Annotated in this window: 199 protein-coding genes, 2 tRNA genes and 8 pseudogenes (2 of these 209 running past the window's edge); 68 read left to right on the top strand and 141 right to left on the bottom strand. The window is 45.3% G+C overall.

Features of this window, described 5'->3' with window-relative positions:
* The 4 genes from glpK to DBX26_RS11180 all read left to right on the top strand — a co-directional run.
* Positions 1-167 carry the end of a glycerol kinase GlpK gene (glpK, locus tag DBX26_RS11165; protein WP_014232826.1) on the top strand. The gene continues 1351 nt to the left of window position 1, outside the view, so 167 of the gene's 1518 nt are visible here — the last part of the coding sequence; the start codon falls outside the window, past its left edge; the stop codon is at positions 165-167.
* Positions 168-346: 179 nt separating this feature from the next.
* Positions 347-1141 (top strand): DeoR/GlpR family transcriptional regulator, encoded by a 795-nt coding sequence (locus tag DBX26_RS11170; protein ID WP_014232827.1) that lies wholly within the window; start codon positions 347-349, stop codon positions 1139-1141.
* A 175-nt stretch (positions 1142-1316) separates the two neighbouring features.
* Positions 1317-2876, top strand: coding sequence for a glycerol-3-phosphate dehydrogenase (gene glpD, locus DBX26_RS11175; RefSeq protein ID WP_065300130.1), 1560 nt, complete (start codon positions 1317-1319; stop codon positions 2874-2876).
* A 142-nt stretch (positions 2877-3018) separates the two neighbouring features.
* Positions 3019-3966 (top strand): CorA family divalent cation transporter, encoded by a 948-nt coding sequence (locus DBX26_RS11180; RefSeq protein ID WP_118119171.1) that lies wholly within the window; start codon positions 3019-3021, stop codon positions 3964-3966.
* A 56-nt stretch (positions 3967-4022) separates the two neighbouring features.
* Here the strand turns inward: DBX26_RS11180 and DBX26_RS11185 are convergent, their stop codons facing one another.
* Positions 4023-5207 carry an NnrS family protein gene (locus tag DBX26_RS11185; protein WP_118119803.1) on the bottom strand — a complete coding sequence of 395 codons (1185 nt, stop codon included), beginning with the start codon at positions 5205-5207 and terminating at the stop codon, positions 4023-4025.
* A 213-nt stretch (positions 5208-5420) separates the two neighbouring features.
* Here DBX26_RS11185 and DBX26_RS11190 point away from each other — a divergent pair, with 213 nt between their 5' ends.
* Entirely contained in the window at positions 5421-5972 is a 552-nt protein-coding gene (locus DBX26_RS11190; protein ID WP_065300131.1) for a gamma-glutamylcyclotransferase family protein, read from the top strand.
* A 32-nt stretch (positions 5973-6004) separates the two neighbouring features.
* Here the strand turns inward: DBX26_RS11190 and DBX26_RS11195 are convergent, their stop codons facing one another.
* The gene (locus tag DBX26_RS11195; RefSeq protein ID WP_118119173.1) at positions 6005-6601 is read right to left on the bottom strand and encodes an outer membrane beta-barrel protein; all 597 of its coding nucleotides are present in this window, start codon (positions 6599-6601) and stop codon (positions 6005-6007) included.
* Positions 6602-7061: 460 nt separating this feature from the next.
* Between DBX26_RS11195 and DBX26_RS11200 the strand changes: the two genes are divergently transcribed.
* Entirely contained in the window at positions 7062-8060 is a 999-nt protein-coding gene (locus DBX26_RS11200; RefSeq protein WP_118119175.1) for a substrate-binding domain-containing protein, read from the top strand.
* Positions 8061-8233: 173 nt separating this feature from the next.
* Here DBX26_RS11200 and galM read toward each other — a convergent pair.
* Positions 8234-8349 (bottom strand): annotated as a pseudogene (gene galM / locus DBX26_RS25795) (galactose-1-epimerase); the annotation flags it as partial.
* Positions 8350-8701: 352 nt separating this feature from the next.
* On the opposite strand from galM, the gene ebgR reads away from it, so the two are divergent.
* Positions 8702-9694 (top strand): transcriptional regulator EbgR, encoded by a 993-nt coding sequence (gene ebgR / locus DBX26_RS11205; RefSeq protein WP_118119805.1) that lies wholly within the window; start codon positions 8702-8704, stop codon positions 9692-9694.
* Positions 9695-9700: 6 nt separating this feature from the next.
* Here ebgR and DBX26_RS11210 read toward each other — a convergent pair whose 3' ends face one another.
* Positions 9701-10618, bottom strand: coding sequence for a LysR family transcriptional regulator (locus DBX26_RS11210; protein ID WP_118119177.1), 918 nt, complete (start codon positions 10616-10618; stop codon positions 9701-9703).
* Between the two features lie 115 nt (positions 10619-10733).
* Between DBX26_RS11210 and chrA the strand changes: the two genes are divergently transcribed.
* From chrA to DBX26_RS11225, 3 genes are all read left to right on the top strand, one after another.
* On the top strand, positions 10734-11873 hold the full coding sequence (chrA, locus tag DBX26_RS11215; protein WP_118119179.1) for a chromate efflux transporter: 1140 nt from the start codon (positions 10734-10736) through the stop codon (positions 11871-11873).
* A 171-nt stretch (positions 11874-12044) separates the two neighbouring features.
* A complete protein-coding gene (locus DBX26_RS11220; protein WP_118119181.1) occupies positions 12045-13280 on the top strand; it encodes an O-antigen ligase in 1236 nt (411 codons plus the stop codon).
* 8 nt (positions 13281-13288) lie between these two features.
* Positions 13289-14563 (top strand): O-antigen ligase, encoded by a 1275-nt coding sequence (locus tag DBX26_RS11225; RefSeq protein WP_162889694.1) that lies wholly within the window; start codon positions 13289-13291, stop codon positions 14561-14563.
* On the opposite strand, the gene DBX26_RS11230 is transcribed toward DBX26_RS11225, so the two are convergent.
* The 16 genes from DBX26_RS11230 to DBX26_RS11305 form a co-directional block, all read right to left on the bottom strand.
* Positions 14482-15576: a phosphatase PAP2 family protein gene (locus DBX26_RS11230; RefSeq protein WP_118119185.1), complete on the bottom strand. Its 1095-nt coding sequence runs from the start codon at positions 15574-15576 to the stop codon at positions 14482-14484. The two genes, DBX26_RS11225 and DBX26_RS11230, sit on opposite strands and share 82 nt — an antisense overlap.
* A gap of 15 nt (positions 15577-15591) precedes the next feature.
* Positions 15592-16608 (bottom strand): lipopolysaccharide assembly protein LapB, encoded by a 1017-nt coding sequence (locus DBX26_RS11235; RefSeq protein WP_118119187.1) that lies wholly within the window; start codon positions 16606-16608, stop codon positions 15592-15594.
* A 21-nt stretch (positions 16609-16629) separates the two neighbouring features.
* Positions 16630-17589 (bottom strand): type II secretion system F family protein, encoded by a 960-nt coding sequence (locus DBX26_RS11240; RefSeq protein ID WP_014232841.1) that lies wholly within the window; start codon positions 17587-17589, stop codon positions 16630-16632.
* A gap of 2 nt (positions 17590-17591) precedes the next feature.
* Positions 17592-18560: a type II secretion system F family protein gene (locus DBX26_RS11245; protein ID WP_014232842.1), complete on the bottom strand. Its 969-nt coding sequence runs from the start codon at positions 18558-18560 to the stop codon at positions 17592-17594.
* An 8-nt stretch (positions 18561-18568) separates the two neighbouring features.
* A complete protein-coding gene (locus DBX26_RS11250) occupies positions 18569-20008 on the bottom strand; it encodes a CpaF family protein (RefSeq protein WP_014232843.1) in 1440 nt (479 codons plus the stop codon).
* Positions 20009-20020: 12 nt separating this feature from the next.
* Entirely contained in the window at positions 20021-21244 is a 1224-nt protein-coding gene (locus tag DBX26_RS11255) for an AAA family ATPase (protein WP_041170264.1), read from the bottom strand.
* Positions 21245-21254: 10 nt separating this feature from the next.
* Entirely contained in the window at positions 21255-21770 is a 516-nt protein-coding gene (locus DBX26_RS11260) for a TadE/TadG family type IV pilus assembly protein (RefSeq protein WP_014232845.1), read from the bottom strand.
* Entirely contained in the window at positions 21767-22237 is a 471-nt protein-coding gene (locus tag DBX26_RS11265; protein ID WP_014232846.1) for a TadE/TadG family type IV pilus assembly protein, read from the bottom strand. The genes DBX26_RS11260 and DBX26_RS11265 overlap by 4 nt, the downstream gene beginning before the upstream one ends.
* A 1-nt stretch (position 22238) precedes the next feature.
* Positions 22239-23513 (bottom strand): pilus assembly protein TadG-related protein, encoded by a 1275-nt coding sequence (locus tag DBX26_RS11270; protein ID WP_014232847.1) that lies wholly within the window; start codon positions 23511-23513, stop codon positions 22239-22241.
* Positions 23514-23549: 36 nt separating this feature from the next.
* A complete protein-coding gene (locus tag DBX26_RS11275) occupies positions 23550-23771 on the bottom strand; it encodes a hypothetical protein (RefSeq protein WP_014232848.1) in 222 nt (73 codons plus the stop codon).
* Between the two features lie 11 nt (positions 23772-23782).
* Complete coding sequence (locus DBX26_RS11280) at positions 23783-25249, bottom strand: type II and III secretion system protein family protein (protein WP_014232849.1); 1467 nt, start codon at positions 25247-25249, stop codon at positions 23783-23785.
* A gap of 12 nt (positions 25250-25261) precedes the next feature.
* On the bottom strand, positions 25262-25999 hold the full coding sequence (gene cpaB, locus DBX26_RS11285) for a Flp pilus assembly protein CpaB (protein ID WP_118119189.1): 738 nt from the start codon (positions 25997-25999) through the stop codon (positions 25262-25264).
* 15 nt (positions 26000-26014) lie between these two features.
* Positions 26015-27322 carry an ATPase AAA gene (locus DBX26_RS11290; RefSeq protein WP_014232851.1) on the bottom strand — a complete coding sequence of 436 codons (1308 nt, stop codon included), beginning with the start codon at positions 27320-27322 and terminating at the stop codon, positions 26015-26017.
* A 75-nt stretch (positions 27323-27397) separates the two neighbouring features.
* On the bottom strand, positions 27398-27880 hold the full coding sequence (locus DBX26_RS11295) for a prepilin peptidase (RefSeq protein ID WP_014232852.1): 483 nt from the start codon (positions 27878-27880) through the stop codon (positions 27398-27400).
* Positions 27881-27900: 20 nt separating this feature from the next.
* Positions 27901-28080 (bottom strand): Flp family type IVb pilin, encoded by a 180-nt coding sequence (locus DBX26_RS11300; RefSeq protein WP_014232853.1) that lies wholly within the window; start codon positions 28078-28080, stop codon positions 27901-27903.
* A gap of 160 nt (positions 28081-28240) precedes the next feature.
* Positions 28241-28420 carry a Flp family type IVb pilin gene (locus tag DBX26_RS11305; RefSeq protein ID WP_014232854.1) on the bottom strand — a complete coding sequence of 60 codons (180 nt, stop codon included), beginning with the start codon at positions 28418-28420 and terminating at the stop codon, positions 28241-28243.
* Between the two features lie 402 nt (positions 28421-28822).
* On the opposite strand from DBX26_RS11305, the gene DBX26_RS11310 reads away from it, so the two are divergent.
* Both DBX26_RS11310 and DBX26_RS11315 read left to right on the top strand, forming a co-directional pair.
* Entirely contained in the window at positions 28823-29551 is a 729-nt protein-coding gene (locus DBX26_RS11310; protein ID WP_118119190.1) for an AraC family transcriptional regulator, read from the top strand.
* 148 nt (positions 29552-29699) lie between these two features.
* Positions 29700-31394, top strand: coding sequence for an AMP-binding protein (locus DBX26_RS11315; RefSeq protein ID WP_162889726.1), 1695 nt, complete (start codon positions 29700-29702; stop codon positions 31392-31394).
* Positions 31395-31449: 55 nt separating this feature from the next.
* Here the strand turns inward: DBX26_RS11315 and DBX26_RS11320 are convergent, their stop codons facing one another.
* Entirely contained in the window at positions 31450-31659 is a 210-nt protein-coding gene (locus DBX26_RS11320; RefSeq protein WP_014232857.1) for a DUF1127 domain-containing protein, read from the bottom strand.
* 97 nt (positions 31660-31756) lie between these two features.
* On the opposite strand from DBX26_RS11320, the gene DBX26_RS11325 reads away from it, so the two are divergent.
* The gene (locus DBX26_RS11325; RefSeq protein ID WP_118119194.1) at positions 31757-32683 is read left to right on the top strand and encodes a LysR substrate-binding domain-containing protein; all 927 of its coding nucleotides are present in this window, start codon (positions 31757-31759) and stop codon (positions 32681-32683) included.
* Between the two features lie 90 nt (positions 32684-32773).
* Here the strand turns inward: DBX26_RS11325 and fusA are convergent, their stop codons facing one another.
* The gene (gene fusA / locus DBX26_RS11330; protein WP_014232859.1) at positions 32774-34864 is read right to left on the bottom strand and encodes an elongation factor G; all 2091 of its coding nucleotides are present in this window, start codon (positions 34862-34864) and stop codon (positions 32774-32776) included.
* A gap of 205 nt (positions 34865-35069) precedes the next feature.
* The gene (gene radA, locus DBX26_RS11335; protein ID WP_014232860.1) at positions 35070-36449 is read right to left on the bottom strand and encodes a DNA repair protein RadA; all 1380 of its coding nucleotides are present in this window, start codon (positions 36447-36449) and stop codon (positions 35070-35072) included.
* Between the two features lie 121 nt (positions 36450-36570).
* Between radA and DBX26_RS11340 the strand changes: the two genes are divergently transcribed.
* On the top strand, positions 36571-38919 hold the full coding sequence (locus DBX26_RS11340; protein ID WP_118119196.1) for a PilZ domain-containing protein: 2349 nt from the start codon (positions 36571-36573) through the stop codon (positions 38917-38919).
* 64 nt (positions 38920-38983) lie between these two features.
* On the opposite strand, the gene serB is transcribed toward DBX26_RS11340, so the two are convergent.
* Positions 38984-39964 carry a phosphoserine phosphatase gene (serB, locus tag DBX26_RS11345; RefSeq protein ID WP_118119198.1) on the bottom strand — a complete coding sequence of 327 codons (981 nt, stop codon included), beginning with the start codon at positions 39962-39964 and terminating at the stop codon, positions 38984-38986.
* A gap of 91 nt (positions 39965-40055) precedes the next feature.
* Between serB and DBX26_RS11350 the strand changes: the two genes are divergently transcribed.
* The gene (locus tag DBX26_RS11350) at positions 40056-40661 is read left to right on the top strand and encodes a YtjB family periplasmic protein (RefSeq protein WP_014232863.1); all 606 of its coding nucleotides are present in this window, start codon (positions 40056-40058) and stop codon (positions 40659-40661) included.
* Between the two features lie 83 nt (positions 40662-40744).
* On the opposite strand, the gene deoD is transcribed toward DBX26_RS11350, so the two are convergent.
* The 9 genes from deoD to DBX26_RS11395 all read right to left on the bottom strand — a co-directional run bounded on the left by deoD (position 40745) and on the right by DBX26_RS11395 (position 50893).
* Complete coding sequence (deoD, locus tag DBX26_RS11355) at positions 40745-41464, bottom strand: purine-nucleoside phosphorylase (RefSeq protein WP_014232864.1); 720 nt, start codon at positions 41462-41464, stop codon at positions 40745-40747.
* Positions 41465-41602: 138 nt separating this feature from the next.
* Positions 41603-42823, bottom strand: a complete 1221-nt coding sequence (locus tag DBX26_RS11360; RefSeq protein ID WP_065297323.1) for a phosphopentomutase — start codon at positions 42821-42823, stop codon at positions 41603-41605.
* A gap of 83 nt (positions 42824-42906) precedes the next feature.
* A complete protein-coding gene (gene deoA / locus DBX26_RS11365; protein ID WP_014232866.1) occupies positions 42907-44235 on the bottom strand; it encodes a thymidine phosphorylase in 1329 nt (442 codons plus the stop codon).
* A gap of 252 nt (positions 44236-44487) precedes the next feature.
* On the bottom strand, positions 44488-45264 hold the full coding sequence (deoC, locus tag DBX26_RS11370; protein WP_014232867.1) for a deoxyribose-phosphate aldolase: 777 nt from the start codon (positions 45262-45264) through the stop codon (positions 44488-44490).
* A 550-nt stretch (positions 45265-45814) separates the two neighbouring features.
* On the bottom strand, positions 45815-47098 hold the full coding sequence (locus tag DBX26_RS11375) for a NupC/NupG family nucleoside CNT transporter (RefSeq protein ID WP_014232868.1): 1284 nt from the start codon (positions 47096-47098) through the stop codon (positions 45815-45817).
* Positions 47099-47302: 204 nt separating this feature from the next.
* On the bottom strand, positions 47303-48076 hold the full coding sequence (locus tag DBX26_RS11380) for a TatD family hydrolase (RefSeq protein WP_118119199.1): 774 nt from the start codon (positions 48074-48076) through the stop codon (positions 47303-47305).
* Positions 48063-48245, bottom strand: a complete 183-nt coding sequence (locus tag DBX26_RS11385; protein WP_014232870.1) for a DUF5363 family protein — start codon at positions 48243-48245, stop codon at positions 48063-48065. The genes DBX26_RS11380 and DBX26_RS11385 overlap by 14 nt, the downstream gene beginning before the upstream one ends.
* A gap of 154 nt (positions 48246-48399) precedes the next feature.
* Positions 48400-49989, bottom strand: a complete 1590-nt coding sequence (gene prfC, locus DBX26_RS11390; RefSeq protein WP_118119201.1) for a peptide chain release factor 3 — start codon at positions 49987-49989, stop codon at positions 48400-48402.
* Between the two features lie 256 nt (positions 49990-50245).
* Positions 50246-50893 (bottom strand): LexA family transcriptional regulator, encoded by a 648-nt coding sequence (locus DBX26_RS11395; protein WP_000854920.1) that lies wholly within the window; start codon positions 50891-50893, stop codon positions 50246-50248.
* A gap of 117 nt (positions 50894-51010) precedes the next feature.
* Between DBX26_RS11395 and DBX26_RS11400 the strand changes: the two genes are divergently transcribed.
* Genes DBX26_RS11400 through eexR form a run of 7 tightly spaced genes read left to right on the top strand, consistent with a single transcriptional unit; the run spans position 51011 to position 54683 of the window.
* Positions 51011-51262, top strand: a complete 252-nt coding sequence (locus tag DBX26_RS11400; protein WP_000451746.1) for a helix-turn-helix domain-containing protein — start codon at positions 51011-51013, stop codon at positions 51260-51262.
* Positions 51263-51317: 55 nt separating this feature from the next.
* Positions 51318-52187, top strand: coding sequence for a hypothetical protein (locus DBX26_RS11405; protein WP_118119203.1), 870 nt, complete (start codon positions 51318-51320; stop codon positions 52185-52187).
* Positions 52174-52836 (top strand): DUF6475 domain-containing protein, encoded by a 663-nt coding sequence (locus DBX26_RS11410; protein WP_007105460.1) that lies wholly within the window; start codon positions 52174-52176, stop codon positions 52834-52836. Before DBX26_RS11405 ends, DBX26_RS11410 begins: the two co-directional genes overlap by 14 nt.
* Positions 52823-53371: a lytic transglycosylase domain-containing protein gene (locus tag DBX26_RS11415; RefSeq protein ID WP_025610846.1), complete on the top strand. Its 549-nt coding sequence runs from the start codon at positions 52823-52825 to the stop codon at positions 53369-53371. Before DBX26_RS11410 ends, DBX26_RS11415 begins: the two co-directional genes overlap by 14 nt.
* Positions 53368-53667 carry a flagellar transcriptional regulator FlhD gene (locus tag DBX26_RS11420; protein ID WP_000210563.1) on the top strand — a complete coding sequence of 100 codons (300 nt, stop codon included), beginning with the start codon at positions 53368-53370 and terminating at the stop codon, positions 53665-53667. The genes DBX26_RS11415 and DBX26_RS11420 overlap by 4 nt, the downstream gene beginning before the upstream one ends.
* Positions 53664-54197 carry a FlhC family transcriptional regulator gene (locus DBX26_RS11425; RefSeq protein WP_000566755.1) on the top strand — a complete coding sequence of 178 codons (534 nt, stop codon included), beginning with the start codon at positions 53664-53666 and terminating at the stop codon, positions 54195-54197. Before DBX26_RS11420 ends, DBX26_RS11425 begins: the two co-directional genes overlap by 4 nt.
* A 54-nt stretch (positions 54198-54251) precedes the next feature.
* Positions 54252-54683, top strand: a complete 432-nt coding sequence (eexR, locus tag DBX26_RS11430) for an entry exclusion protein EexR (RefSeq protein WP_028867978.1) — start codon at positions 54252-54254, stop codon at positions 54681-54683.
* Positions 54684-54788: 105 nt separating this feature from the next.
* On the opposite strand, the gene merA is transcribed toward eexR, so the two are convergent.
* From merA to DBX26_RS11480, 10 genes and pseudogenes are all read right to left on the bottom strand, one after another.
* On the bottom strand, positions 54789-56462 hold the full coding sequence (merA, locus tag DBX26_RS11435; protein ID WP_028867977.1) for a mercury(II) reductase: 1674 nt from the start codon (positions 56460-56462) through the stop codon (positions 54789-54791).
* A gap of 37 nt (positions 56463-56499) precedes the next feature.
* On the bottom strand, positions 56500-56907 hold the full coding sequence (gene merC / locus DBX26_RS11440) for an organomercurial transporter MerC (RefSeq protein WP_196575170.1): 408 nt from the start codon (positions 56905-56907) through the stop codon (positions 56500-56502).
* Between the two features lie 15 nt (positions 56908-56922).
* Positions 56923-57198, bottom strand: coding sequence for a mercury resistance system periplasmic binding protein MerP (gene merP / locus DBX26_RS11445; protein ID WP_028867975.1), 276 nt, complete (start codon positions 57196-57198; stop codon positions 56923-56925).
* A gap of 59 nt (positions 57199-57257) precedes the next feature.
* The gene (locus DBX26_RS11450; RefSeq protein ID WP_028867974.1) at positions 57258-57605 is read right to left on the bottom strand and encodes a mercuric transporter MerT family protein; all 348 of its coding nucleotides are present in this window, start codon (positions 57603-57605) and stop codon (positions 57258-57260) included.
* Between the two features lie 84 nt (positions 57606-57689).
* Entirely contained in the window at positions 57690-58079 is a 390-nt protein-coding gene (gene merR, locus DBX26_RS11455) for an Hg(II)-responsive transcriptional regulator (RefSeq protein ID WP_028867973.1), read from the bottom strand.
* A 97-nt stretch (positions 58080-58176) separates the two neighbouring features.
* Positions 58177-61746, bottom strand: a complete 3570-nt coding sequence (locus tag DBX26_RS11460; protein WP_118119205.1) for a conjugal transfer protein TraG N-terminal domain-containing protein — start codon at positions 61744-61746, stop codon at positions 58177-58179.
* Positions 61747-61749: 3 nt separating this feature from the next.
* Positions 61750-63138: a conjugal transfer protein TraH gene (locus DBX26_RS11465; protein WP_118119207.1), complete on the bottom strand. Its 1389-nt coding sequence runs from the start codon at positions 63136-63138 to the stop codon at positions 61750-61752.
* Positions 63139-63140: 2 nt separating this feature from the next.
* Complete coding sequence (locus tag DBX26_RS11470; protein WP_118119210.1) at positions 63141-64085, bottom strand: thioredoxin family protein; 945 nt, start codon at positions 64083-64085, stop codon at positions 63141-63143.
* Positions 64086-64426: 341 nt separating this feature from the next.
* Positions 64427-67680, bottom strand: a pseudogene (locus tag DBX26_RS11475) (type I restriction endonuclease subunit R).
* Between the two features lie 17 nt (positions 67681-67697).
* Entirely contained in the window at positions 67698-68276 is a 579-nt protein-coding gene (locus DBX26_RS11480) for a hypothetical protein (protein ID WP_232060169.1), read from the bottom strand.
* 51 nt (positions 68277-68327) lie between these two features.
* Between DBX26_RS11480 and DBX26_RS11485 the strand changes: the two genes are divergently transcribed.
* Entirely contained in the window at positions 68328-69182 is an 855-nt protein-coding gene (locus DBX26_RS11485; RefSeq protein WP_118119212.1) for a co-chaperone YbbN, read from the top strand.
* A gap of 60 nt (positions 69183-69242) precedes the next feature.
* On the opposite strand, the gene DBX26_RS11490 is transcribed toward DBX26_RS11485, so the two are convergent.
* The 8 genes and pseudogenes from DBX26_RS11490 to DBX26_RS11525 all read right to left on the bottom strand — a co-directional run bounded on the left by DBX26_RS11490 (position 69243) and on the right by DBX26_RS11525 (position 81230).
* Positions 69243-71501 (bottom strand): cellulose biosynthesis protein BcsC, encoded by a 2259-nt coding sequence (locus DBX26_RS11490; RefSeq protein WP_216826650.1) that lies wholly within the window; start codon positions 71499-71501, stop codon positions 69243-69245.
* Positions 71467-73140, bottom strand: coding sequence for a tetratricopeptide repeat protein (locus DBX26_RS25800; protein ID WP_216826651.1), 1674 nt, complete (start codon positions 73138-73140; stop codon positions 71467-71469). Before DBX26_RS25800 ends, DBX26_RS11490 begins: the two co-directional genes overlap by 35 nt.
* Complete coding sequence (gene bcsZ, locus DBX26_RS11500; RefSeq protein WP_118119216.1) at positions 73131-74237, bottom strand: cellulose synthase complex periplasmic endoglucanase BcsZ; 1107 nt, start codon at positions 74235-74237, stop codon at positions 73131-73133. The genes DBX26_RS25800 and bcsZ overlap by 10 nt, the downstream gene beginning before the upstream one ends.
* Complete coding sequence (gene bcsB, locus DBX26_RS11505; protein WP_118119218.1) at positions 74237-76522, bottom strand: cellulose biosynthesis cyclic di-GMP-binding regulatory protein BcsB; 2286 nt, start codon at positions 76520-76522, stop codon at positions 74237-74239. Before bcsB ends, bcsZ begins: the two co-directional genes overlap by 1 nt.
* Positions 76512-79145 carry a UDP-forming cellulose synthase catalytic subunit gene (gene bcsA, locus DBX26_RS11510; protein ID WP_118119221.1) on the bottom strand — a complete coding sequence of 878 codons (2634 nt, stop codon included), beginning with the start codon at positions 79143-79145 and terminating at the stop codon, positions 76512-76514. Before bcsA ends, bcsB begins: the two co-directional genes overlap by 11 nt.
* 3 nt (positions 79146-79148) lie before the next feature.
* Positions 79149-79928, bottom strand: coding sequence for a cellulose biosynthesis protein BcsQ (gene bcsQ / locus DBX26_RS11515; RefSeq protein ID WP_097371336.1), 780 nt, complete (start codon positions 79926-79928; stop codon positions 79149-79151).
* Positions 79925-80122 (bottom strand): hypothetical protein, encoded by a 198-nt coding sequence (locus tag DBX26_RS11520; RefSeq protein WP_025499879.1) that lies wholly within the window; start codon positions 80120-80122, stop codon positions 79925-79927. Before DBX26_RS11520 ends, bcsQ begins: the two co-directional genes overlap by 4 nt.
* 79 nt (positions 80123-80201) lie before the next feature.
* A pseudogene (locus DBX26_RS11525) lies at positions 80202-81230 on the bottom strand (IS630 family transposase).
* A 289-nt stretch (positions 81231-81519) separates the two neighbouring features.
* Here DBX26_RS11525 and DBX26_RS11535 point away from each other — a divergent pair.
* Positions 81520-82596 (top strand): annotated as a pseudogene (locus tag DBX26_RS11535) (IS4 family transposase); the annotation flags it as partial.
* Positions 82597-83215: 619 nt separating this feature from the next.
* On the opposite strand, the gene DBX26_RS11545 reads toward DBX26_RS11535, so the two are convergent.
* Positions 83216-84339, bottom strand: a protein-coding gene (locus DBX26_RS11545) for an IS3 family transposase (protein WP_115389043.1) whose coding sequence is annotated in 2 segments (ribosomal slippage) — positions 83216-84087 and positions 84087-84339 — 1125 coding nt in all. Because the reading frame shifts where the segments join, the coding sequence is not laid out codon by codon here.
* 181 nt (positions 84340-84520) lie between these two features.
* Here DBX26_RS11545 and ltrA point away from each other — a divergent pair.
* The 9 genes and pseudogenes from ltrA to DBX26_RS11585 all read left to right on the top strand — a co-directional run.
* The gene (gene ltrA, locus DBX26_RS11550) at positions 84521-86044 is read left to right on the top strand and encodes a group II intron reverse transcriptase/maturase (RefSeq protein ID WP_118119225.1); all 1524 of its coding nucleotides are present in this window, start codon (positions 84521-84523) and stop codon (positions 86042-86044) included.
* Between the two features lie 68 nt (positions 86045-86112).
* Positions 86113-86586 (top strand): annotated as a pseudogene (locus DBX26_RS11555) (IS3 family transposase); the annotation flags it as partial.
* A gap of 314 nt (positions 86587-86900) precedes the next feature.
* The gene (gene bcsE, locus DBX26_RS11560; protein ID WP_118119227.1) at positions 86901-88484 is read left to right on the top strand and encodes a cellulose biosynthesis protein BcsE; all 1584 of its coding nucleotides are present in this window, start codon (positions 86901-86903) and stop codon (positions 88482-88484) included.
* On the top strand, positions 88481-88657 hold the full coding sequence (locus DBX26_RS25470) for a hypothetical protein (protein ID WP_020840228.1): 177 nt from the start codon (positions 88481-88483) through the stop codon (positions 88655-88657). Before bcsE ends, DBX26_RS25470 begins: the two co-directional genes overlap by 4 nt.
* Positions 88657-90282, top strand: a complete 1626-nt coding sequence (gene bcsG, locus DBX26_RS11565) for a cellulose biosynthesis protein BcsG (protein ID WP_118119229.1) — start codon at positions 88657-88659, stop codon at positions 90280-90282. The genes DBX26_RS25470 and bcsG overlap by 1 nt, the downstream gene beginning before the upstream one ends.
* Positions 90283-90555: 273 nt before the next feature.
* Entirely contained in the window at positions 90556-90930 is a 375-nt protein-coding gene (locus tag DBX26_RS11570; RefSeq protein WP_020433901.1) for a hypothetical protein, read from the top strand.
* A complete protein-coding gene (gene tnpB / locus DBX26_RS11575) occupies positions 90927-91253 on the top strand; it encodes an IS66 family insertion sequence element accessory protein TnpB (protein WP_102969848.1) in 327 nt (108 codons plus the stop codon). Before DBX26_RS11570 ends, tnpB begins: the two co-directional genes overlap by 4 nt.
* Positions 91254-91368: 115 nt before the next feature.
* Positions 91369-92967, top strand: a complete 1599-nt coding sequence (locus DBX26_RS11580; protein ID WP_118119231.1) for an IS66 family transposase — start codon at positions 91369-91371, stop codon at positions 92965-92967.
* A 72-nt stretch (positions 92968-93039) separates the two neighbouring features.
* Positions 93040-93372: pseudogene (locus DBX26_RS11585) on the top strand (SPFH/Band 7/PHB domain protein); the annotation flags it as partial.
* A 29-nt stretch (positions 93373-93401) separates the two neighbouring features.
* Here the strand turns inward: DBX26_RS11585 and DBX26_RS11590 are convergent.
* Both DBX26_RS11590 and DBX26_RS25660 read right to left on the bottom strand, forming a co-directional pair.
* A complete protein-coding gene (locus tag DBX26_RS11590) occupies positions 93402-94508 on the bottom strand; it encodes an IS66 family transposase (RefSeq protein WP_254063479.1) in 1107 nt (368 codons plus the stop codon).
* Positions 94509-94624: 116 nt separating this feature from the next.
* Positions 94625-94807, bottom strand: a pseudogene (locus DBX26_RS25660) (DUF6444 domain-containing protein); the annotation flags it as partial.
* Here DBX26_RS25660 and DBX26_RS11595 point away from each other — a divergent pair.
* Positions 94743-96098: an FAD/NAD(P)-binding oxidoreductase gene (locus tag DBX26_RS11595; RefSeq protein ID WP_118119233.1), complete on the top strand. Its 1356-nt coding sequence runs from the start codon at positions 94743-94745 to the stop codon at positions 96096-96098. The pseudogene DBX26_RS25660 and the gene DBX26_RS11595 overlap by 65 nt on opposite strands.
* A gap of 550 nt (positions 96099-96648) precedes the next feature.
* On the opposite strand, the gene glgC is transcribed toward DBX26_RS11595, so the two are convergent.
* The 15 genes from glgC to DBX26_RS11665 all read right to left on the bottom strand — a co-directional run bounded on the left by glgC (position 96649) and on the right by DBX26_RS11665 (position 109284).
* Positions 96649-97905 carry a glucose-1-phosphate adenylyltransferase gene (gene glgC / locus DBX26_RS11600; protein ID WP_005391618.1) on the bottom strand — a complete coding sequence of 419 codons (1257 nt, stop codon included), beginning with the start codon at positions 97903-97905 and terminating at the stop codon, positions 96649-96651.
* 317 nt (positions 97906-98222) lie between these two features.
* Complete coding sequence (locus DBX26_RS11605; protein ID WP_005398010.1) at positions 98223-98930, bottom strand: hypothetical protein; 708 nt, start codon at positions 98928-98930, stop codon at positions 98223-98225.
* Between the two features lie 88 nt (positions 98931-99018).
* Positions 99019-100092: a primase-helicase zinc-binding domain-containing protein gene (locus DBX26_RS11610; RefSeq protein ID WP_104975175.1), complete on the bottom strand. Its 1074-nt coding sequence runs from the start codon at positions 100090-100092 to the stop codon at positions 99019-99021.
* A 91-nt stretch (positions 100093-100183) separates the two neighbouring features.
* Complete coding sequence (locus DBX26_RS11615) at positions 100184-100525, bottom strand: plasmid-related protein (RefSeq protein ID WP_104975174.1); 342 nt, start codon at positions 100523-100525, stop codon at positions 100184-100186.
* Positions 100525-101022, bottom strand: coding sequence for a DNA repair protein RadC (gene radC, locus DBX26_RS11620; RefSeq protein WP_000797298.1), 498 nt, complete (start codon positions 101020-101022; stop codon positions 100525-100527). The genes DBX26_RS11615 and radC overlap by 1 nt, the downstream gene beginning before the upstream one ends.
* 84 nt (positions 101023-101106) lie before the next feature.
* Positions 101107-102762, bottom strand: a complete 1656-nt coding sequence (locus DBX26_RS11625) for a VWA domain-containing protein (RefSeq protein ID WP_118119235.1) — start codon at positions 102760-102762, stop codon at positions 101107-101109.
* Positions 102763-102831: 69 nt separating this feature from the next.
* Positions 102832-103272 carry a hypothetical protein gene (locus DBX26_RS11630; protein WP_007104987.1) on the bottom strand — a complete coding sequence of 147 codons (441 nt, stop codon included), beginning with the start codon at positions 103270-103272 and terminating at the stop codon, positions 102832-102834.
* 61 nt (positions 103273-103333) lie between these two features.
* Positions 103334-104287 carry a DUF3150 domain-containing protein gene (locus DBX26_RS11635; protein WP_118119237.1) on the bottom strand — a complete coding sequence of 318 codons (954 nt, stop codon included), beginning with the start codon at positions 104285-104287 and terminating at the stop codon, positions 103334-103336.
* 98 nt (positions 104288-104385) lie between these two features.
* On the bottom strand, positions 104386-105153 hold the full coding sequence (locus DBX26_RS11640) for a hypothetical protein (protein ID WP_118119239.1): 768 nt from the start codon (positions 105151-105153) through the stop codon (positions 104386-104388).
* Positions 105153-106112, bottom strand: a complete 960-nt coding sequence (locus tag DBX26_RS11645; protein ID WP_103201369.1) for an AAA family ATPase — start codon at positions 106110-106112, stop codon at positions 105153-105155. Before DBX26_RS11645 ends, DBX26_RS11640 begins: the two co-directional genes overlap by 1 nt.
* Before the next feature lie 209 nt (positions 106113-106321).
* A complete protein-coding gene (locus DBX26_RS11650) occupies positions 106322-107338 on the bottom strand; it encodes a YqaJ viral recombinase family protein (RefSeq protein WP_004249381.1) in 1017 nt (338 codons plus the stop codon).
* A 60-nt stretch (positions 107339-107398) separates the two neighbouring features.
* Positions 107399-107542, bottom strand: coding sequence for a hypothetical protein (locus DBX26_RS25475; RefSeq protein WP_015066581.1), 144 nt, complete (start codon positions 107540-107542; stop codon positions 107399-107401).
* Between the two features lie 82 nt (positions 107543-107624).
* Positions 107625-108443, bottom strand: a complete 819-nt coding sequence (bet, locus tag DBX26_RS11655) for a phage recombination protein Bet (protein WP_103201370.1) — start codon at positions 108441-108443, stop codon at positions 107625-107627.
* Positions 108444-108522: 79 nt separating this feature from the next.
* Complete coding sequence (locus DBX26_RS11660) at positions 108523-108942, bottom strand: single-stranded DNA-binding protein (RefSeq protein WP_012368368.1); 420 nt, start codon at positions 108940-108942, stop codon at positions 108523-108525.
* A 15-nt stretch (positions 108943-108957) separates the two neighbouring features.
* Positions 108958-109284, bottom strand: a complete 327-nt coding sequence (locus tag DBX26_RS11665; protein ID WP_103201371.1) for a plasmid-related protein — start codon at positions 109282-109284, stop codon at positions 108958-108960.
* Positions 109285-109651: 367 nt separating this feature from the next.
* Here DBX26_RS11665 and DBX26_RS11670 point away from each other — a divergent pair, with 367 nt between their 5' ends.
* Complete coding sequence (locus DBX26_RS11670; RefSeq protein ID WP_103201372.1) at positions 109652-110254, top strand: hypothetical protein; 603 nt, start codon at positions 109652-109654, stop codon at positions 110252-110254.
* A 183-nt stretch (positions 110255-110437) separates the two neighbouring features.
* Here the strand turns inward: DBX26_RS11670 and DBX26_RS25480 are convergent, their stop codons facing one another.
* The 16 genes and pseudogenes from DBX26_RS25480 to DBX26_RS11745 all read right to left on the bottom strand — a co-directional run bounded on the left by DBX26_RS25480 (position 110438) and on the right by DBX26_RS11745 (position 126305).
* On the bottom strand, positions 110438-110611 hold the full coding sequence (locus tag DBX26_RS25480; protein WP_162889696.1) for a hypothetical protein: 174 nt from the start codon (positions 110609-110611) through the stop codon (positions 110438-110440).
* A gap of 10 nt (positions 110612-110621) precedes the next feature.
* Positions 110622-110798, bottom strand: a pseudogene (locus tag DBX26_RS11675) (M48 family metallopeptidase); the annotation flags it as partial.
* Positions 110788-111174 carry a cytochrome c gene (locus tag DBX26_RS11680; RefSeq protein ID WP_050782698.1) on the bottom strand — a complete coding sequence of 129 codons (387 nt, stop codon included), beginning with the start codon at positions 111172-111174 and terminating at the stop codon, positions 110788-110790. The pseudogene DBX26_RS11675 and the gene DBX26_RS11680, both read right to left, overlap by 11 nt.
* A 108-nt stretch (positions 111175-111282) precedes the next feature.
* Positions 111283-111993, bottom strand: coding sequence for an ABC transporter ATP-binding protein (locus DBX26_RS11685; protein WP_004393997.1), 711 nt, complete (start codon positions 111991-111993; stop codon positions 111283-111285).
* Between the two features lies 1 nt (position 111994).
* Entirely contained in the window at positions 111995-113200 is a 1206-nt protein-coding gene (locus DBX26_RS11690; RefSeq protein ID WP_004393995.1) for an ABC transporter permease, read from the bottom strand.
* The gene (locus DBX26_RS11695; RefSeq protein WP_004393991.1) at positions 113197-114348 is read right to left on the bottom strand and encodes an efflux RND transporter periplasmic adaptor subunit; all 1152 of its coding nucleotides are present in this window, start codon (positions 114346-114348) and stop codon (positions 113197-113199) included. Before DBX26_RS11695 ends, DBX26_RS11690 begins: the two co-directional genes overlap by 4 nt.
* Entirely contained in the window at positions 114345-114953 is a 609-nt protein-coding gene (locus DBX26_RS11700; RefSeq protein ID WP_118119241.1) for a TetR/AcrR family transcriptional regulator, read from the bottom strand. Before DBX26_RS11700 ends, DBX26_RS11695 begins: the two co-directional genes overlap by 4 nt.
* Positions 114954-115058: 105 nt before the next feature.
* On the bottom strand, positions 115059-115484 hold the full coding sequence (locus DBX26_RS11705) for a DUF6088 family protein (RefSeq protein ID WP_118119243.1): 426 nt from the start codon (positions 115482-115484) through the stop codon (positions 115059-115061).
* Between the two features lie 188 nt (positions 115485-115672).
* Positions 115673-116266 carry a tyrosine-type recombinase/integrase gene (locus DBX26_RS11710; RefSeq protein ID WP_064663439.1) on the bottom strand — a complete coding sequence of 198 codons (594 nt, stop codon included), beginning with the start codon at positions 116264-116266 and terminating at the stop codon, positions 115673-115675.
* Positions 116267-116532: 266 nt separating this feature from the next.
* The gene (gene traN / locus DBX26_RS11715; protein WP_118119245.1) at positions 116533-120225 is read right to left on the bottom strand and encodes a conjugal transfer protein TraN; all 3693 of its coding nucleotides are present in this window, start codon (positions 120223-120225) and stop codon (positions 116533-116535) included.
* A 2-nt stretch (positions 120226-120227) separates the two neighbouring features.
* The gene (locus DBX26_RS11720; protein WP_053980155.1) at positions 120228-121256 is read right to left on the bottom strand and encodes a TraU family protein; all 1029 of its coding nucleotides are present in this window, start codon (positions 121254-121256) and stop codon (positions 120228-120230) included.
* On the bottom strand, positions 121240-122364 hold the full coding sequence (locus tag DBX26_RS11725) for a TrbC family F-type conjugative pilus assembly protein (protein ID WP_118119248.1): 1125 nt from the start codon (positions 122362-122364) through the stop codon (positions 121240-121242). The genes DBX26_RS11720 and DBX26_RS11725 overlap by 17 nt, the downstream gene beginning before the upstream one ends.
* A gap of 10 nt (positions 122365-122374) precedes the next feature.
* Positions 122375-122887: a S26 family signal peptidase gene (locus DBX26_RS11730; RefSeq protein WP_174234192.1), complete on the bottom strand. Its 513-nt coding sequence runs from the start codon at positions 122885-122887 to the stop codon at positions 122375-122377.
* Positions 122871-123218 (bottom strand): hypothetical protein, encoded by a 348-nt coding sequence (locus tag DBX26_RS11735; RefSeq protein ID WP_015066569.1) that lies wholly within the window; start codon positions 123216-123218, stop codon positions 122871-122873. The genes DBX26_RS11730 and DBX26_RS11735 overlap by 17 nt, the downstream gene beginning before the upstream one ends.
* A complete protein-coding gene (gene traC, locus DBX26_RS11740; protein ID WP_118119250.1) occupies positions 123211-125610 on the bottom strand; it encodes a type IV secretion system protein TraC in 2400 nt (799 codons plus the stop codon). Before traC ends, DBX26_RS11735 begins: the two co-directional genes overlap by 8 nt.
* The gene (locus DBX26_RS11745; protein WP_118119252.1) at positions 125610-126305 is read right to left on the bottom strand and encodes a DsbC family protein; all 696 of its coding nucleotides are present in this window, start codon (positions 126303-126305) and stop codon (positions 125610-125612) included. The genes traC and DBX26_RS11745 overlap by 1 nt, the downstream gene beginning before the upstream one ends.
* 368 nt (positions 126306-126673) lie before the next feature.
* Between DBX26_RS11745 and DBX26_RS11750 the strand changes: the two genes are divergently transcribed.
* Positions 126674-126940, top strand: coding sequence for a DUF1778 domain-containing protein (locus tag DBX26_RS11750; protein WP_118119254.1), 267 nt, complete (start codon positions 126674-126676; stop codon positions 126938-126940).
* A complete protein-coding gene (locus DBX26_RS11755) occupies positions 126931-127437 on the top strand; it encodes a GNAT family N-acetyltransferase (RefSeq protein WP_118119256.1) in 507 nt (168 codons plus the stop codon). The genes DBX26_RS11750 and DBX26_RS11755 overlap by 10 nt, the downstream gene beginning before the upstream one ends.
* A gap of 40 nt (positions 127438-127477) precedes the next feature.
* Here DBX26_RS11755 and traA read toward each other — a convergent pair whose 3' ends face one another.
* The 6 genes from traA to traL all read right to left on the bottom strand — a co-directional run bounded on the left by traA (position 127478) and on the right by traL (position 131584).
* Complete coding sequence (gene traA / locus DBX26_RS11760) at positions 127478-127864, bottom strand: TraA family conjugative transfer protein (RefSeq protein WP_023584042.1); 387 nt, start codon at positions 127862-127864, stop codon at positions 127478-127480.
* Entirely contained in the window at positions 127861-128433 is a 573-nt protein-coding gene (gene traV, locus DBX26_RS11765) for a type IV conjugative transfer system lipoprotein TraV (RefSeq protein ID WP_145573985.1), read from the bottom strand. Before traV ends, traA begins: the two co-directional genes overlap by 4 nt.
* A 74-nt stretch (positions 128434-128507) precedes the next feature.
* Positions 128508-129797 (bottom strand): TraB/VirB10 family protein, encoded by a 1290-nt coding sequence (locus DBX26_RS11770; protein ID WP_118119260.1) that lies wholly within the window; start codon positions 129795-129797, stop codon positions 128508-128510.
* A 2-nt stretch (positions 129798-129799) separates the two neighbouring features.
* Positions 129800-130696: a type-F conjugative transfer system secretin TraK gene (locus tag DBX26_RS11775; RefSeq protein WP_118119809.1), complete on the bottom strand. Its 897-nt coding sequence runs from the start codon at positions 130694-130696 to the stop codon at positions 129800-129802.
* A complete protein-coding gene (locus DBX26_RS11780) occupies positions 130680-131306 on the bottom strand; it encodes a TraE/TraK family type IV conjugative transfer system protein (protein ID WP_118119262.1) in 627 nt (208 codons plus the stop codon). The genes DBX26_RS11775 and DBX26_RS11780 overlap by 17 nt, the downstream gene beginning before the upstream one ends.
* A complete protein-coding gene (traL, locus tag DBX26_RS11785) occupies positions 131303-131584 on the bottom strand; it encodes a type IV conjugative transfer system protein TraL (protein WP_000433891.1) in 282 nt (93 codons plus the stop codon). The genes DBX26_RS11780 and traL overlap by 4 nt, the downstream gene beginning before the upstream one ends.
* Before the next feature lie 233 nt (positions 131585-131817).
* On the opposite strand from traL, the gene DBX26_RS11795 reads away from it, so the two are divergent.
* Together DBX26_RS11795 and DBX26_RS25485 are read left to right on the top strand one after the other, a co-directional pair.
* Entirely contained in the window at positions 131818-132114 is a 297-nt protein-coding gene (locus DBX26_RS11795; RefSeq protein WP_118119264.1) for a HigA family addiction module antitoxin, read from the top strand.
* 5 nt (positions 132115-132119) lie between these two features.
* Positions 132120-132275 (top strand): hypothetical protein, encoded by a 156-nt coding sequence (locus DBX26_RS25485; RefSeq protein ID WP_162889697.1) that lies wholly within the window; start codon positions 132120-132122, stop codon positions 132273-132275.
* 10 nt (positions 132276-132285) lie between these two features.
* Here DBX26_RS25485 and DBX26_RS11800 read toward each other — a convergent pair whose 3' ends face one another.
* From DBX26_RS11800 to DBX26_RS11865, 14 genes are all read right to left on the bottom strand, one after another.
* A complete protein-coding gene (locus DBX26_RS11800; protein ID WP_000033753.1) occupies positions 132286-132921 on the bottom strand; it encodes a DUF4400 domain-containing protein in 636 nt (211 codons plus the stop codon).
* Positions 132908-133468 carry a conjugative transfer protein gene (locus tag DBX26_RS11805; protein WP_118119266.1) on the bottom strand — a complete coding sequence of 187 codons (561 nt, stop codon included), beginning with the start codon at positions 133466-133468 and terminating at the stop codon, positions 132908-132910. The genes DBX26_RS11800 and DBX26_RS11805 overlap by 14 nt, the downstream gene beginning before the upstream one ends.
* A 9-nt stretch (positions 133469-133477) precedes the next feature.
* Entirely contained in the window at positions 133478-135313 is a 1836-nt protein-coding gene (traD, locus tag DBX26_RS11810; protein WP_118119268.1) for a conjugative transfer system coupling protein TraD, read from the bottom strand.
* A gap of 47 nt (positions 135314-135360) precedes the next feature.
* Positions 135361-137511 (bottom strand): MobH family relaxase, encoded by a 2151-nt coding sequence (gene mobH / locus DBX26_RS11815; protein ID WP_118119271.1) that lies wholly within the window; start codon positions 137509-137511, stop codon positions 135361-135363.
* Between the two features lie 138 nt (positions 137512-137649).
* A complete protein-coding gene (locus DBX26_RS11820) occupies positions 137650-138561 on the bottom strand; it encodes a Kiwa anti-phage protein KwaB-like domain-containing protein (protein ID WP_008305532.1) in 912 nt (303 codons plus the stop codon).
* Positions 138561-139124 carry a hypothetical protein gene (locus DBX26_RS11825; RefSeq protein ID WP_032479280.1) on the bottom strand — a complete coding sequence of 188 codons (564 nt, stop codon included), beginning with the start codon at positions 139122-139124 and terminating at the stop codon, positions 138561-138563. Before DBX26_RS11825 ends, DBX26_RS11820 begins: the two co-directional genes overlap by 1 nt.
* 104 nt (positions 139125-139228) lie before the next feature.
* Positions 139229-142342 (bottom strand): HsdR family type I site-specific deoxyribonuclease, encoded by a 3114-nt coding sequence (locus DBX26_RS11830; RefSeq protein ID WP_118119273.1) that lies wholly within the window; start codon positions 142340-142342, stop codon positions 139229-139231.
* The gene (locus tag DBX26_RS11835; protein ID WP_118119275.1) at positions 142339-143628 is read right to left on the bottom strand and encodes an AAA family ATPase; all 1290 of its coding nucleotides are present in this window, start codon (positions 143626-143628) and stop codon (positions 142339-142341) included. Before DBX26_RS11835 ends, DBX26_RS11830 begins: the two co-directional genes overlap by 4 nt.
* A 1-nt stretch (position 143629) precedes the next feature.
* Positions 143630-144835, bottom strand: a complete 1206-nt coding sequence (locus DBX26_RS11840; RefSeq protein WP_118119277.1) for a restriction endonuclease subunit S — start codon at positions 144833-144835, stop codon at positions 143630-143632.
* Positions 144832-146391 (bottom strand): type I restriction-modification system subunit M, encoded by a 1560-nt coding sequence (locus DBX26_RS11845; protein WP_118119279.1) that lies wholly within the window; start codon positions 146389-146391, stop codon positions 144832-144834. Before DBX26_RS11845 ends, DBX26_RS11840 begins: the two co-directional genes overlap by 4 nt.
* 69 nt (positions 146392-146460) lie before the next feature.
* Positions 146461-147414: a WYL domain-containing protein gene (locus DBX26_RS11850; RefSeq protein ID WP_118119281.1), complete on the bottom strand. Its 954-nt coding sequence runs from the start codon at positions 147412-147414 to the stop codon at positions 146461-146463.
* 318 nt (positions 147415-147732) lie between these two features.
* Positions 147733-148032 (bottom strand): hypothetical protein, encoded by a 300-nt coding sequence (locus DBX26_RS11855; RefSeq protein WP_118119283.1) that lies wholly within the window; start codon positions 148030-148032, stop codon positions 147733-147735.
* Positions 148033-148231: 199 nt separating this feature from the next.
* Positions 148232-149140, bottom strand: coding sequence for a 3'-5' exonuclease (locus DBX26_RS11860; protein WP_118119285.1), 909 nt, complete (start codon positions 149138-149140; stop codon positions 148232-148234).
* Positions 149141-149523: 383 nt separating this feature from the next.
* Positions 149524-149781, bottom strand: a complete 258-nt coding sequence (locus DBX26_RS11865; RefSeq protein ID WP_118119287.1) for a hypothetical protein — start codon at positions 149779-149781, stop codon at positions 149524-149526.
* Here DBX26_RS11865 and umuD point away from each other — a divergent pair.
* Both umuD and umuC read left to right on the top strand, forming a co-directional pair.
* Complete coding sequence (umuD, locus tag DBX26_RS11870) at positions 149780-150229, top strand: translesion error-prone DNA polymerase V autoproteolytic subunit (protein WP_023584024.1); 450 nt, start codon at positions 149780-149782, stop codon at positions 150227-150229. The genes DBX26_RS11865 and umuD overlap by 2 nt on opposite strands.
* A complete protein-coding gene (gene umuC, locus DBX26_RS11875) occupies positions 150198-151505 on the top strand; it encodes a translesion error-prone DNA polymerase V subunit UmuC (RefSeq protein ID WP_269472820.1) in 1308 nt (435 codons plus the stop codon). Before umuD ends, umuC begins: the two co-directional genes overlap by 32 nt.
* Positions 151506-151515: 10 nt before the next feature.
* Here the strand turns inward: umuC and mobI are convergent, their stop codons facing one another.
* Positions 151516-151959: a conjugative transfer protein MobI(A/C) gene (gene mobI, locus DBX26_RS11880; RefSeq protein WP_118119291.1), complete on the bottom strand. Its 444-nt coding sequence runs from the start codon at positions 151957-151959 to the stop codon at positions 151516-151518.
* A 464-nt stretch (positions 151960-152423) separates the two neighbouring features.
* Here mobI and DBX26_RS11885 point away from each other — a divergent pair, with 464 nt between their 5' ends.
* Genes DBX26_RS11885 through DBX26_RS11895 form a run of 3 tightly spaced genes read left to right on the top strand, consistent with a single transcriptional unit; the run spans position 152424 to position 154913 of the window.
* A complete protein-coding gene (locus DBX26_RS11885) occupies positions 152424-153398 on the top strand; it encodes a ParM/StbA family protein (RefSeq protein ID WP_022609788.1) in 975 nt (324 codons plus the stop codon).
* A 2-nt stretch (positions 153399-153400) separates the two neighbouring features.
* Complete coding sequence (locus tag DBX26_RS11890; RefSeq protein WP_022614393.1) at positions 153401-153670, top strand: hypothetical protein; 270 nt, start codon at positions 153401-153403, stop codon at positions 153668-153670.
* A 1-nt stretch (position 153671) separates the two neighbouring features.
* Complete coding sequence (locus DBX26_RS11895) at positions 153672-154913, top strand: integrase family protein (protein WP_025441390.1); 1242 nt, start codon at positions 153672-153674, stop codon at positions 154911-154913.
* A gap of 16 nt (positions 154914-154929) precedes the next feature.
* On the opposite strand, the gene DBX26_RS11900 is transcribed toward DBX26_RS11895, so the two are convergent.
* The 5 genes from DBX26_RS11900 to DBX26_RS11925 all read right to left on the bottom strand — a co-directional run bounded on the left by DBX26_RS11900 (position 154930) and on the right by DBX26_RS11925 (position 158116).
* The gene (locus DBX26_RS11900; protein ID WP_000127614.1) at positions 154930-155124 is read right to left on the bottom strand and encodes an AlpA family transcriptional regulator; all 195 of its coding nucleotides are present in this window, start codon (positions 155122-155124) and stop codon (positions 154930-154932) included.
* Positions 155125-155964: 840 nt separating this feature from the next.
* A complete protein-coding gene (gene rimI, locus DBX26_RS11910) occupies positions 155965-156420 on the bottom strand; it encodes a ribosomal protein S18-alanine N-acetyltransferase (protein ID WP_065302831.1) in 456 nt (151 codons plus the stop codon).
* Between the two features lie 72 nt (positions 156421-156492).
* Positions 156493-156891: a DNA polymerase III subunit psi gene (locus tag DBX26_RS11915; RefSeq protein WP_118119295.1), complete on the bottom strand. Its 399-nt coding sequence runs from the start codon at positions 156889-156891 to the stop codon at positions 156493-156495.
* Between the two features lie 210 nt (positions 156892-157101).
* Entirely contained in the window at positions 157102-157605 is a 504-nt protein-coding gene (locus DBX26_RS11920; RefSeq protein ID WP_014232874.1) for a GNAT family N-acetyltransferase, read from the bottom strand.
* Positions 157589-158116: an SCP2 domain-containing protein gene (locus DBX26_RS11925; RefSeq protein WP_014232875.1), complete on the bottom strand. Its 528-nt coding sequence runs from the start codon at positions 158114-158116 to the stop codon at positions 157589-157591. The genes DBX26_RS11920 and DBX26_RS11925 overlap by 17 nt, the downstream gene beginning before the upstream one ends.
* 352 nt (positions 158117-158468) lie before the next feature.
* Between DBX26_RS11925 and DBX26_RS11935 the strand changes: the two genes are divergently transcribed.
* From DBX26_RS11935 to DBX26_RS11945, 3 genes are all read left to right on the top strand, one after another.
* Positions 158469-160508 (top strand): bifunctional diguanylate cyclase/phosphodiesterase, encoded by a 2040-nt coding sequence (locus DBX26_RS11935; protein WP_020333899.1) that lies wholly within the window; start codon positions 158469-158471, stop codon positions 160506-160508.
* A 118-nt stretch (positions 160509-160626) separates the two neighbouring features.
* Complete coding sequence (locus tag DBX26_RS11940; RefSeq protein WP_014232877.1) at positions 160627-161640, top strand: peptidase U32 family protein; 1014 nt, start codon at positions 160627-160629, stop codon at positions 161638-161640.
* A gap of 20 nt (positions 161641-161660) precedes the next feature.
* A complete protein-coding gene (locus DBX26_RS11945; protein WP_162889698.1) occupies positions 161661-162539 on the top strand; it encodes a U32 family peptidase in 879 nt (292 codons plus the stop codon).
* Between the two features lie 54 nt (positions 162540-162593).
* Here DBX26_RS11945 and DBX26_RS11950 read toward each other — a convergent pair whose 3' ends face one another.
* From DBX26_RS11950 to rlmE, 16 genes are all read right to left on the bottom strand, one after another.
* Positions 162594-163940, bottom strand: coding sequence for an MATE family efflux transporter (locus tag DBX26_RS11950; RefSeq protein WP_118119299.1), 1347 nt, complete (start codon positions 163938-163940; stop codon positions 162594-162596).
* 215 nt (positions 163941-164155) lie between these two features.
* Complete coding sequence (gene nlpI, locus DBX26_RS11955) at positions 164156-165073, bottom strand: lipoprotein NlpI (RefSeq protein WP_118119301.1); 918 nt, start codon at positions 165071-165073, stop codon at positions 164156-164158.
* A gap of 198 nt (positions 165074-165271) precedes the next feature.
* The gene (gene pnp / locus DBX26_RS11960; protein ID WP_014232881.1) at positions 165272-167407 is read right to left on the bottom strand and encodes a polyribonucleotide nucleotidyltransferase; all 2136 of its coding nucleotides are present in this window, start codon (positions 167405-167407) and stop codon (positions 165272-165274) included.
* Between the two features lie 333 nt (positions 167408-167740).
* Positions 167741-168010: a 30S ribosomal protein S15 gene (gene rpsO, locus DBX26_RS11965; protein ID WP_014232882.1), complete on the bottom strand. Its 270-nt coding sequence runs from the start codon at positions 168008-168010 to the stop codon at positions 167741-167743.
* Positions 168011-168158: 148 nt separating this feature from the next.
* Positions 168159-169103, bottom strand: a complete 945-nt coding sequence (gene truB / locus DBX26_RS11970; RefSeq protein WP_118119303.1) for a tRNA pseudouridine(55) synthase TruB — start codon at positions 169101-169103, stop codon at positions 168159-168161.
* A complete protein-coding gene (rbfA, locus tag DBX26_RS11975; RefSeq protein WP_014232884.1) occupies positions 169103-169498 on the bottom strand; it encodes a 30S ribosome-binding factor RbfA in 396 nt (131 codons plus the stop codon). The genes truB and rbfA overlap by 1 nt, the downstream gene beginning before the upstream one ends.
* 114 nt (positions 169499-169612) lie before the next feature.
* On the bottom strand, positions 169613-172327 hold the full coding sequence (infB, locus tag DBX26_RS11980; RefSeq protein WP_118119305.1) for a translation initiation factor IF-2: 2715 nt from the start codon (positions 172325-172327) through the stop codon (positions 169613-169615).
* A gap of 20 nt (positions 172328-172347) precedes the next feature.
* The gene (gene nusA, locus DBX26_RS11985; protein WP_020333905.1) at positions 172348-173835 is read right to left on the bottom strand and encodes a transcription termination factor NusA; all 1488 of its coding nucleotides are present in this window, start codon (positions 173833-173835) and stop codon (positions 172348-172350) included.
* A 36-nt stretch (positions 173836-173871) separates the two neighbouring features.
* On the bottom strand, positions 173872-174327 hold the full coding sequence (gene rimP, locus DBX26_RS11990; protein WP_014232887.1) for a ribosome maturation factor RimP: 456 nt from the start codon (positions 174325-174327) through the stop codon (positions 173872-173874).
* Between the two features lie 226 nt (positions 174328-174553).
* Positions 174554-174630, bottom strand: a tRNA-Met gene (locus DBX26_RS11995).
* A gap of 56 nt (positions 174631-174686) precedes the next feature.
* A tRNA-Leu gene (locus DBX26_RS12000) sits at positions 174687-174770 on the bottom strand.
* A 16-nt stretch (positions 174771-174786) separates the two neighbouring features.
* On the bottom strand, positions 174787-175125 hold the full coding sequence (gene secG / locus DBX26_RS12005; protein ID WP_014232888.1) for a preprotein translocase subunit SecG: 339 nt from the start codon (positions 175123-175125) through the stop codon (positions 174787-174789).
* Between the two features lie 226 nt (positions 175126-175351).
* On the bottom strand, positions 175352-176692 hold the full coding sequence (glmM, locus tag DBX26_RS12010; RefSeq protein WP_118119307.1) for a phosphoglucosamine mutase: 1341 nt from the start codon (positions 176690-176692) through the stop codon (positions 175352-175354).
* 20 nt (positions 176693-176712) lie between these two features.
* Positions 176713-177546, bottom strand: a complete 834-nt coding sequence (gene folP, locus DBX26_RS12015) for a dihydropteroate synthase (RefSeq protein ID WP_065302837.1) — start codon at positions 177544-177546, stop codon at positions 176713-176715.
* A 52-nt stretch (positions 177547-177598) separates the two neighbouring features.
* Positions 177599-179578 (bottom strand): ATP-dependent zinc metalloprotease FtsH, encoded by a 1980-nt coding sequence (gene ftsH / locus DBX26_RS12020; protein ID WP_162889699.1) that lies wholly within the window; start codon positions 179576-179578, stop codon positions 177599-177601.
* 108 nt (positions 179579-179686) lie between these two features.
* A complete protein-coding gene (rlmE, locus tag DBX26_RS12025) occupies positions 179687-180316 on the bottom strand; it encodes a 23S rRNA (uridine(2552)-2'-O)-methyltransferase RlmE (protein ID WP_014232893.1) in 630 nt (209 codons plus the stop codon).
* A gap of 138 nt (positions 180317-180454) precedes the next feature.
* Here rlmE and yhbY point away from each other — a divergent pair, with 138 nt between their 5' ends.
* Positions 180455-180751 (top strand): ribosome assembly RNA-binding protein YhbY, encoded by a 297-nt coding sequence (gene yhbY, locus DBX26_RS12030; protein ID WP_005380066.1) that lies wholly within the window; start codon positions 180455-180457, stop codon positions 180749-180751.
* Between the two features lie 76 nt (positions 180752-180827).
* On the opposite strand, the gene greA is transcribed toward yhbY, so the two are convergent.
* Positions 180828-181301: a transcription elongation factor GreA gene (gene greA / locus DBX26_RS12035; RefSeq protein WP_014232894.1), complete on the bottom strand. Its 474-nt coding sequence runs from the start codon at positions 181299-181301 to the stop codon at positions 180828-180830.
* 535 nt (positions 181302-181836) lie between these two features.
* Between greA and DBX26_RS12040 the strand changes: the two genes are divergently transcribed.
* Both DBX26_RS12040 and dacB read left to right on the top strand, forming a co-directional pair.
* Positions 181837-182856, top strand: a complete 1020-nt coding sequence (locus DBX26_RS12040; RefSeq protein ID WP_014232895.1) for a porin — start codon at positions 181837-181839, stop codon at positions 182854-182856.
* Between the two features lie 194 nt (positions 182857-183050).
* Positions 183051-184472 (top strand): serine-type D-Ala-D-Ala carboxypeptidase, encoded by a 1422-nt coding sequence (gene dacB / locus DBX26_RS12045; protein ID WP_014232896.1) that lies wholly within the window; start codon positions 183051-183053, stop codon positions 184470-184472.
* Here the strand turns inward: dacB and DBX26_RS12050 are convergent.
* Together DBX26_RS12050 and tyrS are read right to left on the bottom strand one after the other, a co-directional pair.
* On the bottom strand, positions 184451-185296 hold the full coding sequence (locus tag DBX26_RS12050) for a magnesium transporter (protein ID WP_014232897.1): 846 nt from the start codon (positions 185294-185296) through the stop codon (positions 184451-184453). The two genes, dacB and DBX26_RS12050, sit on opposite strands and share 22 nt — an antisense overlap.
* Positions 185297-185718: 422 nt before the next feature.
* Positions 185719-186906 (bottom strand): tyrosine--tRNA ligase, encoded by a 1188-nt coding sequence (tyrS, locus tag DBX26_RS12055; protein WP_014232899.1) that lies wholly within the window; start codon positions 186904-186906, stop codon positions 185719-185721.
* Positions 186907-187035: 129 nt separating this feature from the next.
* Between tyrS and DBX26_RS12060 the strand changes: the two genes are divergently transcribed.
* Entirely contained in the window at positions 187036-188325 is a 1290-nt protein-coding gene (locus DBX26_RS12060; RefSeq protein WP_014232900.1) for a peptidoglycan DD-metalloendopeptidase family protein, read from the top strand.
* Between the two features lie 26 nt (positions 188326-188351).
* Here DBX26_RS12060 and DBX26_RS12065 read toward each other — a convergent pair whose 3' ends face one another.
* The 3 genes from DBX26_RS12065 to erpA form a co-directional block, all read right to left on the bottom strand.
* On the bottom strand, positions 188352-191468 hold the full coding sequence (locus DBX26_RS12065; RefSeq protein ID WP_118119309.1) for an efflux RND transporter permease subunit: 3117 nt from the start codon (positions 191466-191468) through the stop codon (positions 188352-188354).
* A gap of 11 nt (positions 191469-191479) precedes the next feature.
* A complete protein-coding gene (locus DBX26_RS12070; RefSeq protein ID WP_118119311.1) occupies positions 191480-192562 on the bottom strand; it encodes an efflux RND transporter periplasmic adaptor subunit in 1083 nt (360 codons plus the stop codon).
* 206 nt (positions 192563-192768) lie between these two features.
* Complete coding sequence (gene erpA, locus DBX26_RS12075) at positions 192769-193110, bottom strand: iron-sulfur cluster insertion protein ErpA (RefSeq protein WP_014232903.1); 342 nt, start codon at positions 193108-193110, stop codon at positions 192769-192771.
* Positions 193111-193352: 242 nt separating this feature from the next.
* Here erpA and hemL point away from each other — a divergent pair, with 242 nt between their 5' ends.
* From hemL to DBX26_RS12150, 14 genes are all read left to right on the top strand, one after another.
* A complete protein-coding gene (gene hemL, locus DBX26_RS12080; protein ID WP_014232904.1) occupies positions 193353-194648 on the top strand; it encodes a glutamate-1-semialdehyde 2,1-aminomutase in 1296 nt (431 codons plus the stop codon).
* Positions 194649-194987: 339 nt separating this feature from the next.
* A complete protein-coding gene (locus DBX26_RS12085) occupies positions 194988-196073 on the top strand; it encodes an AI-2E family transporter (RefSeq protein ID WP_065297340.1) in 1086 nt (361 codons plus the stop codon).
* 76 nt (positions 196074-196149) lie between these two features.
* Positions 196150-197175 carry a 16S rRNA (guanine(1207)-N(2))-methyltransferase RsmC gene (gene rsmC, locus DBX26_RS12090; RefSeq protein ID WP_118119313.1) on the top strand — a complete coding sequence of 342 codons (1026 nt, stop codon included), beginning with the start codon at positions 196150-196152 and terminating at the stop codon, positions 197173-197175.
* Between the two features lie 226 nt (positions 197176-197401).
* Positions 197402-200788 carry a response regulator gene (locus DBX26_RS12100; protein WP_118119315.1) on the top strand — a complete coding sequence of 1129 codons (3387 nt, stop codon included), beginning with the start codon at positions 197402-197404 and terminating at the stop codon, positions 200786-200788.
* 875 nt (positions 200789-201663) lie between these two features.
* Positions 201664-203346 carry an ABC transporter substrate-binding protein gene (locus DBX26_RS12105; RefSeq protein WP_014232909.1) on the top strand — a complete coding sequence of 561 codons (1683 nt, stop codon included), beginning with the start codon at positions 201664-201666 and terminating at the stop codon, positions 203344-203346.
* 171 nt (positions 203347-203517) lie between these two features.
* Positions 203518-204504: an ABC transporter permease gene (locus tag DBX26_RS12110; RefSeq protein ID WP_065300163.1), complete on the top strand. Its 987-nt coding sequence runs from the start codon at positions 203518-203520 to the stop codon at positions 204502-204504.
* Positions 204505-204506: 2 nt separating this feature from the next.
* Complete coding sequence (locus DBX26_RS12115; protein WP_014232911.1) at positions 204507-205532, top strand: ABC transporter permease; 1026 nt, start codon at positions 204507-204509, stop codon at positions 205530-205532.
* 2 nt (positions 205533-205534) lie between these two features.
* Entirely contained in the window at positions 205535-206518 is a 984-nt protein-coding gene (locus DBX26_RS12120; protein ID WP_014232912.1) for an ABC transporter ATP-binding protein, read from the top strand.
* Positions 206519-206566: 48 nt separating this feature from the next.
* A complete protein-coding gene (locus DBX26_RS12125; protein WP_065297344.1) occupies positions 206567-207562 on the top strand; it encodes an ABC transporter ATP-binding protein in 996 nt (331 codons plus the stop codon).
* Between the two features lie 62 nt (positions 207563-207624).
* Positions 207625-209346 (top strand): glycoside hydrolase family 9 protein, encoded by a 1722-nt coding sequence (locus DBX26_RS12130; RefSeq protein WP_118119317.1) that lies wholly within the window; start codon positions 207625-207627, stop codon positions 209344-209346.
* Positions 209347-209350: 4 nt separating this feature from the next.
* A complete protein-coding gene (locus DBX26_RS12135; protein WP_118119319.1) occupies positions 209351-210247 on the top strand; it encodes an N-acetylglucosamine kinase in 897 nt (298 codons plus the stop codon).
* 2 nt (positions 210248-210249) lie between these two features.
* Complete coding sequence (locus DBX26_RS12140; protein WP_118119321.1) at positions 210250-212169, top strand: beta-N-acetylhexosaminidase; 1920 nt, start codon at positions 210250-210252, stop codon at positions 212167-212169.
* An 83-nt stretch (positions 212170-212252) separates the two neighbouring features.
* A complete protein-coding gene (locus DBX26_RS12145; protein ID WP_118119323.1) occupies positions 212253-214661 on the top strand; it encodes a N,N'-diacetylchitobiose phosphorylase in 2409 nt (802 codons plus the stop codon).
* Between the two features lie 122 nt (positions 214662-214783).
* Positions 214784-216196: a phosphoglucomutase/phosphomannomutase family protein gene (locus DBX26_RS12150; RefSeq protein WP_118119325.1), complete on the top strand. Its 1413-nt coding sequence runs from the start codon at positions 214784-214786 to the stop codon at positions 216194-216196.
* Positions 216197-216301: 105 nt separating this feature from the next.
* Here the strand turns inward: DBX26_RS12150 and DBX26_RS12155 are convergent, their stop codons facing one another.
* The 6 genes from DBX26_RS12155 to DBX26_RS12180 form a co-directional block, all read right to left on the bottom strand.
* The gene (locus DBX26_RS12155) at positions 216302-217333 is read right to left on the bottom strand and encodes an ABC transporter ATP-binding protein (RefSeq protein ID WP_020333924.1); all 1032 of its coding nucleotides are present in this window, start codon (positions 217331-217333) and stop codon (positions 216302-216304) included.
* On the bottom strand, positions 217333-218958 hold the full coding sequence (locus DBX26_RS12160) for an iron ABC transporter permease (RefSeq protein ID WP_118119327.1): 1626 nt from the start codon (positions 218956-218958) through the stop codon (positions 217333-217335). Before DBX26_RS12160 ends, DBX26_RS12155 begins: the two co-directional genes overlap by 1 nt.
* 191 nt (positions 218959-219149) lie before the next feature.
* Complete coding sequence (locus DBX26_RS12165; RefSeq protein ID WP_014232921.1) at positions 219150-220163, bottom strand: Fe(3+) ABC transporter substrate-binding protein; 1014 nt, start codon at positions 220161-220163, stop codon at positions 219150-219152.
* A gap of 154 nt (positions 220164-220317) precedes the next feature.
* Positions 220318-221547, bottom strand: a complete 1230-nt coding sequence (locus tag DBX26_RS12170) for an ammonium transporter (protein WP_014232922.1) — start codon at positions 221545-221547, stop codon at positions 220318-220320.
* A 28-nt stretch (positions 221548-221575) separates the two neighbouring features.
* Positions 221576-221914: a P-II family nitrogen regulator gene (locus DBX26_RS12175; RefSeq protein ID WP_005386570.1), complete on the bottom strand. Its 339-nt coding sequence runs from the start codon at positions 221912-221914 to the stop codon at positions 221576-221578.
* A 189-nt stretch (positions 221915-222103) separates the two neighbouring features.
* Positions 222104-222472, bottom strand: a complete 369-nt coding sequence (locus tag DBX26_RS12180) for a YacL family protein (protein ID WP_014232923.1) — start codon at positions 222470-222472, stop codon at positions 222104-222106.
* A gap of 119 nt (positions 222473-222591) precedes the next feature.
* Here DBX26_RS12180 and DBX26_RS12185 point away from each other — a divergent pair, with 119 nt between their 5' ends.
* The 3 genes from DBX26_RS12185 (at position 222592) to DBX26_RS12195 (ending at position 226284) form a co-directional block, all read left to right on the top strand.
* Positions 222592-223767, top strand: coding sequence for a sugar diacid recognition domain-containing protein (locus DBX26_RS12185; RefSeq protein ID WP_118119328.1), 1176 nt, complete (start codon positions 222592-222594; stop codon positions 223765-223767).
* 102 nt (positions 223768-223869) lie between these two features.
* Complete coding sequence (locus DBX26_RS12190; RefSeq protein ID WP_020333928.1) at positions 223870-225135, top strand: GntP family permease; 1266 nt, start codon at positions 223870-223872, stop codon at positions 225133-225135.
* Positions 225136-225150: 15 nt separating this feature from the next.
* Positions 225151-226284, top strand: coding sequence for a glycerate kinase (locus DBX26_RS12195; protein WP_118119330.1), 1134 nt, complete (start codon positions 225151-225153; stop codon positions 226282-226284).
* A gap of 76 nt (positions 226285-226360) precedes the next feature.
* On the opposite strand, the gene acnB is transcribed toward DBX26_RS12195, so the two are convergent.
* Both acnB and DBX26_RS12205 read right to left on the bottom strand, forming a co-directional pair.
* Positions 226361-228958 carry a bifunctional aconitate hydratase 2/2-methylisocitrate dehydratase gene (gene acnB, locus DBX26_RS12200; protein ID WP_065300173.1) on the bottom strand — a complete coding sequence of 866 codons (2598 nt, stop codon included), beginning with the start codon at positions 228956-228958 and terminating at the stop codon, positions 226361-226363.
* Positions 228959-229225: 267 nt separating this feature from the next.
* A protein-coding gene (locus DBX26_RS12205; RefSeq protein WP_118119332.1) for a patatin-like phospholipase family protein crosses the window boundary here: on the bottom strand, positions 229226-230686 show its 3' portion. The gene runs 858 nt beyond the window's last position; 1461 of the gene's 2319 nt are visible here — the last part of the coding sequence; its start codon lies beyond the right edge, outside the window — the gene reads right to left on this strand; its stop codon occupies positions 229226-229228.

A 230686-nucleotide genomic window follows, 5' to 3' on the forward strand; every position in this document is an offset into this window, starting at 1 on the left:
CGGTAGGATATTGGGATAGCCTCGATGAACTGCAAGGTAAAGCGGTAATTGATCGTACATTTGAACCTCATGATGATGAAGAGAAACGTAATCGTCGCTACAAAGGCTGGAAGCGTGCAGTGAAATGTGCTCAAACCTGGTCAGAACTTCACGACGAAGACGATTAATCCTCTAGCAACACGAACAAAGAGCGCCATTCGAGCGCTCTTTTTGCGTCTTATCCCCGATTCCTTGATCGCTTTACTTCTCACAACGCGCAAATTCGAGCACAATATCTCCAAATTACTCAATATATTTCGAATGTTAAGCATTGGGAGCTAGCTACCCGTGCACAATGGAGTCGTAAGTGAAGCAAATACCTAGACACCAGCAGATTGTCGAGTTGGTGAAAAAACAAGGCTATGTCAGCACGGATGAGTTGGTCGAACGATTCAATGTCAGCCCACAAACCATCCGACGCGATCTCAATGAACTCGCCGACGATAACAGAATTCGTCGCTATCACGGTGGCGCCACCATCCCTCTCAGCTCGGAAAATACCTCTTACAACACGCGTAAAGCACTTAACTTCAACGAAAAAGATGTGATTGCAGAAGAGGTGGTCAAACACATACCTGATGGCGCGACGCTCTTTATCGATATCGGAACGACGCCGGAAGCCGTTGCACGTGCACTCAATAAAAACCACAAACAACTTCGAGTGGTCACTAACAACATCAACGTTGCGACCATTCTTTACCCTAATCCAGAAATCAAAGTGATACTGGCTGGCGGCGAAGTTCGTAACCGCGATGGTGGTATTGTCGGTGAAGCCACTCTGGACTTCGTAAAACAATTCCGCCTCGATTTCGGTATTCTCGGAATCAGTGGTATTGATTTCGATGGTTCACTGCTGGACTTCGATTACCATGAAGTACGAGTAAAGCAGGTTATCATCGATAACAGTCGCAGCGTATTTCTGGCCGTAGACCACACTAAGTTTGGCCGCAATGCGATGGTGAAACTGGGCAATATCGCTCAGTTAAACATGATATTTACCAATAAGCAGCCACCTGAAGAAATTCTGTCTATTTTAAAAGAAGCCTCCATCCCTCTTGAAGTTGTCGACGCAAACGGGGCGACAGACGAAGAAAATAAATAATTCGCTCAAACTTGAACCTTTAAATGACCTCTGCCTTACTTAGACAGAGGTTTTTTTGTGCCCAAATCACACAAAACGCTCAAAAACGAAAATAACAGATGACCGCAAACGAAACCTAAGTTAGGATTAAACCATGTTCTAAAATGCTCGTTCGCTCACCAAAGAGGTCAAATTTATGAGTATACAAAAAAATGCTTCCACAACTGACTCATCCACTCCTTTAGACTTGATCATTATCGGTGGCGGCATTAACGGGGCTGGTATCGCTGCTGATGCTGCAGGCCGTGGATTAAGTGTTGGTTTGTATGAAGCTAACGACTTTGCATCTGCAACCTCTTCAGCAAGCTCCAAACTTATTCATGGTGGATTACGCTACCTTGAACACTACGAGTTTCGTTTAGTTTCGGAAGCGCTCGCAGAACGTGAAGTAATCCTTCGCAAAGCACCTCATGTTGCGTTACCTATGCGTTTCCGTTTACCTCATCGTCCATTTTTACGTCCAGCGTGGATGATCCGCTGTGGTTTGTTCCTTTACGATAACTTAGGTAAACGCACTACGCTCCCAGGCAGCAAGACCGTTAATCTGGCAAAGTCTGGCTTATTAAAACCAGAGATAAAAACAGGTTTCGAATACTCCGACTGCTGGGTAGATGATGCTCGCTTAGTTCTACTTAACGTTCTCGCAGCACGTGAAAACCATGCAGAAGTTCGTAACTACTGCCGAGTAGAAAAAGCGCATCGCGAAAACGGCATCTGGCATGTCACGATCCACGACACAATGACAGATCAACGTTTTGAACGTAAAGCGAAAGCACTGGTTAACGCTGCGGGACCATGGGTAAAACAGTTCTTTGATGAAGGACTAGAGCAAGCTTCTCCACGTAATATTCGTTTGATCAAAGGTTCGCACATTGTTGTTCCTCGTATCCACAACGAGCCTCAGGCTTATATTCTGCAAAACAAAGATAACCGCATCGTGTTTATGATCCCGTATTTGGATAAGTTCTCGATCGTCGGTACCACAGATGTCGAATACAAAGGCGACCCACGAGAAGTTGCTATCTCTGATGACGAAGTCGATTATCTGATCGACATTGTCAATCAGCACTTTGTCCACCAGCTATCGCGCGAAGATGTGGTGTGGACATACAGCGGTGTGCGCCCACTGTGCGATGATGAGTCAGACTCGCCACAGGCGATCACGCGAGACTACACACTGGAACTTGATGCGGAATTCGATCAGGCTCCATTACTTTCGGTTTTCGGCGGTAAACTAACGACTTACCGAAAACTGGGTGAAGCTGCGATGAAAAAGCTGGCGCCATTCCTGCCACAAATGGGCGGTAACTGGACAGCAAACCAAGCTCTGCCGGGCGGTAACTTCAGCTGTAGTCGCGAACAACTGGCGAAACAGATCCACGCCAAGTACGCCTGGGCACCAAAAGCGCTAATTCTGCGTTACGTCACTCAGTTTGGAACACAAACGTGGGAGCTAATGAAGGGAGCGACAAGTGAAGCCGATTTAGGCCAAGCCTTCTCTACACAAGCCGGTGGCGTATATCAGCGTGAAATTGACTACTTGATGAACCATGAAATGGCCCTGACTGACGAAGACATTTTATGGCGTCGTACCAAGCTCGGGCTCTACATGAGCGACGAAGAAAAGCTATCTCTTGCAGAATACTTAAAAGAAAAGTTACAACAGAAAGTCGTGAACCTCTCACAAGTGGGCTAATGACTCCAATCCCGTGACCAAGCCTGCTTCGTGCAGGCTTTGTTGTTTTAGCGCTTTCGGAAATTTTTCGTAGACTTTTCGCTAAAAATGCAATCATACTCATTCAATAGACTGCAAGTAATCTCATGATAAGGAAAAGAATATGGGGTTTATGATTGGGCATTGGGATTTTTCAACGCCAATAGCAACTCAAGAAGCAACGACATCACAAGAAATCAAAGCGAAACATTGGTACCACTGCGAAAGACTTCATCCAGATATTCGTGGCTGGCTGGAGCACAATCAAGTGCCTAAAGCGACCGTTGATCATTTACTCGCCGATGAAAGTCGCCCCTCTTTTCACCCTCTGGACGACGAAAACTTCATGTTGATTCTGCGTGGCATCAATATGAATGAGAATGCGTCTCCAGAAGATATGCTTAGTATTCGGATTTTATATTTCCAAGGTGCGTTGATTTCAACACGGAAAATCCCTTCGCGTGCGATTATGGAAATCCGCCAGGCCTTGGCTGAACAGAAGGGACCAAAGAGTTTGGCAAGCCTGCTTAATCAAATCATCGAAGGCTTAAACGGGAAGATTGACCTTTATCTGGATACGATTGAAGAAACTCTTAATCATTTCGACGTGAACGATGAGTCCACCTATAAGCATATCTCCGCTCAAAAGGCGCTTATTTCCATCAAACGCTTTATACGTCCGCAGCAATATGCGATCCGTGATTTGCTGGAATCAAGCTCCGATCTCGTAGTTTCCAGACCCCACCAGTACCGATTTGCGCACAACAATATTACACGCATAAACGAAACCATCGACTTTTATCTGGGCGAAGTGGCATTGTTCCAGGAAGAGATTAAGCACAATCGCGATGAAAAAACCAATAAGAACAGTTATCTATTTACACTGGTTGCCACTATTTTCTTACCGACCAGTTTCTTAACTGGGCTACTGGGAATTAATATCGGCGGCATGCCTGGCGTGGACTCTGCAACCGCCTTCACTTGGTTCTGCGTAGCATTAATTATTATATTTGCTCTGGAGTGGCTGCTGTTAAAACGCTTTGGGTTAACTAACAAAAGCGACGACGAGTAGTTTCGCGAAGATACAAAAAAGAGGAGATGTGCTCTCCTCTTTTTTACGCTGTAGCTTTATCCTGGATGACCGTCGGCACGTGGGGTAACCAGCATAAAACCAAATCGCCATACAAACATGCCAAATGCTAATATCCACAATCCGCCGCTGATATCTATCCACAACATCATTCTGGCAGGGTCGAAAATCACAGCAAAACTGCGAACCACAGCTGCGGCAATAACGGCAGCGAAGGCGATACTCATATTCGGTCCTTTGTAAATCATACGCCCCGTATGCCCCATGGTGACACGCGAAATCATCGCTAATATCAAACCGCCTAAAGCACCTATCGCGAATAAGTGAATCAGGTTATGCGTCGCAAATGCATCCCCCCAAGCTCCACGCAAAAGTAAACTCACGGGTAAACACAAATACGCCGCGTGCAACGACCAAACCAGTGGCTCACTTAAGGTTAGCCATGGCTTCCAACGTAAGAAGCGAGCAAGTTGAGCTAAACCGGCAAACACCATTAGAGGTTGGCCAAGTTGAGAAAAAGTTACAGGGAAGAAGCTTAAGATAAACAACATCACCAAAGGAAGGTTTGCCAGCCAATCAAGCCATACCAACGGTTGCGCTTTTTCGAAGTTAAAACGGCGGGCAGTAAAGAACGGAATGACCCGTGCACCCATTACCGACAATAACAAGGTAAACCACCACAGCATAGCGTGCCAAACCGCTGAAGAGGAAAATGGTGGCATGCCCTTCACCGTCGCGTAGCTGGCAAAGTTAGCAAAGATCGCCAATAAGAACAGCGGGACAAAAAACAGATTTCGCCACCCTTTAGAGCGGTATACTCGGATCCCTACTTCATAAGCGACAAACAATAAAAATAACGCTTCGATAGTACTCGTTAACCACAAAGGGATTGGCGTCCAGAGTAAAATTCTGGGCGCAAGCCACAAGGCAAAAATAGCCAACAGTGTGTAATGTTTGGTGCCATTTATTCCCGTCCAGTTTTGTACCGCAGTTAACACAAAGCCAGCGACGATCGCCATTGAAAAACCAAATAACATTTCATGCACATGCCACCAAAGAGCAGGAACGCGCAGTGCACTAGGCTGTCCGGTCTGGAACATCCACACCCACAAAGCAATCGCGACGATGGCATAGATAGCGCCAAATAGGAAAAACGGTCGAAACCCTAAACGCAGCCATGCAGGGATTTTTTCTTCCACTTTTTTATCGGTGATATTCAGCATTTTTTGGCCCTCAAGCTTGTTTCTATGCAGGTTGAATGATCGGATCATTCTTGCCAGCCCAGATATTTTCAGCGACAAAATGGATACTACCACAAACATACATTAAAAATACATGTTAATGGGAAGACTATACTTTGGGGGTAAAGTTTGTGCTTCTAAGAAGGGTTAGGTATAAAGAAAGGCGGTTCGCAATTAAGTAAGGGACGTAAACAGATGTACATATTCGGCTATGGCAGCTTGATTAATTCTGCCTCACGAAAGTTGACTGGACAAACAGGCGCAGCAATTCCAGTCATCGCACACGGATTAGTTCGTTATTGGGGCAAAATCGATGACAGCTACACCTTGTCCCCACTGGTCGTTAACGAAGGACAAGGACAGGTCAACGGCGTGCTACTTGAAGTCAATGATGAAGCTTTAGCAGAATTCGATCGTCGCGAACGTGGCTATCACCGTATTCAGCTTAGTCCCGATCAAATTGAAACAGACCAACCATTTAATCCCGATCACGCTATTTGGGTTTATGTGAAAGATGAGCCACTACCACCCTGCTCTAACAGCCCGATAATGCAAAGCTACGTTGATACCGTTTTGGCTGGTTGTCTGGAGGTTTCGCACTCTTTTGCCGAACACTTTGTTAGACATACCGTGGGTTGGCAACACGCGAAAGAGAATGATCGTCATCAACCGAAATACGGAAACCTAGCGGGTGTTCATGACCATCATTATGAGCTGATTGATGCGTTGATCGAAAAAGGAGCCTAAAGGCTCCTTTTTCGTATTCAGTTAGTTTTAGATTAAAACTTGTAATCTACGCCAACATAAACGCTGTCGAAATCGAAATCGAGTTCGCCACCGCCTTCAACATCAATCGTTACTGAAGAAGCACGGTAACCGCCAGAAACAATAACACCTGAATCAAATTCATAGCCTACTTCAGCGCCGTAGTTAAAACCCACATCACTGCCGTCAGTTTTGCCATTTGCATCCAAAATGTTTGAAGCTACTTGGAAGTCAACACCAATTACACCAAGGCCAGCTAGCGCACCGATGTAAAAACCAGACTCAGAGAATTGGTACTTAGGTTTAGCATTCAAATTAAAAGCGTAACCATCAATAGAAACCTTTACCCAGTCACCCATGGAAGATTCTTTCTTCTCGAAGCTACCGTAGCTAACGTACTCAGCTTCCAAAGCCAGTTTGAAGTTGTCTGAGTATTGCACTTCGCTACCTAAAACGATGCCCAAACCCGTCACCGAATCATCAGAAGAGATCCCTTCAACTTCAAGATCAGAATTAAGAACATCAACACCAACATACCAGCTATCATTTGCTTGAACTGACGCTGACGCAACCACTGCACCTAGAACCAATAGTGGTATTACTTTTTTCATTATAATTTCCTATACCTTTCATGTATTTAAACGATTTCAAAAAGCGCAGGGATTATAATTACAGTGAAGCTTATTCATATTGATAGATAAATAAAATGCGACGCAATACATAAATATGGTTGATATAAATATTACCTATTTAAACGTACTTCCTAAACAAGCGTCGTGCCTTCAACAGTCAGTAACACGCGTTCAGATTCATCATGCATTTCTAAAATAACAATATGTATTCCGACGTCTCACTACTCACCTAGACAAAGTCTGAGTAAGAGCTGTTTTCCATGATAAAACACTCTTTAAAACTTTAATAAAAGGTATAACGTTTACACTAACAGTAAACTTAATAAAAACAGGTGGTAAAGATCTCATTTCCAACTGCAAACTCTCTATTGAATTGAACTGATTACACTATGGGTGTTTAATACTTTCAGTCAAATGTTCTCGCCCATAAAGGTCAAATATGGCAACCATCAAAGATGTTGCAAAAGAAGCTGGTGTATCCGTTGCTACCGTCTCTCGCGTAATCAATAAATCGCCAAAAGCGAGCCAAAACTCCATTGATGCTGTAACACAAGCTATGAGTAAATTAGGCTACCGCCCTAATGCCGCGGCTCGAGCATTGGTAAGCCAGAGTACCAATACTATTGGTGTGCTGGTAAGTGATGTATCCGATCCTTTTTTTGGTACGTTAGTAAAGTCCGTTGATAACGTTGCACGTGAAAATGGTAAGCACATCCTAATTGGCAATGGTTACCATAATGCAGACGATGAACGCCGCGCTCTGGATTTATTAGCGAACAGCCGATGCGACGCTCTTGTCATTCACGCCAAAGGGCTTTCTGACGAGGAACTCATCGCCTATGCCAAAGAAGTCAAAGGATTGGTATTGATCAACCGTCATATTCCCGAGCTGGCCGAACGCTGCATTTCTCTCGATAACCGCAAAGGTGCCTTCTTAGCCACTGAATTTTTGATTCGTCACGGACATCGTAAGATCGCCTGTATCGCCTCTTCTCATGACATCGAAGATACCGATGAGCGCTTACAAGGTTATCAAAGTGCACTAAAAGAACATGGTATTGAGCTGTCAAAAAGCTATGTCGAATATGGTGAGCCAAACAGTGATGGGGGCGAAGTAGCAATGACCAACCTGCTGACAAAGTCTCTCGAAATCACAGGGGTTGTGGCCTATAACGACTACATGGCTGCTGGCGCTTTAGCGACATTGGAGCAAAACGGTATTGATGTGCCGCAACAAGTCTCTATGGTGGGATTTGATGACGGACTCATAGCTCGCTTTGTCCATCCAGGCTTAACTACCATCCGCTACCCTATTGAAATGATGGCAGAACGCGCTACTCGTTTAGCATTAGCGCTTTCTCGTAACGAAAAAGTTGAAGATGAGACGATTATTTTCAGCCCTACGTTAGTTCGCAGAGATTCTGTGGCAAAAGTATAATTTATCAACAACAGTTGACCGCACCTGATTAAGATCACAACTGCTTTAGTAAGAAAAAAGTGGGCTAACTACCATCCTAGATAAGTCGCTGTTCACCTCGTCTAGGACAATAATGATCAACGACTTAGTTAAGCTGGTAATCGCCCACCCAAAACGCTATCTATAAATTCAAACTAATAAACAGTTTGCCGCTGATAGCAACCCCCAGAGCTCAACACCCCACTGTTGAGCCCCCATTATCTGGTTTAATTAGTCTTCCCGAATACTGTGTTTCCAAAGCCAGTTCATCGAGTACCGTTTTTTTAAGCGGTGCGCTCTGCATGAGCATCAGCCCAACACGGGTATAGTTGAAAAAGAACTGGCTAAATTCTAGCAACCAATATCGATCGAAATCCGTGATCAACCCCTAATCATGTAAACGTTTTCACAAGATTATTTAATTGATTAAGTTGATCAATTAAACACCGTTTATGAAAAACAAAGGGCTCTATATTAAGGAGAAAAATCATTAAGGTGGATGTTCAAATGAAATGCAAAAAGAAAACAGTGCGGAAAATTTGTTTCTGCATAACCCACTGTTTAAAATAGCGGTATTACTGCTTTCTCATCGAGATCGCGCGTTGTGTCTACGGGAATGGTACATGGCAAAATTAAAAGACGTTGCAAGCGAGGCTGGTGTATCACTTGCGACGGTATCGCGTGTTTTAAATAATGATCCGACATTAAATGTAAAACAAGAAACCAAACGTCGTATCTTAGAGATTGCAGACAAACTCGAATATCGCACCAAAAGTTCAAAAGGCTCGACCGGAAAGAGCACCCAGCGTCATCATTTCTTAGCGCTTTATAATTACCGACAAGAAGTTGAAAGTAGTGATCCTTACTACTTGTCGATTCGTCATGGTATTGAAAGCCAATGCGACAAGCTCGGTATTACCCTCACCAACTGCTACAACAATGAGTTGGAAGCCGATACGCAGAAAGTCACAGGTATCCTTCTTGTTGGAGACATAGAGCAAAGGATTATCAATAAGTTACCTAAGCGTTTAGAAAGCTTTATTTGCTGCATCGATGTCTCTGAACAAGATTATCCCTATGATTGCGTAAGTGCCGATCTCGAGCGGATAAGTAAACAAGTCGTCGACTTTTATGCCAATCAGAACTATCAGCGAATTGGGTTTATAGGTGGTCAAAGCCAAACATATTCGACTGATAGCCGAAAGACTGCATTTGTCGAATACGCCAGCCTAAGAGGCTTAGTTTCAGAATCGGATATCTATTGCGGCGATGGTTCAAGCCAGTCCGGATATGACTTAGGCACAGAGATGCTGGCGAAAGGAGATATTCCTACTGCCATATTTGTTACCTCAGACACGATTGCAATCGGGGTTTTACGCGCTATCCATGAGTGCGGACTGCACCTTCCAAACGACATTGCTATGATCAGTATGAACGACATTCCAACCGCTAGTTTTACCTTCCCTCCACTATCAACGGTACGTATTCACTCTGAGATGATGGGAATTCAAGGAGTTAACTTATTGGTGGAAAGATATCGTGATGATCGTAAGTTACCTCTTAAAGTTTATGTTTCCAGCGAGCTCATTTTACGTAACACGACCAAAACAGGGTAAACGTTATCACTGAGAAGTAATAGTTTCTGCTACCAACTTTCTCAACCAGATACCTTTCTCATCATTTTCGCGACTGGTGTGCCATATCATTGAAATCTCAAAATCCGCCACTGAAATAGGTGGTTGAATCGTTACTAAATCATCTGAAAAACCTTCAGCCAGCGCCATTTTTTCCGGCACAATCGCTACGAGATCTCGCTGTTTAAGTAAGTGACGAATAGTAAGAAAGTTACGTGATGCGACCGTGACCTGGCGGCTCAAACCATGCTCTGCAAGCTTTTGGTCTACTTGTGTCTTTAAGCTACCATCAGGACTGACTAATGCTTGCTTGATATTGGCAAACTCAACGACAGATAACGCTGACTTACCGTTCAACACCTTCTTATCACATAAACATACATGCTTCTCGGTATAGAGGTACTGGCTACAATAATCCTCTTCAGGAGCAGGAATGCTACCAATCACAAGATCTAACTTATCCCGCTCGGTTCGTTGCATGTAATTACTTCGATCAACATTAATAAAGCTGATTTTCGCGTCAGGTGCCTGCCTGTGAATTTCATCATAGATAGCTGGCGCAAAAATGAATTCAGCGTAATCCGTTAAACCAATGCGACACACTCCTGAGTAACTCTGTGGCTGGAATTCAGATTTAGTCAGTAGGTCTTTTGTTATCGAGTCCAGAAGATTATGTACGATTGGAGCAATATTGTGAGCATGTTCTGTTGGCTCCATTTTGTGTCCTTTACGCTCGAAAAGAGGATCATCAAAAAGTAACCGTAAACGAGATAGACTATGGCTCATTGCGGATTGGCTCACATAGCTATTCTCTGCCGCTAAACTGACACTTCGATAGCGATATAAGTAAGTAAATGTCACCAACAGATTCAAATCAATATTGCGCCATTGAACGTCGTCTTTCACTAGATTCCCTGTCCTATTTCATTCATAAATTAAATTCAGATTATCAATTTGAGTCATTTTAAACTACTCGCTAAATTAACAACATAAAAATTCTATTAAGATAAATAAGCTCAGCATGTTCACCATTTTTAAAACTTTCTTTTGGCTCGGTTGGATCAGCTTTGGCGGCCCTGCCGCTCACATTGGCTACTTCCGCCAAACTTTCGTTGAAAAGCTCCAATGGCTGGATGACAGCGAATATGCACAAATCGTTGCATTAAGTCAGTTCTTACCCGGCCCAGGCTCCAGTCAGGTGGGATTTGCATTGGGATATAAACGTGGCGGATTAGGGGGAGCATGCGCGGCTTTTATAGGCTTTACGTTACCTTCAGTGTTGATCATGCTGGTATTAGCCATGGTAAGCAGCCAAGTCACCGATACGGCTCTGTTTCAAAACATCGTACACGGATTAAAGTTGCTGGCCGTTGTGGTGGTAGCCGATGCGACATGGGGAATGTACAAGAACTTTTGCCAAACTAAGCTAACGGCCGGGTTATGTGTCGCAACAGCGATCGCACTTTTGCTTGTGCCAGGCATAACAACTCAGATGCTGGTTTTGATTATCGCTGGCATGGTCGGCGTATGCTACTTGAAGAAAAAATCTGCCATTCCAGCACAACCGTTTAAGCCCAACTTAACACCGCTTGTGATCTTTGCAGTGCTACTGTTCGGGCTCCCCCTCATTGCCCATACAACCCCAATGGTAAGCCTGTTTAATGACTTCTTTCAGGCAGGAAGTTTAGTATTCGGCGGTGGCCATGTAGTACTTCCTTTGTTGGAAAATATCCTCGGCGACCAACTTAGCCAAGACGCATTTTTAACGGGTTACGCAGCCGCACAAGCCGTACCCGGCCCTATGTTTACATTCGCTACCTACATAGGTTATGGGTTATCCGACACACCGATCCTAGGCGCGTTAGTCGCAACACTAGGTATCTTCCTGCCAGGCTTCTTACTATTGCTTGGCGTACTAAAAAACTGGCAACAACTAGCAGCGAAACCCTCGATTTCCGGAGCTTTAAGTGGCGTGAATGCTGCCGTTGTAGGGCTACTACTCGCAGCACTTTACCAACCTGTGTTTATCAGTGCCGTAGTTGTACCAATAGATGTTGCTTTGGTGATTGCGGGTTTCTATCTGCTTAAGAAGTTGAATGTTTCGATACTGTGGATGATAGTGTTTTTTGTTGGGGCTTCCCTCATTCCGCAACTATCATAAAAAACAGGCTGAAACCATTCTTTTTCTTTCATTAGAACAAACTAAGTTGATTCTAAGTCACATTTACTATGTAAAAATTCAATTTAAAAACATTTATTGGAAAAACAACAATATATCTATTAAATTTAGCATTAGGATTAAATATAAAAGAAGATAAAGTGGTGGCTAGGAATGGAAGCAAAAATGGAACAGCAGTCAATTTTGTCTCAAATTGATAATAGACTTAAATTGGCTGTATTTCTAACACCTTTTATGCATTTTTATTTACCATTAGTAGGGGAGTTCATTGTACTTTTCTTTCAGTTATCAATAATATGGCTAGTAAATAACTTAAAAAATAATGATACCTATCTATCATTAAAACCAATCCATATAGTTATATATTTATATATAACTTCTATAACTATATCAAGCCTGTTAATGATCCATAGGCTGGGTTGGAGCGCTGAAACTGTAGTATCAATATTTCGATACTTAGTGATGGTTACACACGTTGTTTTTATTATGAGTCTAGCTAAATACTTTTCTCTTAGTGACAAACTTCCATTTGATTTTCTTCCTCACTCAATACTGATAGCTTCCTCACTGTTATTCATTGATATTAACTTTAACTTAACTAATATTGATTATAATGAGGGACTAAGAATCATTACTTCCAGTAATATAAGACACCTAGGTCACATAGTGATTATCAGCACCTTGTACTTATCAATTAAGATATTAATGGGTGAGCGGATAAACAATATACTCTTTACACTATCTACAATAACTAGTATCTCACTGATTATTTGGTTGGGAGGAAGAGGTGCAATTTTGTCGTATCTGATTGGGATTTCATTAGTTATCATATTTATTTATAAACACAATGAGTTAAAGATTAAAAACTCGGTAACCTTAATTTGTCTTATTATAACTTCATTAATCTTATCGTTACCTTTCAACGTGTATTCTTGGAATGGTTTAAACAGGCTATTAGATGCTAAAGAATACTATGTTAAAGACCTCAATGCATTATCAACTAATAGGATTGAGCTATGGGAAACAAGCTGGAATTTCATAAAAGAAAAGCCTTTTTTTGGCTATGGTGCTGAAAGTTTCATACTGAACTCTGATACAGTATATAGACACCCACATAATTTTATAGTTCAGTGGTTATTTGATTATGGTATAATAGGTTTAATACTATTCTTATCATTTATCATTTATATTAATAAAACCAGTTATATTAATATAAAAAATGATCTAAGCACTAATAATTTATTCTCTATCGCTATTCTAGTAAGCATTATATCTAATGCTTTTATTTCAGGAACACTATACTACTCGCCACCATTTTTTATTTTATGTGTTGTAGCTTCATATTCTTATTCAAAATATAGCTCTCATAAAATTATAAATCATACTTAAGGATGGATATGAATAAGCTAGACTATGACAATATAAAAATTAGGGTTTTATTTATACTTTCCATAGCAGCCTTTATTAACTTTAATTCGCCTTTTTATGGGTCTTTATTTGTTCTTTTCTTTGAAATATCTGTAATTAATTTAATTCACATTACATACAAAAAACAGATAAAAAATCATGTAAAGTCAATTTATTATAAAGAATTGATTATTTTATTATTATTTTTAACCATAATTACAATTTCTACTTTGATATCATTGTATGTTTATTTGGGAGAAGTTAGGAGCTTCTATAGTTTAATAAGATATTTAGAAATAGTTACTCATATAATATTTTGTTTTTATCTATCTATCTACTTTACTTACAACAGACAAAATAAGCACTTTTTTCTTCCAGTATGTCTATCTATATGTATAGCTGCTTTAGTACTTTTCTTGGATTATAACTTTAATCCAAATAGTATTATGAATTATGAGAAAAACCGTATAATTATAGCTAGCAACATAAGATATTTAGGTTATATTGCCATGCTTGGTTGCTTATACTGTATAATATCTATGACATTAGAGATTTGCTTTAAGAAAAAAATGTATTTAAATGCTTTATTTGTAATTAACTTCTCATTACTTTTTTGGTTAGGAGGACGAGGAGCAATACTCGCCTTGCTGATTAGTACATTATTGTCTATATCATTAATATCAATTAACTTCATTTTAAAAGCTAAAAGTGTATTGTATACGTTGGGCTTAATGACTGTATCATGTATAATTTCTATCCCCTTTAATGTATACCAATGGAATGGTCTGAATAGATTTTTCCGATTATCACAATCCCCAGATTTGACGTTAGATAAATTGTCTACAGGGCGTCTTGACTTGTGGATAGAGTCGATAAACTTGATATCAGAAAATCTAATTATTGGACATGGTCCAGAAGCGCATATATTCAAGACTAAAATAGGTTTATTACAACCTCACAATTTTGTTCTTCAATTTTTATTAGAGTTTGGGATATTAGGGACCATAGGATTTATAGCAATTCTCTATAATATAATTAGAATGGCTATACGCAATGTTAAAATGGATAACAATATTAATAATGTTTATTGTTACGGAGTTGTTGTAGGAATAACAATTCATGGTTTATATGACGGAACATTATACCATGCACCACCAGTAATTTTATTTATTATAGCAACAGCTTATGTATTAGCAGGAAATTTCAAGCTAAGAAATAATTTCACCGAAAACCAAATAAATAACGTAGCTATAAAAGAAAAGTAACCATCAACCGCGTAGTGCCAACCAAGATGAACAGATGCTATTTGTATTATTAATGCATAAATCCAAAATAGCATTCCCACTGTTCGATTAACTTGATAAGCACCTAAAGCCATAAGAACAGAAGAAGATACGTGCATACTTGGCATCGCTGATATACCAGCTCCTATATTGGTATCACCATTTACGTAGATGTCCCATAGGTAGTTTTGTACATTGATAACATTCCCTTGATAAAATGGAATATTTTCAAGAAACTGCATTTGACTTTCGAGTATTTCTAATAATGGAAGATAAGTATTATTACTAGGTTTAAGGTGATTCAAAAAGCAAGGCCCTGCTGATGATAGTAATAATGCCATTATACTTCCTAAGAAAAACCATGATAAAAGAAAGCTAAGCAGATACTGCTGCCTATAATTTTCAATTTTACAGGCACACAAAAAGTACAAAAAACTCCCCCAAATTAATACGAACCAAATTTGGTAGGAGAACATAAAAAAGTATGTAAATATAGAATGGGAAAAGAACGTATGTGTCCACTCCCAAGGAAACTTTTCTCCATGAATCCAAAAGTCTAAATTTGAGAATAGCTGATCATACTTAAATGGGTTTATATCTGGGATTATCTGTTTCAGGTATGTATAGTTCGAAAAGCAAATATTAAGTATCAGAATTCTAACTATAAAAACAATAGGTTTATTGATAGGGGTAAAAAAATTCTTTATAGCAAGTATATATTTTTTTGTTGGTTTATTTTCTCTACTAAGTATAAACTTAAAATATAGATAAATTGACCATGCGAGAAAGGTAGCATAAAGACACCCAATTACCATCGACAAGTAATCTCTAAACTGATACTCGTAAGTGATCTCATTTTCAAAATAATGAATGATAAAAAATGTAATTATGCTTGAAAGAAGAACAAGCATGAATAGCGACTTATCAGTTCGCAATACATGCTTGATTTCTAAATATAGAGGTAGAGCCTCTGCTCCCTTACCTTCTAATTCCATTAACTAATGCTTCTATCACTGAATAATGGCTTTGGATGTATCTCTATCTGCTCTAACCATAGATAGCGCTCTCTCGAGATTTTCATTTGCTTTTGCATAGTAGGATGGACTCTGGTCAATGGCCTCTTGAAGGTAAGGTATCGCTTCTCCAGGCTCTCCCCTGAGAATTAGGAAATATCCAACACTGTTCAATGCTTCAGATGTGGACATATGTTGCCCAAAAATACCTAAAGCTTTACGAGGCTGTCCTTGAGCTATAGCTATTAGTCCTAAATTATTAATAGCTTTTTCGTTATTATTGTTTAAATTCAAAGCTGCGTTAGTAAAGTTAGATGCTTTTCTGTAGTCACCAACCATATAATACGAGTAACCAAGACTTATAAGTGCACTTTCATTGTAAGGTTTAATATCTATCGCTTTACGTAGAAATGCTTGGGCTACCTCATGGTTATTGTTGATATCATAGAGCACACCCAACCCAGTGTAGGCATTTACAGGCGATTTCTCATCATATCTTAGAGATAAAATGCTCTCACTAGATATATCGTCTACTGTTATATCCCCCCCCCCGCCAAGGCGCAATTGATCAGCATTTAGGGCCCTCAGATAATAACTTTTTCCTACTCCTTTTCTACCTTTCCTTGTGTAAAGCTTCCCTAATTCTTCTAGTGAACCTATATGATTTTGATTTTCAGCCAGAGAAGCTCTATAAGACTTGTCTGCGAGCTCAAAATCACCTCGTGACTCGTGAATACGCCCAATGGTATACAATGTTTTATCCTTATGAATACCATCTTCAAATGTAAGAGAGCGTATATATTCATACAACGCAAGATCGGTATTGTTACTCATTAGTGCACTATCTCCTCGAGATATTGCTTCTTCTTCATTCTTTGGAGGTTGCTCGTTAGTCAAAGCTTCTACAGGCTTACCTGAATATAAGCTTTTATCAAATGCTGTTTGTTTAGTATCATTACTTGCACATCCAGAGATAAAGATGGTGACACATACAAATATAAAAACCTTCCACATAAAAAATCCCTTTAATAAAAATTAACCTAAAGCGTTTCCACCTGAAAATGCTTCAGACAGAGTAATCAATGATGGTCCAATTGCAACAATAAAAAAGCAAGGCCAAATAAATATAACCATAGGAAACATCATTTTTACTGGAATTTTAGCAGCTATTTCCTCTGCGGCTTGCTGTCTTTTATCTCTATAGTCTTCTGTATACTCTCGTAAAGAATCCACTAAGCTCCCACCGACTCGTGAAGCGTGACTTAGCATACTGACTAACCCTAGAAACTCTTCTAATCCTGTTCTAACTATCATTTCTCTCAGACTATCAGGCATGGATTTACCCGCTTGAATTTTCATACAGACCGTATCAAGCTCTTCAGCTAACTCGGGATGAGAAATAACCATTTCGTTTGCTACACGACGCAAAGAAGCATTAAAACCGAGCCCTGACTCAGTACAAACAACTAACAAGTCAAGCATATCTGCTACTCCGGAACGAATCCTGTTCTGACGTTTTTTCACCATTCTTTTTAAAAGAATATCGGGTAAAATTAATCCTATAAATACACAAGCAGCCATGTATATGTACAGCTTATTAGATTGAGGTAGCAATATATACAACCCCATAGCAATTACTAATCCTATAATAGTGGTTAGAGATTTAATCGAATAAAAAAGAGAGAGTGAATTTTTCTGATGGTAACCCGCATGCATTAATAACATACGAGTAGAGTTTCGTTCTTTTTCATTACTAGATGAAGTTAGTGGAGCTAAAGACTCCAGTCTATTCAAAAGTTTTTCATTAGCGGAAGAATGACTTTCTTTTTGACCTACGGACAAATCAGCTAACTTTCTTTTAACAGGTGAATTTACTCCTATAAATATATATCCAACTGTCATCACAAACAATACTGTCGTTACGAGAACAAATAACATAAACAATGTTTCTTTATTTATATTGGCATTAGCTAATATATTATTTATGAACTCCATAACTACACCTCAAAATTGACTATTTTTCTAATCCATATAGAACCCAAGAACAAAGAAATCATTCCTCCTATAATCATTTTTATTCCTGTTGGATGATTATGTAGAGTGGATATATAATCTGGTTTTAATATTGCAATAATGATGTACATAGCAAAAGGTGCAAGTACAAGAACCCATGCTGACATCCTAGACTCAGCAGAAATGGTTTTAATTTTTCTTGCTAATTTGAATCTATCCCTCAGTACACGAGATAATTTTTCAATATTTTCTATTAAGTTACCCCCTGTTTCTTTTTGTAATAGAACTGCACTAGAAAATGCCATCATCGAAACAGTGGGTACGCGCTCACTCATTTGCATTATGGCCAATCTCATGTCATAACCATAATTCAATAAACTAAAGGTGTTCTTAAATTCAGGTCCAATAGGTGCTGGCATCTCTGTTCCGACTTCTCCAAACGCCTGGTTGATCGGCTGCCCTGCTTGAAGTACTCGCTTTATAATATCCAATGCTTCAGGCAATTGCTCTTCAAACTTCATGAGTCGATCAGCAATACGCTTTTGAACAATAAAATATTCAACAACCCAAATTGATATCATACAACCAACCCCTATATACCAAGGTTGTCCAATTAAAACGAGGATCAATAAAACTATAGCCCCTGAAATAAAGGATAAAAATAAGAATTTTCCAAATGTTGTTTCAATACCTGCAAGCTCCAATTTCTTTTTAAACACTTCAAATAAAGAAAACTGAACTAAAAATCGCTCTATGCCTGATAAATTTTTGAGCGAGTTTTCTTTTAATAACGAAACACTCTCTTGATCAATGTGTTTATGGCTATCTTTAATGCGTTGAATTAAATGTCTATGTTTTACTTTTTTCCCAGCTGACGGCATTATCAACGCTTGGCTGATGAAAAATACTGATAGGAATAACAAGAGTAAAAACAGTGGTAATTGACCGTCCATAATCCCTCCTAACGAACCTTCTCATTAAATATCTCAAATGGAACGTCCAGACCTCGTTTAATCAATTGATCATGACAATCAGGTACAATCCCAGTAGCAATGTAATCACCAACCACATTGCCATTTTCATCCACACCTTGTCTTTGAAACTTAAAAATTTCAGACATAGTGATCACTTCACCTTCCATCCCATTAATCTCTTGAATACTGACCATACGACGCTTACCGTCTTCTTGCCTGTCCATCTGCACGACCAGGTTGATGGCTGACGCAATTTGAGAGCGAAGGTTTTTCGTTGATACGTTCCAGCCCGCCATTGAGAACATATTTTCCACACGACTTAAAGCATCTCTTGGGGTATTAGCGTGTATGGTCGCGAGAGAGCCATCATGGCCCGTATTCATTGCAGATAGCATATCGACCGCTTCACTGCCTCGCACCTCACCAACAACTATTCGGTCTGGTCTCATACGTAGAGAGTTTTTTACTAACTCGCGCTGAGAAATTTCACCTTTACCCTCAATATTAGCAGGGCGAGTTTCGAGTCTAACCACATGAGGCTGCTGAAGTTGTAACTCTGCTGAATCTTCTATGGTTACAATGCGCTGATCAGAAGGAATAAAGCCAGATAAGATATTAAGAGTGGTAGTTTTACCTGAACCCGTACCACCGGAGATAAGAATGTTGAGTTCGCCAACCACAGCTGCATTTAAAAATTTGGCCATCTCTTCTGAAAGAGAGTTTAAGTGTAGTAAGTTATCCATATTTAGTCGCTCGACAGCAAAGCGACGAATAGATACAGATGCACCATCAATGGCTAAAGGCGGGATGATTGCATTAAAACGAGAACCGTCTTTAAGTCGGGCATCTACCATAGGAGAAGACTCGTCAATTCGTCGGCCTACTTGACTGACTATTCTATCAATAATACTGCGTAAATGGCGGTCATCTAAAAATGTGTGGGGTGTTTTTTCAAGTTTACCAAAACGTTCAACAAAAATACTTTTAGGGCCATTAACCAGAATATCCGAAACTGTGGAGTCATCCAGTAAAGGCTCAAGCGGACCTAGACCAAAGATCTCATCTTCAATTTGACGAATCATCCTATTTCGAGCTTCTGAGCTTAAAGGATGAGTCTGATCTTCGGCTATTAAATGTACCACCGCTTCTCGTAGTTCTTCTTTGGCTCTATCTTCTTGAAGGTGAGAAAGTAATCCTAAATCCAAGGTGTCAAGTAACTTACTGTGATAGTAATGTTTTATCGTTTGGTCATGCTCTAACTGCTTTCTTTCAGCTTCCATCTTACGGACTTTTTCTTCAATCGCTGAAGAGTGAACCATACTACTATTTTTAGTCTTGGAAACATGCTCTACTTGAGCTTCTGATTTCGTATTCAGCAGTTCAGCTTCTGAAAAATTACTGCCGACATTTTTCCTTTTAAAAAACATAGCAACTCCCTGCTAAGAAAATAATTTACCCAACCAACCTTGAACCTGTGTTTCTGCTGGTTCTTCTAACTGATGTGAAATATCAATTAGAGAGGACTTAATTGCACTATTTTTCTTTGATTGCACAATGGGCTTACCAAGGTTTGAACACTCCATTGCAATAGAATAATTATTTGGTACTAAAAGAATGTCTTGATTTGGAAATGCTTGTTCGATGTCTTTAATCGTTATTGATGTTTTCTTTTCATAACGATTAATTATCAACCTAACCTGACCACTTGTTAAGCCATAATCCAGTTGAAGAGACTTTAAATAATTCGCAGCATGTTTAATTGACGTAACATTTTGCTGCATAACCAGATAAACATAAGAAGCAGGAGCAACTACATGTTGGAAAACATGTTCAACTCCATGGGACATATCAACAATAATATGCTTATAGTATTGACGTAATAAAGGAACCAAAGCACTGACTTTTGTCGCGCGATCATAATTATCTTTAATGCTATCAGCACTAAAACATAAATAGTTAACACCAGAAGAGTGCTTGTATACCAAGCCGTCTAATGATAAGTCATCAAGATCATTCATCGTATCAATGACGTCATTAATACTATATTTAGGCTTACTATTAAGATAATCCGCCGCATCACTAAATTGCATACCCAGATCAATAAGTAGTACTTTCCCTTTTGAATATTCAGATAACGCAATGGCAGTATTCATTGCCACAGTTGTTGCACCTGATCCACCTTTGGTATTAATAAACAAAGATAATTCACCAATCTCACTGCTTGAAGCTTTTTCGTTTGCGATATCCTCCAACAGCGGCAGCAGTTCATAGAAACCGACTTCACGATGTAAGTAGTCCGAAGCCCCTAATTTTAGTGCTAACTTAAGTGAAGTGGTATCATGCTCATCACCAAATACTACCAATGCAGTCTGGTTTCGCTGTAAGTTACCTTCATTGGAGTAAATATGGGAGATCTTCTGCGCCCAACTGCTTCCCGCTTCAATATAAATGACATCAGGTATTCTTATATCGCCTAAGGCGGTTACCGCTATTTTACTTAAATCTATCCATTCAATATTGACGTTGACGCACTTAGATAGCTCAGCTTCCAACGTACTTTTAAACTCAGCGGTTGCATAAATCACCCAAATATTAATATTCGTTTTTAGGGAGTGGATGCTGCTTGTTTTAATTTCTTTATTCATTTCTACTGGTTTCAACATGACTATTCCCTTAACAATCTTCATGAACATCAAGTCCTGACTCCGGCCTTAAAACCCCTAAGCTCTCGGCAGGTAAAATGGTCTTAAAGTCAGGGGTTGCACCGACGGCATCAATTAATAAAGACAAAACCAAAAATTTAAAGGTGTAATCAGCTTCGGCTTTCACATAGCGAATCGTCACAAAAATTGAATTAAGGACATCTGGGTCAGTAGAGGAAGAAAAAAAAGCGTCCACGTTAACTTCGTTACCATTCGCGTTGAGATAACTAATCTTCAAGTTGTCCTTGCTGAAACCAGGAGGGTACAAACCTTCAACAGAAGAAAGTTCCTTAATATCGTCCCTATCAGCTATATAACAAACCGTTGCTAAACGAGCCGCCCTGCGCGTGACTTCATTTGCCATTTGAATAGAGTAAAAATAAAGTGCGAACTCGATAATAGAGAAAATAACTAATAATACCGCTAATGCAATTAGTGTAAATTCAACCTGAGTAACCCCTTTCTGACGAAGCAACCATCTACTCATGGAGAAGTCCTCATTTTACTTGATGCACCAATTTCAAAAGCAAGCGAACTGTCAGTAAAAGGAAGACTGCTAAAAATTGGCACGTATGTATAGCTGGCAGAAATCATTACTTCTTTCGAAGAAGCAGTTGGTGGAGTAACAATCACATCTGCCGTGTTAAGATAACTAACAACTTTCGTATCAGCATCAGTTGTAATTGGCTTGCCATATACCACCATATTTTTAATTTGAGCCTCATCTGCGATACTTCCAAAATCTAGCGTCCCGTACGTATCGACTACTGCGTATCTAACCCCATTTTGCAATGCTTTATTAATTTCAGTGTACTGAATAAATGCCCGACTGACATCGATTAGTAATACCGCGAGCATAAGCAACACTGGCAGACAAATAATAAATTCCAGTGCCGCTAGGCCTGTTTGGCTGTATTTACCAGCTCCAACTAAAGATTTGTGTACATTACTCATATCAAGATACTCCGCTTAGAGGATCTTTATACAACTGGATACGATAAAAACCTGAATCGGAAGGCTCCACACTGGTAGAGCCGTTGTTTATTGGACAATCATATAAGAATTGCCCATACACATTGTCGTCTGAGCCTGTACCACTATCTCCGGCAACTTCTTTCATCAAGAAAAAGCAACCAAACCCTAGGACATCAAAGTCGGTTTTACCCGACCCAGAATCCGTACAGTCAACGATTGGGACTCTTAAAATCCTTCTTTCTGCCGTACCATTACTCGGGTAATCTGAAGCAACTCCGCAGCCACCTGTTTTACAGTCGTTATAGTCCTTGTAATAGAAGTCACTACCTGTAATATCACCAGTTACAGCATCTTTACTGATATCGGCTTGTTTAACATAAATATCAGGGAGTACAGTCCCATCATTTTTTATCGAGCCTTTGTAAACATTTAATCGAGGATTAAGGCCTTGTGCTACTGCACCAACACTACCACCTGGCTTGGTTTGTACTGTTGTTCCGATAGTTGCACAAGCATTATAATTTCCGGTAAGAGCGTCTTTTACTAAAGCTGCACCTCCTCCCGTAGTATCTTGTCCAAAGTCTAATAATTGGAAGTTCCCCGGCCCCATATCAGTACTACTTTGGTCTCCTACTTTAAGTGCATTAATTGTAGAAGGATCCTTTGATATTTCTGGGTCATAGCCACTAGGATTATAGCCCCATACTTGTTCATCAGTTGCAGTAGCGTCACCGCACACTGCCATAGGCGTTATGTTGCATGAGTACTGAATTGCAGAACTAGGTCCGGCAACAGCACTGGCTGACACATTTTTCCCCACTCCAAATACATAGCTTAGATATTGAGTTAAAGAAACGTCACTCACTGCTACACGAACATAAATATCGTCATCTCCACTACTAAAGGAAAAACTGTCAGCATCAACAAAGGATTGCTTGTCGTTGGAGAAGGTTACAGATATATCTTCTGCAGTATAGACAAGCTCTTGATTACCGGAGGCTGCTGCAAAACTATTTAAGGCACTGATTGCGGCAGCTTCAGAGAGGTCAACGTCACTTGTATTATCTGCAACAACAGCCGCCGCCAGAGCTGCCGAATCCACCGCATTTTGCAAGCGTGCTTTATTAAGAACTTGGTGATTTAAGTCCATAGCAAATGCGCCCATGCCTATTAATATCAGCATTATTAGGCTAATTAACACTAGAGTGATCCCACGCTGAGATCGTCTTGTAGCTATTGGTTTTGTATACCTCATAGCAACCTCCTAGCCAATTAGCGACTCATAGATCGCTTACTTTTTGGCTGAACTATTACTGTTGTACACTTTTAAGCTTCTTTGTGTACGCTCACCACTACCGTCTGGTAGATAGTCTATGTTTTCGTACCACGCATCTGAATTGAGTGTCTGTTCTGCTTGTAATTGGCTCAAAGCTACACCTAAATTAGGATCATTGGCACACCCTGCTAAGGAAAGGGATACAAAACAAGCAGTTAATTTAAATAATTTTTTCATTTTGTTCTCCCTTATAAACTGTGGCCAAACTGTCCATCAGTACCACCTTCCCCAGTGCTAAATTGATAATCAGTATGGTTTTGCTCCACTGTATTATCATTACTGTCAAGTTGATACTTATCGAAGTCTAAATGCGCTCCTTTACCAAGTAGGTAAAACTCAACATCATTTGGACTGACGAACCCATCAGTTGGCAATGTAATCCTACGTCTATCAACTGGTTTTGCTAACCGAGGGGTAACTAATATAACCAACTCCGTCTCTCCTGAAGTGAATTGTTCACTTTTGAAAAGACGTCCTAGTATTGGTAAATCAGCGACGCCTGGTAAACCTTCATCTACATTTCGAGCATTTTCACTGAGTAATCCAGCTATGCCCATTGTTTGACCATCAGCCAGTTCTAAAGTACTTCCCGCACTACGTGTAGTTAAAGGCGGTATATAATAAGCAGCGTTTGTATCACCAACGCTATAGGTCACTACACCAGAAGTCGCCAACTCACTCACACTGACATTTAGTTTTAAATTTATTTTTTTATCACTAAGAATATAGGGTATAAAGTCCAGTGTTACGCCATATTCTTTGTAATCGATCGTGATGCCATCGTCGTTAGGAACGGGAATAGGGAACTCACCACCGGCAACAAACTCGGCTTTAGTGCCACTCAATGCTGTCAAGCTAGGTTCAGCCAGTACCTTCGCTACGCCATTTTGTTTGGCTATATCAAGAGCAAACGTAAATAGTGTATTGCTGTCGAGAAAAGAGCCTAAAAAACCAAACTCGTTGACACCTGCGTTACCACTCAAAATCGGCCCAATATCATCAATCGCGCTTCCTATTGTCGTAGCTCCCCACGTTATATCCCCGCTTTTTTGAAAAAAGTGAAAGTTGGAATCAAAGGTGCGAACTAACGTTCTTTGAACTTCCGCAACAGTAACCTCAAGCGTCACCTGTTGTGCGCCCCCAATAGACAGCAAGTTAATGACTGAGCTTTTATTTTCTTTATCTTCACTTTGATCTGCTGATTTACCTGAGGCAAATGTTTCAGCCACCTTTAGAGCCACATCCATGTTTTGCTGATTGCTAACCAAACCCCTCAATACAATTTTGTCCTGAGTGCTATGTACTTCAATATTCTCATCAGGCAAAAACTGATAAAGCTTAGACTTTAACGTATTGAGATCGTGCGTTACTTCCACATTAAACGATTCAATAATTCGCCCACTACGATCCCAAACCGATACATTGGTAGTACCCAACTTTTTGCCAATTAAGTAAAGCTCGTTCGATTTGAGTACCAATATATCCAGTATGCTAGGATCACCTAAGGTTACTTTTTTAGCATTTCCCGAAATCATTAATTGAGTTGACTGGTGGTGAGGTACGCTTACCACTCGCCCGGACTGCGCAGCCGCATGAACTGTTACACTTACTAGTAACATGAATAAGTGGCTTAAAATTAATATTGTTCTTTTCATAATTCAATTCACCTAATTACTCACGCGAACATTGGAAGTTTGAGAACCTTTAATAACAGTTACACTTGGTCGTGGCGTATAAGTTCTCTTCGGCGGTGCTTTATCTACAGTGAGTGGGTTTCTTAGCGCCAATTGGATTCGGCCTTTACTATTTTCAGTTAACAGCTTTTCCGCTTCTTTTGGTGACACTTCTAGGGTAACCGCGCGAACAATTACTGGTTTGTTATCCTTGGTTCTAGCAGTCTGATCCACGGCCAACACTTTAATATTCTTCAAAACGGTGCTAGTTCCGCCGCCCTTTGTGTTCAGAATATCAACTTTGTTTCCTGGTAATAGAAAACCAGCAACACCTATAACATCGTTTACACGAATAGTTAAAGCTCGTTTATCCTCAGGTATCATAGCAGCTAATGTCACCCCTTCACCCAATACTGCAATTCTATTTGGGTTGACTAACTCCCCCTCATATATGGAGTTTGCAGCCACTTTGCCCACTGCTTGAGATACATCTGTTAGTGTTGTTTCCTCTATCCAATCAACTTCCATCAATTTAGTTGTAAGGTGTTTCTCTTCAATAATAACGCCAGGTTCTATTTCCATAGCAGCAACGAGCACCGGGTGTCGCTCAACTTCTTCAAGCTTCACGGTAGGTTGCGTCTGACTATCTAACCACTGCTTTGCAATCATCACGGCCCCCAAACCGAACGCGATTGATAACAATAGCAGCATGACAATTTGTGTCCTGCTCATGACATCCCCTCACTTTTATTCATCAACAGTGAAATAGAGCCCCCAAGCACGCGTCAGAATCTTTGTTGACACAAGCTCCCCTATTTCCTCAAACTTCAAAATATCTCTACTAATCCCTAAAATATCTTTTGGTAGACATGGGAAATACCCAGTACCCGTATCATCATGAAGCTGCTTTAATCGGTCAAAAAAACCGTCTTCTAAAACCAGTTGATAAGCTTCTGACAAATCCATCCACAACTGACAGTACTCTTCTAACTCTAGAGGATTAAATTCAATCTTGTAGCCAAGTCGTCTTAAAAATGCCGGATCCGCGATAGAACTCGGCGGAAGGTTGGATGAAAATGCAAGAGTAAGCAGGAACGGGACCGATATTTGTTGCCCATTAGGTAAACCAAGGTGATCTACAAAATACTCCATCGGCACAATCCAGCGATTAAGTACAGTTGCAACTGGCATAGATTGACGACCTAAGTCATCGATAACTAAGATTCCGTTGTTGGCCATCATTTGTAGTGGTGCTATCCAAACTCGATTGTGCTCAGTATGATTGACTTCGAGCATATCCATGGTCAACTCGCCACCAACTTGAATGTTGGGTCTTTCGCATAGTACCCAGCGTTTATCATAATGATCACTCAGCTTAACAAACGACTTGGTATCCGAGTTGTCGAGTTTTTTATGGTGGTGCGGTGAAAACACCTTAATAATATTTCCATCAGCAAAAACAGCATGAGGAATGAACACCGAAGTATTTAATGCGTTTAATACTCTAGCCGCAACGTAACTCTTACCGGTACCGGCATGTCCGTAAAGTAATAGAGCTCGCCCTGAATTAATCGCAGGCCCCAAAACTGGAATAAGGCGTTCAGCACCATAAACATCATCAAGAGCCCTCTCTACATCAGCTCTTGCTATAGGTTGATTACGTAGATGCTGTCTACGTACAATATCCCAATATTGTTCTAGTGACACAGGTACAGGCCCGATATAAGCCTCTTTACGAAAGGCAAGTTCTGCTTCCGCCAAACCAAGATCTGTTAATCCATAACGAATATTGGAGTAAGAGCTTGTCGCGTTTAATGGCTGATACACTTCAACCCAGCTACGCCCCCGAAGATGGGCTAGTGACGACTCGATAATGGAAGAAACCACACACATTCTATTAGACAGCTCTATCAAATCAGATTTAGGAAATGCCATTAAATGCTTAAGTAATAAATGCTCAACGACTGCAGCCGGAATATCTAGGTGTTCTTCAGAAGAAGGTATAGGTGGTGGATCAATTTGTGGCACTAAAGTGCCCTTAGAGACCATAGTCATAGACGGTACCCTCCTAATATTGGCACTTGACAGATGTAAGTTGATGTCCTTGTTTATGTCATCTAAGATGATTTACTAAAAAATATAAAAATAATAAGCCATTCCAATTACAATCGCTGGAGCAAAAGGAATAACCAGAGGATACTGGGTGCTCCACCCTCGAGTTACCCGTTGAACTGCATAAACTTTAACGTGCTCTTTAAAAGATTGCCCTGAAGATGCCATATGTAGCATGAGATAAAACGCCCCAATAATACCACCAGCCACAACTACATACGCGGTCACCTGCCACATTACTTCTGCGCCCAACCACAAGCCTACCACCGTTAGGAGCTTCACATCTCCACCAGCCATCGCTTTAACAACATACAAGCCAAATCCCACACCCAAAGTTATTAGCATACCTTTAATATGCAAAGTCCATAACAAACCAGGAGTCTGAAACAGATCTATAACAACTATCAATAATAGAATTATTACAAGATTATTTGGTATACGATTCCTCTGGACATCAGACACACCAATGATGAATAACAAAACCCAGATAAGTAAATTCATATAATAGTCTTTAAGCAAGGTTAACTCGCTTCGTCTGCTATTTTACCGGAGACTAAACCAAACGAGGTTTTTACACCTGTCCAGAAGCCCAAACTCAAGAACGCTGTAACAATCAAAGCTGCACCCAAAATGTACTCCAGAAGCGTAAGGCCTTCTTCGTCTTCCCAAAAATCTTTGAGAAAATCTACTAGATTGCTCATTTAAAAATCCTGCCCCCTAAAAAACAAAACTGCTGTGACTGACTATACCGTTACCGTTGCAATTTCACTCATCGCCACAATCATCGGGTCAACTGTTCATCTGGTAACTTGGTGCCCCCGAATAAGAGACACCAAAACCAGAATCAATAAACGGAATGTTTTAGCTAACTTTACCAGAGATCTTGCCCTCTATCGTGCCGAACGTTGTTGCTAAAGCTGACCAGAACCCCAAGCTTAGCATTGCCGCCACAATCAGTGCCGCACCAAGAATATATTCAAGAAGTGTCAAGCCTTCTTCATCATTCCAAAAGTCTTTAAGTACTTGTGTAAATTTATCCATTTTAAATGCCCCCTAAAGATCCGTTTTAGAGATCTTTAATATTGATTTTAGTGTTTAACCCCTCATGAAACGTCCCTACTTAAGTAGGGGTTTCGAAATCAATTTAGGTTAGAAAAGTGTTAGAACGTTAGGATATTTTTGCCATTCATTGGTACTTTTTTGCTATCAATGTATTTATCAGTATGCTGTATTAACTATGAGATTGGTGGCTATGAAATATGGGATAGACATCACACTTAATCGTTAAAATCCCCACCATAATCAGTTAATTGATAAAACTAAAATATGATTTGAACCAGAAATTAATAAACGAAAGGGTTAATCTAAACACTCAAGGATTGAGATTCAGATGGGTTGATCCACGTTAAATTCTTGTATAAGTATGAATTAAATGGACTTTATATGGAAAGGCTTGTTAAAGCGTGTTGGATTGGAGGGGCCTTACCATCCCTGCCAGAGCAATTTCGATGGGTATTTGCACAGTACTTCGAATTACTCGACCACAGCAATGACATATCAGTAATCAGCGATAAAGAATTCAATTACTTTTTTTATTACGTAACAGATCGTCCATTTGACTTGTTACAAAGCGTTGTAACGCTGTGTGAAAATCTAGATAAAAAACTCATTGTTGTATACACGAAAGGTATCGAAGCTAACAAACTACCACCTCAACATATAACCGCGGAATACTACGCATTGGACGATAACTATCTGTCACATTGGTTATCTCAGATAAAGCTAAAATACTTTTTTAATCATAGCTTTGAAAGCTCTCTTGCGTTACCAAATAAATCATGCTCGAAGAATGGTAAAGCCAACTTTTCTGAGGTCGTTGATTATATCTCCAATAATATACATCGAGAGTTGCGAGAAGAAGATGCAGCTGCTCTCTGCCACTACTCTACCACCTACTTTTCGAAAGTGTTTCGCCGTAAGGTTGGGATGTGCTTTCGTGATTATGTTACCGCGAAGCGTATTGCATTAGCGAAGAAGATGCTCACCGAAGACAATTCAATGAAAATTGCGTACATCGCTTACCAATGTGGCTACCACGATGTTTCTTATTTCTCTCGGATTTTTAAGAAAAAGACTGGCTTCTCACCAGCAAGCTACCGACAACAGTTTTAGAACTCATTTTTTAGGTAGGTTTTGCAAAAGATATAGCACTGCCTTGGCCGCATATTTCATCAAAATACATTCCCGTACAGTAACTCACATGCTAAAGTTAACATTATGTTAACAAATATAAAAACGAGAAGACATGGAGTCACTTATGATGCAACAGCCGAATGTAGCCAACTCCTCTGCTGGTTGCGCTCTCCCTCCGCCAAATGAAATGATTCTAAAATGGGCAGAAGAGCGTCCAAATGAGGTTTACTTAAAGCAAATCATTAATCGAGAATTCGTTGAATTCACTTACGCTGAAGTCGCAGACCAAGCTCTCAAGCTGGTGAGCGCATTACGCAACCTTGGTGTTAATCCAGGTGATAAGGTAGCGTTAATCTCAAAAAATTGCGCAGAGTGGTTTATCTGCGATCTAGCTATGATGCTGGGTGATTACGTTAGTGTGCCCATCTTCCCAACGGCTGGAGCAGACACCATCGAGTACTGCCTCACGCACAGTGAAAGTAAGGTGCTTATCGGCGGTAAGTTGGACGACTCAAAGGCAACTCAGCAAGTAATTAATGAAATGGGCGATCTGATCAGTATCGCACTGCCATATAACACTGCACCGATGTGCCAGCATCAATATGCAGAGCTTATAGCAAATGAAGTGCCAAGTGTAGAACGTCCACAACATTACGACGATAAGCTCATGTCACTGGTTTATACATCCGGTACTTCAGGCTTACCAAAAGGGGCAATGTTGACCTACGGCGCATTCAGCTGGTCTGTGCAACAGCTGATCAATCATATTGGCATACAACCAAACGACCGATTGTTCTCCTATCTACCACTCGCACACATTACTGAACGAGTGTATATATTTGGTTCTTCGATTATGGGTGGCGTACCCACAGCATTTCCAGAGTCACTCGACACCTTTATTGAAGATGTAAAAATGCATAGACCAACCTTGTTCATATCAGTGCCAAGGTTATGGACATTATTCCAGCAGCGAATTCAGGATAAGTTACCGCAAAAGTCTTTGAACATTCTTCTCAAGATACCCTTTGTGAATTCGCTGATTAAGAAGAAACTTGCCGTTGGGTTAGGTTTAGACCAAGCCAGAGTATTGGGGTGTGGCTCTGCTCCCGTATCACCAGCTTTGTTAGAGTGGTACCACAGCGTTGGGCTTAATATTACCGAAGCTTGGGGGATGACGGAGTCCTTTGCTTACAGCACGATTAATTATCCTTTTAGAGCCGATAAAATTGGTACTGTCGGCAATGCGGGGCCTGGTATAGAACTGAAAATTGCTGATGACAGTGAAATCATGGTTCGAGGTAAAGGATTATTCTCTGGCTACTATAAAAATGATATCGCGACTCAAGAATCTTTCGATTCAGAAGGCTGGCTGCACACTGGTGACATCGGAGCGATAGATGCTGATGGTTATCTTACGATTCAAGGCCGCAAAAAAGACACGTTTAAAACCGCGAAAGGGAAGTTCGTTTCTCCCGTACCGATAGAAAAGAAATTGTTCGAATACAGTCGCATAGAAATGATGTGTCTGATTGGTCTTGGCTTACCAGGCCCAATATTGTTGGTCGTGCCTCATGATTTCCCTCACTTCGACAAAGAGCGTTATGAACGTTCCACTCGTAAAGTCATTGAGCGAATGAATAAAGAGCTGGCATCTCACGAGCAAATAAAAGGCGTGTTGATGATAAAAGAGCCATGGAATATCGAAAATGGCGTTCTTACCCCAACTCTGAAAATAAAGCGCCATGTACTTGAACAAAAGTACCACGAACTTGGCCATAACTGGCCGAAAGGCCAATTAGTACTCTGGGAAGAAGACTTATAATTAAGCCAGCACTCCTCAATAGCCGTTGAGGAGTGCCACTCAACCTTGCTTCAAACTACGGCCTCCAAAATGGTTTATGGCTTTCTTTTAACACCTCATGCTTTTCCAAACCAATATCATTCCAAAGATGTTCAGGTAACTCTCTTAGATGACGACGAGTCCTATGATTTCTTTTCCATAAGTAGAGTTTAGAAAAAATTAACTGAATCCAATTTTGTTGTGTCGTTAGCAAAGCTCGTTCACAGCTGTTCGTGATGTTTTCCATCTCTTTCACCCTTTTATTCTATTGACCAGTTAATAATCAACGACTACCTTAATAATCTCAAACGATAGAACCTGCCATTGAGTTAAGGAAAACTAATGTGAAAGATCGGATGCCACCTCTACAAGGCTTATACTATTTCTTCATCGCAGCGAAAGAGGGCAGCTTTAAGACCGCTGCCAAAAACTTGTTTGTTACACCTGCAGCAGTTAGCCAACAAATCCGGCAGTTGGAAGAGTTTTTGGGTACTGACCTGTTTGTTCGCCAACACAGGAAGATACTGCTAACACCTCAGGGAGAGTTGCTATTTGCTCAAGCAGAACTAGGATTTAATCACATACAACAAGGTGTTCGTCTAATTAACCAAGATCCCAACCCAAACCAACTTTCTATCTCAACACTTCCCTCGTTTGCACACCATTGGCTAGTTCCTAAAATAACGGCCTTTAGACAACGTCATCCTGAACTATCACTTTTGCTGGAGCCAACGAATGAACTGGTTTCTTTTCAAGACAGTCAAATAGATTTATGCGTTCGTTACGGTTCAGGAAACTACCCTAATTTAGAATCGCAATGGTTAATGGATGAAGCTTTCTATCCTGCCTGTCATCCGGTTTATCAAAAAGAGCACAGCATTTATAACATCGAAGATTTGAGCAAAGCGGAGCTTATCGAAGATCTTTGGCCTGATCTCGACTGGAATATGTGGTTAGAAAGACTAGGACAACATGCTGCCAAACCAGCGCTAAAATACAGCGGTTCCCATCTCGTACTAGAGGCCGCCTTATCATTACAAGGGGTGGCGCTCGTGAAACACAGTTTGGCCTATCAATATTTTCGAACGGGTAAGTTGGTACGGATTGGCGACATCGCCATCAAACCTAAATTCGCTTACTACTTATGTGGCCCAAAGGGATACCTGCAACGGCCTAAAGCACAGCAGTTTGCAAAGTGGTTAAAAGAAGAGATAGACAGTTTTGAAAAATCGGTTAATCGAGACTTTAAAACTATCGCACTAACAGACTGAAGTATTCTAAGAGCAAAAAAATTCTGTTTCGAGATTAATAAAAAGCCCCGCACTGGGCGGGGCTTTAAAGTCATAGAGTTAACTTAAGAATTACTTCTTAGCGTTACGCTCTTTAACGTCAGAGATTACTTGCTCTGCAACGTTGTTTGGACATGGTGCGTAGTGTGAGAACTCCATAGAGAACTGACCACGACCAGAAGTCATTGTACGTAGAGTACCGATGTAACCGAACATTTCTGATAGAGGTACATCACCCTTGATACGTACGCCAGTAGTACCAGCTTGTTGGTCTTTGATCATACCACGACGACGGTTAAGGTCACCGATTACGTCACCAACGTGATCTTCTGGAGTGAACACGTCAACTTTCATGATTGGTTCAAGAAGTTGCGCGCCAGCTTTAGGCATAGACTGACGGAATGCGCCTTTAGCAGCGATTTCGTAAGCGATAGCTGAAGAGTCAACTGCGTGGAAACCACCGTCGAATAGTTCAACTTCTACGTCTAGAGTTGGGAAGCCAGCTAGAACACCAGTTTGCATCATGCCAGCGAAGCCTTTCTCAACTGCAGGCCAGAATTCTTTAGGTACGTTACCACCAACAACTGTTGATTTGAACGCGAAGCCTGAGTTTGGCTCACCTGGTTTGATACGGTAGTCGATTTTCGCGAACTGACCAGAACCACCAGACTGCTTCTTGTGCGTGTAGCTGTCTTCGATTGCTTGAGTGATAGTTTCACGGTAAGCAACCTGAGGAGCACCTACTTCTAGCTCAACGCCGTAAGTACGTTTTAGGATATCAACTTTGATATCTAGGTGAAGTTCACCCATACCACGTAGGATAGTTTCGCCTGATTCTTCATCTGTCTCAACTTGGAAAGATGGATCTTCTGCAACCATTTTACCGATCGCGATACCCATTTTCTCAGAGCCGCCTTTATCTTTAGGCTTAACAGCGATAGAGATTACTGGATCTGGGAAGATCATTGGCTCTAGAGTACATTCGTGCTTAGGATCACATAGAGTGTGACCTGTTTGAACGTTCTTCATACCAACAACAGCGATGATGTCACCAGCTTGTGCTGAATCGATCTCGTTACGCTCGTCTGCGTGCATCTCAACCATACGGCCGATACGCTCTGTTTTACCAGTTGCAGAGTTAAGGATTGTGTCACCTTTCTTCATCTTACCAGAGTAGATACGGATGAATGTTAGGGCACCGAAACGGTCGTCCATGATCTTGAACGCAAGCGCTTTTAGTGGCTCATCTGCAGATACAGTTGCAACTTCACCAGTTGGTTCGCCAGTCTCTGAATCAGTTAGAGGCTGAGGATCTACTTCTGTTGGCGCTGGTAGGTAATCTACTACCGCGTCAAGAATAAGTTGGATACCTTTGTTCTTGTACGCTGAACCACAGTAAGTTGGGAAGAATGCTAGGTCACGTGTACCTTTACGGATACAACGTTGGATGTCTTCTAGAGATGGCTCTTCGCCTTCTTCTAGGTAAGCCATCATTAGATCTTCGTCTTGCTCTAGAGCAGTTTCGATTAGCATTTCACGGTATTCAGCAGCTTTGTCTACCATGTCTGCAGGAATATCTTGAACTTCGTAGTTCTCTGGCTGGCCAGACTCATCCCATACGTAAGCTTTTTGGCTTAGTACGTCTACAACACCTACGAAATCTTCTTCGATACCGATAGGTAGAGTCATTACTAGAGGAGTTGCACCTAGAACGTTTTGTACTTGGTCTACAACTTTGTAGAAGTCTGCGCCCATACGGTCTAGTTTGTTAACGAAGATCAGACGTGATACGTGTGATTCGTCAGCGTAACGCCAGTTAGTTTCTGACTGAGGCTCAACACCACCAGAACCACAGAATACACCGATACCACCGTCAAGTACTTTTAGAGAACGGTAAACTTCGATTGTGAAGTCAACGTGTCCAGGAGTATCGATGATGTTTAGACGGTGATCGTTCCAGAAACAAGTTGTTGCTGCAGACTGGATAGTGATACCACGCTCAGCTTCCTGCTCCATGAAGTCAGTAGTAGTTGAACCGTCGTGAGTGTCACCAATCTTATGGATCTTACCAGTTAGCTTTAGGATACGCTCTGTAGAGGTAGTTTTACCCGCGTCTACGTGAGCAAAAATACCAATGTTTCTGTATTTTGATAAATCAGTCATTGTCTTACTCTGTTAATAAGGTATAAAGTGCGCGCAGAGTATATCATATTCTGTCAATACTGATACCCTTGCGTGCAGATGGAAGAAAAAAATTTTTAACGTAAATTTTCCATCCTCAAAGGATAGCCAAATATAACGATTTGTGTGCTTTATTCGCTCTCTTTGAAAATGGATTTTACATATTTGAAACGCCTAGTTTAGCGCTTTATAACTCATCAAAAGCTTCGATTGCCTCTGATAATTTCTTAACCCCATGAATTTGCATGCCCGGGATGCCACCTTTTGGCATATTAGCAGCTGGTACAATTGCTTTCTTAAAGCCGTGTTTAAACGCTTCATTTAATCGCTCTTGCCCACTCGGTACAGGACGAATTTCCCCCGCTAAGCCAACCTCACCAAAGATAACCACATCTTTGGGTAGAGCCCGATCACGAAAGCTCGATAACAACGCCATGACTAACGCAAGATCTGCACTGGTCTCAGTGACTTTCACACCACCGACGACATTCACAAACACGTCTTGGTCTGCCATTTGTAACCCGCCGTGTTTATGCAGCACAGCCAGTAATAAAGATAGACGGTTTTGTTCGAGGCCTACAGCCACTCGACGTGGGTTAGCGAGTTGCGAATAATCCACCAGGGCTTGTATCTCGACTAATAGAGGACGAGTCCCTTCCCATACGACCATAACTGAAGACCCTGAAGTCTCTTCTTCACCGCGAGAAAGGAAAATCGCCGATGGGTTGCTCACTTCTTTAAGACCCTGCCCTGTCATTGCAAATACGCCAAGTTCGTTCACTGCACCAAAACGGTTTTTGTGACTGCGCAACGTTCGGAATCGGCTATCAGTGCCGCCATCTAGTAACACTGAACAGTCAATAATGTGCTCAAGAACTTTCGGGCCAGCGAGCGTACCATCTTTGGTTACGTGGCCAACGATAAATACCGCAACATTGTTTTGCTTCGCGTATCGTGTAAGCGCTGTCGCGGACTCACGGACCTGCGCGACACTACCCGGCGAAGACTGAACATCAGAAACGTGCATCACCTGAATCGAGTCAATAACCATAATGCGAGGTTGCTCTTTCTCAGCAATTTGACAGATCTTATCCACGTTGGTTTCAGATAACATCTTCAGGTGATCTTTTGGCAACCCAAGACGAGAAGCACGCATCGCAACCTGTTGCAGCGACTCTTCGCCCGTTACGTATAAAGTCGGCATTTGTCCCGACAAAGAGCACATGGTTTGCAAAAGCAACGTTGACTTACCTGCTCCGGGGTTACCACCAATCAATATCGCAGCGCCGGGAACGACACCGCCGCCAAGCACACGATCAAGCTCTTTAAAGCCACTGGTAAAGCGTGGCACTTCTTGCAGGTTAATTTCTGATAACGTTTGTACCTGAGATTCTGTCGCAGAACCTGCGTAACCACTTAAGCGTTCATTGCGGGCGACGGTCGGCGAAGCAGCAATTCGTACTTCCGTAATCGTATTCCATGCACCACACGCATTACATTGCCCCTGCCAACGCGGAAAGTCTGCGCCGCAATCATTACAAACATACGCTCGTTTTGCTTTCGCCATGATGCCTCAATTTTTAACAAATGTGACCAAGCACTGCCAACTGACTTGAGAACTGAATATACTCAAGGTTTACTGTGCTTAGCCGATACAATTCAAATAACGACATACTCTAACAGAAATAATGCTGCAATCTGAAATTCTCTCGCTCGCGGAACGGCTCATCCCGGTCTATGGTTCTGTAGACTTTGATTTTGTCCTTGGCCAACTGACCGAGGACGCGCCACCTTCAGCCAAAATTTTGGTCAAGATAGAATTAAACCGATTAATGGCACCGTGCAAAAAAAGCATTGATTTACGCGGTCGTGTTAACGGGGAATGCAGAAAATACATATTTGATGGCATTCCACACTGGTTAGATGATGTAGCATTCAATGCCTATCACAAAAGCACCAGAAAGTATGGTGGCTATACCGAAGGCGTCTGGGAAACGCTTATTAGCACCCGGAATAATTTTCGAGTAATGGGCAAACAAGCTGTCGAAGAACATCACTCCTCCCTATCTGAGACTCAAAACCCGTTTAGTGCCGTACCTATCCAATTAGGTTTTGACTTAAAGCGTCAGGAGAAGCGTTTAAAAGTCCAGTCACAAGTAGAAATACATCGTTCAAAAGGCCAACTGCTCCACGGTGTGAGCATTGATCTATCCAGCTCTGGCGCAAAATTCAAAGTGCCCAGCGCCTTTAAATACAACCTTGGTGAAATCATTGAGGTGACTTTTACCGACTTTGCCAGTAAATCTCAATTAGCCGGAATTGAAAAACCTCTGACTTATCGGATTCTGGCTGTTGAAGACTGCTACGAAAATGATGCCATTCGATATCTGAGAACCATTCTCCTAACCGAAACCAATGTGATCGACAGAGTCATTGATGAAGTGCTAAATAGCGATGCGAAACGCACACGTCATGATAATCAGGATAAAATCATTCGGGCTCGTACGCGCGGATATGAGCATTTGGCTCTTAAACACACCAGCAACTTGCCGCTGTTCTTTCAAGGCAGCGAGCTCAAACTTGCCATGCTAACGCCGAATAATCAAAAGCTATGGCAATACTGGCACGATGAACGCAACCAACAAGTTTTTGGGGCCCTGTTCCATGAAGAAAGAATGACATCGCTGATTACACCGGGAGTAAAAGGCACCACTAACGTTCTCTATTCATTTACTCACGAGCACGATAACAAAACTTATTTCTATTCGATGCTGAGACCTGAAGCAACCAGAGAGCAACGCCAACTATTCTGGCATTTAGGAGCAAAGCGAAAAAGCTGGCGAGTTTTCCGCGTGTCTATCTTTGAACTTTCCGAGCAAGAAAAAGAGGAGCTCGCCTCATTTTCATCTGAGCTGGCAGAAACCTCGAATTTACTCACTCATGTGGGGATCTTGCAAGAAATCTCGGACGAAGCTTCAGGACAAGACTATCTGTTAACCGAAAAACCTCGTTTGCCCTCAAACACCTTAAATGCGTTTCGACATCCGAGACGAATAACCGGCCAACCCAAAGGGATGTATTTTGATGCGCAATCTCGGCGTAAAGAGCCTCGCTATCGATTTAAAACGCCACTCGCGTTAATGTCGGGGCAATTAAATAGTTCGGGATACAGTGTTGATATTTCGAAGCGAGGACTCGGAATTCAGCTAGAAACTCCAGCCTCCTTGCGCGCAGGTCAAGAGGTCGCCATTAACTTTCGTGAACTGCAATTGTACGATAGTAACTTGCCGCTATCCGACGTGCCTTATCGAGTCGTGCGAGTCAGCCCCGATGGTCATAGAGTTCAATTGGTCATTGGTCAAAGCAGCAAAGCTCGTCGAGTGATCGCATTTCTTAATAAAGTCATTGAGCATAATAAGAACAAGTTGGTTCAGCAGGCAGATGTGCTGCCAAGCCATGAGCTACTGGAGAGGCTGCATAGTACTATTCTTTCCAGAAGCCTGAGTTCTCCAATCTTCATTAGTAAAACTTCAACGGGGTCATTTAAAACACCAGTTATTGGTGTAAACCTGCCCTTGCCCAAACATGTTGAGATTTTTGCTCAGATTGGTCATGACAATAAGTTTATTCTGGATCCGATCTTTAAAGGTCGTACGAGCACTCTGATCGCAGACCTAATCAAACGTATAGAAGGCGTTCAGGAAAAACACGAAGACATTTACATCAGCGCTTCAAAAATCGGTAACAAGGTTACTGGTATAGAGTCCAAGCTGCATCAGGATTTTAGCAGCCTGAAAGAGCGCATTCAGTTTATAAAAAAAGCGCGCATGATGGGCGATTTCTATGTTCTGCGTCTCTCTACCGCGCCTATTTTTGAACCCATGACCTCTCTACTGCAAAGAGACTTGAGTGAGTTAACCCAGTTTAGTGTGCATCAGGCAAGCAAACTAGAAAAGGAGCTCACTGCACTTATCGGTTACAGTGAGTTTGAAGACATCACGGAAGAAGTACTCGTTAGATTAGAGCTAACCGAATAAAAAACACCGCCCTGTTCGGCGGTGTTTCAATATTGAAGCAAGTTCGCTGTCTTTTACCAATAGGCTATGGCTTAGACTTCCAGCTAATTTTCTGTTGTTTAACCAGCGCCCCTGACAGGATACAAAGCACCCCACCCAAACCAGAGTAACGAATCGCAGATTGAGCCTGCGCCTCGACTTTCGGTTTCGCATGGTACGCTATACCCAAACCAGCAGCAGACATCATCACCAAATCATTCGCGCCGTCACCTACCGCAACCGTATTATGCTGCTCGATTTCGTACTCATCCGCTAATTCAACCAAGATATCGGATTTCACTTGCGCGTTGACGACGTCACCAAGCACTTTACCCGTGAGTTTTCCGTTGATGATTTCCAGCTTGTTCGAGCGAGCGAAATCTAACCCCACCTTATCTTTGATGTAGTCAGAGAAGTAGTCGAAGCCACCAGAAGCAATCGCGGTTTTCCAGCCCAACGCTTTCATTGTTGCAATCAGAGCTTCAAAGTCTTGCATGAATGGAAGTTGTGAGCGTACTTGTTCAAGAATAGATTCGTCAGCACCTTTGAGTTTACCAACTCGTTGACGAAGGCTCTGTTCAAAATCCAGTTCTCCTTGCATCGCACGTTCAGTAACTTCAGCGACTTCTTCGCCAACACCAGCCAACTTCGCAATCTCATCAATGCATTCAATTTGAATGGCTGTAGAGTCCATATCAAACACAATGAGCCCTGTGGTTGATAAATCAGGAACTTCATTGAGTGATGCGTAATCTAAGTTAAGGCTTTTTAAAATCGTTTCGTGTTGAGTCGTAAGTTCACCTGACATCAATGCGACTTCGTACTGACCCACCTTCCATGTTTCTAGGACCGGATTGTAAAAACCAGTATAAAAGTCAATGTCTTCAAAATGACGCGGTGAAAGGTAAGTAGAAAAAATAATCCAATTTGCTTTGGCTCTGTCCAACTGAGAGGCAAAGCGAGTTTCAGGCAGTCGATTTAAAAGTGTCGTATGTTTTCTTATAGGCAAGCTTTTTGACGCGTCCATGTATATAATCCTTGGTGACTTTGCTAAAACGTTACCTCAACAAACTAAAAAGGCAAGTCTTTGTTTTATTTTAAATGGATGAGTAAAGAGCATGAGTGAATCCTTGTTCTCAGTAAGGAATGCCCTACGAATTCTGGCGCTAATACTACTGTGTGTGATGCTATTTATCACGATAAAAAACAGTGTGGTGATCAGTAAGGGCAACGAAAAAATTCAAGCACATCAGCTTGAGACACTCACCAAGGTTTTGATCTCGCAGGCATCTTTGTCTGCCAGTGAAATGATTGTGAACAATGATCAGGAGCGATTACTGCAGTTGACGAATCAACTCGCACAAGATCGTCTGGTATTTGATGCAACCATCTATGATGCACAAGGCGTGCGCCTGGCCTCTAGTGAAGAAGCATTATCAGTACGTGAAGTTTTGGGATTAGACACCCCACTGGCAACCGCTTCAATTGGTCGACAACAACTGGTTGAGCCTGTCATTGCTGACGGTTCTGTTGTCGGTTTTGTCCGAGTGACGTTCGAAACAGGCCGTGTTACAGCGATTTCTGACCACCACTATCGCAAAAGTGATCGCTACATGTACATGATGGTCTTGATGAGTTTTGTGTGTGGCATGCTGTTCATTATGATTTTACGCAGGCAACCAATTCGCAGAAAGAAGGCGGAAAACCTCCTGCTAACCAAATAACTCACCGGTAATCAGAATTGAATAGAAAAACAGCCCGCATTGTGCGGGCTGTTTTTTAGGTGCTTAGTTGCGATTACTGGGGCTTACTCTTTATCACCAAGTAATACCGAATCCAGTGCAATCAGCATCATGTCGTTGAACGTGGTTTGACGCTCATCTGAAGTGGTTTGCTCGCCAGTTTTGATGTGGTCAGAAACCGTACAGATAGTTAGTGCTTTAGCACCGTATTCTGCTGCTACGCCGTAAATACCAGCCGCTTCCATTTCAACACCCACAATACCGTACTTGTCCATTACATCGAACATTTCTGGATCAGGCGTGTAGAAAAGCTCTGCAGAGAAAAGGTTACCCACTTTCACATCAATGCCACGTGCTTTTGCTGCATCTTCTGCGGCACGAACCATCTTGTAATCAGCAATAGCAGCGAAGTCATGGCCTTTAAAGCGAATGCGGTTTACTTTTGAATCCGTACACGCGCCCATACCGATCACAACATCACGTACTTTGATGTCTTCATTCACAGCACCACAGCTGCCAACACGGATGATCTTTTTCACACCGAAGTCTTTGATAAGTTCAGTCGCGTAGATCGAACATGATGGGATGCCCATACCGTGGCCCATTACAGAGATTTTGCGACCTTTGTATGTTCCTGTATAACCGAACATGTTGCGAACGTCACACACTTGAACAACGTCTTCAAGGAAAGTTTCTGCAATGTATTTTGCACGTAGCGGGTCACCCGGCATCAGTACTACGTCTGCGAATGCACCCATTTCAGCATTGATATGTGGAGTTGCCATTTTTTTCTCCTTAACCTTTCTCTAGCGCTCCGCGCTTAAGGCGCTGTCAGCCAGAGTCTTCTCATTTCCGACAAGCAGCACTTTCATACTGCAAACATAGAACCAGGAGCATTACGCTCCCAGTTTTTAGTATCCCGATTACAGGAAGTTCTTACCGTATTCCATTGGTGAAGTACCGAAGTAACTCGCCAACGTTTGGCCGATATCTGCGAACGTTTCGCGGCGGCCAAGAGAGCCAGCAGGCACTTTTTGACCGTAAACCAATACTGGGATGTGCTCACGAGTATGGTCTGTACCTGGCCATGTCGGGTCACAACCGTGGTCCGCGGTTAGGATAAGTACGTCGTCTTCATCCATTAGCTCTAGCACTTCGTTGATGCGACCATCAAAGTACTCAAGAGCCGCAGCGTAACCCGCCACATCACGACGGTGACCATAAGCTGAATCGAAATCTACAAAGTTAGTGAATACGATGGTGTTATCACCAGCTTCTTTGATCTGCTCTAGCGTAGCTTCGAACAGTGCTGGGATACCTGTTGCTTTCACTTTCTTAGTGATACCGCAGTTTGCGTAGATATCGGCTATCTTACCGATAGAAACAACATTGCCTTGCTTCTCTTCTACCAATTTTTGTAGAACAGTGGCTGATGGCGGCTCAACTGATAAGTCACGGCGGTTACCAGTACGTTCAAACTGACCTTTGCCCGGGCCAATGAATGGACGCGCAATAACACGGCCAATGTTGTAATCAGCGAGCTCTTCACGAGCGATTTGACAAAGATCTAATAGACGATCCAGGCCAAATGTCTCTTCATGACACGCAATCTGGAATACCGAGTCTGCTGAAGTATAGAAGATAGGTAAACCTGTCTTCATGTGCTCTTCACCCAAATCATCCAATACTTGAGTACCAGAAGCATGGCAGTTACCTAAGTAGCCATCTAAGCCAGCACGCTCGAGAATACGATTCGTCAACTCTTCAGGAAAGCTGTTGGTTTTGTCACTAAAGTAACCCCAATCAAATAAAACAGGCACACCTGCAATTTCCCAGTGACCAGACGGAGTGTCTTTACCAGAAGACAGCTCAGCCGCGTGACCGTAAGCACCGATGATTTCTGCATCTGCGTCTAGACCAGGGGCAAAGCGACCTGTTGATTCTTTATGTGCCATCGCCAAACCAAGTTTAGATAGGTTTGGAAGACGAAGTGCACCTTGACGTTTGTCGTTATCTGCTAAGCCTTTTTCACACTGGTCCGCAATATGACCTAGAGTGTCTGAACCTACATCACCAAATTCTTTAGCATCAGCCGTTTCACCGATACCGAATGAGTCTAGTACTAAAATAAATGCTCTTTTCATTGCTCGTTCCTTAGGCCCACTCGGCGAATAAGTATGGTTGAGTAGGCCTTATGTAATTACTTAATCAGTTAGGGTCTGGTGACCTAGATATCTTCTGCACGAATCTGACGGTAAACCTCTGGGGTTGGTGTATATTCACCACCAACTTTGATTGCACTGCGTAGTGCTTTTGCAGCTTCTTCCCACTGCTCTTCACTGCGAGCGTGGATAACAGCCAGAGGCTTATCACTATCAGCGACCTCACCCAAACGGATGAACTCATCAAAACCAACCGCGTAGTCGATTTCATCCGTTGCAACGCGGCGACCACCGCCCATCGCGACCACAGCCATACCGATAGCACGTGTGTCCATCGCAGAGACAATGCCTGTTTCCGTCGCATACACTGGTTTGATGATTTCTGCTTTTTCTAGGTAGTTTTCGTAGTTTTCTACGAAGTCTGCTGGGCCGCCTAGACCTGCAACCATCTTGCCGAAGCATTCTGCCGCTTTGCCGTTATCGAGCACTTCCATCAGTTTCGCACGTGCGTCATCTGTATTTTCTGCCAGCTTACCAAGCACCAACATTTCCGCACACGACGCCATTGTGACTTCAAGCAGACGTGGATTACGATATTCACCAGTCAGGAAACGAACCGCTTCACGCACTTCAACCGCATTACCGGCTGAAGACGCTAGAACCTGGTTCATGTCTGTCAGGATTGCTGTTGTTTTTGTGCCAGCGCCATTTGCTACCGCAACGATAGATTTGGCTAGCTCTTCTGATGCTTCATAAGTTGGCATGAATGCGCCCGAGCCGACTTTTACGTCCATCACTAGAGATTCCAAGCCCGCAGCCAATTTCTTAGAAAGAATGGACGCCGTAATTAACGAGATGTTATCAACGGTAGCCGTGATATCTCGGGTCGCGTAAACACGCTTATCGGCTGGAGCGAGATCGCCCGTTTGGCCGATAATCGCAACGCCAGCGTCTTTCGTCACTTGACCAAATACGTCGTTAGTTGGCGTGATGTTGTAGCCTGGGATTGACTCTAATTTATCGAGCGTACCGCCAGTATGACCAAGGCCACGGCCAGAGATCATTGGTACGAAACCACCACACGCCGCCACCATTGGGCCAAGCATGAGAGAGGTCACATCACCCACGCCACCTGTAGAGTGCTTGTCGACAATAGGGCCGCCAAAGTTCATGTGGCTCCAGTCGATAACCATACCTGAATCGCGCATTGCACAAGTCAGGGCAATACGCTCATCCATGGTCATTTCATTGAAGAAAATAGTCATAGCAAATGCCGCGATCTGACCTTCAGATACTGTGTTATTTGCTACGCCTTGAATAAAGAAGTTGATTTCGTCAGCAGAAAGAACTTCGCCGTCACGTTTTTTACGAATGATTTCTTGCGGTAAATACATTAGTGCCTCCCAAGCTCGATGAAAGCTTTGGTTAAAGTAGGACAGAGGTAAAACAGAGGGCGATGTTCCACCACCCTAAATTTAAAACAGACGTTAAGTTTTTATTCGTCATACCCTAAATAGTTGGCGTTGCAGCCAGGCGACAAGTAAGTTCAGCCCTATGAGCATAGGTTTTCTATGTGATTAGGGCGGCCGGCGCTCCGGTGAACTTACACAGTCAACAACGCTGCAGCGTCAAATATGACGGGTATGTTAGTACGCTGTTGGATCAGCCGTTTCGTCTGTTACTTCTAATGTATTTAACAGGTTAGTTAGCAGGCTTGATGCACCGAAACGGTAATGACGAGCATCAACCCAGTTATCACCTAAGATTTCATCTGCCATTGCCAGGTAAGCCGCTGCGTCTTCTGCAGTACGCACACCACCAGCAGGTTTGAAACCAACTGTTTCTGCTACACCCATGTCACGAATCACTTCTAGCATCATTCGTGCGTATTCTGGTGTTGCGTTCACAGGCACTTTACCTGTTGAAGTTTTAATAAAGTCTGCACCCGCTTCGATACAGATTTGTGAAGCTTTTTTGATTAGCGCTTCTTCTTTTAGTTCACCCGTTTCGATGATCACTTTAAGAAGAATGTCACCACAAGCTTCTTTACATTGCTTAACCAGTTCAAAGCCCACTTTCTCATCGCCCGCCATCAGTGCACGGTATGGGAACACTACGTCAACTTCGTCTGCACCGTAAGCAACCGCTGCTTTTGTTTCAGCAACTGCGATCTCGATGTCGTCGTTTCCGTGTGGGAAGTTAGTCACGGTAGCAATGCGAACTTCTGGTGTGCCTTGCTCACGAAGTGTCTTCTTAGCAATAGGAATAAAGCGAGGGTAAATACAGATTGCAGCCGTGTTGCCTACTGCTGTTTTCGCGTCATGACATAGTGAGATCACTTTTGCATCAGTGTCGTCATCATTCAGCGTAGTTAGATCCATAAGTTTTAGTGCACGTAGTGCTGCTGCTTTTAAATCGCTCATTTCTATCTCCGATCAATATTCAAAAAATTCACTACTCAGCCTTACATCGCAACTCTAACTATAATCAATGAGTTGAGATTGTGTAAAAAATGACTCAGTAGTCTATTAATGAACGGACTTGGTTCCATGAAGACTCGGCATATACAGCGAAAATTTCTTATGCCAATTGCTATCCTTGTCACCGCACAGTACCAATTTGGCCTATGGCACAACAATCTATGATTGCGGTGTCTTTACTATCATATCTCTCCAACAAAATGCCGTTGAGATCTAATATTTCAGGGTAATTCATTTACCCATCGATTAGGTTGTATCCACCTTGTGATGTCTACATTATAGATATTCATCGCAAAACTGTAGCACCAAATAGAGCGCAAACGGTTTGTATCTCAAAATTTCCAGGTTTCTATTCTCTAGTCCGTCAGTTAAGACCCCTTACATTTGACGCACTAAAAATTTTCAGCCCTGAAAACGAAAAAAGCCCCGCAGCAATTTCTTGCTACAGGGCATGATTTAATATGGCGTCTATATATTAAAAACCAGTTCTAAATTACAGAGCTGCTAGGCTTAAGCAGAAGCCTGCAATTGTCGCTGCCATTAGGTTAGACAACGTACCAGCTAGTACTGCTTTAACACCCATGCGAGCGATATCTGGACGACGGCTTGGCGCTAGACCACCCAGACCACCTAGTAGGATCGCGATAGAAGAAAGGTTCGCGAAGCCACACAGTGCAAATGAGATGATAGCCGTAGTCTTCTCAGACATTACTTCACCAGTTGCTGCGATTACTTGAGCGTTTTCACCGATGTAAGGCGTGAAGTTCAAGTATGCAACGAATTCGTTCACTACAATTTTCTGACCGATGAATGAACCAGCAGTTACTGCTTCAGCCCATGGAACACCGATTAGGAATGCTAGTGGAGAGAACGCGTAACCCAGGATTAGCTCAAGAGTCAGCTCAGGCATACCGAACCAACCACCGATGCCGCCTAGCATACCGTTAACAAGAGCAATCAGACCTACGAATGCGATTAGCATTGCACCTACGTTTAGTGCTAGTTGTAGACCAGAAGCTGCACCGCCCGCTGCCGCGTCGATTACGTTAACAGGTTTGTCGTCACCGCCGTCCATTGCCTCTTCGATACTTTCATGAGGCTGATCAGTTTCAGGGTGAAGAATTTTAGCGAATAGTAGACCACCAGGTGCTGCCATGAATGATGCTGCAACTAGGTATTCTAGAGGTACACCCATTGATGCGTAACCCGCTAGTACACCACCAGCAACAGAAGCTAGACCACCACACATTACCGCGAATAGCTCTGATTGAGTCATTTTTGGAACGAATGGACGAACCACAAGTGGCGCTTCAGTTTGACCTACGAAAATGTTAGCTGCTGCTGACATTGATTCTGCACGAGAAGTACCAAGCGCTTTCTGTAGTGCACCACCAAGAATCTTGATAACCCATTGCATAACGCCAATGTAGTACAGAACTGAGATCAGAGCAGAGAAGAAGATCAGTGTAGGAAGAACACGGAATGCGAAGATGAAACCACCGCCACCGAATACTTCGAACATCTTGTTAGAAACAAGACCACCGAACAGGAATGATGAACCATCGTTACCGTAGTTGATAACGTTAGATACACCACTAGAGAAACCGTTTAGTAGATCACGGCCCCAAGGCACATAAAGAACAAATGCACCTAATGCGAATTGGATAGCGAATGCACCACCCACAGTTCTAAAGTTGATAGCTTTGCGGTTAGATGAGAATGCTAGTGCGATAGCAAGTAGCACAACCATACCAACCAGGCTCATAAACAGGCTCATAGTTTATGACTTCCTTATAAGTTATTTATTGGCGTGTAACAAAATGGAGCTATAAAAGCGGGGCAATTATACTCATGCATCATCAATTAAAGTAATGCCGCCCTCACACTTTCCCATAAGATTCATTATTGATTCACCAATCTTTGTGATAGAACTCACAATAAAAAGGAAAACGTTTTCGAATCTAAACAGTTTCTTTGAATTCTATTCACATATTGAGAAGGCAAAATTGCTATTTTTCCACAGTTGCGACGCAATCGATTGCTTTTCTCCTCTACGCAACTCTACGAGCACATTTAATACATGAATGAGTTTCGCCGGGTGGTTGGGCTGCCCCTGATATCCAAGTATAGGCATATCTGGAGCGTCTGTTTCGATAAGTAGGTTTTCTAGGGCTAATTTTTGAATTGCGTCGCGGGTTTTTTGGGCTCGTGGGTAGGTAATAGTTCCCCCTACACCGATGAAAAAACCTAATCTGACCCACTCCATCGCTTGCTGATAGCTACCAGCAAAAGCATGTACGACACCGCCTTTAGGTAGCTTCGCCGCTTTGACCATTTGAATAAGTCGATTGTGCGCTTTTCGGCTATGTAAAATGACCGGAAGGTCGAAACGTCTGGCGAGCTCAAATTGAGTTTCAAGCACCTTTTCTTGCAACTGAGGATCGACGTCAATCGCAAAATCTAATCCGCACTCGCCTATTGCAACGCACTGTGGCGGCTTTTGTTTGAGATAATGCTCCAACTCAGCAAGGTGCTGCTCAAAATTCTCTTCCAGAAAATACGGATGGAACCCGAGCGCATAATATAAGTGGGAATGTCGCTTGGCTAAGGTTTGAATGCGTGACCAGTTTGAAGGTCCGACTGAGGGTATCAGGATTCGGCTCACCCCTTGTTCTTGAGCAAGAGTCAGGTTGTGCTCAAAATCATCCTGAAACACGTCAAAATCAAAATGACAGTGCGTATCAAAGAGCTTCATCTTGTGACTTTCTATTGCTCTCGGCAGATTTCGGTGCTGCGTTTGGCTCCTCACTCTGATGAGCAGGATCTTTTCTATAAGGCACACAACTGCGTTTTTGATCCGGCGTGAGCCCCATCTCTTTGCACCAGTCGTCGTAGCGCTTAATGCCTCTTTTCAACCAATTCATTTTTACTCCGCTATCTCTAATCACTTATTTAACTTTAATGGATATAGTCCAATCCACATCATTTCTGCTGATATAAAAACGCCCTTGACTAAGTCTATAGCCAAGGGCGTTTTAAAATCCAGTCGCGGTGTAAGCGAGCTTCAGTTAACGTCGATTAGTGCTCGCGAGTCGCACGGAAATCAACATCCGGGAAGCGCTCTTTCGCCAGGTTCAGGTTAACCATTGTCGGCGCGATGTACGTTAAGTTGTCACCACCATCGAGTGCTAAGTTGCTCTGATTCTTACGTTGGAACTCATCCAGTTTCTTCGCGTCGCCACACTCAACCCAACGAGCCGTTGCCACGTTTACGCCTTCGTAGATTGCTTCTACGTTGTATTCAGACTTCAGACGAGCCACAACCACATCAAACTGAAGCACACCAACCGCACCAACGATCAGATCGTTGTTTTGCAGTGGACGGAACACCTGTACCGCACCCTCTTCCGACAACTGAACCAAACCTTTCAGCAGCTGCTTCTGTTTTAGTGGATCTTTCAGACGAATACGACGGAACAATTCCGGTGCAAAGTTCGGGATACCAGAGAACTTAAGTGATTCACCTTGCGTGAAGGTATCACCAATCTGGATAGTACCGTGGTTATGCAGACCGATAATATCACCAGCGTAAGCGTGTTCTGCACGTGAACGGTCACCAGCCATGAAGGTTACCGCATCAGAGATACTTACTTGTTTGCCTAGACGAACGTGGTTCATCTTCATGCCTTGAGTGTAAGTACCCGATACGATACGCATAAAGGCGATACGGTCACGGTGTTTTGGATCCATGTTTGCCTGAATCTTAAATACGAAACCAGAGAACTTCTCTTCTGTCGCTTCAACTTCACGCTCAACCGCTTGACGCGTTTTCGGCGCAGGCGCCCACTCTGTCAAACCATCCAACATGTGGTCAACACCGAAGTTACCTAATGCCGTACCAAAGTAAACGGGTGTTAGCTCACCAGTCAGGAATGATTCCAGTTCGAACTCTGGACAAGCACCCATTACGAGTTCAAGCTCTTCACGTACGCTTTCTGCCAGATCTGCACCGACTTTTTCATCCAGTTCTGGGTTATCCAAACCTTTGATGATGCGAACTTCCTGAATCTCATGACCATGGCCAGATTCGTAAAGAATCGTCTCGTCACGGTGAATGTGGTACACACCTTTAAACTCTTTACCACAGCCAATCGGCCAGGTAATTGGCGCACACATCATGCCCAGTTCGTTTTCAACTTCGTCCAAAACTTCCATTGGATCACGAACGTCACGGTCAAGTTTGTTCATGAAGGTGACAATTGGTGTATCACGAAGACGCGTAACTTCCATCAGTTTACGAGTACGATCCTCGACACCTTTCGCTGCATCGATAACCATCAAACAAGAGTCAACCGCGGTTAATGTACGGTAAGTATCTTCAGAGAAGTCTTCGTGCCCCGGAGTATCCAGCAGGTTAACCAGACAATCGTTGTAAGGAAACTGCATCACAGAAGTGGTTACAGAGATACCACGTTCCTTTTCCATTTCCATCCAGTCAGATTTAGCATGCTGAGCATTACCACGACCTTTAACGGTACCTGCTTTTTGGATCGCGTTTCCGAATAAAAGTACTTTTTCGGTAATGGTTGTTTTACCCGCATCCGGGTGGGAGATGATAGCAAAGGTCCTTCGCTTATTGATTTCATTAAGAAAATCTTGGTTTGCCATGTATAAATTCTTTTAGTTTGTACACGGATTTGTACACACTTTTGGAAGTACTCTCTTTTCAGTTCTTCGCTTGTCAAATCCGTCGTGTTAATCGTAATTGGCCGCTATTTTCGCTGATCTTGACTTTATAAACAATCAATGGTTATCTAATCGGTTACCATTTACTCTCAGCGTGCGCCAATGCTCAGTTGTAGCTGTTTGCAATCGTTGCTTCTTCAGCTCATGAACAACTGTGGCTAAACCACAAATTCCTTCGCTACCAGAAATCGATGATAGCTTGTCGTACTACACCGATGATGGTGCAGTTGCCGTTGATCGGTATTGCAGGGTATTGCGGGTTCAAAGGTTTTAGGTACTTCTGTTCACCATCAATAACTAACTGCTTAAAGGTTGCTTCTTTCGAATCATCCAAACGCGCAACAACCAATGAACCTGAAGAGTAAGGTAACTCAGGATCAACAACGATCACTGCCCCCTCAGGTATGGATTTTTTTCCGCTTGGATTTTCCATACTGTCGCCTTTTACGCGAAGTGCGAAACAACCCTCATGTGCTTTCCCAGTGACTTCACGCCACTCCTCAGCATCTTCATGGGCAAATCCCTCCGCTATTTCAGTCCAATCACCGGCCTGAACCCAGTTAATGAGAGGAATTCTTCCCTTAATATCAGGCCCGACTTCTACATTACCGACCCCCAAGCCAATCTCGCCATCACCTGTGGCGAGCCAATGAGCATTCACGCGAAGCGCCTCCGCGATCTGCATGGTGTAACGAGACCTAGCCGATTTACCAGAGCAAATCTGGCTGATCGACTGCTGTTTGATACCAATGCGACGAGCCAACTCAGACTGAGTCACCCCAGTAAGCTGCAAGGCATGGTTTAGTCGTTCGGATAAAGTTTTCATAAGCCCGCATTCTACAAATAAAACTGTAGTCTTTCAACAATTTTAACTGTTGACTTGTCTACAGTTTAAACTGTAACATTCAATCTTGTAACAGTTATTATTGTAACAGGAGACGGTATGGAAGTGTTCAACACGACACAAAAACATCTCCGCCGTGCCATTGACTTGGTCGGCGGGCAATCAGCATTAGCACGAGCCATCAACTCAAAACAGCAAAACGTCTGGTTTTGGTTGAATAAATCAGGGCGTGTTCCCGCTGAATTCGTTTTACCCATCGAACAAGCTACGCAAGGACAGGTAACCCGATCTCAGTTAAGACCGGACATCTACCCCGAATGCCCAAGCGAACTGAAAGCCAGTAACCAGTAGGATTTAGGGCAAGTAATGGTCAGCATTTTACGTAAACACAAAAGCGAGTACCTCCATGCGTGATTATGGCAAGGTCTATACCCGCTTTTGGCTAAAGCAAAATGTTTTGTCCTGGAGTGACTCAGCGAAGTTGCTAGGACTGTATTTGCTTACATGCCCGCATTGTAATTTGCTTGGCTGCTTTCGATTGCCGATTGGTTACGTTGCTTCTGACTTGAACTGGGATGAGCAACAGGTTGCCAAGGCGTTAAGTGAGTTAGAACAAGATCAGTTCCTGATTCGTTGCGAGGAATCTGGTTGGACTTTGATTCGAAGCTTTCTGAAGCACAACCCAATCGAAAACCCAAACCAAGGTAAGGCAGCCTTTCGGTTGCTTAAAGATGTACCTGCCGACTTCGTTGGTATGGCATCGCTTTTGAAATCTCTTGCCGCTTTTCAAGCTCGGCTACCAGAAGAATTTTCATCATTGTTTATGCCTGATGGCAACCCGGTAAGGGACTCTCAACGGTCGGATGACTCTGAGGGAAGCAATAAACCAACAGTTAAAACTGTTGACCACATACAGTTTGAAGACTTCTGGGATGTACAAATACGCAAAGAAAAAAAAGCGAAAGCCAAAGAAGAATGGCTACGCATGGGCCTCAATGAAGACCATGAACTCGCCTTGGAAGTGCTAACACGCTGGAAAGAGCAACGAGAAAACCGATTGCAGTATCAAGATCGGACTAAGACCCCTATGCCACATAACTGGCTTTTAAACCGGCAATGGGAAGACGAGTACGTTCGCATTGATGAAGTACAGCAATCATCGACGAGCCTAAAGGGCAGCAATCACCAATTGAATATTGAAGAAAGCAATCGCCGCATTGCTGAAAGCTGGGCCGGACCGGGTATTCGGGAGGTTCGTTCAAGTGCAGGAGGTTGATAAACGCGAGTTTGCTGAAGTTTGGGGAGCTGCTTGGGCCATGTATGGCAAAAGCGTATCACCACAATTGCTATCCATCGCATTTGAAGCCCTTCGTGCTTATAGCATTGAAGAAGTGCGAATCGGTCTGACTCGGCATATTCAATCACCGGATACTGGGCAATTTTTTCCAAAGCCCGCTGACGTCATCAAGCATATCGACGGCAACTCGGGCTCAAGAGCCATGGTTGCTTGGAACAAAGTTGACAAGGCTGTTCGTCAGGTTGGCGCTTGGACATCAGTGATGTTTGACGATGCGCTTATCCACCGCGTGATTTCAGATATGGGTGGATGGGTTGAACTCTGCAAGGTTGATGACAGGGAATACCCCTTTAAGCAAAAAGAGTTTTTAACACGCTACCAGGCTTACTTGCTACGGGACGAAGTGGGTGAATACCCAAGGCTATTACAGGGTATTGCAGACCATCAGAACCAGCAAAAAGGATTTGATATGCAAGCGCCTGTTGCCGTAGGCGACTGGTCAAAAGCGGCACAAGTTTATACGAGAGGCATCGCCGACTTTAGCGCAGTGCCATTAAAAAGAATAAGCCCGAAAGCCATTCAGGCGCTTCTCGGAAATCAATTAGAGGACAAAAATGAAAACGATTAAAGCAAAAACCATTGCCCTAGTGATAGCCATGTCCGCAAGCACTTCAGTCTATGCGTTTCCGGGCTATCAGTGGGAAAAAGCAGCACAAAGTGTTGGTATTGATCCAGTCATGCTCTACGCCGTTGCCTTGGCTGAGTCGGCCTCACATCGAGGTCTTAACATGACCAGTCCATGGCCATACGCAATTCGCAATGGTTCAAATGCAACCTACGCCAAATCTAAGACAGAAGCGGAGCAACTGTTAAACCAAGCACTGCAAGAGAGTGAAAAATACCAGCTCGATATTGGCCTAATGCAAATCAATTTGCATTGGCATGGGCATCGGGTGAGCTCAGCGGCGGAACTGCTAGATCCCATCACCAACCTTACCGTCGGCTCCAGTATTTTGGCCGAAGCAATCAAGTCTTCACCTAACGATTTAGAGCTTGGCATAGGCCGCTATCACAGTTGGAACGAAGAGCGTGCACGCTGGTATGGGCAAAGAGTGCTTTCTATTTATCGCAATATTTTACATGAACTGGAGGTCCGTCAATGACAACCAATCAACAAGACTTCTATCAATTAAACTTGGCGTACCTGCACGCAGCACGGGAATTGGCGCGCATTGATCCGCAAGAGGCTGTCTTGCGCTTTGGACTTACACGCGATGTGGTTGATGCTCTGATTAATGCTGGTGTTGACGACCTGCAACGAGTGGCGACCTCATCATTCATGCTGTTTCAACCAAGGGGTAACCAAAGCCAACTGATTGAGATGGTGAAGAGCAAAGGCACAGGTATCCCAAGAATCGCTTATTTATTATCAACCCTAAACAACAAGGGGGATGCATGATTGATAACCTGTCCAAAAGTGAGCTGTTTACCCGAGCCTCGCTGCTTATTAAATACGGATTTCGAACAACCATTATCGCGCTCGATACAGGTTTGCCAATCCACATTATCAGAAGGCTCCACAAAGAAGTGACTGGCAAGTCACCTTGTCCTGGTCAATTGCCAGAATCTGATGCCATCGTCAAAAGCAGAAGAGCATTAGTTGAAGGCTCCCTGCTTATGGCGCTTTATGTCAATATTGGTGGTGATAATGTCTACAAGCAATTAAATATCGATGCTTTGATGAAGGCTTACGATGCGTATTTGGTTGCAAGAAAAGAAGCAGATCTTCCAGCTGAGATCCCCTGGAAAAAACTGACCATCAATGAAGGTTGGGTTCTAGCTCGTGATTTAAGATCACAGCTAGCATCCTTACACCGGTGTCGATGCGGCAGTCTGTATTTGACGGTATCTCAACAGCGCATTCAGCTTAAATGTCCTGTGTGCGAGATTATGGCCGAGCAAACCACTAGAGCACTTTTTGAGAACTAAAATGCTGATGCATGATTTGATTGTGCACCGCCCGTGCACTTTGAGAGTACTAAGATGATAAAATTACTTAAATCTTTACCAGCACGCTGCTGGTTTATATCACTGGGGCTTTTTCTGGCGACTTTGGCTGCGGCTCATTTTTTTCCCTCAGAAATATTAACGGCATCTGCCAAGTTAGCGGCTTTGCCATTTCTGATTTGCACCATCGTTTTTTTCAGCTACTTGGGATTCAAAGCAATTGCTAGTCCTATCGGCCTTATAACCATCACCACTATGTTTTTAGCAATCGCATATTGGCAAGCGAGTTGGACAATTTTATGTGTCGGTTTAGCCTTCTTAGGCTTAAGCGGACTAATCCATTTATTTCAAAGACAACTGAAAGATACCGGTCGAGAACTAAGCCTGAGCGAAAAAAAATATTGGTACTGGGTAAACGAATTTGCAGATGGTCGCTCATCTATCCTCCCTAAAAAAACAAGGTCATAGTAAATTGACTGCTTTTTTACTTATACTCAAAAAATTGATTGGCACTTTCGTACTACGAATGAAAAATGCCATTTCCATCAATGAATACGGATCAACTCAAGTTCGTTACCCAGCACAACAGGACAGTTCTTTGACATCCTTGTTAAAGGTTTGGGCGCAGAGCTTCAAACCCTCCACCATAGTCAGGTAAGGGAAAAGCTGGTCGGCTAATTCCGTCACCGTCATACGGTTGCGGATCGCCAGCGCCGCACTCTGGATCAGTTCTCCACCTTCATGCGCCAGAATCTGCGCCCCGATCAGGCGGCCAGTGGCTTTTTCCGTCACCAATTTGATAAAACCATCGGTCTCGAAATTCGCCAGTGCGCGCGGCACGTTCTCCATCTCCAATACACGACTGTCGGTTTCAATGTCTTGTGCGTTGGCTTGCTCTTCCGTGAGCCCAACAGTTGCCACCTGGGGATCGGTAAAAATCACTGCTGGCATGGTGGATAGATCCAGTTTGGCGTATCCGCCCGTCATGTTGATGCCGGAACGGCTACCGGCGGCCGCGGCGACATAGACGAATTGCGGCATGTTGCAGCAGTCTCCGGCGGCGTAAATACCGGGAACATTGGTTTCCATGCGTTCGTTAACAACGATTTCGCCCTTTTTGTTGGTCGTAACACCCACCGCGCCCAGATTGAGTTGGCAAGTATTGGCGTGTCGCCCGGTGCTTACCAGCAAACGATCGCAGCGTAGATCGCCCGCGTTAGTTTCCAATGTAAATTGGCTTCCATCGTGGGTCACCTTGGTAGCTTGCGTACTGTTTAATACTCGAATGCCTTCTTTTTCAAAACATCCGGTGAGTTTTTCACCGAGCAAGGGATCTTCCCGATAAAGCAATGTATGTCTTGCTAATATGGTGACTTCACTGCCTAAACGGCGATAAGCCTGGGCAATTTCCAGCGCTACAACCGACGAACCAATCACGACCAGGTGCTGCGGCAATTCCTGAGCAAACAGCGCTTCGGTAGAGGTCCAATAAGGTGTTTCAGTTAAACCATCAATAGGAGGAATGGTTGGCGTGGAGCCGGTAGCGATCAGGATTTTATCGGCGTGAACTGCCTGCTCGGTTCCATCATTTTTTCTGACTATCAGGGTGTTGGCATTTTTAAATTGCGCCCAACCTTTAAGTAAACTAAGCGCAGGATTTGTCTCCAGAATATTCTGGTACTTTGCCGCGCGCAGCTCTTCGACCCGAGCGGTCTGCTGCTGAGTCAACAAGGCTCGACTCAATTGGGGCGCATGATTTTCCAGTCCGGTAAAGGGATTATTGCGTTGCTGCTGAGCCAATTGAGCGGCGCGGATTAGAATTTTTGAGGGTACGCAGCCGACATTCACGCAACAGCCGCCAATCACATCGGCTCCCTCAATAAGAGTGACCTTGGCACCACCTTCAGCGGCTTTAATAGCGCAGGCAAAAGCGCCGGAACCCGTACCGATAATCGCCACGTGTTGAGTTTGGTTGCTTTCAGTGTTGCTTGCATTTTCGTTGTCACAGCAGTCGTTCGGTGAAGTAATTTCTTTTGCAGTGCCAGTGGATTCTTTTGCGATATAACCGAGAGCTTCTATTGCTCCAATGAGAACGGTTACGCTGACCCCACCGTTCGTGGTGATCGTTGCTCTGGCGTTTTCATAAGATATTTCAACCTTATTAACGCCTTCGATCGCATCGAGTGCTTCTTTAACGTGGGCGACGCAACTTGGACAGGTCATCCCTTCTATCGATAGTAAGATCATTCGTTTTCCTCAAATAGTAGTCAGGCATTGCGTCGTGTTAAACAGCACAGCTGTCATCATCACAGCGTTTATTCGCCGGTGAAAAAATATCCCAAAGCGATACGGCAACCATCAGGCCTAATGCTGAATAGGTGACATAGCTGCTCCAGCCGTACTGGAAAAACGGATAGAGCGATAACAGCAATAAAATGGGGCCGGCCACACCCAGCGCACTACGGTGCCATTGCCGGTGGCTGAACCAGCCAAGTCCGTTGAGTACCAAGGCAATCCAGGCAAACAGGGGTAATAGCGTGCTAACAAACAGACCTTCCCATTGGCTGAGAAAACCCAGTCCTACCGCAGCGCCCAGACTGGCAATGGCCGGGAAACACATGGCGCATCCCATAGCAGAAACCAGCGCGCCCAATGAGCTAATCTTATCGCCGAACCGGGTCAGTAACCGTATTAGCATTTCTATGCTTTACTCCTTGAGCGTTGACGGATAACCCGCGTTAGTGGTGGCTTCGGTCAGTGCTTTTACCGTGGTTTTTTCGTCGTCGAAGGTGACCACCGCCAGTTTGGTCTTAAAGGTCACTTCGGCTTTACTGACGCCATCGACTTTTTGTAAGGCTTTTTCCACGGTAAAGGGACAGGTCACACAGTTCATGGTTGGGACTTCCAAAGTAACTGTTTTCGGGGCAGCTAAAGCGTTCAGGCTGGTCAGTACGAACAGGGACATTAGGGCGAGTGTTTTCATAATTTTCTCCAAGAGCAAGCCATAAAGATTTAATCAAAATAAAAGGTTAGAAATCGTCATCAGGCGAACCAGACAATCCAATAATTACTGGTGACTAAAACCAACGCAGTCAGTGCCGTTAACCAAAAGATCACCTGCCGACGTTTTCGCACTTGAGGAACTGCACAGGCGGTGCCTGGCTCACAGTCCTCGACGGGGCGATAGACCTTCCAGCCTGCGAAGCCAAATAAGGCTAAAACCAGCAGGATAAAAATGGGACGATAAGGTTCTAACAAGGTTAAATTACCAATCCAGGAGCCACTCACGCCTAGCAGCAACAAGACGAAAGGACCAGCGCAGCAAAGACCAGCGCCAATAGCGGCAATAACACCGCCGATGATTGGAAAGTTGGGATTACTTTTTGACATAACTCACTCTACTTATCGTACTTTAGTAAAACAAGCTTAAACCCCGTACCCAACTACGGAGTCAAGATAAAATTTGACTCATTATTAATCTTCAGGAAGTAGGGAATCAATAATGGGACAGTGGGATTGGTTAGTATTAGAATTACACTCATTCAATAATTCTGTGAGAACGGTTTCTAAGCGGCGAAGACCTGCTATTTTGGCTTTCACACTTGCAAGCTTGTGTAAAGTCATTTCTTGCACTTCTATACAGGGAGTGTCATTAAGGCTGAGTAAATTGGAGATTTCTTCCAAAGTGAACCCAAGATCTTGGGAACGTTTAATGAATTTTATTCGGTTTAATGTTGCCAAAGGATAAAGTCGGTAGCCTAGATGCGGTTTTTCAGGTTTTTCTATAAGACCACGTCGTTCGTAATAACGAACAGTCTCAACATTGATACTAGCTTGTTCGGCTAATTTTCCAATTGTGTACATGTGTTATATTTCTCCGTATCTAAGTACGGAGAAATATATCCCTATCTACGTAATTAAGCCATAAAACTTCGTTAGCCTTGAGCTTCTACTCCTTGTTTTATTTATTTCCTGATGCCTGGTTATATGCCCTAATATCGATCAAGTTGTTCTGAGCATAATCTCCCGCAAGGGATGCATTTGAGATCACTGCAATCTGCTTATCCACAAATGCTTTATCTTCATCAGACACACTGTCAGAGATGTAAGCGCCACTCTCATCCTTTTGACGATACTCATTTAGCATTTGCTCCCTTAGACCAAGCATTTCAGGCGACCAACTCGATGAGTCTTCAGAGTTGAAAACGCGCCCCGCCAAACCTTCATTGAAAGCTTGAGCGAAAACTTGACTTTGAATCGGGGTCAATCCCATTCTCTGCCCTTCGCTGTATGCTTCCTGTTTAAAATCATCAGCATACTGCTCTAGAAACTCACCATATCGATTGTTAACTGCCGCACCGAATGCCCCCGCCAACATGGCTTCAGACTTAGTGCCCCAGTTTACTTCGGAGGCATACTGCGAACTCGATCCACTGTATGCATCATTAAACGCCGTCAATGGGTTTTCCAAAGAGGTTCCGGCATCAACGGCGGCTTTTAAGCCATCCCAGGTTGATTTGCTGGCCACAGTAGCGTTGTGCAAGAAACCTCGTGAGCCAGGATCTTCAAGCGCTTGTTCTTTGTAACTCTCATAGTCTTCGCCAAAGTGATTCAGGGTATGCAGAGCTGCATCAGTATGCTTGCCACTGAAATCACCAATAGCACTGGCGCTGTTGAAGAACATTTCAGCACCAGAAACTCCGCTATCATCAGCCATAATGCGTGATCGCCACTGAGATCCAGCTTCACTGTTTAGTTCAGATTGATAGGTACTTGTGTCAGTAGCTACGGCCTGTTGGGCTTGCTGCTGATGCGCATTCAACTGTCCATCTATACCAGACAGATTGGTTTGGTAAGCCGATTGAGCTGCGTTGAACTGAGTTTGAACTGTTGCTGCATCCTCGTAGCCGCCCAATACACCCGATTCAACTTGGCTTTGAGCACCACCAAAAGTAGGTGCAGCTGATGACAAGCCTTCATTAGAGCGCGGTTGAATTGATCGTAAATCGGCTCCGGTAGCCATGGCCATAACAGTCATTGCTGCTTGATAATCATTGTCTCGTTCAGCGGGCGTTGAGGAGTTGCTATAGGTTAAAGACTCCATAGCTGCGGCCACATACGCCTGATTATCATCAGGTAGCAAGCGCTGATACATTGGAAGGTTTTCACGTAATCGGTTACCTGCTTCAACATGCTGGTTCATATAGCGACCTAAATAATCCATGACTTCAGGATTATCCGCTGCTAATCGAGTTAACGTCGAACCATCCGTGTTCCTTTGTCCTGATAGACTGTAGCTGGCCTGATCAAGCTCACTAAAGCGGTTTGATGCCGTGATAACGTCTTGTGCTGAACTCTGAAGTGACTGATAGTCTTGGTTAGACAACGACATTTCAACGCCAGAACGTCTTGAATCTGAAAGGTCCTTAACCATTGCATCGCGATACTCAGCACGTCGTGAATCACTCGATGCCAAGCTTTGCATTTCCCCAGTGAGTGTATTTGCGGTCGTTGATCGAGAACTGCCTTCTGACGACTCAACTTGGCCACTAAAGTTTCCACCTAAATCCAAGCCTGCTCGTAACCGTGATATTTTTGGCACTCTTGAGGATTCGGGCTTATCGACTCCAGGCAAGTTACCTTGTCGGGAGTCATTCCCCCCTGTACCAAGTAATCTTCCCAAGAAGCCTTTATCTGCTACTTCTTTATCATCGGTATTTGTAATGGTTCCATCTCCACCGACCCTTAGGCCTCCCGATAACACGCCCGATACCAAGCCACGTACAGCGTCTTTTTTATCGTCTCCGAAACCATACCGTGTTTGCAGGTCATCAGTGACCTGATTAACAACGGCGCTAGATGCGGAATTAGAAGAACCGATCTGACGTCCAACCGAAGAAAGGTTGTCGTAACTTAGCTTTTCACCAAAGGTTCGACTCATGGTATTGCCAACCTGACGGCTAAAGGCTTGAGTTGCCTGAGTCATGGATTCTTTTGCAGAGCCGACCATTGAACCCACTGCGTTTCCGACAGAGAAACTGCTTAGTAAGTTTGACGCGCCGGTCATTGCAGAACCCGTGAGGGCTGAATTTTGGAACATTGACTGTGATTGCATCACCGGGGCATTTTTCGCGACATCTGGACTTGCCAGCTTTTCATCAATGGCATCACCGTTTTGAAGACGTCCAGCCAAGTGGGTAGCGGTTATTGCTGAGCCATACACGAGCATGAGCGAAATTGCCGGAACACTCGACGCCAACATGCCGCCAGTAGCTATCCAGGTTTGCAGCACTGAATCCATCTGCATCATCCCAGCAAAAGATGGCACTTCTGTACCTGCAAAGGCATCAAGAGCCGACATTTTCCCTGCAACGGTTAAATGAATATACAGGTTAATGATGGCCATGACAGGCATCCAAAGTTGAATCCAAAGCAGGATTAACAAGTACTTCCCAGCCATTCGCATCCCGATTTGGCCAAGGGCTATCACAAAGGCCATCAAAGGGGTGATGGCGTAAATGAATCCCTCAAAAAACGTCATCATCGGACGAACAATACTTTGGAACAGAGTCTGCTCCGCCGCCCATTGCGTATTGCGCTGCTCAATCGCTTGGTTAACCATAACGGCTGCGGTGAAAGCTTGATCATCCATATACTTGCCCGTCACGCTTTGCTCATAAATAGGCAAAAGCACCGACGCGGTCATGTACTCTTGGGTGTTAACCGAAGCCAAACCAAGGTTATTCAGTGCATTTCGGATCACGTCATCAGTGTCCGTGGCTGACGAAGTCCCCAATGAGGCTGACAGAACCTGTTTAAGCCTTGGAATGAAGGTTGATTCTGTCATGAGTTTCAGTTGGCTGTAGGCATCAGTGCAGTCCAGATCTCTACTGCTACCACTGAGCATGATGCGCGTGCCATAAATGCGCGAATCAAACCTAATCGCAGTCATCGGGTTAGGATCACTCAGCACCTGATCGAGGTTCTTTTGGCCAATGTCGATACCAATCAAGGTGCACTCTTTGATGTAGTTAAACCACGATTGCTCGATGTCCGAGCCGCCGACACGATTTGCATCACCCAACCCAGAGCGATCCATCACCTGTTTTCTCACTTTAATCAGTGACTGTAAACTGGATGCAAAGCCGTATTCCGTCATGGCGGGAGTTGAGAACGCCGTTTCAAACAATCGCGTGACTTGAAAGCCAACAGTCGAAATCGTACTGCCTGCGGCAGCAACACCGATGGGCACATTATCAACCACTCGAACTTGTCCCGTGTACGCATCCTCAATGCTCACTCGGGTACTGGGCCCAAACATGGTTGCAAAGACTAGCCATGAGACTAAAACGTGTTGAAAGTTAATCCCACGACCACCTTGCATTAAGGCCTGAACAGAGACCATCAATACCCCAATGAGCAAGCCAATCCGAACCATTGAAGTAAAGTCGCCTGTACCAGTAATCATCGCGACAGCGTTCAAGACCTGCTCTAAAAATGCCGAATCCCCGATGGAATAGATCTCCCACATGACCTATTCCCCCAGTGCCGTAGATTTAACGGTGTAATAACGCTGTTTGCGAATGGTCTGAATCACCTGGTTAAAATGCGCCAGCAATTCTTGCTCTGAGCCGTATCTTCGCTGCAACGCAGCGTACTCCTCATTGATTTGGCGACGTGCACGTTCAAGGTCTTCCGTTAATAACTTCGCATAGGCATGATCTTCCACACCGGAGGTACTTCTAGCTGCATTGAGCATGTCTTCAACCAATGCTTGGGCCATCTCAACAGCAATAAATGGCGCAGCTCTTGAAGCAAACGACCTAGCAGCCCCTTCATTTAATGCAGAAAGTGTTCGAATCATGCCCCCAATGCTCGCGGGAGCCGAGGTCATAAAAGCCTTTTCGGTGGTGCTAGCAGCCCCTGTATTTCGAGCAAATTTAAAAATAATGCCGTTACTAGAACCTGTACCAAGAAGTAAATTTTCTACCTGAGTTGATAGCCCGGTAAGAGTCACGTTAGTGATTGTTGGGTTCAGACAACCGTCTTGCGTCACTGTGTCACATCGGTACATAGCGACGTTACCGCCATGAATTAGATGCTCAATAGTCACTTTATTGCCATTCAGCCTGGTCAGTTTTGGGGCTTTACCTTGGCCATCAGCGGCATTAGCAAGATCACCAACAATGATCGAACCCGTCACCGACATAACCGCTTCAAGAAAACGGCCATCCCCCGATGCAAACCAGCTTGATGCCGAGTGACGTTTCAATGCTCGCCAAACCAAATTACCTTTAATCGTTTTGTTCACATCAGATGCCGCGACACTTGAAGCGTTCTCATATGGGTTCTTACCATTGGATTCACTCCAACTGGTAAAAACGTCTCCAGCCCCTTTAAGTGAGCTCAACATGCTGGCTTCTGTTTGCCCCTTTTTACCAAAAGCAGCCAGGGTATCGTTCACGACTCCCTGAGCCATTTGACAGGAATTGCCAAAATACTCGTTCAACTGCTGGATTTTCTTTTGCAGTGTCTCCATGTGCTGAGAGCATTTCTCACACATAGCACTGAGCGCCAATTGGAATGCGTATCCCTTGGCGTTTGCAGCAACAGAACGAAGTAATTGAACAAACTGATCTGCATTAACAAATGACAAACTTCCAGCGAACATATCAATGCCGCCACAACCGGCTTGGAATGACGGAGGCACCATAGAGACGAGGTTCTCGTTCATGATTCTGTTACGGACAACAACACTTCCGCCAGATATCACACCACGCCGTTGACTCTCGAATACACCAGGCGCAGTGGTGTTGGTCATAGAACCAAACAACTGGTTCATCTCCTGTTGCAAGCTTGCTTGGCTCATAGATGAAAAACCAATCGCACAGGCGATTAGCGATACTCGGAATACTTTTTTCATCGTTATAACCCTCCTTGTGCACGCAGATAGCGAACAAGGAACTCAGGGTCCTGTAATATCTTTTCGTTAAGCTCTTGGGCTGACATCGCGAGTGACACGCCTGGTTGAACAGGTCTGGTGGTATAGTAAGTTTGATCGTCAATCCAACCGGCTTGATGGGCTGCGAGAATGATTCGATTATTCAGTTCATCAAGGCTCATTGCACCTTGGCCAATGGGAGTGATGACATTAGGTGGATCAACTAAGAACACGGCAGGGACAGTCGTAACGGACAATGATTGAGCTTGTCCTGAATCGACTTTGAAATTGGGAAACTCTCCACCCGGTAAAGGCAAGCCATCGACAGCAATAGCAAATACCTCGAAACCGTAGTTTAAAGCCATTGATTCGATGATAGGCGCTTGAGCGTGGCAGTAAGGGCAATCCGAACGATAGAAAAAGAACAGGCCTGCTCGCTTCGCTACTTCACCTAAAGCAACGTCCCTTTGAGCGCCAGCTTCTCGATCCATCCGATTGGCAGCATAGGTTGCCAAGGGTCTACGGCTGATTTCATCCAAAACAGGATCGCCCATGACCACCTGCTGACTAACATCAGCAAATAGTGAGCCCTTATCCATCATGACGCGCTGAAGATAAAGATAGGCTCTGACATTCTCACTCGTTGGCTCATCAATTGCCTTGTCCATGAACGACTGCATGTGCTCACGAAACCAGGCAGCACTGAAGGGCTTTAGCTCGCTCTTACTGGACTCCACGACACCAGCTTCCGGCTCTATCAGCTCCTCAGGCTGCTCAGGTTCAGGAATGACCTGATACCAAAACCAGCCTTCCTGACCACGCTGATAGAATGGCCCATCACTGGCATGGGCGGGCAAGATGAATAGAAAGAAATTAATGATTGGGATGGTCACCCATAGGATGAACCAAGGTAACAAGGGGGTTCTCATTGTCAGCTCCAGAAAATCTCACATAGCTAACATGCTAAAGATCCCCGTTAGAGCGATTGGCCAGATAGATGAAGGAATCGTGTGTGTTTCTGACTAGCTGTTGTGACCAGTAACAGTAACAACAGCTAAATTTAAAGAGCCAAATTTATTATTGGACCGCTTTGAGCGATAAGTGGTCGGTCAGATGAACTCGTTTTTGGACAGAAATTACTTAGATCATTAGCTCTAATTTATTCCATTTTGATTACTATTTTTGACCGAAAAGAGCGGCTCGTTGATTTTTAATCAAATGAAAAGTGCATAGATATTCAAAAGGCAAGGTATAAACCTTGCCTTTGTTATTACTTATACCAGCCGTCAGCTAGAACCTCTGCTTGTTCTAACACAAGCTTGATGGCTTCCTCTGCGGCATCAGGTGGATATTTCCATCGACGCAGCAGTCGGCGTACTAGGTTACGCATACGAGCGCGAACGCTTTCGCGCTTTTGCCAGTCAACCGTTGCAGATTTACGAAGTTGCTGAGTAAGTTCAATCGCTAAGTTGCGTAAATCATCGTTGCCAAGCTCCCGAACTGAGGACTCGTTTTCAACCAAAGCACGGTAGAACGCCATCTCATCCACAGAAAGGTTGGGCTTATCTACCATCTCCGCATCTTCTTGCATCTCTTTTGCCCATTGAATTAGCTCTTCAATGACCTGAGCTGTTTCGATGCTACGGTTGTGGTACTTGTTTAATGTCGTCAAAATGCGGTCTGAGTATTTTTTCTCTTGCACCACATCGTTCTTCATCCGAGCTTTGACTTCATCACGCAGCAGCTTCTCAAGCAGCTCAACAGCAAGGTTCTTTTCTTTCATGTTCTTAACGTCTTCTAAGAACTCTTCAGAAAGCAAACCGATGTTAGGCTTATCTAAACCAACCATTGAGAAAATATCATCAACACCATCAGCGATCACAGCATTGTCGAGGATCTGCTTCAAAGCCGTATTGCGCTCTTCATCCGTACGCTTTTTATCAACGGTAGAGTGCTTCATAAACGCGGCTTTAATCGCAGAGTAGAAGGCAATTTCGTTCTTGTAACCACGCGTTTCATCCATGGTATTACACAATGAATACGCTTTACCTAACGCAGCCATCACATCGAGGAATCGACGTTTGCCATCGCGTACTTCTTTGCCTTTGCTATCTGTGTGTGACAAACCTGATAGATGGTTTACCGCACCGGGCAGTAAACGCAGCGCATCAGTTTCAAAGTCAGGACGATAGTTAAAAACCTTGCCATCAACTGGAGTCGCAAACATGCCACGAACGATATCAACCTTTTCCATCAGTACCGAAAAGGCTTCAGCAGTATCGACGGTTGGTTGCCCTTTACCTTGGCTATTGGTGTAGGTTTTGAGTGCGTTTTTAAGCTCATTAGCAATGCCGATATAGTCAACCACCAGACCGCCCGGTTTGTCTTTAAAAACGCGGTTTACGCGTGCGATAGCCTGCATCAGGTTGTGACCTTTCATTGGCTTATCGACATACATGGTATGGCAACACGGCGCATCAAAGCCTGTTAGCCACATATCACGAACAATCACCAATTGAAGTTCATCTTGAGTATCTTTATATCGCGCCTCAAAGAGCTTCTTGGTTTTCTTATCATGAATGTGCGGCTGCATCTTAGGTTTATCAGATGCGCTTCCTGTCATGACTATCTTGATAGCCCCTTTAGCAGGGTCATCGTTGTGCCACTCTGGCTTGATAGCAACAATCGCATTGTAGAGATCGACACAGATTTCACGACTCATCGCCACAATCATGGCTTTGCCGGGAAACGTTTCGGTACGCGTGGTAAAGTGATTCACTAAGTCCTGAGCTACTTGTTGGATACGTGACTCAGCACCGACGAGCTTTTCAAGCGTTGCCCATTGAGATTTGATTTTCTCACGGCTCGCAGTCTCTTCATCCTCACCGATCTCATCTTCGATTTGGTCATTAAGCTGCTCGATTTCAGCTTGGTTGATATCAAGCTTGGCTAAGCGAGACTCATAGTAGATTGGCACCGTAGCACCATCATCGACCGCATCTTGAATATCATAGATAGAAACGTACTCACCAAATACGCCACGAGTGTCTTTGTCGTCCATGGCAATGGGTGTTCCCGTAAAGCCAATGAACGATGCATTTGGCAGCGCATCACGCATGTATTTGGAGTAACCATAAACAAACTTTTGTGAGATGACATTGCCATTAGCGTCTTTAACGTCCACTAACTTTGATTTGTTACCGTACTGACTGCGGTGCGCTTCATCCGATACCACAACGATGTTGGCACGCGTTGATAACACTGGGTGCTCTGTTTCTTCAGCAAGTAGGGCAAATTTTTGAATGGTGGTAAAGATGATGCCGCCAGATTGACGAGAGAGCAGCAGCTCACGCAGCTTATCACGCCCGTCCGCTTGCGATGGCACTTGTTTAAGCGTTTCATACGCCATACCAAAGGTATTAAAAAGCTGACCATCAAGATCATTACGGTCTGTCACCACCACAATCGTTGGGTTGTTCATCGCAGGCTGTTGCAATAGTTTGCTTGCGCAGCAAACCATAGAGATACTTTACCACTGCCTTGCGTATGCCAAACCACACCCGCTTTACCACTTCCGGGCTTGATTTTATCTAAGCCTTTTGTCGCTTGAACTTGGTATTGCCCCATGCTTTCAGCGACTAAAGGCAGTTCGCCATCGGCCTGTTTCGCTCGCACTGTGGCTTCGACTGCTGCTCGCACGGCATGGAACTGGTGGTAACCAGCAATTTTCTTGATGACAGTGTCGTTGTCAGTTTCAAACAAGACAAAGTAACGAATGTAATCAAGCAGTAAATCAGGCTTGAAGAAACCCTTAACCATGGTTTCAAGCTGATAATCCCAGAGCGGTTTATCGTCTTCACCAGAAACAGTTTTCCATGGTAAAAAACGTTCTTTGTTTGCGGTGAGAGAGCCAACACGCGCCGTCCAACCATCACTCACCACCAAAGATTCGTTGAAAACAAACAGATCAGGAATTTCATCTTTGTAGGTTTGCAGTTGGTTGTAAGCATGCCAAATGTCCGCATGTTCGTCGGCTGGGTTTTTTAGCTCGATAACCGCAATCGGCAAACCATTAATGAACACCACTACATCAGGGCGACGGTTGCCTTTTTTTCCTGTAATGGTGAACTGATTCACCACCAGAAACTCGTTGTTATCTGGATTGGTAAAATCCATTAAGCGTGCGTGGGTGTGCTTGGTTTTCGTTTCCCCGTCTTCATACACGGTGTACTCAACAGGTACACCTTCAATCAGGTATTTGTGGAAAGCGCGGTTGCTTTTAATCAGTACTGGCGTGTCTGGCGTACTTACCGTATTCACCACCACATCCAAGCTCTCTTGTGGTAGTTCAGGGTTTAATACCTCTAAACGCTCAAGCAAGCGCTGCTTCAGCACGACTTGGTGGTAATCATCACGCTCTGGTGAATCGCCATCAGGGGCGATGTCGTAGCCATTTTTGTATAGATAACCTTGGTCTGTAAACCAGTCAAGGCAGAGCTGCTCTAGTTGGTCTTCTGTGATCATGACCACTCTCTTCCTTATTATTTATTCCAAGCACTATGAATCAAACGACCTGTTTGGTTGTAGATCCCAACCTGTTCGATGTAGTGATGAAAATCGCTATTCTCCGCGACAATTCTATTAGCCGACTGCCAATCTACGTTATTGCGTTCTTGGGCTGGTATAAGTATTTGGCTATCAAAAAGTGACTCGGTGTCGAGAATAAGCACGCCAATACCATGTAGGCTGGATAGCATTTGGAGTTCTGCTTCAACGTCACTGTTTAAGCCTGTTGCAACCAAGTAACCAAAGTTTGCCCAGCTAGAATTTGAAACCGCTTGGAAGAAGTATTTGCGCACGTTACCTTTCGTCAGGTGCTTTTTAACTTCAAACGACCATAAACGAACCGAGCTATGATTGCCGCTACGTACACAACTGCGCACAATTTCATCCCAGCCTTGGTCGAGAGGCTCAAGAGCCACTACATCAGGGTGCAACCAATGGTTCCCGCCATTCCCATGTGAGTTTTTCGACTTTCGTTCATCAATGCGCTGGCAATACAGCCCAAGGTCTTTATTCAAAAATTCGATTAATAATGGATATAAATCATGTTCATTCAATTAGCTCCATATCTACAGACATCGACCTGAATTAAAAGCAAGGACACTCAGATGCAATCCCCATTTATCGTTGAGTTAACAGAACAGAATTTTAGAGAAGTGCTTGAAGGATCAATGAACACGCCCGTTCTGATTCATTTTTGGGCCAACGCTCAACCAGAAAGCGCACAAGTGCTACCTGAGTTGCAAGCTCTCACTCAACAGTACAATGGTGCTTTTACATTGGCTCTGCTGAACTGTGAAGCTCAACCAGCGCTTGCTTCCCAATTTGGCGTGCAAGTACTGCCAACAATCGCGTTGTTTGTTAATGGACAAGCGGTCGATGGCTTAGGCGGACCTCAACCAATTGAATCGATTGGCACAATGCTACAAAAACATTTGCCAAGCCCTGACGAGCAACTATTGAAGCAAGTAAGCGAACTGCTTCAACAAGGCGAGCATGCACAAGCTCTGAACGTCATTCAAACGCTGTCAGATGAACTGCAATCACGCGGTGATGTAAAACTAGCAAAAGCCGATTGTTTGCTAGAAACCAAACAATTCGAATTAGCACAAGAGTTATTGGCAACCATCCCACTTGAGTATCAAGACAACTCTTACAAAAGCTTAATCGCGAAACTGGAACTGCATCAGCAAGCGGCTGAAAGTCCAGAATTAAAGCGCTTGGAACAAGAGTTGGCAGCTAACCCAGACAATTTTGAATTGGCATGTGAGCTAGCAGTACAATACAACCAAGTGGGTCGTGATGAAGAAGCGCTAGAGCTACTTTGGAACATTTTAAAAGTAAACCTAGGCGCGCAAGATGGCGAAGTGAAGAAAACTTTTATGGATATCCTAAGCGCATTAGGACAAGGCAACGCTATTGCAAGTAAATATCGTCGCCAGCTGTACTCCATCTTGTACTAAGCGCAGAGTTCTTCTAAAAATAAGACAATAAAGGCCGGGATTTCCGGCCTTTGTTTTTTGTTAGAAGTCGCTATACAACGTTGGTGCTGCTGGCGGATACTCTATTGGTTGCCAACGATCATTAAAGGTGTACTTGGCATAAAGCATGAAATGGTTTGGTGTATAAAACTCAGAACGTTGTACATCGACTAACGCACCAAGATACCAACGTTTGCTGACTCGCTTTTCCACCGCCGCTTGCAACGACGTACCAAAACCACCACCTTTGTCTGACTCCGCTACTGTCGATAAGTATGGCGCGTCTTCCTTAGTCCAAGAGTTAGAGACGGATGCACTCAATTGATATGACCAAGAACTGTTGTATCGGCCATAAAAGTTGATAGGTAAAGACACCGAGAAGTGACTTTGCGGGCTGTAGTAGCCACCGTGACCTAGCGTGTACTCACCCAGATTTTTGTCGTAATCAAGGTACATTAAGTTCGTACCTATACTTAAACGCTGGTCATCCGTTGCAATTAACTTGTAGTAAGCTCCACCTAGCACGCCTAAACGAGTGTTGTCCTCAACCTTTTCACCAGTCAAAACATGATACTGCAAGCTACTCCAAAAGCCGTAAGGGCCACCAATGTCCCAACTTGAGCTCAACTTCACACCAGTACGAGCAACTCCGCCCCATTTAGTCCCTTGAGGGTCAGTCGTGCCGCTAGGGACAGACATTCCAGCATAAGAAAGCGCGCTACTGGTCTCTGGGCGACGCGAAGCTTCTGCCGTCCAACCGAACTCACCCAGGTCCCCATTGATGCGCACACCACCAACCCATGTGGTATGGTCGAAACCAATTGGTGTCGTGCCGATATCGACCAACCAATCTTCAGCCTGCCAGCCCACTCCAAATGCCATACCTGATGCGTCATTTTGGAACGAAGTGCTGTCAGAATCGGTGGTTTTTTCATAATAGTCCAACTGACCTGAATCGATAGAAACATAATCGGCTTTTAGCAACAGGTGCCCATCCCAGCTCTCTATCGGGATTCGGGCTTCTATGGGCACTTGATTCGAAGTATTACGGCCATCTCGTGCACTGTAATCCCAGCCAATCATGACATGCCCATCACTCCGATCATGCAGTTTATCGATGTCCGATTTGACGTTACGAGTCAACCAGTAGTCGTCAGCAGTATCATATAGCTCGCGTAAGCTTAGGGGTTCTTTTTTCGCCTCTTCAGGTTCACGATTTTTATCCATTCGGTCACGATTTAAGGCTTGATAGGCGCGTGTTTCAGCTAACGCCCACTGTTGATTTTCCATTGCTATAGACATGCTATTGCGAAATGCTAATGCGTCAGCATCAGGCATCGCATCCAACAACTGATTTAGCGCATTAGCGTCATTTCGATAGCCTTGTTGATTAAACACCGCGGCCACTGTCATCAACTGTGCCGCAGTTAAGCTATCGCGCTTTTTATTCAAAATGAGGTGCATGTCGTGATACGTCGCTTCATATCCAGTCAAAGCACTAGCTTGCAACATGCCAATTTCTGCTTGAGTTTTAAATGGCTCAGGCTTTAAAGAAACTTGTTCATACAAATCCAACGCAAGCTTAGGCTGTTGATTAACCAGCATCAGATCCGCTTGACTCAACAGTCGACGGGTTTTGAGTTCATCAAGCTGTAATGCTTCCGAAGCACTTAAATCTTGTGTTGCGGAATTTAATGCTAAGCTCGCATACCAACTATCAAAATCTTCAAAGTGATTCAAGCTTACCATCATGCTGCCGTAAGCCAGTTTGTCATCGGTTGACCAATCTTCTGCAAACGAAATGCTTTGGAAAATCCTCTCAGCTTCCTTAACTTCATCAATGTCTAACCACGCACTCACTAGACGAGCGAGCGGTTGAATTTGACCTTGATAATCCGACTCTAGCGCACGTAATGTCGCCGTTACTGATTCAGGAGAAGCTAAGTAACGCGTTTGAATCTCTCTCAACTGAGCATCAAGCTTCAAGCGAGTTAAATTGCGCTGCATTGCGTCTGTCATGTCATGTTGTGCGATGCTCTCTAGCTCAGCGATGGCCTCATTCACTTTGAAGTCCTGCGCGAGATAAAGCGCGTAAGCAAATTTCATTTCAGGGTCATTACTAGATGTAGCCCAATTGGACATCAGCGTATCCGCGCGTACTTTGTCGCCCATTGAATGAATAACATCAGCAATATCAAGCCTTAACCATGGGGAGGTTGGTTGTAGCGCTATCAATCCCTCTACGGACGCTTTCATCGTTGCCTGATCATTTTGAGCGATTGCGATCCGCAGACGAGTCAAAATAACTTCCGACTTGATGCTCGCTATTTTTTCCGCGACCACTTTTTGCTGTGGGGCAGAGTAACTGCGCGCGAGTGCTTCCGCGCCAGACCAATCTTGCTGCTGGAGCGATTGCGATCCGCAGACGAGTCAAAATAACTTCCGACTTGATGCTCGCTATTTTTTCCGCGACCACTTTTTGCTGTGGGGCAGAGTAACTGCGCGCGAGTGCTTCCGCGCCAGACCAATCTTGCTGCTGAATACGAACATCTAAACGACCACGCAATGCAGAGCTATTGCTACTGTCCAGTTGCAAAGCTTGTTTGAAAACCTTCTCTGCCGCGGCATAATTTTCTCGTACAAGATACAAAGAGCCTAATGATGAATAAGCATAAGGTTGGGATTTATCTACTTGAATCGCTTTGTGATAAACGCTTTCTGCTTGCTTAAACTGGCCTTTTTCGACCAAGGCATCACCTTGATCAAGATACGCCCAATATTGAGACGTCTCGATTAGCGCTGCCCATTTTGAGGCCGAGTCAGGATTATGATCTAAGCGCTGAGCCTGTTTAAAGTATTCGAGCGCTTTTTGCTGCTGCCCTCTACGTAGATAAACCTTACCCATAGCACCGAGCAATTCAGGATCTCGCGGACGAGTCGTCAACGCATAACGCAGCTGAGCTTCTGCTTGGTCGGTTTTATCTTCCTCGAGCAACGTTAACCCTTTGAGCTTAGCGAGATAGGTGGGGTCTTTGCGTAGTTCCTTTTCCTTTTTCCAGCGATCTTTCGCGCTTTGATTCGCTCTTTGAATCTCCATGTCAGACGGGTAGTAACTAGCTAAAATGGCATATTGCTGAACAACTTGATCTGAAATAGGCAATTGATCCAATGCACGCAACCACGACGTTGCCGCATTTGTTCCAACCGAAGGAGCAAGCGCTAACTTTTTATAGGTATCGAGAATCCATGGATCGGCAGGATTCTCTTTGCGAATGTGGTTGGCTAACGCGAGTTGAAAATACGGAACACTAGGATAATTTGCATTTAAACGTTCCAGTCCCTGTTTTACCGAGCTCCAACTGCCAGGCAAATTACTTTGCAACTGTAGGAATTCAAGTTGTAACGCTGGTGATGGCATTCCATTTGGAAAAAGAGCTTTGTAAGCTTGAATCGCTTCATCGTAACGACCAGATTTTGCAAGCAACTGGGCGCGCTGATAATCCGCTCTTTTCTCTCCCTGAATGGCCATAATCGATGACAAGTTTTTCGCTTGAGGCGAATGAGGCGCCTGCCTGATTAAGCGCTCAAATACGGGTTTTGCTAATTCTGGCTGCTTACGTTTCAGATACATATTTGCTTGATAGAAAAGCCCCGTTGGATTGCTTTCTTCAATCGCGAACAGCCTCTCTAGAGTACTCTCGACAATATCATCTCGGCCAATCGCATCTGCTAGTTTTAGCTGCTCAACTAACCACTCAACCGAGTCAACTCGTGCTAATGATGTGGAAAATTGAACCAGCTCGATAGGTTTGTAGACCTGTGCGAGCTGCGACTTTGTCAGAGGTTTTGAACTAAAGCTTTCTGCATGCACAGTGCCGACGCCACCAGTCGCCAAAGCAACCAGTGGAATCCACCATAACGCGCGTCCTGTTACTGACATCTCTCGCTCCATACAGGAAGCAATTCACCTTGCACACCAAAACGGTAACGTTCTTCATGCCAACCAAGCCCAAATAGACTTAATACGTTGTCGTAATAATGATCGTTTTTGTCCACCACAAGTTCATTTTGAGCACGACGAAACTGCGTCTCCAACAGCGTAGATTCACCAGAAGCCGCGAGTAACGGAAGAGCCGCAGCAGAAAAACCTGCGCTTCCTGCTTGGGTATATTTACCCGTTTCAGTATTTACTTCTCTCGCTGGCGCACCAAGGGCTTTGGTTGCCGCGACAAACGGCTGCATTTTTTGTACTAATACTGCTTTTTCTGAAACTTGGTCATTTAACATGCCAGCCCAGAGATAAGTGCGAATCGCGTTGTAACTGCCCACCGACCCTGTAACCACATCTGAGCTATAACGACCATTTCTCAATACTGCCCAGTCTGGGCTAAAGCCAGCTGGCATCGTTTTCTCTAGCATGTGAACACTTGCCTTATACATTGAGTCCCAGTTGTATTGCGGGTACAGCGACTGCATACGAGCAATCAGTTGTAACGGAACATAACTCGGATTCACACGGTACTGGCCGTCGGCATCAAAGCCCGTTGGAGCTGGCAACAATACCGTTCCAACTCCCGCTATGTTGACGGTTTCTTCACGTAAAATACGACTCGCGATCAGATGTCCAAGGGTCTGATAGTAGTAGTTATTCCATAATCTCCCCGCCTCAACAAGGGAGTAAGCTATCCACAAATCAGAATCTGACGCTGGGTTAGAATCCAAGACTCCGAACTGACCATTTTCTTTTCTTCCCCACAACCAAGCAGGAAGCCTTGCCGTCAAATCCCCACCAGCCAAATGTGATTGAGTCCATTTTAAAACCTGATCGAAGGTTTTAGGGTCATTGGCAACCAAGGCAAAGAACAATGCGTAAGATTGGCCTTCTGAGGTTGTAATCATACGCTCGTCACTGCCATCAACGACTCGGCCTTGCTCCATGTATACCGACTTAAATGTTTCCCATTGTGGCCACTCGCAGGTGTTAGCCCACAAGTAAGGAGACACGAACAACATAAGGAACGAGATGAGTTTTTTCATTATTCCTCTTCCTCAGTTTTTTCTAAACGTCTAGACGCGACTTGACGTAATACGCGCCAAAGCACAATGGTTACGATCACCACTAGCAAGGCGGCAAAGCACGCAACGATGACTGGGTGATTAGAGAAGTGATACCAAACGAGCTGCCATACAGGAAGCTTACCGACATAGTAGTGCGAACCCACGTTGTAGCTTGCTACTTCGTTATTTCTCAACGTCACCACCGAGCCAAACATGTGCTCCACTTTACCGGAGTCAGCCAACGCGCGATCAACCGACGAAAAATCTGACGGGTGAGCCGCCATAATAGAAATGACGCTGCGTTTTTTCGTAAATGGCGATTCTGCACCATAAATAGCAGCAAAAGAGCCTTCTGCCTCAACAGAAACATAATCCGCGGCCACTTGACGAGCATCACTTGGACTCATCCAGTTCATTCCGAGCTGCTTTTCATTTTTGCTTGGCAGGCGAATTTGTCTCTGACCTTCTTTAACCACTAAGTTAACTTGGTCAGGGTTATTAGCGGCTTCTTCTAGTGCATCCACAACACCAATCGTCAGGATGTCTTTATTTTTTAGTTGCTCAGCATTCCATTTATCTGTCAAAAGCACCTGAATACCTGGGTACCCAGAATCACTTCCTAACGAGCCCATGACGTTTAAGAAGGTCTGCAACACTTCTTTTGGCGCTCTCTCTGGAACAACAATCGCAGTTTCTGACAAATCGGCCATGCGTGTGTAAGGGAAGCCAGAAGTAGCAAAAGCGCGCATATTTGGCATTTCGATGTAGTGAGGGAAACCACTAAAATCAACCGTAGAGTCACCATCAATGACCGCGTATTGCTTACTTGGCTGCGTCACCTGACATTGCCCATCAGTCACCGACGCAAAACCAAACTCAAACTCAACTTGGTTTTTACTGCCAACCTTAAAGGCCGGAATACGAACAAGCGCATCACCACTCAGAATACTGTCATCTAACAAAGGAACACGCACACGGTTAGACTCACCACCCTGGCCTTTTGTGGTTAAGTTGAACGCCTCAATGAACTGGTCATTGATGCTCAAGGTCAGACGAGAACCAGAATGATCCACAGCAGGTGGCGAATAACGATAGTTAAGATCCATCGGTATGCCACGGCTCTGCCAAGTAAAGAGATCGGGTGGTAAGCGTAAACTCACGTTGATTGGAGGAGGCGTTCGACCTTCCACTTGCAGCATACTGTTTTGTTCGACTAACTCAGATAATGCAACAGGACGAGCGGTACTCACCCAGTTTGGCGCATCGTACGGGACTCGTGGTTTGATTTGTTTGACTTTACTAATCTTCGCGATTGGCCCAGTAAGAAGTTGGTTACCCAACGCTAAACCTTGCACCGCAACGTTAAGATCCTTACTGTCACGACCAATCACCAAGAGAAGCTTCACGTACGGGTCAGTTGGGTGAGTAATCACTTGAAGACGAGGTCCGTCCGTATCTGGAAAATCTCTCAGAAACTCAGGTTTGTTGTCATTGGTAACAAAGACAATGGCATTGCGCTTAGGTAACCTGTCGAAACTAAAAGGGAACTGAGCACCACGCCAACCCGCAAGAGCACCAAAGTAAGAGCTCAAGACCCCGGCCGCTTTGACTTCGTCCAGATCGTATTTGTTGCCCATTACGATGGGCAGATTTAACTGATTAAAGTCACGCGCATCAAAAAACGGTGCAGGCAACAAGCTCAAGTCACTTTCCAGTAATGTCTTTTGGGCAAACACTTCAATTCGGCTGCTTTGGCTAATCTCAGCCCAAATGCTCGGGTCATTCGGGTTGGAACATATTTTCTGAGTATCACCGATCAACTCGAAGCGAATTTGGTTGTAGTTGCTGAAGTAACGAGTATCCAGCGGCATCGATAAGCTCAACTTTTTACCTTGCTGACCATCGACGATTGACGTCACTCCCATAAGCTCGTTGTTCAAATACACTTTGACGTGAGAAACCAAAGAGAGCAAGGCTGGTGAAGGTGTGATGTCAAAGTGCAACGTGGCTTTTGACACCACCTCATCGAGTCGAGAGCCGAAACCTATGTAAGCACTGTCCTCACTGCCTTGAATATCAATTGAGCCGTTGTAACCCAATTGACTAAATGGAATGACGCGCTTAAATACGGTCGAACTCTCAGCATCTTGCTGTGCCAGTAGCGTTGGTTGATGCTGATTTACTTCTTGTGCCGCGAGACTGCCCGACATACACATGAGAGTGATAGCCGTCGTCAACGCCGTTAGTTTTTTATTATTTAGCATGACTTGAGGTCCTGATTGGGACATAACGAGGTCTTAGTGACCAAATAAATTCGATACAAAATAAAAGTGCATCCACACTGGCCTGAACAAACTTAGGACAATGTTGCAGCAAGCGTTTGTATCCATTAAAGCCGACTTGCAGTACAGCCTGCATACTCGATAGAGGCTTATCTGATTGATAGCCTTGTTGCCATTTCGCCCACGTATCTGCACGTGCAAATGTACATTGGACGTATTGGATTTGTTGTTGATGAGACAATTCGTTGAGTTGTAAACCAAATATCCCCTTATGAGCATAGGCAACCGTCATCGGGAACACGAATTCTTGACCACCGCGATTGAGGATCACTTCTAAGGTTTGGCCAAGTAGGTACGCACAGGTTGGTTCATCGACTCCGTCTATTTCAATGCGCACGCCACCCAAAGAGAAATCCTTCATCTGCGCTTGAATCAAGTGCCCCGAGTGAAGCCTTACCGCGACAGGAATCGCCACCTCTACTCGGTGATCTTTTCGCACTTGTTTGGCTTCTACCGCAACGGCGACAGCGGCACCTAAAATCAACAAGTTGTACATCGTCCAAACGAGGTTCACGATAACCGTACCGATTTCGTCTTGAGGCCCCCACCCCATTCGGTAAATCCCTACAGCAAAGCCCAGAATGTTGAGTGCAACCAAAACCAAATATGGTCGGGAGATCACCCAATCGTAGTGAGATTTTTCAACCAAACCGCCTTTTGCCGTTACGTTGAATGTCCCTTTATGGGGTGCAAACAAAGCCACCGTTGTTGGCCTTGCGATATACCAAGCAAGCACGGTTTCGTATACCTCACCCCAGAACGAATAACGGTAGTCACCCTGCATACGAGAGTTGGTCATGCTCGCGTGGATCATATGAGGCAATACGTACAAAATGATCGCCAGCGCTGGCGCATAAATCACGTAGGAATGTAGCAACAAATAAGCCAATGGTGCGATCAGGAATACTATCCTCGGGATACCAGATAGAAAGTGCAGCATGGCATTGACGTAACAAAGCCGTTGAGAGAGCTTAAGACCCTTTCCAGTCAATGGATTATCTACCCTAAATATCTGCGCCATCCCGCGAGCCCAACGAATACGTTGCCCAACGTGTGCAGACAATGTCTCTGTCGCCAAACCAGCAGAAATCGGCTGCTTAAGATATGCAGAACGATAGCCTAAACGGTGCATGCGCAAAGAAGTGTGCGCATCTTCCGTCACGGTTTCGACTGCAATACCACCGACTTCCTCTAAAGGCTCTCGACGTAAAATAGCGCACGAGCCACAGAAGAAAGTTGCATCCCATAAGTCGTTACCATCTTGAATCAAGCCGTAAAACAAGTTGCCTTCGTTTGGCACGTTACGAAAGTTCGATAAGTTACGCTCAAAAGGATCCGGAGAGAAGAAATGGTGCGGCGTCTGAATAAGCGCCAACTTTGGATCTTTCAGGAACATCCCCATTGTGAGCTGAAAGAATGCTCGTGTAGGAATATGGTCACAGTCAAAAATTGCAACAAACTCACCGCTGGTCTGCTTCAACGCATAGTTAATGTTACCAGCTTTCGCATGTTCATTCGTTGGGCGGCGGATGTAGTTCACCCCTACACTTTTGGCGAAATCTCGGAAGCTATCACGCTTGCCGTCATCCAGAATGTGGATGTTGAGTTTGTCTTTCGGCCAATCGACACCTAACGAGGCATAAACCGTCGCTTTCACGACATCAAGATCTTCGTTGTAAGTAGGGATCATCAAGTCAATAGTTGGCCAAGTTGACTGATCCGGTGGCATCGATACTGGTTTGCGATTCAATGGCCAGATATTTTGGAAATAGCCAAGCATCAGCACAATCCAAGAATACGTCTCAGCTAGAAGTAAAACGCCCCCTAGAAACAAAGCAACAGGATCGTCCCAGTTCAGGGTAGACGAATAACGCCACCACAAGTATCGACATGAGGCCGTAACCGACAAGATGATCAAAAGCATGGTAGGAAAACGACCCGGCATGCGACGAACCATCATCGCTAATGCCCAGAGTAACAACACAAAGACAGTCTGAGCTTGATAACCAAATGGCACCGTAAAACACAGCAAAGCGATTAACACCACGAAAAACAGCAAGGTGTAGTTCAACGCCATCGCTGACTTACTTGCTTTAATACGCTCTCGAACTTGTGGATCTTTGATGTTGTTCGCTGTCTGTTCTAACCAGCGGACGCTTTTTGCAACCAATTCAAATGGCAAGTAGAACGCATTGCGAATTTGTTCGGCTAAAGTCATCGCTAAGCTGCTGGTTTTTTTGGACCATGCTGTATTTACGTTTTGCTTGAAGCAAAGTAACCACACGCATTGGATAACAAAACGCACAGGATCAAACCATCTCGGCGCAGCAAAATTAACGTTTGGATAGTAAACCAAAGGCAGTTTCCATGAGGGAACACCCGAAATAACCGGCTTTAAAAATACAAAGCTCAATGAAAACCAAAAAGACAAAGCACACTCACCAACCCAGTTTGTTTTGCAATTCCAGACTTGCTCGTAAGCTTTCTTCTGTAGTCTGAATTGGTCCACTACCCAGCGTTGGAAAATCAAATTAAGACTTCGCATAAATTAGCTTTGGTCCTGAGCGCTTGATAACGCTGATACACACCAAAAAGCAAAAGACTGAAAATCTTTTGCGGCTTGACTCGATGGCGAATAGTGTTGAACGGTCGTCAGGTTTGCCACACATTCAAGCAATGCCGTATCTCGATGAATCGAAACAGGAATCAACGATTCGCTAAGTTCCTTTTTCAGCACCAACATGAAATCACGACCAATTTCGGTTTCTGGCAGATACTTATTCACCAAAAAACGTAATTTGTCAGAGCGAAGCAATCTCGATAGATCTTCATGTTGTAGCCAAGATTGAAGAGAGAGATAACTCAGGGCATCTGCCGTTACCACCACCACAATCATATCCATTGAGTCGACAAAAGATCGCACTTCAGGATCAGTAAGCTCTGCTAAGTCGGCGTGAAAAAGCAGCCACTGCTCACCACGGTTTTCGCTCACTTGCAACGTCATTTCACCTAGCATTGATAGGTAGTGAGAACGCTCGTTAAAGAACGCTTTTAACTGCTCAGAATTCAGATGGCCAAACGGTAAAAAAAGTGCACCTTGTGGGCTTTCATAACCAGCCTGGGTCCAAGGTTTATCTGAAAGAAGTTGTTTCGCCCAGCCATCTTTCTCTTCCTGGGGCAAGCCAAGATGAGTTTGCAGTAAACTGTTAGGCACCACCTCAATGGCCAGTACCTGTTTGTTTATCTTAACTAATGCTTGTGCCAAGTTCGCAGCGACGGTAGTTGAGCCACAACCACCTTTTAAACTAACAAAAAGAAGGCGTTTCATATCGCTTCCGTTTCTAAACCTTTCTGCTTATTACGCACTTGAGGCAGAGCATTACGAGCACTGTTGGCTTGAAAGACCAACCACTTATTTTTAGCTTGCACGTAAGACTCGTTTTCTGTTGTTTCAATATACTTATGTTGAGATAAGTTATAAGAAGAGTAGATCGAATTAATATCTTTTGCAGACTCAGTCATAACATTTTTTCACAATATAACGGTGTTTAAACTGCGGTAATGGCAATCCCGCCAGTTACTCTTTGCAGTATATACCCGTTCAACTTGAAGATACAGGTTTCAATATCTGAAAATTATCCGTAATTCTGGATACGAGTGTACCTGCAACTTCTGGTAACGTTACATCGAAAAACTCTTTGATGGCTGAAGTAAATTCTGGCTTGGAGGAGAAGTAAATATTGTTCCTCACATGCTCATTCATCACTTTCCAAAGCCGCTCTATTGGATTTAAATTTGGACTGTAAGGCGGTAAGTAATGAAGCTCGATATTGAGCACTTTTGCCGCATTTTTCACCAACTCTGACTGATAATAGGCGGCACCATCAAGCACTAGGTGAACTTTTTGCTCCAACGGATAATGCTCCTTTTTGAGCTTCCAGAAGAAGCGAACAATGCTCTCGCTGTTTATCGTGTCATACGTGTCTGTCACCGTTGCGCCAATATTTTGAAGCGGTAACGCACCGATAATATTAAGACGAGTTCGACTGCCTGTTGTCTCAATCACTTTGTCTTGGCCTTTACGTATCCAGCCATAACTGAGTTTTGTTGACTGCGTAGGATGAACGGCATCCATAAATAACACAGGGTCTTCGCTGTTTCTTAGCGTCTCGTTGTAGTATTCGATAAAGGCTTGCTGCATCTCTGGATTAAACTTGTGCGGTACACCTTTCGGCTTCTTATATGAAAAGCCGTGATGATGTAGCTATTTGTTCATGCCTGCAACGGTATAGCGAATACCAAACTCGGCTTTCACATAAGCGACTATTTGATGGGTATGAAAGTACGTCTTCTCAGATAAATGTTCGATAAGCTGCATGGTTTGCTCAGCAGAAAGTCGGCTCTGGCTACCACCATTTTCAGGCTTAAGTTTTTCAGAGAGGACATAGTCACTGAGATGACGAGCAACGGTCGATTCATGAATACGAAGCGCTTGAGAAATCATCGTTTGACTCCAGCCTTCAGACGCAAGTAAAACCGCTTTGATGCGGTCACGCACTCGACCATCACGAGTTGAATCGTGCATCACTTCGAGTTGTTGTTTCTGTTGAGGAGTCAGTATTATTTTCATGGTGCGTAGCATGATCCTGCTTTAAGGAAAAATCAAGCATCTTCAATGATCACGGGTATAAATTCCATTGTTGAAAAATTGACGCATCGACCTATGCGTCTCATATTTACAGAATGCTAATGAATGTGAACAGGGTTATTTATAGTTCACATAATTAATAAATCCCTAAATGATGTTTGACTCTGAGGAATCCCCTGATGATTTTAAGAAAAATCATCAATTTAAGCTGGATACACATCTTGTCATGTGATCAAATGATTTCGCCAAAAAACAACAACCAGACAACAAGATGTGCGAACTCAATATCCTACACGATTCTCTTTACCAATTCTGCCCTGAACTCCACTTAAAGCGACTCAATAGCTTAATGTTGGCCTGTCGGGCTTTGCTCGATAGCAAAAAACTGACACTCACTGAACTTGGACGCAACTTGCCCAACCAAGCGAGAACAAAGCACAACATTAAGCGCATGGACCGATTACTCGGCAACCGACACCTACATAAAGAACGTCTTGCTGTCTATCGATGGCACGCCAGCTTTGTTTGTTCAGGCAATCCCATGCCCGTGGTCTTAGTCGATTGGTCTGATATTCGTGAACACAAACGATTGATGGCGTTACGGGCATCCATTGCACTCCATGGCCGCTCTATCACTCTCTATGAAAAAGCGTTTCCTTTATCTGAGCAATGCTCTAAATCAGCACATGACCAGTTTCTAGCGGATTTGGCCAGCATCTTACCGCCTAATGTCACTCCTCTCATCGTCAGCGATGCTGGATTTAAGGTGCCTTGGTTCAAATCCGTTGAAAAGCATGGTTGGTTTTGGTTAGGTAGAATACGTGGCAAGGTTCAGTTTGCTGAACTTGGCTCTGAGAACTGGGATCCAATCAGTAAGTTGCACACTCAGGCATCCAGTAGACCTAAAACTTTAGGCTACAAAAAACTCACTAAGAGCAATCCAATCCATTGCCACATGGCACTCTATAAGTCGTTACCTAAAGGCAGAAAAAACCAACGCTCGACACGAACTAACTGCCATCATCCATCACCGAAAATATACTCTACCGCTTACTATCAGCCCATCGGACTCTCTGCTGAGGAGATCACGTTACGACGTATGATTGACGAAATTCATCTGCAGTATCCGTTTATGGGCAGTCGGCGCATTCGAACTGAGCTGGCTAAAAAGGGCCATAGCGTTAATCGTAAGCGTGTTGTTCGACTCATGCGCGATATGGGGGTTGGGGCGATTTATCCCAAGCCCAAAACGACGCTGGCTAACAAAGCACACAAGGTGTATCCCTACCTGTTGCGTGATATCGAAGTCACTTACCCAAACCAAGCTTGGGCGATTGATATCACGTACAGTGTGCCCGGAGTTCAGGGCTAGCATGGACGCTTAAATTGAACCACGAGTCTATCTGAAATCCACAGATTACGAGACATGAAGTTGACAGACTGTGGCTGCGCTGGGTTGTGACAGCGTATGAGTCTGGGCGGCAGTGACTTACCGATGCTGGTAAGGTGATGTAACCCGCTGACAACGGGGAGTGAGGCGAACTCGTTAAGCCAAGATGCTCCTCTAGACTGAGTATTGGACGGATGAAGAACATGAACTGATTAACCCGCATCTATGGGCTGAAATGTCGCCACCGCCTACACGAGTTATCAGGCGGTATGATGCTGTGTGATTGATAGAGGTATGGTCAATACACACCGATTTAAAGAGGAAATGTAAGCCTCTGAAATGGAAAGAAGTGTTATCACAAGTCAACTTCTTAGCATCATCACCTTACAGAACGATAAGGTTAAAGACTGCGATCAGCATCCACCCCAATATGGTTGAGTTCAGATAGGTAAACCGGGGAAGGTCTGTTTGAATGTAAAGGGAGCACGCCCCCGATGACAAACAGGCTGACGGAGTTCTCAGAAGTGGACCCCGATGGTTGGACACATAAGCTAATTTCTTAAGTGGTTGATCTTGCTCATGCAGCGTATCTTTGTCTGCCGAAGTAGACTTCATCAGGAGTGAGGTCATTGAGTCCTTGATGATTACGCTCTTCATTATAAAACACCATGTAGTGACCGATTTCAAGCTCTGCCTCTCGGGGTGTGGTGTACGCTTTTAAATAAACCTCCTCATATTTTAGGCTTCGCCATAGTCGTTCGATAAAGACATTATCAACCCAGCGACCTTTTCCATCCATGCTGATCCGTACTCCGTGGTCAAGTAACTTCTCCGTGAAGTCAGTACTGGTGAACTGGCTACCCTGATCGGAGTTAAAGATATCAGGCGGCCCGTAATGTTGAAGCGCGTCTTCAAGAGCCTCAATGCAAAAGCTTGTATCCATGGTGTTCGATAAGCGCCAAGACAACACTTTACGGCTATACCAGTCGATAATGGCGACTAGGTACAGGAACCCTTTAGCCATTGGGATGTACGTGATATCAATAGCCCAAGCTTGGTTCGGGTAAGTGACTTCAATATCACGTAACAGGTAGGGGTAAACCTTGTGAGCTTTATTCGCCAGTGTTGTTTTTGGCTTGGGATAAATCGCTCCAATGCCCATATCTCGCATGATCCGAACAATACGCTTGCGATTAACGTTGTGGCCCTTTTTAGCCAGCTCGGTTCGAATACGCCTACTGCCCATGAACGGATATTGAAGGTGGATTTCGTCAATCATACGACGTAATTCAATCTCTTCAACAGAGAGTCCGACAGGCTGATAATAAGCCGTAGAGCGAGCAACATTAAGAAGCTCGCACTGACGCTTTATTGGTAACAGGGTGGATTTATCCAGCGAACTTTTTCGCTGTGCTCGGTCTAGCGACCGAGCACTTTGGCCAAAAAATCATTTTCCATGGTCAATTGACCGATCTTGGCGTGGAGTTTGTCCACTTCTTCGGAGCTGTCCTTGCCCGACTGAGTTTCAGAAGCAAAAATCATGGCAGCATTTTCAAGCAACTCTTTTTTCCATGTTGAGATTTGGTTAGGGTGCAGGTTGTACTTCTGCGCTAACTCAGCAACAGTTTTATCACCTTTGGCGGCAGCAAGTGCCACTTTAGCTTTGAACTCAGGAGAGTGGTTTCTACGTTTTCTAGTCATAATCTGTTCCAGTATTGTTGGGTACTATCAAAACAGATCAATCACTTAAAGTCATGTCCGAAAATTGGGGACCACTTCTCTCGTAGTAGTCTGGGATGGGGAAAGCCCATTACATGGCGAAGGGGAACAGCTTAATTAACTTGTGTCAGCGAACTAGCTGACTGCAATAAGGTGAAGACCTTTGATAATCAGTGAAATGCAGCACAAGCTAGCAACATGGACAGCAGACGATAAAACCCGTAGGGTCAATCGCCTGCTTCGGCTAATCTCTCATCCTGACTGGCTATACCATGCAGCAGAGAAAACACTCTCTTCCAAAGGAGCCAGAACACCGGGAGTGGATGGTGTAACTAAACATCATCTGCAAGGGAAATTGGGCGACTATCTACGCAAGCTCAGGCTGGAACTACAATCCGGTAATTACCAGCCTATGCCCGCTAGACGCATCTATATACCTAAAGCAAATGGGAAACAACGCCCGCTGGGCATTCCAACCCTGCGTGATCGCATAGTCCAACGGGCGATGCTGATGGCAATGGAGCCGATATGGGAAACTGATTTCCACTCATTATCTTATGGCTTCAGACCAGAGCGCAGCGTCCACCATGCGATCCGCACAGTCAGATTACAGCTCACTGACAGTACAGACACTCGTGGTCGATGGGTAATCGAAGGTGACCTATCCAGTTACTTCGATACCGTACACCATAGACTGTTGATGAAGTGTGTACGTAAGCGGATAAGCTGCAATGGTTTTCTTGATTTACTCTGGCGTTTTATCAAGTCAGGGCATGTTGAGAGAAACTTGTTCTGTGCAACGCATCAGGGTGTACCTCAGGGCGGCGTCATCTCTCCATTATTGTCGAATATCATGCTTAATGAGTTCGATCAGTATCTTCATCAACGCTATCTGAGTAAGAAAGCTCGCAAAGACCGATGGTATCTAAACAACAGCATAAAAATAGGACGCCGTTCAGCAATTGAGAATAACTGGCAGTGGCAACCAGCGGCTGCCTACTGTCGTTATGCCGATGACTTTGTTCTCATAGTCAAAGGGACAAAACAAGATGCTGAAAATATCCGAGACGAATGTCGACAGTTCCTTGAGGGGAAGTTAAAGCTCACTCTGAATATGGAGAAAACCCATATTACACACGTGAACGATGGCTTCGTCTTCTTGGGGCATCGGATTATCCGAAAACGTGGTCCTAGAGGAAACATGCGAGTCGTTACCACGATACCAAAGGTTAAGGCGAAAGCATTCACTCATGCGTTAGTAAAAGAGCTTTCAGGGGACTTTAGTTGCAGCATGATAGACAAGGTTGAGAAGATAAACCAGAAGCTCAGTGGGTGGTCGCAGTTCTATCGCCACACTGACTTCACTGCAATGACTTATGGTCGGATAGATAGAGTGGTGTTTTGGAAACTGGCACTCTGGTTGGCAAGCAAGTATAAATGTCGTATCAAAGCACTGTTGAAGAAATGGTGTAAGCGTCCGGAGCCGAAGAAGGCCAAAACATGGGTGCTCTTCGGTAGAACGAATCAGGGGCATCTGTGTGGTATCTCCCTGTTCCGGCTTGTGAGTAGCCAAAAGATGCCGTTCAAGTGGCGTCTTCCAGCAACCAATCCCTATCTTCTGACGGAAGCCAGAAACACAGTTACTTCAAGATACTCAGATGTTACTATGGCCGTTGGCCTTGATTAAGCGGAGAGCCGTATGCGCTGAAAGGTGCACGTACGGTTCGGAGAGGAGAGGCAGAGAGATAGTTCGACTACGCTCTGTCTCTTACTCTACTCCCGATGGCGAAGGGGTTCCTGTACCTCGTTGCGATTATCGACTGGTATAGCCGCAAAGTGCTGGCTTGGCGACTATCCAACACCATGGACACGAGTTTTTGTATCGAAGCGCTTGAGGAAGCGCTGAAGCATTATGGGCCACCTGATATCTTTAACTCAGATCAAGGCAGCCAGTTTACCAGCACAGAGTTCACACAGAAGTTAATTGAACATGACATACGTATAAGCATGGACGGGAAAGGCCGCTGGGTTGACAATGTTTTCATTGAGCGATTATGGCGAAGCCTGAAATATGAGGAGGTTTACTTAAAGGCTTATACCACGCCCCGTGAAGCCGAGCTTGAAATCGGCAACTACATGGTGTTTTATAATGAAGAGCGTAACCATCAAGGACTGAATAACCTCACTCCTGATGAGGCCTACTTCGGTAGGCAAAGATACGCAGCATGAGCTGGGTCAACCACTTAAGAATTTAGCTTATGTGTCCAACCAGCGGGGTCCACTTCTTTGTAATTATCCATTTACGATATATAAGCACAAAGAATAATTTACTAGTAAATCATAGACTTGCAAATTATTGAGTTTAAACTTATAAACATCATATGAAGCAATGCTATAACTATTTTAATTTTTGATCAATTTCGTTTAATATCTCGGCGTCATTTTCTTGTCGCCAAGAAAAGTAACATTGTAACGATTAGCATACAGCGGATTGTAAGCCACAACGCACAACAACAGTAAACCATTGATTATAAGGCCTTTTGATGTCAGCAATCTCCGGGTTATCCGCAATTACTTCTGAACGAGAGATAAATTCTGTTTATGTAAACTTATTTACACATAAGCAAATGGTTATTGATTATTTGTTCAGTACGCTACCAGCAAATAACAACACTTCACTTGCAAGCTTTACAGACAAGGAAACTTTTTTGTCTGCATTGAATGATGAGGCCTTATGCAAATTCAATGACTTATCTAAAAATTATCTTGAACAGTGTTTTTTTCTTAGCCACAAATTCACAAATAAAGCGCCAAACGCTATAAAGCTTGCAAAAGATATTCATCAAACAAATATAAAGAAACTCTCTACATATATATTAGTAGTTCCAGATTCACTGGTATCATCAAGTGACGATTATTTTGTAAGTATTTTCCTACAAAACTTAAATGAACTGGCAAATAATAAAAAACTCACTATTAGTGTTTGTATATATGGGCATCTGACGACTTCACTATTAAAGCCCATTCTGATTTCTCATAATAGATACATTGCAGGTTTGGCGACCATGACATCATTAGATGACGCTCGCTACTGCTATCTTGTGGATTTTTGGTCCAATAAACACGGTGTAATTTCCCAAGACGAGTACCTTCTCTCTAGCACTAAAGATAAGAAGCTAAAAGCAACGCCTTACGAAACGCATCAATCTCGTGTCATACCGGAAGACAAATCGGATAGTGATAGAATATATATCAGTAGAAGAGCCTTCAGAGAAAACGAGAAAGCCCCAAAAGGGATGCGTATGGCCGAGAGTAATCAAGAACTCATAGCGATGTTAAACAACCCTCGCTCTTCAACTATTGTTTTCAGCTGTGATAACCAAAGCGAAGTTCAACAGATCGCGTTAGATTGCTACCGTTTAAGGTCCGCATATGGTCGTCAGCTAAAGATTATTGTCAGGGAGACCCAACAATGTCTGAGATATGCAGATGAAAAGTTCTTACTTCGCGCGGGGGCGAACTTCATTTCACATGCGCAGATCCCCCATATGCGCTTTATGACTCAGGTTGAAGCAATTCAAGGCCAAATGCTTACACGCCCAATTCCTGACAGTTTAGAGGCGCTCTTAAAGTATGACCTTAAGTTTGGTAGCAAAGGCTACTTACAAAACCAGGACTTTAACCAATACTGTATTGACGTCATTTCCCATTCAACACACTCAAGTGTGAACTTTGCGCTCATCAAGCTGAACTTATTGCCAGGCATGACGGCAGAGGAATGTTTACGTCTTTGCCATGTTCGAAGAGATGGCGACGTTGTGACAGCCTGCAAAAAAGCTCTATATGTCTTGTTCAGTGCTATTCGACAAAGCGATATTGATATTGCACTAAACAATATATTTGAGTTTCCAGTGAGAGACTTGTTTCACTCAACTCACACGTTTGATACTCAATTAGATATCGAAACAGAGCTAAAATTCATCGTTCAAGATGAAGCCGTCATATCCGATGACGTTTCAACCTTGACGACAGAGAGGGAAATATTCCATACCACCACCAATTCCATGGTTGATGTTCTCCCTTTGTTTGCTGTCAAAAAGGCCATTGATCTTAAGGAAAGTTCATGAATATTAACGACTTTTTACTGACCGCGAGTATCAGCTTAGGTATTGGCCTACTCCTAGGATACTTTCTTCGTGACCTAGTAAACGCAACCACACGCTTTTACCACAAGCACTTAAAACGCTCGCGCTATTTTGAGCTAGATACATCAGCCACTAACACCAAGAAGCTTAAGTAATGACATCGCATTCTCATGACTCTACCCCCTTCACTATAGGATTGGGCTGGTGGAACATTTACTTTATCGCAAAAATAGCGCTCTATTTTCAGGGAATCATCGATTTCCACCCAATGGAAAACTTTGCGCTGTTGATCTTCATCCTGCTGCCAATCTCGATAAAAAGCCTAAATACGGTGCGTCATATCGTTGTATTTGTCGCCGCAGCGTGGCTCTTGCATTACGATTCTTATCTCCCTCCGCTAGACCGTCTTTGGGCTCAAGCGGGACAATTAATGCAGTTTGAATTGAGTTATCTGGTCGAACTTTTGGGACGATTTTTATCATTCCAAGCAATTCTCGGATTGCTCGCTTTGTGTGGTGCGTACTTTATTTTGAGCAAGTTCGTTAGAGTTTCAGTCTTTGTGGTTATTGCTATGATCTATATAAGTATGCCAATGACGACGGAACTTCCGACAACAGTGGCTGCAGAAGTAACTCAACAACAGCCACCAACCGAGGTTACTGCTAGCAAACAACCTCAAATAACGGAAATTAACGATGCAAGTCTCAACACGTTAACTGCAGATTTCTTTTCTAAAGAAGCTTCTCGACGTGTGATATTCGATACCAGCAGCGCAATGGATGCTCCTTTTGATTTGTTGTTCTTGAGTATTTGTTCGGTCGCGTGGGATGACATCGAAATTGCAGGACTGGCCGATCATCCTCTGTTCAAAGAGTTTGACATCATGTTCGACAATTTTAGTTCCGCTACGTCATACAGCGGGCCTGCGGTCATTCGTCTACTACGAGCCAATTGCGGTCAACAGGAACACAGTCAACTGTTCCAACCCGCACCTTCAAAACAGTGCTACTTGTTCGAAAGTTTGAAAGAGCTAGGCTTCAAAGAAAATTTACTGATGAACCACAATGGTGTCTTCGATAGCTTCCTTGAATTGATCAAGAAAGACGGCGACTTACAAGCGGCTCTTATGTCTCAAGAAGGTTTGGCTCCTTACCAAAAATCTTTTGATGGCTCTTCGATCTTCCGCGATAAGCAAGTACTGGATAACTGGTGGCTGCAAAGACTTAACAGTAGTGACGACAAAGTCGTGGCACTCTACAACTCAATTTCACTGCACGATGGCAACCGGATCATCAATACGAATTCAAGCACATCCATTGCTAGCTACAAAATGCGCCTTAAGAATTTGCTTGATGATCTCTATGCGTTCTTTAAAACCTTAGAGTCCTCAAAGCGCAACATTGTTGTGGCCTTGGTACCGGAACATGGTGGTGGTATGCGAGGAGACCGAATGCAAATTTCAGGTATGCGAGAAATTCCTGCGCCAACGATCGTTCACACCCCGGTAGGAATTAAAATCTTCGGAGAAGGAATTCAACGTCAGGGCAGCACAGAACACGTCAATGCGCCATCTAGCTATCTGGCGTTGTCACAGCTCGTGTCGAATATTCTGGATAAAAACATTTATCAAAGTAAGACGTTTAGCCCTTCAATATTGACGGAGAATCTACCAGAAACACGCATTGTCGCGCAGAACTCCGGTTCTACTGTGATTGAAGTACAAGGGAAGTATTATGTTTCTCTTGATGGTTCTAGTTGGATTGAATACCCAACAAAGTAGTCCCAACTAAACCATACGATGCTGCCTAAGGCCGGAATTTCCGGCCTTTGTTTTGCCTAAAATCGCCCCGCTATCGCTTCTTCTCAACATCTTCGATTGTCTACAACCCCAAAATGCGTGAAAATGAATCAGTTATTATGCACTCAAGGGAATAAATCATGCCTATCGATTCACTGATCACTATCGGTATTTTCGTGAGCTTACGGCAGCATAGCTCAACTTAACTCGCCAGCTCTGGTTTACTAAGTGCTTATCCAATATAAGGAAGGCACCATGCAAAACCAGAAAAACCTGATTCAGGCCACTGCTGACTTTGAGCACTGGCGACAAACCCGCATTAATAAACATGCCAGTATCCCCGATGAACTACGCTGCTTAGCACTCAAGCTGCTTGAAGAATATCCGATCAGTCACGTGACCAAAGCACTACGGATCTGCACCACCCAGCTCAATGACTGGCGCAAGCAACTTCCCGTTAAGTCGTCCGCTCCTGATTTTGTTCCGTTACAGATAGAGCCTGATTTACTACCTAAATCAGACCTGAGCCTTCAGCTCACTCTTCCTAATTCAAGTCAGATCCGTATCAGCGGCCTTGTCTCTCCTGACTTATTGCGAGCTCTGATACAAGAAGCAGGAGAAGTAAAATGATCCACCTGACTGCTGGGAGTAAAATCCTGCTTGCGACTCAACCAGCCGATTTTCGCTGTGGTATTGATGGACTCGCCGCCCTGTGTCGTCATCAGCTAAAACAGTCGCCTCGTAGCGGAACCCTGTTTGTGTTTACCAACCGCCGTCAAACCATGCTTAGAGCATTATGTTATGACGGCTCTGGCTTCTGGTTAATCAATAAACGCCTGAGCAAAGGCCGCTTTCAAGATTGGCCCCGTCATCACCAAGATGGGGTGACCCCTGTCGCCGCGAAGCAGCTTAAAGCTCTGTTGGTGGGGCTGCCTGGCTGGCAAAAAGTATGACCGTACGCACACTATTCCCCTTTAAGTTATCGATCCTCACGATCATGTTGACCGATCCCACAATGCTGGAATAATTGAGCGCATCTGCACTGCAAGCCAGCCGACAGGAACTTAAATGGCGCAAGACTTTACCGATATTGACAGCGAAGAGCTGGACGGGCTTATCCAGCGAGTGCACGAGGCAAAGGAGCACGACTTAGCACTGAGTGCGGAAGATTGCCACATCTTGTTGAAGGCATTAAAGACGCTGGCTGCCTTGCAAGAGCGTCTGTCTGACAACGATATCACCCTGCATAAATTGCGTAAGTTGGTTGGCATGGTCAAGTCATCTGAAACGATGGACACTCTACTCGGCCAGAAAAATAAGAAAAACAAAAACCGCGGTCAAAAACGTCCTAAGCCTAAAAATACCCAACCCAGCACACCACCAGTGAAACCGAAAGTCACTCAGCATAAACTGGACGATCTAAAGAAAGGCGATAGTTGCCCCGAGTGTCAAAAAGGCAAGTTATATAAATACGAGCCCGCTACGCTGTTGCGGATCACTGGGCGAAGTCCGTTCGTCCCAGAGCAACACGTTATGGAGCGGCTACGTTGCAATGCCTGTGGTCAGTACTTCACTGCCAAGTTACCTAATGACGTGATAAATGATGGAGAGCCAAGCCAGAAGTATGGTTACAGTGCCCGCAGCCTGATGGCTCTTCACAAGTTTCTTGCAGGTGCACCCTACCATCGTCAGGAGAGTACGCAAGCGCTGATGGGGATTAAACTGACCGCCTCAACCATCTTTGACCAAGTCGAGTTAGTCGCCAATAGCTTGCAACCCATTTATAACTTGTTAAGAGTGTTTGCCGCAAACGCAGAGCACTATTATTTAGATGACACGACCAACCGAATTTTAGACAAAGTCCCGATAGAAAAGCCGCAGAGAAATGGAACAAAAACCCGAGAGCGCAGTGGTGTTTACAGCTCCGGTTTAGTCGCGGGCTTAAAAGAGGGTCGTACTGTCGTGTTGTATCAGACCAATATCGGTCATGCCGGCGAGTTCATCGACGAGATTTTACATGACCGTGGCCGGACACTCGCGCCCCCGATATTGATGAGTGATGCCTTATCCAGCAACCGCCCATCGCTTGATTACGTGGTCGAACACAGTCTGTGCAACAGTCACGGACGACGGCAGTTTGCCGAAGTCCTTAATCAGTTTCCAGATGAAGTGGAGCAAGTACTACAGTGGTATGGTGAAATCTGGCGACACGATGATGAAGCCAGGGAGCTAGGACTTAACGCGGGGCAACGGTTAGCTTGGCATAAAAAGCTATCACTTCCGGTAATGGAGCAGATCCGAAACTGGGGTCAGGCCGAGCTGAACAGGGGAAATACAGAAGAAAACAGCGGGCTTGGTAAAGCAATTAATTATTTTACTAAGCATTATGAGGGGCTGACCGCCTTCTGCCGTCTCGAGGGAGCACAGCTGGATAATAACCGAGCGGAGCAAGCACTCAAGCTAGTTGCTCGCAACCGAAAAAATGCCCTGTTCCATAAAACACAGGCTGGTGCGAGCATTGCGGATGTGATCATGGCGATGATAGCGACATCAGCCGAAGCGGGTATAAATGTGCTGGATTACTTTAATACGGTACAGCGAATGGAAAGTGAAGTTAAGGCTAATCCACAACAGTTCTTGCCCTGGAATTATCAGTCCAATATCTAATCAAAACAGGCTCTGGCTTTCGGCCAGAGCCGCTTCTTAATACCTATGTACACTATCTTCTCGTAAGCTCACAATAAACGTGCTGAAATTCTCGAGGCTGAAGGTGTCCGTCAGGCAGAAATCCTCAAAGCAGAAGGTCACAAACAATCGCAGATTTTAAAAGCAGAAGGTGAAAAACAGTCTGCTATCCTCCATGCTGAAGCGCGTGAGCGTGCTGCTCAAGCGGAAGCAAAAGCGACTTACATGGTTTCCGAAGCCATCGCAAAAGGCGATATGCAAGCCGTTAATTACTTCATCGCGCAAGGCTACACAGAAGCTCTCAAGAGTATTGGTCAAGCTGAAAACGGAAAAATCATTATGCTACCTTTGGAAGCAACCGGACTCATGGGCTCCGTTGCGGGGTAACTATTCACCCACGAGCTATTGACGACGGTTTACGCTAAAAATACTGGCGCCTGATAATCAACTTTCAACATGTGATGTTCGACGATTTCACGCAGCCATTTATAAGCAGAGACCTGCTGAAGTTTGGCTGTTTCTATCAGCGAGAACATTCGTTCGCGGAACTGGTCGCCTCGATATGAGCGAGTCACGTAACAACACTTCCTCATCAGTATGTAATTACGGAGAACTCGCTCCGCTGCGTTGTTTGTTAACGGGCACTCGGAGTCGTCCATAAACCGCCAGACCATAGCATCATCAGCGATGAGATTTCGACATCTACCTCGATATCGTTTTGAGCATTGATAACTACCCAATTTGAGCCAATGAAGCCAGCTCTTTCGTAACCGCCTGAGTCGGCGGTAATATTGGCTTTCGGTAATTTCTTCTTCGATATATCGGTGATGACACCTGAATACGCTATGAGCGATTAAAGCGAGTTTTTCTCCGATTTTTTGGTTTTCAGGACAAACGCTTTCCTCGATAGCGATGACGTTCCTTAATATGTGAGCCCAGCATAATTGGCGCTTAGATTCGTCGATATATTTGTAGGCAGAATATTGGTCAGTCACTAAAAGGTGTGAAACCGCTTCACCAAGTAGTCGTTTGGCAGCATGTTGGTTTCTTCCGCTGTTAATTTGGAAAAAGGCTACGTTATTGCTGAGTGCGGCCCACATCCAGCGTTTATCATTATTGCGCTGATGTGAAGTCTCATCAGCCATAATCAGTTTAGATGCTTTTACTGTGTCATGGATTTGAGTATGAGTATCAGCTAAGTATTCAGTGACTCGTCCTTGCGCCGCTGATATTGCACCTGTTGAGAAGTTAAGCTGGAAGACGTCTTTCAGCATAGATTGTATTTTACCTATGCTTTGGTGGTGCTGCGTCGCTTGGATTGCGATAAAGCTATGTAGATTTGGCCCCATTTGAACATCGGGCACAGACTCTGGAAGCTCCGCTTGATGCTTATCACCACACCATGAGCACTCGCCTTTAAAAATTTGATGTTCAACAAGCGTGTATGAGATATCTGGCAAGTCAAAGATTTGGTGTCGTTTATAAGGTTTTCGATTTGGAATAACCACCCACCGCAGTGGCATATCTTATTCGGTAAGTATTGCTCAACCGAGGCACTGTCTTCAACAGGGTGAAGCAGTCGGCGATGGCCTTTATGACCTGGTTGAGCTCCTTGCTTTTTTCCAGATTTCTTCCGATTTGGCGAAGTATTCTTAGCTTTATTATGCAGGGGTTGTTGAGATGATGGCACAGAAGAGTTGCGACTATTTTGGTTTAGCCTATCTTCAAGCTCAGCCAACTTATTCCATAAAAAGTGGATGATATCTTTCGCCTCTTCAGGCGAATCGAAATCTGGCGGTGGAGGTAATGTTTTCTTATTCATACCTCCAGATTGCCACCACAAAAAGATCACTCAAGTTGAATGTGGGATCAAGTTAACTCAGTCACATAAATTTGCTGTCAATAGCTCCTGGGTGAATAGTTACGCCGGAGGAATTGGCATTGCTAACATGTTGTTACGCAAGCTTAATGGCGCGCATATTACGGTTATTGAGCCACGCGATTTCCATTGGTATCAGCCTGGACAAACATTACTTCTTGCTGGCTCTTATAATAGTAAAAATGATGTTGTTACTCCCTTGGATCGTTATGTAGATAGCCAGATAAACTGGAAACGCGGTTCTGTGGTTGAATTTCAACCAGATATGAACACAGTGATAACTGATGGCGGCGAAAAAGTCGCCTATGACTATTTGATTGTTTCTACTGGTATTGAGTTACGCTATGATCTTATCGAAGGAATGGACACTGACTTAATACGAAAAGGTGGAATCGCTAGTATCTATTACAGTCCAGAAGCTGGTCTAGCGAGTTATAAGCAGGCTCGGCAGTTTGTAGATAACCCTGGGAATGGTCAGGCGGTGTTTACCCGTCCAGTTGGTTCGATGAAATGCGCTGGTGCACCAATGAAAGCCACAAACTTAGTTGAATATTTTGCCGCTCAAAGTGGGCGAAGAAACGAATTTACCTTCAACTACTATACGTCAGAAAATAGTCTTTTTGCTGTTGAGGTGTTTAATGACAAATTAAAAGAAATTTGGAAAAAACGACAAATCGAACCGAATTATGAGCAGGTGCTCACCGCTATTGATAGTAGCAATAAATCGGCAGTTTTTACTCAGTCAGATGGTTCAAGCCAACGCATTAACTGGGATTTTATTCATGTAGTGCCGCCGATGACACCACCAAAGGTTATTCGCGATTCTGCGCTAGCCGACAATAAAGATTTTCACGGATATTTGGATGTTGATAATTTCACCATGCAGCATAACCATTACCCCAATGTATTTGGTATTGGTGATTGTGTCGGTACGCCAATTGGTAAAACAGCGGCATCAGTTAAATCCCAACTTCCAGTAGTGGCGGTGAATTTATGTAGTTTAATCAAAGGGCAGTCGTTAACCGCCAAATGGGATGGTTATACTTCTTGTCCAATGATTTTGGATGTCGGTCATGCAATGTTGTGGGAATTTAATTATGCTTTGCAGCCGGTAACTGCGCTACCTTTTGAAGTCGTTGATCCACTTGATGAAAGTGTGATTGCGTGGCGTTTTGAAGAAACGCTTCTGAGGCCAGTTTATGATGTGATGTTAAAAGGCTATACACCGATCTAGTCATCTTTAAATGATAGGTGGTGCTTTATGGGTAGGTACAATGACAGAGGTTATACTTTTTTAGTGGTTCTGTTGTGTATAGTTCACGGATTTCATCTTACTGAGCTGTACCAGCAGGGTGGAACACTTCACTATTTTTTCTAAATTAATTGATTACTCTAAAACGGTTTTGTCCCGAAGCGACTTACCAATCCAATTAAAATTTCACTCTCACCGCATAACTATTATTAACGTCACATGAGTTATATTTGGGTAAATTGCGACTGATTGAAATCGCAAATTTGTTAGACGAAACCAATAATGGGGCAGCTTTGAGTTGCGCTGCCCTACTAGTACATAAGGTTCACTTTTTAACATACCAATTTCTCGATTTCTGCTGATGAAAAAATTGTTAGCCGCAGGGCATATATTCAGGTGAAACGTGATCTTATCTCCGAGTGGTGAAGATAAGACCATAATTTGGGTGTCAGACTAGTTGTACTCGCTTGCCATATTTATCGCCATTGCGATGCCTTTGACTCGTATTTCGAGAAAAAGTTGTTCAGTACGTTTATTTAGCAAGATTTTCCAGCATAGTTTTAGTCACTAGGGTAATTCCTTTTTCTGTAACACGAAAACCATTGGCTTCATCCTGTTCCTTATCATAGCCAATGCTCAAGCCGGCCGGGACACAACAATCACTGTCAAGGATAACTCTCTTCAGTTTAGCGTGTTCACCAACGTGACTGCCATGCAACAATACTGACTCTTCAATAAGACTGTATGAGTGGGCATGGACACTTGAATACAACAATGATTTTCTAATAGTTGAACCAGAAATAATGCACCCTCCAGAAACCGTTGAATCTACGGCCATACCACGGCGTTCATCGTTATCAAAAATGAATTTAGCAGGTGGAAGCTGTTCTTGATATGTCCAAATCGGCCAGTCTTTATCATAAAGGTCAAGTTGTGGTTTAGGTGTAACAAGTTCCATATTGGCTTCCCAAAATGAGTCAAGTGTACCCACGTCACGCCAGTAGGGCTGACTTTCACTGTCTGGATCTTTGAAAGAGTACGCAAAAACATTACTCTCATTAATGATTGAAGGAATGATATCGTGGCCAAAATCGCGGGTGGATCCTTGGACATCCACATCTTTTAATAACTGGTCAAAAAGAAAATCAGCATTGAATAAATAATTGCCCATTGAAGCCAAACACTTATTCGGTTTATTCGGAATTTCATTAGGTTGAGCTGGTTTCTCATCAAAAGCTACTATTTTGTTTTTGGAATCTACGGTTAGAACACCAAAGCTACCTGCAGCTTCTTCAGTATCAACTTCTAGGCAACAGACTGTCATATCTGCGTTATTTGCCACATGCTCCGCTAGTAGAGTGCCGTAGTCCATACGATATACATGGTCACCAGACAGAATTAGAATGTACTTGGGTCTATGTGAACGAATTATATCAATATTTTGATATACCGCATCCGCTGTGCCAGCATACCAGTCATCGCCCGTTCGTTGTGAAGCAGGTAAAATTTCAACAAATTGTTGAGCTCTAAGGCTTACCCAACCGCGGCTAATGTGACGGATCAACGAGTGCGACTTGTATTGTGTTGCGATACCTACGCGGTCAATACCTGAATTGAAACAGTTTGATAGTGGAAAATCGATAATACGAAACTTACCACCAAAATATACAGCAGGTTTTGCTCGAAGATCGGTGAGTTCAAATAAACGACTACCTCGACCACCAGCCAATATCAAAGCGTAAGTGTCTTTGGTCAAATTACTGATATGTCTATCATAATTCTGGGGCATAGAGACCTCCATGGGGGCGAATTATATACTTGTAGTTATAATCAGAGCAGTGTATTGATTATATTCAAGTTATTATATAGGGTAATTGTTGAATAAACTGTGACTGAAGTTAGGCATCATTACTTGAATAGCTACCAGTATCGTCGCCACTTTTAGCATTACCAAAAATAGGTCAATTTATGACAAAAGAAATGAGTCCTGATCCTTGTGCTAGAAAGGTTTGGGGCAGAAACGAGTTACGCTGAAGGCCAGCTTTTGTGTGAAGGCCAGCTTTTGGCACATAAGTGATATTCATGAAGTGCGAATACTACTTTAGCTCACTTAACTGCGAAAACCGTAACCAACGTTTTCATTGAGTCACCCGGAATCATAACAAAGTGCATTTTGCTACCAAGATGCTGCCAGAACTCAGCCTCTTGAGCATATTTTTTTGCTTTTTGGATAGCGACGTTTTCTGGCAACTGAGTTTTAGTTAGCCTTGGGCATAGCAGCTTAATGCACAAAGCCTTCCAAGGATGCTTAGGTACGCCGTCTGAAAGCCGTTCCACGAATCGTTCTAGCGCGTGACGAGTCACCACGACAGGTCCAATGTTCGGAACGTTGATGACCTCATCGATTTCTCTCACTGTAGCATTATCGACGCTGTATTCTTCGAAGGAATGTGAGAGCCAATCGTCCCGCTTCTCTACCGAGATCTGTGCTTCTTGGTAACGGGTGAGCAAGAACCTGGTCAGGCTGTAAAGTGAATGCTGAGATGAGCGTTGTTTCTGTAACTTTTTGATAGCTCCTTTACTGACTCGGATTTGAAGCCCATTACCGCTTCGGTTACTCCCCATCACCTCTTTCACTGACAGTAGGTGATGAATAGCATAAACCTCAGCTGCAATTGGCTTTTGCTGCTCAGGTAGCTTGTCGTATTGCTCACCTAAATCGACCTTTAGCTCACCACCTCTTCGAAGGCCGGTCTTCCAGTAAACCGTAAACTCACCATCAATCTGCTTTGTTAACAGGGTTAATACCATCATGTTTGTTTCTCCTATTGGTTATCTTTTTTTCATTCTCCATGTTTTTTCAAATATGCAAGGCGCAAAAAAGGGGCCGAAGCCCCTTGGATCAGATATGAACTTTCGGAAACCCCATGGCACCGTAAACATTCAGCACATCATTCCAATCCCAACTTTTCACGCCGAGTGACGTTGGTATCGGAGGGATCAAGACTTGTGTCAGAATGCCTTTTTGCCAGGCTTTTTTCTTGAGTTCATTCGCTGCATTCAGGCCGGTCTCAGAGAGATCGTGGTCTGCCCAGATGTACAGCATTTTCACATTACTTGGTGGTTCAAACCTAGCCAGTAGCGTTGCATTCACAACCGACCAACATGTTTGCCCCGTTGCTCTGGTTACCGCTAGGGCCGTTTCTATACCTTCAGAAACACCTAGTACTTCACCAGGCTCACCTATCGGAATGGCACCACCTGTGATTGTTCTGTCACTTGGTATCGGCATCATCTTTTTAGGCTTTTCAACCGGCGCTTTGAATCCATCTTCACTTAGGTAGATCCGATGAAACGTGGCCGAACGCCCTTGCTGAGTAACGATTTTACCTAGCAGCGCTGGGTAGCTATCGATAAACAGACCATCTTCATCATGGTAAGGCAAGCTTGGATGAAACCTCAGCACCGAATCCCATTCAGGACGAAGCCGCGTCACAATGCCACGACGATGCAAGTAGTTCCAAACTGGTTGCGCACGAGTATCTGCAAGAGAAAACGTTTCTCCCCAGGTTTGATTCAAGCGATGGATAATCGCTTTGTCCTCTTCCTGCTTTCTAGCCTTCCTATCAACAGCGTTGCTCGGTATTGCCCGAGTAGTTGCTTGTATTTGTCCGGGTTGAATACCAAGAACCTGGCCTATTGCTTCAACAGACTGAGCAAAGTTCCATCCATTAATCCAAGACAACAGTTCAAAACCATCATGAAAGATCCCGCAGGTATTACAAACGCCACCTCCGGTATATTCAGCATCTTTGAACAGCCTAAAGCCATCACGACCGCCATGAACAGGGCAAGCCACATGACGGCCTTTTCGAGCAATAGCGGCATCAAGTTCTGGCACCAATGCCGCCAATACCTGAAGCCATTGACCATTAAGATATGGCCTCACTGTTTCAATCTGTAAAGGTATCGCCATATAACCTCCTTAAGTAAAAAGCCGACTCCTACCACAGGTGGTAAAAGTCAGCTTGGGTCCTGCATTGAGCCGTTTGGTTAATGCAGGAACGTTAGTCAAGCTGGATACCATGTCGTCTTAATAGCCACATGATGGAATCACGAAGCACATCATGATCGACAACCGCAGCCATCGCGCAAACACGAAAGCAAAATGGCGTTAATTCGTCATTTTGAATCCACGACAACACATCCTTTCGCAATCGAGTACTGACACGACCGTCCAGCAATACACGGATCGCATCCAATAGAATGCCTTCGCGTAACTGCCAGATTTCCGTGTCAGACCAAGTGACTGGGGCATCATCAAACTCAAATAGAAATTCGAGCTGTGATGATGTGTGCTGATGGGACTGCTTTTGTGATGTAGGAGAATGGGCAATGCGCCCATTCATCAAAGATAACCGCGTTCGGCAAGCGAAACGCAGCCCTCGGATGCGACCACAACATGGTCAAGCGTTCGAATATCAACAAGTGACAAGGCGTCACGAAGTCGATGAGTAATGCGTTTATCAGCTTCACTGGGTTCAGGATCACCCGATGGATGGTTATGAACCAGTATCACTGCTGCCGCATTAAGTTCCAACGCCCGCTTTGTTACTTCCCTTGGATACACGCTCGCCGCATCTAAAGTGCCTTTGAACAGCTCTTCAAATCGAATGACGCGATGCTTTGTATCAAGAAACAGCACACCAAAGACTTCGTGCTCATACTCGTGCATCAGTGTTTGCAGGTATGAGAACGCCGACGATGGCTGTTCAATTTTGCGACCTTTACTCAATCGACCACGGGCAAGCTTGAGCGCCATATCTAAGATATCCGCTTCAGTCACTTGCTCAGGAACGATATAAGTACCGGCTTCTTCGCCAGCTAAGAATTTTCTGTTTTTCATAGGAGTCTCCCAAAAAAAAGCGGAGACGAACCCATGCCCAGACGGGGACGGAATCGTCCCCGCAGGGTGGTAAAATTGATGTGGTTACTGAATTAACAGTTGTTGTGTTACTTCGAATAACTCACGCTTCAGATCTTTGACATCGTTAATCACAATGCTTTGAGGAAAGAATTTCTCAACACTGCGTGTTTGAATCCCGATCCCCAGCAGCTCAAAGCCACTGCGTCTGCACCGGTCAACAATGTCATGCGTGGCAGCCCAATCATCTGGGTCACCATCCGTTAGCACTATCATTAGCTTTCGCTTCTGTTTTTGCGCTAACAAACTGTTTGCCGCAAACCACATTGCTTGTGCCATAGGCGTACAACCTCGTGGTTTTTGGTCAAAACAGGCGGCCCGATGTCGAACCGATTGCTTGGGCAATAACGCGATAGAAACTTCCTGATGAATACCAGGAAAATAACTGACCGCAGGTACAACACCCGGTATGCCTTCCAGTGCCATGGCCAAAGCCAAAGCGGCTTCATTGGCAACATGAAAGTACTTTCGATTACCTTCGCCAATGGGTTTACCCATTGAACCCGATATATCGACCAGCAAGTGCACAGCAGCATTAGGCGCAATGCGCGGCTGCCTTTGAATAAACAATCTCGACTCACCTGCTTGTGAAGCGGCTAGACGATGGGTTGCAACTCGAAGACCGTGCCGTTTGGCATGATTCCGATTGTCCTGACTGGACTGAACCATACCTCTAAGCCGGGCTCGAATTTGAGCCGACTCAGACGCCGATAAGGTCAAGATAGCCTCATCACCCAACATAGCCTGCTCTGCTTGAGGCAAACTGAGTGGTTTGACGCCCTGATGTCCTTCAGCTTGTTCCGACAACACTTCTGCCACTTGGGCAAAGGTATCGGGTTCAAACTGAGCGGCACTGGCCTCTAAGGCTTGTCGCAAATTGTCAGCTTGATCAGCGTTATCAGAATCCCCCGTTTCAGCGGCATCCCCCGTTGCAGACGAATCTGTTTCTGGGGTTTGACTGTCACTACTGTTATTGCTGTCATTACTCGCATCTTGTCCAATGTCATTACCGCTATCAGCATCCGACTCATCCTGTGGTGGACGAGATTCTTCTTCCAACATGGCAACGATGGCATCGACAAGTTTCAGCACTTCACCTGTAGACCCTAAGCTAGGCACTGCTGTCAGCATGGCGCTTAACCGGCTCATCGCTGCGGCAGGAAAGAGTTGTCTCACTCTTTCATCAACCGCTTGATACAAAGGCGTCAGCGCTTTCTGACCCAGAAAGTGGCATCTCAAGCGAAACAACAACCATGCTTGCAAGTTAGATGCAGGCTCAAGCTTTTCAGGTACACACATTTGCTGTGTGTCCACCATGTACTCAATCACTTGCGAAATACTGCGCCGGGTTCCGGGGTAATCCTTTGCCAATTCGTTTTCAATGCGAACGTCCTCAATGATATTGAGAAGTGCCTTACGGATCGGTTTGGACGACGCCTTCTGCACCATGTCAAAATTAGTATGCCGAATATGCGCCGCTTCATGAGCCAGATAACCCCAGGCTATCTGTTGATAGTGTGGGTCGTCTGGGTTTGCTGTTGGGATCACAATCCGCTCACCATCGGTAAACGCATCTTGTCCTTGAATAAGCACCTTCACACCAAACTTTTCGCCATAAGCGGCGGCAACGATTGGCAGTGCGTTTTTTAATGGATGATTCATGGGAGTCTCCTAATCATTAGGGGGAATACTCCCTCAGCGGGAGCGTTTCCCCGCTGGGAATGTGGGTGTTTAAACCTGTGCTTTTAGCTTATCTAGGTCGTATTTTTGACCTAACCAAGCCACCAATTGAGCTGGACTCTCGTGCTGCTCAAATGACGTTTTAAGCTGGTCTAAACTCAGGATGTCATCCAATGTCAGACCGTACTGGTCTTGTAACTGAGTAGACACCTCGTGTTGATATTGCAGCCAGGCCCGCTCATAAGCGGTTTGCTGCAATGCCATGTTTGGAACAAATACCATGGCCGTTACCCAAGCTCCTTGTGCGTCCGCATCTGCGATCAGCACAGGGTTCTTGGGGATCACGACACTATGTGTTGAGTACGACCGTTGTACTAACGTTCGACAACACGCCACTTCTGGTATCGATTCACTTTCAACCGCATCAGTCACACCACGAAAATGCGGTTCAAACTGGTTCAGTTGGCTGGGGTTATGGATGGTTGATTGCATAATTTCCTCTTACATAGTTCAGAGGACATGCGCCCTTCAGGGCAACATGCCCTCAAGGACGTTAAAAATAAAATGAGTTTGGTACAGTCGAACCAAGGTTTGGTCTGACGGTTGGTTGGGGTATTGCACGCAAGTTATCTGCCTGAGCAGATACTGGCTGTGCGGGTTTAGGTTCTGGTTTGGGCATCAGTTGCCTGATATCCAATTGGCCTTCACCGTGCATTCTCATCTTGTCTGGATCAGACAAAATTAAAATGGTCGCCATCAGTTCGTGATAGAGATTGTCTGTCACAGGGCCGGTCTTCGGCAGACGAACAAATAAATTGTCCATCGCTTCAACCATCGGTTGAACTCGATGATCCAGGAATGACAAACCATCCAACTTGTCTCTTAACCGTTTGAAAGGATTAAGGGCACGCTGACTGATTTGATTCTTACCTGCAACGGAACGCTCAAACAGTTCATTGGCATCACGAGCCACCTCCCTAAAGAGGGTGTGTCCCATGCCATTGACCTTGTCATCTAAGCCACCACCTTGTTCAGCCGGTTGCATTCGATAAATGGCATAATCGAACTGAAGCCGTTGTTCCACGTCTTCGATGGGTGATAATGCACGTCGGATTGCATCTGCAAATTCCGGGTGTTTTGCAACCCAGTCAAACGTCACCTGATCATAGTTGTCCAAGAACAACTGCTTGCACTGCGCAAACTCCTGACCGATCCGGTCAAGCTCTGGAACAATCTGATCAATTCGGTCTTCAGGGACGGCATAGCCACCTAAAAACCGCACACCGACTTGCTCACACAAGCGCTGCGCTTCTTTCTTAAGCCTTTCAAAGTTCGCCAATGCCTCAGGGTCGCAAATTTTTTTACTCCCTAAGCTGGCAACATCCTTCGGTGGAAGTTGGCTGCCATTGGCTAGTCTGAAATCTTCAGGCCTTAGTTTTTTTCTACCGCTCCAGATGGAACAGTCGATGTGACAAATCAAAAGTTTGTCGAGGGTTTGAATACTCATAGTGCATCCTCATGTGAGATGGGGACGCACCACTCCCAACAGGAGCAATGGCCCCCATTTGGGTGGTAGTAGTTGACGCGCTAATGGCAACATCACTATCAGAAATAGTAATTTTGCGAATCAGGCGACGATTGGTTGAGATCGATTTTCGCAGGCATTAAGTCCAGTGCTTCAGCAATCGGGCGAACCCGCTCTAAATCACTGCCTAGTAACCGCAATACATCTTTTTCCAACTTCAGTTGGTCGGATACTTCTATCCCTTCAGGACTCGCTACTGTGAGCGAACACAGAGGTGGTAATTGACGCTTAAAGGCCAGTAACAGCAACAATGGCCACGGGCCATCATCAGTGTTAACAATGCCAGCGCCTTCACCTGACACCATGCTGATTTGATTGGTACTAGGTAATCCGCTTTTGCAAAACCCTAATGACCATTCTCCAATCCTGACCTGGTTATCATCAATAACAGCCAAGCCATAGGCTTCAAGCAGCTTTGCCATATCGAACAACGCTTTTTGCGCCAGCGATATTTGGCCATTGACGTCCTTGCGAGTACGAAACTCCCAACTGACGTTATTGGCGCACGCGACACTATCTAGCGCATTTGAGAGTTCAAATGGCCGCCCTTGATGATCAATGCCGACTTGTCCAACCAATCGATAACCCTTGTTGATTTTCTCATTGATTCTTCGGTCTGCTTCAGCCTTAGGATCAGTCGAGTCAATCAATCGCTGCTGCGACAATTGACCGGCTTTTCCAAACCGAACTTCAATCTCCTGGGTATCTGATCCAACGTAAATGGCCCATTCTTTGGCTGTCCCATCAGAATGACTGTAACGGTAAAGAGCAAAGCACTTTTCCATCATCAATCCTCCCAGTGGTCACCGAAGACATCAGCGGCAATACGGTGAATGGCTTCTCGTTGCTCCAACTCAGCACGAGCCGTCAAAGACCGCACCAGTGCATATTCCACTGCGTTAGGAGCGCCTTTAAAAGCAAGTGTTAACTTTGCCCAGCGCACCAATGTCCGAGTGGACATGGTGATACTAAGCTCAGCACCGCCATCCGCGCCCCCAATAAAGAGACGACGAATGTCACCAGCCACTTTCACCATTTTTTGGCGAAAGACTTCTGGCAAGCCCGGCGCAACGTTCTCCAGAATGGCTTCCTCTACAGAAGACTCTGCATAGGTCGCTTCGATGATTCTAAAGCGATCAAGAAAAGCCAAATTCTGTTGGAGCACACCTTGATACAAGCCCGTTTGGTCACCGCTGCCCGCACTGTTGCCGGTTGCGATAAAACGAAACTTGGCATGTGGCATGATGATCTCACCGCCATTTTGTGCGATGACCAACGGGGCACCTTCCAAAATGTCATTGAGTCCAGCCAGTTCAGCAGGCTCAGCAAGATCCATTTCATTAATGATCAGCAAATGGCCATGCTTTACAGCCAGTGCTAGCGGTCCATACACAAAGGTCATGTTGCCATTAACCAGCGTGTGGTGACCGATAAGATCGGACAACTCCAATCGACCATGCGCAGTAATTTGCTGAACAGGCCAATTCAATCGAGAAGCAACTTGGCAAATTAGCGAGGTCTTACCGCATCCTGTGGGGCCTGTAATATACAAACCGTCACCGTCTGGGTTAGACAAGAACGCCAATACGTCACGTAAGTCTTCTTTTCTAAAAACATACTCGTCCTTGCGAACGGGAATGTTTGGATGGGTAGTGTCGGCACTAAATCCTTCCAGAACGAAAGCATCAGGAGCCGGGACATTAAACGCTTGATTCACTTGAACCAAAAATGGGGATTGTTCAGTCATGGTAAACCTCATCAGTTTTGACGAGGCCCCATGCCCCAACAGGGAATGAAGTCCCCGTCGGGTGGTGTGTTGATCGTGGTATGGCTGTGTATGTAAGAGTTCAGCTCGCTCTATCATTCGTACCCAGCATTGGCTACGAGTGAAACTGCTTTCTGATGCACTCGATATAAGCGCATGAGAAAGGAGCCGAAATCGGCTCCAAGTGAACGTTAAAAGTAAAATGAGCTCGGCGAGTCACCTGGCAGAACCAAGTTCTCTTGCTCAAGGCTGATTTTGATTGGTGTTTCAACGGGCTGCTCTGGCTTATTGGTGCTAATGCGCAACCGCTCTTGTGGCGCTTTTCGGTAAGCAGCTAAAACCTGTTCATCCAGCTCGCCTAACTTATCGGTGGCCAATTGCTTATAGTCCACCGTACCTGCCATCATGTAGCGGCTGAGTTTGACCCCAGCATAGTCGGCATGAGCGTAGTTACCCATCATAGCGACCAATTTCGACTGAGCTTCTCGCATTTCCTCTTTCAAAGATTTAATGTGGTTTTCCAGTCGGACCACTTCGGCATGTGCTGAGCAATACTGCCGTGATAGCGATGTCCAACGGTATTGGGCTTCACCCTTGGGAACAAAACAATCTTGCTCAGGGCATTTTGACGGTTCTTTTTTGGTCTGTACTAACTCCCAAAACTGAAGCGCTGTTTCTTGCAACTCAGTTAAGAACGCCGCGTCTCGTTGTATTTCAAACTCAATCAGTTGATCCTCAAAATAGAATACCAACCAACCACGCGTGCTATTGGCGACCAGTATTTGGTGCTGTACTTGCACCCAATACAACTGGTACGCCTCACTTTGTTCTCGGTGAGCTTGCACATCCTCAAAAACTGACTGGCAAGGACATTTCAGTTCAACAGGTTCGCCCGCATCGTTGATGCCATCAAAGCTGGCTCGAAAGATTGCGTTATGATCGGCTTCTGCACATAACGGCAGAAGAAAGTCATTATGCGCATTCTCAAATGCTCGCCTTGCTTGAGGCTCCAACCGTATACCTCGAAGCACATTTGGATTATTCGATAGGTCTTCCGGTAATACGAATCCGGTTTTTTCTGCCCATAATCGCCAAGGTGTTTTGTAGGGTGAACGCCCCATAATAATTGGGGCTTCAGATGCCGTAACCCCTGCAATGCGCCACTGGTGCCATGCAGGAGTACGTTGTGATAGGTCGATAACCTTCATATTGCCTCCTTTGAAGGGAGACTCCCCTGAAGGAGAGAACTCCCCTTCAGGGTTAAGTGGTTACTTTGCAGCTTGTGCTAACGCTGTTTGGTGCTGAACAACACTTGCTTGAACCGAATCAATTGCCGCTTTACCGGCTTGAATCGAACCTAAGACAAGGGCAACAACCAATACCAAGCGAAAAAGTGAGGCTGATTTAGTCATGGAAGATCTCCAATAAAAAGACGAGACCTTCCCCCTGACGGGAGAATAATCCCGCCAGGGTTAGTAAAATGAATGCGTGGCGCTAAGAAGCTAAAGGCTGTGTGAGCGCTTTGGCTGCTTGTTGCTGTGCATTAATTATTTCTTGTTTCGCAAACGTCAGTTCAACACCTTGAAAATGTTCATTGGCATATTCCAATGCACTATTCCAAGCGTTTGAAGCTTCCGCCCGCTCGATAAGCTTGTAAACAAGCCCTCGGGTTCGATCATCAACTTGCTCGGGTGGAATCACCGATGGCTCAACAACGTGTGTTGCTTGGCCTTCGATAATTCGCTCCGCTTCGTCTTGATCGAAAATTCCCACAAAGCCAAACGCAATGCGGGAACACTGGATCATGGATTTATGTCTTAGCATTCGCTTAGTGTGCGTCTGCCATGGACCATCTACCCGGTAAGGGCCATTTTTGCCGTTACCTTCAAAAGGCGGTCGATAGACTTCATCCAGGTATTCAGTGATTTTGACTGGGTGCGAACGGTCGCGCCGATAGATGATGCATTCCATCCATTCCGGGCATTCTTTCGCGCCATCCAGGGAGACTTTGTTTTCTGAAGTCTTAAACTCCATGCCATCAAACTGGTCGTGTTGATTAATGATGCGAGACCATCCATCGACACCTACCACTGGAATAATCCCAGCTTGTTTATCAGGGAACGCAAAAATCTCTTTGGTGAAAGGGTTCAAGCCGTACTGATCTGCAACCACCAAGAGCGCCATCATCTGCTCATTGGTCGGTGCACTACCGTCACGTTGCTTGAATGCTGTTGCTTTTAGGGTATCGAACAACTTGTTTGGATCGACACTAAAGCGCTCAGCAAAGCGTTGAATTAGCTTTGGTTTTTCCATTGTGGACTCCGACAATCAAAGTGGGAGTCTGCCCCTGACGGGAAAGTACTCCCGGCTGGGTTAAAGCGTTTTTGCTCGGTTAAAAATCTGGTTCAGGATATGTTTGTGCCCAATTAGCTTGGGAGCTCGCATCATCCGCCGGTGATGGCTCAGATGCTTTGTTCACACTATCAAGAAGCAGAAACTCGTCCGCGTCCACTTCGGTCAATCGATGCTTAATGCCATCTTTCTCCCATGAGCGCGTGCGCTGAGGCCCTTGAACAAAAAGCTTCGCTCCTTTTTGGATCAAATCTTTTGCTCTTAGCCCTAACTTAAATCCACCACGATCTCGAAAAACGACCCGATGCCATTCCGTATGCTCTTTGAGCTCATTGGATTGACGGTCGCGCCATTTCTCAGAAGTGGCCAGTGAAATACTGGTCACTAAATCACCTGATGGATAGGCTCGCGTCTCTGGCTCAGAGCCAACATAGCCTATGAGTGTTACTTGGTTTTTCATGATGTTCTCCTCGACTTAGTTGAACTCTGTGCACACAGTCGTTTCTGCCCGGCTGGGCAAAGAAGACTGACGGCGCAGATAGGTTGGTATTTCGAGTAAAGCCATGTCGTACGGATGTGGCTCTTTGTAAAACGCAGATGTCAAACGGGGCATACCAGGAGCTTTAGGCACTGCCATTGGACGACGTTTTGGTGTTGGTGTGAGCAATCGCTTGATTTGAGTAAGTACAAATCGCAACGGGCGCACGCTTTGACGAGCAAACAATCGCAAAAGCGACCAGCTCAGTTTTGCAAGCAACATAATGCCTGCGATTTGGATAATAAATCCGAAGATATATTCCATTGGTGACTCCTTAATTAGGTTGTGAAGGAGTCACCCCCAACTGGGGAAAACTCCCCCAGTTGGGTGGTGAAAAGGCGAACCGCAAGGAACGCATGGTTGAGCATGTAAAAACATGCAGGCTATTTGTTTAAGGAGGCTAGCTACCTCTTAATACCACTGAGAAAACTCAGCGGCGAGCTTCCTTTGAGCTCATGCTCTCAGGCGCGGATATCACTGAAACAGATCAGCAATATTTGATAGTCAGTGTAACCGTCTTATCCAGACAAGATAGTTAGAAAGATGCTCAATTCTTCCACCTAGCTGAAAGGCCATTACCGCACAGAGGATTAGGCTAGGGACTGATTATTGTCATATCAGGAGCAAACTTATGGCCCAAGCAAGACCCAATTACTCAAAACCCATCTTTGAACAATCATTCACAATTAATAGCTTACAGGCGCAACGTGTCGTTGACCGTGTTTTTAGACGGACGGTCAGTGCGCTTTACGGAATCGATGTCATCCTGCGCATCATTGGCGATGAGAACGAAATTGATGAAGTGGAACAGATCATTAGCCAGTTGATCGAGGATTGCGCTAAGGCGGTAGACAACGAACAAGCTCGTTTGGACAAATTGATGGAGTCCAACGGTATCGATGAAGTACCTGACTACACCGACCCGATTACCTTCAACGCCAAAATAAGCTCGCCTCAGGTTGGCCAGTTTGTCGGCTTAGTGCGCAAACTCGATGCGTTGATGATCTCAATGGACACTCTCTGGTTGTCTAGCGTGCTTAGCAATAAGCAACGTGTTGATGGCAACTACGCATGGCAACAGCGCATTATCAAACTGGCTCGGCGCATTATTGATATCGAAATTCGAGCCCGAAAATCAGCCCAAGCTAAGGGTAAAGAAGCAGAAGTTGAACAAGCGGTGCCTTCAACCGATGACGATATAACTGAAGCGGAAACAGATAACCCCGCCAACTAGCCAACGGCTCCCATCACACAGCCCCTCTCGAAGGGGCTATTGAAATATAGTGTTGTGGATTTTGAAACACAGTTTTGGACATTTATTGGTTAGAGTAAAGATTCGATGCATCGAAACCTTCATGGAACAATGAAAATACTTATTCACCTTAAATGAATAGGCACTCGGATATAAATAATTTACCTAATCATCCACAACTTCAATCGTTACATGCTGAGCACCAAGGTAAGTACCTTCATCCACTTCATAGCGCAAGGTTTCATCACAGTGTGGGCAGTCAAAGCCTTCGTTTGGCTTGATGCACTCATCTTCGAGCCAATCCCAGCCAATATGCTTTTCACAAGTTGGGCATGTCATTCAACAATCCTTACTCATTCAAATACAGCTCCGCCATTCCATCTAAACGGGCTTTTACTGCTTTCCAATTAGGCATCACGCTTGTTAATAAGCGCCAGAATTTCTCACTGTGGTTGTGCTCAGCGATATGACAAAGCTCGTGCAGAATCACGTAATCAATACACTCTTTAGGCGCTTTAATTAGATGAATGCTCCACGAAAGGTTTACGGAAAGCTTGGTGGCAGCCCAAGCAGCTTTCCTGCACGTGGGCGAATGATTGGATCACCGCCTTGCCGTCGCTGCTCGCAGCAGCCAGCTTCATGGCCAGCGCCGCCTCGTGAGTCTGCGCGTCAAAGTTTCTGAACTTGGTCGCATCAGCGCCGAGGTAAGCAAGGATGCGCATTTTTTCAGTAAGCGGTGGCTCGGGGTGTGCAGCAACTTTTGGGGCGAGCTGAACGACCTGAACCCATTCCTCCTGCGAAATCGCACCGGTAATAGCCTGCATGTTGCGCCCGAGTTCCTGCATGATCTTGCGTAGCGCCAGTGGCTCAACCTGGGTAGCGTCACCAGCCCAAGCTGGCAACTGAAAACCCCATAAAGCAGGCAGGCCGTAACGGTCAGGGTGATAGTTCCAAATGCGTGGCTGTGTTTGCGGTGGGTCATGAAATTCTCCTGTAATTCAATCGTTCTCTCATTCGAACTCCCGCCCTTCGCCAGCTTCCTCATGGGTCACGCCGTCGCGGATGTGGTAGATGCGCTTGAATGTGGGGATGATCTTTTCGTCATGGGTGACGACGATGATGGCGGTCTCGAACTTCCGGGCCATGTCGTTGAGGATGCGGATTACAGCCATGGCGCGCTCGGAATCCAGCGGCGCAGTGGGTTCATCGGCCAGGATCACCGGCGGACGATTGACCAGTCCGCGCGCGATGGCGACCCGTTGCTGCTCGCCACCGGAGAGTTGCGAGGGCATTGCGCGAGCTCGGTGTTGCACATCAAGCGCTGTGAGCAATTCCAGTGCCTTCGCGCGCGACTCTCCATTCGCGACGCCTGCAAGCATCGGCAGCAGCGCCACGTTGTCGGTGACATCGAGAAACGGAATCAGGTACGGCGCCTGGAAAACGAAACCGATCTTGTCACGCCGTAAGGCGCGCAGGTCGCGGACTTTCCAGCCATCGGCGTAGATCACTTCATCGCCCAGCGTCATGCGACCGGCGGTCGGTTCGATCACCGCACCCAGACACTTGAGCAGCGTGCTCTTGCCGGACCCGGAAGGGCCGATCAGTCCCACCACTTCACCAGGCGCAACATGCATATTCACGTCTCTCAAGGCAAAGACAGCGGTGTCACCATCGCCATACCGCTTGCTTAAACTTTCGATGTGTATCCCTTTGCCACTCATCTCAACCTCCAATGGCTTCGGCCGGATCGACCTTGAGTGCCATGCGAATGGCGACGAGGCTAGCTAGAACGCAGATCACGAGCACGGCAAAAAAACCGGCGACAGAATCCATTGGCGTGAGCAGGACATATTTTGGAAAAGCCGGTGCTGAAAAGGTGGCTGTGATCTTGCCGACCACGAAGCCAATCACGCCCAGGGCGAGCGCCTGCTGCATGATCATCGCGGCGATGGTTCGGTTGCGTGTGCCGATGAGCTTCAACACCGCGATCTCACGGATTTTGTCCATCGTCAGCGAATAGATGATGAAGGCAACGATGGCCGCGCTAACGATGGCCAGAATCACAAGGAACATGCCGATCTGCTTGGCTGAGGTGGCGATCAGCTTGCCGACGAGGATGTCTTCCATCTGTGCCCGGGTGTAGACCGTCAAACGCTTCCAGCGCTGGATGGATTCGGCAACCTCGTCCGGCGCATGACCAGGTTTCAGAGTGACCAGCACGGCATTGACGAACGCGTTGCTGCTCTGTGAAGCAATCACGGCATCCAGCAAACCTGGATCACCGGGTCGATTGAAGACCGGGTTGGCTTCGGTGCGACGCCGGCTTTGCCAGATGGCATCGTTGTCCTTGAGGAACTGGGCCTCCTGGGCATCTTTGAGCGGAATGAATACCATCGGGTCGCCGCTGGACGACACCATGCGCCGTGTCAGCCCCACGACGGTGTAATGATTGCGGCGAATGGCAAGACGATCTCCCAGTTTGAAGCCGGTGGCGATGTCGGCCACAGCCTCGTAGTGACCGCGCGTGATCTGGCGTCCAGCGACGAGATAAGGAGGCCATCCGGGTGTAGCCCCCAACGCACCGGGCGCGATGCCGACCACCATGGTGCGTACATCACTCTCGCCCTTGCGTACCTGCATGGTCAGGTAGGTCGCGTTCGCTGCCTGTGAGACTCCCGGCATGGCGAGAATGGCGCGATACACGTCATCGTTGAGGCTGGACGACTCCGCATAAGGACCCAGAGTATCCTTTTGCACCACCCAAAGGTCAGCGCCACTGTTGTCGAGCAACGCCTTGCCGTCGTCCACCATGCCTCGGTACACCCCAGCCATGACTAGGGTGACGCCGATCAGCAGACCCAGACCGATGCCGGTGAAGACGAATTTCCCCCAGGCATGGAGAATGTCGCGGCCGGCCAGGCTGATCATCGTGAAACTCCCGGGATATGCTCGACCACATGGATGCGGCTGCGCGCCGTCAGTGCCTTTTCGCTATAGGTCACAACCTGGTCCCCATTCTTGAGCCCTTCGCGCACCTGCACGTAACCATTGAGGTCGGAAGTGCCGAGCTTGACCGGGGAGAAATGCAGATCACCATCCACGATTTGCCAGACACCAACTTTATCGCCTTCACGCTGGACGGCAGCGTTGGGGATCAGTGGAGCGGCCGGGAGCGCCGGCAAGTCAACCGTGACTTCGGCCAGTTCACCCACTGGTGGCAAAGGTTCTGGTTTGTTATCGAATGTCACCTTGGCAAGCGTTTCCTCGGTTACCGCGTCGGCCTTGGGTTCCACCCGCAGCACGCGACCTTTCAAGGTCTGGCCACCACGCGAACGCAGGACGATATGAGCCGGCAGCCCCCCAGCCAGCCCCGATGCGCTGATCTGGTCGAAGCGCACATTGATCCACAAACTCTTGGGGTCGATCACTTCCACCACGGCCTGGCCCGCGACGATGGTCGTGCCGGGATCGGCATCGCGCACGGTGACTACACCATCGACCGGCGCGATCAGGCGCAGATTGCTCCGCTGCGCGACGAGTGCTTCGCGGTCGGAGCGTGCCCGGGCAATATCTTCCCGAGCGGCGGATAGGGCGGCATCGGCGATCTGCAGTTCCTGCCGCTTGGTGGTGACGATTTCCTCGCTGGTCGAGCGCACCGCAAACAATTGCTCATAGCGGCGCGCCTGGGTTTGCGCGTAGGCTTGCCGGGCTTCTGCCTCGCGCAAAGCCGCTTCCGCCCGCTTGAATACAGACTCCTGTGAGCGCACCCGAGCATCAAGGTCGACCGGCTCCATCTCGCCGAGCACCTGTCCGGCCTTGACCTGGTCGCCTACATGCACCTCCAGGCGTTTGACGCGCCCGGCAAACGTCGGCCCGATCTTGTAGGTGTAGCGCGCCTCCACCGTGCCGATGCCGAACAGCGCCGGTGTGATAGCCCGTGATTCCACGCTTGCCACCGTCACAGCGACCGGGGCGAGCGGCCCTGATCGCAGACCGACATAAATAAAAAGCACCAGCAAAGGAATGATGACGGCAAGCAGTGCCAGGGTGCGGCCTTGCAAGGGTAACTTTTTCATTGCGCACTCCTTATGCCACGCCGATAAATTGCAAAGACGCGCGGCGCATCGCGGTGCATACGTCCCACATCACCCGCCAACAGCGATTGCATGACCAAGCCCTGGATCGTGCCAATGAACAGCGTTGCCGCCGCCTCGTTGTCAAGCGAGGGAGACAACTCGCCGCTGGCCTTGCCTTTCTCGATGAGACGATGCAAACGTTCGCCGTAGCGCTGAATCAAGGTTTGCACCATGCGCTTGGCCGGTGTCGATTCGGCACGCTGAAGCTCACCAAACATCATTCTTGGCACGCCTGGGTGCTCAGCTACGAATTCGATGTGACTCATGAACATCGCCTCCATGGCTGCCAAGGGCGACTCGATTCCTTGTGCGGATCGATCGATTCTGGCTAATAGGCGCTCTGCTACCCACTCCATGACCGCCTGCCAAATGGCTTCCTTGTTCGGGAAGTGCCGAAACAGCGCACCCTGGGTCAAGTTCATGTGTTTAGCGATAGCCGCAGTGGTTATCTCGCTTGGGTTTTGTGAACCGGCAAGCGCCACGACGGACTCGACAGTTACGGCACGACGTTCATCGGCCGGCAGATGCTTTGGATGGGGGTCCACGAGCACTCCTTGTAAGATAGTAATTGATTACTATCTTACCACAAGAGGCAACTCAAACAAGAGAAAACCCGACGTACTCGTCAATATCTAGAGTCTGCAATGGGCTTAACGTGCTTTATTTTCCGTTTTCTGAGACGTCCCCAGTACTCGATTGCCGACTACCAGCTTGCGATTAAACTGCTTAGGATTCCATGAATAATGAACGGATGATGGTATTTGAGTGCTTTCACCTGAGAGGCTTTGCAGAGATAAGTTGTCCATCTCAAAATCGACCCCTTTCATCTTTAATATCTCACGCATCAGGGCATCGCATCCCCCTGGGTTAGTAGGCATGGGTCTGCCTGTTAAGCTGTTAATCCTTGCCTTGGTATACAAGCCATAGCCAAGCTTGATTAACTCACCTTTTTTGACTAGTTGTTTTAGCGCACGACCAATTTGATCGTAGCTAGCAAAGCCATCAAAGTCTTTGCGCTCAAACACATAGCGTCTTGAACGCTTTATCTTTTGATAAATACGGTCAACGGCTGTCATTTGAACCTCCTAATTTCCTAAGTGTTCAGATTATAACTCAACCCTGTTGCCATAGGAATAAATACGGCACATGCATATGAGTAAATGCGACACTTGATCAGTTGATAGTTAGCATAAAGCATTGAAATAAAGATACAATATTGATTCAACTCAAGATCGACATAATTTGAATTTAGTGTCTAACCTTGTTATGAGTCTATCCCTTCAGAGATGTTCAGCGCATCCTCTATCTCGACCCCCAAATATCGAATTGTATTATCTAGCTTCACGTGACCAAGTAACAGCTGAACAGCCCGAATGTTTTTGGTGCGAGCATAGATTAACGTCGCCTTGGTACGGCGCATTGAGTGCGTACCATAAAGATAAGGATCGTAGCCAAGTTCAGTTGCCCAGCGGCGAATAATGGTGGCATAGCAGCTATAACTCATTGGCTTACCTTGTTTGCGAGGGCTTGGGAAAAGATAATCTGGTGCAGATAATTGGCTGAGTATTAGCCATTGAGTCAAGGATTGTGCTGTGCGGGAAGTGATCTCAAACTGTACCTCTCGACCAGTTTTGCTTTGGCTGTAAAGAACACGATCTTGAATGACACCGCCAGAAGATATATCTCTAACTTTCATCCTAAGTAAATCGCATGAGCGTAACTTGCAGTCGATGGCGAGATTCAGCAACGCTAGCTCCATGATGTTTCCTTCGATTTCGAGTCTAGTGCGAATTCGCCAGATGTCTTCGAGCTTGAAGGGCTTTTTCTGCCCAGTTAAGTGACCTTTCTTCGTCCACATAATTGACCTCCAGTCTAACTTTAGAAGTGGCCTTAATAAGTTTAGATGAGGAAATTGAATGGCTATGCAGTTAGGGGGCCGAAAAATATTGCAGACTAAAGTGGGTTAGAATCTTTACTCTAGATGATAAAGGGGCAAAAGCGCGTTAGCTGAAATATGTTCGATCTGTGATCACAAAGTGCAAAAATGGTTACTTTAAAGCGGAAAAACGCATTAAAGTAACCAGTATGGAACATCATTGGCAAAGCTGTTTTAGATGGATACGCTCAATTATTCCCCGAAATTTCTTCCGTCGCCTCCTGTCGTAATTTCTGAGCATCCATTCCGTTTAACCGTTCAATAGCTCTATCTGCGGCACTTTGACGGTTTCCATCAACGTTTAGCGTACTTCCTGAGCCGGTGAGTCGTTCCAGATCCAGTGACGGTACTTCGGGTAGGTTGCCCGTGATCGACAAAATACCTATCCATTCATCCAGATTGACTTGGCTCCAATCTACCTGGTTTAACTGACTCGCGGTCAAACCTTCGCAGTTTGGTGACTTTGCACTGCCCCAGCCAAGGCCCAACTGCGGACGAACTTGTTCTTGAATGATCCGTGAAAGCGGCGAAGTAAAGCAGCAATATGACTGCCGTTTCTCAACACAGGTACCTAAGAACTTAGACTTGCAGTAAGAGCCTACATAATGGCAACTCTTCAATACCCGCTTAGCGTTCATTTCAAACTCACTCTGCTCACATTTCCAGATAAGCTGAATGAGGATCATGGTGACTGAATAAATCATGTAGGCCGTCATAACCGTACTCAGAACCGCGCCAGCAGCGCCACCCAGCGCGAAGTTACCACCCGAAACAACACCATCGGCTCCAACCGCGCCACCAACGTTACTAAACAGTGCCGATTGCGCCCCCGAACCAAAGGTAGTGCCTACCCATTCAGCCGTTTTGTTGGTCAACACCTGCATGAAGCCTGTCGCAGCTTGCTCCGCTCCCGCGCCAGCAGCCGTTGATGGCCCAGCCCCCATGAGAGAGTCCCATGCAGACACAAAAGGCTCTTTAACCGCACTCCAGGTACTCGTTATCGGTTCCCTAAGCGTATTCCACGAACCATAGATTGCCGACGACGGATTCATGGCCATGACTGCTGTATCAAGCTTGTTAACTGCCACTATCATCGTGATGTAATCCGATAACGACACGCCACTTGGCTTTTCACAGCAATCCACTATACCGCCAACGGCTTTTTTGCACTGGCCTGCATTACCTTTAAAAACCGTACACTCGACGTTATCTTGGCCATCAGCTCCCGTGCATGACATATCATTGGTCATAAACTGCGCCGCATTAAGCATCGCAGCGGCTTCTGCAAAGTTAGCCTGCTTAATTGACTCTGGCTCTAAACAATCTGTGCCCATACAGCGAACTGGCCCCTCACAGTTGTACTGAGTTTCCATTCGAGCGTTTTGCACTTCAACGCTTTGTCCGCAGTCATACACCAAACTTTGGATATAACAGAAGCCTTCATGACCAGCCCCGCCTTCAGTGCATTCGGTTCTGACATACTGGCAGGCCGGGTTTTGCTCCAGCGCGGCACACGTATTGGTGGTCGTGTTTTGTCCGTTATTGACGATGGTTTGTGTATTACCATTGGCATCTACCCAGCTATCTGAGCTGCCCATGTTGAACTCTGGATGAGCAGTCGAAGCATTGTAGGTCGCTTTTGCTCTCCAGCATGAGAGCCCCAGTCCATCAGAACTGCCGCGACTGGTTAAATGAGCAGGAGACGAAACAACCGCTGGATAAAGGCTTCCAAGATTGGCCAACTCGCCACTTCCAACCGTTAACCCGTCGATTCGTTTTGTGCCCGTATCCAAACACTGCCACTGCACCGCAGTAAACTGATCCGTTTGCATCAAGCATTGGTCTATGCCCAGATCACTTGATTGATGAACAACGTCTTGCTCTAAGTATTTGCCAGAGAAGGTCAATGAAGCGCTCAGTTTTGCAGGAGCCAAACACTTCTGAACTTCTCGGCTGCAAGTATCGAAATCGACTTTGTTCCAGCCGGATTCACATCTGGAACGAGTGACTTCCTGAGGTTCATGCCACGAAATAATCGACCCATTAACGACCTTGCACAATGAGCCAACCAAGGTTCCTTTTGGACAGGTCATTTCAGGGTATTTAATGGACGGTTTCGTCTCTGTGACCGTCTCCTTGTTGCCCGTCAATGAGAGTGTCGTTTTCCAGCCATTTGCCTTGGACGGCGACTCGGTGATTTTTATCTCAGTATTTTGATTATCAAACACTCTCAGCGTCGCGTTTCCAGTTTGCATAGTGCTGCTGTGCTGTGGAGCAAAGCTGAGCATTTCAGAGCTAAAGCAACCGCGCTCAATAGACCAGCTTTGTTGATGGGTTTCAGCGGATACACGTCGTTCTAACTGACACTCAGTAAGCGTGCTGATCTTCTCGCACACCTGGTAATCCGGTACATGCTTGGTTTCAGTAAATGGCGTAATCGTCTGAGTAGGCTCACAGGCCTCAAAACTACTCGGCATAAGATTGGATACCACGCACTTTGGATCGTTGGTTTGCAATCCACAGTCAAAGGTATCGGTAAAACGAATGCATTCACCTCTATCATTGGTTTCGGCACATTCTGACGACATGAAGCCACAGGAAGGGTTCGCTTCAAGCACTTGGCAGGCCTGATTTTCAATCCCCTTATAGCTTTCATCATCCACACTAACTTGTACACGCCGACACAAAGGCGATATGCCAGCCACTGGGCTTGGAGCAAAGTAGGATTCACAAACTGAAACACCATTAACCACCGTACATCCGTTGGTTGAAGACGGCTGATCCGTGCATTGAATGCTGTAGTCTGAAAACTTAGCTGGGATATCCGCTGCTTGTTCGATACAGGATTGTGGCGACCAACTATCATTCATCACCACCTTGGTTGGATCAAAGCGCACCTTGATGCGTGCATACCCCTCACCACTACCCGTTACCGATACGCGAATTTTTATTGGCACTTCTAAACCGGGCTCTACCGCTTTTAGCTTGGCGGTGAGGTCAGTATTAGGATTGCGTTCCCAACTGGTACTAAGCTCGCAGCGACCTGCCGTTTCTGGTGGAAAGTTATTATTCGGCCCAGACCAAACTTTCTGATCACCAAGCCACACTTGCATGTAGTCATCCCATTTGGCGTACTCAAGAACGGCTGAGGTAATCGCATCGGGGTTCACGACTTTGAGTGTGATGGCCTGCTCGAACACTTTACAACGGCCACTCCAGTAGTTGTCACCAATTCGTCCTATCCAAACTTCAAGACACCCCTCACCACAAGAGCGAAGGTTCATCGGCCCTGAAACATGCTCAATGATGCCTGCCGTGTAATCGTGAGTAATAGTGCAGCTGTTAACCGCTGTATTGAGCCTGTCACATTGCTGGTAATTTGGGCTGCCTTCACCTTGAGACTCACAGCTGGGGAAGCTTTGGGTTAATAGATTGGGGTCAGTTTGAACCGCATCAGTTAATGCCCAAAGCGGATCATTGACCATATCTGGCCGAGACCTGTCTTTGATTTGCTGTAGCGAGCGAAACGCCTCACCCGTAGCGCCACTCTCGGATGCCATGCTCTCTTGGCGCTGCGTCCCCAATTGATTCATGCTGGTATCAGAGCCATAAACGCCCGTTAAGACATCTAATGAGCCCTGATCCATACCAGGAAATAGCTCTTGCAAGTTAATGGACTCATTACCACTGCCACTCGGCACCAACAATGTATTGCCGTTAAGTGCGGGCATCGTCCAGTATTGCAGTAATTGCTTACCTTCTTGTTGTCCGCTTAAGCCGGATTGGCGCTGCACATCAGCGGCCACACCATGTAAGGGCAAGCACGCCATAGTGATTGATAAAACACCCGCTAAAACTCGGGTAAAAAGTGTTGGTTTCATGGTTAACCTCCCGAGTTACAGCAGTCTTGCCAGCGCCACAAAATGTAGAGCGCATCTTCACCGGCACCGGGGATCGTTCGCCACTCTCCCCATTTCATGGTGCTTTCACCGATGACATGCGCACTTTCAGTTTCTGGTACAGGGAAGAACATACTCATCTTGTATTGGGATTTCGGTAGCATGGGTTCGATAACAGGTCGGCATAGCGCACTGTTCCCCATTGTTCGCCTTGCAAGACCACGCCTGTGTTGAGCCGCGATTGCACGCGCCGCTAAATGGCTGGTGTTTTCTGCTATTGAGCCAAAAGCTAAGGTGTGGCCAGATAACGGGTAGAGATGGCCCCAACTGCCAGCACACCAAAACAATTGGTCGATGGGTTTACCAAGCGTTGATGAGGCAGCGTCAGCGGTACAAGCCGAAATAGCCAATGGATTGGCAACGGCAGCAGCTTCAGGCTGAGTAAAAAAGGCCAGTTCATCGTTCAGCCATGTTGGGTCCAATTCCGACAAATACATCAAGTCAAAGTCCATGTAACCATCGGCATTGCAATTGCCATCCATGAACAAATCGAGCATGACCAAAAGCGGAAAGGCATAATAATGGTAATGGTAGAAAGCGAGATCACCGGTATCGTATTCACCCTCGCCATGACCACCTTGCAATCGCCTATCACCTAACGGTAAACGAATCCCTCCCAGGGAAGGCGAGCAACCCGGCGTTCTGACCAGTTCAATCAAACGCGCTGGCTCCCACATGCTGGTAACAATACCTGGCCTTGGCACGCCTAAGTTGTCTTCACATAAGCAAAATGACTTGTTTGATGCGCCGCTTGGGACACTGCCAGAGCCAAGTGGAAGACCGGCAACCCGGATAGGAAAAATGCATGACCAGCAAACATCCGTCAGCAACTTACCCGACAATAAACCCGCGTCTGGGCAGGTCAGTTCGGCTTTAGCAGGAATAGATGCGCCCAGGACAAACATGACAACGAGAGTCCGCAACAGACGATACGTATTATTGAGCTTTTTCATGAACAAGCTCCTTTGCTGGAGTTTCTTCTATTTCAAACGCGAGTCCCTTTGCTTGAACAAACGATGGGGTGACTTGCAAATCAAAGCGCTGCTTTAGCGAGGCATTGAGAAGGTAAACCGGGCTATCCAATGTCTTTTCGAGCGCATTGAGGCTATTCCAACCTTGAGTACGGTCGAGCTGCGTGGTGATAAGCGTAATGCGGCGCAGTGTCCTATCTTGGCCCTCAAGCCAATGTGCTACTGCGTCCACTTCTTCAGCGTTCGACGCATTAAACACCACAAGCTGCTGAGTAAACGGCAAGGCTTTTAGCGGGTTAATACGCGTTCCTGCTGGGATCAATGTTCGGCCATTGGCATCCAATAGTGGCCGCTGCATGACGATGGTTGGATCAACCATTCTTATCCGATACTGCGTGGCTTTGGGTAACTCAGTAAATGTTTGGCGAGACCAGAAACGCTCAATGGCTTTTTTCTTTAATGCGCCCAGGTCAATCGACTGTAAACGCTGCATCGCCACTTGCATCAAATCCGGTTCTAAAATCGAATGAATAGGACCGCGTTGACCCAATGAACCGGTATTGCCTGTTTCAATTTGACGCTGCAACCAGTCCTTGCTGTAAACCCCTAGTGCACTTGCAGTCACCTTGTCATCTTCTATGCGGAAAATGGCAGGCACGCTAGTCACCCGCCAGTGCACAAAGGCTTTCGGATCGATTCGAACCTGAGGAACAGGATCAAGCCCCGTCATCAGCGTATGCCAATCACGGATAGCTGCCCCCAAGGTCTTTCCTTCAGGAATTCCCCGAAACAACACAATAGCGCCGGTAGCACTGGCCTCTTTAAATAGCTGCTTCAGTGAGGAATCCCCCAGTGAGGACGACGCAAATATCAACCATTCATCGCTGTGTTTGAGCGACGCAGGTTGTTCAATCGGTGAAAAAGGCTCGATAAATTCAGATGAACCATCCACAGCACTTTGTAAAATGCTGCGGCTCATTTCGACGATCTTTTTGTCTTCGTCAGACAACAGAAAAGGCTCTTGTGCCCAGGACACTTGAACCCAAGACAATGGAGCAACCAACAAAAATAAGAGACATAGTCTTTGCATCATCTACCTCCTACCAAAGCGGCCAAGCGCGACCGACAATCTGCTCGTGCTTAACGGCATTCCAATAGCGGGAGTCGAAACTCGTTGCAGCCTCGCCGGAAAACCAATATTCGTTTTCTTGCAGCGTCAATGAGCGGCTAAATTGTGATTCCGCCACACCAAGACGCTGGGCTAATGCCATGCCGGTAGAGACTTCAGCACCGTTCACCAGCACATGCTCAGGCGTCACATTGACTTCATCCCCAGGCATCCCTGTTAGGCGTTTAAGCATCCGAGTACCGTCGTTATATAACGGAGCGAGTCCTTTTGAGTGGAAGGCATACAAACCATCCTTAACGGGCTCTTTATTCCATAGGTCAATCAGATACACCGTGGTATCAGGCAGGCAGCGCTCTTGCTGGGTATCAATACCTATTCGGTAGCGCATCATGGCGTAGGTGCCTACCAAGGCCATGATTAACGTAAGAACAGTCAACCGGATGAGGTATGTCCGCCAAGGCATTCTTTTACGGAGTATCTGCATGAGACACCTCCTTTGAGCCTACTGGCACAAATACGGAATCATCAGCACCCACCACCGCTTGGGCATCCAGCACGATAAAACCGGCTGTTTTTAACTTTTCAATTTGCTGATTGGTCTGAAGCAACCTAGATTCGATGTCTTGTTCGCTGGCATTGGGGCCCAGTGACAACACCGCCTCCCCAAAATCTACGACTGCAATGGGCGTACTTAACGCCAACTGGCTGTGGATGGGTTCGAGTGTTTTCATTAAGAGCCAGCTGGTCATTAAACCGCTGCCTGCAATAGACAAAGTAATAGAGGCCATAAATGGCCAAAGCGTGGTTTTATTCATAGCCTCGCTCCTTCAACAACTGAGAGATGGCATCAGCAACAGAAAGGCCTTTGCGCGTTAACTGTTTAATCGCGTTTACATCTTCTGCACGGGACGAGTACAACAGCTTGTGAAACGGATCGACGATGAGGCGGCCAATCCCGGTGCCCATTTCGGTAATAAAGAAAATTTCGGAATAGACACCAGTGACGGTATGAACCGTTTTCAGGTATTCATAGCCGCCTTCACCTAGTGGCAAGCGGCCTTCTTTTTTGAGCGCGTTGATGGTTTCAGCTTTTTGGCCAAGCAGGTACATATTGGCCGAGTTTTCAGCGATGGCTTTACCTGTAGGACTGTCATACAAATCGTTGACCGACTGCGTTACCGTTACAGCACTGCCGCCATATTTTCGAAATCGACGGTAACCGGTTTCGATGAACTTACCGACATCACCTTGAGTCAGCAGATCCCAAGCTTCGTCAATGAACACAATCTTGCGACGATCCCGCTCACCTAAGTACATCTCTTGTTGGATTTGGTAGATAAGCTGAAGCAACACTACTTGTTGTAGGTGCTTGCGTCCCTTGAGCTCTTCTAACTCCAAAACGGTGAAACGGTTTTTGAAGCGAATATTGTTGTGGCCATTAAAGAAGCGGCCATATTCGCCTTGTGTCGTAAACGGATAGAGCTGCTCACCCACGTCTTGCACACGACGGTCTTCGTGATTTTTCAAGGCCTCTGCCACATCATCAACCAACATAGCACGACCTTTTTTCTCCCACAGTTCACGAGTCTGACGTTTTAGGTTGGCCATCTGAAAATCGGTTAATGACTGCGTAGGTGCGGCCATTGCGGCCAATAACCCAACCAGTACATCCGCTTCTTCGTCATAGTCCTCAACGATTTCAAACGGATTTAAGCAAATGCCACTGTCCCGCCCGAACTGTAAGAACTCACCGTCATAGACTTCACACAGCTTTTCATAAGAGCGGCCAACATCAATCACCCAGCATTGCCCGCCTTCTGATAAGTAGGAGGAGATGATTTCGTTCACCAGGAAAGACTTGCCCGACCCAGATTGCGCCGCGATGCAACAGTTGTAATTACTGCCCGAGTCATAAAGGGATACACTCATGATCTGGCCATTACGGGAAACAAAGTTAATCACTGGCGTGCCCGTGCCTTTCCAATCCGCAAACAAAGGCAACAGAGGGATCACATGCCGTGTCGCCATGGTCTTGAATCGAAACAAGTCGTTCATCGCCTGGCGGTCAGCACCAAATGGCAAGGCATTCAGGAAAATGGGCAAACAGAAATACTTGTCTTCCATCAGCTCAAATCCGAGTTCTTTGAAATAAGTTCGAGCATTTGAAACAGAGCTGATGGACGCTTCTTCCGTTGGTGAAAACAGCGTTAAATTCATATTTGCCCGAATAGGGCGATCACCTTCTTGCAAGGCTTCAAAAAGAACATCAAATCCCTTTTTCTTGGCTGCAAGCACCGGCACAAACTTCAGCATCGGACCATAGGCCTGATTGACCGCCCATTGACGCTTCGTCTCTAGACGAGATCGCATCGCCTCGGCTGAAGGAAAGTGAATGGTGACATTCAGCAAAAAGCTTCCGCGTAAACCGCGACTACCCGTCATCATATCGCCCGCAAAACTTGCGGCATGACCAAACCAGACCCGCTCAGGCAAGCGCTTAAACGATAAGGTTTTAACTCGGTAATCGCCCAGCATCAGACCTTGGCTATCCACCTTGATAGCCCGGTCATAATCCAACACTTGCTCCCGAAGTGGTTTATCTGCCTCACTGCGGATTGGTGATGGATTGCGCCAGGAAGCATCTTTTCCCCAGTTAAGCTGCGCACTTAATGCTGCGAGCCAATTTCGGTCAGTCATCTCAGTGACGCGAAAACCAACCGTTGCCAGCGCTTGCGAGAAAGAAGCCCGAAGCGCGGATGCTCGACTCAACTCACGCTCCGTCGGTATAGGATTTTCCAAAGGCAATTTGCAGGTGACTATCAGTTGAAAGTTGCGTACCTGAGTCTGGGTCGATTCTTCTATCGGTTGAACCGTGCCCCCATCGAGGAAATCCGCACGTTTGCGTATCGACGCCCTAAGCAATGGATCGGATTGACGATGCCGTAAGCCCATCATGCGCTGAAGGTCGGTTTGAATATCAGGCGAGGCGTACAGGCCAAATTGCAGCAAAGTATCTTTTGGCCAGTCGTTGTTGAGTAGAACATTAACCCTGTCTGCAACAGACTCATCACCACCCGGCAATGGGTCACATAGAAAACCAAAGCCAACACTTTGGTCTTCCATGAAAAACAGTTGCTCATCGTCGGAATAGGCCAATACTGGCAACAGCTCAGAAGCGCGTTGCCCTGAATACAGAGAGGCTTTCATCAATAACGCCCCTCCAACCAAGCAGAAAGATCATAAGGACGGCCTCGGCTGATGCGACCATCATTGGCGACAATGAAAGGCACACCTTGAATGCCCAGAATTTGAGCGGTCACCAAGGTACGCTGCATTGGCTCTAAGTTGCAGGCATCATCCTGATCTAGGTTACCAATCCGGCCACTGAGCAATGCATCGGTGGCCGCTTTCTTGTCACGCGCACAGCCAAGCTGGCGAACCTGACGCTCTGAATCAGGACCAAGCACTGGCACAGGGAGTATTTGGAAGGTGTATTCTTTGGTTAACGGTAAAGCTTGTTTCAAAAGCTCATGGCAGTGCGGGCATCGTGGGTCAACAAATACCACCACTTTCTTTTTGCCTTCGCCTAAAGTCAGTGGGTTCAAATCATCCATTTTTAAGCCAAGGCGACTTAAGTCCAGCGTGTTTCCCGCTTCTCGAATTTCTTCAAGGCTGGTAAGCGGCTTTTTGGACCAGGCATCATAGAGCGTGCCATCAATGACAAACCGGCCACTGTCTGACATGAAAACAATACGGCCATTGCTTTCGACCGCTTTCATACCCGTGACAGGTAAAGAAACCATGCCGTCAATTTTGCCAACGGGCGACACTTCAGACACAGGTTCAGCTTGAACCAATGGAGACAGCGCAAGCGCCAGAATAATTGGAGATAGTTTTCGCATGAGGAGTCCTCGTTAATGTAAATCGAGGCTCCAGTCTATGCAGTTGTCCTATGTGGACTCGGTCAGATAGATTGAAGAATTGGATGCCTTGCTAGGGTGCCACTTGTTGTTACGCACTATTAGTTCAGGTATAGCTTTCATTCTGGCAGCCTTACAGGCTTCCCCTCAAGTCATCTGGTTTAGCTGATTCCTTTTTTTCATACCTTAGGTGTTAATTTTTGCAATGTTTTAAACCAGAAAGAGTGACATCCCCTCGAAATCAAACTGACCTACTCTCAAAGTTTCACGCCCAATAATTCGTATATCTATTGACTACACGGAAAAGTCATTTAAACTGTGTATTAAATAGATATACAGAGGATGGTGTCATGGCTACAAAGACAGCGCCAATCAACATGCGAGTACTGCCATCGGTAAGAGACATTATCGATGCCGCAGCAAGTTTAAAAAAAGTTGATAGAACCGTATTCATTCAGCAAGCCGCGCTCAATGAAGCGCATAACGTACTGGCCGAACAGCGGGATTTTGTTCTTGAAGCAAAAGCTTTTGAAGCGTTTGATAACGAACTTCGTGCTGAGCCACAGACTCTTGAAGGCATGAAAAATCTGTTTAAAAGGAAAGCGCCTTGGGAATAAGTGCACCAACCCTACTCACTGATGAGCACGAGATTAACGCCTTTCACTGTGGCATTGAAGAACTCGATACTTGGTTAAGAAAACAGGCGTTAAAGAGTCAAAAGCGGGGAACCGCGAGAGTGTATGTGGTCAATGACACTGACGCCCATCAAGTGGTCGGGTACTATGCCATTGCCATGGGATCGGTTTCCAGAGAGCAAGCTTTCAGTTCATTAAGAAGAAATAGTCCAGATCCCATTCCCATGGTGATTCTAGCCAGGCTTGGAGTAGATAACGCCTATCAAGGTCAAGGCATTGCGGCAGGTCTTTTAAAAGATTGTATCATTCGCTCAGTACAAGCAATGAACGCTGTCGGTGGAGCAGGAATCTTAGTCCATGCTATTGATGGTAGTGCGCAAACGTTCTACAAGAAATTTGGCTTCAAAGAATCGACGTTTGATCCTTTAGTACTCATGGCAAGGATCTGCGATATCGAAAAATCATTGTCGATAGACTGAGATGACGGCTCCCCTTTCACAAGAGAAGCCGTCAATATTATCAGGTGCCCAGTAAAACGGCGCTGATCGCTGGAACTGCTGTGCCAATGACTTCTTGAGTGCTGGCAACAACAGGTAAAGTTGCAGACATGACACTTTCAACGACTGTTGGCGTATTGTAGAGACCCATACCGCCACCAATGCCCAAGGCAAAAGCCATCAAGCTTTGGCGAGCGATACCGCCCACAATACCCACCAGTACCATGGCTCCCGCTACGATCCGTCCCAAAGTACCTTGGGTCCAGTCTTTTAGGGTATCCCACACATCGGTGAAAGCATCACCACCGGTGCCCGCAAATGAGGGCTCCGAAATCATTAACGCCATTAAACCAAGCGCACCAATAGTCATTAGGCGCTGAGTTTGAATGGTGCGAACTGCATTTGTCATTCGTTAGTTTCTCCGTAGATACTCAAGTTATCGCGCTTACCATCAGCTCCCGCTGAGGCTGAATCGCTTTGAGTCTGAAGTGGACGTAGCACTGGCGAAACCGTTCGAGGTGCTGACACCCCAATATCCCACCGGCGCGGTTCAATTTCGGTAAACACGTAGCTGGATAAATTCAGATCTCCACGGTCATCCTCCCAAGGCGCAATCCAAATCCGCATCACCCTTGAAGGAATGCGAAGAGGTGCAGATTGCTGCGTCTCAGGTAATGCTGGATGGCTCAGCAGTCCTGTCTCTAAATCAGATTGTGAATACCCAGAGGGAGAACCAATTCGAGTCGCCACAGCATCAATCGTCTTGGGTGCAGCGCCATTAGTGGTCAGCTCATAGACTTCACGAGCGGATAAACAGCGCACACCGTCAGGCATACCTGGGCATCCATATTCACTACTCCCAAGACCCAATGAACTACAGCCAGACAATAAGGTTGAGCCGACTGCCAATAAAAGTAATCCAGCTTTAGACCACTGTTTTGACTGGTGCTTTGGGTTGTTCTGCATTGATGTCGTCATGGTTAACTCTCCTCTGGATACACATCTTATTGTCTGAAACGGACTTCGATCGGTTAGCAACATGCAGGATTTTTTCATCTTCTTGCACCTCCCCCTTGCGAAGTAGCCAACGACAACGAGGCACCACGAGTGACTATGACTTCAATTTTCCTTGCAGCGTCTACCTCTATGACTGGGAACATATTTTCAGCCATGTCCAAATAGAACTTGGCCACTCGATCCAATGCTTTACCAGTGCCTTTAATCGCAGCACCTTGTAATGCTTCTTGGCTCATGACTTGCTGGTACAGCTGAGTATCACCGGCATTACCCGTCTGAATCGTTGGTACAGGATTCACATCAAATGCGCCAGCCAAGCCCTGAAGGAATCCGGCCATCATCGATTTGGCCACCAGCTGGCCTTGTTTCGACACTAATCGGCCACGAATACCGGCTTTGCCGTCTTCACCCACGGCATAAGAATCCAGTCGCGTTTCAATGACGCCACCATCTTCTCTCACACATGAAATGGTCTCGCCTCGCAAATAAGCACGCTCAGAGCTCAAATCACCGTAACCTGCGGCGATCAAGAAACACTCTTTGATATCCGCTCTAAATCGGTTGGGTAAAATGGCTTCCTTTTGAATCCTCAGCAATGCAGGAAAAGGCTCGCGTCTTGCGGACTCGTGAGTAGGTGCATCCAAACCGGTGATCAACGTACCTGAGATGATGCTGCCCGCCGGTAGATACAAAGGCGGCGCTTCTTGCACAACAACCTCTGGTTCAGCAACCACTTCAGGCTCAATCATACGAATCGTGATTGGCGGCAATGGAACATCCCGAGCTCGTGTACCTTGGCCATTGGCTGGCTGCTGATAGAGCGGATCAGGCAGCGGCGCATTGGCAAAATAGTCGTCTGGGTTAGACGGCAGTGGCTTTTCTTCTTTAGGCAATTCCATGGCAGATAAAGGCACTTCGAAACGGCTATTTGTGCCTTCAACTGCTGCATCACCTCCTGCGCGAACATCATCAAGTTCCGCTCTAAGGCGGGCCAACTCCGCATTGACCTCACTTGGTATAGAAGGCGAACCAGGGCTTAGCCGTCCTGAATCGACGTCACGACGCAAGCGCTCAACTTCACGACGTAACTGTTCATTGCGCTCACTGAGTAGTTTTACGTTCGCAGCCAAACTATCGACCCCAACATCACGAGTATTGGTATCCGTAAGAATGTGCCGGATCGTTTCCTGTCGGTTCCGACTACTTGAGTCATCGTCAGGATTAGGTGAAAACACCATCACCATAAGGATGAGACCACCAGCAATACCAGCAACCGATAGGCCCCGCTTCATGTTCGGGCTCATTTGTTCCCATTGTGCTTTCATCGTTATTCACCTCCCACAAGAAGCGAAGGTCGCAGACTTTCCATCGCTTCTTCACGATGATTGCGAACAACCACATACAACTCAGTCTTTTCACCCGGCAACAAGATATTGCGAGGCCAGTAGGCGCTTGCCACTATATCCGGTGCATGACAGGCTATTTCTCTGGCTTCTATCGGCTCATCGGCAAAGCTTTCAACCAGTCCTACATAGACGGTGAAGTAATGTCCCGTCACAATTTGCCCCTGCTTAAAACCAAACTTTAAGCCCGGCTGAAAACATTTCGGGCTTGTGTCGGTTTGGCCAGCCAAACGGATGTCATAGCCTTGTGGTAACTCATTTAGTGCAAGGCGTCTGAGTAAATCACGTAAGCTATCGACGTATGGCTGAGCCGTTTCCCAAGTGGCGGCTTTTCGGTTCACGACGCCCTTAATAGGCCACTGCTGACCATCAATAGCTAAGGTGATTTCACGCGGTGGAATACGACGAGGTACTAAGGTGACAGATAATGCGGGCGCTTCCTGACCAGGCGGAGTGATGTAAAGTGAAACCGGTGATTCTTTGTCCGTAGCCACATATACAACATTCCCCTTGATTTGCGTCTGAGCATCACTGGTTGTTCTCACCTGAGGCGATTCAAACGGCGTCACAATCCGATTCAGATGACCAAGTGCTACAGGGATCAGTTCATTAACCCCCGGTGTCATCAGTAACGTTGTTGGCGCATCCGTTGAAACCGTATTGCTTTGAACCGGTGGATTTGCAGTAGCAGACTGCTTCATCACACTGGCTGGCACAATCGGCAATTCCACGTCTGCATACGACGCTTGAGATAAAAGGACGCCACTCAAGCTCATTGCGATTAAGCTTGGTGTCATCCATCGACTAATTTTGGTTCGCATCATTCACCCTCCGGTTTTGCTCTTGGGTCAACTTTTCACGAACGCGCTTCGTTCTAGCTTGCCCCTCATACGTATCCATCCAGCTAAGTTTTGGACGGTATTGCTCAATATCGATGTCAAACTCATAGGTGCGAGTTTGGCGCTGCTCATCTCCAGATGGCCCAGAAACCAAGGAATAACCGGTCACAAAGACATGGCCGGTTTCATACTCATACTCCACTTGTCTAGGTTGGAATTTGAGCGTGACCCGGTCTTCGCGGATTTGTCTTGCCTGAATCTCCAGTGCATCGACCACTTGCTGGTACACCGCTGGAGAAAGTAGCGGCTCAATGGCAACCCGGATAAAGGACACATTACCCGGCGTCACGTTGCCCATAAGCTCAGCCAGGTAGAGCCCCCAGGATTCAAGGTAAGGTTGAGTGGCTTGGTTTCGTGACACTTCAGCCGTTTCAGACAAGGTTGGTGGTTGAATGGCCACTACGGTATTGCGAGAAAATGCCGCTACCGCAAGCAGCAAATTAGATAGCACCAGCACTGCAACCAGGAACCGCTGCCATCGGTTCTCTAATTGCGTGCCTTGCCATGATTTTAAAAACACGTCGAACTTCACGGCAGATAGCTCCTGATAAATGGGTTAGGGATCGTCTTGGCTTTGGTTGGCAACAGTCCAGCCCAGTAGATGGCGTGAAGAATAAAACCATCAGGGCGACCATCACGAAAACGCCGATAGAGCTTGGTTGTCACCAACCCCAACAGGCATAAAACCAAGGCATTACCGGTAAAAATGCCGATCACTAGCCCCAACAGAATGGGAGCCATCTCATCGGCACTCCAAAGCAGGAAGTGCGGCGGGTCATCGATATAGGACGGAATACTCACAGGTTCCATAGTCACTCCTCGTTGTTTGAATTGAGAAGTGAAGAATGCCTTGGGATTGGCAGGTTCAGTGGTCAGCTAGATGCCGAATTCTTGAAGGTTTTGAGGTGGCTTAGTGATTCTGTACCTACAATCAGATTGATATCGCAACCTTAAGGGTTAAAATTAGTTCACGGTAATTGGCGCATTACGTTCAGATTCAATGGACGAGATGCGGAAATTGTTAACTACGAGGATTATCACTCATGACTATGCATAACCCTGCTCACCCTGGTGAGATATTAAAAGAGTTGGTCATCGAGCCGTTAGAGTTGACGATCACCGATGTTGCAGAGCACTTAAATGTAAGCCGTAAAACCCTATCCAAGGTATTAAACGGACGAGGTGCAATAACTCCGGAAATGGCTGTACGCTTGGAACTGGCTTTTGCTAAGCCCTCTGCTGACCACTGGTTGCGCCTGCAAAGCGCTTATGACTTGTCAGTACTCAGAAATCAAAAGGCAACGTTAAACGTCCAACCCTATGAACTTGCTTTTGGATAAAGTTGATGTCTTTAAAAACATTGAAAAAGAAGGCTCTTAAAAAACCTTCGGTGTATAACGAATACAAAAAACTGGAGCATGAGTTTGATGGTATTGAACGAGCCATACTAAAAAATACTCATGCCCCAGCCAAAAGTGTAATGACGACCAGAAAGAAGTAAATCTGGAACACTAAATCTTCTTCTGCAAGTGACTTAACGCCAACCCCGCCATCAATGCCAAGCCTATGATCAGCGAAGGTAGTACCACCGGAGGAATAGCCAGCGGGGCGAACAATCCCATAAACAGCAAAATGACGCCTGAGCCCAGGATAATCATGCTGTAGCGGTGAATGATAGGGCTCGAAAAATCAAAGGTTGTCTTCTTAATCTTCCAGGTCATCAAACCGTCCCACAACGCCGGTAACATGAGAATAAGCGCAAAGGGCAACCAGACCATCAGTAAAGCAAATCGAGTGAACACTTGGTACAACACATCAAAAAATGCCTGAATACGGTCTTCTACCCAGACAAACCAAAAGCCTCCCATGTTCTCCATCCCTTTAGAGCGCAGTCGCTGCTCTTCAGTGGGGATTAGAAAATCTCGCACAGATTGCTCCATCTGCGTATCTACAACCCATGATTGATACCAGCCATGGCTAGTTTGACCAATCCAATAGCTCGTTTGTGCGCCCAATTGATTTTGGATCATCTGCTTCTCTTTACTAATGACCCGGCCAGTCCAATCACCGGGCACTAACACGCCAATGGCAATAATCTCCAGCATCAGTGCCAGACACAGCAGCCAAACCGACTTATGCTTGCTCATGCCAAACATCCTCTTCTACTCGGGCCAGCATGGCTGCAACGGTTGGCGTCATAATCCGGGCTTTAATCACTTGTTGAAGCCGCTTTGTCGTCGTATGACCGCTGACATAACGCACTTCGATGCGTCCTTCAGCAAGATACGCCATCCGATTTGGACGATTACGAATCCAGGAGTAGAAATACACACCATCTACGGCGGCCCACTCGAAATGGTCAGGATCACGCAGGCGAATCCCCGTTAAAGCACTGGCGGCAGTCCAGGTCAGTGCCTCAATGAAATGCCAAAGGCGTACACTATCATCATCACAACTGACTTCTTCATAACTGCCCAAACCATTACACAGACACAAATCAAAGATGGAATGGCCATCTAACGTGAACGCATCCGTTAAGTAGTCCGCCAAGCAATACACCGAGGCCAAAGCATGAGGCCAGTCGGTTTCAAGCAGTCTTAAGGTTTCCTTGAACTGGGGGTTATGTTGCTGCCACTGAGCGAGCATTTCTTTACTGGTAAGTGTTGTCATTTTCAGACAGACAGAATGATGCATACAGACTCCTTATGCTGCCTGTGTAGAGCTGGTTAAAATAGGAATGCGGCCTTTGATCACGCGGCCACCTGAAAGCTTGGCGATGTACTCCAGGTTGGGAAGCTGGCCTAATAACTGCGGTGGAAACATATCGCCTTCTTCCTCCATCAAGCGTTCGCCATGATTGCCGGTAAACAACGCGGGGCTGTCCGAGTTGGACGACATACCTTGAGTTTGCATGATGTACTGCAACCGAGTCTTAGGCAGATTGTCGGTAATGTACTGCTGTGTTTCAGCGTCCATCACCCGAAGGGCTATCAAGTTGTTGATGTTACCTAACACTTGGCGCGCCTTAGCTTCACTGCCTGTACGAGCTGCAAAGTCAGCAAATGTCTGAGTAGCAATCACACAACGCATTTTTGCGCCACGACCTTTGTTGAGCAGTTGAATGAAGGGATCGTTGACGACTTCAGCCGCCTCATCGATGAAGATATTTACGGGACGATTTTCAACACCATAGTTATAGCGATCACCGGCCACAGCGGTGAGATCGGATAAAAGCAACGAACCAATGGCGCTGCCAACCATGGCGTCGGTCAATGAATCCAACCCGATATAGGCCACTTGGGCATTGTTGATAATACGGCCAGAATCCGTAATTAACCGGCTGTCATCCACATCGTTTGCAATAGGTGATAGCAATGGCCCTAATTCACTTGAAGTGAGCATATTGAGCACCGGCATCAATGAAGCCACCATCTTGGAATAGTGGGTTCTGTCATGCTCAAACATGCTCAAAAGGCCTTCCAAATCGGTATTGGCGGCAATGGGCTGAATGCGTTCGTAGTAAAAAAGCAGCATCGCCATGGCTTTTTTTGCCAAGGTATTGGCCTTTTCGGTAAAGCGCTTGATCTCCACACTAAAGTTCGGATACACCTGCTCCCCCCAGGCCGTGACGGCTTTTACTACCAAGCCTTCTGGGCCACCTTCCAAGAATCGTCTCAGTGTTTTCAGATCAGGACGTTGTGACGTAAGCAACAGACCTTGCACTATGTTATTCAGTGCCATTTGGCCAAAGGCTTTAAATGGATCAGCACCGGTTTCAGATGGGATTAATGCCGCAATTCGGCTGGCAATTTCAGTGCCCCGGTTAAAGTTCCTCAGGGGATTAAGTCGTACTGAATGCTCTGGAAACCCCGGATGAAAATACACAAAGCGCTCAGAACTACCGGCGGCAATACAGGCTCGCTGTGCATTATCCTTAAGTTCCTTGTCTCCCTTAGGGTCAATAATAATCACGGCTTCATTGCGCAAAATGGCCTGAGTGATCATCGCATCAAAGCAACGGGTTTTTCCCGCACCGGTCGTACCGACAATTAAGGTGTGCCCCTCAGTGTGACCAACTGGCTGGTACACATCTTCTTCTTTGGGCTCAACACCATGAATCCAGGTCGAACCCATTTGGCTATTCTTTCGATAAGAGGCGTGCCCCTGGTTAAGCAAGGTTTGCTTATCCCGCTTTAAGATTTCATAAGCGCGTTGAGCATGACGTTGGTCCCACTCAAAGCCATACCCTAACCACAATTCATCAGGATGTTTTGCCATCACCTTTTGTAAATGCGACAGCTCCATAAAAGCCAATGGTTTGCCTTTTAGTCCCTTCTGTAACTTATGAAGACGGTAAGCCTGAGGCAGGCGGTACAACGCCATGCCCGAGGAAATCCCTGTCATCCACCAAAATGGCTCAGGTGGTAGCTCAGTCAGCATTTCTGCGGCAATTGCCCCTGTTGCACCAACCAGCCAACCTGCTGCTGCCATGGCTTCATAGTTCGTGCGCCAAGGCATCTCGTATGCGTTTTCTTTCATTCATGCTCCGCAAAATAACCGTTTGCAATCGCTTAATTTCAAAAGGATTAACGTTTAGCGTGAGCGGTAAACAAAACCGTTTCCCCCTCATCAAACTGGCATTGGTCACTGGCCGAGATCCCCCGAAGCAATTGCCCGGCTGGAATACCATGCTCATTGGCGACTTGGCGTAAGGTTTGAATCGTGACGCGAATACCATCGGCACTATGATCCACGTCTGGGTAATCGCCATCGGTCAGTAAGATGGGCAAATCTTTCACAAAACTAACCATCTGTTGCCGCTGCGCGTGTTTGGGGTCTGTACTTGAGTTCGTATTGGCCGCAATCGGCTTTTGCTTTCGCTCCGCTCTTGTGGCAGGTTCTTTTGCTTGGGCATTGGTTGTCTTAGTTCGACTCGGTCGCGGTGAAGCCTCTTCGTTCTGAATTGCTGCCGCTGATTCTGCGTCTTGTTTGGGAAGGTCAATCAGTGCAGTAAGCCCTTTAGAAATCGATACTTTCAGCAGCAACCCTTGCTCCTGAACGCCATCATTCGTAGTAATAGTTCTGGCTTTACGCGTCGGGTTTGCGGGATCTAATTCAAGCCAATCTAATCGACTGAGTTCAGCAAGCAGTTTTCGGGGGGCACACCAAGGTCTTACGGCATCGGGATAGTGGATCAGTATCTGTTCACCAACCATAACCAACGCACTGCTGGCCTCTGGGAGCCACGCCAAAGATTCAGGCAGATTCAATGCTTCTACATCGTGCTGGTTTACGTTATTTGAGATAGCGCCATCATATGAATTGTTAGGCTTTTCACATCCATCACCTGGAGCATTTTCATTTGCCTGGGGGTTATTAACATCACTGGCAAGACGAAGTTCATCATCTTGTTCGGACGAGTTTGTCGATGGTGACTCAGACGAATTGCCGTGTTCGATTGATGCTGACCCTTCAGGCAAGTCTGAATGCTCACTGGAGCGACTCTGTGGCTCTTCTTGTGTTTTCTGTGTTGCTTCCCACTCAGATTTGTTAAACAGTGTCACACCACTTGGTACATTCGAGCTGAACAATAAATCGGCCTCAGATATATGCAGCATGGGTAGCCAGATTGGCTTGCCGTCTTTGAGCAGCACTTCAGGGGCAAGGCTTTCGTATCGCTCATTTGAGGCGGATTTAGTGGCTAATCCTCGCTCAATGAGGATGTCCGCAAGGGTATCGGGATCTCTTGGGATGCCAGGTATCTTGTCTTTGGCCAACAGCTCAATGATGTCCTTAGCCGCGCTTTTCCAGACCAGGTAAAGATTGGTTGATTGATTCGATTTTCGTACCCAGACTCTGGCGTCTCGCTGATTGACAAGCCATTGCGAACTGGCAAGTAATCGCCTCATGGCATCAAGTAGATAGCGTTCGACTGGGACACCAAGGGCATTGTCGTCAACGGAAATTCGTTGAGCTTTCAGGTCTCGCTGGACACTGGTTTGGTCGGCTTCAATAACCAATTTAGACAGGACATGCTCGGGATCGGTATTGCCAATTGCCTCTAGCATGGCTTGCAAAATTTCAGGGCCCGGCTGGGTTAACCAGGCGAGCAACTCAGGTGTCATCACCCGGTTTAATACCAAAATTGAAAATTGCTCGTGCCGCTTGCACCGTCCGTCGCGCCAGCGAATAAAATAGCGTTCAATGCTGTTGTTACTGGTCCACTGAGATAAGGTTTCTAAAAAAGGGTTCCACTGATAGCGTCCATCTTCGTCTGTGATGGACAGGTCTGAAACGGGCTTACCAATATCATGGAACAAACCGCCTAATGCCGCCGCAACACGCCACCTTGGCTCTAGCTCTTTTTTCTCAACCGGTGTGCCACTGGCAACAAAGATGATCCCTTCAGCTGCTTGTGCCGCCCAGAAAGCAACTTCCAACGAATGACGTAATAAACCACCTGCGCCACTGTGATGATGATACTCAGAAGCTGGCAGCAAGTGGACATAAGCAGCCAGATGATCAATGCAGGGCTGAATCAACCGTTGAAAATCACGCTGGTTGAAGCCAAGTACCTGGCGAAGTTTGGCAATTAGCTCGTCTTGTGTGGACTGCAAATCTTCAGGTGACGCAGCTGGCAACCCCTTCAGGAATGGCGGGTAACGTGGAATGTCTGCATCCAGTTGAGATGACAGTTCTGGTAGTGCTTTGGTTTGAAAAAATAGGGTTTTGAACATAGTGAACCTCCGACACGATAGTGTGAAGGTTCATAAAATCACCGGCGGTGAATTAGATAAAAGAAATCCAGATCTATTGACACACAGATATTTTGAATAGCATTGCTAATTGATTACAAATGCCGCAGACTTTGTAAACTAACTAGTTACTCGGCTTCTGCTCGGCGCTCTATAAACTTCCGACTCTCCATCGTCTTTTAGATCTATTTCGTATCGACGCCTGTCTAGGACTTCCAAAAATCCCATAATCTGCGAGCTGTCTAAATTAATCTTCCCATCAACTATATTTGTGACAACATTAGTTTTTTCGCAGTAACGTTCTAGCTTATCTTGACTAATGTTTATTGCTTCTGATTGAGATTTAATGGAAGCAATATATCTTGCAGCTCTCGGGTGGTTTTGAGCGTACTGAGATATACTATCAAAGTTAACGAAATCAATTTCACTCGCAATACTCGCAATGTTGGCTGGAACTGCATCCATAATTGCCTTCTGAAGTTGAGCTGTAAACTCTAGGCCACTAGGGCGGAGAATATGAATTAAATCATTCTGAATAATAAAATCGAAGTCATTATCCAATTTGAAAACAGTTTCCTCTAACGACTTTAAAGTATTATCAACATACTGAACCAGCCTATGCCTTTTCTTTATTAAAGTTTTAAACTGAGTTGAACGACGTACAGCTGTTATTCTCTGTTGGTTGTTATCAGTGAGCTTTACAAAGTACGCGAAACATTGATTGATATTGTCAAAAGCACTGCAATCTTCTGGTACATTTTCGGACTCATGAAGAGTTTTAAGCTCTTGTACCAATGGGTCATTGATTGAAAAGGTAAGATATTCAATAGAAGCATATTTTTCTGATGGCTGATACGTAGCCATACTGCTCGCCTTATCCTGCATCTGTGTCTTTGTAAAACTAACCATTTCAACTAATGACTTCTGTACGACTTCATCAACAGGAACAAACACAAAACCTCGATTGGGACTATCCAGACCAAGACCAAACTCAGTTATATTTACATTTTCAAAATCAAAGTTAATAGGCATTATTCATCCTCTAAAAATACCGTTTGGCTAAGCCTGTAAGCTGAAATTTTCTCTCCTTTGACAATATGAGAGCGCTTTGTGATTAATACGACAGGAATTCTGCCACTAATAGAGTTATTTTCTGTATCAGGTTTCAACGTATATACCCTGAACCCCTTCATGGCCCAAAAAATGTTCATATAATGCATATTCAGATGCCAAAACAGAAATACAATGAACGTTATTGCCGCCACATGACCCGCTAAGTCTCTAATACTATCGATATTGACACTATAGAAAGGAAGTAACATAGCAAAAAGGTAAACAAGTAGATGATCTCTGTGATCCTCACAATCGCCAGCGGTCAATTCTCGCCGATCTTTTCTTTTTTTTACTAATCTTACGCGGAACCACAAGAATAAATTTGGCACCGTAATAAAAAAAAGGCAGAAAGAAAGAAAATATACTTCCGAAATACCTTTTATTCCCCACCCCTTAATTGCCCAAAGAATGAATAGTGGGGACATACTGCTCAAGACCATTAGTAGTCTAGCTAGCGACAAACCTTCATTATTTCCTGTCATAAAACCACCCTTAAACCTGAATAAACGCTACTCACCGAAAGAATAGATTCTGTAAAATCTATATCATCGAGCAAGCGAGCGGCGCTTAAATAGATCGTCATTTTTTATATCTGCCCACCCACACCTTTGAATTTTTCAACAAAAGCGGCAATTTTCTGAAAAACCGTTTGCTTCTGGGTTCGGTACTGTGGGTTCAATGGGCTAAGTTTGGGCAGCGCCTCATTAAGTGCAGTGCCATTTTCAGAGGCGTACTCACGTTTGAGTGATGACGCAATATAGCGTTTGGCAGCATCGATATTGAGCTTTTCAGAGGCAATAATGGCATCGGCTTCGCGCTTCTGCTCCGCCTGGGCGAATTTGAAGAAAGCGTCGATAATGCTGGCTTTGTCATTGATCTCATCTAGGTTTGTCTGGTTAATAAAATCAACCACCAAGCTCTCTTTCGCTCTATTGCCAAGGCTACCGCGGATCATACGACGAACTTCTTCAATCAAGCCTTCTTTGCTCTTGTTCTTCTTATTGTGATCAAAAATCAGTTCAAGAATGTAATCGAGGTTTATTTCTTGGGATTTAAGCAAATCAATTTCAAAGACCACATCGTCCCAGTCTACCGTTGACTTATCTTTGTCCTGACCTTCTTTATCGCGTCGCAACCAGTCGCGGGTATCGTTATAGGTAGAGCGATAATCTTGAATAGCACGTTCGCTCGGCATATCGATGGTTTGCATTGCCTCGATGTCAGCATCGTCCAGATAGTACTTTGACTTGAACTCTTCAACAGCTTGTTCATCACTGGTATCTAGGCTTTGCAGTGCTTTTAATCCAGCAAACTCATCGTAGTTTTGTAAAATATTTTCTGCTTTGAGGTATTCACCAAATAGCTTGGCAAACTCTTTTTTATCTTGTTCTTTTTCAATATTTTCAGGGTTTGGAAAGCGTTCTTGCAGATCTTTTATGATATCAACAAAACCTCGACGAGCTTGGCCAGTAGCAATATCGTTAAAGCCTTCCATGTATTCTTTGTAGCTCTTCTCCAGCACCACGTTTTTGGTGTTTTTGTCACCAAACAAGGTGATGGCGTCAATGGTTGCCTGCTCTAAGTCCCGGAAGGTAACAATATTGCCAAAGGTCTTCGTTGCATCATAAATACGATTGGTGCGAGAAAACGCCTGCATCAAGCCGTGATAGCGCAAATTTTTGTCAACAAACAAGGTATTGAGCGTAGGCGCATCAAAGCCCGTTAAAAACATACCAACCACTATGAGCAGATCTATTTCTTGATTCTTCACGCGCTGGGCAAGGTCACGGTAGTAATTCTGAAAGCCATTACTGTCCACGCCATAGTTAGATTTAAACATGGCGTTGTAGTCAGTGATTGCGGCGCTCAAAAACTCCTTTGCGCTGCTGTTCATGGCACTGACTTCAAAGCTCTCATCTAAAATATCACCAATGGCGTCCTGCTCTTCATTGGCAGCAAATGAGAAGATAGTCGCTATGCGCAAAGGCTTACTTGTGGGTCCATTCTCAGCCTCGGCCTGCAATGTTTTGAAGGTTTCATAATAGGCTTTCGCCGCATCAACACTACTAACCGCAAACATGGCGTTAAACCCTTTGGCGCCAGAATAGGCTCGATGCGTTTTTTGGTTAAAATGGCTCAGAATATACTGCGAGATTTCACGAATGCGCATTGGATGCAAGAACGCTTTCTTATTCTCCGCCGCACTAAGCTTCTTATCATCCTGCTCAGTCTCAATGCTCTTAAATTGCGGACGAACATCGTTATAGTCCACTTTAAACTTGAGTACTTTTTCATCACGAATGGCATCAGTGATCACATAAGTGTGCAACTGCTGGCCAAACACGCTGCCCGTGGTTTCAGCACCCAAGGCGTTTTCAGGGAAAATTGGCGTACCGGTAAAACCAAACTGGTAGTACTTTTTGAATTTCTTCTTCAGGTTTTTCTGCGCTTCACCAAACTGGCTTCGATGACACTCATCAAAAATAAAGACAACTTGCTTGTTGTAGATAGCTAAATCGCTTTCGCTTTTGATTAAGTTGTTGAGCTTTTGGATAGTGGTAACAACAATCTTGTTATCGTCTTTATCCAGGTTGCTTTTTAGCCCTGCGGTACTGTCTGAACCGTTCACACTATCAGGTGAGAACCGCTGATACTCTTTCATGGTCTGATAGTCGAGGTCTTTTCTGTCCACCACAAAAAAGACTTTATCTATACAGTCTAAATCGGTAGCCAAACGTGCCGCTTTAAAGCTGGTGAGTGTTTTTCCTGAACCGGTAGTGTGCCAAATGTACCCACCGCTCTCGGTGTTGCTCCAATTCTTAGCGTTAAACGCGCTCTTTATCTTCCATAAAATGCGCTCAGTGGCCGCAATCTGGTAGGGGCGCATTACAAGTAAGGTATTGCTGACATCAAATACCGAGTAACGCAAGATCACTTCAAGCAGCGTCTCTTTCTGGAAAAAAGTGGCGGTAAAGTCTTTTAAATCCTTAATCAGCGTGTTGTCTGATTTCGCCCAGTTCATCGTAAAGTCGAAGCTGTTTTTATCTCGTTTAGTGGTATTGGCAAAATAGCGCGTATCGGTGCCATTAGAGATCACAAAAAGCTGTAAGAACTTGTACAACGAGTTCTCTGCATTAAAGCTCTCTTTACTGTACCTATGAATTTGATTAAATGCCTCACGGATCGCCACACCACGCTTTTTCAGTTCAATTTGCACCAAAGGCAAACCATTGACCAAAATCGTCACATCGTAACGGTTGGCATGGCTTCCCGTTTGCTCAAACTGCTTAATGACCTGTACTTTGTTACGAGCAATGGTTTTCTTGTCGAACAGGTAAATGTTTTCGATATGGCCATCATCAAAGACAAAATCGAAAATATAGTCACTGTGCACCTTGCGGGTTTTATCAAGAATATTATCGCTTGGGGTGTTCAGGTATTGCTCGCAAAAGCGGGCCCACTCGGCATCGGTAAACTGCACCTTGTTGAGGGCTTGTAACTGCCTGCGCACATTTGCCATCATGGCATCGGGCGTGGTTAGCGCGGGTAAATACTCATAGCCTTGATTGCTTAAATCCTGAATAAGCTCTCGCTCTAAATCACTTTCACTTTGATAGCCCTCAGCAGTTTGGTCTTGTCGTGTATATTTTTCTAAAACAATAAAGTTATTCGATTCTGCAATACTTTTATAGTTGGTCATTGTAATTCCTGCTTCTTGAATCCATAAGTGTTTATTAAGTAACCAACCAAGGCTTCTAATTTATCCTTGTCTTTATCTTCTAGATCCGAGATCTCGTCGCCAGCATGAGCAGAGTGGCTGGATAAATTAAGGATTCTATTGACGAATGGATCTGGCTTTCCGTCTTGAGATTTTTGAAGAAGTGCAGGCCAGTAGTTATAACCTAGGAAAGTTGCCATTTTCTCAAGAACATTTCTCAGAAGACTAAAATGATACTTTCTGATTTGTCTGTCATTAATGGCTTTCTGAAGCTCATTTAGAAGGAATAAGTGATAAGAAAACGGCGAGTCTGTCGGTTGTTCAGGTAGTTCAAAATCACCATCAGCCAGCTTTTCTAATCGGTATTTTTGAAATTCCTTATTTGGCTTATAGATTGGTTTGAAAGTACCATCGGCCTGCTTTTGATAAGCCTTATTATTGAGCTCATTGCAGAGCACATTATAAAAAAGGGGACTATGCGTTGTTATGATAAATTTTAAGTCTGACGTACTAGACTTGATCAAACCTGCTAAATCAACCGCTAATTCAATTAAATGACTATCATCCAATGAACTCACTGGATCATCAATAAATACGTATTCTAAAGCATCAAACTTATCAGTAATTCTATTAGTAACATCTGGCTCATTAAGGGTGGAAACAACTTGTTGTAAAAGAGTGTACATAACACTCCATACAAAGTTACTTTCCTCACCTTTTGAAATTTTTATTACTTCGTATTTACCCTGAACGACATTTTCGACACCATCAGTCGCGGCAGTACCTGGCTCATAGTTGACAGGTTCATTTGCGGCGACTTGAAAAGTGACCTCAGAAAACGCAGGTATCGTTACTTCTTTTTCATCAATTTTAGCTTTGTATTTTTCATTGAATATTGGAGTAGCTTTGCTACCCGTATAACGTTGAAAGTTTGTAGCGATGTTGCCGTCTTCGCCCAACTCTTTTAACAAGTCTATCAACCAACCCGTAAAAGTATTTGGTTGTATTTTTAACTTTGGCCTTGAATCTACTTTTAAATCGTTATCCCAATAAAACAGGTCTTCCGTAAAGGCGTTGTAGTACAGAAACTTATCACGAGTTTTCTCACCATCTTCTTCACTATCATCGTTTTGTGTAGAAGGAACAATTTCCTCCTTAAAAGCTCGTGATAAACGCGTTTTACCTGTGCCATTAAAGGCATAGATCAACTGTACCTTTTTATTCTTGCTGATTAAGTCTTTAGCTATGTCCTTTAGTTCCTTACCCATATTAAGCGACTGCCTCTTCAGATTTCGGGAAGCTCAACAATAGGTCACGATAATACTCGTATTGCTTTTGGCGGAGTTCTATTTCGCGGGGCAGGCCTTCTTTAATAGAACAGGTCAAGGAATCAAATTTATCTAAGATAGCCACAATGCGTTCTTTTTCTTTAGGGGCTGGATTTGGAATATTTATACTTTCCAAGTTCTTCTTATTCAACTTAGGTTGGGCGGCTCCAGAAATGTAAGGAGTTAAGTCGATACTATTCAGATAGTATTCAACGTATTTTCTCTCAGCGTAAGTTTCAAATTTAAGCACGTGAGCATGATTATTTACCCATGTTTTACCACTAATACTAAATGCTATAGGCGTATTACGGGCTAATAAATTTGCGCCATCCTCAGAGACTAATAAGTAATCACCGTCAAATATGTAATCCTTGACATAATCCACAATACCAGATGCGCCGTAATATGGAATTTCGCCAGCTTCTCTCAGACCACTGGTTATAGGTTTACGCTTTGAGTCCAGATTTTCTGCAAGCTCACCTAACGTCTTCCACTCAACGTCACCCTCTTCAAAACTTAGCAACTGGTCGCGGTAGTAGTTGTATTGTTTTTTCCGCATGTTAAGCTCGGCGGTCAGCTCGGCGGTCATGGCGGTAAATGCATCCAGAATGCGTACAATTTCAGCTTGTATTGCCAGCGATTTTTCTGGGTTATCTGGGCATGGGATTGGGATTTCAATTTTGGCCATTAGTGCATTTGAACTAAGGTTTGGCTGTGCGCCGCCACCCGCAATCACATAAATCTGCTCAACCTTTGAAAGAAGATAGTGATACAAGTACCTATTGTTAAGGATTTTTGGCTTGGGTAAAAACTTACCTACTCGTTGATTCAGGTACGCGGGGCTTTCGTGAGCGTAAAAACCAATTTTCCCTGTAGTAGCACCAGACATCGCAATTAAAATATCGCCTTTGCTAATCTCATAGGAAGCTGTATTTTCCTTATAGTCAGACGGGTCAAAATACTTAACATCGTCTAGGGATATGTTTTTCCCATCCACATTAGTAATTCTAATTATCGGTAAACCAGCTTCTTTAAATAAGCTACTCTTAAACGCGAACCCGTTCTTGAAGTCGCATACTTCTCCTAGCGCCTTCCACTCGACCTCAACTCCATCAAGCAGTTTATCTAAATAGTTCAACTGACTCATGCCTCAAGCTCCTCACCTTCAATTTCCGCGACTATGGCGTCAATATCACGGCGCAGTTGGTCGATTTTATCGACGGTAATTTTAATCTCATTATTAAGATCTTTAATCTTTACAACTTCACGTGTGTCTTTAGCCTGCACATAGCTACTAACTGAGAGGTTGTAGTCATTACCAGCGATCACATCCAACTCAACCGATTTCGCAAAGTGATCAACGTTCTCTTTGCTGGCAAACACTTTCATGATGTCTTCAATGTGCTGCTCAGTCAGCACGTTGTTGTTGGTTTCTTTTTTAAACAAACCGCTGGCATCAATAAACTGGGTGGTAGTGTCAGTTTTGTGCTTAGACAGCACTAAAATATTCACCGCAATGGTGGTGCCAAAAAACAGGTTTGGAGCCAATGAAATCAAGGTTTCAACATAGTTGTTATCAACCAGATATTGGCGAATTTTTTGCTCAGCACCACCACGGTAAAAAATACCAGGGAAGCAAACAATCGCTGCGCGACCTTTGCTTGATAGATAACTTAGCGCATGCAGCACAAAGGCAAAGTCCGCTTTTGATTTGGGCGCGAGCACACCAGCGGGCGCAAAGCGGTCGTCGTTGATTAGGGTTGGGTCGTCGCTACCAATCCATTTCACCGAATAAGGCGGGTTAGAGACAATGGCGTCAAAGGGTTTGTCATCTAAAAAGTGTGGTTCGGTTAAGGTATCACCCAACTGAATATTAAACTTGTCGTAGTTAATGTTGTGCAAAAACATATTCATACGCGCCAAGTTATAGGTGGTGTGATTAAGCTCTTGACCAAAAAAACCATCTTCAATGATATGCGCATCAAAGTGCTTTTTGGCTTGTAACAGCAACGAGCCCGAGCCTGCTGCTGGGTCATAGATTTTATTGACGCTGGTTTGGCCGTGCATGGCCAGCTGTGCGATCAATTTTGAAACGTGCTGGGGCGTGAAAAATTCACCACCGGATTTACCCGCATTTGCCGCGTAGTTAGAGATAAGAAACTCGTAGGCATCACCGAATAAATCAATTTGGTTGTCTTCAAAATTACCGAAGGTTAAACCTGCCACGCCTTTTAACACCGCTGCCAGGCGTTTGTTTTTTGCCTCTACCGTATTACCCAGACGATTACTGGTGGTATCAAAATCCGCAAACAAGCCTTTGATGTCTTTTTCTGAATCATAGCCATTGGCTGAGTTTTCGATTGCAGCAAAAATAGCGGCCAAATCCGTATTTAAATTTTCATTCTTGTGCGCATTGGCCGCCACATTGCTGAACAACTGGCTAGGGTAAAGAAAATAGCCTTTGGTTTTAATGGCATCTTCTTTAGCAAACCTGATGTTTTCGTCATCGTCAGACATGGCAGCATAATTAACGCTCTCATCTCCGCCTGTGATGTAGTTGACAAAGTTTTCACTGATAAAGCGGTAGAACAGCGTGCCCAGTACGTATTGTTTAAAATCCCAACCATCCACTGAGCCTCTTACATCGTTGGCAATCGCCCATATTTGGCGTTGAAGTTCGGCACGTTGTTGTAAACTTGTCATTTGTTAATTCCTGCTTTTAATTCGTCATAATTCGTTTATGGGTTACGCAATGTTCACTGTTGTCGAACATCATTCGTTAAACCCTGGAGCTAAATTCAAATTTCCGACCCCGTAGAGTGTCGGAGTATTCTTTAACCAAAGTTGGTATTCAGTGCCTTGAAGGCTGTGTGCTTTGGAACAATCCACATGCCATTGGCGAAGCAAATACCCCGCAGTTGCCGCTCTAATCTCAACCTTTAGAACGCCACCCGTCATGCCATAATCCAGCTCTATCGCTTCGCTGTGCTCAATACGTGGGTGCGGCACTAACTCAAGCTCTACAAAGCGATTCCATTGCCGGTCTTGGGTTTCAAGCTCTGTTTCAGACAAAGTGGAATCTTCCAGCACAACAGCTGCTTTAATGCGGGTCAATACAAAGTCACGGAACTCACCATGCTTGCGGTCAAAACCACGAACATGCCAACGCAGGCCATTGTCCACCAGCGTATGCGGTACAATTTCACGCGTGGTTTCACCGCTCGATAACGACACATAAGTAATGCTCAAGGCTTTGCCTTTGTGTATGGCCTCGGTAACCTTCGCCACTATCGATAGACTCGGCTTGTTAAGGTGATAAGGCGCTTCACACGCAAGAGGTGGTTTTACCTTTCCAGTGAAGCCATCACCGTACCCTTGGCTAATGGTTGCCAGTGTTCTCACAACGTCATAGTCGAACAAGGGCTCAAAAGCTTCACCACGCTTGTGCAACTTGAGCTTTTGGTCATACTCAATGTTGCCTGGCGCAAGCTCTCTGTACATGGTGAAGTCTTTCGTTGCTTGTGTGGCCGCTATGCTGAAGCGATCGACTAAATCCGCCCGCACCGCTTCGCCCTTAAACAATAAGGTGAAATCGATGTGGGCAATGCGATCCCTGGTTGCTTGTGGCAACTGCGCTATCTGTGAAAGCCTATCTGGCTTTCCTTTCGCACTTTCTTTAGCGAGTGAACTCGCTGCTACCGTTTGTTTCAGACCATCATTTGTCATGCGTCTTGTTTATCCAATTCAACCAGTTTCTTAAAAATTCTGTTTATAAAGTAACGACCGACATCGCATAATCACATTGAAAAACATCACTCAATGCTGCTGTTCATCCGAAATGACTAATCAATCTCTACCGGTTGAAGCTGGACAGATGGCCATAAAACACTGAATAGGCTTCAACCTAATTAATTTTATTAGGTATCATCCTATCACAAATTATTTTGTAGGGAAGACTAAGCGGCAACTTTTTGATCTAGATTGCAATTGCCGCTCAGGTATCGGTGTGAAGACCTTGTTTTGTGCCAATGCTGATAGCCGCTATCAATGCGCTACCCGAACCAGTGGCACCACGATGTTACCGCGAAGCGATACCCCTTTGTCCGTCTCTGTAGACATCAGGGCTCGTTGCTCACTCTCCCGAATGCGCCTAGCAACTTCTGCCTGGGCTGGTAGCAATGGCAGCATCCCTTCAGCAATCGCGTCCGGTGCAGACTCTTGGCCACAGGACATCAAGTGCTTCCATGGATCTTTAAGAAAGCGCTCGAACGTGATGCCAAATTCAATGATGCGGGCAGAGACGAAGATTTCGCCCCAGTATTCTATGTAGGCGTCTTGGTACATGGAAAGATTCCTCTTGTTGGTTATATACCCTTCCTACTTGCAGCCGCAGCGGTGTTACCTGCATTCGCTCACCCCAATCACATAGAAGATCTATGCTCATGGGGACTCGCTCACTTGCCGCCTAGCTGCAACACCAAGTAGTTTGGGTATAACGTAAGTTCACTTTCCATTTTCCAGAGGTTTTCAAATATGCAAGGGGCTATGATAAAGCTTTAAATCGATTGCGGGCATCTTTGTAGTCATAGTGGGCATGTTCTGAGCCACGATGATACAAATCATCCAGGTAAGTTTGTTCCTGCGGCAACTCGTCTTCTCTGATTTCACGCCACCAATGTTTGTTGGCACCTTTAACACCGTCATGCCAGCGGTAACCACGCTCTTTTAAATAGTCCTTTACGTCAAACGGCGCACCAAAAGCACGAACTAACACAGTTTGCCTGTCTGCTTCAGACAACAAGTTTGCAACGGACTCGGGCAACAAATGAAACAACCAGGCCATCGCCAAACAATCGGTTGCAGCTCGGTGTCCTTCATAGAACCAACCTAAGCGAAGCAGCAGGTACTCAAGCTTTCGACTTTCAAAACCCAGTGCTTTCCAATCTATGCCACTGGCTGAACAGGCCCAAGATAGATGGCCTAATGCAGCAAACCGCTTTTCAAAGAAAGGGCGATCAAACTGTGCATTGTGTGCAACCACCAGCGGATCATCGGATAACCAACTCGCAACCAGTGCATCATCAATGTGCTGGCCTTGCACCATATCATCGGTGATACCGGTTAACTCGGTAATCAGGTCAGGGATAGGCTTACCGGGATCTTCATACAAGCTGATCACATCAACAATCGACACAATCCGCTGAGCAGAGGGGCTGTAAAGCACCTTAACCATACCAAGCTCAATAATGGACTCATCATCGGCATACAGTCCGGTTGTCTCTGTATCGAGCAGCACCATTGGCTGTTCATCACCGACCATAGGAGAAAGTTCAAGTGGCCAAGTCTGCGACTCACGCGTTAATGGAATGCGCTCCAGCAATCTAAAATCTTCTGGTCTGTCTGGGATATCCGCGAGGCGCTCTAGCGGAAATGGCGCAGGGGCTCTTGTCATTGATGGTTCCTCTTCAATTCTATTGTTCGCTTTAGGTGATTTCACTGTGCCACAGGTTTTTCTAAATGCACCTTGAATACCTCTGCGTTTTTTTAATCTTTCTATTGGTTGAACCCATGTATGAAGGCTTTGGCTAAGCCTTTCAGAAAGCCTTAGCCAAACCGTTTAGGTAACCTTTACCGATACCCTTTACGTATGGCTTAGCCAACCCCTTTTCAAACGGTTGCAAAAGGCTTGAACTGAGTTTGACTGAGCATTTTAATGGTGCTCCTGACTTCGCTTTAAGCCAGTAAATTCAATACGGAGCAGAATTTTACTAACTCTTTCTTAACCCTTTGCGAAGGGTTCAACAAGCCTTTTCTGACGGTTACTTGACCCATGCGTTAACCAGTAGCAGTAACAGGATCAGTAACAGAAACAAGAGCAGTAGGCAGAAGCAGTATTGTCCAAGCCTTGCAGGCTTTGACGAGGGCGAGCAATCCCCACATCAAGCTTTTCAACACAAAAAAGAAATCGCCCACGACACAGCGTCTTACTCGAACAACACCAGTTTTACCTACAATTTTACTTGTAGAAATCAGCATATCATTAGATACTGTATAAACAAACAGTATTAATTGTAATTTTTCGAGGTTCGTCATGAGTGTCTCGCTGATAGGCCGTAGCGGCGCACTTGCCTTCATCAAAGCCAAGCGCCTTCGTATTCCATTGTTCATGGAACGTGTTTCTGCTGGTTTTCCCTCCCCAGCGCAGGATTATGTTGAGCAAACGCTCGACCTTAACGAGCTTTGCATCAAGCGACCGGCTGCAACGTTCTTTGTACGTGTTGAAGGTGATTCAATGATTGATGCCGGGATTCACCCAGATGATATTCTGGTGGTTGATCGCTCTGTCCAAGCCGAACACGGTGACATTGTCATCGCGGGTATCCATGGTGAACTCACGGTAAAGGAGCTTCAACTAAGGCCGTGCGTCAAGCTGCTCCCAAGAAACCAGGCGTATGAGCCCATTCATATTCCTGAAGGGACCGAGTTAGAGATATTTGGTGTGGTCACCAATGTGGTGCGAAACATGCGCCGCAAGTCGTGACTATCCCATGCCTGTATTTGCCTTGGTGGACTGCAACAACTTTTACGCCAGTTGTGAGAAGCTGTTTCGTCCTGATTTAAAAGATACGCCGGTTGTGGTGCTGTCCAACAATGACGGCTGCGTGGTTGCACGCTCGCGTGAAGCCAAGTTACTCGGTATTAAAATGGGCGTACCCGTCTTTCAGATCAAAGCCGAAATGCAGCGTCATGGCATTTTGGCTTTTTCATCCAACTATGCGCTGTATGCGGATTTGAGCAGTCGAGTGATGCGCACTTTGGAGGAGATGGCACCACGAGTAGAGGTTTACTCCATTGACGAAGCGTTTTTGGATTTAACCGGTATTGAGTCGGCCATATCCCTTGTCGAGTTCGGACAACAAGTGCGAGAGCGCATAGGCCACTGGATTGGGATCACCGTCTGTATAGGCATTGCACCGACAAAAACACTCGCCAAACTGGCAAACCATGCCGCCAAAAAGTATCCAGCCACTCAGGGCGTTGTAGACCTGACCAATCCAGATCGGCAACGTCGATTGCTCGCATTAGTCCCTGTTGATGATGTTTGGGGCGTTGGTAGACGGCTTACTAAGCGTTTAAATGCGTTGGGTATCACCACAGCCTTAGACCTAGCCAATGCCTCTCCTAGAGCCATCAGAGACCAGTTTTCGGTGGTTTTAGAGAGAACCGTCAGAGAGCTCAATGGTGAGTCGTGCATTGAACTTGAAGAGATCCCGCCAACTAAGAAACAAATCGTCTGTAGCCGTTCATTTGGCGTAAAAGTGACGCACTTTGAATTGTTACGTGAAGCCGTATGCGAATACGCAACCCGCGCCACTGAGAAGCTTCGCAAAGAGCAGCAGCAAGCCAAAGTGCTGACCGTGTTTATTCGTACCAGCCCCTTTAAGGACAACGAGCCGCAGTACAGCAACTCTGCATCGGGTGAGTTGTTGATACCCAGTTGCGATACGCGGGATTTTATCGAGCTGGCCAATCACTTACTCAAGCGAATTTGGAAGGATGGTTTTCGTTATGCCAAAGCGGGCGTCATGCTGTCTGACTTTTACGATCCAGGCATGTTTCAACCAGGACTATTCGATGACGTATCGACCCGCTCTAATAGCCAGCAGTTAATGTCTGTATTGGACACCATTAACCAAAGCGGTGCCGGAAAGGTTTTCTTTGCTGGACAAGGTACGAAGAAAGATTGGTCGATGAAGCGAGAGCATTTGTCTCCCGCTTATACAACACGCTGGGACCAGTTGCCACGAGTGAAGTAGCGCAGTTGACTCAATAGGCATTCACTCTGCGACGCAGCATGTTGAGCTTATCAACCTGGCGTCGAATATCACTGAAGAATTCTTCTTTCTCCATGGCCAGAGAAAGCTCCCATTCTTTGGCTAGACCTTGGCAGTCTAAAAATGCGTATCTCAGCTTCGTCTTTGAGATACGCAGTCCTTTACTAAAGACTACGCGCTTGCCTCGTTGACCGTGAAAACTGTTGATATACCACTCTATGCCAAAGCCATACTTAAAGTCTCTGATACGGACACCAAGCAGCCCCCAGTCTTTAAAGGGCTCATTCTCACGAACCTTGTAATGGGTAACCCAAAAGTCATCAACTTCAGCTCTTGCCAGCGCTTTTAGCCTGTCCGTTTCTTGCTGCAATAAATTTGATACTTCTGATTTCCATTGTTCATTGACGATTTCTACCAAACCAATTTCCCCATCCAATTAACCCCAAAAGCCAAAACCACTATCCGTTTGGCTTTTGGATCGAAACGCCAAACGTAAAACTGCCGTAACAATCACTGTTTGGCGTCTCGATATAAATCAACTCGCGCAATCCCATAACTGACAAGGGATACAGCCCGATTTCACTTAAAAACACCTAAAAAGACGTATCGCCATGAAGATACAAACCGTTTGGCAAGTTCAGGCCAGAATGCAAACGACGTTTGGCGTCTCGATTTTTTTGGCTAGGTCACCAGCCGCCAAACAGAGCCTATTCTCATACTTTTTCGAAAATGCAATAGGCAGATAGATGAAAGGATTTGTCACCTTTCTGCCCACCGCCAGTGCACCGAATCCTGATAATGACATTTGAGTGAACCGCCAGAGCACTTGGAAATGCCCAAGCGTGACCTGAGCGGTTGATTGAAAACTGTTAGAGCACTTTGAGTGCACAGGAGATAAGTATGTTTGTACTAGGCGTAGATATCGGTTACTCAAACCTGAAGCTGGCAATTGGCCAATCAGGCAGTGAACCGAAAACCATTATTCTACCTGCGGGTGCCGGTCCTGCGGATCGTATGCCGGAGCGTATCGGTGGAGGCGATGATGACACTTGTTTGTATGTATCTGTGGATAATGAGCGTTGGGCCGCTGGTGTGCCTGCTGGACGCCTTCAAGGCTGGGAACGAGAGCTCCACCCGGAATATCCGACCACAAAAACCTATAAGGCGCTTTTTCATGCTGCCTTGTTGATGGCTGAAACTGAGTCCATCGATTTGGTTGTCACTGGATTACCGGTTTCCCAGTTTCATGAACCGCAACGTAAGTCTGACCTTGTAAAACGTTTAAAAGGTGTCCATCAAGTGACGCCTAAGCGCAGCATCACCGTTCATGACGTCAAAGTGCTGCCGCAGCCTGCCGGTGCCTATATGGATCTGGTTCAAACAGGTGGTGATCTGGGCTTGATTGAAGAAGGTCGCGTCGTCGTCATCGATCCCGGCTTCTTTTCTGTTGATTGGGTTGCCCTTGAGGCCGGAGAAATTCGCTACAGCTCATCAGGAACCAGTCTTCAGGCAATGTCCGTGCTACTGGAAACCATTGATAAGCTGATTTCGGAAGATCATGGTGCCAAAGTCGGCATGGATCGACTTGAAAAAGCCATGAGAACCGGCGACTTGCAAGTGCTGCTATTTGGAGAAAAAGTCGATATTTCACCTTATCTGAATGCTGCCATGAAAAAGGTAGCGCCTGTTGCTCTTACAGCCATGCGCCAATCCATGCGTGACGAAAGCATCAATGCGGACTTGGTATTGATCGCCGGAGGTGGAGCCCTGGCTTATAAGGAAGCGGCCAAGGAGATTTTTTCACGAAGCAAGATCATCGTGCCTGAGCAGTCTGTTTTGGCGAACGTCCGAGGCTTCTGGTTTTATGGGGCCTGATCATGAGAGTTGTCGTCAACATTCCCCCAGGGAGCCACCCAGAACTACTCAAAGAATTGGAAAAGACGCCGCCACGGGAACGCGCTGAGCGTCTGCGGATGCTGGCCACCTTTGGGTTAATTCACATGAGCCAACCCAATCTATCCACGGCATCTGTACCGGTGGATGGCCATGCACCAGAAGTTGAAATTACTTCTGTCAGTACAGCGCCAGAACCCAAAGCAGAATCACGTAAACAATCATTAAAATCAAAACTAGGGCTGGGCTTATAACATGGCGTTATCAGTTAGCTGGCTCGATGCCAGGTTAAATAAAGAAGCAAAAGAAACCGTAGTAAAAGCCGACCGAGATGGGCTAAGTGCTCGCGTATCGCCCAAGGGCAAAATTGTTTTTCAGTTTCGTTATCGGTTCGATGGCAAGCAACAGCGGGTAGACATAGGTACTTACCCACTTATGAAACTTGCTGAAGCCAGGAATGAGCTGGATAGGTTAAGAGCGGTGCTCGACCAGGGCAGAAACCCCAAGCTCTACCTACAGCAGGAACGGGCCAAGTATTCTGCCAATCAAAGCTTCGAATCGATTTTTCGAGACTGGATAGACTCTGCCGGTAAGCAAGGGCTAAAGGAGAAAACGTGGCACTACCAAAAACGCAGCAGTGAAATATATTTGCTGCCCCGACTTGGCAAGTACCCATTAACTGACATCAATGAATTGTCCTTGCGTAACTGTCTTCGTGAGGTTTCGGAGTCGTCCCCTTCAAACACAGAACGCCTAGTGTCTGTGCTGCATAAGTTTTATGACTGGCTGATTGATGAACAAATTTTGGAAATTAACGCTGCCGCTGGGATCACAGCAAAAAAGGTTGGCGGTAAGAAAGGCAAACGAACTCGGGTGCTAAATGACAACGAGATCAGGATACTTTGGCGATATTTGCATGAGTCAAAAATCACTGAGAAGAATCGCATCTACATAAAACTGCTTCTGCTATTGGGCGGTCGCAAGGGCGAACTCATTCAAGCTGAAAAGCATCACTTTGACTTGCAATCAGCAATGTGGACAGTGCCTATAGAGATCCGCAAACAAGGTGAGAAAATTGGAGCGCCGATCATGCGGCCATTAATCAAACCAGCTATCGAGCTGATTGAACTGGCGATGCAAATGAGTAAATCAACTTACTTGTTTCCCGCTAACGGGCAAGAAGAACTTGCCACAAATGGCTTTGATACCACTATTCCTAACAATGTGAAAATCTGGGCTCGCAGATCGCTTGGTATTGAGATGGAACACTGGTCTATGCATGATCTTCGAAGAACGATGCGAACGCGAATGTCTGCCATCACGACGCAAGAAGTTGCCGAGTTGATGATTGGCCACAGCAAAAAGGGGTTGGATGCTATCTACAACCAATATCAGTACCTGGATGAAATGCGTCATGCTTACGACGTTTGGTATCAACAACTAGAGACCATCATTGAGCCGACAGGCTTTCCATTCAACTGGCGTTTCGGACAATAAAATAAAAGAAAGAGGCTCAGTCCTCTTTCTTCTCATACTCCTCCAAATCTTCAATGTGCCACAGCTTGTTTCGTGTATTTCGGTTGATACGAGGTTGCGGCAAGCTGCCATCTTTTATTCTTCGCCAGAGCGTCGTATAGCTAATGTGGTAACGAGCCATCACTTCGTAAGATGTTAGAAAAGGGGTTACCTGGTGCGCTACTGCTGTCATCTGCATTCTCCTGAAAGTCAATGTAAAGCTATCATCGCCTGATTCATCAATTGTTGATGGTCAGAAAGATGCATGATTTGTTCAGAAGATCAGCCTTATCAAAACACAAATGTTGCTATTAGGTACTTTTCAGCTCAAACCTATGAATAACAAGGGCTACAAGGCGGTTTGTGTCATGAATTGCAATCAACATGCCTAACGAGAAAAATTTGTACACACTGTTTGTACACTCGCAACGATGACACATCAAAAACCACAATAACGAACCCTTTAAATTCATAAGCTTACAAACATAAAACTAGAGATGATCGCATATATTCCGCTTTTGTAATGTCGAAACCAAAGTACCAAAAGCAAGAGGTACTTTCTTCATCAAACCCAGTAACCACAAGGCCTACAGCCAGATTTGTGTCATAGAATTTTCGCCAAAGGCCTCTAAAACGGAATTTGTACTCAAGTTTGTACACACTTTCCGAGGTTACGCTTGAACATCATTGAAAAGTAAAGAAACGAGAAAAAGACAAAAAGCCTTTAAATTCAGTACGTAGAGATGTGATTGTGGTGTGCAATGAAAGGTGGTTTTAAGCGTTGAAAGGCTGGGCGGCATCAGGGTGAGAAATAATGGCGAATGTTCTACGTTTAGAGACTTCGCCTAGAAAAGGTGTATTTGACATGAAACTGGTCTTCTTTGATGTCTGTATGCTTGCCTTAAAAGCAAACGCACATTTTAGATTCAATTTTGCGCGGTATTCTCGCTTATTATTGCTTTAGGGGCAACAGATCGCTTTAGGGGCAACTGATTGCTCTAGGGACAACATCCCGAATGAAGTCTGTGGGTAACTAATGGAAGAAGATATAACTCATGATGATCGCATCTTCTTTACCATTCCCTGTTTTGGCAGGGTAATAGTTATAACGGCGGTCCAATTCATTAAAACCCGCTTGTTCATAAATATGGATGGCAGCGTGGTTACTTTCTCTCACTTCCAGCCAAGCACTTTCTGCTTTTACTTGCTCACAGTGATGTAGAAATGCATCCAGCAATTTTTGACCATGGCCTTTGCCTTGTTGCGAAGGATCGACTGCAATATTCAGCAGTGTTACTTCTCCGACAATGTTCTGAGCATAAAAATAACCAAGGACCGAGTCACCTTCTACCATCACATGGTGACAAGCCCCTCGGCTTGATAAGTCACGAACTAATGACTCAGCCCAAGGATGAGAATGTGCTTGCTGTTCGATTTGCCAAACCTGTTCCAAATGCGCGTCACACATCGGAATAATTTCAATCGTCATGATTTAACCTATTTAATGCTTAGCTAGTGATACGCCTTAGATTCGTATCGCACACCAGAGCTTTTATCAGCATTACGAATAAGAACAAATTTGCTGCCAAAGTGCTCTTTTTTGTTCGTTGTTCCCATCAATGTCCTGAAGTAATGGTGAAGTAAGTTGCTTGATGTTTGGATCCCCATTCACATCACACCCGGCAAACCATACCCACTCCAACTGATGTTCCCCTAATAAAGGGAAGCGTTCAGGTTCCAGATGCATGGCTTGATCGAGGGTTAATTTCATACTCTTAAGTATTTTCTCGAATAGGATCGCTGACTCATTCACAGGACAGATTGGGGAAACCAGTAGAAGCTTGCAAGCACTTGGCAGATCAATCATTGGTGATTGATAGCCCGCTAACCTATCTGGATGAATCAACTCCCAAGTGCTGATTCCCATTTCATGTAAGTACTGTTTCTCGTTAATCGACATTTTCCGTCACCTGTTTGAACCGAGCAATACTATCAAATTATGGTGACGATACCTAACAACCAAAGACATTGGATGTATCGATGAAGGAATAAGGAAAATAAAAAGAAAGGAAAAGATTTAACGTTAATACGTATAGCAAAGCCATCACTTTGCGATTTACTACAGCGATTGCAAAAGCAGCTGGTTCATAACCACCAGCTGCTCAGATGCTTATAAGTCGTCGAACTCAGGCGAATAATCAATGCGACCAGAACGTCCTGCACATTGACCTTCAACAACTTCAGCAATACGGAACGCACCTTGAGGCACTTCCCATGCGCATTCAAACCCCATCTCATCACAAGCTTTAAAGCCCTGACGAGCGTAGTAATCTGGCGAGCCAAGCACGACACATACCGGATAACCAAAATCACGCAAAGAGTCGAAGCCTTCTTTGATCAACTCGGCTCCGATACCCTGACGTCGATAGTCTTCGTGTACCGCTAATGGTGCAAGTCCTTGCCATGACAAATCTTCACCATTTAAGGTAACTGGGCTAAATAAAGCATGACCAATAACTTCCCCCTCATCCGTACACGCCACCAATGACAAGGTCAGCTTGCCATTTTCACGTAGTCGCATCACTAAATTAGCTTCTGCGTCAGTTGGAAAAGCGTGTTTCAATAAGCGGTCAATGGTTAGAATGTCCGCAGGGGCTTCAGTTCGAATAAGCATTCGCTACTCCGGGTTGTTGTGCAGGCTCTTGAACCCCTTTTTGGACAAAATCCGCCAATTGATTCAGAGCGACTTGCATGGCTTTTGGTAACTGCTCTAAGTCCACACTGTCCATTAAGTTTTTCACTTCTAAGCCAAGCTCAGTGTCACCTTCAATAGAAAGGCGACGTTGGAAGAACAACGTGTCAGGGTCTTCTTTACGACCAGCAATTAATACTAGGTCGTTTAGATTACCACTAAAACTCACATCTTCCTGAACTGGTTTTTCAGCAACAAGCAAGTTTTCATCTTGATAGCTGATGTACCATGCTAAATTCAAGTCTTTAATCGCAACTTTTAACCACTTATCTTCCAGAAATTCAAAATCGCCATCTTCCAGCGCCTCTTTGAATATCATTTTCAGACCTTCAAGTAGGGCTTTTTTCTGAACCGTTTGAGGTAATAACTGGACTGGAGAGCGCAAGATATTGGCTGCGTTCTTGACTAGTTGACTGCGAATCTTGTTTAACACGTTCATTATCCGTTACTTTATCATCAGGGCGATCATATTAAGCAATTGTGTGAAACTGATTCCTGTTATGCATCAATAAACAGCTTGTTTTCAGATGACCAAAAATGCTTCGTTTTTTGACCTTACGTGTATTATTGATGAGAACAATGAGATAAACGCTTTAACAACTCTATTTTCAAAGTTATAGTGAACGACCGTATTTTGGTGGCAATTAACAACGCAATTCAAATAAGTCAATGACTTAACGAATGGTGGTCGGTTAACTCTTTGAACGTCACCGTAGCGACTTTTTTCAACTAGCACGTTTAAAACGGGCGAGCAATCTGGCTCATCGGAGATCGGTAACAACCTAATGCCTTCCCAGCAATTACAACATTGGTTTGCCACGCTAACCTCAAATAGCCCTTTCTTTTTCGCCATCCTTGATAAAAAACACAATTATCGAATGGTGAGTGATCGCTATTGTGATATCGCCGGATTGAGTAATGCCGAGATCATCGGACTCAACGATGTTCACGTTTTGGGAGAGCAGTTCTATAAAAAGCTAGCGCCTTATTATCAGCGCGCTTTCGATGGTACGCATATAGAAGCCGAGATTACTCTGGATGAAACTGATCTAGAAACCAGCCTGCATTTTAGTTTGTCGCCTGTATATGAGGGTAATGAAATCCGGCATGTGGTTTTTCATGCTGTCGATACCTCAGAGAAACAAATTCTTGTCCGCTCCCTAGAAGAGTCAGAGAGCAAGTTTGCCAAACTCACCCAACTTTTGCCCGATGGTTTATTACTTATCGAAGAAGATGTGATTATTTCGGCGAATCCAGCATCGGCAAGGTTGCTCGGGATAAACTCACCGCATGATCTGCTTGGCGAAAAGCTTAGCCGTTTGTTCATTGATGAAAATACTAAAAAAGTCTTCGGCCACCCTTTAAGTACACTGATTTCTGACAAACCTTTTATTTGCCTAACCAGCGCGCGATGTGGGTTTGAGCGTAAAGTACAGCTTCATGCTGATTCAACGGCCATTCTGGGTAGTGCCTCACAAATCATTTTGATTCAGGATGCCGACAATGCACCCAAGAATTTATCGGCGTCTTTGGGTGAAGATGCGAATATTGACTCCCTGACCAAGTTGTACAACCGTTTTGGTTTTACTAAACGCCTGGAACAACTGATCAAAAAGCAGACACCACTACTGCTCTTCTATCTGGATATCGATAACTTTAAAAATATCAACGATTCACTGGGCCATCATATTGGTGACAAAGTGATCCAAGAGGTCTCAGCACGCCTGAAGCGATTATTACCAAGTCAGGCAATTCTTGGGCACCTGGGGAGTGATGAATTCGGTATTCTGTTACCGGAGCCTGAAAATGCACGAATGGCTGAAATTCTGTCGGATCGCATTATTTCTCTGATCAACCAGCCTTTCGATCTACATCACTTTAGTAAACGTCTTGCTTGTTCAATTGGCAGTGTCCGCTATCCAGAAGATGGCCAAGATGCCAGAATTTTACTGCAAAACGCCGATACTGCGATGTACGAGGCGAAAGATCGCGGGCGAAACCGACTGATCAAATTCAACGATCAAATGAATAAAGAAGCGCGCATGCGTTTGTGGCTGGAAATTGAGCTACAAAAAGCACTGCAGCAAAATGGTTTGGAAGTCTGGTATCAACCAAAAGTAAACGCGCGCGATTTCAGTATCAATGGTGCAGAAGCACTGGTGCGCTGGAAACACCCTGTCGAAGGCTATATTAGCCCTGGTGCATTCATTCCTGTCGCCGAACGAGCGGGGTTGATCGAGCACCTTGGACGAGTGGTGATGCGTGATGTTTTCAATACAGTAAAACGCTGGAAGCAGCAAAGCGTTTTGCCAGGGCGCGTCGCGATTAACTTATCTCCTGAGCAGTTTGGCAACCCACAACTTATCGACTTTATGGAAAAGTTACTGCGCACGACAGAGCTGGATCCAAGCTGTATTACGTTTGAGCTAACAGAAAGCGCCGTAATGAGCGACAGTGAACATACATTGCAAATGTTAAACGCCATCAAAAAGCTGGGATTTGCCCTGTCGATTGATGACTTTGGAACCGGGTACTCGTCTCTCTCTTACTTAGCCCGCTTCCCTATTGATGAGCTCAAAATAGACCGCGCTTTTATTAGTGATATTGACACACTGCCTAAACAAGTAACCGTTATCGAAAACATCATCAACCTGGGTAAATCCTTAGATTTATCCGTGGTCGCGGAAGGGGTCGAAACCCATCAGCAAGCGACGTTGCTTTCAAACCTGCAATGTCACTCGATTCAGGGCTTCCACTTTTACCGCCCGCAACCTAAACACGAAATTGAAGAGCTCTTTGTACAAAATCGTCGTCACAAGAATTAACTCGTTACTCCCAAAGAGTAAATATTGAGTTTATTGAGCTAAACCTAACTTAGGTCAATTTTGCTATTCATAATCCTTCATAAAATGCGAACACCTTTTTCTCAATGATTATGAGCATATGGAACTCTTGTGTCCTGCGGGCAACCTGCCTGCATTAAAGACTGCTATTGATTGTGGCGCAGATGCCGTGTACATCGGCTTTAAAGACGATACCAATGCACGTCACTTTGCTGGATTAAACTTTCATGGCAAGAAGCTAGAGAAAGCGGTGCAATACGTTCACGACCGCAACAAAAAAATCCACGTAGCGCTCAACACATTTGCCCATCCAAATGGTTTTGAACGCTGGACAAATGCCGTAGACAACGCCGCATCATTGGGCGTTGATGCTCTTATCGTCGCTGACATCGCGGTATTGGAGTATGCGGCGCGAAAATACCCAGAGTTAGAGCTTCATCTATCAGTACAAGCCTCAGCCACCAATGTGGCAGCCATTGAGTTCTATAAACAGAATTTCAACGTTAAACGTGTCGTACTGCCACGAGTCCTGTCTATTCATCAGGTTAAACAGTTATCGCGTAATATCACAAGCGATGTAGAGCTAGAAGTGTTTGCCTTTGGTAGTTTATGCATCATGTCTGAAGGCCGCTGTTATTTATCGTCGTACATGACGGGTGAATCACCGAATACCGTTGGCGCTTGCTCACCAGCAAAATACGTACGCTGGCAAGAGACCGAGCAAGGTTTGGAATCGCGACTCAATAACATTCTGATTGACCGTTACAGCGAAGGGGAAAACGCGGGTTATCCGACCTTATGTAAAGGCCGCTTTGAAGCGGAAATCGAAGGTGAGAAAAAGCGCTACCACGCACTGGAAGAGCCAACCAGCCTGAATACGCTGTCTATGCTTCCGGAACTGTTTGCAGCCAATGTTGCGTCAGTAAAAATTGAAGGCCGTCAGCGAAGCCCTGCTTACGTAGAACAAGTAACTCGCACTTGGCGAGCTGCGATTGACCGTTATCAGGCAAACCCTGCCGCGTACCAAGTGGAAGAAGCCTGGAATGCAACGTTAGCTAACGTATCAGAAGGCACGCAAACCACATTAGGCGCTTATCACCGCCAATGGCAGTAGAGGTAAAAATGGAAAATTCAATGAAATACGCACTTGGTCCATTACTCTATTTCTGGCCAAAACAAGATGTGGAAGCATTCTATCAGCAAGCAAAAGAGAGTACCGCGGACATCATCTATCTAGGTGAAACGGTCTGCTCTAAACGACGAGAAATGAAACCAGCCCATTGGTTTGATATCGCAAAAGAACTCTCCGCTGCGGGTAAACAGGTCGTGCTATCAACCATGGCGTTGCTGGAAGCACCAAGTGAAGTCAACATCATGAAGAAATACATCGATAATGGTGATTTCGCGATTGAGGCCAATGATGTTTCTGCGGTTCAGCTAGCCGCAGAGCACCGAGTGCCGTTTGTTGTTGGCCCGGCGATTAATACCTATAACGCCCATACACTAAACCTATTCCTGAAACAGGGTATGACGCGCTGGTGTATGCCTGTGGAACTGTCGCGTGATTGGTTACGTGATACATTAGCGCAATGTGAGAGTCTTGGTATCCGCAATAAATTTGAAGTGGAAGTGTTCAGCCATGGTTATCTGCCACTGGCCTACTCGGCTCGTTGCTTTACAGCGCGCGCTGAAAACCGCGCAAAAGACGATTGCGAGACCTGCTGCATTAAGTACCCGACAGGCATTCAGGTAAGCAGCCAAGAGGGCCAGGAAGTTTTCAACCTTAATGGCATCCAAACTCAGTCTGGTTACTGCTACAACTTAATCAATGACTTACCTGGCATGCAGGGATTAGTGGATGTGGTACGACTTAGCCCACTTGGTATCAGCACCCTATCGGAATTAGATCAATTCCGTGCCAATGAACAGGGCGAAAAACCTCAGAAACTCGAAGACCGTCAATGCAATGGTTACTGGCACCAACTAGCAGGTCTGGACGTCAAAAATATCTGACTCTAGATATACATAAAGCGAGGCCAATACCTCGCTTTATTTTGCTTGTTTCTGTCAAGACGATTGCATGCTAGGTTCAACTAGGCTCTCACTGAGCAACTTCTTCACATCACGCCACAACATACTCATTACGACCAAACTTAACGCAATGTTAGACAATGGGAAGGCAATCCAAATCCCCACCACTCCGAATATTTTAGGCATGATAAACAGAAATGGTAGCTGAACCATAATATTACCAACTGTAATGAACATCGCCTTACTGCCTTTGTTCATCGACTGATAATACGCGGCCGAGACCATTAAGAAACCATCTAAGAACAAGGCAAACATGTGAAAGCGGATACCCATCACTGCACTTTCAATTAACTGCTGATCCGAGCTATTAAAGACCGAAACGACCTCATAAGGGAAAACGTTCAACAAGGTAACAAAAGCAAAGCCTCCCAGCACCGCGGTGCCCATGGCTATCTTTAGCAGCTTACGAATATTTTGCGGATTACGCGCCCCATGGTTATAGCTCACCAGAGGCTGCATGCCATTAGCAATGCCCTCTGCAACTAAGAAATAAACCGTGACGATATAACCGAGAATCGCATACGCACCAATCAATAACGCACTGCCATATTGAGCAAACAACGAATTATGCAGTGCCACCATGATCGAGCCGTAAGCGTACATAAAAAAGCTCGAGCTTCCGATCATCACGACCTTAGGCACAATATCAAGCTGTACTTGCAGATCGCTAAAACGTAAGCGCAGCTTGGCTTTAGAACTGAAGAAGTAACCAATACCAAGAACCGTCACGACCATCTGTGCCAACGCAGTTGCAATGGCAGCACCAGTCAACTCCCACCCCAACCAAGCAATAAAGACATAATCTAGCGAGATGTTTATCGCAGCACCTGTCACCATCAGTATCGTGGCTAAGTTAGGGCTATCATCGTTTCTCAATAAAAATGGCGCAGCGATCGATCCAAGCGTGAATATGCACGACACAATCAATATTTGTAAGTACTGTAGACCTAGCTCGTATACTTGACCTTGCGCCCCTTGCCAACGAATAAAATCGTCCGCAAAGTAGAAAAGAACCGTAGCAACGACTGGCATCAATGCGGCGAGTAATAATAACCCGGTAGATAAAATGCGCTTGGCGCCGTCTTGGTCTTGTTCACCACGCTTGATGGAAACAAGAGCCCCCGTGCCGACGCCAACCATCATGCCGACGCCTAAGATTGTCCCAATCACAGGCCACGCCACGTTGATTCCAGCCAGCCCATCAGCACCAACATAGCGGCCAATAAAAATGCCGTCGATCACTTGATACAAACCATTCACCAACATGGCAGCAATGGTTGGAATCGTGTACTTCCAAAACTGTCTATATATCGAGCCTTGCATAACAACCACCAGCAGTTAGCAAAGCTAACCAATTAATATTAATAATTATTTTGTTCTGTCTGGACAAACACATGTATAACAAAACACGAATAGGAAACGTGATGAGCTCTAATCACGCAAGACTAACCAGAGAAGACACTCGCCTTTACTTACCGGAAAAGAATATTCGTCGAGTCACGCCAGCATCAAAAAACCGCTCAGTGAGCGGCTTTAGACTAGTTATCTGGTTGTTGCTCAGCTTTGAGCTTAGCCATCCTGTCCTGCTGCAACTGCTCATAAATCTGAGCTAACTCGAGAAATGAGTACCGATGCTCTACGTAATCATAAACGTTGAAGGATATCGCCAATTTATACAGTGATATTGCACTCGCCAAATCGCCTTGTAACTGATGACGCTTCCCTAAGTAAAAGTAAGTCTCCGTGAGTCGCTCAGCAAGACGGTAGTTCTCTCGTGTACCATCCATGATCAATTTCAGCGCTTGCTCATCTGAAACGTCACGCAGCATAATGGCCACTAAGACCCATCCCCACTCTTCACTTCGATCTCGTTGATAGTGCTTCTTCAGATTCGCTTTTGCTTGCTCCGGATCCTGTTCAGCTTCAATGATGTAAAGCCACAACGCACGAAATGGATCGCTTGGCATCTCTTCATAGTGCTTATTCATGTCTTCCAGAGCGAGTTCAATCCGGCCGCCATAATACAATGCGATGGCACGGTTTCTTTCGGCATACGTGTTATCAGGAGCCAGCTCTAAGGTTGAATCAAACGCTTCATAAGCGGCATCAAACTCTCCAACCTGAGTAAAGTAAACCCCTAATAGATTGAAGATATCAGGTTGAGCAGGGTTCAATTGTAAAGATTGGTTGAAATCCAAACGAGCAAGGTCACGTAAGCCAACACTGTCATAGTAATTGCCGCGCTCATAGTGCATTTTTGCACGAACTTCATCACTCAGATCAGGGCGTTGAAGAAGCTGAGATAAACGCGCAATTTGCACCTCTTGCTGCACGCTAGGCTGCAGAGGTACCGCCATTGGTGGGTAAACCCACTGCATGGCCGATTGCTGAGAAGTATTTGCACAACCGGTCAGCACGATAGCAACACATAAACTTGCGGTTTGAAACCATTTCACTAATTGATACTCCTAATTTGGACTGCTCCGAGTCTGTTTCTCTTATGCCTTATCTTTATATGCAATAGTAGAATAAATTGCCTCACCTGAGGGTAAACGCCTCGAAACAAAACAAAAAAAGGGGAGCAAAATTGCTCCCCTTTTATAGCATGCTTTCAGGCCCTTAAGCTAATAAAAGACCGAAAGTCGAGTATTAGATTACTCGTCTTTAGCAGCAGGTGCTTCAGCCGCTGCTTCTTCAGCTGGCTTTTCTACTGCTTCTTTCATGCTTAGACGTACACGGCCCTGACGGTCGATTTCAAGAACTTTAACTTGAACTTCCTGACCTTCAGTTAGGTAGTCTGACACTTTCTCAACACGTTTTTCTGCGATTTGAGAAATATGCACTAGACCATCTTTACCTGGAAGTACTGTTACGAATGCACCAAAGTCTGCCAGACGTGCCACTTTACCAGTGTAGATACGGCCAACTTCAACTTCAGCAGTGATCTCTTCAATACGACGGATCGCTTCTTTCGCTGCTGCGCCTTCAGTCGCTGCAATTTTGATCGTACCGTCGTCTTCGATTTCGATAGTTGTACCTGTCTCTTCAGTTAGAGCACGGATAACTGCGCCACCTTTACCGATAACATCTTTGATCTTCTCAGCGCTGATCTTCATTGTATGAATACGCGGAGCGAACTCAGAGATATCATCACGAGCACCAGAAATCGCTTCATCCATTACAGATAGGATGTGCTTACGTGCACCTTGTGCTTGGTTAAGCGCAATTTGCATGATTTCTTTAGTGATACCTTCGATCTTGATGTCCATTTGAAGTGCAGTAACACCAGTGTTAGTACCTGCTACTTTAAAGTCCATGTCACCTAGGTGGTCTTCGTCACCAAGGATGTCAGAAAGAACAACGAAATCGTCGCCTTCTTTAACAAGACCCATTGCGATACCCGCAACAGAAGACTTGATTGGCACACCAGCATCCATAAGAGCCAGAGAAGTACCACATACAGAAGCCATTGAAGATGAACCGTTAGATTCAGTGATTTCTGATACAACACGAACTGTGTATGGGAACTCGTCAACAGATGGCATTACTGCTGCGATACCACGCTTAGCTAGTTTACCGTGGCCGATTTCACGACGCTTTGGAGAACCTACAAAACCAGTTTCACCTACACAGTATGGAGGGAAGTTGTAGTGTAGTAGGAAGTGATCTTTACGCTCACCTGTCAGTTCATCAATGATTTGCGCGTCACGCTGCGTACCAAGAGTTGCTGTAACGATCGCCTGAGTTTCACCACGAGTGAATAGAGCAGAACCGTGAGTACGTGGAAGAATACCAGTACGTACGTCTAGCGCACGAACCATGTCTTTCTCACGACCATCGATACGTGGGTTACCCGCGATGATGCTACGACGTACTACTGTCTTCTCTAGGTCATGGAAGATAGTGTGGATTTCTTTCGTATCCGCTTCTGGATCTTCAGCTAGTAGCACTTCGTTAACTTCTGCTGCGATCGCGTGGATACGGTCGTAACGAGCCATCTTCTCAGTGATTTGGTAAGCTTCAACAAGCTTAGCTTCTGCGAGTTCAGCAATCTTGTTCTTAAGTACTGTGTTCTCTTCTGGAGCAACCCAATCCCAAGCTGGAGTTGCAACTTCAGCTTTAAATTCGTTGATTGCGTTGATCACAACTTGTTGTTGATCGTGACCGTAAACAACCGCTGCTAGCATTTCTTCTTCAGTTAGGTTGTCAGCTTCTGACTCAACCATCAGTACTGCAGACTCTGTACCCGCAACAACAAGATCCAAACGAGATGCATCTAGTTCAGTTTGGCTTGGGTTAAGAACAAGTTGACCGTCGATGTGACCAACACGTGCTGCACCGATAGGACCATTAAATGGAATACCAGAGATAGCTAGTGCCGCAGACGTACCAATCATTGTTGGGATATCTGGCTGAACGTCAGGGTTTACAGAAACAACCGTAGCAATAACTTGTACTTCGTTTTTGAATGCATCCGGGAATAGCGGACGGATTGGACGGTCGATTAGACGAGCTGTTAGCGTTTCGCCTTCAGATGGACGACCTTCACGCTTGAAGAAACCACCAGGGATTTTACCAGCAGCGTAAGTACGCTCTTGGTAGTTTACTGTTAGAGGGAAGAAGTCTTGACCAGCAACTGCTTCTTTCTTACCTACAACTGAAACGAATACTGCTGTATCGTCCATTGTAACCATAACTGCTGCTGTAGCTTGACGTGCGATAACGCCAGTTTCTAGAGTAACCGTGTGGTTACCGTACTGGAACGTTTTAACAACTGGTTTTTCGAACATTGTTATTCCTTGTTTCTAAACGCGCTGACAATCAGCCGCTTAGGTGTGTTAATAAACACTCAAGGCATTACGAATCGCGACTAGTGAAAAGAAACTCAAACAAATTTCTTTTTAATAGCCGCGACCTTTTGGTCGACGAGGTTGACTGTAATGCAAAGAGTTTAGTGAAAAATCTGATGTACTGTTCTAAACAGTGACCATTCACTTATCTAGAACCGCATCAAAAGATTAAGCCGCCAGTATTATAACGGCTTAAGGATGATTTGGCTAAATTTAGGCAACAAAAAAGGGGCATAAAGCCCCTTTTTCGACAAACTGCTAAGCAGTCGCTGATTAGCGACGTAGGCCTAGACGCTTGATTAGGTCTTGGTAGCGAGCTAGGTTTTTACCTTTTAGGTAATCTAGAAGCTTACGACGACGAGAAACCATACGTAGAAGACCACGACGGCTGTGGTGATCGCCTTTGTGCGCTTTGAAGTGACCTTGTAGGTGGTTGATAGAAGCTGTAAGTAGAGCTACTTGAACTTCTGGTGAACCAGTGTCGCCTTCAGATTGTGCGTATTCTGCTACGATTGCTGCTTTAGTTTCTGCATTCAGAGACATAATTCTCTCCTAATAAGAGTAAGTTAATATTTGTGCCAGCCAATCTCTGATTCAGCCGACACGAGAAGCGCGAATTATAGGGAAGTTTCCGCATTCACGCAATAAAAAATACCGGCGCTAAGGCCGGTATTTTTCAAGTAGTGCGAAATTACTCTTCGTCACGAAAAACCACCAAACGTTTTGGTGCGATTTTTCCGTCGTTGTTCATCTCGCCAACACCGATGAATAAGCGCTCTTCTCCCATGGTAAGGCGAAGAGAACCTTCGGTAGGAGCACCACTTACTTGAACCGGTTGACCATGTTGAACCATGTCCGCAAGCTCTGGTATCAGGTTCACTTCTGGTAGATCTTCTACCGCTGTGTCCATTGGCATAAGCAGCGGATCCAAAAGCTCACGTGGCGCGACCTCTTGGCGGTGTGCTTGCTCCAGTAACTCGTTAAGTTGCTCAAGCGTAACCATCTTCTCATATGGGTACTTAGCAACACCAGTACGGCGAAGCATAGTGACATGAGCGCCACAGCCTAACATTTCACCAAGGTCATCGACGATGGTTCGAATGTATGTACCTTTTGAACAGTGTACTTCCATCTCGACTTCATCACCTTCAAAACGATGAAGGATGATTTCGTAGACCGTGATTTTACGAGATTCGCGCGGAACTTCGATTCCTTTACGCGCATACTCGTACAACGGTTTACCTTGGTATTTCAACGCTGAAAACATTGAAGGTACTTGATCCGATTCACCACGGAATTTGTCAATGCACGCTTCTAGCTTCTCAAGATCCACATCGACCGGACGAGTTTCTACGATTTCACCATCAGAGTCTGATGTGTTGGTACGTTCACCCAGTTTCGCGATCACTCGGTAGCGTTTGTCTGAATCCAATAGGAACTGAGAAAACTTTGTTGCCTCTCCCAAACAGATCGGCAACATGCCCGTCGCTAGAGGATCCAATGCACCCGTATGACCCGCTTTTTCAGCGAAGTAAATGCGCTTCACTTTTTGCAACGCATCATTAGATGAGATACCTGTCGGTTTATCTAACAGGATAACGCCATTGATTGGACGACCTTTACGACGACGAGCCATTATTCTTCGTCCTCACGACCAGAATCTTTTTGCTTTTGCTTATCTGCACTAACCACTTCAGACACAAGGTTAGACATGCGCATACCTTCAACAAGAGTATTGTCGTAGTGGAAGCGAATTTCTGGAGTAAGGCGCAGACGAATACGCTTACCTAGCATCATGCGGATATGCACTTCATGCTCACGGAGCGCTGCTAGACATGATTCTGGAGTTTGCTCGCCTACACATAGGAAAGTAACGAAGACTTTGGCATAAGCAAGGTCACGAGATACTTCAACATCTGAAATAGTAACCATACCCAAGCGTGAATCACGAACTTCACGCTGCAGGATCATGGCAAGTTCTTTTTGCAGCTGCTGTGAAACGCGCTGCGTGCGGCTAAATTCTTTTGACATATCTTTTCTCTTATATAGAAAGAATGGGGGGTTGGTCTAAGCCAGCCCCCCATGGTGTATTCAACAACCAATTACTACTTATCTATCAAAGACAATATGAGTAATCTTAGTCAATTAGTCTAGAGTACGTTTGATTTCAACGATTTCGAATACTTCGATTTGGTCGCCAACGCGAACATCGTTGTAGTTCTTAACGCCGATACCACACTCGTAGCCATTCTTAACTTCTTGAACGTCATCTTTAAAGCGACGTAGTGACTCTAGTTCACCTTCGTAGATAACAACGTTATCACGTAGAACACGGATAGGGTTGTTACGCTTAATCAGACCTTCAGTAACCATACAGCCAGCGATTGCGCCCAGTTTCGGTGACTTAAATACGTCACGTACTTCAGCAAGACCAATGATCTCTTGCTTGAATTCTGGAGCAAGCATACCGCCCATTGCCTGTTTCACTTCGTCAATCAATTGGTAAATGATTGAGTAGTAACGTAGGTCAACAGCTGCTGCTTCAACCGCACGACGAGCAGATGCATCAGCACGTACGTTAAAGCCTAGAATGATTGCATTTGAAGCTTCTGCTAGTACTACATCTGTCTCAGTGATACCACCAACACCTGAACCAACGATGTTCACTTTAACTTCGTCAGTTGACAGTTTAAGTAGTGAGTCAGCGATAGCTTCAACAGAACCTTGTACGTCTGCTTTCAGAACTACGTTCAATTCAGCAACTTCACCAGCAGTCATGTTAGAGAACATGTTCTCTAGTTTAGATTTCTGCTGACGAGCAAGTTTCACTTCACGGAACTTACCAGCACGGTAGTTTGCAACTTCACGCGCTTTACGCTCGTCACGTACTACTGTTGCTTCGTCACCTGATGCAGGCACACCAGAAAGACCTAGGATCTCAACTGGGATAGACGGGCCAGCTTCTGTGATTTCTTGACCTAGTTCGTCACGCATTGCACGAACACGACCGTATTCCTGACCACAAAGAACGATATCGCCTTTGTTTAGCGTACCAGACTGAACAAGTACTGTTGCTACTGGACCACGACCTTTATCTAGACGTGATTCAACAACTACGCCAGATGCCATGCCTTCTTTTACTGCTGTAAGTTCTAGAACTTCAGATTGTAGAAGGATTGCTTCTAGTAGACCGTCGATGTTTGTACCCTGTTTTGCAGAGATGTGAACGAACATGTTCTCACCGCCCCACTCTTCAGGGATTACGTCGTATTGAGCTAGCTCATTCTTAACGTTGTCTGGGTTAGCATCTTCTTTATCGATCTTGTTCACTGCAACAATCAAAGGTACGCCTGCCGCTTTCGCGTGCTGGATAGCTTCTACTGTCTGTGGCATTACGCCATCATCTGCTGCAACAACAAGTACAACGATATCTGTTGCTTGAGCACCACGAGCACGCATTGCAGTAAACGCCGCGTGTCCAGGAGTATCAAGGAACGTGATCATGCCGTTTTCAGTTTCAACGTGGTATGCACCGATGTGCTGAGTAATACCACCCGCTTCGCCTGAAGCAACGTGTGTACGACGGATGTAGTCCAGTGTTGATGTTTTACCGTGGTCTACGTGACCCATGATAGTTACAACTGGAGCACGAGGAACCGCTTCTGCATTCGTGTCACGGTCAGATAGAACCGCTTCTTCTAGCTCGTTCTCTTTACGAAGAACAACTTTGTGACCCATTTCTTCAGCCACAAGCTGAGCTGTTTCTTGATCGATAACTTGGTTGATAGTCGCCATTGCGCCCATCTTCATCATCACTTTGATAACTTCTGTTGCTTTCACAGACATCTTGTTAGCAAGTTCTGATAGGACGATAGTTTCACCAATCACAACATCTTGTTTAGCAACTGTTGCTGACTTATCAAAGCCATGCTGCATTGATGTTGGCTTAGCTAGCTTGCCTTTACGACCGCCTTTACCGCCACGTTGGGTACGACCACCATTGCGAGCTTGATCATCCTTTTGAGAAGGTTTTTTCTTCTTCTTACGACGACCAGCTTCTTCTTTGCGATCTGCTTCATCTTCCGCTTCACGTGCGTATCGTGAAGTCGTTACATGGTAATCTGTATCTTCCATATCACCCTTTTTCTCTTCTGCAGCAGACCAACGCTCTTTATTCTTTTCAGCCAATTCGCGAGCTTCTTCAAGCTTGCGCTGACTTTCCTCTTCAGCCTTACGCTTAGCTTCTTCTTCCTGACGACGTTTAAGCTCGTCGGCCTCTTTTCGCGCTGCTTCTTGCTTAATTTTCTCTTCAGCATCACGTTTCGCTTTTTCTTCAGCTTCACGTTGTGCATTCGTATCAACGTCTCGTTTCGCTTTTTCTTCAGCTTCACGTTTCGCTTTTTCTTCAGCGTCACGTTTTGCAGCTTCTTCAGCTTCACGTTTTACAGCTTCTTCAGCTTCACGCTTTGCGGCTTCTTCAGCTGCGCGTTTTGCTGCTTCTTCTGCTTCACGTTTTGCCGCTTCTTCAGCGTCACGTTTCGCTTCATCTTCAATTGTGCTGCGCTTCACGTATGTACGTTTCTTGCGCACCTCAACCTGAACATTCTTACTCTTACCACCACCCGCGTTTACACTAAGTGTACTACGAGTTTTACGCTGTAGCGTAAGGCGAGTAGGCTCTGAATCGCCAGACTTATCACCGTGTTCTTTTTTCAGATGAGAGAGAAGCTGCTGCTTCTCTTCATCAGTAACATTGTCAGAGCTCGCCTTTTTAATGCCAGCGTCAGCAAGTTGTTCAATCAAGCGGTCGACTGGCGTACCAATCTCATCACTCAGTGCTTTAACTGTTAATTGTGTCATGCCGCTTCCTCCTTGCTGAATTATGCTTCTTCGCCGAACCAACAGATGTTACGTGCGGCCATAATTAGCTCACCTGCACGCTCTTCGGTCAGGCCTTCAATACCTTCTAAATCGTCAATGCCTTGGTCAGCAAGATCTTCAAGTGTTGCTACACCTTTTGCTGCCAATTTAAATGCCATTTCACGCTCAAGACCTTCAAGTCCTAGTAGATCTTCTGCCGGCTCCAGACCTTCAAAAGACTCTTCTTGCGCTAATGCGATTGTTGTTAGTGCATCTTTCGCACGACCACGTAGCTCTTCGATTAGCTCTTCATTCAGGCCATCGACTTCAAGTAGCTCGTTTACTGGTACGTAAGCAACTTCTTCTAATGTTGAGAAACCTTCTTCAACAAGTAGCTGTGCGAAGTCCTCTTCGATATCAAGGTACTTCATGAAGTTTTCGATAGACGCTTGTGATTCTTCAGCGTGTTTCTTCTGAAGATCAGCTACTGTCATTACGTTCAGTTCCCAACCAGTTAGCTGAGACGCAAGGCGAACGTTTTGGCCATTACGACCGATAGCTTGTGCTAGGTTATCTGCTTCAACCGCGATATCCATTGCGTGCGCATCTTCATCAACGATGATAGATGCAACATCAGCTGGAGCCATTGCATTGATTACGAACTGAGCTGGGTTATCATCCCAAAGCACGATATCGATACGCTCACCGCCAAGCTCGCCAGAAACCGCTTGTACACGTGCACCACGCATACCAACACACGCACCAACAGGGTCAATACGCTTGTCGTTAGTTTTCACTGCGATCTTCGCACGAGAACCTGGATCACGCGCCGCGCCTTTAAGCTCGATGATGTCTTCAGCAATTTCAGGCACTTCAACACGGAATAGCTCTGCTAGCATTTCAGGCTTAGAGCGAGTGATGAACAGTTGGAAACCACGCGCTTCTGGAGCAACCTTGTACAGAAGACCACGAACACGGTCACCTGGACGGAAGTTTTCACGAGGAAGTTGGTCATCACGTAGGATTACCGCTTCTGCGTTGTTACCTAGATCAAGTACGATAGTGTCGCGGTTTACTTTCTTAACAACACCAGTGATTAGGTCACCTTCGTTATCAATGAACTGCTCAACGATTTGTGCACGCTCAGCTTCACGAACTTTTTGTACGATAACTTGCTTAGCAGTTTGAGTCGTAATACGGTCAAACGTTACTGATTGGATCTCGTCTTCTACGTAATCGCCTAGCTCAACTGACTCATCGTCATATTGTGCAGCTTCTAGAGAGATCTCTTTGGTTGGGTTTTCAACATTATCTACCACCAACCAGCGACGGTAAGTCACGAATTCACCCGTTTTACGGTCAATAGCAACACGTACGTCGATTTCGATTTCGTATTTTTTCTTTGTAGAAGTTGCTAGAGCAATCTCAAGAGCTTCAAAGATACGCTCACGAGGTACCGCTTTTTCGTTCGATACCGCTTCTGCTACCGCTAAAATTTCTTTACTCATTGTATTTAGCCTCTAAGCTTAAACTTTTTTAGGGAACTAAAATTTAGGGATCAGGTTAGCTTTTGAAATATTACTTAAAGCAAACTCTTCTTGCTGGCCTTCAACAGTAACTGTCACTGTTTCGCCATCAACGCTGTGGATAATACCTTTCCACTTGCGACGGTTTGCTACAGCCATTTTCAAAACGATGCTGACCTCGTGACCAATAAATTGCTCGTAATGTGCTGCTTTGAAAAGCGGTCTTTCTAAACCTGGAGAAGACACTTCTAGGCTGTAAGCAACAGAAATTGGATCTTCAACGTCTAGTACCGCACTTACTTGGTGGCTAACTTCTGCACAGTCGTCCACGTTAATGCCATTTTCATGGTCAATATAGATGCGTAGCGTTGAGTGCGCGCCTGCTCGAATGAATTCTAATCCAACCAACTCATAGCCCGACGCCTCAACAGGAGCTTCAAGCATTTCAGTAAGTTGTCTTTCTAAACCAGTCATTTAAACCACTCCAGAAACAAAAAAAGGGCTCAGAGCCCAATCAAAAAACCAAGCAGCAATCTGAGATTTTTAAAAAACTCAGATAACAAAAAACCCCGATAGTCGGGGTTTTATGCTGCTGGACCCTGATACGTTAAGAATAGATAAAAATGCTATCCTTAACTCGTAGTGTGGTTAGTACTACGCAAACTTGCCAACCCTCGATTTCTTATTCAAAGAAAGAGATTGGTTGCGGGGGCCGGATTTGAACCGACGACCTTCGGGTTATGAGCCCGACGAGCTACCAAGCTGCTCCACCCCGCGTCCGACTTGCTGAGCATTATACTCGCAAACAAGTGATTTACAAGTTTGTAAATACATGGTGCCGAGAGAGGGACTCGAACCCTCACACCAAAGGCACTAGCACCTCATGCTAGCGTGTCTACCAATTTCACCATCTCGGCATCAAAACCTTGCAGCTTATTGAGGAATTTCATCACCAGCTGGTGCTGGCACTTCACTCGCTGCGTCCTTAACTTGTTCAACAACTGGCTGACCTAACGTTGGGTCTACCCATTGTGACTCAGTCTTGTGCGTAGACATACGACCAAGTAGCAAGCTAATGACAAAAAATACGGTTGCTAAAATAGCAGTTGTTCGGGTTAAGAAATTACCTGAGCCGCTAGCACCAAACACTGTGTTTGAAGCACCAGCACCGAACGAGGCTCCCATATCTGCGCCTTTACCTTGTTGAATCAACACAAGGCCAATCACACCAAGCGCCGCCAACAGGTAAATCACAAGTAGAACTGTAAACATTTTTTCCACCTATGTTCCAAATTGTTGAGCCAGCGCCGCCCAAAAATAATGAATCTTATTAAATGAACAAGGCTAGCGACCTCCTAACGGGAGGCGGTGCAATACTAGCGAAAGCCATTAACGCTGACAAGGGGAAATTAGTAAAAAAACAACGCCATTGAGCCGAACGCTCAAAAAAAGGGCAAAAAACGCCCTTTCCTTTATATGCTATCGGTTAAAGCAATGATTAAAAACTTGCTTTTACCGCGTCAGCAATTTTAAGCGCTGAGCTCTGGACAAGTTCTGCATCTTCGCCTTCTACCATGACACGGATAAGAGGCTCAGTACCTGATTTACGCAGCAATACTCGACCTTTATCGCCAAGTTCAGCTTCCACTTCGGCAACAGAATCCAATACTGCTTTTGCTTCTAATGGGTTAGCATCGCCAGAGAAACGAACGTTTTCCAGCACTTGCGGGTACAACGTCATGCCTTGAGAAAGATCGTGTAACGACATGTCACTGCCGACAATCGAAGCAAGAACTTGTAATGCAGCAACAATAGCATCACCGGTGGTGACTTTGTCCAACAAGATAACGTGGCCTGAGTTTTCAGCACCGATCTTCCAACCTTTTGCAAGCAATTGCTCCATCACGTAGCGATCGCCTACCGCAGCACGAACAAATGGAATACCTAACTGCTTCAGGCCATTTTCCATGCCCAAGTTAGTCATCAGCGTACCAACGACACCACCTTTTAGTTCACCGCGACGTAGCGCATCTCTTGCGATGATGTAGGCAATCTGGTCGCCATCGACTTTATTACCCAAGTGATCAACCATGATGATTCGGTCGCCGTCACCATCAAAGGCAAGGCCAAGGTGAGCTTGTTCTTCTACTACACGTTTTTGAAGTGCACGTACATCAGTCGCACCAACTTGATCGTTGATATTGGTACCATTAGGCTCAACGCCCATCGCAATCACTTCAGCACCCAGCTCTTTAAAGACATTTGGAGCGATGTGGTAAGTTGCGCCGTGTGCACAGTCAACCACAATTTTAAGGCTCGCTAAGCTTAGTATTGAAGGAAAAGTACTTTTACAAAACTCAATGTAGCGACCCGCTGCATCGTTTAGGCGTGTTGCTTTACCCAGCTCAGCCGATTCGACACATTCAATCTCTTTGTCCAATTCCGCTTCGATAGCAAGTTCAATATCATCTGGCAATTTAGTGCCTTCAGAAGAGAAAAACTTGATGCCGTTATCGTAGTAAGGGTTGTGAGATGCCGAGATCACAATCCCAGCTTCTGCTCGGAATGTTTGTGTTAAATAGGCAACCGCTGGGGTTGGCATTGGTCCGGTAAAGGTTGCTTTAAGACCAGCCGCAGCCAAACCCGCTTCTAGTGCAGACTCCAGCATGTAACCAGATATGCGAGTATCTTTACCAATAATTACTTTTTTTGTGCCTTGTTTCGCCAATACGCGACCTGCCGCCCAGCCAAGTTTCAGTACGAAATCGGGAGTGATTGGATATTGTCCAACTTTGCCACGCACACCATCTGTACCAAAGTAACGTCTTTTATCAGACATAAACTTTCCTTTGTTATTTTTTAAATATTGTTTTTCGTCATCTCAACAACTTTCATCGCTTCAAGCGTTTCTTCAAAGTCGTGTACTCGAATGATCTGTGCACCTTTCATCGCTGCAATCGTGGCACAAACCACACTGGCGTTTGTGCACTCTGCCGCAGGCTTATCCAACAGTTTAAAAATCATCGATTTACGAGACAAGCCTGCCAAGATTGGCAAGCCAAATTTATGAAACTTCTCAAGATGAGCCAGCATATGGTAATTGTGTTCTATGGTTTTGCCAAAGCCAAAACCAGGATCGAGAATGATATTTTCTCGCGCGATACCTGCGGCTTCGCACACTGCCATTCGCTCCACCAGGAACTGCTCCACTTCCTGCATGAGATCATCATATTGCGGGTTCTGTTGCATGGTTTTCGGCTGGCCTTTCATATGCATGATGCACACCGGTACATTCGCTTTTGCAGCCACTTCCAATGCACCAGGCTCAGTCAAAGAACGAATGTCATTGATAAGATCCGCACCAGCTTCAACAGACTGACGAATCACTTCTGCTTTACTGGTATCAACTGATATCCACACGTCTGGGTAGTGTGCTCTGATAGCCCTAACGACTGGAATAACTCGCTCCAGTTCATCTTCCAACGTGACTTCCGGAGCTCCCGGTCGGGTCGACTCACCGCCAACATCAATAATGCTGACGCCTGCTTTTATCATTTTCTCAACGCGTGCAAGCGCTGAATCTAGAGAATTGAACTTGCCTCCATCAGAGAAGGAATCTGGCGTGACGTTGAGAATGGCCATTACGTGTGGACGAGAAAGGTCCAGAGATTTGTTTTTTACTTTAATAATCATAATAAATACAAAAACCCCGAGCGAACTCGGGGTTTATCAATATCAACAATAGTTATTCAGAATCTTTCTTTTCTGGTGCGTCAGCTGAAGCCGCTTCTTGGGAAGTAGACTGCTCTGCATCATTATCTGCATCAGCCTTTTTCTCTTCCTCTTTTGCTGCAGGCGCAGCTTGCGGTTTATCATCAACCTGAGGTTTGTTTGAAGGGTTATCCCCCCAGCCAGCAGGTTCACGAATCTCAGCCTTACGTTCCATTAGGTCGTCGATTTGGTGCGCGTCAATGGTTTCATACTTCATTAGCGCGTCTTTCATCGCATGCATGATATCCATGTTGTCTTGCAAAATCTTTTTCGCTCGGTCGTAGTTGCGATCGATAATTTGGCGAACTTCGTCATCGATTAGCTTAGCTGTGTCATCAGACATATGTTTTGTCTGAGTTACGCTACGGCCTAGGAACACTTCACCTTCATCTTCTGCATACAGTAGAGGACCAAGTTTTTCCGAGAAGCCCCATTGCGTTACCATTTTACGAGCAATATCTGTTGCACGTTCGATGTCGTTAGAAGCACCTGTTGATACTTTATCCGCACCGTAAATCAACTCTTCCGCAAGACGGCCGCCGTACAAGCTAGAAATCATCGATTCTAGATGCTGGCGAGACATACTTACACGGTCTTGCTCTGGCAGGTACATTGTCACACCTAATGCACGACCACGAGGAATAATCGATACCTTATAAACCGGATCATGCTCAGGAACTAAACGACCAACAATCGCGTGACCTGCTTCGTGATAGGCTGTTGAAGCTTTTGTCTCTTCCGACATAACCATAGAGCGACGTTCTGCACCCATCATGATTTTGTCTTTCGCCAGCTCAAACTCAACCATAGATACGTTGCGTTTGTTGCCACGAGCAGCAAATAGCGCCGCTTCGTTAACTAGGTTTGCTAAGTCAGCACCTGAGAAGCCTGGTGTACCACGTGCAATTAGAGAAGGCTCTACATCACCCGCTAGAGGTACTTTACGCATGTGAACTTTAAGAATCTGCTCACGACCACGTACGTCTGGTAGACCTACGACTACTTGACGGTCAAAGCGACCAGGACGTAGCAATGCAGGGTCAAGAACGTCTGGACGGTTAGTAGCAGCGATAACGATAATACCTTCGTTGCCTTCAAAGCCATCCATTTCAACCAGCATTTGGTTCAGTGTCTGTTCACGTTCATCGTGACCACCACCTACACCAGCACCACGCTGACGACCTACCGCATCAATCTCATCAATGAAGATAATACAAGGCGCTGCTTTCTTCGCTTGTTCGAACATGTCACGCACACGAGATGCACCAACACCAACAAACATTTCTACGAAATCAGAACCTGAAATAGTAAAGAATGGTACTTTCGCTTCACCAGCAATCGCTTTAGCAAGCAATGTTTTACCAGTACCTGGAGGACCAACCATCAAAACACCAGTTGGGATCTTACCACCCAGCTTCTGGAAACGGCTTGGATCACGTAGGTAATCAACCAGTTCTTTTACATCTTCTTTCGCTTCATCACAGCCTGCAACATCTGCAAACGTGGTTTTGATCTGTTCTTCGCTCATCATTCGAGCTTTGCTCTTACCGAAAGACATGGCGCCTTTGCCGCCGCCACCTTGCATTTGACGCATGAAGAAAATCCATACACCAATCAGTAAGATCATTGGGAACCAAGAAATAAAGATAGTGCCGAGCAAGCTTTGCTCTTCAGGAGGCGTACCTTGCACTTTCACGTTTTGGTTAATTAGATCATCAAGAAGCTTTTGGTCATACACTGGCATGTAAGTGACCATTTTGGCACCACCGCCACGACGAACAAAGCTAATCTCACCGTCTTTAAAAGTTGCTTCTTGAATCTGGCCTTGGCCAACTTCCTGTACAAACGTGGTGTAATCCACGGTTCTGCCATTACTTTCTCCAGGGCCAAAGCTCTGGAATACCGACATCAATACGACAGCGATAACAAGCCACAGAATTAAATTTTTTGCCATGTCACTCAAGGTGTAAGCCTCTCGATAACTAATTGTAATTAAAGGTAGGGTACTACAGTTCATTAACTGTAGCCATAGTGTTAACACGCTCTTAGTAGAGCAAAATGGTTAACCTTTGTAACCAGTGGCTACTACAAAGACCTCTCGAGAGCGAGCTCGCGATGAGTCTGGTTTTCTGACTTTTACGACTTTAAACATGTCTCGGACTTCTTTCACGTACTGATCGAAGCCTTCACCCTGGAAAACTTTAACAACAAAGCTACCATTAGGCGCTAGAACTTGTCGACACATATCTAAGGCCAATTCAACTAAATACATAGCTCTAGGTTGATCGACCGAGTTATTGCCAGCAATGTTAGGTGCCATATCAGACATTACTACATCTACCATCGATGGCTGGATTCTTTCTAACAAAGCGTCTAATACCGCATCATCACGAAAGTCACCTTGTAAAAAGCTTACACCAGCAATCGGATCCATTGGTAACAAATCACACGCAATAATTTGTCCACTATCTCCTACTATTTTAGCAGCATACTGGGACCAACCACCTGGAGCTGCACCCAAATCGACCACAGTCATACCTGGTTTTAACAACTTATCTTTGGTTTGTATTTCATCAATTTTGAAATAAGCACGTGAACGGTAACCTTTTTTACGAGCTTCGTTCGCGTATTTATCATCAAAGTGTTCTTTCAACCAACGACCAGAACTCGCCGAATGTTTTTGTTTACTCATTTTAATCCTAACAAGGCACAAATAGGAGCTATTGTTTTAATAGGCGCAACCTATTACTCAATAAATTATAGTCTTCAGCAATAGATGGCGTTAAAATAGCTTTTTTCAACCCTTATTTTAAAGAAAATTGGCCGCGTAATGAACCTAAGCACCAAACAAAAGCAGCACCTAAAAGGCCTGGCTCACAGTTTAAAACCTGTTGTGCTAATGGGCGCAAATGGACTTACAGAAGCCGTGCTAGCAGAAATTGAAATCGCTCTAAACCATCACGAACTGATCAAAGTAAAAGTTGCTTCAGAAGATCGTGAGACAAAACAGCTAATCATCGACGCTATCGTACGTGAGACGGGCGCAGAAAAAGTTCAGACTATCGGTAAAGTACTTGTACTGTACCGCCAATCTGAAGAGCGTAAAATCGAAATCCCTCGTAAGTAATCACTACTTACGTTGCTGAAGAAAAGGTCGCCAATGGCGACCTTTTTATGTTTATAGACAGAGTGATGCTTTGTAATTACAGATACTCAACTCGGTCAATTTCAAAATCTTTTGCGCCACCCGGGGTTTCGATAACCACCTCGTCACCTTCCATTTTGCCAATCAAGCCACGAGCAATTGGGGAGCTAACAGAAATACGACCCGCTTTGATGTCAGCTTCATCATCGCCAACAATTTGGTAGGTTTTTTCTTCGTCAGTATCGACATCAATCAAAGTCACAGTTGTGCCAAAAATCACTTTACCTGTGTTTTCCATCTTAGTGACATCAATAACCTGTGCGACAGACAGCTTGTATTCGATATCGCGGATCTGCGCTTCACAAATACCCTGCTCTTCACGAGCGGCGTGGTATTCAGCATTCTCTTTTAAATCGCCTAGCTCACGAGCTTCTGCAATCGCTGCTGAGATTTGAGGGCGTAGCTTAAGTAGACGATCTAATTCTTCACGTAGCATCTGTTCGCCACGTAGTGTCATTGGAACTTTTTCCATTATATAACCTCATGCCCAAGTCTATTTTGGACAAAAAAACCCTACCCTGTCTGTTGACTGGGTAGTGCGTTTGAAGATGTGTTTTATCTAGTTTAAACAAACTCAGGGGCGAAATCACCCTAATTCGATATCGAGTGTCGCTATGCAACCCGCGCATAATGATGCTCGTCACTCTTTAGTTTAATTATTATTGCAATTTATTGAAAAACAACACAGTTCATTAAAGAAAAAACCTCAAAAAACATAAAATCTAATCAACTCTCAACAATCAGATAAAAACAAAAATCACTTAAATATCATAAATATAAAGCAACAATCAAAGCAATCGAACAGTGTTCACTATCCAAATTTATATCATTTTACTAACTCACCATGAAACTTTAGCGGTAAAACGTGTCCAGCAAGTTGTTCAATCAAAGACTTACCAGCGCGATGTCTTCGTGTACTAGGTACTTCTTTGAGACCAATAGCTTCTGAGAGAGAACCTCTCCCCCATACAACAATGAATTATGGACAGCTAACTAGGACAAATAAGATGAAAAAGACTCTAATTGCTCTTTCTGTATCTGCAGCAGCAATGGCAACTGGCGTAAACGCAGCGGAACTTTACAACCAAGATGGCACTTCTCTAGAAATGGGTGGCCGCGCTGAAGCACGTCTATCTATGAAAGACGGCGACGCTCAAGACAACTCTCGCATCCGTCTAAACTTCCTTGGCAAACAGCAAGTAAGTGACAACCTATACGGCGTTGGCTTCTGGGAAGGTGAGTTTACTACTGCTGACTTTGACGAAGATGGCAAAGACATCAGCGGTGAAGACTCTCTAGACACTCGTCTTGCATACGCTGGTCTAGGCGGCGCTTGGGGTGAGTTCTCTTACGGTAAAAACGAAGGTGCGCTAGGCGTTATCACAGATTTCACAGATATCATGGCTTACCACGGTAACTCAGCAGCTGACAAACTAGCAGTGGCTGACCGTGCAGACAACATGATGTCTTACAAAGGTCAATTCGAGAACCTAAGCGTTAAAGCAAGCTACCGCTTCGCAGACCGTGTAGAAAACGCTAACGGTGACTTCTCAGACAACGACCAAGACGGTTACTCTCTATCTGCAATCTACGCAGTAGCAAACACTGGCCTTGAGCTAGGTGCTGGTTACGCAGATCAAGACGAAGCTAACGAGTACATGCTTGCAGCATCTTACACTATGGGCGATCTATACTTCGCAGGTGTATTCACAGACGGTGAGAAGATGACTGACGATTTTGCAGGTACGGTTGACTACACAGGTTACGAACTAGCAGGTGCTTACACTGTTGGTCAAACTGTGTTCACAACATCGTACAACAACGCAGAGACAAACGACGAAACTTCTGCAGACAACATCGCTCTTGACGCGTCGTACTACTTCAAGCCTAACTTCCGCGGTTACGTTTCATACAACTTTAACCTAATCGACTCTGGCGACAAGTTTGGTTCTACTGGTACTAAAACAACAGCAACTAAGATCGACGCAGAAGACGAGCTAGCCCTAGGTCTACGTTACGACTTCTAATTCCAGTCTTAGACTTGAATCCTCAATGCCCGCATCTTGCGGGCATTTTTTTATCGTCAGTTAACAAACCGTGTCCTTCATTTCCTTATTATTGTCTCATTAATAATTGATGAGAAAACCATTTCTCCTTCACCTAGCATCTTGGGGGAACTTGGATATACTCAACTACATAACTCACGTCAGAAAGTGTCTCTATGCGTTTACGTTGGTCCCTATTTTTCCTTTCACTGCTATGTCCGTTAGCCACACAAGCATACCCACATCAAGAGGTGCTACCTGAAGGCGCACGGATTAGTCTGGTTGCTGAAAAACTCACTGATAATGCAGAGCTTTCTGGTATTCACCCTACCGAGCAGCTATTTCCACCAGCCAGCACGCTCAAGATAGTGACCGCTTTAGCTGCCAAGTTGGAACTGGGTGATAGCTTTAGATTTCGTACTAAACTAGAAGCCTCTAAATCAGATGCAGTGATCACCTTTGTTGGCGATCCAACTTTACAAACAAAAGACTTAAAAGATCTTCTAACCCTCGCGAAAAAGAATGGCTTAAAACGCATTGAAGGTGACTTGTGGCTCGATAACAGCGTGTTTACTGGTTATAACCGCGCAGTCGGATGGCCATGGGATATTCTTGGTGTGTGTTATAGCGCTCCAGCGTCCGCCATCACACTAAATAAAAATTGTGTACAAGCATCCATTTACACTCAAAAAGATGGTGGAACTCGGGTGTTTGTTCCCGAACATCAACCAATCCATGTAAAAAGCTCTGTAGAAACGGTAACAAGGGCCGTTCAGAAAAGTCGTCACTGTGATTTAGACCTTCTGCCCAACCCTGACAATCGTTATGAGTTAAATGGCTGTCTCGTCGCGAGAGAAAAGCCGTTACCTCTGAAATTCGCGGTCCAAGACCCTGAAATGTATACCAGCAAAAAGATCGCAACGCTGCTTGCTCAACTCAATATTGAACTTAAAGGCAGAATAAAGGTAGGTTCCGCCCCTAAGAAACAGCGTAAACTATTCGCACTGCATCAGTCTCAGCCATTGTCTGTTTTACTGGATCAGATGCTAAAACGCTCAGACAACCTGATCGCCGATACGCTGACTAAAACACTTGGCGCGAAGTTTTTTGTTCAACCCGGCAGTTTTGTCAATGGAACTGAAGCCATAAAACAAATCATCTTCGCGAATACGGGGGTCGACATTCGACAAGCACGCCTGGAAGATGGGTCTGGGCTTTCGAGAAACAATCGAATATCCGCAACCAAAATGGCAGAGATACTGCGCTACATCTGGAAGAATGAGAAACAGCTCAACCTTATTGCAATAATGCCAAAGTCAGGGGAATCGGGTACGCTTCAGTATCGACAAAGCATGCGTAATGCACCGATTAAAGGACAACTGATCGCCAAAAGTGGTTCGTTATATGGGACTTACAATATGGCGGGATATGGGCTAGATAAAAACGGCAAGCCGAATACTATCTTTGTTCAGTTTGTCTCTGATTACTTCCCAGAAAAAAGGGACGGAAGCAAGCCTGCTGTCGCCCCTATTACTAGCTTTGAAAAGTTATTTTATAGCGATGTTGTGAACTTTAGTCAGGCGATGCCTAAGAAGTAGTTCACTACCGTGAAGTAAATCCACATCCCTGATATATCGACGATTGAAGCAAGCACGGGGCTCACCAACACGGCAGGGTCCAAATTGCATGCTCGCGCTATGATAGGCAGTAGACCACCAAGCGTGGTCGAAATTGTTACTTGGATAAACAGAGCCACAGCGATCGCTAATGCTATGTCTACCAAATCAAATCCGCCATTAGGTTGTCCGCCACTAAACAGCAAAATTCGGCCGACCATCACAATAGCGATGGCTAGAGCGAGACATAACGCGACTCGGCTTTCTTTCCAAAGTACCGCTAACCACTGGCGTTTTTTCAGCTCTCCTGTTGCGAGAGCCCGAATAACCAAGGTTGCAGCCTGTGTGCCAGTATTGCCGCCAGCAGCAGCAATAACAGGCATATAGACTGCAAGTAAAACCAGTTGGCTCAACGTATCTTCATATTGAGCGATGATCAATCCCGATACGATACCGAGTAAAGCAAGCGCAATTATCCAGCCAATACGTTGCTTCACATGCTCAAATACGCCAGCAGACAAATAACCATCTGGCGTATCCACTTCAGAAATATGCAAACCCAATTGGTGCGCATAATGACGAGCACGCTTGTCATGCCCCGCTTGCTCTAACTGAGCAATAAGGCTGTTCACATAAGCAACGGAACAGTGTTGTAAAATCCCCACCGCCTCATCAATAGGCATGATAGAGAGTAACTGCAGTTGCTTATCTCGCTCGTACTGCAAAAACGCATTGCGAGCCGCACCAATTTCGACTGCAGAGAAGTTTGGTGTTGTTTCAATAAAAGTGTTGTTCATTACCGTCATGGCGAATCTCCCGATTGGCATTGGTAACGACCATCAACTACGCATGCAAAAATGACTCAGCTCATCCTTTACCGATACAGGTAAATCAGGATACGCGCAATCACGCTCACAATCGCACAGTCTATTCAGAATTTATGAAGGAAATAATAAGAAGAAACTTGAAAAGATGCCTCACCACTCAGGTAAGGCGGAGATCGCCAATACCGAAGCGGGTTATTTCGCTCCCTTAATCTTACTCACCCAACAACTGGGAGGATGGTCGGTATTGTTCATGTAAATCTCCGATAACGCTGCCATTGTTAGCAGCGAGCGTATGGTAGCAAAGTTACTCACTTTTTACAGTCTGGCTTTGTTAATATTTTGCGATTGTTTTAAACAAAAAAAGCGCCCTATTCGGCGCTTTCATTTTGCTCAGTTAATAATTACTGAATCGTAATACGAGCGAATTTACGTTTACCAACTTGGAATACGTAAGTGCCTGCTTCTGGTGTGAATTTGCTGTCTGCCACTTTCTCACCGTCAATCTTAGCCGCGCCCTGTTTAACCATGCGCATCGCGTCTGAAGATGATGGGCATAAACCCGCTTCTTTCAGTAGGTTGCTTACCGGACGACCTGCTTCGAACTCAAATTCTGGCATTTCATCAGGGATTTGGTTTTTAGCAAAACGGTTAACAAACTCTTGCTCCGCCGCATCAGCGTCAGCTTCACTGTGGAAACGTGCAATGATTTCTTTCGCAAGCAGTACTTTGATGTCACGAGGGTTCTTACCAGCTTCAACATCAGCCTTAAACTGAGCAACCTCTTCCAGCGGACGGAAAGACAGAAGTTCGTAGTAACTCCACATCAAATCATCAGAGATCGACATAATTTTACCGAACATTTCACTTGGTGCTTCGCTGATACCAATGTAGTTGTTCGCAGACTTAGACATCTTCTTCTCGCCGTCCAGACCAACAAGAAGAGGCATCATTAGTACAACCTGAGGCTTCTGACCGTGAGATTTTTGTAGCTCACGACCCATTAGCAAGTTGAACTTCTGGTCGGTACCGCCGAGCTCAACATCGGTTTCCATTGCCACTGAGTCCCAACCTTGCAGTAATGGGTACATGAACTCGTGAATAGCGATTGGCTGGCCGCCAGTATAACGCTTTTTGAAATCATCGCGTTCTAGCATTCGAGCAACTGTCTGGTTAGCTGCCAAGCGAATCATGCCTTCAGCACCAAGTTCAGATAGCCACTCTGAGTTAAATTGGATCTTAGTTTTTGCTGGGTCTAGAATCTTAAACACCTGCTCTTTGTACGTTTCTGCATTACGCAGTACGTCTTCACGGCTAAGTGGTGGACGAGTTGAGTTTTTACCTGTCGGGTCACCAACCATTGCAGTAAAGTCACCAATCAGGAACGTCACTTCATGGCCTAACTCTTGGAACAAGCGAAGCTTATTGAAAATAACCGTATGGCCCAGGTGGATGTCAGGTGCCGTTGGATCCGCGCCCAACTTAATACGTAGAGGACGACCTTCTTTTAGTTTTGCGATCAGCTCTTCTTCTGGAATCAGCTCTTCAACACCGCGCTTAATCTCGGCTAGTGCAGCTTCAATGCTCGCCATTCTTGTTCACTCCCACAGATTTGGCAAAATATAATAGCTGGACATATTACTTGAATAGCGATGCATTTTGAAACACGTTAGACTAGGTAGTTGTCATTTTTTATGTTTAATTTAGCAAACAAGTACGTCATGCATTCGATTTTTGTCCGACTTCCACTCTTGCACAAAGTATTGATCGGTTTTTTTAGTGCGCTAATCATCTTCGCACTATTCTTTTTACCCGATCCGCAAGAACTTAACCCTCAGCAAAGCCGCTTAAAAGTGGGGCAATATTATCCTGTGCCAATTTCTATGGAATTGACGACATTAAACGGGACATCGTCTACTTCCTCGGTTTTACGCTGGGAGACCTACAAAGTTAAAAATGGTGAAAGTGCGGCCATTCTCTTTAGCCGTGTCGGTCTATCAGCGCGCATTCTGCATGAGCTGGTTTCCTCAGATAAAGAAGTGGAACAGCAGCTAACCCGTCTTCGACCTGGCGACAGGCTGCAATTCGGCTTCGATGAAAACAATAACTTAGTTCAATTACGACGCACCTTGAGCGCATTCGAAACCTTCCGAATCAAGCTACAAGATGGCAAATACGTCTCTGAAATCGACAAAAAAGAGGTCGATTATCAATACAACTTTGCCGAAGCAACCATCAAATCTAACTTCTGGAATGCAGGCATTTCTTCAGGCTTAAACGCGAACCAAATCATGGAGTTAGCGGGAATTTTCGGCTGGGATATCGACTTTGCATTAGATATTCGTAAGAACGACACGTTCAGAGTCCTGTATCAGGAAGAGGTTGTCGAAGGGGAAGTGATTGGACGCGGTAAAATCATCGCGGCCGTGTTCAAAAACCAGGGGGATACCTTCACTGCGATTCTGGATGAAAAATCAGGTAAGTATTACGATGAAAATGGTCGAGCAATGAAGAAAGCGTTTTTACGCGCACCATTGGACTTCCGTCGTGTAAGCTCAAACTTCAACCCTCGCCGTCTGCACCCTGTCACGGGTAAAGTTCGTCCTCACCGAGGCACAGACTATGCAGCTCCAGTGGGTACGCCAATTTGGGCTGCAGGTGATGGTGTGGTACAGAAATCGTCATACAACAAATTTAATGGTAACTACGTGTTCATCAAACACAGTAATACCTACATTACCAAGTATTTGCACCTAACCAAACGTACCGTTAAAACCGGTCAGCGTGTTAAGCAGGGTCAAACCATTGGTACGTTAGGTGGTACAGGCCGAGTGACCGGCCCTCACTTACACTATGAGTTCCTGGTTAACGGCGTGCACAAAAACCCACGCACGGTTAATTTACCTCAATCAAAATCGTTAACTGGGCAAGCAAGACAAACCTTCTTAGCCAATGCAAAAATCAACATGGCTAAGCTCGACCGATACAGCGAGCTTCTAACCATGAAGTAAGCGGCTCGAACAGGGAAAGAGGCGATTTATGTCGCCTCTTCCTCTGAACTCGTCACCTCATCAGATAAGTGCTCTTTGCCTAGCATAAGCAGGCAGGGAGTTAACACCAGCGTCAGCAATGTAGCAAATGCAAGCCCACCTGAAACAGCGGTTGCTAACTGAGACCACCACTGGGTACTTGGCGCACCGAATTCGATTTTCTGATTAATCAAATCGATGTTCATCTCCAGCACCATTGGCAGCAGGCCAAGAATCGTCGTGATCGTTGTAAGTAATACCGGGCGCAGACGCTGCACACCTGTTCTTAGGATCGCATCACGCTTATCCAACCCTCGTTTACGCAGCTGATTGTACGTATCAATTAAGACGATGTTGTTGTTCACTACAATGCCCGCTAATGCAATCACGCCAATACCCGACATAATCACACCGAAAGGTTTCTGGAATATCAACAAGCCCGCAAAAACGCCAACTGTCGAAAACAATACCGCACTCAGAATAAGAAACGCTTGGTAGAAACTGTTGAACTGAGTAATTAAGATCAGAGCCATACCAACCAGCGCCACGATAAATGCGTTGAGTAAGAAAGCAGAGGAATTTTCCTGCTCTTCGTTCTGACCTCGGATTTTAAACTCGACTCCCTCAGGCAAGGTTAACTCTTTGAGCGCTTCTTCAACTTTAGGCAGTTCAAGCGCCAGGTTGTAACCTTCTCTAATGTCTGCAAACACGCTGATCACTCTATGCCCATCGACACGACGGATCGTATCCTGTTTATGTTCAGGAATAATGCTGGCGAAATTGGTGATCGGAACCAGTCCAGCAGCGGTTTTAACCCGCAACTGATCAAAGCGGCCAATATCACGCTTATCCTCTGGGTAGCGCACTAATATATCGACTTCCTCTGAGGAGTCATCCGGCAGATAATCTCCCAACTTTAAGCCGTTGGTAACAAACTGCACTGTGTTACCAACTAATGTCGCATCTGCTAAGAAGCGAGCGGCATCATCACGGCGAATATCGATCTGCCAGTCAATACCGTCTTTGCTTGAGTTATCACTGATATTGGTAAATGCAGGGTAAGCATCCGCCCAATGACGAACGATTTTCGCGCCTTCGTCTAAGCCACTGAGCGTTGAACCAGACATTTCAATAACCAAGTCGTGCTCAGTTGGTGGACCCGCCTCCGGAAACTTGTACTCAATTTCCACCCCAGCATACTGGTCTGTGGTTTGTTTCAGTTCATCGATAATGGCTTTCACCTTACGACGATACTGCCAATCCACAGGCGTGATCTGGATTAAACCAATCTCATCATCGCCACCTGTTTTGGTGTAAATACTTTCAAACTCATCATGCCCCAACATCACCGATTCAACATCGCGCATGATTTGGTCTTTCTCATCGATAGATAAATCACCGTACGAGCGCACTTTAACCGTAAAAAATGGTGGGTCGACTTCAGGGAAAAACTCTGCACCTAGTCCCGCTTTAACGTAAGTAAAACCAACGCCGACCGAGAGTAAGATAGCACTCAGCAAGATCTTTAACGGGTGACGCAACGCAACATTCAGCGTCTGGTAATACAGCTTAGTAATACCCGTAGCTTTGTCATAATCGCCTTCATGCAGAGCCAGCATTTTCTCGTGTTGGATAGGCGATACATTTTGAGGTTTACCGATAAGGCTACCGAGCACTGGTACGAATAACAGTGCCATCGCCAACGAAGCGGCCAACGTCGCGATCAATGTCAGCGGAAGATACTTCATAAACTCGCCAGTAACATCCGGCCAGAATAATAGCGGAGCAAAGGCTGCCAACGTCGTCGCTGTCGAAGCCGTGATCGGCCAAGCCATGCGCTTTGCAGCATCTCGATAAGCTTCTTTACGCGGCGCTCCTTCCTGCATGCGACGATCGGCAAACTCGGTGACCACTATCGCCCCATCGACCAGCATACCGACCGCCATTATCAGCGAGAACAAGACGATAATGTTCACGGTCAGGCCAAACACGGAGAGCACCAGCAAGCCTGTGAGGAATGAACCAGGAATCGAAATACCGACCAGTAGCGCTGTGCGAACACCAAGAATCGCAATAATCACAATTACGACTAAGATGATCGCCGACAAGATGTTGTTCTGTAGGTCGTTGAGCATCATCTTGACATCATCTGACTGGTCTCTCGTGTATTTCACCAGCAGGTTATCCGGCCATTGCTCTTGATTTTGAGCTTCGGCCATCACCGCTTTGATTAGATCTACGGTCTCGATGATGTTTTCGCCCGCACGCTTTTTAACATCGAGCACAATCGCGGACTTACCATCCAAACGTGCATAGCTTTCCGGATCACGGAATGCACGTCTTACCGTCGCCACATCTCCAAAGGTAATGACTTGTTTACCATCGACTTTAACCGGCAACTCAAGCACATCTTTTAGCGTCTCAAACACCGACGGTACTTTGACCGAAAATCGGCCGTAACCAGTATCAACAAACCCCGCCGCCACCACACGGTTGTTTAACGCGATCAAGTTATAGATACTCGCCTGATCTAGACCATAACTTTCCATCAACAACGGATCGACGATGATCTCAACGATGTCTTCTCGGTCACCCGCGATATCCACTTCCAGGATCTGTCTGTAGCTTTCCAGCTTGTCTCTTAATTGGCGCGCAAGATGTACAATGGTTCTTTCTGGAACGGTTCCGTAAAGCACCACCGACAAAGCTGCTTCTTCAGACGCTAAAGTGACTTCATTGACGGTAGGCTCATCACTATCGGCAGGCAATTTAGGCTTTGCCAAGTCAACCGCATCACGCACTTCTGCCATAGCTCGATCAAGGTCGACGCCTACGCTGAACTCTAGCACTACCGACGCATGCCCTTCAGATGCGGTTGCGGTCATATCTTTAACCCCTTCGATAGAACGCAACTCCTGCTCTATCGGACGCACGAGCAAGCGTTCTGCATCGGTAGGTGAGATACCTTGGTGGCTAACAGAAACATAGATAATTGGAATGGTGATATCAGGGCTCGATTCTTTCGGAATCGTCAGATAGGTAAGCACGCCAGAAATCAGAACAAAGACCAGCAGTACCATCATCGTACGTGCGCGAGATAAAGCGGCGTCGATCAAACGTAACATATCAACCCCACTTACAATTCTTGCTTAACGGCAATCACGTCATCACCGTCACGTACAAAACCCTGACCTGTGGTGATAATGTCGGCTCTATCCCCCAGCCCTGTCAGCCAAACACCATCTTGTTCTGCTTTAACCAATTGAATGGGGATAAATTTTACTTTTTTATTTTCTAGTACTTTGACACCTAAAATACCGGCTTCATCGAGTGCCAGCATCGCTGGAGTTAACTTGATCGCTAATTGTTGTTTGAGGTTTAAATCAACCTCGGTGCTTATCCCTGCGGGAATCAACTGTTGAGGATTTGGTAGTCGGATTTCAATTGGGAAAGTGTTAGTCGCTGGTGAGGACACCCGTGAAACATAACTCACCGTGCCTTCAACCGTGTCACCAGAAATAAACTTAACTTTTGCAGGCTGATTTAATGACAAGTCCTGAATGTGGCGCTCACTGACGTCCGCCTCAATCACCAAGTGAGTGAGATCAATAATCGTCGCAACCGGATCGCCAACACCGACAAAATCACCCACTTCGATAAATAGATGATCGAGAATACCGCTGAACGGTGCGATGACATTGGTATTTCTCAACGCAATCTTAGCGTTGGTGACTTGCGCTCGAGCCTCTACTAAAGAAGCTTCTGCATTACTAAATGCGACCTCCCCTTGTAGTCCTTTATTTTTTAAAGATTTTGCCGCGTTGAATTCCTTTTCACGGACTTTGAGTAGTGCATGCGCACGCTCCAATTGGATATCGAGATCGCCTTTATCAATTTGCGCTATCACTTGTCCTTGCTTAACCGACTCGCCTTTTTCAACCTTAAGCGCAATGATCTTACCGGCAATCTCCGCACCTAGATTAGCCTGTCTGTCTGGTGCGGTACGGCCGTACAACTCGATCGTTTTATAGGTATTTTGTGCGGTAAATGTTTGGTAGGAGACTTTTGCCAGAGGAATATCTTGCGATGCACGCTGTGGTGACACATCGTCGGCTTGAAGTGAGCCAAGTCCTAACCAAGCAGACATTAATAAAATAATGAGCAACGACACGATATAAGGTCGTTCAGCGAAAAATCGCGTAAAGGGGAAGCTAGCCATAATAATCTCTTGCAATAAGTAATGTTGCGAGAATTAATTCAATATACAAATCAATCTTAGTCGAATAATTTATGATACGAATTAACTTTCTAAAAAGAAAATAATAGCGGCTTGGATTCTTAACTACGTCGCAATTTCAGGAAATTCATCAATACATAAAACAAAGGCTGCAAAAATGCAGCCTTATGAATAACTTATACGGGATATTAAACGCTAAATGATGCACCACAACCACAAGTGGTCGTTGCATTCGGGTTATTTACGAAGAAGCGTGCTCCCTCCAACCCCTCAGTGTAATCCACGATGCCGCCAATAAGATATTGTAAGCTCATTGGGTCAACAACCAGTGTTACGCCACTATTTACGATGGTTGTATCACCATCATTTACGTTCTCATCGAAAGTGAAACCGTATTGGAAACCGCTACAGCCACCACCAGTGATGTATACGCGCAGTTTCAATGCTGGGTTTTCTTCTTCTGCAATCAGCGCTTTAACGCGAGATGCTGCAGCATCGGAAAAAGATAATGGTACGTTTACTTCGCTCACGAAAAACCTCTCTCACTCGTGTAATGCGTCGAGCCTGAAGCAAGACGTCAAATTTGTGCTTATTGGATACGATTATCTAATACCTGACCAACTCGTTCAAGTATTCACCGCCGATTCTTTATATCGGATAGTTAAAATTACATTGCGAAACAACACATAAATTAAGCAAAACGTTTCTAAGTTGATTATAGCTAGGTACAATGCGCACCACTTGGTCCGAGCAATCAAAAGAGGATAACCCCATGACCAAATCATCAGAACTGTATGACAAAGCCCAGAAAACCATTCCAGGCGGTGTAAACTCACCTGTTCGTGCATTCAACGGCGTAGGCGGTTCTCCGCTATTTATCGAACGAGCAGACGGTGCTCTGATTTTTGATGCCGATGGTAAGGCGTATATTGATTACGTCGGTTCTTGGGGGCCAATGATCCTTGGTCACAACCACGCTGTAATTCGTGAAGCCGTGATCGACGCTGCACAACGCGGCCTTAGCTTTGGTGCGCCAACTGAGCTAGAAATTTCAATGGCAGAACTGGTTTCTGAACTTGTACCATCAATGGAACAACTACGCATGGTTAGCTCTGGTACCGAAGCAACCATGAGTGCGATTCGCCTTGCTCGTGGTTTCACTGGCCGCGACAAAATCATGAAATTCGAAGGTTGTTACCATGGTCACGCTGATAGCTTGCTAGTAAAAGCAGGCTCTGGCGCGTTGACTCTGGGCCAACCAAGCTCTCCGGGTGTTCCAGCAGATTTTGCTAAACATACACTAACTGCAACATTCAACGATTTGGACTCAGTTCGCGAGCTATTTGCTGCAAACAAAGGTGAAATTGCTTGTATCATCGTTGAGCCTGTAGCTGGCAACATGAACTGTATTCCGCCAGTAGAAGGCTTCCATGAAGGCCTGCGTGAAATCTGTGATCAAGAAGGTGCTCTACTGATTTTTGATGAAGTAATGACAGGCTTCCGTGTCGCCCTTGGCGGCGCTCAGGCACACTACAACATCAAACCAGACCTAACAACATTAGGTAAAGTGATTGGTGGCGGTATGCCAGTTGGTGCTTTCGGTGGTCGTAAAGAAGTAATGCAATATGTCGCACCAACAGGTCCTGTATATCAAGCAGGTACTCTATCTGGTAACCCAGTAGCGATGGCAGCAGGCTTTGCTTGTTTGAGTCTTCTTAAAGAAGAAGGCAATGAAAAACGTCTGGCTTCAAAAACTAAGCAGCTAGCAGATGGTTTTAAATCTCTGGCGGAAAAACATGGTATTCCGTTGGTGGTAAACCAAGTGGGTGGCATGTTCGGCTTCTTCTTCACCGATCAAGATAGCGTAACTTGCTACGAAGACGTGACAAAGTGCGACGTTGAACGCTTTAAACGATTCTTCCACCTTATGCTTGATCACGGCGTTTACCTTGCACCTTCAGCATTTGAAGCAAGCTTTACATCTCTCGCTCACGGTTCAAAAGAAATCGATGCCACGCTAGAAGCAGCAGACCGCTGTTTTGCAACGCTGGCTGCTGAAGCACAATAATTAAGCAAAGGCAGTAACGACAAATCTCAAAAGGACCTTCATGGTCCTTTTTTACCGCCAATTCAAAATAACTAAGACAACAAGTACACCAACCACAATACCTAACCACGGAGTGCGCTTGGTTTTTTTCTCGTTTTGACACGACTTGTCACTATTACAACAACCCATTTTACATCTCCTGATTGATAACCGACTGATTTGTCGTCATTATAACAAGGTATGCTACTAGGCTCTAATTGCACGGTGTTATAAGACCGCGAGCACATACCGTAATAAAGGTTCACAGCCCGTGTTATAAGCTAGAAACCGTAAATATCATCCGTAATTTGGACTTATCTTATGCCAAACAATGTGAAAATCACGTCGAGTCATCGCGTTCTAATGGTCGCTCTGCTCGCCGCTGCTTTTGCTTGCTACTTATTAGTCGAACCTTACATCAACTCGATCGTAATGGCATTCATCATTTCATTACTCATGTTCCCTATACACGAATGGTTTGAGCAAAAGATACCAAAGCATAGGAACATGGCTTCGTTACTCTCTTGTGTGGTTCTGACCTTTATTATTGTGATTCCGCTTCTGTTTGTTTTTGCTGCTATCGTTCAGCAAGGCTCCTTATTTTCACAAAATACTTATAAGTGGGTAACGAATGGCGGAATTCAGGATATTTTCCAGCACCCTTTAGTTGTCAAGGCTTTAGCGTTGGTGAATGAGTACTTACCATTCGATACAGTAGAGCCAAAAGCCATTGCGGAAAAAATTGCCCAGTTCGCTACATCATTTGGTTCAAACTTAGTCACCATCAGCGCAAAAATACTTGGTGATGCGACAAACTTCTTAATGGACTTCTTCCTGATGCTGTTTGTCCTGTTCTTTTTGTTGCGCGATCACGACAAAATAATTTCCGCCATTCGACATATACTTCCCCTCTCACGTAGTCAGGAAGACAAAATTCTGACCGAAATTGAGCAGGTATCAAAGTCCGCAGTAATGGGATCATTTCTTACCGCAATAGCACAAGGTATGGCTGGTGGGATTGGCATGTGGCTCGCCGGTTTCCCGGGACTATTCTGGGGTACTATGATGGGCTTTGCCTCGTTCATTCCTGTTGTGGGTACCGCTTTAATCTGGATACCAGCAGCGGGCTACCTTTTCCTAACAGGTGATACAACTTGGGCAATTTTCCTGACAGCATGGAGTGTGGTTATTGTTGGCTCAATTGATAATTTATTGCGCCCACTGCTGATGCAAGGCAGTTCTGGCATGAACACCTTAATGATTTTCTTCTCACTATTGGGTGGTCTGCAACTGTTTGGACTCATCGGCCTGATTTATGGCCCGCTGATTTTTGCTATCACTATGGTGCTATTTAATATCTATGAAGAGGAATTTAAAGACTTCCTTAACGATCAAGACAACAGCTAGTTACTCGTTAATGACTTCAAGCTTGGGCCAGATTGTGAGAAAATCTGGCCCTAATTATTTCTGACGAACAAAATTTATGTCTGCTTATATCGCTCCAAGTCAAATAGCGCAACGCCAGCTGGAATACTTCAATGGAAAGCATGTTTTAGTCGCAGGTGAAGTTGAAGACCTATTCCCTATTGAGCTGGCCTCCTACTGTGAGTCTGTTGAAGTTTTTACTTCTAACTACAGCTATTACCGTCAAATTCGTACATCTGACAAGATCAAAAGCCACTTTGGTTCAGAGTATAACGTCGATACCCAAGCAGACATGGTGTTACTTTACTGGCCTAAAGCTAAAGCAGAAGCCGAATACTTACTGGCAATGCTCATGGCGAAACTTGGTGTCGATACTGAAATCGTGGTCGTTGGAGAAAACCGCTCTGGTGTAAAAAGTATCGAACAGATGTTCAAAGACTACGGCCCGATCAACAAATACGATTCCGCCCGTCGCTGCTCTTTTTACTGGGGTCAATGCGTAAACGAACCTGCTCCATTTAATCAGATCGACTGGTTTAAATCCTACACTGTCAGCTTAGGCAACCAATCACTGCTAGTGAAAAGCTTACCTGGGGTATTCAGCCATGGTGAATTCGACTTAGGTAGCCAGCTGTTATTGGAAACCTTACCGCCATTGTCCGGTAAAGTTCTCGATTTTGGTTGCGGTGCGGGCGTGCTTGGCGCATTTATGGCGAAAGCCAACCCTGAAATAGATATTGAAATGTGCGATATCAACGCCTATGCCATTACCTCCAGCCAAGCAACACTGCAAGCTAATGAATTAGAAGGTAAAGTGTTTGCTTCTGATATTTATTCAGATACGGCAAACGACTACCGATTTATCATCAGTAATCCGCCTTTTCATAGTGGCCTGGATACAAATTACAATGCCGCAGAAAGCTTACTTGGTGATGCACCACGATACCTTCAAAGACAAGGGGAAATGATTATCGTGGCAAACAGTTTCTTGAAGTATCCGCCAATTATTGAAAGCGCTTTCAATAATTGCGAGACGCTAAATAAGACGAAAAAATTCTCAATTTATTACGCTAAAAAGTCTTAACTCTCCTCCGCGCAGGCGACAACCTGCGCGATTTTCCGCTAAAAACTCATCAAACATAAAAAAACTGCGTGACTCTGCACGCTTTGCAACTAACTTTCTTGTCAAAGAAAAAAAACTCGTTAATTTTGTTATTTCTATCGAATTTAACGTCTTATCCGTTTTTAACGAGAACCTTGGTAGCAATAAGTAAACTTTTTGCTACCCTTTATGAGTTGCAATCTTATCCATGTTCAAATTCTACAAAAAACAGAAGTTTAAGCGTCTACAAAGTACGCTGATGACTGCGTTTCTTGTCCTCAGCCTTACGCCTCTAACCATTACCGCGCTTTTTTTCCTGCAGTCACACAGTCAAGATCTGCAAGAACAGAGCACGTCACACCTGTTGTCTGTAAGAGATACCAAACAGCAGCAAATAGTTGACTATTTTGAAGCACGCGAAACCGAAGTAATGGGCTTTGTCCGTTCGGAGTTAGCTTATGCCAGCGGTGGGCGCTTTTATGGTTTAGTCAATGCGTTCAGTCGCTTAGGAAATGACATTGAAGAGTCACGTCAAAATGCACAGCAACGTTATATTGAAGGCAGTGGCGATCAGACAAAAACGTCAATCTTGCCGGAGTCATCTAACTTTGTCGGGAGTGAGCGTTATCGCCTGTTACACAAGCGCTATCATTGGGCTTATTCAGAACTTCTAAAACGCTCTGACTTCAATGACATACTTTTAGTCGATATCAACGGTAACGTTACTTACTCAATCAAAAAAGACGACAATTACGGCACTAATCTTCTCACTGGCCGCTATAAAGATGCTGCGCTAGGTAGAGCGTTTCAGCGCTTGGCCAATGATGTCAGCGAGCGCCGTAAAGTAAACGAAGACTATACTCCAATCCTTATCTCTGACTTTGAACTTGAAAATGGCAAGCAAGTCGCGTGGCTTGGCGCCCCTATCGTTCAACAAGGATACCTCCACAGCTATGCCATGTTCCGATTACCAAATAATGGCATCACTAAACTAGTCGCAGACAAAAACCGCGAGTCATCGATTGAGACGCTATTAGTCGGAGGAGATCAACAACCTCGAACCATTAACACCAAGCTAGATGATATCCAAAACAGTATGGAGGTCATCACTCAGGCACTTTCAGGTCAAACTAGCGTAGGTACTTATACAAACGGGCTCGATGAAGCCATTATCGCCGCCTATACGCCAGTTAAAACCCGTGGTGTTAATTGGGCGTTGGTCGTGCAGTTACCAGAAAAAGACGCCTTTTCTCGCATTCACCAGCTGGAAAAACTCTTCGTCATTGCGATGCTTACGGCGATCATACTGGTTGTGATTGCCTCGCACTATTTATCGAATTTCATCACCTCGCCACTGCTTAAATTGACCTGGGCGGCAGAGCGAGTATCAGCAGGCGATCTGGACGAAAACACATTTGATACTGTTAGAAAAGACGAAATTGGTCGCTTAGCCATCAGTTTTGAGCGCATGCAACGTTCCATTCGTGAAAAAATTCAGACTATCAAGAAGCAAAATGAAGAGCTGGAAAGCAACATCCGCTTAATTCAAAAACAAAATGACGAGCTGCAACTGGCAGACAAGCTAAAAGATGAATTTCTGGCAACGACCTCTCATGAACTGCGTACGCCTTTGCACGGCATGGTCGGTATTGCAGAAACCTTGATATCCGGAGCCAACGGTACAATTCCGGCAAACCAGAAGTATCAGCTTGATATAATTATTAAAAGTGGCCAACGTTTGGCTAACCTGGTCGACGACTTACTGGATTACCATAAAATGCGATACGGTAGCATGGACATCCAGAAGTCGGCTGTTAACCTGGCAAGTTCAACCCGATTGGTGCTGGAATTGTCGGGTCATTTACTTGGAAACAAGACCATTCGAATCATCAATCAAGTACCTAATGATCTCAAAGCAGTCTCAGCGGACCCACAACGACTTGAACAGGTGCTTTACAATCTGATAGGAAACGCAATTAAGTACACCTCTGAAGGTAAGATCGTTATTTCTGCAGGAGTCGTAGACGATTTAGTTCGCGTTCAAGTGGTCGATACCGGACAAGGTATTCCTGCTGAGCACCTTGAGCACATCTTTGAGCCTTTAATTCAGGCAGGACAGGATGAAAGTCGCTATCGTCAAGGTGCGGGGTTAGGTTTATCAATTAGCCGCCAGTTGATTGAGCTAATGGGAGGCTCCTTATATGTCAGCAGCCAACCTATGGTAGGGACCACATTCAGCTTCACTCTGCCTCTCGCCAGTGAAGAAGAGATCCTAGCAACACAGACGCAGGTAGCCTGTGGGCACTTCCAGGTTCCAGAAATTAACCTTGAGAACACAGACGACCTATCGCTACCAGAAAACCCAGATGGTCCGCTACTTTATGTAGCAGACGATGAACCAGTCAACCTACGAGTACTTGAAAGCTTTTTACGCTTAGAAGGCTATCGTGTAAGAACCGTTTCAGATGGCCCTGAAACACTTGCTCTTGTCGAGCAAGAAAAGCCGGAACTGCTGCTGCTCGATATCATGATGCCAGGAATGAGTGGCTATCAAGTATGTAATGAATTGCGTCAAACCTTTGATCATGCTGAGCTGCCAATCATTATGCTAACCGCCTTAAGTCAAACGGAAGACCGAGTTAGAGGCTTTGAAGCCGGAGCAAACGATTATTTGTCGAAGCCTTTTAACAAACAAGAGCTTGCAGCCAGAATTAGAGCTCATTTGACCGCAAGTAAAGCAGAGATGCGCCATATTGAGAATAAAGTACTTGAGTCGGAACTTCGTCAACGAGCTGAAGTAGAAGCGAGCTTGCTTGAAACTCAGGGGCGTCTGCTAGAGCAGCTTGAGTCCGCTCCTGAGGCGATTATTTGCTTGCGCGAAGATCAACGTGTTCGTTTTGCCAACGAAGCCGCATGTAAGCTGTTTAAACGTAGCTTAGAGCAAATTAAACGTTCGTCTGCCGATGAGCTGATTGCTCCAAAATTTCTGACCGTTAAGCAGCCACATTATTGCGGGAAAATTGATATTTATATCGAGGACATTCGCCAAAATATTGAAGCGGACATCCTTAAGCTTCCAAAAGGTTCCGGCCTAGACGTTATGTACATATTTAATGTCGGTGGCGGCGCAAATACAGCGCGCATTCACAACCTGGAAACGGCAGTGGAGGTACTTTCTCGCTATGCCTTTGACGGCGACAAAGAACAGCTACAGAAGCTTAAAGAGCTTGGAGGCGAGTTCACTCGACTGGCAGACAAAGCATTAGGCAATAAAAAAGACAAACAGGAAGTTATGCGTGAAGTACTGGTCGAAGCGATGACACATGCTTTGGAATACTGGGAGTCTGTCACTGGAGAAAGTAAGTTTACCTTTGCCGAGCAAAGTGGTCTTTGGCGCGTTTACCTTGATAGAAGTACGCTACAAACCCGTACTCTAGATAAATACATGCGCATTGAAACCTTACCTAAAACTCCGCGCTGGAGAACGGTTTTAAGCTCTATCGAGTTCATCCTTGAGCACTGTAAAGAACAAAGTCCGGAGCGTGCTTACATTGAAGCGCAGCGTGACAAGCTGCAAAGGTTACTTACCAGCTAGCGGCGTTATCCACTACCGCACTTCATTTGAACAGCCCCCAACAATTAAACACCTATCGTTGGGGGCTTTTTATATCTGGGCAACTTCTGTTCCGGCGTTCAACCGCTTATTTCTAAGTGAATATCAACTGGACTGAAAGGGCTTGCCACCTATCCCACCAGCAAAACCATCATACCCTTCACCCAACAGAGTAAAACTCAGTAGACAGGGGCTCAATTTAACTATTTCAGACGCTATTATCCAGACATGAACTCGGTGTTTTGGACCATATTCATATGGTCTTATTTCACTGTAAAGATCATTGCAATCCTCTTTATTTACTCAGTAAAAAAAGCATAATGTTCACCAATACACAAAATGATAAAAGGCGAAAATTCCATCATTTAAAGCATAAGTTTATAAACTAATGACACAGATTGCGAAGTCAATCACAACAGAACGGCAGATTAAATTTCACCTTATGAATTAACATGAAACACGTGCGTGATCGAGATCTCTTAACGCACTTCAACAAGTAAATGCACTTTAGAATAAAGCGCTAAGAGTAAGTAATCACTAACACCCATTATCATTGAGGATATAAACTGCGACGCATATCAAGGTTTGTTTTTTAGCTAAATTTGCTTCAAAAGCAAACAAAGTGACGTTTATAACGTGATATCCACCTTTTTTGACGTTTTTAACGGGATGCGAGTTTGATTATTTTCAGGATAAGGTGTTTTCTTACTCCTGCCGAAGACCTACAGGCCACTCTACATGTGATGAAGGTGAAAGCTTAAGTTGCAATAACACTAGAGGTGGGTCATGGCGAGTGTTTATCAATTGATGACATTCAATTCCATATAGTGAAATGAAGCAAACAGTAAGGAACAGCTATGCTTGCCAATATTAAAAAAACAGCACTAGCAACAGCAATTATTGCTACAGCTACTACAGGTTTTGCATCGGTAGCAACTGCGGCTGAACGCAGTGAACTGACTATCCACCCTAAAGAGTTGACAACCTTTGTTCGTAACTTTAACCCTTTCTTGGGTGCAACCAACCTGCACACAACAACTGACTTTATTTACGAGCCTCTTGTTGTTTTCAACGAAATGCACGGTAACACTCCTGTATTTCGTTTAGCAGAAAACTTCCAAATGGCTGACGACCTGATGAGCGTGACTTTCGATATTCGTAAGGGCGTGAAGTGGTCTGATGGTCAGGCGTTTACTGCTGATGACGTGGTTTACTCTTTCAATCTGGTAAAAGAGAAACCTGAGCTAGACCAATCAGGCATCAACTCTTGGATCACTGGCGTAGAAAAAGTTAATGACTACCAAGTTAAATTCCGTCTAACAGAAGCAAACTCAAACGTTCCTTACGAAATTGTTAAAGTACCTGTAGTACCTGAGCACGTATGGAGCAAAGTGAAAGATCCATCAACATTCACAAATGAAAACCCTGTAGGTTCAGGTCCATTTACTGTCATTGATACTTTCACTCCTCAGCTTTACATCCAGTGTCAAAACCCGAACTACTGGGATGCGGATAACTTAGATGTTGACTGTTTACGCGTACCACAAATCGCGAACAACGACCAATTCCTAGGGAAAATCGTAAACAGTGAAATGGACTGGACTTCTTCTTTCGTACCAGACATCGACCGCACATACGCAGCAGCTAGCCCTAGCCACCACTACTGGTACCCGCCATCAGGTACGCAAGCGTTCGTGGTGAACTTCAAAAACCCAGATGCTGCGAAAAGCGAAGCACTGACCAACGTCGACTTCCGTCGTGCGTTCTCTATGGCACTTGACCGTCAAACTATCATTGATATCGCTTTCTACGGTGGTGGTACGGTGAATGACTTCGCTTCAGGTCTAGGCTACGCATTCGAAGCTTGGTCTGACGAAGCTACGCACAACAAATACAAAGGCTACAACACGTATAATGTTGAAGGTGCTAAAGAACTTCTAGCTAAAGCTGGCTTTAAAGATGTAAACAAAGATGGCTTTGTAGACACACCATCAGGTAAGTCTTTTGAGCTTCTGATTCAATCTCCAAATGGCTGGACAGACTTTAACAACACAGTACAACTGGCAGTTGAGCAGCTAGCAGAAGTTGGTATCAAAGCACGTGCTCGTACACCAGACTTCTCGGTGTACAACCAAGCAATGCTCGAAGGTACTTATGACGTAGCATACACAAACTACTTCCACGGTGCCGATCCACACTTGTACTGGGATAGCGGTTACAACTCAAAGCTACAGTCTGGCGACGGTATGCCTCGTTTCGCGATGCACTTCTACAAAAACGAAGAACTAGACAAACTACTTAACAGCTTCTACAAAACGGCTGATAAGCAAGAACAGCTAGAAATCGCACACGGCATCCAAAAAATCATCGCAGAAGATCAAGTAACTATCCCTGTGTTGTCTGGCGCTTACATGTACCAATACAACACGAAGCGCTTCACTGGTTGGTGGAACGAAGAAAATCCTAAGGGCCGTCCAAACATTTGGGCTGGTATCCCAGAACGTCTACTGCACGTACTGGACCTAAAACCAGTTAAATAAGTAGAAGTTCATTTCTAGCGGCATACTCCTGTATGCCGCCTATAAAAAATCCCCTCATCACGGAACCAATTTATGGCGCTCGTCGTCAGGGGATTTCTCGCTCTAAATTTCGCTAGGAGCGACCTGTAACCAGAAACAGAAAAAAATATCTGGGTGAGTAAGGTGTAAGTTATGGGTTATTTTTTAAGACGTTTGTCGTTCTATCTTGTCGCTCTCTTAGTTGCAGCGACGTTAAACTTTATCATTCCGAGAGCAATGCCTGGTGACCCAGTTACCATGATGTTTGCCAACGCTTCAGTACAGGTTACGCCAGAACGAATCGCAGCTATGAAGGAGCTGATGGGATTTGTGGATGGCCCTATTTATATCCAGTACCTGTCATACATCAAAAACATTCTGAGCTGGGAACTAGGGACTTCAATTCAGTTCTACCCACTTTCAGTCAACTCTTTACTTGGTAGTGCCTTTGGTTGGTCACTTTTCTTAGCCGGTACTGCAGTTGTACTTTCGTTTTCTATCGCATCAGTACTAGGTATTTTTGCGGCATGGAAACGTGGTAGCAAATACGATGCGTTCGTCACGCCAGGTACTCTTATTATTCAAGCTATTCCGCAAATGGTTATCGCAATGATAGCACTATTTACCTTTGCAATTGGCTTGAAGTGGTTCCCATCTGGTTACGCGTACACTCCGGGTACCATTCCGGATTGGACAAGCTGGGATTTCATTAAGAACGTCGGATACCACGCAATACTTCCTCTGTTCTGTGCGACCATCGTTCAAATTGGCGGCTTCCTCGTCAACATGCGTAATAACATGATTAACCTGTTAGCTGAAGACTACATCACAATGGCTAAAGGTAAGGGTCTTAGTGAAAACCGTGTGGTATTCAATTACGCAGCGCGTAACGCGTTACTTCCAAGTGTCACTGCACTTTCAATGTCTTTGGGTATGGCGATTGGTGGTCAGCTAATCATCGAAATGATCTTCAACTATCCAGGCTTAGGCACCGTCCTATTAAATGCGATCCACGCACGTGACTACCAAGTACTTCAAGGTCAGTTAATTATCATGACGATGTTCATGCTTTGCTTCAACCTGATGGCTGACATGCTGTACATGATTCTAGATCCTCGCTTACGTACCGGAGGCAAATAATCATGAAAGAACTCTTTAAACTTATTTTAGGTAACTCATTTGCACGTATTGGCCTTGCCATCGTTACCATCTTCATTTTTATCGCTGTGGCTGCGCCTCTCATTACCAAACATGCGCCAGACAAACGCACAGGCAACCCTCATGAATATCCGGGGTTTGTAGTAAAGCAGGCACAAAGTAATCCTGATGGCTGGGTTGCCCAAAATCTGGCAGATGACCGTCGAACACTGATCATGTCGAAAAAGGCTGATCATGTATTAGGCACCAGCCGTATGGGCCGCGATATCTGGTCACAAGTAGCTTACGGTGCTCGCGTATCACTAGGTGTGGGTTTCGGTGCCGGTATCATCGTGTGTTTCCTAGCGACGGTCATTGGTATCTCAGCAGGTTACTTCGGCGGTAAAGTGGATGACATTCTAAGTGCTGCCATGAACATCATGTTGGTTATTCCTCAGTATCCATTGCTGTTCGTACTTGCCGCATTTATCGGTGAAGCAGGTCCACTCACCATCGCCTTAATTATCGCGGGTACATCCTGGGCATGGGGTGCACGTGTTGTCCGTTCACAAACTATGGCTCTGCGTGAAAAAGAGTTCGTTAAAGCAGCAGAAGTTCTTGGCGAGTCTTCATTCCGAATCATCTTTGTTGAGATTTTGCCAAACCTAATTCCTATCGTAGGTGCAAGCTTTATCGGTTCAGTCATGCTGGCCATCAACACAGAAGCCGTTATCTCATTCTTGGGACTAGGCGATGCAAACACCATCAGCTGGGGCATCATGCTTTACAACGTTCAAACCTCTTCAGCAATGCTGATCGGCGCATGGTGGGAAGTATTAGCACCTTGTATTGCACTGACAGTACTGGTGACTGGCCTGGCTCTACTGAACTTTGCCGTTGATGAGATTGCTAACCCTCAACTTCGTTCTCATAAAGGTATGAAACGCTGGAAGAAGCTAGCAGCAAAAGACAAGAAAGAACGTGAGCCTGAATTGGCACCACAAAATGCACTATGGAGCGGAGATAAATAATCATGACTGCACCACTAATTTCTATCCGTAACCTATGCGTAGATTACATTACAGATGCGGGCGATGTCCGCGCCTGTAATAACGTCAGCTTTGACATTGCACCAGGCGAAGTTTTTGGTCTGGCGGGAGAATCTGGCTGTGGTAAATCAACCGTTGCTTTCTCGCTAATGCGTCTCCATAAGCCGCCAGCGTTCATCACTGGAGGGGAAGTTATCTTCAATGGTGAAGACATCCTTCAATACAGTGATAGCCGTATGCAATCATTCCGCTGGAGTGAGATGTCAATGGTATTCCAAAGCGCGATGAACGCCCTAAACCCTGTCCTAACCATGGAAGAACAGTTCTGCGATGTAATCATGCGCCACACAAACATGACTCGCGAGCAAGCCAAGAAACGCGCAGAAGGTTTACTGGAAATTGTCGATATTCACCCTAGCCGACTTAGTGACTACCCTCACCAGTTTTCTGGTGGCATGCGTCAGCGCTTGGTGATTGCGATCGCTTTAGCTCTGAATCCAAAAATGATCATCATGGATGAACCAACAACCGCTCTCGATGTTGTGGTTCAACGTGAAATATTGCAAAAAATTTATGCGCTTAAAGAAGAGTTTGGCTTCTCAATTCTGTTTATCACTCACGACTTATCGTTGATGGTTGAGTTTTCCGATCGCATCGGAATTATGTACTCAGGTGAACTGATTGAAGTCGCGCCTTCAAAGCAAATTTTGGAAAGTCCTTACCACCCATACACAAAAGGTTTGGGTAGCTCTTTCCCTCCACTAACAGGTCCAAAGACCAAACTAACGGGTATCCCGGGAAACCCTTTGAACTTGCTTGAAATTCCGCAAGGCTGTCGTTTTCAGGCTCGCTGTGACCGTGTTCACGAAGCATGCACGAAAATACCGACTCAATTGCGTCAGATAGAGCCAAGTCGTTTCTCAAACTGCCATTTGTATGGCGAAACCATTGCTCAGGCTAAGGTTTAACGTCCCGAAATCACGTTAGCTACGAACAAAATTACACTGGAGAGAATTATGAGCAAACAACTCGGCGAGTTGCTGATTGAGGGTAAAAATGTCGTTAAAGACTTCCCGCTAAATAGCAATTCTATCAAGCAGTCCAAGATGCGCGCGATCAACGACGTATCATTCAAAATGTATAAAAGCCGCGGCTTGTCTGTTGTAGGTGAATCTGGTTCTGGTAAATCTACAACCGCAAAAATGATTGCGAAAATGTACGCCCCATCGGAAGGCATCATTGAATACAAAGGACGTGATATTCAAGAGATTCAATCAAGACAAGATCTAATGTCTTACCGAGAAGGAGTGCAAATGGTCTGGCAAGACCCGTTTGGCTCACTAAACCCGACGCACAACATTTTCCACCATATTGCACGACCACTGCTTATCCATAAAAAAGTGTCACCGGGCAACAAGAAAGAGCTGGAAGAACGCGTGTATGACTTACTGGAACAAGTTGGCCTTATTCCGCCTAAAGAGACCGCGCAAAAGTTCCCTCACCAGCTTTCTGGTGGTCAGCGTCAGCGTGTAAACCTAGCGCGTAACATTGCAGTTGGTGCAGAAGTCGTATTAGCAGACGAACCTACGTCAATGCTGGACGTCTCGATTCGAGCAGGTGTTCTAAACCTGATGGAAGAGATGAAGTTCGAGAAACAAATGTCTCTGCTCTACATCACGCACGATATCGCAACGGCGCGCTACATCGCGGAAGATTTAGCAGTAATGTACGTCGGACACATGGTGGAATGGGGAGACACAGAGGAAATCATTCATGATCCTCAACACCCATACACTCAATTGTTGGTTTCTGCAGTACCCGATCCATCTAAATCCATTCACGAGAAACTGAAAGGAAACAAAGGAGAGATCCCTCTCTGGACTCCAGAGTCTGTCGGTTGCCCATTTGCGGGGCGCTGTGTACACGCAACAGATAAGTGTCGCCAACAACTACCAGGCGTTACCCAACTATCTGAAAACCACTTTGTCCGTTGTTACCTATTTGAGAACTAAGCATAACTAGGGCCAGAGAACACTGGCCCATTTCCAATTGTTTTGTTTCGCGGAGACATTAAATGCTGCTACTGACTAACCACATTGGTTATGAGCGTCTGGGGCCGAAAAAAGCGGTAATACAGACAGAACAATCACACTTGTCTTCTGATACTGCCACACTGGTCTGTGCCAAAAGCGAGCAAATCGTTGCTACCTTTTCGGTACAAGAGCAAGGGAAAGTAGCGAATTGGCATCAGGGGTATTTTTATCTTATCGATTTTTCGTCCTTTGAGATCCCAGGCCACTATTACCTTCGCTTTGGTAACGTAAGTTCTTCTCAGCTAGAAATTGCTGAACAACTTCTTCTGGATCGCACTCTGTCCGATGTGATCTACTACTTTAAATCTCAGCGTTGCGGCGGAATTTTCGATCATGCCGATCGTCAGGCTGCGCTATTAAATTCCGAACAGACAACCGATGTTCATGGCGGTTGGTACGATGCGTCTGGTGATGTAAGCAAATATCTAAGTCACCTTTCGTACGCAAACTACCTTAATCCTCAACAAACCCCTATGGTGGTTTGGAACATGCTAAAAGGACTTTCTCTGCACCAATCTAGCGACAGTATCGCTGCTTTCACCCGCACACGCCTCATTGAAGAAGCGCTGTATGGTGCAGACTTCCTTGTTCGCATGCAAAACGAGAAAGGTTTCTTTTATATGACGGTATTTGATAAATGGAGCAAAGATACCGCCCAACGTGAAATCTGTGCTTTCGAAACGCAACTTGGTCACAAGTTCGATGATTATCAAGCAGGCTTCCGACAAGGTGGCGGAGTCGCGATAGCGGCGCTTGCTGCTGCATCGCGTTTAGCCGTTCATGGTGAGTTCAATCAACAGGAATATATAAATACCGCAGAGAATGGCTACTGGCACCTAAAAGAGCATAACAAGCAATATCTCAATGATGGCGAAGAGAACATCATAGACGAGTACTGTGCCCTGCTTGCCAGTGTTGAACTGTTTAAAACAACCAAAGAAAGCCGTTACTTGGACGAAAGCCGTCTGTGGGCTTCACGCCTGGCAGACCGCCAAATGAGTGACGATAAATTCAAGCATTTTTGGTCAGCCAATCAAGATGGTAGCCGCCCTTACTTCCATGCAGCGGAAGCTGGATTACCAGTGATTGCTCTTTGTGAATACCTATCTATCGAAGACGACTCCGAGTTGGCTGCGTCCATAAAACAGACGGTCAACCAGGCATGCGAATTTGAATTAGAGCTCACCAGTCGTGTCACCAATCCATTTGGCTACCCTCGTCAATATGTCAAAGGCGTTGAAGAATCGAAACGTGATGCCTTCTTTGTTGCCCACAACAATGAATCTGGCTATTGGTGGCAAGGTGAGAATGCTCGCTTGGGTTCACTAGCATCAATGTCTTACCTCGCTCAGCCTTATATCGAATCACATGAGACACAACAACAGCTGATACGCCTTGGGCAAGATGCGCTTAACTGGATCGTTGGCTTAAACCCATACGACATGTGCATGCTCGATGGCCATGGCCGAAACAACCCAGACTACCTTCCACAATATGGGTTCTTTAACGCTAAAGGCGGCATCTGTAATGGCATCACTGGTGGCTTTGAAGACGAGAATGACATCGCCTTTAACCCACCAGCACAAAAGGACGACATCCTACAAAACTGGCGTTGGGGAGAGCAATGGATCCCACATGGTGCGTGGTACTTACTCGCGATCATGAGCCAAGCTCACCACCTATCAGTAGACGTTAAGGAGTAATACCATGGCGTTCTATTTTGTCGGTATTGATGGTGGCGGTACTTCGTGCCGCGCTCGCATTAAAGATGCCCAGGGTAATTTTCTTGGTGAGGCGAAAACTGGCAGCGCCAATATCATGCTTGGTGCTGAAGTAGCGATGACTTCTATCATTGAGGCAATTTCGTTGGCAGCTAAGCAAGGCGGGTTATCTGAGCAAGACTTTTCGTCTATGCATGTTGGGTTAGCACTCGCAGGGGCTGAACACAAAGCTTCTTGGAATGCTTTTATGTCTCTCGCTCATCCTTTCGCCAGCATGACATTAAACACAGATGCCTACGGTGCCTGTATCGGCGCACATAACGGCCAAGACGGCGCGATCATGATTGCAGGAACTGGATCTTGCGGCATCTACCTCAAAGGATTGCAACAACATGTTGTCGGAGGCCGAGAGTTTCCGATTTCAGACCAAGGTAGTGGTGCTGTCATGGGGCTGCGCCTAATTCAGCAGGTTTTACTGGCAGAAGATAGTATCCGAGAGAAAACACCGCTCTCCCAGCACGTCATGGCACACTTCAAAAATGACGTAGATAACGTGGTTGCCTGGTCAAAACAAGCATTACCTCGTGATTACGGGCAGTTTTCTCCCGCTATTTTCCAGCATGCACAACAAGGCGATACGCTCGCCATTGAAATGTTAAAACAAACCGCTGCTGATATAGAAACGTTTCTCATGGCACTTAACAAGCGTGGGGCGACCCGTATTTGTTTGATGGGAAGCATTGCTGAACGCATTCTCCACTGGCTATCTCCGCCCGTTCAAAAGTGGATTGTAGAACCTCAATTTGATGCGATTGAAGGAGCCATTATGTTTGCTGGCAAGCCTGAACATAACCTTTACTCGCTATCGGTAGAACAGGAGTAGATATGGAATATCGCGTTGACCTCGTCGTCCTATCTGAGCTAAAGCAAAATTGTCGCTTTGGACTGACTTTTCATAACTTAAGTGACCAAGATCTTCATGATTGGCACCTGACGTTTGCTTTTGATCGCTTCATTTTACCTGACAGCGTATCTAACGGTGTACTTAACCAAATTGGGAGCTTCTGTACTCTCAAACCAGAAAGTATGGTACTGGCGGCTAATCACAATTTCTATTGTGAGTTCAGTATTGGTTCAAATCCATTTCGCTATTATTCAGACGGATTGAATGAAGCTCTGGTTGATTTTGTCGTCAATGGTAATACTCAGCGAGCCGAGGTTGACGTAACACCTATCGTGCTGGCTTCGCCATACCGCGAGCGTAGTGACATTCCACCGAGTTTGATTCACGCTCAGCCTTTATTACCTAAGCCAAACCATATTGAAGTTCACGAGAGTTATTTTTCTCTTCACAACCGTGTTGGAATCAGTACTTACTCCGATTTAGCCAATTCAGCAAAAGATTGGTTGCTCGATGAACTAAAACGTATTCACCAGTTTGAGCTTACCGCGTCTAATAACAGTCAGGTTATCTTTAAAAGTAATCCAACCTTAGATAAAGGTGCGTATAGGCTCAAAGTGACCGAAGAATCGATAAAAATCGAGGCTGGTTCAAAGTCTGGATTCACCCATGCTAGTGCGACCCTGCTACAACTTATCAGAAGCAATGGGGAAGATAACTCTATGGAAGTGGTCTGTTGCTCAATTAAAGACAGACCTCGTTTCAAATATCGCGGAATGATGCTCGATTGTGCACGACACTTCCATTCCGTAGAGCAAGTGAAACGTCTTATCAACCAACTGGCACACTACAAGTTTAATACCTTCCACTGGCACCTTACTGACGATGAAGGCTGGCGAATCGAGATTAAATCCCTGCCAGAGCTGACAAATATTGGGGCATGGCGCGGGTTAGATGAGTCCATTGAACCGCAATATACGCATTTGTCTCAGCGTTATGGCGGGTTTTATACCCAAGAAGAAATAAAAGAAGTGGTTGCCTATGCGGCGCAGCGCAGTATTACCGTCATCCCTGAAATTGACGTACCAGGCCACTGCCGCGCCGCCATTAAGTCACTGCCTCACATGCTTGTAGAGGCAGAGGACACCACCGAATATCGCAGTATTCAGCACTACAACGATAACGTGATTAACCCAGCGCTACCGGGCAGCTACGAATTTATCGACAAAGTGCTGGAAGAAGTTGCCGCTTTATTCCCTGCACCGTATATCCACATTGGGGCCGATGAAGTACCACACGGTGTCTGGTCGCAAAGCCCAGCCTGTCAGGCGTTGATGGAGCAACAAGGCTATAGCGACTACAAAGAACTGCAAGGTCACTTCTTGCGTCATGCGGAAGACAAACTTCGCGGGCTTGGTAAACGAATGCTGGGATGGGAAGAAGCTCAGCATGGCAACAAGGTCAGTAAAGATACTGTTATCTACTCATGGCTAAGTGAAGAAGCGGCACTCAATTGTGCTCGCCAAGGCTTCGATGTGGTGCTGCAACCCGCCCAAACCACCTACTTGGATATGACTCAAGACTACGCGCCAGAAGAACCTGGAGTGGATTGGGCAAACCCGATTCCACTAGAGACAGCGTATAGCTACGAGCCGTTAGCACAAGTGGCAGACGACGATCCGGTTAGAAAACGTATTCGGGGCATTCAGGCTGCACTTTGGTGCGAAATCATCAATAACCAACCACGTATGGACTACATGATATTTCCCCGTCTGACGGCATTAGCAGAAGCATGCTGGACCGATAAGCAGCACCGCAACTGGACTGATTACCTATCACGTTTGAAGGGACACCTTCCACTGCTCGATCTGCAGGGAGTGAATTACCGCCAACCGTGGAAGTAACGTAAACATACGCTACGACAGCGCGCTTTAAAGAATTTTAATTTTTGGCTGCTCAAGCAGCTTTGTAAAAAGGAACGACACAAATGAAATACGGCTATTTCGATAACGAAAATCGTGAATATGTCATTACCCGTCCAGATGTACCTGCTCCTTGGACTAACTATCTGGGTACTGAAAAGTTCTGTACGGTTATTTCACACAATGCAGGTGGCTACTCATTCTACAACTCACCAGAATACAACCGTGTAACCAAATTCCGTCCCAATGCGACCTTTGATCGCCCGGGACATTATGTTTACCTGAGAGATGACGAAACGGGTGATTACTGGTCTATTTCTTGGCAACCTGTAGCAAAAAGCCTTGATGAAGCGAACTACGAAGTTCGCCACGGTTTGTCATACTCTAAATTTAAGTGTGAATACAGCGGCATTACTGCAACGAAAACGCTATTCGTACCAAAAGGTGAAGATGCCGAAATTTGGGACGTGGTCATCAAGAACACCTCTGACAAACCACGCACCATCAGTACTTTCTCATTTGTTGAGTTCTCTTTCAGTCACATTCAGTCAGACAACCAAAACCATCAAATGTCTCTGTATTCTGCAGGAACGGAATACAAACAAGGCGTTATCGAATACGACCTTTACTACAACACGAACGATTTTGAAGGCTTCTACTACTTAGCTTCTACGTTTGATCCTGACTCTTACGACGGCCAGCGTGACAGCTTCCTGGGGCTATACCGTGACGAAGCAAACCCACTTGCGGTAGAACAAGGCAAGTGCTTTAACACCGCACAAACCTGTTACAACCACTGTGGTTCTCTGCATAAGCAATTTACTATCCAACCAGGTGAAGAAGTTCGCTTCGCTTACATCCTAGGTATCGGTAAAGGCAATGGTGAGCGTCTGCGCACTAAATACCAAGACCGAGCAGAAGTAGATAACGCGTTTGCTGGCATCAAAGCACACTGGGATGAGCGTTGTGGCAAATTCCAAGTAAAATCACCAAACGAAGGTCTGGATACCATGATCAACGCTTGGACGCTATACCAAGCAGAGACGTGTGTGGTTTGGTCTCGTTTTGCTTCTTTCATCGAAGTTGGCGGTCGTACGGGCCTTGGCTACCGTGATACGGCACAAGATGCGATTTCGGTGCCTCATGCTAACCCACAAATGACACGCAAACGCATTGTTGATCTTCTGCGTGGCCAAGTTAAAGCCGGTTACGGTCTACACCTGTTTGATCCTGATTGGTTCGATCCAGAGAAAGCGGATGTGAAACCATCTAAGTCACCAACAGTGGTTCCGACTCCGTCTGACGAAGACAAGATTCACGGCATTGAGGACACCTGTTCTGATGACCATCTATGGTTAGTGCCAACCATCTGTAAATATGTGATGGAAACAGGCGAGCACAGCTTCTTTGATGAAGTTATCCCTTACGCAGATGGCGGCGATGCATCGGTTTATGAGCACATGAAAGCAGCGTTAGACTTCTCTGCTGAATACGTGGGCCAGACAGGGATCTGTAAAGGACTACGCGCAGACTGGAACGACTGTCTCAACCTAGGTGGTGGTGAATCATCAATGGTGTCTTTCCTACATTTCTGGGCACTACAGGAATTCATCGATCTGGCAAAATTCCTAGGCAAAGACGCCGACGTTGAGAAATATACAGAGATGGCGGCCAACGTTCGCGAAGCATGTGAAACCCACCTTTGGGACGAAGAAGGCGGTTGGTACATCCGTGGCCTAACGAAAAACGGTGACAAGATCGGTACTGCGCAGCAAAAAGAAGGCCGCGTACACCTTGAGTCAAACACACTAGCAGTTCTGTCTGGTGCGGTATCTCAAGAACGTGGCGAAAAGGCAATGGACGCGGTAGACGAGAACCTGTTCTCTGAATACGGCTTGCACCTGAACTCGCCATCATTCGCAACACCAAACGACGATATCGGATTCGTGACACGTGTATACCAAGGTGTGAAAGAAAACGGCGCTATTTTCTCACATCCAAACCCTTGGGCGTGGGTAGCAGAAGCGAAACTCGGTCGCGGTGACCGTGCAATGAAGTTCTACGATGCACTCAACCCATACAACCAAAACGACATCATCGAAAAACGTGTTGCAGAACCTTACTCATACGTTCAGTTCATCATGGGGCGCGATCATCAGGATCACGGTCGTGCTAACCACCCTTGGCTAACGGGTACCTCTGGCTGGGCTTACTTTGCGGTCACAAACTTCATTCTCGGTGTTCGTACTGGTTTTGATGGATTAACTATCGACCCATGTATTCCAACCAACTGGCCAGGTTTTGAAGTGACGCGCCAATGGCTGGGAGCGACTTACAAAATTAAAGTGGTAAACCCTGACACGGTAAGCAAAGGCGTGAAGTCGATCACTCTGAACGGTGAAGCTGTGAATGGAACATCAGTACCAGTGCAACCTGAAGGCTCAGTAAACGATGTGATCGTTACCCTAGGTTAACTCGCTTTGGGGAAACGTTCCCCTTTTAATTTTTCCGGTGTACTTGGCTCTTACTGGGTACACCGGTTCGCTAGCAAATAAATAAGGTACGGCACGTTACCGTTCTTATTGAGGATCGAATCATGATCAAATTTGGTACAGGTGGCTGGCGCGCATTCATTGGTGAAGAATTCACTAAAGAGAATGTACGCTTGGTTGCTCAAGCAGTCGCAAACATCACCAATGCAGAATCTGTCGCGGAACGCGGCTTTGTGATTGGCTATGATCGCCGCTTTCTTTCTGACAAAGCAGGCCGCTGGTTCGCTGAGGTACTGGCAGCAAATGGCATTGTCGTCAGCTTCATCGATAAGTTTGTCCCAACGCCGATTGTTATGTTCAAAGCGAAAGAAATGAACTGCGCTTACTCAGCATGCATCACGGCTTCGCATAACCCCGCCGACTACAACGGGATTAAAGTCTTTATCGAAGGCGGTCGCGACGCGGATGAAATCATCACCCAGAAGATTGAAGATCAAATCGCCACGCTCACAGCAAGCGATGTGAAAAGCGTCGACTTTGAACAGGCTATCGATGATCACTTAATTGAAGTCATTAACCCGATGAACGAATTCGTGGATTCAATCATCAACTTTATCGATATAGAAGCGATCAAAAAAGCCAATCTCCGTGTGCTTGTCGATCCAATGTTTGGTGTGGCGAAGAATGCGCTACAGACTGTGTTGATCAATGGTCGTTGTGATGTGGATGTCATCAACGATGGTAAAAACCCAGATTTTGGTGGCTTAATGCCATCACCAAGTGCAGCTACGCTTTACCGTTTGATGCACTTAGTCGAGGAACAAGGTTACGACATTGGTATCGGCACTGATGGTGATGCTGACCGTTTGGGCATTATCGATGAAAAAGGGAATTTCATTCATCCCAACGAAGTGCTGCTCTTATTGTATTACTACTTACTGGAATACAAAGGCTGGAAAGGCTCAGTAGTACGTAACATCGCAACCACTCACCTGCTCGATAAAATCGCACAAGATCACGGTGAAAAGTGCTTTGAGGTACCAGTAGGCTTTAAGCACATCAGCTCTCAAATGGAAGCAGATGACTCGTTGATCGGCGGGGAAAGTTCAGGTGGTTTAACCATTCGTGGCCATATAAAAGGCAAAGATGGGGTGTTTGCTTCCAGCTTGTTAGTAGAAATGATTTCCGTTACCGGTAAGAAGCTATCCGAGCTATTAGATGAAATCTACAGTAAGTATGGCTATGCCTATATGGCTGAAGGTGATTGCAAGTTCAAACCTGGGCAAAAAGAAGCGTTATTCAACAAGATTTATGTTGATAAACAGTTACCTGAGTTTGAATTTGAAATCGAAAAAGTCAGCTACGAAGATGGCGCAAAAGTCTACTTTAAGAACGGTGGATGGATTATTGCTCGCTTCTCTGGTACTGAGCCGCTATTGCGTATATTTGCCGAAATGGAAGATAAAGATACTGCGGAACGTGTTCTTCAACAGTTTAAAGACTTCTTGTCTCTTTAACCTGAACTTGTCTGGCTTCAAGTTGCTGGCAGTCACTTAAGTCGCAAGTAGAGGAACACTTGCCCGGCATCACCGCCGGGCCTTTTTATTTCTGGAATAAAAACGTTAAGCAAACGCCAATACACCCTGAGTATCGATTTTTACTGCAACGCTGTCACCTACATTCAAAGCCTGCACGGAAGTAGCCAGCAATCTGTCTCCGTTCACATCAATCACATAGCGGCAGTGATCACCCATAAAGTGTTGCTCCAGCACTTTCACGGCGCTTTCTTCATCGGCCTGAACCTGAACATGTTGGGGACGAAGTAGTAACGCACATTCTTCCTGCAATTGAATGTCCTGTTGAGCACTTGCTTCTATCACACCCAGATGCGTCTCAAACTCGCCTTGTGACACTCTGGTTGCAGCCAGATAGCTACCACCGCCCAGGAAATCAGCGACAAATTTGCTCGAAGGCTGGTAATACAACTCTGAAGCTGTTCCATACTGCTCAATAATGCCATTGTTCATCACGGCCATCTTGTCTGAAAAGGCAAAAGCCTCCTCTCGACTGTGAGTCACGAAAATCGCAGTTACACCTTGCTGCTTAAAAATTTTACGGATCTCGCGAATCAGCTCGTGACGCACTTGAGTATCAATGTTGGAAAACGGCTCATCCAATAACAGCAAATCAGGTTTGTAAGCCAAAGAACGGGCAATAGCCACACGTTGCTGCTGACCACCTGACAGCTGATGAGGATAGCGATCCCCATAGCCTTTTAAGTGAACCAACCCCAACATCTCTTCCACTTTCAAAAGCTTCTGTTGGGCCGTTTCATTCTTCAGACCAAAAGCGATATTCTCAGCCACAGTAAGGTGCGGAAATAACGCATAGTCTTGAAAGATCATACCAATATTGCGCTGTTCTGGCGGTAACCAATTCTCACCATCATCAATAATCAAGCTGTTGAGACTCATTTGCCCAGAAGACAAAGGCAGCAATCCCGCTACCGCTTTTAGTAATGTCGTTTTACCACAGCCACTAGCACCCAACAGACACACAATCTGGCCTTGCTCAACCTCAAGAGATAATGACTCTAAAACCGTTTGGTCATCGTAGTGGCAGGTCAGGTTTTTAATTGATAATGCGCAGCTCATTAGTGATTTTGCTCCAGTGAACGGTTAACGACAACAAGTGGGATCAACCCAACAAAAACCAACAACACAGCCGGTAAAGCTGCCAACTCTAAGTGCTCGTCCGAAGCAAAGTTATAAACGTAGGTTGCCAGTGTTTCAAAGTTGAACGGGCGCAAAAGAAGAGCCGCATTGAGCTCTTTCATCGACTCGATAAAAACTAACAGAGCAGCGATAAGTGCGCCACGCTTAACCAGCGGAAAGTGAACACGCCATAACATGGAATTTGGTGTGCAACCCATGGTGCGTGATGCCATGTCCAAGGACGGGGAGATTTTGTTTAAGTTACTTTCGATACTGCCAATGGCAACGGCGGAGAAACGCACAACCATGGCAAAAATAATGGCAAACATTGAGCCTGAAAATATTAGCCCAGGTCTGCCCCACTCCATTGCTTTGGCAACATCATTGATGCGGTGATCCATAAATAAAACGGCCACCATCACACCAATCGCGAGTACCGTACCGGGCACCGCATAACCCATAGAAGATAAGCGTATAAAGGTAAGCGTTGTCCTCTTGCCATTGACTCGGTAAGTAAAATTCACCACCAGAGCAACAACAACACCAATGATTGCTGCGATAACCGACACGACCAGACTATTCCAGGCATACTCACGGAATTGTGGCGTCCAACTTTGCGCAAAGTAAGTAATTGAGTAATCAACCAACTGCATTAGCGGCAGGATAAATGCGATTAAAACCAGTCCCCAACACCAAATCAGTGCTGCCCATTTTTTCCAGCCCTTCAATTCATAACGAAAATCTTCGTGGCTGTTGAACTGGCTTTGAAATAGTTTCTGCTTTCTTCGGCTGTAACGCTCTGTGCTTAATAGCAGCACGACGATCACCAGCATGATAGCGGAAATTTTGGCCGCAGCATTAAGGTTAGAGTACCCAAGCCAAGTATCGTATACCGCGGTTGTTAACGTATTAACGGCAAAGTAGCTGACAGTGCCAAAGTCGCCGATGGTCTCCATTGCAACCAATGATAAGCCGACAGCCATTGAAGGACGAGCCAAAGGAAGAGAAATACGTCTGAAGCTTTCCCATGGTGAGCATTTAAGAAGACGCGCACTTTGCAACAGTGACACGTTTTGTTCCATGAATGCAGCTCGACAGAGCAGATAAATATATGGATACAAAACCAGGGCCAGCACAAACGTTGCTCCGGACAAAGTACGAATATCCGGGAACCAGTACTCTTTGGGGCCCCATCCGGTTAAATCACGTAAAAAGATTTGTATCGGACCGGCAAAATCGAACCAATCGGTAAAAATATACCCGATGATGTATCCCGGCATCGCTAACGGTAAAACCAGTGCCCACTGCAGCCATTTTTCGGTAGGCAGCTTACACATCGCCATAAACCAGGCACACGGAATACCAAAGACGAGAGACAACACCATCACACCTATGGTTAGCGTAATAGTGTTATAGATATAGGTAGGCATAACTGTCGCCATAAGGTGCGCAAACAGCTCATCCGTATCACCAACGGCGGTGTAGAAGATCGCTAAGATCGGTAAAACCAGTAGCAAAGCCAACGCTCCGCTACTGGTTTTCCATATATAATTCTTTTCTTTCATTGCCTAATTACAGCCAGGCTGAGTGAGAGATAAATGCACCTGCAAATACATCTCATATCCTTTTAATTAATTAGGGCTAGTTATACCCTTATAAACAAACAACCTCAAGTAGCCCTGATAAAAGAGCGACTTGAGGCTGTAAATTTATCATCGGTGGTTCAACTTCTCACCGACTGATATCAAGCGAACGATTAAAGATCGAACTTAACTTCGTCTAGTAGCTTGATCGCAGCTTCGTGGTGATCAGCAATCTCATCTAGAGAAAGAGTATCTGCTTTAAATTCACCCCAAGATGCTACTAGCTCAGAAGGCTTAACGTCAGCTTTCACTGGGTATTCAAAGTTCACTTCTGCGTACATGCTTTGCGCTTTGTCGCCCGCTAGGAACTCCATAAGCTTAAGTGCGTTTTCTTTGTTCGGCGCGTACTTAGCCATCGCCATACCAGAGATATTTACGTGAGTACCAGTCGTTTCTTGGTTAGGGAAGTTGATGTATACAGAATCAGCCCAAGCTTTCTGCTCTTTGTCGTTAACCATCTTGCCTAAGTAGTAGCTGTTACCCAGAGAAACGTCACATAGACCTTCTTTGATCGCTTTAACTTGGCCACGGTCATTACCTTGAGGTTTACGAGCAAGGTTAGCTTTCACGCCTTCTAGCCATTCTTTTGTCGCCGCTTCACCCTGGTGAGCGATCATAGAAGAAACGAGAGATACGTTGTATGGGTGCTTACCGCTACGAGTACAGATCTTGCCTTTAAATTCTGGCTTAGCCAGGTCAGCGTAAGTGAAGTCTTTACCTAGTTTACCTACACGGTCACGAGAAGAGTATACGCTGCGAGTACGAGTCGTCAGAGCAAACCACTCGTTTGCTGAATCTTGGTATTGAGCTGGGATGTTCTTCTCTAGAACTGGACTATCCACTGGCTGAACTACACCTTTCTGGGTTAGCTCTGCTAGACGTGCGATATCAACAGTTAGAAGCACGTCAGCTGGGCTGTATTCACCTTCTTGAACCAGCTTTTCTGCAATACCTGTCTTAGCAAACTTAACGTTTACTTTGATGCCTGTCTCTTTTGTGAACTCATTAAACATAGGCTCAACCAAGAACGGCTGACGGTATGAGTATACGTTTACTTCTTCAGCAGCCATGGCTGTTGGAGCAAGTGTTGCACAAGCTAAAGCAGAAAGAGTTAGCACTTTTTTCATGGATCAATCCTTTAAGTATTCGTAATGATAACGTTTATCAGTTGCGTTATTATATTTATCTTCAATAGTAAAACAATGATCGATACAAAAAAACCTGCCAATAGTGGCAGGTTTTTCATTATGTGAAGTGTAACAATATGCTACATGGTAAATTTTATTTCGCTGTGACGAACTCTGGATATGCACCTACACCACAGTCGTGCATGTCCATGCCTTCCATCTCTTCTTCTTCGCTTACACGGATGCCTACTGTTGCTTTCAAGATTGCCCAAACAACCAAACTTGCACCGAATACCCAAGCAAAGATAACTGCTGCACCTAGAAGCTGAGCACCGAATGTCGCGTCACCGTTGCTTAGAGGAACAACCATTAGGCCGAAGAAACCACATACACCGTGTACTGAAATCGCGCCAACTGGATCATCAATTTTAAGTTTATCAAGACCAATGATGCTGAATACTACGATTGCACCTGCTACTGCGCCGATTGCAACTGCGTAAAGTGGTGATGGTGATAGTGGATCCGCTGTGATTGCAACCAGACCAGCCAATGCACCGTTTAGGATCATAGTTAGGTCAGCTTTGCCCCAAGTTGTCTTACATACAAACAGTGCTGCAATAGAACCCGCTGCCGCTGCTGCGTTCGTGTTTAGGAAAATTTGACCAACCGCGGTTGCGTTCTCGAAGTCAGAGACCATTAGCTGAGAACCACCGTTAAAACCAAACCAGCCAAACCATAGGATGAATGTACCTAGCGTTGCTAGAGGCATATTTGAACCTGGGATTGGGTGGATTTCACCATTTTTACCGTATTTACCTTTACGAGCGCCCAGTAGCAAAACACCAGCTAGTGCAGCAGAAGCACCTGCCATGTGTACAATACCTGAGCCAGCAAAGTCACTAAAGCCCGCTTCTGATAGGAAACCGCCGCCCCAAGTCCAGTAGCCTTCCATTGGGTAGATGAATGCAGTCAAGATTGCAGAAAAGATCAGGAATGACCATAGCTTCATACGCTCAGCAACTGCACCTGAAACTACAGACATCGCTGTCGCAACAAATACTACCTGGAAGAAAAAGTCTGATTCTAGTGAATGGTCTGCACCTTCACCTTGAGAACCAATAAGGGCACCTAGTGATGGTAACCAACCACCTTCGCCGTTATCAACGTACATGATGTTGTAACCAACGACTAAGTAAGTCGTACAAGCAATCGCGTACAGACAAAAGTTTTTAGTCAAAATTTCTGTTGTGTTTTTAGAGCGAACGAGGCCTGCTTCAAGCATGGCAAAGCCCGCTGCCATCCACATGACCAATGCACCGGAAATGAGGAAGAAAAAAGTGTCTAGTGCGTAACGTAACTCTGTTACTGTTGTTGCTAATTCCATAATAGTGTCTCCAATCCCTTGAATACTTTTAAAGTGCTTCTGCGTCCATTTCACCGGTACGGATGCGAACAGCTTGATTCAGGTCGTATACAAAAATTTTACCGTCACCAATTTTTCCTGTTTGCGCCGCTTTTGTGATGGCTTCTACCACACGATCGACATTATCTGCATGAGTTGCGATTTCTATTTTTACTTTTGGTAGAAAGTCCACTTGGTACTCTGCGCCGCGGTACAACTCTGTGTGACCTTTTTGGCGACCAAAACCTTTAACCTCTGATACCGTCATACCTTCGATGCCTACGTCAGCCAACGCTTCACGTACATCGTCTAACTTAAATGGCTTTATAATGGCATTGATTATTTTCATTAAATTCTCTCCGAAGCATTCATCCTGAAACACTTCTAATAATCCAATCTACGTGCCAAGTTTTTAAGTTATTGATTTAAAGGAATTAAAGGCTATTGGTTACAATACAAACAAAAAAAGTCGCACCATAACAGTGCGCCTCTTTCCCAAATATAAAGCAAGCTACAATTGATTACCCAAAATTGTGCATTAAATGTTCAAAAACTCTTTCCATTGCTCTATAAGAGTCATAAAGTCTTCGAGACCACAGCTAGCGGTGCTTTCACAGTCGTACAATTCGAACTCGCTGTCTTTGTCTTGTTCATAATGATGCAGCAATGCATTATCTTGTACCGTTACTTCATCACCACAAATCATCAAACTGATTTCTCTTCCCAAAAGCGAATACTCTTGAGTTGGTTTACTGATAGCCGAAGAAATAAGCGCATCTACTTCTGCGATATGATGGCGTTCCTTACCAATTTCTTCTTGTAACCAACGCCCGATAATTTCGTGCTCCATTGAGCAGTGACAATAGTAACTACCATCTAAGGTGTTTTTCTTAAATTCGTAGTCCATCCTATTTCCTTCATTTATCTTAACTGACAATAATATAAGTAAAATCAATACTTATACTCTTTATTATCAGTTAATATGCCTCGCTAAACCACCACTAGAGCTGGGTTTATAAAACGAGTATGCAGTTAAACGAAAACATTGCCCGACAAATCGTTGAGCGAACAATGACAATCATCTCTCATTCGGTCAACGTCATGGATGAAAAGGGGCGTATTATTGGCTCAGGTGACAGTGCTCGCTTACAACAAAAACATGAAGGCGCTGTTCTCGCAATCAATGAGCGACGTATTGTCGAGATCAATCAGGCCGCGGTTAATAACCTCAAAGGCGTCAAACCCGGAATTAATCTGCCAATTATCTATCGTAATCAGGTAATCGGGGCTATTGGTATATCCGGTGCACCAGAGGAGGTTCACCATTATGGTGAGCTGGTGAAAATGACAGCAGAGTTGATCATCGAACAAGCCGCTCTCATGTCACAAATTGAATGGAACAAACGTCACCGGGAAGAACTTGTTCTTCAGCTCATACAAGGTTCAACTTTAAATGATAATCAACTGACCTCGATCGCAGAGCGTCTTGATCTCGATCTGTCTCAACCAAGAATTGCTGCGGTAGTCAAAGTAATACCGAGTAATGATAAGCCAATGCTGCTGGAGCACTTGCAGCAGCTGGTACACCTGCTCGAGTATCCAGAGCGCGATAACTTAGTCGGAATCATTTCCGTATCAGAGCTTGAAGTCGTCGTGCTCAAACCTATCACGTTAACGGTAAACGGTTGGTCGAAAGAGAACGAAATCAAGAGCGCAAACCAATTGTTACGTCGGGTAAAAACGCAAGGTAAGTTTAAAATCCGGATTACGCTGGGTGATTACTTCCCTTCTCTGCAAGGTTTAGCCCAGTCTTATCAAACGGCCAAACGCACCATGGAGTTGACGCAAAACCAGCCTGGACAAGTCTTCTTCTGTCAGGACTACCGCATTCCGGTACTACTCAGCGCGGTAAAAAATGAACCCTGGCAACTACAGCAATTATGTCAGCCGTATCAATTGCTGCAACAGAGTGATTCCAAAGGCACTCTCATAAAGACGCTCAAGGTGTATTTCGAACAAAATTGCGATGCACATCAAACCTGTTGCACTCTTCATATTCACCGTAACACTCTGCGCTATCGCCTTGATAAGATCTCACAAATAACATCTTTAGATATCAACAGCTTAGATTCGATAATTCAACTATATCTTGGGTCTTCGTTTAGCCACTTGAAAAACGAAAAATATGCAGACGCACAGTAATTGAGTTGTTTTTTAAAAGAAAGATTGTTTCATCGTCCAAAGACTGACTGAATCGTGCCTTTTATATTGGCCAGACTAAATCACTAGCTTGGGTAATATAAAATGATTGAAGTCTCTACTCTTGGAGCTTTGGCCGCATTAATTGTGGCGATATCTCTAATTCTAAAGAAAGTCCCACCAGCGTACGGCATGATCATCGGTGCCTTAATTGGTGGCGTCGTTGGTGGTGTATCACTGACGGACACCGTTTCTCTGATGATTGGTGGGGCTCAAGGTATCGTGACAGCGGTACTTCGTATTCTGGCTGCCGGCGTATTAGCTGGTGTGCTGATAGAATCTGGCGCGGCAACTTCTATCGCAGAAACGATTGTCAAAAAAGTAGGCGAAACTCGCGCACTACTAGCGCTGGCGCTAGCGACTCTCATTTTAACCTCCGTTGGTGTATTCGTTGATGTTGCCGTTATTACAGTTTCTCCCATTGCTTTAGCTATTGCCCAGCGTGCTTGCATTTCTAAAACTGCGATACTATTGGCGATGGTTGGCGGTGGTAAAGCCGGTAACGTGATGTCACCAAATCCAAATGCCATCGCAGCCGCTGATGCCTTTGACGTACCACTGACTTCCGTAATGCTTGCTGGCGTTGTCCCCGGCCTGTTTGGTCTTGCGCTCGCTTACTTTTTAGCTAAGCGTCTAAGTAATAAAGGAAGCATGGTACAAGCAAGCGAAGTGGTTTCTGTTGACCGCAAAAAATTACCAACCTTTGGTGCTGCTATCGTCGCTCCACTTGTGGCTATCGCGCTACTGGCACTGCGCCCAATCGCTGGTATTAACGTTGACCCTCTTATCGCTTTGCCTCTTGGTGGCCTGATCGGCACGGTTGTCATGGGGCGTTTTAACGACACCAACCACTTTGCCGTATCAGGTCTAACCCGTATGGCTCCTGTCGCTGTCATGCTATTGGGTACTGGCACACTCGCAGGCATCATCGCTAACTCTGGTCTTAAAGGAGGCCTGATTGAAGTCCTCACTGCTTCAGGTCTGCCATCATACTTACTTGCTCCAATTTCTGGTGCAATGATGTCACTGGCTACCGCTTCGACAACCGCTGGTACAGCAGTAGCAGCGAGCGTATTTAGCCACACAATTCTTGAGCTTGGTGTCCCTGCACTGGCAGGCGCAGCAATGATTCACTCTGGTGCAACCGTACTTGATCACATGCCTCATGGCAGCTTCTTCCACGCAACAGGTGGTGCACTCAACATGGATATCCGAGAGCGTCTGAAGCTTATTCCTTATGAGTCAGCGGTTGGTCTGATGATCGCGTTTGTCTCTACCATGATGTTTGGTGTGTTTGGTTTATTTGTTTAAGGCTTAGGTATCACTATGAAAATTGTTATTGCTCCGGATTCTTATAAAGAAAGTCTAAGCGCGATGGAAGTTGCAATCTCTATCGAGCAAGGGTTTAAACACGTCCTGCCAAATGCAGAGTACATCAAACTGCCAATGGCTGATGGCGGTGAAGGCACCGTTCAATCTCTTGTTGATGCCACGGGTGGCGAAATAGTTGAGCACTCAGTAACAGGCCCACTTGGCGAACCTGTTTCTGGCTTCTATGGACTACTGGGAGATGGCAAAACAGCGATCATCGAAATGGCGGCCGCATCTGGTTTGCACTTGGTCGATCCAGATAAACGTAACCCAATGATTACCACAACGTTTGGTACTGGTGAGCTGATCAAAGCGGTGCTAGATAAAGGTGTCGAGCACATCATCGTCGGTATTGGCGGCAGCGCGACTAATGATGGGGGGTTAGGCATGGCGCAAGCACTAGGTATTCGCCTTCTGGACGAGAATCATGAACCACTTGGCTTTGGTGGTGGCGAGCTTTCCAAACTTCACCGTATCAATATGCGAGGTCTCGATCCCCGACTTGCACAAGTGCGCTTGGAGGTAGCGTGTGATGTAGACAATCCTCTGTGCGGGCCTCAAGGTGCATCACAAGTGTTTGGCCCGCAAAAAGGCGCGACGCCTGACATGGTTGAGCAGCTCGATCGAAACCTGGCACACTACGCAAGCGTAATCAAAGCGCAACTAGGCCAAGATGTTCTCACACGTCCAGGCGCTGGCGCTGCGGGAGGTTTAGGCGCGGCCCTAATGGGCCTGCTTAATGCGGAACTGCGCCCTGGAATTGAGATCGTAATGGATGCGGTTAATCTGGACGAAATCGTCGAAGGTGCAGATCTTGTCATCACGGGTGAAGGTCGTATTGACAGTCAAACCATTCATGGCAAAACGCCTATTGGTGTCGCTCGTGTGGCCAATAAACATTTTGTGCCAGTGATCGGTATCGCGGGCAGTTTGTCTCACGATTGTGGCGTCGTTCATGAGCATGGTATTGATGCAGTTTTTTCGATTGTAAACCGCTCGGTAGACCTGCCAACAGCATTCGCTGAAGCAGCACAGAACATTGAACTAACCGCACGCAATGTCGCAGCGATGTTGCAGTTAAAGCTTTAAAAGATAGATTTTCCCTAAGTCGTTTAACAAAAAAACCGCAGACACTGTCTGCGGTTTTGTATTTCACCGATAAAGCTTATGCTGGCTCTTGGAAGATAACCGTATCTGCTTTCTTAGTGTACTGATCCATCTTATGGAAGTTCAGGTAGCGGTAAGTATCCGCTGCTGTTGCGTTGATCTTCGCTGCGTACTCCAGGTACTCTTCCTTAGTTGGAATTCGGCCTAGAATTGCGCCAACTGCTGCTAGCTCAGCTGAAGACAAGTAAACATTCGCACCAGTACCCAGACGGTTCGGGAAGTTACGCGTTGAAGTAGACATTACGGTTGCTTTGTCTGCTACGCGAGCCTGGTTACCCATACATAGTGAACATCCCGGAGTTTCGATACGAACACCAGCACGGCCGTAGATACCGTAGTAACCTTCTTCCGTTAGCTGATCGCGGTCCATCTTAGTTGGCGGAGCCACCCATAGACGCGTATCTAGCTGACCACCCCATTGCTCAAGCAGTTTACCTGCAGCGCGGAAGTGACCGATGTTAGTCATACATGAACCGATGAAGACTTCGTCGATTTGTGTACCTTGAACTTCAGAAAGTAGACGAGCATCATCTGGATCGTTAGGAGCACATAGGATTGGCTCGTTGATTTCCGCCAGGTCGATCTCGATTACGTGCGCGTATTCCGCATCCGCATCCGCTTCCATTAGCTCTGGGTTATCCAACCACTCTTGCATCGCAGTGATACGACGCTCGATTGTACGACGATCGCCGTAACCTTCAGAGATCATCCACTTAAGCATAGTGATGTTCGAGTTTAGGTACTCTTCGATAGACTCTTGAGATAGCTTAACGGTACAACCTGCTGCTGAACGCTCTGCAGACGCATCTGAAAGTTCAAACGCTTGCTCAACCGTTAGGTGCTCAACACCTTCGATTTCTAGAACGCGGCCAGAGAATTCGTTGATCTTACCCGCTTTCTCAACCGTTAGTAGGCCTTGCTTGATGCCGTAGTAAGGGATTGCATGTACTAGATCACGTAGCGTGATACCAGGCTGCATTTCACCTTTGAAGCGAACCAAGATTGACTCTGGCATATCCAGTGGCATAACACCTGTTGCCGCTGCGAATGCAACCAGACCAGAACCAGCTGGGAAAGAGATACCTAGTGGGAAACGAGTATGCGAGTCACCACCTGTACCTACTGTATCAGGCAGAAGCATACGGTTTAGCCACGAGTGGATAACACCATCACCCGGACGTAGAGAAACACCGCCACGGTTCATGATGAAATCAGGAAGTGTGTGGTGCGTGTTTACGTCAACTGGTTTAGGGTACGCAGAGGTGTGACAGAAAGACTGCATTACTAGGTCAGCAGAGAAGCCAAGACACGCAAGGTCTTTAAGCTCATCACGAGTCATAGGACCCGTTGTATCCTGAGAACCAACCGTAGTCATCTTAGGCTCACAGTAAGTGCCCGGACGAACACCTTCTACGCCACATGCTTTACCAACCATCTTCTGTGCAAGCGAGTAACCTTTGCCTGTATCAGCAACGTCACCTGGTTTGCGGAAGAAATCTGCAGGCGCTAGACCTAGAGATTGGCGAGCTTTGTCAGTCAGACCACGACCGATGATCAGTGGAATACGACCGCCAGCACGTACTTCGTCGATAAGTACGTCTGTTTTCAGCTTAAATTCAGCCAGTGTTTCGCCAGTTTCGTGGTTACAAACTTTACCTTCGAATGGGTAAACGTCGATAACGTCGCCCATGTTCAGTTTCGATACGTCAACTTCGATTGGCAGTGCGCCCGCGTCTTCCATTGTGTTAAAGAAGATTGGTGCAATCTTACCACCTAGTACGTAACCACCGGCACGTTTGTTTGGAACGTTAGGGATATCATCACCCATGAACCAAAGCACTGAGTTAGTCGCAGATTTACGAGAAGAACCCGTACCTACTACGTCACCAACGTAAACCAGTTGATGACCTTTTTCTTGCAGTTCTTCGATCTGTTTGATCGGACCGATACTACCAGGTTGGTCAGGGTTGATGCCTTCACGCTCGTTTTTCAGCATTGCTAACGCGTGAACTGGGATATCTGGGCGAGACCAAGCATCTGGCGCTGGAGACAGGTCATCGGTGTTTGTTTCACCAGTAACCTTGAATACAGTAAGAGTGATTTTTTCTTGTAGCGCAGGCTTAGACTGGAACCATTCCGCGTCAGCCCAAGATTGTAGAACTTGCTGTGCATGCGCGTTGCCTGCTTTCGCTTTCTCTTCTACATCGTAGAAAGCATCGAACATAAGCAGAGTGTGAGATAGCGCTTTTGCAGCGATTGGTGCCAGAGCATCGTCGTCTAGTAGGTCTACTAGAGGTTCGATGTTGTAACCACCTTGCATAGTACCTAGCAACTGTGCCGCTTTTTCACGGCTTACTAGCGGAGAAGATACCTCACCTTTTGCTACTGCGGTCAGAAAACCAGCTTTAACATAAGCGGCTTCATCAACACCTGGTGGAATACGGTTCTCTAGTAGGTCAAGAAGGACTTCTTCTTCACCTTGAGGGGGATTTTTCAGAAGTTCCACAAGGCCAGCTACTTGCTCAGCGTCTAGTGGTTTAGGTACAACTCCTTCGGCAGCACGCTCTTCGACGTGTTTACGGTAGGCTTCAAGCACGACTTTTTCCTCTCATTGCGGTTCCTCCTTTATTATTACTATTTTTAAAGTAAAGGAGTGAACATCCTTGGAAACTTGGCTCTCCATTGCCCTTGTTTTCATTCAATTATGATTGAGAAACAGCGCCGTAGAGGCCAAACTGTGGGCCAAAGAATAGCAAATTTAACCTTCAATTAAAATCTCATCATTTTGACCAACATAGCAACTTACGACTAAAGTTCTGCTAATTTTGAACAAATATGCTTAGGTTATGCCTTCTTGTCCCGATTAATTAAACGAGGTTCCTACGATCAAATACACTGCCTCCAAGTTCTGCTCTGTACGACCGTAAGCCAACATTATAGGCCCGATTGGGGAATCGACGCCAAAGAATACTGAACCCGCATTATACAGCGGTGCTTCATCTAAATGGAGATCGTTGTCAGACCATACTCCACCATACTCCAATGAAGCGCCTATATATACCGGTGCTTCGAACAATCCGAAGTCATTATCGAACCATTTATAGCGGTAGACCAGACTGCTAAAGAATAAGTCCTGCCCAATCAGGCTATTTCTCGGAATGCCCGAAAGGTTTAAAAAGCCCCCTAACTCTCGCGGATCGAGTGGGATGGTGGAGTTTTTGCTCTCAACAAAGCTGTATTCAGCATGTCCGACTAAAGTATGACGCTGATGACTCACTGCACCTTTAAATCGGGCGGAAATTTCATACACCGTATCTTCAACCGAAGACTCGGATTCCAAGAAGTTATCACCTTCCGGACTTTTGTCATGAGAGACGAAATACTCCAAATCAACCAACAGGCCACGAGTAGGAAAAGCGAAGTCATCGAGCGTGTCTAAACGATAACTTGCAAATGCGCCAAGTCGGTCAAAATCCAGATTACCTGCCGATGCCAAAGTGGACAGTTCAATACTCCCTGTTGAGTATCGTGCGCCCAATCGTAACTCTTGCCATAAAGTGGGTTGAAGGCCAATAGAAAGCTCTGATGTAAAATCGCTGTACGACACAGGCAGGAAATCGTCCACTGCGCCAATGTCCGGGTTTTGGAAGTCACTCAGCGGCAAGTTTCGGCTTTCATTGCTGTAGGTGAGCCTTCCGGAAACGAAAAGCTGCTGGCTGGACATGACTGGCGAGTACAGTTCAGCTTCAATCAGCTTATCCGTACCCATTTCAACATTAAACGCCAGCTCTGCACCATGAGAATTTAGGTTGGTGAAATTGGTTGATAATCCGATGCCATACTGGCTGTCAGTATCAAAATCATCTTCGAGGAAAAATCGAAAGTTGAGGTAATTAGGGCCCCACGATTTTTCGTTAACGTTAAACACCAGCTGTGTGACGCCGTCTTCTTCCTCAAACTGGTAAGTAATCAGCTCAAAGCGATCAAGCGCATATAGGTTTTCAACCGCTTTTTCTATTTCTTGCGTGGGGATTTTTCGCCCTGTCTCCAAATGCAAACGGTTGGTCAACAGTACATCGCTGTAGTGCGTGTTATTGATGATCACGACCTCATCAACCACACGTTCATCACCATGGACTAAGGTTTTCCGAGCTTCTTGTTTATGGTCGATGTAACGTTGGTAATCCGCACTGGATAGACTCAAGCCTTCTAATTTCGGTGCCAACGTTTTAGTGATTTCATACCCTGACTGAAACGCCGAAGGCATTTTATCGAACTCAACGGTTTCCATTTGACCAACATTTGGACGAATGTAGATATCTTG

The sequence above is a fragment of the Vibrio sp. dhg genome (genome assembly GCF_003443775.1).
Taxonomy (GTDB): domain Bacteria; phylum Pseudomonadota; class Gammaproteobacteria; order Enterobacterales; family Vibrionaceae; genus Vibrio; species Vibrio natriegens.

What these genes read in the sequence shown, in the direction of transcription:
- DBX26_RS12195 (WP_118119330.1), top strand. Translation starts at nt 225,151, where the DNA reads ATGAAAATTGTTATTGCTCCGGATTCTTATAAAGAAAGTCTAAGCGCG.
- DBX26_RS11645 (WP_103201369.1), bottom strand. Translation starts at nt 106,112, where the DNA reads ATGACTGAACAATCCCCATTTTTGGTTCAAGTGAATCAAGCGTTTAAT.
- nusA (WP_020333905.1), bottom strand. Translation starts at nt 173,835, where the DNA reads ATGAGTAAAGAAATTTTAGCGGTAGCAGAAGCGGTATCGAACGAAAAA.
- DBX26_RS11660 (WP_012368368.1), bottom strand. Translation starts at nt 108,942, where the DNA reads ATGAAAAACCAAGTAACACTCATAGGCTATGTTGGCTCTGAGCCAGAG.
- DBX26_RS11885 (WP_022609788.1), top strand. Translation starts at nt 152,424, where the DNA reads ATGTTTGTACTAGGCGTAGATATCGGTTACTCAAACCTGAAGCTGGCA.
- DBX26_RS11865 (WP_118119287.1), bottom strand. Translation starts at nt 149,781, where the DNA reads ATGACGAACCTCGAAAAATTACAATTAATACTGTTTGTTTATACAGTA.
- DBX26_RS11595 (WP_118119233.1), top strand. Translation starts at nt 94,743, where the DNA reads ATGATATCTTTCGCCTCTTCAGGCGAATCGAAATCTGGCGGTGGAGGT.
- DBX26_RS11320 (WP_014232857.1), bottom strand. Translation starts at nt 31,659, where the DNA reads ATGGAAAACATCACGAACAGCTGTGAACGAGCTTTGCTAACGACACAA.
- DBX26_RS11670 (WP_103201372.1), top strand. Translation starts at nt 109,652, where the DNA reads ATGGCCCAAGCAAGACCCAATTACTCAAAACCCATCTTTGAACAATCA.
- DBX26_RS11405 (WP_118119203.1), top strand. Translation starts at nt 51,318, where the DNA reads ATGCGTGATTATGGCAAGGTCTATACCCGCTTTTGGCTAAAGCAAAAT.
- eexR (WP_028867978.1), top strand. Translation starts at nt 54,252, where the DNA reads ATGATAAAATTACTTAAATCTTTACCAGCACGCTGCTGGTTTATATCA.
- DBX26_RS11400 (WP_000451746.1), top strand. Translation starts at nt 51,011, where the DNA reads ATGGAAGTGTTCAACACGACACAAAAACATCTCCGCCGTGCCATTGAC.
- radA (WP_014232860.1), bottom strand. Translation starts at nt 36,449, where the DNA reads ATGGCGAAAGCAAAACGAGCGTATGTTTGTAATGATTGCGGCGCAGAC.
- chrA (WP_118119179.1), top strand. Translation starts at nt 10,734, where the DNA reads ATGTTCACCATTTTTAAAACTTTCTTTTGGCTCGGTTGGATCAGCTTT.
- DBX26_RS11720 (WP_053980155.1), bottom strand. Translation starts at nt 121,256, where the DNA reads ATGAAAAAGCTCAATAATACGTATCGTCTGTTGCGGACTCTCGTTGTC.
- DBX26_RS11395 (WP_000854920.1), bottom strand. Translation starts at nt 50,893, where the DNA reads ATGAAAACTTTATCCGAACGACTAAACCATGCCTTGCAGCTTACTGGG.
- tyrS (WP_014232899.1), bottom strand. Translation starts at nt 186,906, where the DNA reads ATGGCGAGCATTGAAGCTGCACTAGCCGAGATTAAGCGCGGTGTTGAA.
- DBX26_RS11290 (WP_014232851.1), bottom strand. Translation starts at nt 27,322, where the DNA reads ATGACTATGGTCTCTAAGGGCACTTTAGTGCCACAAATTGATCCACCA.
- DBX26_RS11420 (WP_000210563.1), top strand. Translation starts at nt 53,368, where the DNA reads ATGACAACCAATCAACAAGACTTCTATCAATTAAACTTGGCGTACCTG.
- rbfA (WP_014232884.1), bottom strand. Translation starts at nt 169,498, where the DNA reads ATGTCAAAAGAATTTAGCCGCACGCAGCGCGTTTCACAGCAGCTGCAA.
- DBX26_RS11225 (WP_162889694.1), top strand. Translation starts at nt 13,289, where the DNA reads ATGAATAAGCTAGACTATGACAATATAAAAATTAGGGTTTTATTTATA.
- DBX26_RS11235 (WP_118119187.1), bottom strand. Translation starts at nt 16,608, where the DNA reads ATGTGGAAGGTTTTTATATTTGTATGTGTCACCATCTTTATCTCTGGA.
- DBX26_RS11860 (WP_118119285.1), bottom strand. Translation starts at nt 149,140, where the DNA reads ATGACAAGAGCCCCTGCGCCATTTCCGCTAGAGCGCCTCGCGGATATC.
- DBX26_RS11725 (WP_118119248.1), bottom strand. Translation starts at nt 122,364, where the DNA reads ATGCAAAGACTATGTCTCTTATTTTTGTTGGTTGCTCCATTGTCTTGG.
- DBX26_RS11890 (WP_022614393.1), top strand. Translation starts at nt 153,401, where the DNA reads ATGAGAGTTGTCGTCAACATTCCCCCAGGGAGCCACCCAGAACTACTC.
- DBX26_RS11915 (WP_118119295.1), bottom strand. Translation starts at nt 156,891, where the DNA reads ATGTCGATTAACGAGAAACAGTACTTACATGAAATGGGAATCAGCACT.
- DBX26_RS12170 (WP_014232922.1), bottom strand. Translation starts at nt 221,547, where the DNA reads ATGGAATTAGCAACAACAGTAACAGAGTTACGTTACGCACTAGACACT.
- traC (WP_118119250.1), bottom strand. Translation starts at nt 125,610, where the DNA reads ATGAAAGCCTCTCTGTATTCAGGGCAACGCGCTTCTGAGCTGTTGCCA.
- DBX26_RS11775 (WP_118119809.1), bottom strand. Translation starts at nt 130,696, where the DNA reads ATGCGAACCAAAATTAGTCGATGGATGACACCAAGCTTAATCGCAATG.
- DBX26_RS11770 (WP_118119260.1), bottom strand. Translation starts at nt 129,797, where the DNA reads ATGAAAGCACAATGGGAACAAATGAGCCCGAACATGAAGCGGGGCCTA.
- merR (WP_028867973.1), bottom strand. Translation starts at nt 58,079, where the DNA reads ATGTACACAATTGGAAAATTAGCCGAACAAGCTAGTATCAATGTTGAG.
- DBX26_RS11695 (WP_004393991.1), bottom strand. Translation starts at nt 114,348, where the DNA reads ATGAAAAAGTTACCCTTGCAAGGCCGCACCCTGGCACTGCTTGCCGTC.
- DBX26_RS12145 (WP_118119323.1), top strand. Translation starts at nt 212,253, where the DNA reads ATGAAATACGGCTATTTCGATAACGAAAATCGTGAATATGTCATTACC.
- DBX26_RS12120 (WP_014232912.1), top strand. Translation starts at nt 205,535, where the DNA reads ATGACTGCACCACTAATTTCTATCCGTAACCTATGCGTAGATTACATT.
- DBX26_RS11450 (WP_028867974.1), bottom strand. Translation starts at nt 57,605, where the DNA reads ATGTCAAAAAGTAATCCCAACTTTCCAATCATCGGCGGTGTTATTGCC.
- DBX26_RS11640 (WP_118119239.1), bottom strand. Translation starts at nt 105,153, where the DNA reads ATGATGGAAAAGTGCTTTGCTCTTTACCGTTACAGTCATTCTGATGGG.
- DBX26_RS11485 (WP_118119212.1), top strand. Translation starts at nt 68,328, where the DNA reads ATGCAATCCCCATTTATCGTTGAGTTAACAGAACAGAATTTTAGAGAA.
- DBX26_RS12060 (WP_014232900.1), top strand. Translation starts at nt 187,036, where the DNA reads ATGCATTCGATTTTTGTCCGACTTCCACTCTTGCACAAAGTATTGATC.
- DBX26_RS11940 (WP_014232877.1), top strand. Translation starts at nt 160,627, where the DNA reads ATGGAACTCTTGTGTCCTGCGGGCAACCTGCCTGCATTAAAGACTGCT.
- DBX26_RS11935 (WP_020333899.1), top strand. Translation starts at nt 158,469, where the DNA reads ATGCCTTCCCAGCAATTACAACATTGGTTTGCCACGCTAACCTCAAAT.
- glmM (WP_118119307.1), bottom strand. Translation starts at nt 176,692, where the DNA reads ATGTCTGATAAAAGACGTTACTTTGGTACAGATGGTGTGCGTGGCAAA.
- DBX26_RS11745 (WP_118119252.1), bottom strand. Translation starts at nt 126,305, where the DNA reads ATGCGAAAACTATCTCCAATTATTCTGGCGCTTGCGCTGTCTCCATTG.
- DBX26_RS11705 (WP_118119243.1), bottom strand. Translation starts at nt 115,484, where the DNA reads ATGACAGCCGTTGACCGTATTTATCAAAAGATAAAGCGTTCAAGACGC.
- serB (WP_118119198.1), bottom strand. Translation starts at nt 39,964, where the DNA reads ATGGACGCGTCAAAAAGCTTGCCTATAAGAAAACATACGACACTTTTA.
- DBX26_RS11750 (WP_118119254.1), top strand. Translation starts at nt 126,674, where the DNA reads ATGGCTACAAAGACAGCGCCAATCAACATGCGAGTACTGCCATCGGTA.
- DBX26_RS11610 (WP_104975175.1), bottom strand. Translation starts at nt 100,092, where the DNA reads ATGGCGATACCTTTACAGATTGAAACAGTGAGGCCATATCTTAATGGT.
- bcsZ (WP_118119216.1), bottom strand. Translation starts at nt 74,237, where the DNA reads ATGAAAAAACTCATCTCGTTCCTTATGTTGTTCGTGTCTCCTTACTTG.
- DBX26_RS11950 (WP_118119299.1), bottom strand. Translation starts at nt 163,940, where the DNA reads ATGCAAGGCTCGATATATAGACAGTTTTGGAAGTACACGATTCCAACC.
- traA (WP_023584042.1), bottom strand. Translation starts at nt 127,864, where the DNA reads ATGACAAATGCAGTTCGCACCATTCAAACTCAGCGCCTAATGACTATT.
- hemL (WP_014232904.1), top strand. Translation starts at nt 193,353, where the DNA reads ATGACCAAATCATCAGAACTGTATGACAAAGCCCAGAAAACCATTCCA.
- DBX26_RS11735 (WP_015066569.1), bottom strand. Translation starts at nt 123,218, where the DNA reads ATGAATAAAACCACGCTTTGGCCATTTATGGCCTCTATTACTTTGTCT.
- DBX26_RS11590 (WP_254063479.1), bottom strand. Translation starts at nt 94,508, where the DNA reads ATGCCACTGCGGTGGGTGGTTATTCCAAATCGAAAACCTTATAAACGA.
- DBX26_RS11825 (WP_032479280.1), bottom strand. Translation starts at nt 139,124, where the DNA reads ATGACAGGAAATAATGAAGGTTTGTCGCTAGCTAGACTACTAATGGTC.
- DBX26_RS12070 (WP_118119311.1), bottom strand. Translation starts at nt 192,562, where the DNA reads ATGGCTAGCTTCCCCTTTACGCGATTTTTCGCTGAACGACCTTATATC.
- deoD (WP_014232864.1), bottom strand. Translation starts at nt 41,464, where the DNA reads ATGGCAACTCCACATATCAATGCTGAAATGGGTGCATTCGCAGACGTA.
- radC (WP_000797298.1), bottom strand. Translation starts at nt 101,022, where the DNA reads ATGAAAAACAGAAAATTCTTAGCTGGCGAAGAAGCCGGTACTTATATC.
- DBX26_RS12185 (WP_118119328.1), top strand. Translation starts at nt 222,592, where the DNA reads ATGCAGTTAAACGAAAACATTGCCCGACAAATCGTTGAGCGAACAATG.
- merP (WP_028867975.1), bottom strand. Translation starts at nt 57,198, where the DNA reads ATGAAAACACTCGCCCTAATGTCCCTGTTCGTACTGACCAGCCTGAAC.
- DBX26_RS11260 (WP_014232845.1), bottom strand. Translation starts at nt 21,770, where the DNA reads ATGAGTAGATGGTTGCTTCGTCAGAAAGGGGTTACTCAGGTTGAATTT.
- DBX26_RS12040 (WP_014232895.1), top strand. Translation starts at nt 181,837, where the DNA reads ATGAAAAAGACTCTAATTGCTCTTTCTGTATCTGCAGCAGCAATGGCA.
- mobH (WP_118119271.1), bottom strand. Translation starts at nt 137,511, where the DNA reads ATGTTCAAAACCCTATTTTTTCAAACCAAAGCACTACCAGAACTGTCA.
- merA (WP_028867977.1), bottom strand. Translation starts at nt 56,462, where the DNA reads ATGATCTTACTATCGATAGAAGGGATGACCTGTCCAAGTTGCGTCGCC.
- rsmC (WP_118119313.1), top strand. Translation starts at nt 196,150, where the DNA reads ATGTCTGCTTATATCGCTCCAAGTCAAATAGCGCAACGCCAGCTGGAA.
- DBX26_RS12140 (WP_118119321.1), top strand. Translation starts at nt 210,250, where the DNA reads ATGGAATATCGCGTTGACCTCGTCGTCCTATCTGAGCTAAAGCAAAAT.
- DBX26_RS11280 (WP_014232849.1), bottom strand. Translation starts at nt 25,249, where the DNA reads ATGAAAAGAACAATATTAATTTTAAGCCACTTATTCATGTTACTAGTA.
- secG (WP_014232888.1), bottom strand. Translation starts at nt 175,125, where the DNA reads ATGTTTACAGTTCTACTTGTGATTTACCTGTTGGCGGCGCTTGGTGTG.
- DBX26_RS12115 (WP_014232911.1), top strand. Translation starts at nt 204,507, where the DNA reads ATGAAAGAACTCTTTAAACTTATTTTAGGTAACTCATTTGCACGTATT.
- DBX26_RS11650 (WP_004249381.1), bottom strand. Translation starts at nt 107,338, where the DNA reads ATGAAGGTTATCGACCTATCACAACGTACTCCTGCATGGCACCAGTGG.
- DBX26_RS11900 (WP_000127614.1), bottom strand. Translation starts at nt 155,124, where the DNA reads ATGACAGCAGTAGCGCACCAGGTAACCCCTTTTCTAACATCTTACGAA.
- tnpB (WP_102969848.1), top strand. Translation starts at nt 90,927, where the DNA reads ATGATCCACCTGACTGCTGGGAGTAAAATCCTGCTTGCGACTCAACCA.
- DBX26_RS11805 (WP_118119266.1), bottom strand. Translation starts at nt 133,468, where the DNA reads ATGCATCATTCTGTCTGTCTGAAAATGACAACACTTACCAGTAAAGAA.
- DBX26_RS11315 (WP_162889726.1), top strand. Translation starts at nt 29,700, where the DNA reads ATGCAACAGCCGAATGTAGCCAACTCCTCTGCTGGTTGCGCTCTCCCT.
- DBX26_RS11200 (WP_118119175.1), top strand. Translation starts at nt 7,062, where the DNA reads ATGGCAACCATCAAAGATGTTGCAAAAGAAGCTGGTGTATCCGTTGCT.
- DBX26_RS11185 (WP_118119803.1), bottom strand. Translation starts at nt 5,207, where the DNA reads ATGCTGAATATCACCGATAAAAAAGTGGAAGAAAAAATCCCTGCATGG.
- folP (WP_065302837.1), bottom strand. Translation starts at nt 177,546, where the DNA reads ATGATTATTAAAGTAAAAAACAAATCTCTGGACCTTTCTCGTCCACAC.
- DBX26_RS11690 (WP_004393995.1), bottom strand. Translation starts at nt 113,200, where the DNA reads ATGATCAGCCTGGCCGGCCGCGACATTCTCCATGCCTGGGGGAAATTC.
- DBX26_RS11845 (WP_118119279.1), bottom strand. Translation starts at nt 146,391, where the DNA reads ATGACAAGTTTACAACAACGTGCCGAACTTCAACGCCAAATATGGGCG.
- DBX26_RS25475 (WP_015066581.1), bottom strand. Translation starts at nt 107,542, where the DNA reads ATGACTAAATCAGCCTCACTTTTTCGCTTGGTATTGGTTGTTGCCCTT.
- DBX26_RS11665 (WP_103201371.1), bottom strand. Translation starts at nt 109,284, where the DNA reads ATGGAATATATCTTCGGATTTATTATCCAAATCGCAGGCATTATGTTG.
- DBX26_RS12100 (WP_118119315.1), top strand. Translation starts at nt 197,402, where the DNA reads ATGTTCAAATTCTACAAAAAACAGAAGTTTAAGCGTCTACAAAGTACG.
- DBX26_RS11580 (WP_118119231.1), top strand. Translation starts at nt 91,369, where the DNA reads ATGGCGCAAGACTTTACCGATATTGACAGCGAAGAGCTGGACGGGCTT.
- ebgR (WP_118119805.1), top strand. Translation starts at nt 8,702, where the DNA reads ATGGCAAAATTAAAAGACGTTGCAAGCGAGGCTGGTGTATCACTTGCG.
- umuC (WP_269472820.1), top strand. Translation starts at nt 150,198, where the DNA reads ATGTGGTGCGAAACATGCGCCGCAAGTCGTGACTATCCCATGCCTGTA.
- umuD (WP_023584024.1), top strand. Translation starts at nt 149,780, where the DNA reads ATGAGTGTCTCGCTGATAGGCCGTAGCGGCGCACTTGCCTTCATCAAA.
- DBX26_RS11380 (WP_118119199.1), bottom strand. Translation starts at nt 48,076, where the DNA reads ATGAAGCTCTTTGATACGCACTGTCATTTTGATTTTGACGTGTTTCAG.
- DBX26_RS12105 (WP_014232909.1), top strand. Translation starts at nt 201,664, where the DNA reads ATGCTTGCCAATATTAAAAAAACAGCACTAGCAACAGCAATTATTGCT.
- DBX26_RS11605 (WP_005398010.1), bottom strand. Translation starts at nt 98,930, where the DNA reads ATGATGGTATTAACCCTGTTAACAAAGCAGATTGATGGTGAGTTTACG.
- DBX26_RS12175 (WP_005386570.1), bottom strand. Translation starts at nt 221,914, where the DNA reads ATGAAAATAATCAATGCCATTATAAAGCCATTTAAGTTAGACGATGTA.
- traD (WP_118119268.1), bottom strand. Translation starts at nt 135,313, where the DNA reads ATGAAAGAAAACGCATACGAGATGCCTTGGCGCACGAACTATGAAGCC.
- DBX26_RS11470 (WP_118119210.1), bottom strand. Translation starts at nt 64,085, where the DNA reads ATGAGAACCCCCTTGTTACCTTGGTTCATCCTATGGGTGACCATCCCA.
- DBX26_RS11920 (WP_014232874.1), bottom strand. Translation starts at nt 157,605, where the DNA reads ATGCTTATTCGAACTGAAGCCCCTGCGGACATTCTAACCATTGACCGC.
- DBX26_RS11520 (WP_025499879.1), bottom strand. Translation starts at nt 80,122, where the DNA reads ATGACTGAGTCTGCAAAAGATATTAATTCGATCTACTCTTCTTATAAC.
- cpaB (WP_118119189.1), bottom strand. Translation starts at nt 25,999, where the DNA reads ATGAGCAGGACACAAATTGTCATGCTGCTATTGTTATCAATCGCGTTC.
- DBX26_RS11625 (WP_118119235.1), bottom strand. Translation starts at nt 102,762, where the DNA reads ATGAATCATCCATTAAAAAACGCACTGCCAATCGTTGCCGCCGCTTAT.
- glpD (WP_065300130.1), top strand. Translation starts at nt 1,317, where the DNA reads ATGAGTATACAAAAAAATGCTTCCACAACTGACTCATCCACTCCTTTA.
- infB (WP_118119305.1), bottom strand. Translation starts at nt 172,327, where the DNA reads ATGACACAATTAACAGTTAAAGCACTGAGTGATGAGATTGGTACGCCA.
- glgC (WP_005391618.1), bottom strand. Translation starts at nt 97,905, where the DNA reads ATGCCCCAGAATTATGATAGACATATCAGTAATTTGACCAAAGACACT.
- DBX26_RS11685 (WP_004393997.1), bottom strand. Translation starts at nt 111,993, where the DNA reads ATGAGTGGCAAAGGGATACACATCGAAAGTTTAAGCAAGCGGTATGGC.
- DBX26_RS11465 (WP_118119207.1), bottom strand. Translation starts at nt 63,138, where the DNA reads ATGAAAAAAGTATTCCGAGTATCGCTAATCGCCTGTGCGATTGGTTTT.
- DBX26_RS11730 (WP_174234192.1), bottom strand. Translation starts at nt 122,887, where the DNA reads ATGCAGATACTCCGTAAAAGAATGCCTTGGCGGACATACCTCATCCGG.
- ftsH (WP_162889699.1), bottom strand. Translation starts at nt 179,578, where the DNA reads ATGGCAAAAAATTTAATTCTGTGGCTTGTTATCGCTGTCGTATTGATG.
- DBX26_RS11360 (WP_065297323.1), bottom strand. Translation starts at nt 42,823, where the DNA reads ATGAAAAGAGCATTTATTTTAGTACTAGACTCATTCGGTATCGGTGAA.
- DBX26_RS25470 (WP_020840228.1), top strand. Translation starts at nt 88,481, where the DNA reads ATGAATATTAACGACTTTTTACTGACCGCGAGTATCAGCTTAGGTATT.
- dacB (WP_014232896.1), top strand. Translation starts at nt 183,051, where the DNA reads ATGCGTTTACGTTGGTCCCTATTTTTCCTTTCACTGCTATGTCCGTTA.
- DBX26_RS12165 (WP_014232921.1), bottom strand. Translation starts at nt 220,163, where the DNA reads ATGAAAAAAGTGCTAACTCTTTCTGCTTTAGCTTGTGCAACACTTGCT.
- traV (WP_145573985.1), bottom strand. Translation starts at nt 128,433, where the DNA reads ATGACGACATCAATGCAGAACAACCCAAAGCACCAGTCAAAACAGTGG.
- DBX26_RS11570 (WP_020433901.1), top strand. Translation starts at nt 90,556, where the DNA reads ATGCAAAACCAGAAAAACCTGATTCAGGCCACTGCTGACTTTGAGCAC.
- bet (WP_103201370.1), bottom strand. Translation starts at nt 108,443, where the DNA reads ATGGAAAAACCAAAGCTAATTCAACGCTTTGCTGAGCGCTTTAGTGTC.
- DBX26_RS11275 (WP_014232848.1), bottom strand. Translation starts at nt 23,771, where the DNA reads ATGAAAAAATTATTTAAATTAACTGCTTGTTTTGTATCCCTTTCCTTA.
- DBX26_RS25800 (WP_216826651.1), bottom strand. Translation starts at nt 73,140, where the DNA reads ATGTCAGTAACAGGACGCGCGTTATGGTGGATTCCACTGGTTGCTTTG.
- DBX26_RS25480 (WP_162889696.1), bottom strand. Translation starts at nt 110,611, where the DNA reads ATGACATGCCCAACTTGTGAAAAGCATATTGGCTGGGATTGGCTCGAA.
- bcsA (WP_118119221.1), bottom strand. Translation starts at nt 79,145, where the DNA reads ATGCGAAGTCTTAATTTGATTTTCCAACGCTGGGTAGTGGACCAATTC.
- DBX26_RS11425 (WP_000566755.1), top strand. Translation starts at nt 53,664, where the DNA reads ATGATTGATAACCTGTCCAAAAGTGAGCTGTTTACCCGAGCCTCGCTG.
- DBX26_RS11460 (WP_118119205.1), bottom strand. Translation starts at nt 61,746, where the DNA reads ATGTGGGAGATCTATTCCATCGGGGATTCGGCATTTTTAGAGCAGGTC.
- DBX26_RS11895 (WP_025441390.1), top strand. Translation starts at nt 153,672, where the DNA reads ATGGCGTTATCAGTTAGCTGGCTCGATGCCAGGTTAAATAAAGAAGCA.
- truB (WP_118119303.1), bottom strand. Translation starts at nt 169,103, where the DNA reads ATGGCTCGTCGTCGTAAAGGTCGTCCAATCAATGGCGTTATCCTGTTA.
- DBX26_RS11180 (WP_118119171.1), top strand. Translation starts at nt 3,019, where the DNA reads ATGGGGTTTATGATTGGGCATTGGGATTTTTCAACGCCAATAGCAACT.
- DBX26_RS12125 (WP_065297344.1), top strand. Translation starts at nt 206,567, where the DNA reads ATGAGCAAACAACTCGGCGAGTTGCTGATTGAGGGTAAAAATGTCGTT.
- DBX26_RS11635 (WP_118119237.1), bottom strand. Translation starts at nt 104,287, where the DNA reads ATGAGTATTCAAACCCTCGACAAACTTTTGATTTGTCACATCGACTGT.
- DBX26_RS11270 (WP_014232847.1), bottom strand. Translation starts at nt 23,513, where the DNA reads ATGAGGTATACAAAACCAATAGCTACAAGACGATCTCAGCGTGGGATC.
- DBX26_RS11835 (WP_118119275.1), bottom strand. Translation starts at nt 143,628, where the DNA reads ATGGGTAAGGAACTAAAGGACATAGCTAAAGACTTAATCAGCAAGAAT.
- DBX26_RS11265 (WP_014232846.1), bottom strand. Translation starts at nt 22,237, where the DNA reads ATGAGTAATGTACACAAATCTTTAGTTGGAGCTGGTAAATACAGCCAA.
- rimP (WP_014232887.1), bottom strand. Translation starts at nt 174,327, where the DNA reads ATGACTGGTTTAGAAAGACAACTTACTGAAATGCTTGAAGCTCCTGTT.
- rpsO (WP_014232882.1), bottom strand. Translation starts at nt 168,010, where the DNA reads ATGTCTCTGAATGCAGAAACTAAAGCAGCAATCGTAGCAGAATACGCA.
- bcsG (WP_118119229.1), top strand. Translation starts at nt 88,657, where the DNA reads ATGACATCGCATTCTCATGACTCTACCCCCTTCACTATAGGATTGGGC.
- DBX26_RS11220 (WP_118119181.1), top strand. Translation starts at nt 12,045, where the DNA reads ATGGAAGCAAAAATGGAACAGCAGTCAATTTTGTCTCAAATTGATAAT.
- DBX26_RS12065 (WP_118119309.1), bottom strand. Translation starts at nt 191,468, where the DNA reads ATGTTACGTTTGATCGACGCCGCTTTATCTCGCGCACGTACGATGATG.
- DBX26_RS11375 (WP_014232868.1), bottom strand. Translation starts at nt 47,098, where the DNA reads ATGAGCCTGTTTATGAGCCTGGTTGGTATGGTTGTGCTACTTGCTATC.
- DBX26_RS11190 (WP_065300131.1), top strand. Translation starts at nt 5,421, where the DNA reads ATGTACATATTCGGCTATGGCAGCTTGATTAATTCTGCCTCACGAAAG.
- prfC (WP_118119201.1), bottom strand. Translation starts at nt 49,989, where the DNA reads ATGGCAAACCAAGATTTTCTTAATGAAATCAATAAGCGAAGGACCTTT.
- deoC (WP_014232867.1), bottom strand. Translation starts at nt 45,264, where the DNA reads ATGAGCGATTTAAAAGCAGCAGCACTACGTGCACTAAAACTTATGGAT.
- DBX26_RS12190 (WP_020333928.1), top strand. Translation starts at nt 223,870, where the DNA reads ATGATTGAAGTCTCTACTCTTGGAGCTTTGGCCGCATTAATTGTGGCG.
- rlmE (WP_014232893.1), bottom strand. Translation starts at nt 180,316, where the DNA reads ATGAGTAAACAAAAACATTCGGCGAGTTCTGGTCGTTGGTTGAAAGAA.
- greA (WP_014232894.1), bottom strand. Translation starts at nt 181,301, where the DNA reads ATGGAAAAAGTTCCAATGACACTACGTGGCGAACAGATGCTACGTGAA.
- DBX26_RS12155 (WP_020333924.1), bottom strand. Translation starts at nt 217,333, where the DNA reads ATGAGCTGCGCATTATCAATTAAAAACCTGACCTGCCACTACGATGAC.
- DBX26_RS12135 (WP_118119319.1), top strand. Translation starts at nt 209,351, where the DNA reads ATGGCGTTCTATTTTGTCGGTATTGATGGTGGCGGTACTTCGTGCCGC.
- DBX26_RS11350 (WP_014232863.1), top strand. Translation starts at nt 40,056, where the DNA reads ATGAGTGAATCCTTGTTCTCAGTAAGGAATGCCCTACGAATTCTGGCG.
- DBX26_RS11945 (WP_162889698.1), top strand. Translation starts at nt 161,661, where the DNA reads ATGAAATACGCACTTGGTCCATTACTCTATTTCTGGCCAAAACAAGAT.
- DBX26_RS11830 (WP_118119273.1), bottom strand. Translation starts at nt 142,342, where the DNA reads ATGACCAACTATAAAAGTATTGCAGAATCGAATAACTTTATTGTTTTA.
- DBX26_RS11795 (WP_118119264.1), top strand. Translation starts at nt 131,818, where the DNA reads ATGACTATGCATAACCCTGCTCACCCTGGTGAGATATTAAAAGAGTTG.
- DBX26_RS11340 (WP_118119196.1), top strand. Translation starts at nt 36,571, where the DNA reads ATGCTGCAATCTGAAATTCTCTCGCTCGCGGAACGGCTCATCCCGGTC.
- DBX26_RS11855 (WP_118119283.1), bottom strand. Translation starts at nt 148,032, where the DNA reads ATGTACCAAGACGCCTACATAGAATACTGGGGCGAAATCTTCGTCTCT.
- DBX26_RS12150 (WP_118119325.1), top strand. Translation starts at nt 214,784, where the DNA reads ATGATCAAATTTGGTACAGGTGGCTGGCGCGCATTCATTGGTGAAGAA.
- DBX26_RS11300 (WP_014232853.1), bottom strand. Translation starts at nt 28,080, where the DNA reads ATGAGCAATCTAGTAGATTTTCTCAAAGATTTTTGGGAAGACGAAGAA.
- DBX26_RS11415 (WP_025610846.1), top strand. Translation starts at nt 52,823, where the DNA reads ATGAAAACGATTAAAGCAAAAACCATTGCCCTAGTGATAGCCATGTCC.
- traL (WP_000433891.1), bottom strand. Translation starts at nt 131,584, where the DNA reads ATGGAACCTGTGAGTATTCCGTCCTATATCGATGACCCGCCGCACTTC.
- DBX26_RS11820 (WP_008305532.1), bottom strand. Translation starts at nt 138,561, where the DNA reads ATGCCTATTAACTTTGATTTTGAAAATGTAAATATAACTGAGTTTGGT.
- DBX26_RS11310 (WP_118119190.1), top strand. Translation starts at nt 28,823, where the DNA reads ATGGAAAGGCTTGTTAAAGCGTGTTGGATTGGAGGGGCCTTACCATCC.
- bcsB (WP_118119218.1), bottom strand. Translation starts at nt 76,522, where the DNA reads ATGCTAAATAATAAAAAACTAACGGCGTTGACGACGGCTATCACTCTC.
- DBX26_RS11710 (WP_064663439.1), bottom strand. Translation starts at nt 116,266, where the DNA reads ATGTGGACGAAGAAAGGTCACTTAACTGGGCAGAAAAAGCCCTTCAAG.
- DBX26_RS11255 (WP_041170264.1), bottom strand. Translation starts at nt 21,244, where the DNA reads ATGTTGAAACCAGTAGAAATGAATAAAGAAATTAAAACAAGCAGCATC.
- fusA (WP_014232859.1), bottom strand. Translation starts at nt 34,864, where the DNA reads ATGACTGATTTATCAAAATACAGAAACATTGGTATTTTTGCTCACGTA.
- DBX26_RS11295 (WP_014232852.1), bottom strand. Translation starts at nt 27,880, where the DNA reads ATGAATTTACTTATCTGGGTTTTGTTATTCATCATTGGTGTGTCTGAT.
- DBX26_RS12050 (WP_014232897.1), bottom strand. Translation starts at nt 185,296, where the DNA reads ATGACGGTAATGAACAACACTTTTATTGAAACAACACCAAACTTCTCT.
- DBX26_RS11240 (WP_014232841.1), bottom strand. Translation starts at nt 17,589, where the DNA reads ATGGAGTTCATAAATAATATATTAGCTAATGCCAATATAAATAAAGAA.
- bcsQ (WP_097371336.1), bottom strand. Translation starts at nt 79,928, where the DNA reads ATGAAACGCCTTCTTTTTGTTAGTTTAAAAGGTGGTTGTGGCTCAACT.
- DBX26_RS12180 (WP_014232923.1), bottom strand. Translation starts at nt 222,472, where the DNA reads ATGGACTACGAATTTAAGAAAAACACCTTAGATGGTAGTTACTATTGT.
- DBX26_RS11850 (WP_118119281.1), bottom strand. Translation starts at nt 147,414, where the DNA reads ATGACAAATGATGGTCTGAAACAAACGGTAGCAGCGAGTTCACTCGCT.
- DBX26_RS11800 (WP_000033753.1), bottom strand. Translation starts at nt 132,921, where the DNA reads ATGAGCAAGCATAAGTCGGTTTGGCTGCTGTGTCTGGCACTGATGCTG.
- DBX26_RS11245 (WP_014232842.1), bottom strand. Translation starts at nt 18,560, where the DNA reads ATGGACGGTCAATTACCACTGTTTTTACTCTTGTTATTCCTATCAGTA.
- deoA (WP_014232866.1), bottom strand. Translation starts at nt 44,235, where the DNA reads ATGTATTTACCGCAAGAAATCATTCGTAAAAAACGTGACGGCGAAGTT.
- rimI (WP_065302831.1), bottom strand. Translation starts at nt 156,420, where the DNA reads ATGACGATTGAAATTATTCCGATGTGTGACGCGCATTTGGAACAGGTT.
- DBX26_RS11385 (WP_014232870.1), bottom strand. Translation starts at nt 48,245, where the DNA reads ATGAATTGGTTGAAAAGAGGCATTAAGCGCTACGACGACTGGTGCAAA.
- DBX26_RS11195 (WP_118119173.1), bottom strand. Translation starts at nt 6,601, where the DNA reads ATGAAAAAAGTAATACCACTATTGGTTCTAGGTGCAGTGGTTGCGTCA.
- DBX26_RS12085 (WP_065297340.1), top strand. Translation starts at nt 194,988, where the DNA reads ATGCCAAACAATGTGAAAATCACGTCGAGTCATCGCGTTCTAATGGTC.
- bcsE (WP_118119227.1), top strand. Translation starts at nt 86,901, where the DNA reads ATGTCAGCAATCTCCGGGTTATCCGCAATTACTTCTGAACGAGAGATA.
- DBX26_RS12160 (WP_118119327.1), bottom strand. Translation starts at nt 218,958, where the DNA reads ATGAAAGAAAAGAATTATATATGGAAAACCAGTAGCGGAGCGTTGGCT.
- DBX26_RS11230 (WP_118119185.1), bottom strand. Translation starts at nt 15,576, where the DNA reads ATGGAATTAGAAGGTAAGGGAGCAGAGGCTCTACCTCTATATTTAGAA.
- yhbY (WP_005380066.1), top strand. Translation starts at nt 180,455, where the DNA reads ATGAACCTAAGCACCAAACAAAAGCAGCACCTAAAAGGCCTGGCTCAC.
- DBX26_RS11250 (WP_014232843.1), bottom strand. Translation starts at nt 20,008, where the DNA reads ATGTTTTTTAAAAGGAAAAATGTCGGCAGTAATTTTTCAGAAGCTGAA.
- DBX26_RS12130 (WP_118119317.1), top strand. Translation starts at nt 207,625, where the DNA reads ATGCTGCTACTGACTAACCACATTGGTTATGAGCGTCTGGGGCCGAAA.
- DBX26_RS12110 (WP_065300163.1), top strand. Translation starts at nt 203,518, where the DNA reads ATGGGTTATTTTTTAAGACGTTTGTCGTTCTATCTTGTCGCTCTCTTA.
- DBX26_RS11630 (WP_007104987.1), bottom strand. Translation starts at nt 103,272, where the DNA reads ATGCAATCAACCATCCATAACCCCAGCCAACTGAACCAGTTTGAACCG.
- DBX26_RS11305 (WP_014232854.1), bottom strand. Translation starts at nt 28,420, where the DNA reads ATGGATAAATTTACACAAGTACTTAAAGACTTTTGGAATGATGAAGAA.
- pnp (WP_014232881.1), bottom strand. Translation starts at nt 167,407, where the DNA reads ATGTTCGAAAAACCAGTTGTTAAAACGTTCCAGTACGGTAACCACACG.
- DBX26_RS11840 (WP_118119277.1), bottom strand. Translation starts at nt 144,835, where the DNA reads ATGAGTCAGTTGAACTATTTAGATAAACTGCTTGATGGAGTTGAGGTC.
- DBX26_RS25485 (WP_162889697.1), top strand. Translation starts at nt 132,120, where the DNA reads ATGTCTTTAAAAACATTGAAAAAGAAGGCTCTTAAAAAACCTTCGGTG.
- DBX26_RS11615 (WP_104975174.1), bottom strand. Translation starts at nt 100,525, where the DNA reads ATGAATGGGCGCATTGCCCATTCTCCTACATCACAAAAGCAGTCCCAT.
- traN (WP_118119245.1), bottom strand. Translation starts at nt 120,225, where the DNA reads ATGAAACCAACACTTTTTACCCGAGTTTTAGCGGGTGTTTTATCAATC.